Origin of the sequence: Salinarimonas sp., assembly GCF_040111675.1 — a bacterium.
GTDB lineage: Bacteria > Pseudomonadota > Alphaproteobacteria > Rhizobiales > Beijerinckiaceae > Salinarimonas.
Genome location: NZ_CP157794.1, coordinates 3911844 through 4133744, shown reverse-complemented (window position 1 = coordinate 4133744; position 221901 = coordinate 3911844). Strand labels below are relative to the sequence as shown.

The 221901-nt window shown below is 71.0% G+C and carries 229 protein-coding genes, 1 tRNA gene and 1 pseudogene (2 of these 231 running past the window's edge); 155 read left to right on the top strand and 76 right to left on the bottom strand.

The window, feature by feature from the left end:
- The 9 genes from urtB to ABL310_RS19305 all read right to left on the bottom strand — a co-directional run.
- Positions 1-259: the beginning of an urea ABC transporter permease subunit UrtB gene (gene urtB / locus ABL310_RS19345; RefSeq protein ID WP_349368634.1), read on the bottom strand. It extends 1388 nt beyond the left edge of the window; the window shows 259 of its 1647 coding nt (coding positions 1-259); it begins with the start codon at positions 257-259; its stop codon lies off the left edge, out of view.
- Between the two features lie 79 nt (positions 260-338).
- Positions 339-1628: an urea ABC transporter substrate-binding protein gene (urtA, locus tag ABL310_RS19340; RefSeq protein WP_374730343.1), complete on the bottom strand. Its 1290-nt coding sequence runs from the start codon at positions 1626-1628 to the stop codon at positions 339-341.
- A gap of 208 nt (positions 1629-1836) precedes the next feature.
- Complete coding sequence (locus tag ABL310_RS19335; RefSeq protein WP_349368633.1) at positions 1837-2970, bottom strand: site-2 protease family protein; 1134 nt, start codon at positions 2968-2970, stop codon at positions 1837-1839.
- 103 nt (positions 2971-3073) lie between these two features.
- Positions 3074-5623: a hypothetical protein gene (locus ABL310_RS19330; protein ID WP_349368632.1), complete on the bottom strand. Its 2550-nt coding sequence runs from the start codon at positions 5621-5623 to the stop codon at positions 3074-3076.
- Complete coding sequence (locus ABL310_RS19325) at positions 5604-6974, bottom strand: hypothetical protein (protein WP_349368631.1); 1371 nt, start codon at positions 6972-6974, stop codon at positions 5604-5606. Before ABL310_RS19325 ends, ABL310_RS19330 begins: the two co-directional genes overlap by 20 nt.
- A 153-nt stretch (positions 6975-7127) precedes the next feature.
- The gene (locus ABL310_RS19320; protein ID WP_349368630.1) at positions 7128-8663 is read right to left on the bottom strand and encodes a phospholipase D-like domain-containing protein; all 1536 of its coding nucleotides are present in this window, start codon (positions 8661-8663) and stop codon (positions 7128-7130) included.
- A gap of 89 nt (positions 8664-8752) precedes the next feature.
- Entirely contained in the window at positions 8753-10486 is a 1734-nt protein-coding gene (locus ABL310_RS19315; protein WP_349368629.1) for a cisplatin damage response ATP-dependent DNA ligase, read from the bottom strand.
- Positions 10483-11553 carry a ligase-associated DNA damage response exonuclease gene (locus ABL310_RS19310; RefSeq protein ID WP_349368628.1) on the bottom strand — a complete coding sequence of 357 codons (1071 nt, stop codon included), beginning with the start codon at positions 11551-11553 and terminating at the stop codon, positions 10483-10485. Before ABL310_RS19310 ends, ABL310_RS19315 begins: the two co-directional genes overlap by 4 nt.
- Positions 11554-11908: 355 nt before the next feature.
- Complete coding sequence (locus tag ABL310_RS19305) at positions 11909-15544, bottom strand: hydantoinase B/oxoprolinase family protein (RefSeq protein ID WP_349368627.1); 3636 nt, start codon at positions 15542-15544, stop codon at positions 11909-11911.
- A 241-nt stretch (positions 15545-15785) separates the two neighbouring features.
- Here ABL310_RS19305 and ABL310_RS19300 point away from each other — a divergent pair, with 241 nt between their 5' ends.
- From ABL310_RS19300 to ABL310_RS19285, 4 genes are all read left to right on the top strand, one after another.
- Positions 15786-16772 carry a TRAP transporter substrate-binding protein gene (locus tag ABL310_RS19300; protein WP_349368626.1) on the top strand — a complete coding sequence of 329 codons (987 nt, stop codon included), beginning with the start codon at positions 15786-15788 and terminating at the stop codon, positions 16770-16772.
- A gap of 376 nt (positions 16773-17148) precedes the next feature.
- Positions 17149-17706, top strand: a complete 558-nt coding sequence (locus ABL310_RS19295; RefSeq protein ID WP_349368625.1) for a TRAP transporter small permease subunit — start codon at positions 17149-17151, stop codon at positions 17704-17706.
- A gap of 3 nt (positions 17707-17709) precedes the next feature.
- On the top strand, positions 17710-19011 hold the full coding sequence (locus ABL310_RS19290) for a TRAP transporter large permease subunit (RefSeq protein WP_349368624.1): 1302 nt from the start codon (positions 17710-17712) through the stop codon (positions 19009-19011).
- Positions 19012-19025: 14 nt separating this feature from the next.
- The gene (locus tag ABL310_RS19285; RefSeq protein ID WP_349368623.1) at positions 19026-19595 is read left to right on the top strand and encodes a winged helix DNA-binding protein; all 570 of its coding nucleotides are present in this window, start codon (positions 19026-19028) and stop codon (positions 19593-19595) included.
- 6 nt (positions 19596-19601) lie between these two features.
- Here the strand turns inward: ABL310_RS19285 and ABL310_RS19280 are convergent, their stop codons facing one another.
- On the bottom strand, positions 19602-20378 hold the full coding sequence (locus tag ABL310_RS19280; RefSeq protein ID WP_349368622.1) for a sulfite exporter TauE/SafE family protein: 777 nt from the start codon (positions 20376-20378) through the stop codon (positions 19602-19604).
- A 53-nt stretch (positions 20379-20431) separates the two neighbouring features.
- On the opposite strand from ABL310_RS19280, the gene ruvC reads away from it, so the two are divergent.
- Genes ruvC through ABL310_RS19260 form a run of 4 tightly spaced genes read left to right on the top strand, consistent with a single transcriptional unit; the run spans position 20432 to position 22564 of the window.
- Positions 20432-20950 (top strand): crossover junction endodeoxyribonuclease RuvC, encoded by a 519-nt coding sequence (gene ruvC / locus ABL310_RS19275; protein ID WP_349368621.1) that lies wholly within the window; start codon positions 20432-20434, stop codon positions 20948-20950.
- 6 nt (positions 20951-20956) lie between these two features.
- The gene (ruvA, locus tag ABL310_RS19270) at positions 20957-21574 is read left to right on the top strand and encodes a Holliday junction branch migration protein RuvA (protein WP_349368620.1); all 618 of its coding nucleotides are present in this window, start codon (positions 20957-20959) and stop codon (positions 21572-21574) included.
- 56 nt (positions 21575-21630) lie between these two features.
- Positions 21631-22008, top strand: coding sequence for a hypothetical protein (locus ABL310_RS19265; RefSeq protein WP_349368619.1), 378 nt, complete (start codon positions 21631-21633; stop codon positions 22006-22008).
- A gap of 43 nt (positions 22009-22051) precedes the next feature.
- Positions 22052-22564, top strand: coding sequence for a copper chaperone PCu(A)C (locus ABL310_RS19260; RefSeq protein WP_349368618.1), 513 nt, complete (start codon positions 22052-22054; stop codon positions 22562-22564).
- A 25-nt stretch (positions 22565-22589) separates the two neighbouring features.
- On the opposite strand, the gene ABL310_RS19255 is transcribed toward ABL310_RS19260, so the two are convergent.
- A complete protein-coding gene (locus ABL310_RS19255) occupies positions 22590-23126 on the bottom strand; it encodes a L,D-transpeptidase family protein (RefSeq protein ID WP_349368617.1) in 537 nt (178 codons plus the stop codon).
- Between the two features lie 126 nt (positions 23127-23252).
- Here ABL310_RS19255 and ABL310_RS19250 point away from each other — a divergent pair, with 126 nt between their 5' ends.
- The 4 genes from ABL310_RS19250 to ABL310_RS19235 all read left to right on the top strand — a co-directional run bounded on the left by ABL310_RS19250 (position 23253) and on the right by ABL310_RS19235 (position 27635).
- Positions 23253-23939 (top strand): response regulator transcription factor, encoded by a 687-nt coding sequence (locus tag ABL310_RS19250; protein WP_349368616.1) that lies wholly within the window; start codon positions 23253-23255, stop codon positions 23937-23939.
- A 22-nt stretch (positions 23940-23961) separates the two neighbouring features.
- Positions 23962-24405 carry a Crp/Fnr family transcriptional regulator gene (locus ABL310_RS19245; RefSeq protein WP_349368615.1) on the top strand — a complete coding sequence of 148 codons (444 nt, stop codon included), beginning with the start codon at positions 23962-23964 and terminating at the stop codon, positions 24403-24405.
- 118 nt (positions 24406-24523) lie between these two features.
- Positions 24524-26827: a CDC48 family AAA ATPase gene (locus tag ABL310_RS19240; protein ID WP_349368614.1), complete on the top strand. Its 2304-nt coding sequence runs from the start codon at positions 24524-24526 to the stop codon at positions 26825-26827.
- Between the two features lie 40 nt (positions 26828-26867).
- Entirely contained in the window at positions 26868-27635 is a 768-nt protein-coding gene (locus ABL310_RS19235) for a hypothetical protein (protein ID WP_349368613.1), read from the top strand.
- Between the two features lie 24 nt (positions 27636-27659).
- On the opposite strand, the gene ABL310_RS19230 is transcribed toward ABL310_RS19235, so the two are convergent.
- From ABL310_RS19230 to ABL310_RS19185, 10 genes are all read right to left on the bottom strand, one after another.
- A complete protein-coding gene (locus tag ABL310_RS19230) occupies positions 27660-28985 on the bottom strand; it encodes a TRAP transporter large permease subunit (RefSeq protein WP_349368612.1) in 1326 nt (441 codons plus the stop codon).
- A 3-nt stretch (positions 28986-28988) separates the two neighbouring features.
- Positions 28989-29495 (bottom strand): TRAP transporter small permease subunit, encoded by a 507-nt coding sequence (locus tag ABL310_RS19225; protein ID WP_349368611.1) that lies wholly within the window; start codon positions 29493-29495, stop codon positions 28989-28991.
- Positions 29496-29499: 4 nt separating this feature from the next.
- A complete protein-coding gene (locus ABL310_RS19220; RefSeq protein ID WP_349368610.1) occupies positions 29500-30594 on the bottom strand; it encodes a TRAP transporter substrate-binding protein in 1095 nt (364 codons plus the stop codon).
- Between the two features lie 335 nt (positions 30595-30929).
- Entirely contained in the window at positions 30930-31604 is a 675-nt protein-coding gene (locus ABL310_RS19215) for a GntR family transcriptional regulator (RefSeq protein WP_349368609.1), read from the bottom strand.
- A gap of 114 nt (positions 31605-31718) precedes the next feature.
- Positions 31719-33227 (bottom strand): carboxypeptidase M32, encoded by a 1509-nt coding sequence (locus ABL310_RS19210; RefSeq protein ID WP_349368608.1) that lies wholly within the window; start codon positions 33225-33227, stop codon positions 31719-31721.
- Positions 33224-34225: an ABC transporter ATP-binding protein gene (locus ABL310_RS19205; RefSeq protein WP_349368607.1), complete on the bottom strand. Its 1002-nt coding sequence runs from the start codon at positions 34223-34225 to the stop codon at positions 33224-33226. The genes ABL310_RS19210 and ABL310_RS19205 overlap by 4 nt, the downstream gene beginning before the upstream one ends.
- Positions 34180-35199 carry an ABC transporter ATP-binding protein gene (locus tag ABL310_RS19200; protein WP_349368606.1) on the bottom strand — a complete coding sequence of 340 codons (1020 nt, stop codon included), beginning with the start codon at positions 35197-35199 and terminating at the stop codon, positions 34180-34182. Before ABL310_RS19200 ends, ABL310_RS19205 begins: the two co-directional genes overlap by 46 nt.
- Positions 35196-36095 (bottom strand): ABC transporter permease, encoded by a 900-nt coding sequence (locus tag ABL310_RS19195; protein ID WP_349368605.1) that lies wholly within the window; start codon positions 36093-36095, stop codon positions 35196-35198. The genes ABL310_RS19200 and ABL310_RS19195 overlap by 4 nt, the downstream gene beginning before the upstream one ends.
- Positions 36092-37066 carry an ABC transporter permease gene (locus ABL310_RS19190; protein ID WP_349368604.1) on the bottom strand — a complete coding sequence of 325 codons (975 nt, stop codon included), beginning with the start codon at positions 37064-37066 and terminating at the stop codon, positions 36092-36094. The genes ABL310_RS19195 and ABL310_RS19190 overlap by 4 nt, the downstream gene beginning before the upstream one ends.
- A gap of 81 nt (positions 37067-37147) precedes the next feature.
- Complete coding sequence (locus tag ABL310_RS19185; RefSeq protein ID WP_349368603.1) at positions 37148-38728, bottom strand: ABC transporter substrate-binding protein; 1581 nt, start codon at positions 38726-38728, stop codon at positions 37148-37150.
- 164 nt (positions 38729-38892) lie between these two features.
- Here ABL310_RS19185 and ABL310_RS19180 point away from each other — a divergent pair, with 164 nt between their 5' ends.
- The 9 genes from ABL310_RS19180 to ABL310_RS19140 are packed head-to-tail and all read left to right on the top strand — an operon-like array spanning position 38893 to position 47154.
- Entirely contained in the window at positions 38893-39885 is a 993-nt protein-coding gene (locus ABL310_RS19180) for a GntR family transcriptional regulator (protein ID WP_349368602.1), read from the top strand.
- Positions 39882-40583: a creatininase family protein gene (locus ABL310_RS19175; RefSeq protein ID WP_349368601.1), complete on the top strand. Its 702-nt coding sequence runs from the start codon at positions 39882-39884 to the stop codon at positions 40581-40583. The genes ABL310_RS19180 and ABL310_RS19175 overlap by 4 nt, the downstream gene beginning before the upstream one ends.
- A complete protein-coding gene (locus ABL310_RS19170; protein ID WP_349368600.1) occupies positions 40580-41620 on the top strand; it encodes a 2-dehydropantoate 2-reductase in 1041 nt (346 codons plus the stop codon). The genes ABL310_RS19175 and ABL310_RS19170 overlap by 4 nt, the downstream gene beginning before the upstream one ends.
- Positions 41590-42342, top strand: coding sequence for an SDR family NAD(P)-dependent oxidoreductase (locus ABL310_RS19165; protein ID WP_349368599.1), 753 nt, complete (start codon positions 41590-41592; stop codon positions 42340-42342). Before ABL310_RS19170 ends, ABL310_RS19165 begins: the two co-directional genes overlap by 31 nt.
- Positions 42339-43706, top strand: a complete 1368-nt coding sequence (locus ABL310_RS19160; protein ID WP_349368598.1) for a M20/M25/M40 family metallo-hydrolase — start codon at positions 42339-42341, stop codon at positions 43704-43706. Before ABL310_RS19165 ends, ABL310_RS19160 begins: the two co-directional genes overlap by 4 nt.
- Complete coding sequence (locus ABL310_RS19155; protein ID WP_349368597.1) at positions 43703-44593, top strand: DMT family transporter; 891 nt, start codon at positions 43703-43705, stop codon at positions 44591-44593. Before ABL310_RS19160 ends, ABL310_RS19155 begins: the two co-directional genes overlap by 4 nt.
- 4 nt (positions 44594-44597) lie before the next feature.
- Positions 44598-45509, top strand: a complete 912-nt coding sequence (locus ABL310_RS19150; protein WP_349368596.1) for a polysaccharide deacetylase — start codon at positions 44598-44600, stop codon at positions 45507-45509.
- Positions 45506-46471 carry an isoaspartyl peptidase/L-asparaginase gene (locus ABL310_RS19145; RefSeq protein ID WP_349368595.1) on the top strand — a complete coding sequence of 322 codons (966 nt, stop codon included), beginning with the start codon at positions 45506-45508 and terminating at the stop codon, positions 46469-46471. The genes ABL310_RS19150 and ABL310_RS19145 overlap by 4 nt, the downstream gene beginning before the upstream one ends.
- On the top strand, positions 46468-47154 hold the full coding sequence (locus ABL310_RS19140; RefSeq protein WP_349368594.1) for an RraA family protein: 687 nt from the start codon (positions 46468-46470) through the stop codon (positions 47152-47154). Before ABL310_RS19145 ends, ABL310_RS19140 begins: the two co-directional genes overlap by 4 nt.
- A gap of 63 nt (positions 47155-47217) precedes the next feature.
- On the opposite strand, the gene ABL310_RS19135 is transcribed toward ABL310_RS19140, so the two are convergent.
- Both ABL310_RS19135 and ABL310_RS19130 read right to left on the bottom strand, forming a co-directional pair.
- Positions 47218-48702 carry an amidase family protein gene (locus ABL310_RS19135; RefSeq protein WP_349368593.1) on the bottom strand — a complete coding sequence of 495 codons (1485 nt, stop codon included), beginning with the start codon at positions 48700-48702 and terminating at the stop codon, positions 47218-47220.
- A 106-nt stretch (positions 48703-48808) separates the two neighbouring features.
- A complete protein-coding gene (locus tag ABL310_RS19130) occupies positions 48809-49483 on the bottom strand; it encodes a GntR family transcriptional regulator (RefSeq protein ID WP_349368592.1) in 675 nt (224 codons plus the stop codon).
- 140 nt (positions 49484-49623) lie between these two features.
- Between ABL310_RS19130 and dctP the strand changes: the two genes are divergently transcribed.
- The 3 genes from dctP (at position 49624) to ABL310_RS19115 (ending at position 52573) form a co-directional block, all read left to right on the top strand.
- Positions 49624-50622, top strand: a complete 999-nt coding sequence (gene dctP, locus ABL310_RS19125; protein WP_349368591.1) for a TRAP transporter substrate-binding protein DctP — start codon at positions 49624-49626, stop codon at positions 50620-50622.
- 104 nt (positions 50623-50726) lie between these two features.
- Positions 50727-51254 (top strand): TRAP transporter small permease, encoded by a 528-nt coding sequence (locus tag ABL310_RS19120; RefSeq protein ID WP_349368590.1) that lies wholly within the window; start codon positions 50727-50729, stop codon positions 51252-51254.
- A complete protein-coding gene (locus tag ABL310_RS19115) occupies positions 51254-52573 on the top strand; it encodes a TRAP transporter large permease (protein WP_349368589.1) in 1320 nt (439 codons plus the stop codon). Before ABL310_RS19120 ends, ABL310_RS19115 begins: the two co-directional genes overlap by 1 nt.
- A gap of 83 nt (positions 52574-52656) precedes the next feature.
- Here the strand turns inward: ABL310_RS19115 and ABL310_RS19110 are convergent, their stop codons facing one another.
- Both ABL310_RS19110 and carA read right to left on the bottom strand, forming a co-directional pair.
- On the bottom strand, positions 52657-53013 hold the full coding sequence (locus tag ABL310_RS19110; RefSeq protein ID WP_349368588.1) for a c-type cytochrome: 357 nt from the start codon (positions 53011-53013) through the stop codon (positions 52657-52659).
- 88 nt (positions 53014-53101) lie between these two features.
- On the bottom strand, positions 53102-54298 hold the full coding sequence (carA, locus tag ABL310_RS19105) for a glutamine-hydrolyzing carbamoyl-phosphate synthase small subunit (RefSeq protein WP_349368587.1): 1197 nt from the start codon (positions 54296-54298) through the stop codon (positions 53102-53104).
- A 144-nt stretch (positions 54299-54442) separates the two neighbouring features.
- Between carA and ABL310_RS19100 the strand changes: the two genes are divergently transcribed.
- Positions 54443-54904 carry a GatB/YqeY domain-containing protein gene (locus ABL310_RS19100; protein ID WP_349368586.1) on the top strand — a complete coding sequence of 154 codons (462 nt, stop codon included), beginning with the start codon at positions 54443-54445 and terminating at the stop codon, positions 54902-54904.
- Positions 54905-54958: 54 nt separating this feature from the next.
- On the opposite strand, the gene leuD is transcribed toward ABL310_RS19100, so the two are convergent.
- A complete protein-coding gene (leuD, locus tag ABL310_RS19095) occupies positions 54959-55561 on the bottom strand; it encodes a 3-isopropylmalate dehydratase small subunit (protein ID WP_349368585.1) in 603 nt (200 codons plus the stop codon).
- 208 nt (positions 55562-55769) lie between these two features.
- Here leuD and motA point away from each other — a divergent pair, with 208 nt between their 5' ends.
- The 10 genes from motA (at position 55770) to ABL310_RS19045 (ending at position 63615) form a co-directional block, all read left to right on the top strand.
- Positions 55770-56672, top strand: a complete 903-nt coding sequence (gene motA, locus ABL310_RS19090; protein ID WP_349368584.1) for a flagellar motor stator protein MotA — start codon at positions 55770-55772, stop codon at positions 56670-56672.
- Positions 56672-57616, top strand: coding sequence for a FliM/FliN family flagellar motor switch protein (locus tag ABL310_RS19085; RefSeq protein ID WP_349368583.1), 945 nt, complete (start codon positions 56672-56674; stop codon positions 57614-57616). Before motA ends, ABL310_RS19085 begins: the two co-directional genes overlap by 1 nt.
- Entirely contained in the window at positions 57597-58064 is a 468-nt protein-coding gene (locus tag ABL310_RS19080; RefSeq protein WP_349368582.1) for a hypothetical protein, read from the top strand. Before ABL310_RS19085 ends, ABL310_RS19080 begins: the two co-directional genes overlap by 20 nt.
- A gap of 35 nt (positions 58065-58099) precedes the next feature.
- On the top strand, positions 58100-58507 hold the full coding sequence (gene fliN, locus ABL310_RS19075) for a flagellar motor switch protein FliN (protein ID WP_349368581.1): 408 nt from the start codon (positions 58100-58102) through the stop codon (positions 58505-58507).
- Positions 58508-58521: 14 nt separating this feature from the next.
- Positions 58522-59559: a flagellar motor switch protein FliG gene (locus ABL310_RS19070; RefSeq protein WP_349368580.1), complete on the top strand. Its 1038-nt coding sequence runs from the start codon at positions 58522-58524 to the stop codon at positions 59557-59559.
- A gap of 28 nt (positions 59560-59587) precedes the next feature.
- Positions 59588-60661, top strand: a complete 1074-nt coding sequence (gene flhB, locus ABL310_RS19065) for a flagellar biosynthesis protein FlhB (protein ID WP_349368579.1) — start codon at positions 59588-59590, stop codon at positions 60659-60661.
- 15 nt (positions 60662-60676) lie between these two features.
- Positions 60677-61141, top strand: a complete 465-nt coding sequence (locus tag ABL310_RS19060; RefSeq protein WP_349368578.1) for a hypothetical protein — start codon at positions 60677-60679, stop codon at positions 61139-61141.
- A gap of 85 nt (positions 61142-61226) precedes the next feature.
- Complete coding sequence (locus ABL310_RS19055) at positions 61227-62015, top strand: 3-hydroxybutyrate dehydrogenase (RefSeq protein WP_349368577.1); 789 nt, start codon at positions 61227-61229, stop codon at positions 62013-62015.
- Positions 62012-63061 (top strand): patatin-like phospholipase family protein, encoded by a 1050-nt coding sequence (locus ABL310_RS19050; protein ID WP_349368576.1) that lies wholly within the window; start codon positions 62012-62014, stop codon positions 63059-63061. Before ABL310_RS19055 ends, ABL310_RS19050 begins: the two co-directional genes overlap by 4 nt.
- Positions 63062-63078: 17 nt before the next feature.
- Positions 63079-63615: an MOSC domain-containing protein gene (locus ABL310_RS19045; protein ID WP_349368575.1), complete on the top strand. Its 537-nt coding sequence runs from the start codon at positions 63079-63081 to the stop codon at positions 63613-63615.
- Between the two features lie 35 nt (positions 63616-63650).
- Here ABL310_RS19045 and ABL310_RS19040 read toward each other — a convergent pair whose 3' ends face one another.
- The 3 genes from ABL310_RS19040 to ABL310_RS19030 form a co-directional block, all read right to left on the bottom strand.
- A complete protein-coding gene (locus ABL310_RS19040) occupies positions 63651-64553 on the bottom strand; it encodes a TIGR01459 family HAD-type hydrolase (protein ID WP_349368574.1) in 903 nt (300 codons plus the stop codon).
- A 92-nt stretch (positions 64554-64645) separates the two neighbouring features.
- Positions 64646-65035, bottom strand: coding sequence for a DUF3775 domain-containing protein (locus tag ABL310_RS19035; RefSeq protein WP_349368573.1), 390 nt, complete (start codon positions 65033-65035; stop codon positions 64646-64648).
- 104 nt (positions 65036-65139) lie between these two features.
- Positions 65140-65586, bottom strand: coding sequence for a Fur family transcriptional regulator (locus ABL310_RS19030; RefSeq protein WP_349368572.1), 447 nt, complete (start codon positions 65584-65586; stop codon positions 65140-65142).
- 235 nt (positions 65587-65821) lie between these two features.
- On the opposite strand from ABL310_RS19030, the gene ABL310_RS19025 reads away from it, so the two are divergent.
- The 11 genes from ABL310_RS19025 (at position 65822) to ABL310_RS18975 (ending at position 78243) form a co-directional block, all read left to right on the top strand.
- Positions 65822-66823, top strand: coding sequence for a metal ABC transporter solute-binding protein, Zn/Mn family (locus ABL310_RS19025; protein WP_349368571.1), 1002 nt, complete (start codon positions 65822-65824; stop codon positions 66821-66823).
- 13 nt (positions 66824-66836) lie between these two features.
- Complete coding sequence (locus tag ABL310_RS19020; protein WP_349368570.1) at positions 66837-67652, top strand: metal ABC transporter ATP-binding protein; 816 nt, start codon at positions 66837-66839, stop codon at positions 67650-67652.
- Between the two features lie 4 nt (positions 67653-67656).
- Positions 67657-68889, top strand: coding sequence for a metal ABC transporter permease (locus ABL310_RS19015; RefSeq protein WP_349368569.1), 1233 nt, complete (start codon positions 67657-67659; stop codon positions 68887-68889).
- Complete coding sequence (locus tag ABL310_RS19010; RefSeq protein ID WP_349368568.1) at positions 68886-69815, top strand: metal ABC transporter permease; 930 nt, start codon at positions 68886-68888, stop codon at positions 69813-69815. Before ABL310_RS19015 ends, ABL310_RS19010 begins: the two co-directional genes overlap by 4 nt.
- A gap of 130 nt (positions 69816-69945) precedes the next feature.
- A complete protein-coding gene (locus tag ABL310_RS19005) occupies positions 69946-71028 on the top strand; it encodes a D-TA family PLP-dependent enzyme (protein ID WP_349372092.1) in 1083 nt (360 codons plus the stop codon).
- A 365-nt stretch (positions 71029-71393) separates the two neighbouring features.
- Positions 71394-72878: an ABC transporter substrate-binding protein gene (locus ABL310_RS19000; protein WP_349368567.1), complete on the top strand. Its 1485-nt coding sequence runs from the start codon at positions 71394-71396 to the stop codon at positions 72876-72878.
- 240 nt (positions 72879-73118) lie between these two features.
- Positions 73119-74072: an ABC transporter permease gene (locus ABL310_RS18995; protein ID WP_349368566.1), complete on the top strand. Its 954-nt coding sequence runs from the start codon at positions 73119-73121 to the stop codon at positions 74070-74072.
- Positions 74069-74923: an ABC transporter permease gene (locus ABL310_RS18990; protein WP_349368565.1), complete on the top strand. Its 855-nt coding sequence runs from the start codon at positions 74069-74071 to the stop codon at positions 74921-74923. The genes ABL310_RS18995 and ABL310_RS18990 overlap by 4 nt, the downstream gene beginning before the upstream one ends.
- On the top strand, positions 74920-75978 hold the full coding sequence (locus ABL310_RS18985; protein ID WP_349368564.1) for an ABC transporter ATP-binding protein: 1059 nt from the start codon (positions 74920-74922) through the stop codon (positions 75976-75978). The genes ABL310_RS18990 and ABL310_RS18985 overlap by 4 nt, the downstream gene beginning before the upstream one ends.
- Positions 75975-76808: an ATP-binding cassette domain-containing protein gene (locus ABL310_RS18980; protein ID WP_349368563.1), complete on the top strand. Its 834-nt coding sequence runs from the start codon at positions 75975-75977 to the stop codon at positions 76806-76808. The genes ABL310_RS18985 and ABL310_RS18980 overlap by 4 nt, the downstream gene beginning before the upstream one ends.
- Before the next feature lie 31 nt (positions 76809-76839).
- Positions 76840-78243, top strand: a complete 1404-nt coding sequence (locus ABL310_RS18975) for an amidase (protein ID WP_349368562.1) — start codon at positions 76840-76842, stop codon at positions 78241-78243.
- A 50-nt stretch (positions 78244-78293) separates the two neighbouring features.
- Here the strand turns inward: ABL310_RS18975 and ABL310_RS18970 are convergent, their stop codons facing one another.
- The gene (locus ABL310_RS18970; RefSeq protein WP_349368561.1) at positions 78294-79379 is read right to left on the bottom strand and encodes a quinone-dependent dihydroorotate dehydrogenase; all 1086 of its coding nucleotides are present in this window, start codon (positions 79377-79379) and stop codon (positions 78294-78296) included.
- Positions 79376-79732 carry a DUF952 domain-containing protein gene (locus ABL310_RS18965; protein WP_349368560.1) on the bottom strand — a complete coding sequence of 119 codons (357 nt, stop codon included), beginning with the start codon at positions 79730-79732 and terminating at the stop codon, positions 79376-79378. The genes ABL310_RS18970 and ABL310_RS18965 overlap by 4 nt, the downstream gene beginning before the upstream one ends.
- 159 nt (positions 79733-79891) lie before the next feature.
- Here ABL310_RS18965 and ABL310_RS18960 point away from each other — a divergent pair, with 159 nt between their 5' ends.
- Positions 79892-80518, top strand: coding sequence for a helix-turn-helix transcriptional regulator (locus ABL310_RS18960; protein ID WP_349368559.1), 627 nt, complete (start codon positions 79892-79894; stop codon positions 80516-80518).
- A gap of 40 nt (positions 80519-80558) precedes the next feature.
- Here ABL310_RS18960 and ABL310_RS18955 read toward each other — a convergent pair whose 3' ends face one another.
- Positions 80559-82304 (bottom strand): methyl-accepting chemotaxis protein, encoded by a 1746-nt coding sequence (locus ABL310_RS18955; RefSeq protein ID WP_349368558.1) that lies wholly within the window; start codon positions 82302-82304, stop codon positions 80559-80561.
- 230 nt (positions 82305-82534) lie between these two features.
- On the opposite strand from ABL310_RS18955, the gene ABL310_RS18950 reads away from it, so the two are divergent.
- Both ABL310_RS18950 and ABL310_RS18945 read left to right on the top strand, forming a co-directional pair.
- Positions 82535-83467: a DMT family transporter gene (locus ABL310_RS18950; protein WP_349368557.1), complete on the top strand. Its 933-nt coding sequence runs from the start codon at positions 82535-82537 to the stop codon at positions 83465-83467.
- Entirely contained in the window at positions 83464-84660 is a 1197-nt protein-coding gene (locus tag ABL310_RS18945; protein WP_349368556.1) for a multidrug effflux MFS transporter, read from the top strand. Before ABL310_RS18950 ends, ABL310_RS18945 begins: the two co-directional genes overlap by 4 nt.
- Positions 84661-84664: 4 nt before the next feature.
- Here ABL310_RS18945 and ABL310_RS18940 read toward each other — a convergent pair whose 3' ends face one another.
- Together ABL310_RS18940 and ABL310_RS18935 are read right to left on the bottom strand one after the other, a co-directional pair.
- The gene (locus tag ABL310_RS18940; RefSeq protein ID WP_349368555.1) at positions 84665-84871 is read right to left on the bottom strand and encodes a hypothetical protein; all 207 of its coding nucleotides are present in this window, start codon (positions 84869-84871) and stop codon (positions 84665-84667) included.
- Between the two features lie 18 nt (positions 84872-84889).
- The gene (locus ABL310_RS18935) at positions 84890-85186 is read right to left on the bottom strand and encodes a glycine zipper domain-containing protein (RefSeq protein ID WP_349368554.1); all 297 of its coding nucleotides are present in this window, start codon (positions 85184-85186) and stop codon (positions 84890-84892) included.
- Between the two features lie 225 nt (positions 85187-85411).
- Here ABL310_RS18935 and ABL310_RS18930 point away from each other — a divergent pair, with 225 nt between their 5' ends.
- Positions 85412-85609 (top strand): KGG domain-containing protein, encoded by a 198-nt coding sequence (locus tag ABL310_RS18930; protein ID WP_349368553.1) that lies wholly within the window; start codon positions 85412-85414, stop codon positions 85607-85609.
- 60 nt (positions 85610-85669) lie between these two features.
- On the opposite strand, the gene ABL310_RS18925 is transcribed toward ABL310_RS18930, so the two are convergent.
- A complete protein-coding gene (locus ABL310_RS18925; protein ID WP_349368552.1) occupies positions 85670-86689 on the bottom strand; it encodes a GNAT family N-acetyltransferase in 1020 nt (339 codons plus the stop codon).
- Between the two features lie 140 nt (positions 86690-86829).
- Here ABL310_RS18925 and ABL310_RS18920 point away from each other — a divergent pair, with 140 nt between their 5' ends.
- Entirely contained in the window at positions 86830-88383 is a 1554-nt protein-coding gene (locus ABL310_RS18920) for a fused MFS/spermidine synthase (protein ID WP_349368551.1), read from the top strand.
- Positions 88384-88393: 10 nt separating this feature from the next.
- On the opposite strand, the gene ABL310_RS18915 is transcribed toward ABL310_RS18920, so the two are convergent.
- The 6 genes from ABL310_RS18915 to ABL310_RS18890 all read right to left on the bottom strand — a co-directional run bounded on the left by ABL310_RS18915 (position 88394) and on the right by ABL310_RS18890 (position 95362).
- On the bottom strand, positions 88394-89566 hold the full coding sequence (locus ABL310_RS18915) for a GTP-binding protein (protein WP_349368550.1): 1173 nt from the start codon (positions 89564-89566) through the stop codon (positions 88394-88396).
- Positions 89567-89603: 37 nt separating this feature from the next.
- Positions 89604-90545: a prephenate/arogenate dehydrogenase family protein gene (locus ABL310_RS18910; RefSeq protein WP_349368549.1), complete on the bottom strand. Its 942-nt coding sequence runs from the start codon at positions 90543-90545 to the stop codon at positions 89604-89606.
- Positions 90538-91695: a histidinol-phosphate transaminase gene (gene hisC, locus ABL310_RS18905; protein ID WP_349368548.1), complete on the bottom strand. Its 1158-nt coding sequence runs from the start codon at positions 91693-91695 to the stop codon at positions 90538-90540. Before hisC ends, ABL310_RS18910 begins: the two co-directional genes overlap by 8 nt.
- A 201-nt stretch (positions 91696-91896) precedes the next feature.
- The gene (locus ABL310_RS18900; protein ID WP_349368547.1) at positions 91897-92745 is read right to left on the bottom strand and encodes a chorismate mutase; all 849 of its coding nucleotides are present in this window, start codon (positions 92743-92745) and stop codon (positions 91897-91899) included.
- Between the two features lie 75 nt (positions 92746-92820).
- Positions 92821-94257 (bottom strand): MATE family efflux transporter, encoded by a 1437-nt coding sequence (locus ABL310_RS18895; RefSeq protein ID WP_374730413.1) that lies wholly within the window; start codon positions 94255-94257, stop codon positions 92821-92823.
- Between the two features lie 304 nt (positions 94258-94561).
- Positions 94562-95362, bottom strand: a complete 801-nt coding sequence (locus tag ABL310_RS18890) for a cell envelope integrity EipB family protein (RefSeq protein ID WP_349368545.1) — start codon at positions 95360-95362, stop codon at positions 94562-94564.
- A gap of 141 nt (positions 95363-95503) precedes the next feature.
- Between ABL310_RS18890 and ABL310_RS18885 the strand changes: the two genes are divergently transcribed.
- The gene (locus tag ABL310_RS18885; RefSeq protein ID WP_349368544.1) at positions 95504-95983 is read left to right on the top strand and encodes a RidA family protein; all 480 of its coding nucleotides are present in this window, start codon (positions 95504-95506) and stop codon (positions 95981-95983) included.
- Complete coding sequence (locus ABL310_RS18880) at positions 95980-96753, top strand: glycerophosphodiester phosphodiesterase family protein (protein WP_349368543.1); 774 nt, start codon at positions 95980-95982, stop codon at positions 96751-96753. The genes ABL310_RS18885 and ABL310_RS18880 overlap by 4 nt, the downstream gene beginning before the upstream one ends.
- Positions 96754-96848: 95 nt before the next feature.
- Here the strand turns inward: ABL310_RS18880 and ABL310_RS18875 are convergent, their stop codons facing one another.
- A complete protein-coding gene (locus tag ABL310_RS18875) occupies positions 96849-97625 on the bottom strand; it encodes a DUF1499 domain-containing protein (protein WP_349368542.1) in 777 nt (258 codons plus the stop codon).
- 1 nt (position 97626) lies between these two features.
- A complete protein-coding gene (locus ABL310_RS18870; RefSeq protein WP_349368541.1) occupies positions 97627-98532 on the bottom strand; it encodes a LysR family transcriptional regulator in 906 nt (301 codons plus the stop codon).
- Positions 98533-98683: 151 nt separating this feature from the next.
- Here ABL310_RS18870 and wrbA point away from each other — a divergent pair, with 151 nt between their 5' ends.
- Entirely contained in the window at positions 98684-99283 is a 600-nt protein-coding gene (wrbA, locus tag ABL310_RS18865; RefSeq protein ID WP_349368540.1) for an NAD(P)H:quinone oxidoreductase, read from the top strand.
- Positions 99284-99373: 90 nt separating this feature from the next.
- On the opposite strand, the gene ABL310_RS18860 is transcribed toward wrbA, so the two are convergent.
- Genes ABL310_RS18860 through ABL310_RS18850 form a run of 3 tightly spaced genes read right to left on the bottom strand, consistent with a single transcriptional unit; the run spans position 99374 to position 100310 of the window.
- A complete protein-coding gene (locus tag ABL310_RS18860) occupies positions 99374-99586 on the bottom strand; it encodes a HepT-like ribonuclease domain-containing protein (protein ID WP_349368539.1) in 213 nt (70 codons plus the stop codon).
- Positions 99583-99750 (bottom strand): hypothetical protein, encoded by a 168-nt coding sequence (locus ABL310_RS18855; RefSeq protein ID WP_349368538.1) that lies wholly within the window; start codon positions 99748-99750, stop codon positions 99583-99585. The genes ABL310_RS18860 and ABL310_RS18855 overlap by 4 nt, the downstream gene beginning before the upstream one ends.
- Positions 99750-100310: a nucleotidyltransferase domain-containing protein gene (locus tag ABL310_RS18850; protein ID WP_349368537.1), complete on the bottom strand. Its 561-nt coding sequence runs from the start codon at positions 100308-100310 to the stop codon at positions 99750-99752. Before ABL310_RS18850 ends, ABL310_RS18855 begins: the two co-directional genes overlap by 1 nt.
- 295 nt (positions 100311-100605) lie before the next feature.
- Between ABL310_RS18850 and dnaG the strand changes: the two genes are divergently transcribed.
- Positions 100606-102555: a DNA primase gene (gene dnaG, locus ABL310_RS18845; RefSeq protein WP_349368536.1), complete on the top strand. Its 1950-nt coding sequence runs from the start codon at positions 100606-100608 to the stop codon at positions 102553-102555.
- A 216-nt stretch (positions 102556-102771) separates the two neighbouring features.
- A complete protein-coding gene (gene rpoD, locus ABL310_RS18840) occupies positions 102772-104850 on the top strand; it encodes an RNA polymerase sigma factor RpoD (protein WP_349368535.1) in 2079 nt (692 codons plus the stop codon).
- A gap of 74 nt (positions 104851-104924) precedes the next feature.
- Here the strand turns inward: rpoD and ABL310_RS18835 are convergent, their stop codons facing one another.
- Together ABL310_RS18835 and ABL310_RS18830 are read right to left on the bottom strand one after the other, a co-directional pair.
- Complete coding sequence (locus tag ABL310_RS18835) at positions 104925-105218, bottom strand: type II toxin-antitoxin system RelE/ParE family toxin (RefSeq protein WP_349368534.1); 294 nt, start codon at positions 105216-105218, stop codon at positions 104925-104927.
- Positions 105215-105457 carry a type II toxin-antitoxin system ParD family antitoxin gene (locus ABL310_RS18830; RefSeq protein ID WP_349368533.1) on the bottom strand — a complete coding sequence of 81 codons (243 nt, stop codon included), beginning with the start codon at positions 105455-105457 and terminating at the stop codon, positions 105215-105217. Before ABL310_RS18830 ends, ABL310_RS18835 begins: the two co-directional genes overlap by 4 nt.
- A gap of 131 nt (positions 105458-105588) precedes the next feature.
- Between ABL310_RS18830 and ABL310_RS18825 the strand changes: the two genes are divergently transcribed.
- Positions 105589-106002, top strand: a complete 414-nt coding sequence (locus tag ABL310_RS18825) for an MbcA/ParS/Xre antitoxin family protein (protein WP_349368532.1) — start codon at positions 105589-105591, stop codon at positions 106000-106002.
- Positions 105999-106703 (top strand): RES family NAD+ phosphorylase, encoded by a 705-nt coding sequence (locus ABL310_RS18820; RefSeq protein WP_349368531.1) that lies wholly within the window; start codon positions 105999-106001, stop codon positions 106701-106703. Before ABL310_RS18825 ends, ABL310_RS18820 begins: the two co-directional genes overlap by 4 nt.
- A 12-nt stretch (positions 106704-106715) precedes the next feature.
- Here the strand turns inward: ABL310_RS18820 and ABL310_RS18815 are convergent, their stop codons facing one another.
- Both ABL310_RS18815 and ftrA read right to left on the bottom strand, forming a co-directional pair.
- On the bottom strand, positions 106716-107405 hold the full coding sequence (locus tag ABL310_RS18815) for a DUF3047 domain-containing protein (RefSeq protein ID WP_349368530.1): 690 nt from the start codon (positions 107403-107405) through the stop codon (positions 106716-106718).
- Between the two features lie 68 nt (positions 107406-107473).
- Positions 107474-108493, bottom strand: a complete 1020-nt coding sequence (ftrA, locus tag ABL310_RS18810) for a transcriptional regulator FtrA (RefSeq protein ID WP_349368529.1) — start codon at positions 108491-108493, stop codon at positions 107474-107476.
- Between the two features lie 91 nt (positions 108494-108584).
- Between ftrA and ABL310_RS18805 the strand changes: the two genes are divergently transcribed.
- From ABL310_RS18805 to ABL310_RS18795, 3 genes are all read left to right on the top strand, one after another.
- Positions 108585-109022 carry a rhodanese-like domain-containing protein gene (locus tag ABL310_RS18805; protein ID WP_349368528.1) on the top strand — a complete coding sequence of 146 codons (438 nt, stop codon included), beginning with the start codon at positions 108585-108587 and terminating at the stop codon, positions 109020-109022.
- Between the two features lie 45 nt (positions 109023-109067).
- Positions 109068-110333, top strand: a complete 1266-nt coding sequence (locus ABL310_RS18800; protein ID WP_349368527.1) for a glycosyl hydrolase 108 family protein — start codon at positions 109068-109070, stop codon at positions 110331-110333.
- 77 nt (positions 110334-110410) lie between these two features.
- Positions 110411-110818: an acyl-CoA thioesterase gene (locus ABL310_RS18795; protein WP_349368526.1), complete on the top strand. Its 408-nt coding sequence runs from the start codon at positions 110411-110413 to the stop codon at positions 110816-110818.
- Positions 110819-110856: 38 nt separating this feature from the next.
- Here the strand turns inward: ABL310_RS18795 and ABL310_RS18790 are convergent, their stop codons facing one another.
- From ABL310_RS18790 to kynA, 3 genes are all read right to left on the bottom strand, one after another.
- Positions 110857-111525, bottom strand: a complete 669-nt coding sequence (locus ABL310_RS18790) for an Abi family protein (RefSeq protein ID WP_349368525.1) — start codon at positions 111523-111525, stop codon at positions 110857-110859.
- A 226-nt stretch (positions 111526-111751) separates the two neighbouring features.
- On the bottom strand, positions 111752-112132 hold the full coding sequence (locus ABL310_RS18785; protein WP_349368524.1) for a VOC family protein: 381 nt from the start codon (positions 112130-112132) through the stop codon (positions 111752-111754).
- Between the two features lie 41 nt (positions 112133-112173).
- Positions 112174-112992 (bottom strand): tryptophan 2,3-dioxygenase, encoded by an 819-nt coding sequence (kynA, locus tag ABL310_RS18780; RefSeq protein WP_349368523.1) that lies wholly within the window; start codon positions 112990-112992, stop codon positions 112174-112176.
- A gap of 89 nt (positions 112993-113081) precedes the next feature.
- Between kynA and ABL310_RS18775 the strand changes: the two genes are divergently transcribed.
- Both ABL310_RS18775 and ABL310_RS18770 read left to right on the top strand, forming a co-directional pair.
- A complete protein-coding gene (locus tag ABL310_RS18775; protein WP_349368522.1) occupies positions 113082-114263 on the top strand; it encodes an aminotransferase class V-fold PLP-dependent enzyme in 1182 nt (393 codons plus the stop codon).
- Between the two features lie 50 nt (positions 114264-114313).
- Positions 114314-114808 (top strand): hypothetical protein, encoded by a 495-nt coding sequence (locus tag ABL310_RS18770; RefSeq protein WP_349368521.1) that lies wholly within the window; start codon positions 114314-114316, stop codon positions 114806-114808.
- Here ABL310_RS18770 and ABL310_RS18765 read toward each other — a convergent pair whose 3' ends face one another.
- Positions 114809-115441: a MarC family protein gene (locus ABL310_RS18765; protein ID WP_349368520.1), complete on the bottom strand. Its 633-nt coding sequence runs from the start codon at positions 115439-115441 to the stop codon at positions 114809-114811.
- A gap of 170 nt (positions 115442-115611) precedes the next feature.
- On the opposite strand from ABL310_RS18765, the gene ABL310_RS18760 reads away from it, so the two are divergent.
- The 15 genes from ABL310_RS18760 to ABL310_RS18690 all read left to right on the top strand — a co-directional run bounded on the left by ABL310_RS18760 (position 115612) and on the right by ABL310_RS18690 (position 129444).
- Entirely contained in the window at positions 115612-116478 is an 867-nt protein-coding gene (locus tag ABL310_RS18760; protein ID WP_349368519.1) for a hypothetical protein, read from the top strand.
- A 183-nt stretch (positions 116479-116661) separates the two neighbouring features.
- The gene (gene secG, locus ABL310_RS18755; protein WP_349368518.1) at positions 116662-117051 is read left to right on the top strand and encodes a preprotein translocase subunit SecG; all 390 of its coding nucleotides are present in this window, start codon (positions 116662-116664) and stop codon (positions 117049-117051) included.
- A gap of 208 nt (positions 117052-117259) precedes the next feature.
- Positions 117260-118888: a CTP synthase gene (locus ABL310_RS18750; RefSeq protein WP_349368517.1), complete on the top strand. Its 1629-nt coding sequence runs from the start codon at positions 117260-117262 to the stop codon at positions 118886-118888.
- A gap of 137 nt (positions 118889-119025) precedes the next feature.
- The gene (locus ABL310_RS18745; protein WP_349372091.1) at positions 119026-120306 is read left to right on the top strand and encodes a glutamate-5-semialdehyde dehydrogenase; all 1281 of its coding nucleotides are present in this window, start codon (positions 119026-119028) and stop codon (positions 120304-120306) included.
- Positions 120303-120941 (top strand): nicotinate-nucleotide adenylyltransferase, encoded by a 639-nt coding sequence (locus tag ABL310_RS18740; RefSeq protein WP_349368516.1) that lies wholly within the window; start codon positions 120303-120305, stop codon positions 120939-120941. Before ABL310_RS18745 ends, ABL310_RS18740 begins: the two co-directional genes overlap by 4 nt.
- A gap of 270 nt (positions 120942-121211) precedes the next feature.
- A complete protein-coding gene (locus tag ABL310_RS18735; RefSeq protein WP_349368515.1) occupies positions 121212-121640 on the top strand; it encodes a hypothetical protein in 429 nt (142 codons plus the stop codon).
- 105 nt (positions 121641-121745) lie between these two features.
- A complete protein-coding gene (rsfS, locus tag ABL310_RS18730) occupies positions 121746-122165 on the top strand; it encodes a ribosome silencing factor (RefSeq protein WP_349368514.1) in 420 nt (139 codons plus the stop codon).
- A 7-nt stretch (positions 122166-122172) separates the two neighbouring features.
- Positions 122173-122667 carry a 23S rRNA (pseudouridine(1915)-N(3))-methyltransferase RlmH gene (gene rlmH, locus ABL310_RS18725; RefSeq protein ID WP_349368513.1) on the top strand — a complete coding sequence of 165 codons (495 nt, stop codon included), beginning with the start codon at positions 122173-122175 and terminating at the stop codon, positions 122665-122667.
- A 2-nt stretch (positions 122668-122669) separates the two neighbouring features.
- The gene (locus ABL310_RS18720; RefSeq protein ID WP_349368512.1) at positions 122670-124088 is read left to right on the top strand and encodes a peptidoglycan DD-metalloendopeptidase family protein; all 1419 of its coding nucleotides are present in this window, start codon (positions 122670-122672) and stop codon (positions 124086-124088) included.
- Positions 124088-125425: a S41 family peptidase gene (locus ABL310_RS18715; protein ID WP_349368511.1), complete on the top strand. Its 1338-nt coding sequence runs from the start codon at positions 124088-124090 to the stop codon at positions 125423-125425. Before ABL310_RS18720 ends, ABL310_RS18715 begins: the two co-directional genes overlap by 1 nt.
- Positions 125426-125578: 153 nt before the next feature.
- The gene (locus tag ABL310_RS18710) at positions 125579-126829 is read left to right on the top strand and encodes a divergent polysaccharide deacetylase family protein (RefSeq protein ID WP_349368510.1); all 1251 of its coding nucleotides are present in this window, start codon (positions 125579-125581) and stop codon (positions 126827-126829) included.
- A 1-nt stretch (position 126830) separates the two neighbouring features.
- Positions 126831-127334 carry an RNA pyrophosphohydrolase gene (locus tag ABL310_RS18705; protein WP_349368509.1) on the top strand — a complete coding sequence of 168 codons (504 nt, stop codon included), beginning with the start codon at positions 126831-126833 and terminating at the stop codon, positions 127332-127334.
- 46 nt (positions 127335-127380) lie between these two features.
- Positions 127381-127734: a phosphoribosyl-ATP diphosphatase gene (hisE, locus tag ABL310_RS18700; RefSeq protein WP_349368508.1), complete on the top strand. Its 354-nt coding sequence runs from the start codon at positions 127381-127383 to the stop codon at positions 127732-127734.
- 34 nt (positions 127735-127768) lie between these two features.
- Positions 127769-129181 carry a chromate efflux transporter gene (gene chrA, locus ABL310_RS18695; protein WP_349368507.1) on the top strand — a complete coding sequence of 471 codons (1413 nt, stop codon included), beginning with the start codon at positions 127769-127771 and terminating at the stop codon, positions 129179-129181.
- Positions 129182-129282: 101 nt separating this feature from the next.
- Positions 129283-129444 (top strand): hypothetical protein, encoded by a 162-nt coding sequence (locus ABL310_RS18690; protein WP_349368506.1) that lies wholly within the window; start codon positions 129283-129285, stop codon positions 129442-129444.
- Positions 129445-129531: 87 nt separating this feature from the next.
- Here ABL310_RS18690 and ABL310_RS18685 read toward each other — a convergent pair whose 3' ends face one another.
- The gene (locus ABL310_RS18685) at positions 129532-129684 is read right to left on the bottom strand and encodes a hypothetical protein (protein ID WP_349368505.1); all 153 of its coding nucleotides are present in this window, start codon (positions 129682-129684) and stop codon (positions 129532-129534) included.
- A gap of 183 nt (positions 129685-129867) precedes the next feature.
- On the opposite strand from ABL310_RS18685, the gene ABL310_RS18680 reads away from it, so the two are divergent.
- The 3 genes from ABL310_RS18680 (at position 129868) to ABL310_RS18670 (ending at position 132155) form a co-directional block, all read left to right on the top strand.
- On the top strand, positions 129868-130965 hold the full coding sequence (locus ABL310_RS18680; RefSeq protein ID WP_349368504.1) for a mandelate racemase/muconate lactonizing enzyme family protein: 1098 nt from the start codon (positions 129868-129870) through the stop codon (positions 130963-130965).
- 96 nt (positions 130966-131061) lie between these two features.
- Positions 131062-131874 (top strand): glutathione S-transferase family protein, encoded by an 813-nt coding sequence (locus ABL310_RS18675; RefSeq protein WP_349368503.1) that lies wholly within the window; start codon positions 131062-131064, stop codon positions 131872-131874.
- A gap of 77 nt (positions 131875-131951) precedes the next feature.
- Complete coding sequence (locus tag ABL310_RS18670) at positions 131952-132155, top strand: dodecin family protein (RefSeq protein WP_349368502.1); 204 nt, start codon at positions 131952-131954, stop codon at positions 132153-132155.
- A gap of 38 nt (positions 132156-132193) precedes the next feature.
- Here ABL310_RS18670 and ABL310_RS18665 read toward each other — a convergent pair whose 3' ends face one another.
- Positions 132194-133006 (bottom strand): helix-turn-helix transcriptional regulator, encoded by an 813-nt coding sequence (locus ABL310_RS18665; RefSeq protein WP_349368501.1) that lies wholly within the window; start codon positions 133004-133006, stop codon positions 132194-132196.
- A 135-nt stretch (positions 133007-133141) separates the two neighbouring features.
- Here ABL310_RS18665 and ABL310_RS18660 point away from each other — a divergent pair, with 135 nt between their 5' ends.
- From ABL310_RS18660 to ABL310_RS18640, 5 genes are all read left to right on the top strand, one after another.
- Entirely contained in the window at positions 133142-135163 is a 2022-nt protein-coding gene (locus ABL310_RS18660; RefSeq protein ID WP_349368500.1) for a CocE/NonD family hydrolase, read from the top strand.
- Between the two features lie 109 nt (positions 135164-135272).
- Positions 135273-136829, top strand: coding sequence for an ABC transporter substrate-binding protein (locus ABL310_RS18655; protein ID WP_349368499.1), 1557 nt, complete (start codon positions 135273-135275; stop codon positions 136827-136829).
- A 19-nt stretch (positions 136830-136848) separates the two neighbouring features.
- Positions 136849-137793: an ABC transporter permease gene (locus ABL310_RS18650; RefSeq protein ID WP_349368498.1), complete on the top strand. Its 945-nt coding sequence runs from the start codon at positions 136849-136851 to the stop codon at positions 137791-137793.
- Entirely contained in the window at positions 137780-138646 is an 867-nt protein-coding gene (locus ABL310_RS18645; protein WP_349368497.1) for an ABC transporter permease, read from the top strand. Before ABL310_RS18650 ends, ABL310_RS18645 begins: the two co-directional genes overlap by 14 nt.
- A gap of 82 nt (positions 138647-138728) precedes the next feature.
- Positions 138729-140777 (top strand): ABC transporter ATP-binding protein, encoded by a 2049-nt coding sequence (locus ABL310_RS18640; protein ID WP_349368496.1) that lies wholly within the window; start codon positions 138729-138731, stop codon positions 140775-140777.
- 83 nt (positions 140778-140860) lie between these two features.
- Here the strand turns inward: ABL310_RS18640 and ABL310_RS18635 are convergent, their stop codons facing one another.
- Both ABL310_RS18635 and ABL310_RS18630 read right to left on the bottom strand, forming a co-directional pair.
- Positions 140861-141646, bottom strand: coding sequence for an SDR family NAD(P)-dependent oxidoreductase (locus ABL310_RS18635; RefSeq protein WP_349368495.1), 786 nt, complete (start codon positions 141644-141646; stop codon positions 140861-140863).
- Complete coding sequence (locus ABL310_RS18630; protein WP_349368494.1) at positions 141633-142478, bottom strand: IclR family transcriptional regulator; 846 nt, start codon at positions 142476-142478, stop codon at positions 141633-141635. The genes ABL310_RS18635 and ABL310_RS18630 overlap by 14 nt, the downstream gene beginning before the upstream one ends.
- Positions 142479-142793: 315 nt before the next feature.
- Between ABL310_RS18630 and ABL310_RS18625 the strand changes: the two genes are divergently transcribed.
- The 10 genes from ABL310_RS18625 to ABL310_RS18580 all read left to right on the top strand — a co-directional run bounded on the left by ABL310_RS18625 (position 142794) and on the right by ABL310_RS18580 (position 154157).
- Entirely contained in the window at positions 142794-143777 is a 984-nt protein-coding gene (locus tag ABL310_RS18625; RefSeq protein WP_349368493.1) for a tripartite tricarboxylate transporter substrate binding protein, read from the top strand.
- A 75-nt stretch (positions 143778-143852) separates the two neighbouring features.
- Complete coding sequence (locus ABL310_RS18620; protein ID WP_349368492.1) at positions 143853-144335, top strand: tripartite tricarboxylate transporter TctB family protein; 483 nt, start codon at positions 143853-143855, stop codon at positions 144333-144335.
- A gap of 3 nt (positions 144336-144338) precedes the next feature.
- Entirely contained in the window at positions 144339-145895 is a 1557-nt protein-coding gene (locus ABL310_RS18615) for a tripartite tricarboxylate transporter permease (protein WP_349368491.1), read from the top strand.
- Positions 145896-145914: 19 nt separating this feature from the next.
- Positions 145915-147696 (top strand): thiamine pyrophosphate-binding protein, encoded by a 1782-nt coding sequence (locus ABL310_RS18610; protein WP_349368490.1) that lies wholly within the window; start codon positions 145915-145917, stop codon positions 147694-147696.
- A gap of 40 nt (positions 147697-147736) precedes the next feature.
- The gene (locus ABL310_RS18605; protein WP_349368489.1) at positions 147737-149164 is read left to right on the top strand and encodes an aldehyde dehydrogenase family protein; all 1428 of its coding nucleotides are present in this window, start codon (positions 147737-147739) and stop codon (positions 149162-149164) included.
- Positions 149165-149174: 10 nt separating this feature from the next.
- Positions 149175-150152, top strand: coding sequence for an NAD(P)-dependent oxidoreductase (locus tag ABL310_RS18600; RefSeq protein ID WP_349368488.1), 978 nt, complete (start codon positions 149175-149177; stop codon positions 150150-150152).
- Positions 150145-151122: an NAD(P)-dependent oxidoreductase gene (locus tag ABL310_RS18595; RefSeq protein WP_349368487.1), complete on the top strand. Its 978-nt coding sequence runs from the start codon at positions 150145-150147 to the stop codon at positions 151120-151122. Before ABL310_RS18600 ends, ABL310_RS18595 begins: the two co-directional genes overlap by 8 nt.
- Positions 151123-151124: 2 nt before the next feature.
- Positions 151125-152840 carry an FAD-dependent oxidoreductase gene (locus ABL310_RS18590; protein ID WP_349368486.1) on the top strand — a complete coding sequence of 572 codons (1716 nt, stop codon included), beginning with the start codon at positions 151125-151127 and terminating at the stop codon, positions 152838-152840.
- Positions 152837-153766 (top strand): NAD(P)-dependent oxidoreductase, encoded by a 930-nt coding sequence (locus ABL310_RS18585; protein WP_349368485.1) that lies wholly within the window; start codon positions 152837-152839, stop codon positions 153764-153766. Before ABL310_RS18590 ends, ABL310_RS18585 begins: the two co-directional genes overlap by 4 nt.
- A 121-nt stretch (positions 153767-153887) precedes the next feature.
- Positions 153888-154157, top strand: a complete 270-nt coding sequence (locus ABL310_RS18580) for a hypothetical protein (protein ID WP_349368484.1) — start codon at positions 153888-153890, stop codon at positions 154155-154157.
- Between the two features lie 126 nt (positions 154158-154283).
- On the opposite strand, the gene ABL310_RS18575 is transcribed toward ABL310_RS18580, so the two are convergent.
- Positions 154284-155663, bottom strand: a complete 1380-nt coding sequence (locus ABL310_RS18575; RefSeq protein WP_349368483.1) for a tetratricopeptide repeat protein — start codon at positions 155661-155663, stop codon at positions 154284-154286.
- Between the two features lie 212 nt (positions 155664-155875).
- Here ABL310_RS18575 and ABL310_RS18570 point away from each other — a divergent pair, with 212 nt between their 5' ends.
- Positions 155876-156502, top strand: a complete 627-nt coding sequence (locus ABL310_RS18570) for a TetR/AcrR family transcriptional regulator (protein ID WP_349368482.1) — start codon at positions 155876-155878, stop codon at positions 156500-156502.
- A 339-nt stretch (positions 156503-156841) separates the two neighbouring features.
- Here the strand turns inward: ABL310_RS18570 and ABL310_RS18565 are convergent, their stop codons facing one another.
- Positions 156842-157819 carry an AraC family transcriptional regulator gene (locus ABL310_RS18565; RefSeq protein ID WP_349368481.1) on the bottom strand — a complete coding sequence of 326 codons (978 nt, stop codon included), beginning with the start codon at positions 157817-157819 and terminating at the stop codon, positions 156842-156844.
- Between the two features lie 232 nt (positions 157820-158051).
- Here ABL310_RS18565 and ABL310_RS18560 point away from each other — a divergent pair, with 232 nt between their 5' ends.
- Positions 158052-159422 (top strand): tetratricopeptide repeat protein, encoded by a 1371-nt coding sequence (locus ABL310_RS18560; protein ID WP_349368480.1) that lies wholly within the window; start codon positions 158052-158054, stop codon positions 159420-159422.
- A 438-nt stretch (positions 159423-159860) separates the two neighbouring features.
- On the opposite strand, the gene ABL310_RS18555 is transcribed toward ABL310_RS18560, so the two are convergent.
- Positions 159861-159945 (bottom strand) — tRNA-Leu (locus tag ABL310_RS18555).
- A 117-nt stretch (positions 159946-160062) separates the two neighbouring features.
- On the opposite strand from ABL310_RS18555, the gene ABL310_RS18550 reads away from it, so the two are divergent.
- Entirely contained in the window at positions 160063-160590 is a 528-nt protein-coding gene (locus ABL310_RS18550) for a disulfide bond formation protein B (protein WP_349368479.1), read from the top strand.
- Positions 160591-160610: 20 nt separating this feature from the next.
- Here ABL310_RS18550 and ABL310_RS18545 read toward each other — a convergent pair whose 3' ends face one another.
- The 3 genes from ABL310_RS18545 to ABL310_RS18535 all read right to left on the bottom strand — a co-directional run bounded on the left by ABL310_RS18545 (position 160611) and on the right by ABL310_RS18535 (position 162500).
- Positions 160611-161432 (bottom strand): manganese catalase family protein, encoded by an 822-nt coding sequence (locus ABL310_RS18545; protein ID WP_349368478.1) that lies wholly within the window; start codon positions 161430-161432, stop codon positions 160611-160613.
- A 104-nt stretch (positions 161433-161536) separates the two neighbouring features.
- On the bottom strand, positions 161537-162106 hold the full coding sequence (locus ABL310_RS18540) for an HNH endonuclease (protein ID WP_349368477.1): 570 nt from the start codon (positions 162104-162106) through the stop codon (positions 161537-161539).
- A 157-nt stretch (positions 162107-162263) separates the two neighbouring features.
- Complete coding sequence (locus ABL310_RS18535) at positions 162264-162500, bottom strand: hypothetical protein (RefSeq protein ID WP_349368476.1); 237 nt, start codon at positions 162498-162500, stop codon at positions 162264-162266.
- 602 nt (positions 162501-163102) lie between these two features.
- On the opposite strand from ABL310_RS18535, the gene rpsL reads away from it, so the two are divergent.
- The 32 genes from rpsL to ABL310_RS18375 all read left to right on the top strand — a co-directional run bounded on the left by rpsL (position 163103) and on the right by ABL310_RS18375 (position 182697).
- Positions 163103-163474, top strand: a complete 372-nt coding sequence (gene rpsL / locus ABL310_RS18530) for a 30S ribosomal protein S12 (protein ID WP_029032354.1) — start codon at positions 163103-163105, stop codon at positions 163472-163474.
- Positions 163475-163510: 36 nt separating this feature from the next.
- Positions 163511-163981: a 30S ribosomal protein S7 gene (gene rpsG / locus ABL310_RS18525; protein ID WP_349368475.1), complete on the top strand. Its 471-nt coding sequence runs from the start codon at positions 163511-163513 to the stop codon at positions 163979-163981.
- Between the two features lie 33 nt (positions 163982-164014).
- Complete coding sequence (gene fusA, locus ABL310_RS18520) at positions 164015-166090, top strand: elongation factor G (RefSeq protein WP_349368474.1); 2076 nt, start codon at positions 164015-164017, stop codon at positions 166088-166090.
- Between the two features lie 42 nt (positions 166091-166132).
- Positions 166133-167323 carry an elongation factor Tu gene (gene tuf, locus ABL310_RS18515; RefSeq protein WP_349368473.1) on the top strand — a complete coding sequence of 397 codons (1191 nt, stop codon included), beginning with the start codon at positions 166133-166135 and terminating at the stop codon, positions 167321-167323.
- Positions 167324-167425: 102 nt separating this feature from the next.
- Positions 167426-167734, top strand: coding sequence for a 30S ribosomal protein S10 (rpsJ, locus tag ABL310_RS18510; RefSeq protein ID WP_029031924.1), 309 nt, complete (start codon positions 167426-167428; stop codon positions 167732-167734).
- A 50-nt stretch (positions 167735-167784) separates the two neighbouring features.
- Positions 167785-168510, top strand: coding sequence for a 50S ribosomal protein L3 (rplC, locus tag ABL310_RS18505; RefSeq protein ID WP_349368472.1), 726 nt, complete (start codon positions 167785-167787; stop codon positions 168508-168510).
- Positions 168510-169130, top strand: coding sequence for a 50S ribosomal protein L4 (rplD, locus tag ABL310_RS18500; protein WP_349368471.1), 621 nt, complete (start codon positions 168510-168512; stop codon positions 169128-169130). The genes rplC and rplD overlap by 1 nt, the downstream gene beginning before the upstream one ends.
- Complete coding sequence (locus ABL310_RS18495; RefSeq protein ID WP_349368470.1) at positions 169127-169423, top strand: 50S ribosomal protein L23; 297 nt, start codon at positions 169127-169129, stop codon at positions 169421-169423. Before rplD ends, ABL310_RS18495 begins: the two co-directional genes overlap by 4 nt.
- Before the next feature lie 16 nt (positions 169424-169439).
- Positions 169440-170279 carry a 50S ribosomal protein L2 gene (gene rplB / locus ABL310_RS18490; RefSeq protein ID WP_349368469.1) on the top strand — a complete coding sequence of 280 codons (840 nt, stop codon included), beginning with the start codon at positions 169440-169442 and terminating at the stop codon, positions 170277-170279.
- 10 nt (positions 170280-170289) lie between these two features.
- Positions 170290-170568, top strand: a complete 279-nt coding sequence (gene rpsS / locus ABL310_RS18485) for a 30S ribosomal protein S19 (protein ID WP_349368468.1) — start codon at positions 170290-170292, stop codon at positions 170566-170568.
- 1 nt (position 170569) lies between these two features.
- Positions 170570-170950, top strand: coding sequence for a 50S ribosomal protein L22 (gene rplV / locus ABL310_RS18480; RefSeq protein WP_349368467.1), 381 nt, complete (start codon positions 170570-170572; stop codon positions 170948-170950).
- Positions 170951-170960: 10 nt separating this feature from the next.
- Entirely contained in the window at positions 170961-171704 is a 744-nt protein-coding gene (gene rpsC, locus ABL310_RS18475) for a 30S ribosomal protein S3 (protein ID WP_349368466.1), read from the top strand.
- Between the two features lie 22 nt (positions 171705-171726).
- Positions 171727-172140 carry a 50S ribosomal protein L16 gene (rplP, locus tag ABL310_RS18470; protein ID WP_349368465.1) on the top strand — a complete coding sequence of 138 codons (414 nt, stop codon included), beginning with the start codon at positions 171727-171729 and terminating at the stop codon, positions 172138-172140.
- 11 nt (positions 172141-172151) lie between these two features.
- A complete protein-coding gene (gene rpmC / locus ABL310_RS18465) occupies positions 172152-172367 on the top strand; it encodes a 50S ribosomal protein L29 (protein WP_349368464.1) in 216 nt (71 codons plus the stop codon).
- Between the two features lie 12 nt (positions 172368-172379).
- Positions 172380-172622 carry a 30S ribosomal protein S17 gene (gene rpsQ / locus ABL310_RS18460; protein WP_349368463.1) on the top strand — a complete coding sequence of 81 codons (243 nt, stop codon included), beginning with the start codon at positions 172380-172382 and terminating at the stop codon, positions 172620-172622.
- A gap of 158 nt (positions 172623-172780) precedes the next feature.
- Positions 172781-173149 (top strand): 50S ribosomal protein L14, encoded by a 369-nt coding sequence (gene rplN / locus ABL310_RS18455; RefSeq protein WP_029031935.1) that lies wholly within the window; start codon positions 172781-172783, stop codon positions 173147-173149.
- Positions 173149-173466 carry a 50S ribosomal protein L24 gene (gene rplX / locus ABL310_RS18450; RefSeq protein ID WP_349368462.1) on the top strand — a complete coding sequence of 106 codons (318 nt, stop codon included), beginning with the start codon at positions 173149-173151 and terminating at the stop codon, positions 173464-173466. The genes rplN and rplX overlap by 1 nt, the downstream gene beginning before the upstream one ends.
- Positions 173459-174019, top strand: a complete 561-nt coding sequence (gene rplE, locus ABL310_RS18445; RefSeq protein WP_349368461.1) for a 50S ribosomal protein L5 — start codon at positions 173459-173461, stop codon at positions 174017-174019. Before rplX ends, rplE begins: the two co-directional genes overlap by 8 nt.
- Before the next feature lie 39 nt (positions 174020-174058).
- Positions 174059-174364 carry a 30S ribosomal protein S14 gene (gene rpsN / locus ABL310_RS18440; protein ID WP_349368460.1) on the top strand — a complete coding sequence of 102 codons (306 nt, stop codon included), beginning with the start codon at positions 174059-174061 and terminating at the stop codon, positions 174362-174364.
- Positions 174365-174376: 12 nt separating this feature from the next.
- Positions 174377-174775 carry a 30S ribosomal protein S8 gene (gene rpsH, locus ABL310_RS18435; RefSeq protein ID WP_349368459.1) on the top strand — a complete coding sequence of 133 codons (399 nt, stop codon included), beginning with the start codon at positions 174377-174379 and terminating at the stop codon, positions 174773-174775.
- 34 nt (positions 174776-174809) lie between these two features.
- A complete protein-coding gene (gene rplF, locus ABL310_RS18430; protein ID WP_349368458.1) occupies positions 174810-175343 on the top strand; it encodes a 50S ribosomal protein L6 in 534 nt (177 codons plus the stop codon).
- A 12-nt stretch (positions 175344-175355) separates the two neighbouring features.
- Positions 175356-175718, top strand: a complete 363-nt coding sequence (gene rplR / locus ABL310_RS18425; protein ID WP_349368457.1) for a 50S ribosomal protein L18 — start codon at positions 175356-175358, stop codon at positions 175716-175718.
- 198 nt (positions 175719-175916) lie between these two features.
- Positions 175917-176477: a 30S ribosomal protein S5 gene (gene rpsE / locus ABL310_RS18420; RefSeq protein WP_349368456.1), complete on the top strand. Its 561-nt coding sequence runs from the start codon at positions 175917-175919 to the stop codon at positions 176475-176477.
- Between the two features lie 11 nt (positions 176478-176488).
- The gene (gene rpmD / locus ABL310_RS18415) at positions 176489-176674 is read left to right on the top strand and encodes a 50S ribosomal protein L30 (protein ID WP_349368455.1); all 186 of its coding nucleotides are present in this window, start codon (positions 176489-176491) and stop codon (positions 176672-176674) included.
- 13 nt (positions 176675-176687) lie between these two features.
- Positions 176688-177164 carry a 50S ribosomal protein L15 gene (gene rplO, locus ABL310_RS18410; protein WP_349368454.1) on the top strand — a complete coding sequence of 159 codons (477 nt, stop codon included), beginning with the start codon at positions 176688-176690 and terminating at the stop codon, positions 177162-177164.
- Positions 177165-177281: 117 nt separating this feature from the next.
- The gene (secY, locus tag ABL310_RS18405; protein WP_349368453.1) at positions 177282-178622 is read left to right on the top strand and encodes a preprotein translocase subunit SecY; all 1341 of its coding nucleotides are present in this window, start codon (positions 177282-177284) and stop codon (positions 178620-178622) included.
- 60 nt (positions 178623-178682) lie between these two features.
- On the top strand, positions 178683-179273 hold the full coding sequence (locus tag ABL310_RS18400) for an adenylate kinase (RefSeq protein ID WP_349368452.1): 591 nt from the start codon (positions 178683-178685) through the stop codon (positions 179271-179273).
- A gap of 224 nt (positions 179274-179497) precedes the next feature.
- Positions 179498-179866 carry a 30S ribosomal protein S13 gene (rpsM, locus tag ABL310_RS18395; RefSeq protein WP_349368451.1) on the top strand — a complete coding sequence of 123 codons (369 nt, stop codon included), beginning with the start codon at positions 179498-179500 and terminating at the stop codon, positions 179864-179866.
- A gap of 94 nt (positions 179867-179960) precedes the next feature.
- Positions 179961-180350 (top strand): 30S ribosomal protein S11, encoded by a 390-nt coding sequence (gene rpsK, locus ABL310_RS18390; RefSeq protein WP_349368450.1) that lies wholly within the window; start codon positions 179961-179963, stop codon positions 180348-180350.
- Positions 180351-180464: 114 nt separating this feature from the next.
- Positions 180465-181481 carry a DNA-directed RNA polymerase subunit alpha gene (locus ABL310_RS18385; RefSeq protein ID WP_349368449.1) on the top strand — a complete coding sequence of 339 codons (1017 nt, stop codon included), beginning with the start codon at positions 180465-180467 and terminating at the stop codon, positions 181479-181481.
- A 109-nt stretch (positions 181482-181590) separates the two neighbouring features.
- Positions 181591-182010 (top strand): 50S ribosomal protein L17, encoded by a 420-nt coding sequence (gene rplQ, locus ABL310_RS18380; protein WP_349368448.1) that lies wholly within the window; start codon positions 181591-181593, stop codon positions 182008-182010.
- Between the two features lie 174 nt (positions 182011-182184).
- Positions 182185-182697, top strand: coding sequence for a hypothetical protein (locus ABL310_RS18375; RefSeq protein WP_349368447.1), 513 nt, complete (start codon positions 182185-182187; stop codon positions 182695-182697).
- Positions 182698-182747: 50 nt separating this feature from the next.
- Here the strand turns inward: ABL310_RS18375 and ABL310_RS18370 are convergent, their stop codons facing one another.
- From ABL310_RS18370 to ABL310_RS18360, 3 genes are all read right to left on the bottom strand, one after another.
- Positions 182748-183134: an endonuclease domain-containing protein gene (locus tag ABL310_RS18370; protein ID WP_349368446.1), complete on the bottom strand. Its 387-nt coding sequence runs from the start codon at positions 183132-183134 to the stop codon at positions 182748-182750.
- A gap of 140 nt (positions 183135-183274) precedes the next feature.
- The gene (locus ABL310_RS18365; protein ID WP_349368445.1) at positions 183275-183604 is read right to left on the bottom strand and encodes a hypothetical protein; all 330 of its coding nucleotides are present in this window, start codon (positions 183602-183604) and stop codon (positions 183275-183277) included.
- Positions 183605-183739: 135 nt separating this feature from the next.
- Entirely contained in the window at positions 183740-184705 is a 966-nt protein-coding gene (locus ABL310_RS18360) for an ester cyclase (protein ID WP_349368444.1), read from the bottom strand.
- A gap of 131 nt (positions 184706-184836) precedes the next feature.
- On the opposite strand from ABL310_RS18360, the gene ABL310_RS18355 reads away from it, so the two are divergent.
- From ABL310_RS18355 to ABL310_RS18310, 10 genes and pseudogenes are all read left to right on the top strand, one after another.
- Positions 184837-185928: an ABC transporter ATP-binding protein gene (locus ABL310_RS18355; protein WP_349368443.1), complete on the top strand. Its 1092-nt coding sequence runs from the start codon at positions 184837-184839 to the stop codon at positions 185926-185928.
- Positions 185929-185988: 60 nt separating this feature from the next.
- Positions 185989-187212 carry an extracellular solute-binding protein gene (locus ABL310_RS18350; RefSeq protein WP_349368442.1) on the top strand — a complete coding sequence of 408 codons (1224 nt, stop codon included), beginning with the start codon at positions 185989-185991 and terminating at the stop codon, positions 187210-187212.
- Between the two features lie 274 nt (positions 187213-187486).
- On the top strand, positions 187487-188515 hold the full coding sequence (locus ABL310_RS18345) for a sugar ABC transporter permease (protein WP_349368441.1): 1029 nt from the start codon (positions 187487-187489) through the stop codon (positions 188513-188515).
- A 4-nt stretch (positions 188516-188519) separates the two neighbouring features.
- Complete coding sequence (locus tag ABL310_RS18340; protein ID WP_349368440.1) at positions 188520-189695, top strand: carbohydrate ABC transporter permease; 1176 nt, start codon at positions 188520-188522, stop codon at positions 189693-189695.
- Positions 189696-189987: 292 nt separating this feature from the next.
- On the top strand, positions 189988-191295 hold the full coding sequence (hisD, locus tag ABL310_RS18335) for a histidinol dehydrogenase (RefSeq protein ID WP_349368439.1): 1308 nt from the start codon (positions 189988-189990) through the stop codon (positions 191293-191295).
- A gap of 17 nt (positions 191296-191312) precedes the next feature.
- Positions 191313-192344, top strand: coding sequence for a LacI family DNA-binding transcriptional regulator (locus ABL310_RS18330; RefSeq protein WP_349368438.1), 1032 nt, complete (start codon positions 191313-191315; stop codon positions 192342-192344).
- Positions 192341-193318: an ester cyclase gene (locus tag ABL310_RS18325; protein WP_349368437.1), complete on the top strand. Its 978-nt coding sequence runs from the start codon at positions 192341-192343 to the stop codon at positions 193316-193318. Before ABL310_RS18330 ends, ABL310_RS18325 begins: the two co-directional genes overlap by 4 nt.
- 6 nt (positions 193319-193324) lie before the next feature.
- Positions 193325-194299, top strand: a pseudogene (locus tag ABL310_RS18320) (cupin domain-containing protein); the annotation flags it as partial.
- Positions 194300-194778: 479 nt separating this feature from the next.
- Positions 194779-195915, top strand: a complete 1137-nt coding sequence (locus tag ABL310_RS18315; RefSeq protein ID WP_349368436.1) for a cobalamin-independent methionine synthase II family protein — start codon at positions 194779-194781, stop codon at positions 195913-195915.
- A gap of 9 nt (positions 195916-195924) precedes the next feature.
- Positions 195925-196629 (top strand): alpha/beta fold hydrolase, encoded by a 705-nt coding sequence (locus tag ABL310_RS18310; protein WP_349368435.1) that lies wholly within the window; start codon positions 195925-195927, stop codon positions 196627-196629.
- 7 nt (positions 196630-196636) lie between these two features.
- Here ABL310_RS18310 and msrA read toward each other — a convergent pair whose 3' ends face one another.
- Positions 196637-197278, bottom strand: coding sequence for a peptide-methionine (S)-S-oxide reductase MsrA (gene msrA, locus ABL310_RS18305; protein WP_349368434.1), 642 nt, complete (start codon positions 197276-197278; stop codon positions 196637-196639).
- A gap of 162 nt (positions 197279-197440) precedes the next feature.
- Between msrA and ABL310_RS18300 the strand changes: the two genes are divergently transcribed.
- Entirely contained in the window at positions 197441-198412 is a 972-nt protein-coding gene (locus ABL310_RS18300; protein ID WP_349368433.1) for a glutathione S-transferase family protein, read from the top strand.
- A 369-nt stretch (positions 198413-198781) separates the two neighbouring features.
- Positions 198782-199747 carry an IS110 family transposase gene (locus tag ABL310_RS18295; protein ID WP_349367582.1) on the top strand — a complete coding sequence of 322 codons (966 nt, stop codon included), beginning with the start codon at positions 198782-198784 and terminating at the stop codon, positions 199745-199747.
- Between the two features lie 62 nt (positions 199748-199809).
- On the opposite strand, the gene ABL310_RS18290 is transcribed toward ABL310_RS18295, so the two are convergent.
- From ABL310_RS18290 to ABL310_RS18275, 4 genes are all read right to left on the bottom strand, one after another.
- Positions 199810-200736, bottom strand: a complete 927-nt coding sequence (locus ABL310_RS18290; protein WP_349368432.1) for a glycine--tRNA ligase subunit alpha — start codon at positions 200734-200736, stop codon at positions 199810-199812.
- 110 nt (positions 200737-200846) lie between these two features.
- Positions 200847-203129 carry an NADP-dependent malic enzyme gene (locus ABL310_RS18285; protein ID WP_349368431.1) on the bottom strand — a complete coding sequence of 761 codons (2283 nt, stop codon included), beginning with the start codon at positions 203127-203129 and terminating at the stop codon, positions 200847-200849.
- Between the two features lie 179 nt (positions 203130-203308).
- Positions 203309-204934: an acyl-CoA synthetase gene (locus ABL310_RS18280; RefSeq protein WP_349368430.1), complete on the bottom strand. Its 1626-nt coding sequence runs from the start codon at positions 204932-204934 to the stop codon at positions 203309-203311.
- 103 nt (positions 204935-205037) lie between these two features.
- Positions 205038-206012, bottom strand: coding sequence for a glycerophosphodiester phosphodiesterase (locus tag ABL310_RS18275; RefSeq protein WP_349368429.1), 975 nt, complete (start codon positions 206010-206012; stop codon positions 205038-205040).
- 200 nt (positions 206013-206212) lie between these two features.
- Here ABL310_RS18275 and ABL310_RS18270 point away from each other — a divergent pair, with 200 nt between their 5' ends.
- The 3 genes from ABL310_RS18270 to ABL310_RS18260 all read left to right on the top strand — a co-directional run bounded on the left by ABL310_RS18270 (position 206213) and on the right by ABL310_RS18260 (position 210009).
- Positions 206213-208132, top strand: coding sequence for a propionyl-CoA synthetase (locus tag ABL310_RS18270; RefSeq protein ID WP_349368428.1), 1920 nt, complete (start codon positions 206213-206215; stop codon positions 208130-208132).
- A 101-nt stretch (positions 208133-208233) separates the two neighbouring features.
- Entirely contained in the window at positions 208234-208527 is a 294-nt protein-coding gene (locus tag ABL310_RS18265) for a hypothetical protein (protein ID WP_349368427.1), read from the top strand.
- 27 nt (positions 208528-208554) lie between these two features.
- Positions 208555-210009, top strand: a complete 1455-nt coding sequence (locus ABL310_RS18260) for a methyl-accepting chemotaxis protein (protein WP_349368426.1) — start codon at positions 208555-208557, stop codon at positions 210007-210009.
- 229 nt (positions 210010-210238) lie between these two features.
- Here ABL310_RS18260 and soxX read toward each other — a convergent pair whose 3' ends face one another.
- Together soxX and soxA are read right to left on the bottom strand one after the other, a co-directional pair.
- Positions 210239-210868: a sulfur oxidation c-type cytochrome SoxX gene (gene soxX / locus ABL310_RS18255; protein ID WP_349368425.1), complete on the bottom strand. Its 630-nt coding sequence runs from the start codon at positions 210866-210868 to the stop codon at positions 210239-210241.
- Positions 210869-210879: 11 nt separating this feature from the next.
- Positions 210880-211722 (bottom strand): sulfur oxidation c-type cytochrome SoxA, encoded by an 843-nt coding sequence (gene soxA, locus ABL310_RS18250; RefSeq protein WP_349368424.1) that lies wholly within the window; start codon positions 211720-211722, stop codon positions 210880-210882.
- Positions 211723-212064: 342 nt separating this feature from the next.
- On the opposite strand from soxA, the gene soxY reads away from it, so the two are divergent.
- The 9 genes from soxY to ABL310_RS18205 all read left to right on the top strand — a co-directional run bounded on the left by soxY (position 212065) and on the right by ABL310_RS18205 (position 220067).
- Positions 212065-212529 carry a thiosulfate oxidation carrier protein SoxY gene (gene soxY, locus ABL310_RS18245; RefSeq protein WP_349368423.1) on the top strand — a complete coding sequence of 155 codons (465 nt, stop codon included), beginning with the start codon at positions 212065-212067 and terminating at the stop codon, positions 212527-212529.
- Between the two features lie 58 nt (positions 212530-212587).
- Positions 212588-212917 (top strand): thiosulfate oxidation carrier complex protein SoxZ, encoded by a 330-nt coding sequence (soxZ, locus tag ABL310_RS18240; protein WP_349368422.1) that lies wholly within the window; start codon positions 212588-212590, stop codon positions 212915-212917.
- Between the two features lie 134 nt (positions 212918-213051).
- Positions 213052-214740, top strand: a complete 1689-nt coding sequence (gene soxB / locus ABL310_RS18235; protein WP_349368421.1) for a thiosulfohydrolase SoxB — start codon at positions 213052-213054, stop codon at positions 214738-214740.
- Between the two features lie 40 nt (positions 214741-214780).
- Positions 214781-216064, top strand: coding sequence for a sulfite dehydrogenase (gene soxC, locus ABL310_RS18230; RefSeq protein WP_349368420.1), 1284 nt, complete (start codon positions 214781-214783; stop codon positions 216062-216064).
- Entirely contained in the window at positions 216048-216800 is a 753-nt protein-coding gene (locus tag ABL310_RS18225) for a cytochrome c (protein ID WP_349368419.1), read from the top strand. The genes soxC and ABL310_RS18225 overlap by 17 nt, the downstream gene beginning before the upstream one ends.
- A complete protein-coding gene (locus ABL310_RS18220) occupies positions 216800-217288 on the top strand; it encodes a sulfide dehydrogenase (RefSeq protein ID WP_349368418.1) in 489 nt (162 codons plus the stop codon). Before ABL310_RS18225 ends, ABL310_RS18220 begins: the two co-directional genes overlap by 1 nt.
- Before the next feature lie 69 nt (positions 217289-217357).
- A complete protein-coding gene (locus ABL310_RS18215; RefSeq protein WP_349368417.1) occupies positions 217358-218638 on the top strand; it encodes an NAD(P)/FAD-dependent oxidoreductase in 1281 nt (426 codons plus the stop codon).
- On the top strand, positions 218635-219606 hold the full coding sequence (locus tag ABL310_RS18210) for an MBL fold metallo-hydrolase (RefSeq protein ID WP_349368416.1): 972 nt from the start codon (positions 218635-218637) through the stop codon (positions 219604-219606). The genes ABL310_RS18215 and ABL310_RS18210 overlap by 4 nt, the downstream gene beginning before the upstream one ends.
- Positions 219607-219677: 71 nt before the next feature.
- On the top strand, positions 219678-220067 hold the full coding sequence (locus tag ABL310_RS18205; RefSeq protein ID WP_349368415.1) for a cytochrome c family protein: 390 nt from the start codon (positions 219678-219680) through the stop codon (positions 220065-220067).
- 536 nt (positions 220068-220603) lie between these two features.
- Here ABL310_RS18205 and ABL310_RS18200 read toward each other — a convergent pair.
- Positions 220604-221722 (bottom strand): IS110 family transposase, encoded by a 1119-nt coding sequence (locus ABL310_RS18200; protein ID WP_349368220.1) that lies wholly within the window; start codon positions 221720-221722, stop codon positions 220604-220606.
- A gap of 111 nt (positions 221723-221833) precedes the next feature.
- Positions 221834-221901: the final stretch of a YeeE/YedE family protein gene (locus ABL310_RS18195; protein ID WP_349368414.1), read on the bottom strand. The gene runs 979 nt beyond the window's last position; 68 of the gene's 1047 nt are visible here — the last part of the coding sequence; the start codon falls outside the window, past its right edge; its stop codon occupies positions 221834-221836.

The window sequence follows — 221901 nt, the reverse complement described above, 5'->3', positions numbered from 1 at the left end:
AGACGAGCCTTCGGTCGGCGAGCGCCTCCAGGATCGGCGCGGCGTGGGGATGGCCGGAGGCCGCGAGCGCGTCGACCGCCGCGAGGGTCGCGGGGAACTGGCCGCTCGTGAAGCCCGCGAGGATGGTCGCCACCTCGTCCCGAGAGGCCTGGGCCTGCGCGGGAGCGCTCGCCCAGAACGGCGCGGCGAGCGCGAGGAGAACGAGCGCGAGCCGCAACAGGCGCGAGAGCCGCGCCGCGGGCCGGAGGAGATGCGCCATGGGCCGAGTGCCTCTGCGGACTGCCGAGTGAACCGACGGCGCGCCCGCGGGGAGCGCGCCGTCGCCCGTCATGCAAGGATCACGCCCCGCCGCACTGGCCGGTGACGACGTTGAAGTTCCCGCAATTCATCGGCGCCTGCCAGTCGGACATCAGGTCCTTCGAGCCCTCGAGATGGTCCGACCAGGCGTCGCCCGGCACGAGGCCGGCGGTCTCCCACACCACCGCGAACTGGCCGTCGTCCTGGATCTCGCCGACGAGGACGGGCTTGGTGATGTGGTGGTTCGGCATCATCGCGGCGTAGCCGCCGGTGAGGTTCGGCACGGCGACGCCGACCATGGCGTCGATCACCGCGTCCGGATCGGTGGTGCCGGCCTTCTCCACCGCCTTCAGCCACATGTTGAAGCCGATGTAGTGCGCCTCCATCGGGTCGTTGGTGACGCGGTCGGTGTTGCCGGTGAAGGCGTGCCATTGCTCGATGAAGGCGCGGTTCTCCGGCGTGTCGACGGACATGAAGTAGTTCCACGCCGCGAGATGGCCCACTAGCGGGCCGGTGTCGATGCCGGCGAGCTCCTCCTCGCCCACCGAGAAGGCGACGACCGGAATGTCGATGGCGCTGACGCCCTGGTTGGCGAGCTCGCGGTAGAAGGGCACGTTGGCGTCGCCGTTGATGGTGGAGACCACCGCCGTGCGCTTGCCCTCCGAGCCGAAGCTCTTGATGCCCGACACGATGGTCTGCCAGTCGGAATGGCTGAAGGGCGTGTAGTTGACGCGGATGTCCTCGGGCGCGACGCCCTTCGAGAGCAGGTAGGCCTCGAGGATCTTGTTCGTCGTGCGCGGATAGACGTAGTCGGTGCCCTCGAGCACCCAGCGCTCGACCCCCTCGACCTCCATCAGGTAGTCGACGGCGGGGATCGCCTGCTGGTTCGGCGCGGCGCCGGTGTAGAAGACGTTGCGCGAGCTCTCCTCGCCCTCGTACTGGACGGGATAGAACAGGATCGAGTTCAGCTCCTCGTAGACCGGCAGCACGGACTTGCGCGACACCGAGGTCCAGCAGCCGAAGGTCGCCGCGCAGCCGCCGGTGATCAGCTCGCGCGCCTTCTCGGCGAAGAGCGGCCAGTCGGACGCCGGGTCCACGACCACCGCCTCGAGCGGGCGCCCGAGCAGGCCGCCCTTGGCGTTCTGCGCCTCGATCAGCATCAGCATGACGTCCTTCAGCGTCGTCTCGGAGATCGCCATCGTCCCCGAGAGCGAGTGGAGCACGCCCACCTTGATCGGCTCGCCCTGGGCGAGGGCGGGAACGCCGCGGAACATGGAGGCGCCGGCGAGCGCCGCGCCGAGGCCGAGCACGTGTCTACGCGTGAAAGTCATGGAAGCCGTCCCCTGTCGTTTGCGCGCCGATGACGTCGCGGCGCCCTGCGGGGATGACGCGGTGCAAGAGGGGGGCCAGACGCGCCCGGGCGGATCGCATCCGGAGGACTGCGTATTGAGCCTGTTTCATGAGCAGAGCCGTGTGCACACTGCGCGCGACGGGCGCGACTGCACACTGGATTGGCTCTTGTATACCATTATGCGGCGGTCAGCCGTACGTATGATCGCGGTAGGCGTGCTGCTCGCGCGGAGCGTGCAGCGGCCAGTCGGGCCTGGCCTGGCGCACCATCATCACCTCGGCGAGGTTCTCGCGCGTGAGCAGGCCCACCAGCCGGTCGGAGGCGTCGAGCACGAAGAGCGCCGGGGCGCGGCTCGCGGAAAGCACCCGCATGCCCTCCGACAGGGGCGCGTCGGCGCTGATCTCGGGAATGTCGCGGGTCATGATCTCGAGGATCGGGCTCGACGGGTCGCCCTGGCGCAGGGCCGGGATCAGCGCGTCGCGGGTGAGGAGCCCCCGCGGGCGCCCGGCGCCGTCGAGGACGGGGAATTCCTTCTGCGAGGTGCGGATCAGGCACTCCACGGCGTCGTCGAGATTGGCGTTCGGCGAGAGCGTCTCCACCACGCTGACCATGGCTTCGCCCACGCTGGTATGCTCGGCCGCGCCCTTCATGGCGGACTGCTCCACCTCCGCCGAGGCGGCGAGATAGACGAAGATGGCGATGACGAGCAGGATCGGGTTGTAGAACAGGCCGATCACCGCGAAGACCACCGCCGCCGCCTGGCCGATCCGCCCGGCGATGGCGGTCGCCTGGGCGTGCGGGCGACGCATGGCGATCAGCGCGCGCAGCACCCGCCCGCCGTCCATCGGGAAGGCCGGGATCAGGTTGAACACGACGAGGATGACGTTCACCGCCGCGAGCCGTGCGAGGAGCGAGAGGCCCGGGTTCTCGATCTCCATGAAGTTCGTCGTGTCGAGCGTCGCGCCCAGGATGAGGAGGAGCACCGCCGCGATGACCACGTTCACCGCCGGGCCGGCGAGCGCCACGACCAGCTCCTGCTTGGGATCGTCGGGGATGCGCTCCAGGCTCGCGATGCCGCCGATGGGCGAGAGGATCACGGACGGCGTGCGGATGCCGTAGCGCCGCGCCGCGAAGATGTGGCCGAACTCGTGCGCGAGCACGCAGGCGAAGAGCAGCACGACAAAGGCCGTCGTCACGAGCGCCGCCTCGAAGCCCCCCGCCCGCCAGGCCGCGCCCGCGATCCAGACCAGGAACAGCACGAAGGTGACGTGGATCTTGATGACGGTGCCGGCGATGACGCCGATGGGGAAGGACCAGATCATGAAAGACGCTCCAGCGGGGCGCGGCCGCTCGATCGCCTCGCCGCGCCGGACGCCAACGTCATCCTACCAGCCCCGGTTCGCGGGCGCGACGGCAAGGCGCGGGTCAGGCATAGCGGAACGCGCGCTTCAGGGCGAAAGCGAGGAATGGTGGCCACGCCAAAAAATTGAGCACCATCATCAACATGCCGTAATCCTCAGGTCTCGGGCGCAAACCTGGGAACGGGAGCGGGCCGATCTCCTGGCCAGCGATGTAGAGGGAGCGCCCGAATCCGTCCGCGAGCTGCCAATTGGATCGGAGCGCCCAGCCTACAAGCGGGACATGGTTGCGCACGCCAATCGCAAGAGCGTCGAATACTCCCCACTCGGGCGGTGACTGCGAAGTCGCATCGATCATGGTGTACTGTATAGTCGGCCCGATGTTGCGCGGATCGCTGTAAACTAGGGTCACAGACGTGGCGAACAGGAGTATGATAAGGATTCCGATGCGTAAAGGGGCGGTTCCGTAACCCAGAAGCCCATCCCATAGGATCTTGCGCGTAAATGCATGGATGATACTAACCGAAACGAAAAGCGCAGCCGAAATCGATGGTACCAGAATGATTGCCAAAAACCATGGCGGATGCGCGATGTACACCATCAATGCAGCAATCGCCAAGAACACCACAGTTTCGATCAACGAAGGTCGACGCAAAATCGCAGCCTCGCGATCAACGCGCCTATTCATTGCCCGGTAAATGGCGTCAGCGTCCCGTTCGAAGCCACGGTTTCTGAGAAATCGCTCGATTGCGATGTAGCTCGAACGCCTCGGGCGCACATCCGCCTCCAAGAGATCGATGAACCGTGAGTAACGGGTCTTGTCCTCCTGGTGGAGATTCCAACGCCGCACCTCGATGTCTCCGAGATTGATCGGAACCGGAAACGGATGCGGGCTCTCACCCGGGTATACTTCCAACTCCCCGATCTGCGCAGCGGTCAAGATCAATCCGCGTTGCAGCTCTTCTTTTTCGACGTCCCCCGGACTTGTCACCGCCTCCCGGAAGCTCTTGTTGGAGAGGACCAGATGCTCGATCTGGGCGTGCGAGAGATCCAGGCAGCCAGGAATCGCAGCTTCTGCAGGAGGCATGTCAAGTTCAGATCCATGCCCTGATCGAGCAACAAAATCCTTCCATTTCGCGTCGTCGAGCTGGTATTTGAGGCGGAAGGTTCCCGTGACGCGCACGCGTTTCGCGGTGACGTTCCCGCTGGCCTTGCGTCCCGGCTCAAGAAAGGCCCTGAGTTGCAGCCCCGAGAGATCAACATCACCGGCGCAAACCAACAGACTCATGTCGAGGTGATCAGCCACGGCATAAAAGTCTCCACCAATCGCGGCTCCGATCACCATGAGCTCTCGACCGATTACATCTTGCTCGACATAAGAAGCGCATGACTCCATCTTTACATTGCCGGATAGATCAGTGAAGCTGAGATCGATCGCACCATCTACGGCGATTTTGGTAAGGATGCAATTGCCTCCGACTTTCATTCGAGAAAGATTCATGCCACCGACAATGACGCAGCCTCCCACGGGCGCCTGCTCGGCCTCGGAGGGCTCGTTCCGGTTCTGCTGTGTAGACCAGAACCTCACGTCGCCATCGACGATGGCATGGGCCAGGTTGAAGGCCGAGTCGGGCGGACGCTGTCCGGTACCCGTCACTCGGAGGCGCGTGAACGTAGCCGGCCCGCGAACCCGTAGCCCGTGTGCAGATAAGGCGCCGACGCGCGGGTCACAGCGTGCCTCGGCCTCTCGAAGCTCCGGCTCGAGCCAAAGAGATCCGACGTCGGCCGAGAAAAGCAGAAGATCGCCCGCGACGAGGATCCCAATGAGATGGAGGCTCACGCCGACCTTGATGCCGGCCAGATGGAGATCGCGGCCGAACGCGGGCTGAATCCAAACCGAACTGGAACTCATCGTCGGGGACATTCGCATCAGTCCACCGATCTCGGAAGACCAGAAATGCGCATCTCCCGTGACCTGGGTTCCGGCAATCATGAAATTGCCTCCAATGGTCATATTGCTCCCAAGTAAATTTCCTTCTATATAGCTTGGTGAAATATCCTGTTCGTTTAAAGACTGATAAATTTCGAGATCTCCACGTATATTTGTCCTCGTCATTATCAAATCACCGAAAATTTCCAAGCCTCGAAAAGAAATCATTCCATCAACAACGCTATTTGGTATGAGCATAGATCCGATTACTGCCAATGAAGATGCGATCACGTTGCCTTTAACTTTAATATTGCTTGCGGAAATTGCGGCTCCAATTTTTGTAACGTCAAAAGCAGCAGCGACAGGAGATCTATTCTCGCCACGGATGACGTCCGGGCGTCGTGCCGCTGCCTCGACAGTTACGGAGTTCAATATCAAGTTACCAGTCAGTTGAACGTTCGATATGTCGAGAGTTCTTATAAATCTACTCCCGGTCAAATCTAAGCTGCCTTCGAGAAAACAGTCGGACAAGTCAACACTTGAACTAAATGTCATATATGTCAATCTTATACCAGAATCAAGGCGGACGCCTCTAAGGCTAAAATTTCCCGATACGTATGTCTTTTCAAAGCTTCGCTCTCCAGCTTCTATTCTTGCATAGAGCTCACTAGCTTTTATCGTCTTCATCGGGGTCGATCTCCTTCCGTTGAATGTAAACGTAGTGGCTTGGAAAGGAAATCTTCTCGGGGACAATAGGTAAGCTATCTGATATTTCATCATCCGTCGTCATTTCGATAAAACCACTCTGATCAACTATGAAAGTCGATATGAACAGAGCGCGTGCATAAACGACAGTAGCCCGAATAAGGCACCATCTGTTTCGTAACCGAGCTTGCCAATTAGAAGATGCTGGGTCATGTCGACGAATTTCGAACTCGACGAATTTATCATGGTAAACCTCGATGTTGTGAATATGTTCAGAAGCAGCTCTTTTGATCGCGTCAGCCTCTCCTAGCCAATTGAGATCGTCAGGATTTTGTATGATCTTGAAATATCCGAATTTCCCTTCAACAGATTGACAGAAAAAGTCGACATAAGCGGGTATCTCGTTAATCGTTAGGTTGAGATCGAACTTTTCATTCAAGTCGTGTAATAATTGACCGGACCAATTGATTGCGATCAGTTCGGCATACTCGACTCCAGAGGTCGAATCTCCAGTTCTCCCCACGTACCGGCTTAGCTGGGCAATTCCCGTCCGCCGATCTTCCAATTCGAAGAAGTCGGCGTCACTATAAAAGGAGAGGCGGCACATCTTGAGTGTGACAGGGTCATTCGGCTGGAAGGCTTCGAAGCCGATCAGGTCGCGGCAGGCTGCAAGCATGAATCGTTCGCGATCGAGATTACCCGCCGGCTTCCACTCGAGGATTGTGAAGGCGTCGCGGTCCGTGTCGCCCAGGTCGCGTGGTGTGACGGGCTTATCTGCGCAGGCGTTCAAAAGCGCATCCGCAGCTGCTTCCGGCAACTCCGAATCCTCGCGAAACTGACGAGGAGACCAAGTCATTCGATCTGTTCGAAACTGCGGACGAAAGGGAAAGCGACGGGCGACCTGCCTCGGATAGAAACTGATCGACCAATCTGCATTCTCGCTCCAACCGATACGTCTTGGGTGGCCTTTACCCTGGGGCCAAAGATCGATGGCCGCACAAATTTCCGCGACTGACATGTCGACCCTGCCGGGAGGCAGCTGCTTCAATATGGATCGCAGTGGGTCGCCCGGTCGCGGCAGGATCAGCCCCTCACGCGACATGTCGGACAGACACATCACGAAGTGTCCGCAGACGAGGGCGAAGGCTTCGTAGCCGACGTGCTCGTCCTCCTGTTTTCCGCTTGGCATGACAAGCAATCGCAGGAGCCGCATCTTCGTCGTCCGAAGAGTGTGCACAGAGATCTCGTCCACGCGAGCGTCACGAAACGGAAGCGAATCGATGATTTCACGGTACGCGGCCGAATGGCGCAGTAGGAGATCGCCGGCGTCCACGCGAGACCAGCCTTCTGGGGGCGTGCCGGGACCGGTAGGCGTTGCGTTCATGATCGATGATCGAGCCGACAGAATGCGCAATTTTTAGTAGCGTCTCCGGCCAAGCCGGTCAATTCGCATTTCCACCTAGAAGCTAATGCCTTGCATCACCGTTCACGCCCCCCGGCGAAAGCGTGCCATCAGCCGCCGCGTCTGCGCCTGCAGCTTCCGGCCGTCGCGGCGCGCGCGGGGCTTGCCGCGCACGAGGCGGATCGCGAGCGCGAGCGCGGTCCAGGCGGCCATGACCGCGAGCGTGTAGCCGACGAGGCCGGGCCAGAGCGCCAGCGCCACGGCGACGGCGGCGAACAGGGCGGCGAGCGTCGCCGCAGCCTTCGTCTCGAGCCGCGAGAGCGGCGCGCGCTGGCCGATCGCCGCTACGAGCACGCGCCCGAGCGAGGCCGCGCCCTCGCGCCAGCGTCCGCGGAAGAAGCGGCGCGCCAGCAGCGGCGCGGGGGCGCCTCCGCGCACCGGCCGCGGCAGCGGCGGCGCGCCGTCGGGGCCCGCCGGCACGATCTCGGTCGCGCCGGCGAGATCCTCGAGGAACATCGCCTCCATGGCCGCGCCGAAGCCCGGATCGTCGACGACGAGGTCGAGCTCCCAATTGCCGAACCAGCTCGACGGGTTGAGGTTGGTGGAGCCCACCCGCGCGAGCCGCCCGTCGAACACCGCGGACTTGGCGTGCAGCATCGGCCCGGCCCATTCGTGCACCCGCACGCCGGCCTCGAGCAGCTCGCGATATTGCCAGCGCACGAAGGACGGGAGCGTCGGCACGTCGTTGGCGCCGGGCACGAGCAGGCGCACGTCGACCCCGGCGCGGGCGGCGTCGATCAACGCCTCGCGATAGGCGCGGGTGGGGAGGAAGTAGGAATCGGTGATCCAGGCGCGGCGTCGGACATGCGCGAGCGCGAGGAGGTCGAGCCGGTAGAGCCGCCGGTCGCCGGGGCGGCCGCGGGCGAGGCGCACGCGCGCTTCGCCCGGTGCGGCGACGATCGGCGCGGGGTCGGAGGGCGGCGGCAGCGGGTCCGAGGGCGGCGGCGGCGCCTCGCCCGCGGCGTCGGCCCAGGTCTCCTCGAAAGCGGCTTCCAGCGCGGCGACCGCCTCCGCGCCGGCGAAGCCGACGCCCGTGTCGCGCCAGGGCGCGACGCCGCGCCGGCCGGTCCAATGGTCCGACACGCACAGGCCGGAGAGATAGCCCTCGCGCCCGTCCACCGCGAGGAGCTTTCGGTGGTCGCGCACGAACCAGTGCGGGCGGCTCGGCCGGAGCGGCCCGTAGACCCGCACCGCCACCCCCGCCTCGCGCAGCGCCCGCCAATAGCCGCGCGAGCCGCGCGCCGCCGAGCCGAGCCAGTCGTAGAGGAAGCGCACCCGCACGCCCGCCTTCGCCCGCTCGATCAGCGCCTCGGCGAACATGCGCCCGGTCTCGTCGTCGGCGACGATGAAGTTCTCGAAGTCGATCCGCTCGCGCGCGCCCCTGATGGCGGCGAGCCAGGCGGGATAGTTCTCGGTGCCGTCGCGCAGGAGCCGCAGGTCGCAGGCCGGCCGCCCGGGATCGGCGAGGACGCGCGTCAGCGCCGCCGCGAGCGCGTCGCGGGGGACGTCTCGGCCGGCGTCCTCCTCCGATGCGCGCGCGGCGCGGGCGGTCTCGTGCATGGCGGGGGGCTCCTTCGCCGGGGACAACGCGGCGGGAGCGGATATGGGTCGCGGGCGGCTGCGCTTGGTCGCAGGGGAGTGGGCGACCCTCACCCGCCCGTCGGGTGCTGCTCCGTCTCCCCCTTCGCCAGGATCCCCATCAGCGTCTCCAGCCGGTCGGCCTCCGCCGTGGGCTTGTCCCAGCGGATGCGCGCCACGCGCGGAAAGCGCATGGCGACGCCGGACTTGTGGCGGGTGGAGCGCTGGAGGCCCTCGAAGGCGATCTCGAGGACGAGCCCCTTCTCGGCGGTGTGCACCACCTCGCGCACCGGACCGAAACGGTTGATCGTGTTGTTGCGCACGAAACGGTCGAGCTGGGCCAGCTCCTCGTCGGTGAAGCCGAAATAGGCCTTGCCGACGGGCACCAGCTCCTCCCCGCCCTCCGCGCCGGGGCGCCAGACGCCGAACGTGTAGTCCGAGTAGAAGGACGAGCGCTTCCCGTGCCCGCGCTGGGCGTACATCATCACCGCGTCGACCGTGTAGGGCTCGCGCTTCCACTTGAACCAGAGGCCCTTGGGCCGGCCGGGCACGTAGGGGCTCTCGGCCCGCTTGACCATGACGCCCTCGACCGCCTCCGCGTCCGCCCCCGCGCCGTGGGAGGCCGGGTCGGCGCGGGCGGCGGCGAGCGCGTCCCAGTCCGCGAAGGGCACCAGGGGAGAGAGGTCGAGCCGCTCGGGCGCGCGTGCGGCGACGAACGCCTCCAGCCGCGCGCGCCGCTCGGCGAAGGGAAGGGGCCGCAGGTCCTCGCCGTTCTCCGCCAGGAGGTCGTAGGCGCGCAGGTGGGCGGGGTACTTGCCCATCAGCGCGTTGGAGACGCTCTTGCGGTTGAGCCGCTGCTGGAGGACGTTGAAGCTCTGCACGCGCCCGTCGATGAGCACCAGCAGCTCCCCGTCGATCGCCACCTCCATGCCGGCGAGCGCCGCGACGAGATCGGGGAAGGCGCCGGAGACGTCCTCGCCGGTGCGGGAATAGAGCCGCGTCACGCCCTCGAAAGAGACCGCCTGGACGCGGATGCCGTCCCATTTCCACTCGGCCGTGAAGGCGTCCGCCTCGAGCTTGGCGAAGTCCTCGAGCTCGATGGGGTGCGCCAGCATCGGCGGGCGGAAGGGGGCGGGATCGCGCGAGACCGGCTGCGGGCCGCGGCCCTCGACCCAGGCGAACAGCTCCTCGTAGGGCGGGGCGAGACCGTGCCAGACCTCCTCGACGGCGTCGGGCTCCATCTCGCCGAGCGAGGCGAGCGCCGTCTTGGCGAGGCGCGCGGAGACGCCGATGCGCAATGACCCGGTGATGAGCTTCAGCAGCGCCCAGCGCCCGGTCTCGTCGAGGGCGTCGAGGAAGCCGGCGAGCCGGGCGGGCAGGTCGGACTTCGAGGTGGTGGCGAGGGTCTCGACCACCTCGGAGAGGGAGGGGGGCGGCGGGCGGTTGTGGCCCAACGGCGATGAAGCGCGCGACGGACTCCCCTCTCCCTCGTGGAGAGGGGAGGACCGTCGCGGTTCCGGCGCCTCCCTCATCGGCGCGGGCCAGAGCAGCGCCGTCGTCTCGGCGAGGTCGCCGACATAGGAATAGGACATCTCGAACAGGACCGGGTCGCAGCGCTCCTGGATCAGCGCCCGGATCAGGTTCGGCTTCGCCTCGCGGAACGACAACTCCCCGGTGAGCGCGGCGAGCGCGAAGCCGCGCTCGGGGTCGGGGGTCGTGCGCAGATAGTCCGCGATGAGCCGGATCTTGGCGTTGCGGCGGGATTCGTAGACCAGCCGGTCGAGGAGGGCGGCGAAGGAATTCACGGCGTCTCCCCGCTCTCCACCGCAGCCGCCGGCGCGGCGAGGTCGCCCGTAACCTCCCCCGTATCCTCCCCCTCGTCGCCATACCCCAGCATGTGCAGCGGCCGCGCGGAAATCCCCATCGTCCCGCACCAGTGCACCAGCGCGTCCTCCTGCCCGTGGGTGACCCACACCTCCCCGGCCCCGGTCTCGAGGATCGACTGCTTCAGCTCGTCCCAGTCGCAATGGTCGGAGATCACCATCGGCAGCTCCACCCCCTTCTGCCGGGCCCGCGCCCGCACCCGCATCCAGCCCGACGCGAAGCCGGCGACGGGGTCGGGGAACTTGCGGGCCCAGACCTCCTGGATCGCCGGGGGCGGGCAGACGATCACCTCGCCGGCGAGCTTGGCGCGGTCGGCGGCCGCGACCTTCACCACCTCGCCGAGATCGACGCCGAGCTCCGCATAGAGGGCGCAGAGCTTCTCCATGGCGCCGTGGACGTAGATCGGCCGGTCGTAGCCGGCCTCGCGCAGCAGCGCCATCACCCGCTGCGCCTTGCCGAGCGCGTAGGCGCCCACCAGATGCGCGCGCTCGGGGAAGAGCGTGAGCGAGGCGAGGAGCTTGTCCACCTCCGCCCGCGCGTCCGGGTGGCGGAAGACCGGCAGGCCGAAGGTGGCCTCCGTGATGAAGACGTCGCAGGGCACGATCTCGCAGGGCAGGCAGGTCGGGTCGTAGCCGCGCTTGTAGTCGCCCGAGACGACGAGCCGCGTGCCCCCCGCCTCGATGACGATCTGCGCCGAGCCGAGCACGTGGCCGGCGGGGACGAAGCGCACGGCGACGTCCCCCTGCCGGATCGTCTCGCCGAGCCGGGCCGCCTGCCTCGCCCCGGCGAAGTCCTCGCCGTAGCGCGCGGCCATGATGCGCAGCGTCTGCGCGGTGGCGAGCACCGCGCCGTGGCCGGCGCGGGCATGGTCGGAATGGCCGTGCGTGACCAGCGCCCGCGGCACCGGCCGCACCGGGTCGACGTGGAAATCGCCGAGCGGGCAATAGAGGCCCTGCGGCGTGAGGGTGAGGATGTCGGTCGCGCGCATCGCCCCCGATATAGGGTCGATGCGGGACGCCGGCATCTCCCCGCAGAGGAGGGAAAACGGGCTCCACGCGCGGCGCGCGCCCACCCTTCTCCTTCCCTGTAGGGGAAGGTGGCGCCGCGCGGAGCGCGGTGACGGATGGGGCGCGCGGAACGCGCGTTCGGCGAAGCCGAAACGACACAGTGGAGCGTGACGGCCGCCGGGGGCTTCCGCTTCGCGGAACGCGTCGCTCCGCGCCGCGCCCCATCCGTCTCGGCTTCGCCGAGCCAGCTTCCCCTACAGGGAAGGAAAGCATGAGCGCCCGTCCGCCGGGCGCCGAGAAGACGCCAGCCCCTGCGGGGAGGGGCCGGCGGCCCCCTCACTCCGGCGTGCCGTACCCCCCGCCCGTCGGCGTGATCACCGTCACCGCCTCGCCGGCCTCGAGCACCGTCTGGTCGCAGCCGGCGAGCTCCTCCACGCGGCCGTCGAGACGGCGCACGAGGGTCTTCCCGAGCTCGCCCGGCTCGCCGCCGGCGAGCCCGAAGGGCCGCACCTTGCGGTGGGAGGCGAGGATGGCGCAGTCCATCCGCTCGCGGAAGCGGATCGTGCGCGAGGTGCCGTCGCCCGCCGACCACTTGCCCTTGCCGCCGGAGCCCCGGCGGACGTGGAAGTCCTCCAGCACCACGGGAAAGCGCGATTCGAGGATCTCCGGGTCGGTGAGGCGCGAGTTCGTCATGTGCACGTGCACGCCCGGCGCGCCGTTCCAGCCCGGCCCCGCGGGCGAGCCCGAGCAGATCGTCTCGTAGTACTGGTAGCGGTCGTCGCCGAAGGTGAGGTTGTTCATCGTGCCCTGCGAGGCGCCCATCGCGCCGAGCGCCCCGAACAGGCAGTTCGTCACCGCCTGGCTCACCTCGACGTTCCCCGCGACCACCGCCGCCGGGTAGCGCGGCGAGAGCATCGAGCCGTCCGGTATGGCGATGTCGATGGGCCGCAGGCAGCCCGCGTTCATCGGGATCTCGTCGTCGACCATGACGCGGAAGACGTAGAGCACCGCCGCGCGGGTCACCGGCGCCGGCGCGTTGAAATTGTCCGGCTGCTGGGGCGAGGTGCCGGCGAAGTCGACCCGGGCCCGGCGCTTCTCCCGGTCCACCGTGATGGTGACGCGGATGGCGCAGCCCTGGTCCATCGGGTAGTCGAAGGAGCAGTCCTTGAGCCGATCGAGCAGGCGGCGCACGCTCTCGGCGGCGTTGTCCTGGACGTGGCCCATATAGGCGGTGACCACGTCGAGGCCGAAGGACGCGACCATCTTCTTGAGCTCCGCGACGCCCTTCTCGTTCGCCGCGATCTGCGCCTTCAGGTCGTTGACGTTCTGCACGACGTTGCGGACCGGGTACTTGGCGCCCTCCAGCAGCCCGACGAGCTCCGCCTCGCGGAAGCGGCCGCGGTCGACGAGCTTGAAATTGTCGATGTAGACGCCTTCCTCGTCGATATGCGTCGCGAGCGGCGACATCGAGCCCGGCGCGACGCCGCCCACGTCGGCGTGGTGCCCGCGCGAGGCGACCCAGAACAGGATCGTCGTCTCGTCCGCGTCGAAGACCGGCGTGCACACCGTGATGTCGGGCAGGTGCGTGCCGCCGTTGTAGGGCGCATTCAATACGAAGACGTCGCCCGGCGCGATCTCCGGGTTGAGCCGGATCACCGTCTCGACCGACTTGTCCATGGAGCCGAGATGGACCGGCATGTGCGGCGCGTTGGCGACGAGGTTGCCCTCGGCATCGAAGACCGCGCAGGAGAAGTCGAGCCGCTCCTTGATGTTGACCGAATAGGCCGTGTTCTGGAGCGTCACGCCCATCTGCTCGGCGATGGACATGAAGAGGTTGTTGAAGATCTCCAGCATGACGGGATCGGCCTCGGTCCCCACCGCGTGCCGGCTCGGCAGGGCCTTCACCCGGGAGAGCACCAGGTGGTCCTTCTCGGTGAGGCGCGCCTCCCAGCCGTCCTCGACGACGATGGTCTGGTTCGGCTCGATGACGATGGCCGGGCCCGCGATGCGGTGGCCGGGGCGGATGGCGTCGCGGACATAAACCGTCGCGTCGTGCCAGCCCTTCGAGAAGAAGCGCGTCTCCTCGGCCGGCTCGGGCGCGCCCTCGATCGTCTCGACGCCCGCGCTCTCGGCGAACTGGGCGCCGCCGCCCACCGCCTCGATCTCCACCGCCTCGATGACGAGCGCCTTGCCCGCGTCGACGAAGCCGAAGCGGCGCTTGTGCTGGTCCTCGAAGGCGGCGCGCATGGCGTCCGCCGAGGCGGGGGCGACGGACGCGTCGAGCGCCGCGCCGGCGAGCGTCGCCGCGTCGACCGGCAGCGGCGTGTCGGTGCCGGCGTAGCGCACGTGGGCGCGCACCACGACCTCGATGTCCGCGCGCGCGACGCCCTGGTGGACGAGCTCCGCCACCGCCTCGTCGACGAGCGGCTTCGCGCGGGCGCCGAGCGCCGCGGGGGCCTCTTCGTCGAGGGGCGCGTCGACCGCGCTCTGGCGCGTGGCGCGGATGTCGGCGAGGCCCATGCCGTAGGCCGAGAGCAGGCCCGAGAGCGGGTGGATCAGCACCGTCTTCATGCCGAGCGCGTCGGCGACGAGGCAGGCGTGCTGGCCGCCGGCGCCGCCGAAGCAGTTGAGCGCGTAGCGCGTCACGTCGTAGCCGCGCTGGACGGAGATCTTCTTGATCGCCTCGGCCATGTTGGCGACCGCGATCTGCAGGAAGCCGTCGGCGACCTCCTCGGGCGCGCGCCCGTCGCCGATCTCCTGCGCCAGCGTCGCGAAGGCGGCGCGTACCGCCTCGGCGTCGAGGGGCTCGTCCGCGTGCGGGCCGAAGATCTTCGGGAAGTAGGCCGGCAGCAGCTTGCCGACCATGACGTTGGCGTCGGTGACGGCGAGGGGGCCGCCGCGGCGATAGCAGGTCGGGCCGGGATGGGCGCCCGCCGAATCCGGGCCGACGCGGTAGCGCGTGCCGTCCCATTTCAGCATCGAGCCGCCGCCGGCCGCCACCGTGTGGATCAGCATCATCGGCGCGCGCATGCGCACGCCCGCGACCTCGGTCTCGAAGGCGCGCTCGTAGGCGCCGTCGTAATGCGCGACGTCGGTGGACGTGCCGCCCATGTCGAAGCCGATCACCTTCTCGAACCCGGCCGAGCGGCCGGTCTCGGCGAGGCCGACGACGCCGCCGGCGGGCCCGGAGAGGATCGCGTCCTTGCCCTGGAACAGCTCGGCGGCGGTGAGGCCGCCCGACGACATCATGAACATCACCCGCGCGCCGGTGCGCGCGACGTCGAGCTCGTCCGAGACCTGGGCCACGTAGCGCGAGAGGATCGGCGAGAGATAGGCGTCGACGACCGTGGTGTCGCCGCGCCCGACGAGCTTCACCAGCGGCGAGACCTCGTGGGACACCGAGACCTGCGGGAAGCCCAGCTCCCGCGCCATGGCCGCGACACGGCGCTCGTGGTCCGGGTGCTTGTAGGCGTGCATGAACACGATCGCGAGGGCCTTGTAGCCGGCGGCCTTCGCCGCCTCCAGCGCGGCGCGCGCGGCGGCCTCGTCGAGCGGGGTCTCCACCGCCCCATCGGCGAGGACGCGCTCGGCGATCTCGACGACCTCGTCGTAGAGCTCGTCCGGCTTGACGATCTCCTTGGCGAAGATGTCCGGCCGGGCCTGGTAGCCGATGCGCAGCGCGTCGCGGAAGCCCAAGGTCGTGATCAGCAGCGTGCGCTCGCCCTTGCGCTCGAGCAGCGCGTTGGTGGCGACCGTGGTGCCCATGCGCACCTCGCCGACGGCGCCGGTGGGGATCGCTTCGCCCCTGGCGAGGCCGAGAAGGTCGCGGATGCCCTGCACGGCGGCGTCGCGATAGGCGTCCGGGTTCTCCGACAGGAGCTTGCGGGCGTGCAGCCGCCCCTGCGGGTCGCGGCCGATCACGTCCGTGAAGGTCCCGCCGCGGTCGATCCAGAAGTCCCAGCGCGCGCTCATCGTGTCCCTCTCCCAACGGCATCAAGCATGGCGCGCGCCGGCTCCCCTGCGCAAGGCGCGGCCTCGTTGTGCTCATATTCCGGCTCATCGACAAAACGTCAACATTTTTTCTGCGTTCTGTCGTCAGCTTATTGACAAGCTCGCCCACGCATAGCAGGCTTGCACCATGCGCACGACCGAGGGGGTGCGCATGCCGGATCGCGGGTCCGCCGCGATCGGCCGCTCATTCGGGAGAGATCAGATGACCACCGTCGCACGCAGCCTCGCGGGCGCGACCCTCGCGCTCGCCTTCGCCACCGGAAGCTTCGCCGCCGCCGCCGCCCAGGGCTGGGACATGCCCACGCCCTATCCGGACGCGACCTTCCACACGCAGAACATCGCGGAATTCGCGCAGGACGTGCGCGAGGCCACCGGCGGCGCGCTCGACATCACGGTCCATTCCGCCGGCTCGCTGATCAAGCATCCGGAGATCAAGCGCTCGGTGCGCTCGGGCATCGTGCCGATCGGCGAGATGCTGATCTCGCTGCACGCCAACGAGAACCCGATCTACGGCCTCGATTCCGTGCCCTTCCTCGCCACCTCCTACGCCGACGCGAAGGCGCTCTACGACGCCCAGCGCGGCGCGCTCGACGCGGCCCTGGCGGAAGAGGGGCTGACGCTCCTCTTCTCCGTGCCGTGGCCGCCGCAGGGCATCTACGCCTCGGCCGAGCTCGACGACGTCGAGGACCTGCGCGGCCTGCGCTTCCGCACCTACAATCCCGGCACGGCGCGCATCGCCGAGCTCTCCGGCGCGATGCCGGTCCAGGTCGAGGTCGCCGACCTGCCGACCGCCTTCGCCACCGGCCGCGTCGAGGCGACGATCACCTCGCCGTCCACGGGCGTGAACTCGAAGTTCTGGGACTTCGTCACCCATTACCACGACACCCAAGCCTGGCTGCCGCGCAACATGGTGGTGGTGAATTCCCGCGCCTTCCAGGGTCTCGACGCGGAGGTCCGCGCCGCCGTGCTCGAGGCGGCCGCGGCCGCCGAGGCCCGCGGCTGGGAGATGTCGGAGGCCGACACGGTGGCCGCGACGGAGACGCTCGCCGAGAACGGCGTCGCCGTCGTCACGCCCTCCGAGGCGCTCGCCGCCGGCTTCCAGGAGATCGGCGCGCAGATCGCCGACGAGTGGGCCGAGAGCGCCGGCGAGACGGGCGCGGCCGTGCTCGAGGCCTATCGCGCGAACTGACGCGGTGCGTCGGGGGGCGGGCAAGTCGCCCCCCGCCGGCCGCCTTCGCAGCCGAGGGCGGTCGGGGCGCGCCGTCGATGCAGGCTCTCCCCTCGCCCCTGTGGCGAGGGGCCGTGGGTGTGGGTCGTGCAGAACTGTCTCGACGTCGGTGACGGGCGCCACCGGCGAGCCACCCTCGCCGAGGACCGGCCCTGCACCACGACCCACCTCCGTCGGCTGCGCCGACGCCTCCTCCACAAGGGAGGAGAAAATGCGCCGGCCGACGTCGCGTTCTCCCGTCGACCGCCTCGAGACGCCCGACCGCCACAGCCTCTCCGGGGACGAGACCCCGGGACGCGGTATCGACGAACGCCTTCCCACCCGGAGATTCCACGCCATGCGCCGTGCGCTCGACCTTCTCTACGGGGCGGCCCTGTGGCTGTCCGCCGCCTGCATCCTCCTCATCGCGACCCTGGTCGGGCTGCAGGTGGTGGGGCGGATCACCGACGCCGCGCTGCAGCTCGTGGGCCTGCCGCGCGGCGGCTTCGTGATCCTCTCGCTCTCCGAGATCTCCGGCTATCTCTTCGCCGCGGCGAGCTTCCTCGCGCTCGCCGCGACGCTGCGCAGCGGCGCGCATATCCGCGTCACCATGCTCCTCGACAATCTGCCCGCCCGGGCGCGCAGCGTCGTCGAGGCGGCGACGCTCGCCTTCGGCGCCCTCGCGAGCGCCTTCGGCACCTGGTACGTCGGCGCCTACGCGCTCGAGAGCTTGCGCTTCGGCGAGGTCTCGCCGGGCCTCGTGCGGGTGCCGCTCGTCTGGCCGCAGGCGGCCATGGCCGCGGGCGCGGCGCTGCTCACCATCGCCTTCCTCGACGAGCTCGTCACGACGCTTCGGACGGGGCGGCCGAGCTTCCGCGCGGCGGAGGACGCCATCGCCCACGGACGGGAGGGCTGAGCCATGGACCAGACCACCCTCATGCTCCTCCTCGTCGGGCTCCTCTTCGTGGTGCTCGGGCTCGGCGTCTGGATCGCCGTCGCGCTGGCGCTGCTGGGCTTCGTCGCCATCGTCGCCTCGCTGTCGCTGCCCCCCGGCGCGATCCTCGCGACCGCGATGTGGCAGCAGCTCAATTCCTGGGACCTCACCGCCCTGCCGATGTTCATCCTGATGGGCGACATCCTGTTCCGCACGCGCCTGTCCGAGGACATGTTCGAGGGCCTCACGCCCTGGCTCGCGCGCCTGCCGGGGCGGCTCCTCCACGTCAACGTGGTCGGCTGCACCATCTTCGCGGCGGTCTCCGGCTCCTCCGCCGCGACCTGCGCGACGATCGGGCGGATCTCGCTCGGCGAATTGAAGAAACGCGGCTATTCCGACCCGATGGCCATCGGCACCCTCGCGGGGTCGGGCACGATCGGCCTGATGATCCCGCCCTCGATCATCCTCATCGTCTACGCCACCGCCACCGAGCAGTCGGTGGCGCGGCTGTTCATCGCCGGCGTGATCCCCGGGCTGATGCTGACCGCGCTCTTCATGGGCTACGTCATGCTCTGGGCCTATCTCAACCGCGCGAAGATGCCGCCGCCCGAGCCCGCCATGCCGCTGCGCCAGCGGCTCGCCAAGCTGCGCCGGCTCGCGCCGGTCGTCCTGCTCATCGTCGGCGTCATCGGCTCGATCTATGCGGGCTTCGCCTCGGCGACGGAAGCCGCGGCGGTGGGCGTGTTCCTGGCGCTGGCGATCTCCTGGCGGGCGGGCTCGCTGAGCCTCGAGACCTTCCGCACGGCGTTGCTCTCGGCGACGAAGACCTCGTGCATGATCGCCTTCATCCTCGCCGGCGCCGCTTTCCTCACGACGGCGATGGGCTTCACCGGCATCCCCCGCGCGCTGGCGGAGTGGATCGGCGATTTCGGCCTCTCGCAGGCGATGCTGCTGCTGGCCCTGACGCTGTTCTTCATCGTCATGGGCTGCTTCCTCGACGGGATCTCCCTCGTCGTGCTGACGACGTCGATCATCATCCCGCTGGTCACGGCGGCGGGGATCGACCTGATCTGGTTCGGGATCTTCATCGTGCTCGTCGTCGAGATGGCGCAGATCACCCCGCCGGTGGGCTTCAATCTCTATGTGCTGCAATCGCTCACCGGGCGGAACATCTTCACGCTCGGCCTGTACACCGCGCCCTTCTTCCTGATTATGTGCGTCGCGGCCCTGCTTCTGGCGCTCTTCCCGGAGATCGCGCTGTGGCTGCCGCGGACCATGCTGGAGTAGAACGCGGAGCGATCATGACGCGACCGACCGACGACGATACGGCCCCGGCGGACGAGGCGGTCGCGGAGCCGCCCCGCAGAGGCGTGGGGCCGATCGTGTCCTCGGCCCATCTGGCGGAGGGCGGCATGCCCTCCCTGTCGGAATTCGAGTTCGGCCTCATCCTGGCGAGCCACGCCTTCCATCGCTGGATGATCCGCTGCATCGCGGCGGCGGGCGTGCCGGATCTCTCGCCCCTCGACGTCCTGATCCTGCATACGGTCAATCATCGCGGCCGCCCGAAGCGGCTCGCCGACATCTGCCTCGTGCTCTCGGTCGAGGAGACGCACCTCGTCTCCTACGGCGTGAAGAAGCTCGAGGCCGCGGGCCTCGTGGCCTCGGGCAAGGCCGGCAAGGAGAAGACCATCCTCATCACCGAGAAGGGCCGCGCCGTGTGCCTGCGCTATCGCGAGATCCGCGAGGCGCTGCTGCTCCAGCCCGTCGGCGCGACGGGCGTCGACAAGGAGCGGCTCTCCGAGCTCGCCGCCATGCTGCGGGCGCTCTCGGGCCACTACGACCAGGCCGCCCGCGCCGCCGCGAGCCTGTGAGCGGGCTCAGCGCAGCAGGCCGTCGAGCGCCGGCGCGGAGCCCACGGCCGCGAGCGCGATCAGGCCGTAGCAGATGCGCCGGAACACGGTCTCGCTGGCGAGCCCGAACAGGCGCGCGCCGAGAAACAGGCCCGCGGCGTAGAACGGCCCGATCACCACGGCCCGCGCCACGACCGACGCGGTCAGAAGCCCGCCGAGCACGTAGGCGACCGCCGTCCCCAGCGCGGCGAGCACGATGAAGACGACGAGGTTCGCCCGCACCGTCTTCGCCGGGGCCTCCGAGCCGAGCCAGTAGGCGATGGCCGGCGGCCCGCCGACCTGCGCCGCGCCGGAGAGGACGCCGGAGACCGCGCCGACGCCGAGCGTCAGCGGCGGCTTCGGCCGGCCGCGATAGCGGAAGCCCGAGACGAGGAGCGCCAGCAGCGCCAGGATCAGCGCGACCAGCAGCCAGCGCATCAGGAGCGGATCGACGGCGGTCAGCGCCGCCGCGCCGAGCGGCACGCCCGCATAGGCGCCGAGCGTCATCCACCCGACCGCCCGCCGGTCGCAGGCCCGCCAGGCGGCGGGGACGTAGGGCGCGATCAGCACCGTGTCGATCAGGAGCAGGATCGGCGCCGCCGCCTGCGGCCCGAGCGTCGCGGCGGCCAGCGGCATGAAGATCAGCCCGGCGCCGAAGCCGGAGAAGCCGCGGGCGAGGCCGGCGACGAGCGCCGCGCCGGCCGCGAACCACAGGGCGAAGCCGAGCTCGACATCGACGAGGGCGTTGACAGCGGCCTCGATCACGGGCGACTCCTTCGTTCGCGCGACGTTCCCGCGCCGGCAGCGAATCGGACCCCGTGAGCACGACCCCCATCCGCATCCTCGGCATCGACCCCGGCCTGCGCAAGACGGGCTGGGGCCTGATCGCCGCGCACGGGACGAAGCTGTCCTACATCGCCTCGGGCCTCGTCCAGTCCGACGGCGACCTCGACCTCGCGCTGCGCCTGAGGCAGCTGCACGACGGGCTGACCGAGGTGGTGCGCGCGTGGGCGCCGGACGAGGTCTCCGTGGAGGAGACCTTCGTCAACAAGGACGCGCAGGCGACGCTCAAGCTCGGCCACGCCCGCGCCATGGCGCTGCTGGTCCCGGCGTTGGCGGGCCTGCCGGTGGCGGAATACGGGGCGAACCAGGTGAAGAAGACGGTGGTGGGCGTCGGCCACGCCGAGAAGGCGCAGGTCACCGCCATGGTGCGCGTGCTCCTGCCCAAGGCCGACCCGAAGAGCGCCGACGCCGCGGACGCGCTCGCCATCGCCATCGCGCATGCGCATCATCGCGGCGCGCGGTCGTTGAAGGCCGCGCTTCTGGCGGGGGCGTGAGGCGCGATGATCGGCAAGCTCAAGGGCGTGGTGGACTCGTACGGCGAGGACTTCGTCATCCTCGACGTGCACGGGGTGGGCTACGTCGCCCATTGCTCGGCGCGCACGCTCCAGCGCCTCCCGCCGGTCGGCGAGGCGGCGGTCCTGTCCATCGAGACCGTGGTGCGTGAGGACATGATCCGCCTCTACGGCTTCCGCTCGGACCCGGAGCGGGAATGGTTCAGGCTGCTGCAGATGGTGCAGGGCGTCGGCGCGCGGGTCGCGCTCGCGATCCTCTCCGTGCTCGAGCCGGCGGAGCTCGCCACCGCCATCGCGTCCGGAGACAAGGCCGCCGTCGCCCGCGCGCCGGGGGTGGGGCCGAAGCTCGCCCAGCGGATCATCGCCGAGATGAAGGACAAGGCCCCCGCCTTCGCGCCGATCGACCCGGTGATGGCCGGCCTCTCCGGCGGGGTCGAGGCCCGCGGCGAGCCGGGCCCGGCCCAGGACGCGGTCTCGGCGCTGGTCAATCTCGGCTACGGCCAGTCCCAGGCCGCCGCCGCCGTCGCCGCCGCCCTGAAGAGCGCCGGCGAGGAGCCGACGACGGCGCAGCTGATCCGGCTCGGCCTCAAGGAGCTCGCCCGCTGAGGCGGCGGCGCGCGCGCCGCATTGCGCCGGCCGCGGGAAGCGACTAGCTAGCGCTCATGACGACGCGCGCACGAGTTCCCGGCCTGGCGCGGACGGCGATCGCCGTCCTGGCGCTCTACGGGCTCGTGCTCGGCGGGCTCCTCTCCGGCGTCGCCGGGGCGCTGGCGCTCTCCGCGCCCGCGAACGCCACCGTCTGGTGCGCGATCGACGGCGAGATGCCGGCGCACGCGCCGGGCGATCCGTGCTGGCACGCCTGCCGCGTCCATGCCGGCCCGACCGGGCCCGCGCTGCCGCCCGGTCCCGCCGCGTCGCTCCCCGCGCGCGACGCCGCCCCCGTCGCCCGCGCCTTCGTGCTCGCCGAGGCGCCCCGCGCCGCGCCGGCGCGCGTCTCCCTCGGCGCCCGCGCGCCGCCCGTCTCCCGATCGCTCGCCTGAACCGCTCTTCCCGGACACCGATCGCGCATCGGAGACACACATCATGCATCTTCTGTTTCGCACGCCCGCCCTCCGCACGCCCTTTCTCGGCGCGGCCGCTCTCGCCCTCGCCCTCGCGGCGGGCCCCGTTCTCTCCCCGGCCGCGGCGGAGACCTTCCGCGCCGGCGACATCGTCGTCGAGACGCCCTGGTCGCGGGCCACGCCCGGCGGCGCCAAGGTCGCCGGCGGCTACGTCACCCTCCGCAACGAGGGCGACACGGCCGACCGGCTGATCGGCGGCTCGTCCGAGATCGCCGAGCGCTTCGAGGTCCATTCCATGGAGATGGTCGACGGCGTCGCCAAGATGGCGCCGGTCGAGGGCGGGCTCGAGATCCCGCCGGGCGAGACGGTCGCGCTCGCCCCCGGCGGCTACCACGTCATGTTCATGGGGCTCCAGCGCCCGCTCGCCGAGGGCGAGAGCTTCGAGGGCACGCTCGTCTTCGAGCGCGCCGGCGAGGTTCCGGTGACCTTCGCGGTCGGGCGGATGGGCTCGCGCGAGGCGCCCCACGGGCACTGACCGGAAACGCGATCGCGCGCGCGGATCAGCCGACCACCACGATCCGCGTGCGCGGCCCGATTCGCGCAAGGAGCTTCGCCAGCGCGCGCTTCTCCAGCGCGATGCAGCCCTCGGTGGGCTGGACCCCCGTCCGGGCGACGTGCAGGAAGATGGCGCTGCCGCGGCCCTTCAGGATCGGCCGGCGGTTGGCGGAGAGGTCGACGACGAGATCGTAGAGCCCGTCCTCGCGCATCATCCGCTCCGCGCTCGCCGGATAGGGCAGGGCGACCGGCCGATTGTAGTTGCGGTCGCGCGCGGCGTCGCACCAGCCGTCGGACGGGCGAATCGCCCGCAGCGGCAGGGTCGTGCGCGGCCGCGGGCCGGCATCCGCCCGGAAGAACGCCTGGAGCGGCGCGAAGCGCCCCGCCGGCGTCGCGCCGTCGCCCTCGCGCTTGTCGCGCGTCACGCCCGAGCGGCCGAGCGCGCAGGGCAGGACGAGCCCGCCCGCGGCGAGCCAGCCGCGGGCGGGATCGCCGGGCCGTCGCCTCACCACGAGGCGCGAGAGCGTAGAATCGGTCGTCACGGCCCCGTCGCTTCCGAATTGCCTGGGGGAAAGGTCCCGGAGAGACCCGTGGCGACTTGTTGTCAAGAAGCGGGCGAATAGTCTAGAGCCTTGCACGACAAGGCTCCTTGGTCGAGGAACGCTCCCATGTCGAACGCCAACCGGCTGCTCGTGGTCGACGACGACCAGGATCTGCGCGATACGCTCGCCGAGCAGCTCGCGCTCTACGACGAGTTCGTCGTCTCCACCGCCGAGACGGCCGGCGAGGCGATGAAGGCCGTCCAGGCGGACCGCATCGATCTCGTCATCATGGATGTCGGCCTGCCCGACATGGACGGCCGCGAGGCGGTGAAGCTGATGCGCAAGCACGGCTTCCGCTCGCCCGTCATCATGCTCACCGGCCAGGGCTCGGACGCCGACACCGTGCTCGGCCTCGAGGCGGGCGCCAACGACTACGTGGTCAAGCCCTTCAAGTTCGCGGTACTGCTGGCGCGCATCCGCGCGCAGCTGCGGCAATACGCGGCCTCCGAGGACGCGATCTTCCAGATCGGGCCCTATTCCTTCCGCCCCGGCGCCAAGCTGCTCGTCTCCGAGAAGGGCTCGAAGCTCAAGCTCACCGAGAAGGAGACGGCGATCCTGCGCTTCCTCTTCCGCGCCGGCCAGAAGGTGGTCTCCCGCGACACGCTGCTCGCCGAGGTGTGGGGCTACAATTCGAACGTGACCACCCACACCCTCGAGACGCACATCTACCGCCTGCGCCAGAAGATCGAGCCGAACCCGTCCGCGGCGCGCTTCCTCGTCACCGAGGGCGGCGGCTACAAGCTCCTGCCCTGATCCCGCTCACGCCCGAGGCGCGATGTCCCTCGACGACGATATCGCGCTGCTCTCGCGCGCCCCCTTGATCGGCCTGATCGATCGCGACGGCCTGCGCCTGCTCGCCTTCGCCGCCGACAAGCGCCGGCTGCGCCAGGGCGAGGCCCTGTTCCGCAAGGGGGATCGGGCGGATTGCGGCTTCGTGGTCGCCGAGGGCGAGATCGGGCTCGACGTCGAGGGCGGCAAGCCGGTGACGGTGGCGCGCGCCGGCGACCTGATCGGCGCGGCCGCCCTCTTCGCCGAGATCCGCCGCCCGGCGAGCGCCACCGCCCGCGAGCCGTCCAGCGTCGTCCGCCTCACCCAGCCGCTGATGCGCCGCGTGCTGGAGGAATATCCCCAGGCCGCCGCCGGCATGCACGCCATCCTCGCCGCGGAGCTCGAGAGCCTGACGCGGGACCTGATGCGGGTGGGCGCCCGCTTCGGGTGAGGACCGGCCGCGCCGCCCGCCCCGCGGCGGATCGGGCGATCTCCGCCGGCTCGGAACGCCGGCCCCCGGGCGGTCGTTCTTCGGGCGAGACACCCGAGACGACGCGGAAGGGGACGTCATGGCGGATCACGAGGAGGACGGCGGCCTGCGCCTGCAGGTGGCGAACGCGCGCATGGAGGACGCCGGGCGCGGCATCGCCCGCATCAGCCGCGAGGCGCTCCAGGAGATCGGCGTGCGCGAGGGCGAGCCGGTCGAGATCGTCGGCCGCCGGCACACCGCCGCCGTGGCGATGCCGCCCTATCCGGAGGACGAGGGTCTGCGGCTCGTGCGTCTCGACGGGCTCCAGCGCGGAAACGCCGGGGCGGGCTCGGGGGACTACGTCGAGCTCAAGCCGGCGCAGGTGCGCGCGGCCCAGCGCATCGTCCTCGCCCCCGCGCAGAAGAACCTGCGCCTGCAGGGCTCGGGCGAGGCCCTGCGTCGCACCTTCCTGCGCCGCCCCTTCATCGCCGGCGACGTGATCTCGACCTCGGTCCATTCGCGCATGTCGCCGCACGACGGGCGCCTGCCCGAGGAGATGCGCGGGCTGTTCAACCTGCCCGCCTACGGCCTCCAGGAGATCCGGCTCGTCGTCGTCTCCACCGTCCCGCGCGGCATCGTGCAGATGACGCCCGAGACCGAGGTCGAGCTGCGTCCCCAGTTCGAGGAGCCCAAGGAGGCGCGGCGCGCCGACGTCACCTACGACGACATCGGCGGGCTCGGCGACACGACGGAGCAGATCCGCGAGATGGTCGAATTGCCGCTGCGCCATCCCGAGCTGTTCCAGCGCCTGGGCATCGATCCGCCCAAGGGCGTGCTGCTGCACGGCCCCCCCGGCACCGGCAAGACCCTGCTCGCCCGCGCCGTCGCCAACGAGGCGGAGGCGGCCTTCTTCCACATCGCCGGCCCGGAGATCATGGGCAAGCATTACGGCGAATCGGAGCAGCGCCTGCGCGAGGTGTTCGAGGAGGCGAAGGCCAACGCGCCCTCCATCGTCTTCATGGACGAGATCGACTCGATCGCGCCCAAGCGCGAGCAGGTCACGGGCGAGGTCGAGCGCCGCATCGTCGCCCAGCTGCTCACCCTGATGGACGGGCTCGAGCCGCGCCAGAACATCATCGTCATCGGCGCGACGAACCGGGTCGATTCCATCGACGAGGCCCTGCGCCGGCCCGGGCGCTTCGACCGCGAGATCGTCATCGGCGTGCCGGACCAGACCGGCCGGCGCGAGGTCCTCGCCATCCACACCCGCGGCATGCCGCTCGACGAGGACGTCGATCTCGACGAGCTCGCGCGCGTCACCTACGGCTTCGTCGGCGCCGACCTCTCGGCGCTCGCCCGCGAGGCGGCGATGGATTCGGTGCGCCGCATCCTGCCCTCGATCAACCTGAAGGAGGGCATTCCGCCCAAGGTCGTCGAGGAGCTCAAGGTCGAGCGCCGCGACTTCGAGAACGCCCTCAAGCGCGTCCAGCCCTCGGCCCTGCGCGAGATCATGATCCAGGTGCCGAACGTCGGCTGGGACGACATCGGCGGCCTCGCCGAGACCCGCGAGCGCATGCAGGAGGGGATCGAATTGCCCCTCAAGAAGCCGGAGGTGTTCCGCAAGTTCGGCATCCGCCCGGCCAAGGGCTTCCTGCTGTTCGGCCCGCCGGGCACCGGCAAGACGCTGCTCGCCAAGGCGGTGGCCCGCGAGGCGGAGGCGAACTTCGTCTCGACCAAGTCCTCCGACCTGCTCTCGAAGTGGTACGGCGAGAGCGAGCAGCAGGTCGCGCGCCTGTTCCAGCGCGCCCGCCAGGTGGCGCCCACCGTGATCTTCATCGACGAGATCGACAGCCTCGCGCCCTCCCGCGGCGGCGGCATGGGCGAGCCCGCCGTCACCGAGCGGGTGGTCAACACGATCCTCTCCGAGATGGACGGGCTCGAGGAGATGCAGGGCGTCGTCGTCATCGGCGCGACCAACCGGCCGAACCTGGTCGACCCGGCGCTGCTGCGCCCGGGCCGCTTCGACGAGCTGATCTACGTCCCCGTGCCCGACGCCGAGGGGCGGCGGCATATCCTCGGCATCCACACCAAGGACATGCCGCTCGCGGACGACGTCGATCTCGACGCCTACGCCGAGCGCCTCGAGCGCTACACGGGCGCCGATCTCGAGGACGTGGTGCGCCGCGCCGGCCTCCTCGCCGTGCGCGAATCGATGGAGAACGACCACGTCGCCGACCGCCATTTCCAGAAGGCGATGACGGAAGCCCGCGCCTCGGTGACGCCGGAGATGGAGCGCGAATACGAGGAGATGCTCGCGACCCTCAAGCAGGAAGGCCCGCGCCGGCAGCCGATCGGGTTCCTGTCCCAGAGGCCGGGCCAGGCCCAGGCGCAGCCCGGGGGGTGAGGCGAGGCCCGCGCCGCTCGAGCAAGAAAGGACGCATCCCATGGCCGAACGCGAGATGGAGATCCTGGAGGAGGGCGACATCTTCTTCCTCTACCGCCCGGACGTGAACGAGCACGACCCCGAGGGCATGGGCGACGTGCAGCGCTTCTTCATGGCCCTGCGCCCGCGCGGGGGCAGGAAGACGCGGCTGATGATCGTCGGGCGCAAGCGCCTGCCCGACGTCGACAGCCACGAGCGCAACTGGGGCTTCGTCACGCTGGTCTCCGACGACGCGGCGGCGATCGAGAAGGAGCTGCGCGAGGAGCATTACGACACGAAGACCCGCGGCGAGCAGGACCAGCCGGCCGTGCGCCCGGCGGGGGAGGGCGTCTATCTGATCACGCGCGAGGGCTCGCCCGAGACCGGGCAGATGCATCTCGCCTACGAGCTCGAGCTGCCCGAGAAGCCCGGCGCCGTGCAGAAGGCCTTCGCCATCGCCCCGAAGGCGGCCTACGCGCTCTCCGTGAAGAACCCGGAGAAGGGCTCGCCCGCCAATGCGGGCCTCTCGAAGGCGCAGCAGGTGGACTTCCCGAAGTCGCTCCAGGACGCCTTCCGCGACCGCCGTTTCGAGAGCGAGAGCCCCGAGCACCTGAACTACGAGGGCGCCGAGATCATGCTGGTCGGCGCACGCGCGAACCCGGAGACGGCCTACGGCGTCGACCTGCCCGCCGAGAGCGAGGACGCCGAGCACGCCGACGTCTTCTCCAAGCTGCGCATGGCGAAGTCCCGCCACCCGATCGCGCCGCTGATCGAGGGCGCATGGGATTGAGGGCCGCCCCCGCGGGCGGCGCGCTCACCAGCCGATCGCCTCGGGCAGCCAGGTCGCGAGCCCCGGCGCCGCGAACAGGATCGCCAGCGCCAGGAGCTGGAGGGCGATGAAGGGCAGGACGCCGCGATAGATCGCGCCGGTGGTGACGCCCGCCGGCGCGACGCCCTTGAGGAAGAACAAGGCCCAGCCGAAGGGCGGCGTGAGGAAGGAGGTCTGCAGGTTCATGCAGATCAGGATCCCGAGCCAGACCATGTCGACGCCCTCCGCGATGAAGAAGGGCAGGAACAGCGGCAGGGCGATGTAGGTGATCTCGATCCATTCGAGGAAGAAGCCCAGCACGAACACGAGCGCGAGCAGGAACAGCAGGCTCCCCGTCACGCCGCCGGGCACCCACGCGAACAGCCGCTCGACCAGATGCTCGCCGCCGAGCCCGCGGAAGGCGAGGCCGAAGACCTGGGCGCAGATCAGGATGAAGAACACCATCGCGGAGATCAGCAGCGTCGCGCGCAGGACGTCCGAGAGGACGCGCAGCGACAGCTTGCGGCCGACGAGGGCCATCAGGAGGGCGCCGATCGCGCCCATGGACGCCGCCTCGGTCGGCGCCGCGACGCCGCCGACGATCGAGCCCAGCACCGCGACGACGAGGCCGATGGGCGGCACGACGACGACGATCGCCTTCCTCGCCAGCGCCCACCCGTCGAGCGCGGCGCGCTCGTCGGCGGGGATCGGCGGCGCGAGGTCGGGCCGCAGCCCCGCGAGGACCAGGAAGGCGACGACGTAGAGACCGGCGAGCATCAGGCCCGGGATCATCGCCGCCGCGAACAGGGTGCCGACCGATTCGCCGAGCACGTCCGCGAGCAGGATCAGCACGAGCGAGGGCGGGATGATCTGGCCGAGCGTGCCCGAGGCGCAGATCACGCCGCAGGCCAGCGGCGCCGAGTAGCCGCGCCGCAGGAGCGCGGGGAGCGTCAGCAGCCCGAGCGTGACGATGGTCGCGCCGACGATGCCGGTGGCGGCGCCGAGCAGCACGCCCACGAGCACGATCGCGACGCCCATGCCCCCGGAGACGCGCCCGAACAGATGCCCGATCACGTCGAGCAGCTCCTCGGCGAGCCGGGACTTCTCCAGCATCACCCCCATGAAGACGAAGAGCGGGATCGCCATCAGCGTGTAGTTCGTCACGACGCCGTAGATCCGCGAGGGAACCAGCGCGAACAGCATCGGCCCGAAGCCGGCATAGCCGAAGACGAGCGCCGAGGTTGCGATCGCGATCCCGACGGGAATGCCGACCATCAGCATGCCGAAGAAGGAGGCCACCATGGCGATGGCGAGGAGCTCGTTGGGCGACATGCGTCAGGCTCGGCGAGGGAGGCGGAAGGCGTGGCGCAGCGCGTGGCAGAGGCCCTGCGCGGCGAGCAGCGTGAAGCCGATCGGGATCAGGCTCTTCAAGAGGAAGCGATGGGGCAGCCCGCCGGGATTGGGCGATCCCTCGCCCAGCCGATAGGATTGCAGCACGAAGGGGATGGACAGCGTCGCCATCCAGACGGCGAAGACGACGAGGAGCAGCCCCGTGGCCACCTCGATCACGCGCCGCACGCCCTCGGGAAAGCGCTCGAAGAAGACGTCGACGCGCACCTGCTCGCCCTGGAGCAGGGCGTAGGACATGCCGAAGAGCGCGATCGGCGAGATCAGGTGCCATTCCAGCTCCTGCAGCCAGATCGCGCCGGCGCTGAAGAAGTAGCGGGCGAGCACGCTGCCCGCGACGACGAGGACCAGCACGAGGCAGGTCCAGGCGGCGAGGCGGCCGCAGAACGCGACGGCCGCCTCCAGGGTCTCGACGAGACGAGCGAGGGCGCGCACGGGATCAGCCGCCCAGGATCGTGCCGTGCCAGGGGCCTTCCGAGATGCCGGCCCAGCGGTCGTGCTTGGCCTTGAAGGCCATGTAGCTGTCGTGGACCTTCTTCGAGAGCGGGTCCTTGGCGCTCTCGGTCGAGAGCACGTCCGCCGTCACCTCGCGCAGGCGCTCGACCACCGGCTGGGGCAGCACGGCGGCGGTGACGCCCTCGTTCGTCACGAGATCGGTGAGCGCGTCGCCGTTGACGGCCTCCGACCAGGTGACGCTCTCGAGCACGGTCGCCTGCGCCGCGACGCGGACGATGGTCTTGAGGTCGTCGGGCAGCGCCTCCCAGGCCGCGCGCGAGATGGCGAGCTCGCCTGTGGTGGCGGGCTCGTGCCAGCCGGTCGTGTGGTAGAACTTCGCCGCGTTCTGGAGGCCCAGGCGCCGGTCCTGGTAGGGCCCGACGAACTCGGCCGCGTCGATCACGCCGCGCTCCAGCGCCGGGAAGATCTCGCCGCCGGGCAGGAGGCGCGCGTCGACGCCGAGCTCGCCGTAGATGCGGCTGGCGAGGCCCGGAATGCGCATGCGCAGGCCGTCGAGATCCTCCACCGTCTCGATGGGCTCGCGGAACCAGCCGGTCATCTGCACGCCGGTATTGTTGATCGGGAAGGCGACGAGGCCGAAGGGCGCGTAGACCTCCTCCCAGAGGGCGGCGCCTTCGCCGTGATAGAGCCAGGCCATGTGGCCGAGGAAGCTCATGCCGAAGGGCACGGTGGTGAAGTACTGAGCCGCGAAGGAGCGGCCGGACCAGAAGTAGGAATTGGCCGCGTTCGCCTCGACCACGCCGGAGACGACGGCGTCGAAGCCCTCCAGCGCCGGCACGAGCTCCCCCGCCGCGAAATGCTGGATCTTCAGGCGCCCGCCCGACATCGCCTCCACCTTCTCGATGAACGAGGTCGGCGAGCCGGGCCCGACGACGTAGAAGGGCGAGTTCGGGCCGTAGGCGTTGGTCATGCGCCAGGTGAAGCTCTCCTGCGCGCGCGCCACCGCCGGCGCGGCGACGGCGCCGCCGAGGGCGGCCGCGCCGAGGGCGCCCGTGGTGAGGAAATCGCGTCTGTTCATGTCTCGGTCCTCCGCTCGAATGGGCGCGCGACCGCGTGCGCGGCGCGCCGTCTCGCCTCCGGCGTCCCTCTGGCCCCGGGCCGCTCTCGGCGCGTGCGCCGGGGGCCGTCTCGTCCGGTCCGTGACTGCACGCAGGATGCCAAGTGGAATGCGTGCCCCGCGGCGGGGCGCGATCCGAGCTGCCGTAACGGGATCGGCTGTCGCTGGGGCGGGCAGGCGGATGGCGGGCGGCGGCGCGCGGCGCACAGGCTGCGGGCGGTCGGTGTCCAATTCGCATGCAGTTGCCGCGTCACTGACATGTCAGATGCGGCCCGCGGGTCCGGCCCCCGGACGCGCTACATCAGCGCCTCGAGCGTGCGCCTCGTATAGTCCTCCACCGCGTCGATCAGCGCGTCGGAGGCCGCCTGCGCGGCCGGCTCGTCGGAGGCGACGATCGCGGCGCAGATCTCCGCATGCAGCCGGCTGATCGCGCTGAGATCGCCGAACTTGCGGAAGTTCAGGAACCAGAAGCGCCGCGTCTGCGCCTGGATCGGCGCCATCGCCGCGGCGGCGTACTTGTTCTGCGCGCTCGCCGCGACGAGAACGTTGAACTCGCGGTCCGCGGCGATGAAGGTCGTCTCGTCGTTGCGCGCGGCGGCGTCCTCGAAACGCTCCGCCAGGGCCGCGAAGGCGTCGCGCGTCGGGGCGTCGGCGAGCCGCGCGGCGCGGCCGGCGAGGATGCGCTCGATGCCGCGTCGCACCTCGATGAGCTTGAACTGGTCGGCGACGTCGATCTGCGAGACGATGGCGCCCGCCCGGGGCAGAACGCGCAGCGTCCCCTCGTGCGCGAGCCGCTGGATCGCCTCGCGCACCGGCGTGCGCCCGAGCCCCAGGCGCGCCGCCATGGCGTTTTCCGAGATGCGGCTGCCCGGCGCCAGCTCGAGCGTGACGATCATCTCCTCGAGGCGCGCATAGGCCTGCTGGGCCTGCGTGCGGCGCGTGGACTCGTCGGGCGGGAGCGGTCGGGACATGGCGGAGGCTCGGCGGGGCTGGTCGTCAGCGCGAACCGGGGTGTCGGATGGCTCGCACCGTCGGAAGGCGAGGACCATGCCATCGCCATAGGCGCCGACGAAAGGGCCCGCGCCTCACCCGTACTTCGCCGCGAGATGGCGCAGGTAGGGGGCCGGGTCCAGCGCCCGGCCCGTCGCCCGGACGAGCAGCTCGTCGCGGCCGAAACGCCGGCCGTGCCGCCAGACCGCGGCGCGCAGCCAGTCGGCCAGCGGCGCGTAGTCGGCCCGCTCCATCGCCGCGACCGCGCCCGGATCGTCCTCGCGTACGGCCTCCATCAGCTGCGCCGCCATGACGTTGCCGATCGTGTAGGTCGGGAACGAGCCGACATAGCCCGACGACCAGTGCACGTCCTGCAGCACGCCCCGGCGCGCGTCCGGCACGACGAGGTCGAGGTCGCGCCGCATCGTCTCGTCCCAGGCGCCGGGCAGGTCGGAGACGGTGAGGTCGCCCGCCATCAGAGCCGTCTCCAGCTCGACGCGCAGCATGATGTGGAGATCGTAGGTGAGCTCGTCCGCCTCCACCCGGATGAAGCCCGGCTCCGCGCGCGTCACGGCGGCGTAGAAGGCGTCCGCGTCGACGTCGGCGAGCTCGGCGGGGAAGTGCGCCTGCAGCTCGGGAAAATGGTTCGCCCAGAAGGTCGGCGTGCGCGCGACGTGGTTCTCCCACAGCCGCGACTGGCTCTCGTGCGCGCCGAAGCTCGTGCCGCCCACCGCGTAGAGGCCGATCAGGTCGGTGGCGAGCGTGGTGCGCGTATGGGCGGGGTCGACGTTCTGCTCGTAGAGCGCATGCCCGGTCTCGTGGAAGATGCCGAACAGCGAGCCCGGCAGGTAGTCGGGCCGGTAGCGCGTGGTGATGCGCACGTCCTCGCGGGTGAAGCTCACCTCGAAGGGGTGGACCGTGGTGTCGAGCCGCCCGCGCCGCAGGTCGTAGCCGAAGCGCTCGGCGATCGAGAGCCCGAAGGCGCGCTGGCCCTCCATCGCGTAGCCGCGGGCGAGGAAGTCGCTGCGCGCCGGCGCGCGCCCCCGCGCGGCGTCGAGGATGGGCGCTATGCCGGCCCGAAGCGCGGCGAAGAGGTCGGCGAGGGAGCGGGCGGTCTCGCCCGGCTCGAACAGGCCGACCATGGCGTCGTAGCGGTGCGCCTCGTAGCCCACCGCGTCGGCATAGTCCCGCGCGAGGCGCACCGTCTCGTCGAGATGGGGCGCGAACAGCGCGTAGTCCGAGGTCTCCCGCGCCTGCGTCCAGGCGGCCTGGGCCTGCGTGCGGAGCGCCGCGCGGGCCTCGACCAGGGCCGCCGGCACGCGGGCGTGATGCGCGACGGCGGCGAGCGTCTGCGCCACCGCGCGGGCGTCCGCATGGTCCTCCGGCAGGCCCTCGACGGCGCGCCGCGCCTGGTCGAGGGCGCGGGCCATGGCGTCGCCGAGCAGCCGGTCGCGCGCGGCGCGGATCAGGGTCGCGATCTGCAGCCCGCGCGTCGCCGCACCGCCGGCGGGCATCATCGTGCGGCTGTCCCAGGTCAGCAGCGAGGCCGCGCAGAGCAGGTCGTTGACGGCGCCGATCTCGGCGCGGAAGGGTTCGAGCGTCACGCGACGCCTCCGTCGTGCAGGTGGCAGGCGGCGCTCTGGCCGGGGCCGATGGAGTTCAGCACCGGCGCCTCGCGTCGGCAACGGGGTCCGGCCGCCGGGCAGCGCGGATGGAAATGGCAGCCCGGCGGCGGCGCCAGCGGCGAGGGGATCTCGCCGGCGATGGGCTTGAACACCCCGCGCCCGACCCCGATCTTCGGCACGCTCTCGAACAGCGCCTTCGTGTAGGGGTGCGCCGGCGCGGCGTAGAGGGTCTTCGTCGGCGCCACCTCGACGATGCGCCCGAGATACATGATCGCCACCCGGTCCGAGACGTGGCGCACGACGCCGAGATCGTGGCTCACGAAGATCGCGGTCAGGTCGAGGTCCCGGCGCAGGTCCTGGAACAGGTTGAGCACCTGCGCCTGGATCGAGACGTCGAGCGAGGCCACCGGCTCGTCGAGCACGAGCAGGTCCGGCTTCATGGCGAGCGCCCTCGCGATGGCGATGCGCTGGCGCTGCCCGCCGGAGAACTGGTGCGGGAAGCGCCGGCGCATGGCGGCGTCGAAGCCCACCCGCGACAGCATGTCGGCGGCGTAGGCGTCGGCGTCCCGCGAGGGCACGAGGCTGTGGGCGACGGGCCCTTCCGCCACCGTGTCGACCACGCGCACCCGCGGATTGAGGCTCGCGAACGGGTCCTGGTGGATCATTTGCACGCGGGTGGTGAGCTTCCGCACCCGCCGCCCCTCGGTGACGGCGACGGGCTTGCCCTCGAACCGCACGCGCCCCGCGCTCGGCGCGTAGATGCCCGCCACCATCCGCCCGAGCGTGGACTTGCCGCAGCCCGATTCGCCCACGAGGCCCACGACCTCGCCGCGGCTAACCGTCAGGCTCACGTCGGTGACGGCGCGCACGATCTCGGGCGGCCCGCCCGCGCCGAGCGTCCGCGCGATCCGCTCGCCCAGCGTCGTCTGCTTCACGAAGCGTTTCGAGACGCCGTCGATGTCGAGAAGGTTTTCCATGCGTCGGGCTCGATCGGGTGGTGGCACAGCGCCGCGCGGCGCTCGCCGTCGTAGGTCTGGATGGCGGGATCGACGAGGCAGGCGTCCGTCGCGCGCGGGCAGCGCGGGCGGAAGGCGCAGCCCTCCGGGCGCTCCGTCGGCGGCGGGGCGGAGCCCGGCACCTGTGGCAGGCGCTCGCCCGGCTCGTGCAGGCTCGGCACCGAGGCGAGGAGCCCCTGCGTGTAGGGGTGGCGCGGCGCGGCGATCACCGCCTCCGCCGGCCCGCGCTCGACGATGCGGCCCGCATACATGACGCAGACCTCGTCGGCGAGGCTCGAGACCACCGCGAGGTCGTGCGTGATCCAGACGAAGGCCGTGCCGGTCTCGTCGGCGAGGCGGCGCACCTCGGCGAGGATCTGGCCCTGGATCGAGACGTCGAGCGCCGTCGTCGGCTCGTCGGCGATGATCACGGCGGGTTCGTGCAGGAGCGCGGTGGCGATCGCGACGCGCTGGCGCATGCCGCCCGAGAGCTGGTGGGGATAGGCGTCGAGCCGCTCCTCGGGGGAGGGGATGCCGACCTTGCCCAGCGCGTCGCGCGCCCGCGCCCGCGCCTCGGCCTTCGAGACCCGGTCGTGCGCGCGCACGGCCGCCATCATCTGCGTGCCGATCTTCAGCACGGGGTTCAACGTCATCATCGGGTCCTGGAAGACCATGGCGACCCGCGCCCCGCGCATGCGGCGCATCTTGTCGGGCGGGAGCGCGAGCAGGTTCTCGCCCTCGAGCGACACGCGCCCGCCGACGATCCGCCCCGGCGGCTCGATCAGCCCGAGAATGGAATAGCCCGTGACGCTCTTGCCCGAGCCGGATTCGCCCACGAGGCCGACGATCTGCCCGCGGCGCACGTCGAAGGAGACGCCGTCGACCGCCTTGAACGAGCCCGTGCGGGTGGCGAAGGCCGTCTCCAGGCCCTCGACGGAGAGGACGACGTCGCTCATCGGCCGCGCCTCGGATTGAGCACGTGGCGGACCTGGTCGCCGACGAGGTTGATCGACACGACGAGCACCATCAGCACGAGGCCAGGATAGATCGAGATCCAGTAGCGGCCCGACAGCAGGTAGGTGAAGCCGTTCGAGATCAGCGTGCCCAGCGAGGGCTGCGTCATCGGCAGGCCGAGCCCGAGGAAGGAGAGCGTCGCCTCGAGCGAGATGGCGGAGGCGACCTGCACCGTCGCGACCACGATCAGCGGCGGCAGCGCGTTCGGCAGAAGGTGCTTGAACAGCACGCGCCGCGCCGGCAGCGGCGTCGAGAGCGCGGCCTCGATGTAGTCCTTGCGCCGCTCGGCGCTCGCCGCGCCGTGGGTCGTTCGGGCGAAATAGGCGTATTGCGCGGCCACCAGCGCGACGATGAGCTGGATCATGCCCTGGCCGAGAACGGCGACGAGGACGAGGGCGAGCAGGATCGCCGGCATCGAGAGCTGCAGGTCGATCGTGCGCATGATCAGCGCCTCGACGCGCCCGCCGTAATAGGCGGCGATCAGGCCGACGCTCGCGCCGAGCGCCAGCGCCACCGCGCCGGCGGCGACGCCCACCGTGAAGCTCACGCGCAGGCCGTAGAGGATCGCCGAGAACAGGTCGCGCCCCATCCCGTCGGTGCCGAGAACGTGCGTGTAGCCGCCCCCGCCGACGCTGCCGGGCTCGAGCCTGGCGTCGAACAGGTCGAGCGCCGCCTGGTCGTAGGGGTTCTGCGGCGCGATCAGCGGGGCGAGGAAGGCCGCCGCCAGCAGGATCGCGACGATGCCGAGCGCCACGACCGCGACCGGGCTCTGCCGGTAGTCGTGCCAGACGTCGGCGAGCCGGGCGCGGCGGCTCGGGGCGGAGGCGGCGGCGGTCATGCGGCGCCCTTCGTGCGGATGCGGGGGTCGAGCTGGCCGTAGGTGAGGTCGACGACGAGGTTGATCGTCACGAACAGGATCACGACCAGGATGAGGTAGGCCACCATCACCGGGCGATCGAGCACCATGATGGAATCGATGATCAGCTTGCCCATGCCCGGCCAGGTGAAGATCGTCTCGGTGACGACGGCGAAGGCGAGCGTCGAGCCGAACTCGAGGCCGAACACGGTCACGATCGGGATGGCGATGTTCTTGAGCACGTGCAGCGACACGACCTGGCGCTCGGGCAGGCCCTGCGCGCGGGCGAAGCGCACGAAGTCCGAGCTCATCACCTCGACCATGCCCGCTCGCGCGAGGCGGATGAGGAGGCCGAGCTTGAACAGCGCGAGGTTGAAGGCCGGCAGCGCGATGTGGGAGAGGCCCTCGAGCGAGAAGATCGAGAGCTCGACGCCGAGCACCTCCTGCGTCGGCCCGCGCCCGCCCGACGGCAGCCAGCCGAGCTCGACGGCGAAGACCATGATGAGCAGGAGCCCGACCCAGAAGGTCGGCACCGAGAAGCCCAGCACCGAGAAGCCCATGATCAGCTTCGAGGACAGCGCCTCCGGCTTGTAGCCCGCCCAGATCCCGAGCGGGATGCCCACCACCGTCGCGATCACCATCGCCGAGACCGCGAGCTCGAGCGTCGCCGGCAGGCGCGAGAGGATCAGGTCGAGCACCGGCAGCCGGTAGACGAAGCTCTCGCCGAAATCGCCGGTGAGCATGTTGCCGAGGAAGGTCAGGTACTGCACCGGCAGCGGCTGGTCGAAGCCGTATTGCCGAATGAGCGCCTCGCGCAGCGCCTGGTCGGCGGCCGGGTCGATCAGGATGTCGATCGGGTTGCCGATGGCGTAGACGCCGACGAAGACGATCAGCGACATCACGAAGACGACGGCGATCGCCTGGAGAAGCCGTTGGATCAGGAAGCCGATCATGCGCGGTTCGTCGTCTCGAGGAAGGAACGGGTCCGGCCGGGAGCGGAAGGCCCCCGGCCGGATCGTCGGATCAGGCGCGGCCTACTTTGCCGGCTGGATGTGGTGGGCGAGCGTCTCCTGGTCGATCCGCGGCGTGAACTCCAGGAAGTCGGGCTTGGCGGCCCAGACGGTCTGCAGCTGCACGGTGGGGATCAGGATGCGCTCGTTCATGGAGATCTCGGTGACCTCCTTGAAGAGCTCGGCGCGACGGTCGTCGTCGAGCTCGGCCGCGGCCTCCTGGATCAGGGCGTCGAGCGCGGGGTTCGAGTAGCCCGCGCGGTTGAAGGCGCCGAGCCCGACCTCGGGGTCGTTGGTGTGGACCAGCGAGCCGTAGGTGTAGGACGCCTCGCCCGTGAGCGTGCCCCAGCCCGACATCCACATCGAGTACTCGCGCCGCGAGACGGCCGGGAAGAACACCGTGCCGTTGAGCGCCTCGGCGTTCACCGTCAGCCCCGCGCGCGCCCACATCTGGCCGAGCGCCTCGCACACCGCGGCGTCGCCGGGCAGGCGGTTGTTGGTGCACTGGAAGTCGATCTCGAAGCCGTTCGGGTAGCCGGCCTCGGCGAGGAGCGCCTTGGCCCTCTCGAGGTCGTACTCGCGCTCCGGCAGGTCCATGCTGCCGCCGAAGAAGTCGGGCGGCATCAGCTGGTTCGCCGGCTTGCCGAGACCCTCGAGCACGACCCGGACCAGGGCGTCGCGGTTGATGGCGAGGTCGAAGGCCTCGCGCACCCGGGCGTCCTGGAAGGGGTTCTCGTCGATCTCCTGGCCGTCGACCTGAACCTTGATCGGCAGGTCGTCGACGAAGCTGAAATAGATGTCGAGGATGTAGACGCTGTCGCCGATGAAGGTCTCGACGGAGGAATCGCGCAGCATGGCGGCGTAGTCCGTCGCCGGCACGTAGTTGATCATGTCGACCTGGCCGGACTTCAGCGCCGCGACGCGGGCCGGGTCGTTGGGGATCTCCTTGCGGATCACCGCCTCCCAGTGCGGCGCGCCGCCCCAGTAGTCGTCGAAGCGCTCGAGCACGAGGTCGCCCTTCGGCTCCCAGGAGACGAGCGTGTAGGGGCCGGTGCCGATCGCCGCCTCGCCGGAGTTGAACTCCTCATTGCGGGGCTCCATGCCGATGTCGTCCTGCACCACGAACAGGCGGATGAAGTCGTTCGGCAGCGTCGGGGCCGGGCCGTTGGTCTTCACGTGCAGCGTGTAGTCGTCGACGACGATCGCCTCCGCCACGCGCTTCGTGTAGATCGTCATGCTCATCGGGCCGGTCACTTCCGGAATCCGCTCGATGGAGAACTTGACGTCGTGCGCCGTGAGCTCGGTTCCGTCGTGGAATTTCACGCCCTCGCGGATCTTGAACTCCCAGGTCGTGTCGTCGACCGGGGTCCAGGACGTCGCCAGCGCCGGCACGAGCTGCAGGTTCTCGTCCACGCCCACCAGCGTGTCGAAGATGTGCCGCAGCGCCTCGGCGTGGCTGCCGAGCGTCGACCAGTGCGGGTCGATCGACTCGGGGCCGGCGCGCACGCCGATCGTCAGGGTCTGGGCCTCGGCCTGGGTCGTGAGCGCGGTTCCCGCCAGGAGGCCCGCGGCGAGAGCGCCGGCCAGAGCGAAGGACTTCATCATCCGCATCCCCTCTTGATTTGGAGACTGTTTTCCGTCCAGACTGTTCTAGACGGTTATGACAGTAGGCAGCGTAAACGAGGGGTGTCAACCGCCACGTCCACCGTCAACGGGGAAGGAAGCGCCGCATGGCCGGTAAGCGTACCAGCGTAGTAGAACAGAGAGGCGTGCCTGCGCCCGTCTCGCGTCTCGTCGCGGCGCTCGATCGCGACCTGCCGGTCCCGCTCGGCGTCCAGCTGCGCGGGCTCGTAGAGTACGGCATCGCCTCGGGCGAGCTGAAGCCCGGCGACCGGCTTCCCTCCGTGCGCGAGTGCGCAGACGAGGCTGGCATCGCGCCGATGACCGTCTCGAAGGTCTACGACGAGCTGCGCGAGGCGGGGCTGATCGCCACGAAGCCGGGCGCCGGCACCTACGTCGCCGAGATCGCGCCGGCCGGGCTCGAGCGCATGCGCGCGCTGCGCCGCCTTCAGGGCCGCGTCGAGGCGCTCTTCGCCGAGGCCGACGCCGCCGGCCTCAGCGCCGCCGACGTCGCGAACCTCGTCTCCGCCCGCGCCGCCCGCGGCGCGCCGCGCGGGCTCGCGCTCCTCTTCGTCGGCGTCTTTCCGGACGCGACGCGTGGCTATGCCGAGCATCTCGCCCGCTATCTCGAGCCGCGCGACCGGGTCGAGGCCGCGACCATCGACGAGCTGCGCGCCGGCAAGGTCGAGACGCGCGGGGTCGACATCGTCGTCGCCCTCGCCCATCGCCGCGCCGAGGTCGAGGCGCTCGTCGGGCCGGGCGTCCCCGTGGTGGGCCTCTCCGTCATCCCCTCCGAGGAGACCCGGGCGCGCCTCGCCGCCATCGACCCGATGGCGCGGGTCGGCATGGTCTCGGTCTTCCCCGAATTCGTGCCGATCATGAAGCCGGGCGTGCTGCGCTTCGCCCCCGACGTCGCCGACGTCGACATCCGGCTCCTCGACGACCCGGACCTCGACGCGCTGCTGCGCGGGGTCGACGTCCTCGTCTACGCCTCGGGCGCAGAGGCCGTGCTCACGGGCCTGCCGCGCGGGGCCGCCGCCATCGAGTACCGCCACATACCGAGCCCGCACGCCGTGCGCGAGGCGCTCCTGCCTCTCGTCGAGGACATGCGCGCGGGACTGCCCAAGGAGAACGCGACTTGAAGATCGCCGACACCAACTGGATGCAGGTCGAGGAGTACCTGCGCCGGGACGACCGCTGCGTCGTCCCGCTCGGCTCGACCGAGCAGCACGCCTATCTCTCGAACTGCGTCGACTGCATCCTCTCCGAGCGCGTGGCGCTGGACGCGGCCGAGCCGCTCGGCGTGCCGGTCTTCCCCGTCCTCGCCTACGGCGTGACGCCCTATTTCGCGGCCTATCCGGGAACGGTGTCGCTCACCCTCTCGACCTATCTCGCCGTCCTGAAGGACGTGCTCGACAGTCTCGCGCGGACCGGCTTCCGGCGCATCCTCCTCGTCAACGGCCACGGCGGCAACAGTCCCGCCCAGACCGGCGCGATGGAGTGGATGACCGCCAATCCCGAATGCCGCGTGCGCTTCCACAATTGGTGGGCCGCGCCGCAGACGATGGCGAAGGTCAAGGAGATCGACCCGGTCGCCTCCCACGCCTCCTGGATGGAGAACTTCCCCTGGACCCGGCTGCCGGGCGTGGAGCTGCCCGTCGAGCAGAAGCCCATGGCCGACATCGAGCGCATGCGCAGCCTCCCCGCGAAGCGCGCCCGCGAGATCCTCGGCGACGGCAATTTCGGCGGCCTCTATCTGCGCGCCGACGACGAGATGCACGCGATCTGGGAGATCGCCGTCGCGGAGACGCGCGGGCAGCTCGAAGGGGACTGGGCATGACCGGACCCGTCCTGATCTGGGGCGCGGGCGCCATCGGCGGCGTGCTCGGCGCCTATCTCGCCCGCGCCGGCGAGGACGTGCTCCTCGTCGACATCGTGCGCGAGCACGTCGACGCCATGAACCGCGACGGGCTCTCCATCGAGGGCCCGGTCGAGACCTTCACGCAGGCCGTGCGCGCCGCGACGCCCGAAGAGGTCGAGGGGACCTTCACCCGCGTCTTCCTCGCCGTGAAGGCGCACCACACGCGCGAGGCGATCCGCGCCATCCGGCCCCACCTCGCCGAGGACGGCTACGTCGTCTCCGCGCAGAACGGGCTCAACGAGCTCGTGATCGCAGACGAGATCGGCGCGGAGCGCACCGTCGGCTGCTTCGTCAATTACGGCGCGGACTGGCTCGCGCCGGGGCGCGTCCTGCTCGGCAACCGCGCCACCGTCGCGGTCGGCGAGCTCGACGGGCGCGAGACGGACCGCGTGCGCGAGGTGCATCGGCTGCTCTCGATCTACGAGCCGCAGGCGGTGCTCACCGACAACATCTGGGGCTATCTCTGGGGCAAGCTCGGCTACGGCGCGATGCTGTTCGCCACCGCGCTCACCCCCGCCTCGATGTCGGAGAACTTCGCCAGCGCGCGGCACTTCCCCGTCTTCCGCGCGCTCGGCTCGGAGGTGATGGCGGTGGCGCTCGCGAACGGCGTGCGCCCCCTCGGCTTCAACGGCTTCGACCCCGCCGCCTTCGCCCCCGGCGCCTCCGAGGAGGCCGCCCGCGCCTCCGTCGCGGCGATGGCGGAGTTCAACCGCCACACGGCCAAGACCCATTCCGGCGTCTGGCGCGACCTCGCCGTCCGCAAGCGCAAGACCGAGGTCGACGCGCAGATCGCCGTCATCGGCGCCGAGGCCGCCAAGGCCGGCATCGCCACCCCCGCGATCGAGAAGCTCGTCGCCCTCATCCACGACATCGAGGACGGCCGCCGCCCGCAATCCTTCGACACCCTGGACCTGTTGCTCGACACATGCGCATCGACGTCTCGACCCGCCGCGTAGCGGTCACGGGCGCGGCCCAGGGCATCGGCCGCGCCGTCGCCCGCGCCTTCGCCGAGGGAGGCGCGCGGGTGCGCGCCTTCGATCTCGACGCCGCCGGCCTCGCCGCCCTGGAGGGGACGGGGATCGCCACGGAGAGCCTCGACCTCGCAGACCGCCCCGCCGTCCACGCCGCGCTCGCGCGCATGGCGGCGGAGGAGGGTGGGGTCGACGTCCTCGTCTGCTGCGCCGGCGGCGTGCGCGGGCAGGTGGCGCGCCCGCTGGAGGAGGTCGACGAGGCCTCCTGGCGCGTCCTGTTCGAGGCGAACGTCGAGAGCGCGCTCTGGTGCGCCCAGGCCGCCGCCCCGATCATGAAGGCGGCCGGCTTCGGGCGGATCGTCACGATCTCGTCCGGCGCGGGCCTGCGCCCGAGCCTCACCGGCATCCAGGCCTACACGGCGGCGAAGCACGCCCTCGTGGGCTTGACGAAGCAGCTGAGCCAGGAGCTCGGGCCCCACGGGATCACCGTCAACAGCGTCGCCCCGGGCTTCGTGCTCTCGAACCCCGCCACCCAGCGGCAATGGGAGAGCTACGGCGAGGCGGGCCAGAAGCGCCTCGTCGAGGGCATCCACACCCGCCGGCTCGGCCGCCCGGAGGACATCGCCGACGCGGTGATGTTCCTCGCCTCGGAGCGCGCCTCCTGGATCTCGGGGCAGATCCTGTCCGTCGACGGAGGGCGCTCGTGAGCGCGCCCTTCGAAGCGGGAACGCCGGAGCGGGAGCGGCTGGAGCGGCTCCTCGCCATCCCCTCGATCAGCGCCGACCCGGCCTCCGGCCCGGCGATGGCGCAGGCCCGCGCCCTCCTCGCCGAGTGGCTCGCCGCCATCGGCTTCGAGCGCATCGAGGCGCTGGACGGCGGCGGCCATCCGGCGCTCACCGCCGAGTGGCTGCACGCGCCGGGCCGCCCGACGCTCCTCGTCTACGGCCATTACGACGTCCAGCCGCCGGACCCGCTCGCCCTCTGGGAGAGCCCGCCCTTCGTCGCGAGCGAGCGCGACGGGCGCCTCTACGCCCGCGGCGCCTCCGACGACAAGGGCCCCGTCGCGGCGGCGCTCTTCGCGCTCGAGCGGCTGATGGCCGAGACCGGCGGTCTGCCCGTCAACGTCAAGATCCTGCTCGAGGGCGAGGAGGAGGTCGGCAGCCGCACGCTCGGCGCGCTGCTGGAGCGCCACCGCGAGCGGCTGTCCGCCGACGCCTGCCTCTCCGCCGACGGCGCGCGCTGGCGGGCGGACACGCCCTCCGTCAATGTCGGCACCCGCGGCATCGCCGCCCTCGACTTCACCGTGCGCACGGCGGCGAAGGACCTGCATTCCGGCCGCTACGGCGGCATCGCGCCCAACGCCGCGCAGGTCGCGGCGCGGCTCGTGGCGAGCCTGCACCGGGAGGACGGCTCGATCGCGGTCGCCGCCTTCCACGACGACGTGATCGCGCCCGACGCCGCCGAGCGCGCCGCCGCCGACGCCTTCCCGCTGGACGCCGAGGGGCTGATGCGGGAGGCGGGCGGCGTCCCCGCAGGGGACGCGCGCTTCGCGCCGGTCGACCGGCTCTGGTTCCGCCCGACGCTGGAGATCAACGGAATCTTCGGCGGCTATTCCGGGCCGGGCTCGAAGACCGTCATCCCCGCGCAGGCCGGCGCCAAGATCACCATGCGCCTCGCGCCGGGCCAGGACCCGGCGCGCGCCCGCGACCTCGTCGAGGCGCACCTCATCCGGCACTGCCCGCCTCACGCGACGCTCGCCGTTCACCAGGAGGAGGGCGGCGTCGAGGCGACGCGGCTCCCCCTCGACCATTGGCTCCTCGCGGCCGTCGAGGAGAGCCTCGCGGACGAATACGCCCGCCCGCCGGTGCGGCTGCGCATCGGCGCCACCCTGCCGATCACGGCCTTGTTCGCGCGCATCCTCGGCATCGAGACGGTGATGCTCTCCTGCTCCACCGCGGACGAGGACTTCCACGCGCCCAACGAGCACATCCGCCTCTGCGGCCTCGCCGAGGGCGTCGCGCTCTGGCGCGACGTGCTCCAGCGGCTCGGCCGCGCAAGCTCGCCGCGATGACGAGCCTCGCCGCCCCGACCGCCCCGCAATCGACGCTGCGCGGCGCGCTCCTCCTCGTCGCGGCGGCGCTCGCCTTCACGGTGGAGATCGTGCTCGTGCGTCTCGCGAGCCCGGCCGTCGACCAGATCGACGTCGTCGTCTTCCGCGCCGGCGCGCAGCTTCTCTTCGCGACGACCTGGCTGCTCTCCACCCGCGGCCCGGCGGGCTTGCGCACGACGAAGCCGGGGCTCCACGTCGTGCGCGGGCTGCTCAGCCTGTTCTGCTGGGCGCTCTACTACGCGAGCTTCGTGCGGCTCGAGATCGCGCTCGCCACGGTGCTCACCTTCACCACCTCGCTCTTCGTCGTGGCGCTCGCCGGGCCGATCATGGGCGAACGGGTCGGCGGGACGCGGATCGCGGCGACGCTGGTGGGCTTCCTCGGCGTCGTCGTCGCCTCCGGGCTCGGGACGGTGGGCTTCGAGCCGGCGGTGCTGCTCGGCCTCGCCGCCTCGCTGGGCGGCGCGGGCATCGTGATGATGAACCGCCGCCTCTCCGCCAGCGAGCCGACGCCCACCATCATGGCCTATATCGGCCTCGTCACCTTCGCCGGCAGCCTCCCCGTGGCGATCTGGGACGGGAGCGTCCCCGCGGGGCGCGACCTCCTGATCCTCGTCCTCATCGGCGCGACCGGTACGCTCGGCATGTGGCTGACGATCGAGGCCTATCGCGTCGGCGAGGTCTCGGCGCTGGCGCCGATCCCCTACGTCCGCCTGGTCTTCGCCACGCTCGCGGGCTTCCTCGTCTTCGGGGAGGCGCCGGCGCCGGTCTTCTGGATCGGCGCGGCGCTCATCGTCGCGAGCGCCCTCATCCTGCACGCGCGTCGCCCGCGCGGCAAAGCCGGGAGCTGATCCCATGACCGCCGACCCCACCTCCGACGACGATCTCCCCTGGCGCTGGCCCGAGGAGCGCTGGCGCTCCGCCGTCGAGCGCGTACGCGCCGGGCGCTCGCTCAAGCCCGCCTCCTGGCCGAACGGCGCGCGCTGCGCCGTGGCGCTCTCCTTCGACAGCGACCACGAGACCAACGAATTGCGCGACGGCGGCCGCTCGATCGGGCGGATGTCGCAGGGCGAGTACGGCTCGCGGCGCGGCGTGCCGCGCATCCTCGACGCGCTCGCGCGCCACGACGTGCCCGCGACCTTCTTCGTCCCCGCCGTCTCCGGCCTGCTCCATCCCGACGAGCCCCGCCGCTGCGTCGACGCCGGCCACGAGGTGGCGCTGCACGGCTGGATCCACGAGCTCAACGGCGCGCTCCCCGAGGCGGCCGAGCGCGAGCTGATGCTGCGCGCCGCCGACACGCTGGAGGAGCTGGCCGGCGTACGCCCCGTCGGCCTGCGCACGCCCTCCTGGGACTACAGCCCGAGCACGCTCGCGCTGATCCGCGAGATGGGCCTCCTCTACGACTCGTCGCTCATGGCCGACGACGACCCCTACGAGCTGCTCGAGAACGGCGAGCCCACCGGCGTGGTCGAGCTGCCCGTCGAGTGGATCCGCGACGACGCGGTCTATTTCAACATGAACCGCTTCCAGGCGCTGCGCCCCTACACCCCGCCCGAGGCGGTGCTCGCGATCTTCCTGCGGGAATTCGAGCGCGCCTACGCCGAGGGCGGGCTTTTCCTGCTCACCATGCACCCGCACGTCATCGGCTACCGCTCGCGGATCTTCATCCTGGAGGAGATCCTCGCGCGGGTGTCCGGCCGCGCCGACGTCTGGTGCGCCACCCATGCCGACATCGCCCGCACCGTGAAGGAAACCGCCGCGTCATGACCGCCCCCGACTTCACCCTCGCCGTTCACGGCGGCGCCGGCACCATCGACCGCAAGCTGATGACGCCGGAGCGCGATGCGGCGACCCGCGCCGGCCTCGCCCGCGCCCTCGACGCCGGCGGCGTCGTCCTCGCCGACGGCGGCTCGGCGGTGGAGGCCGTCGCCGCGGCGGTCTGCGCGCTGGAGGACGAGCCGCTGTTCAACGCCGGGCGCGGCGCGGTCTTCACGAGCGCCGGGCGCCAGGAGATGGACGCGGCGATCATGGACGGGCGCGACCGCGCCTGCGGCGGCGTCACGGCGATCTGCGGGCCGCGCAATCCGGTGCGCGCCGCGCTCGCGGTGATGCGGCATTCGTCGCACGTGCTGCTGGCGGGGGAGGGCGCGCTCGCCTTCTGCCGCGAGCACGGCATCCCCTTCGAGGACGAGGCCTATTTCCACACCGAGAGCCGCTGGCAGGCTCTCCAGGACACGCTCGCGCTGCGGCGCGAAGGGCGCGCCGAGAACGACGCGGACGAGGCGCGCCGCCACGGCACCGTCGGCGCGGTCGCCCGCGATCGCCACGGACATGTGGCGGCGGCGACCTCGACCGGCGGCATGACCGCCAAGGCCCCCGGCCGGGTCGGCGACACGCCCGTCTTCGGCGCCGGCACCTTCGCCGACGACGCCACCTGCGCCATGTCCGGCACCGGCCACGGCGAGATCTTCGTGCGCTGGTGCGCCGGCCACGAGCTGCACGCGCGCATGCTCTACGCCGGGCAGAGCCTCGCCGAGGCCGCCGAGGGCGTCGTGATGGAGGCGCTTTTGCCGAACGACGGCTCGGGCGGGCTGATCGCGGTGGACGCCGCCGGCAACGCGGCGCTGCCCTTCAACTGCTCGGGCATGTATCGCGGCGTGATGCGCGCCGACCGCATCGCCCGCGTCGCCGTCTACCGCGAGGACCTCGCCGCGGAGCACCGCCGATGAGCCTCCTGATCGACGGCGCCTTCCCGCGCCCGCCCGCCGACCTCCTCGCGCGCTTCGCGGCCGCGCCGACGGGACCCGCGCCGACCGGACCGCTCTGCGACGCCATGGGCCGGCGCGGCGCGCTCGCGCCGGCGATCCGCCTCATGGCCGAGGCGCCCGCCTTCGCGGGCGTCGCGCTGACCGTGCGCGTCACCCCCAACGACACGCTCGCCGCCTTCGCCGCGCTCACCGTGGCGCGGCCCGGCGACGTGATCGTGATCGCCACCGAAGGCTGGGCGGGCTCGGCGACCATCGGCGACACCTTCATTGGCCACGCCCGCAATCGCGGCGTCGTCGCGGTGGTCACCGACGGGCTGGTGCGCGACCTCGCCGGCATCGCGCGGATCGGGCTGCCGGTGTACGCGGCCGGGATCTCGCCGAATGCGCCGTTCCGGCAGGGGCCGGGCGAGGTGGGGCGTCCCGTCGCCATCGGCGGCCGCAGGGTCGCGCCGGGCGACATCGTCGTCGGCGATCGCGACGGCGTCGTGGTCGTGCCGCGCGAGCGGGCAGGGGAGGTCGCCGACGCGCTCCCCGCGGCCCTCGCCCGCGACGCGGCCGCCGAGCGCGCGGTCGCGGAGGGCGCCGGCGAGCCGGCCTGGCTCGCCGAGGCGATGCGCGCCGCCGGAATCGAGCGGCGCTCCTAGGGCATCATCGCACCGCGCGACGCCGGGCGGTCCTCGACGCGTGTCACGGGACGGCGATCCACCTCACGCCGGCGGCGGCGCCGTGACGATCGCCGTCAGCTCCGGCCGCGGCGCCGCGAGCCGCGCCGGGTCCGGCCGCGGCCGGCCCATGCCCTCCATCGTCGAGAGCGCCTCCTCCAGCGCCTGCGCCGCGTCGAGGAGCGCGAGGTCTGCCCGGAAGCGGCCCACGACCTGAAGGCCGAAGGGCATGCCGCGCGGGTCGAGGCCGCAAGGGATCGCGATCGCGGGGTTGGTGACGAGGGTGACGTAATAGGTCGGCGCGAGCCAATGGTAGTAGTTCCGCAGCCGCTCGCCCGCGAGCTCCTCGAGATAGAGCTGCGTCCACGGGAACGGCGACACCGGCGTGACCGGGCCGATCACCAGGTCGTAGTCGCGGTAGAGCGCCTGGAAGCGGCGGAACAGCGCCGTCTGGGCCGCATGCGCCCGCGCCGCGTCCGCGAGGCCGAGCCTGGCGCCCATCTCGTAGTTCGCGCGTACGTTCGGGCCGAGGCTGTCGGGATCGGCGCGATAGGCGTCCTCGTGGCGGGCGACGAAGGAGAGCGCGCGCATCACGTCGAAGATCTCGTCGGCGCCGGAGAAATCGAGCGCGATCTCGTCGCAGGCCGCGAAGAGCGGCGCCAGCCGCGCCATGCGGGCGCGCAGCGTCTCGGCGATCTCGGCGCTCATCGGCGCCCCTCCGAAATCCGTCGTCCAGGCGACGCGCAGGCGCGCGAGGTCGACGGGCCGCGCCTGCCGCGCCGCATCCGCATCGAGGGGAAAGGCGAGCGGCTCGCGCGGGTCGAAGCCGATCTGCGCGGCGAGGAGGAGCCGCGCGTCCTCCACCGTGCGGGCCATGGGGCCGACGACGGAAAGCGGCGACCAGCCGAGCTGGCGCGTCTCCATCGGCACCAGGCCCGGCGAGGGCCGAAAGCCGACGACGCCGCACAGGGCGGCGGGGATGCGCAGCGAGCCGCCCATGTCCGAGCCGGAGCACAGCGGCAGCATCTCGGTCGCGAGCGCGACCGCCGAGCCGCCGGACGAGCCGCCGGCATTGAGCCGCGGGTCGAACGGATTGCCGGTCGCGCCGAAGACGGCGTTGCGCGTGTTCGCGCCGGCGCCGAATTCGGGCACGTTGGTCTTGGCGACGACGATGGCGCCGGCGGCGCGCACGTTGGCCACGCTCGCATCGTCCGTCTCGAGGACGTGATCGCGGTAGAGCGGCGAGCCGTGGGTGGTGAGGAGACCCGCCGTCTCCTCGAGGTCCTTGATCCCGACGGGCAGCCCGTGCAGCGGCCCCAGCGGATCGCCCCTCAGGACCGCCGCCTCCGCCATCCGCGCCTCGGCGCGGGCGCGGTCGTAGCCCTTGGCCGCGATGGCGTTCACCGCCGGGTTCAGCGCCTCGATGCGCGCGATCGCGTCGTCAAGCAGCGCGACGGGGGAGATCTCCTTGCGCCCGATCAGGCGCCTGAGCGCGACGGCGGAAAGCTCGGTGAGCGAGGATGTCGGCATGGCGTCCCTCTTCGGCGCGGATCCCCTCGATCCTCGCGCGAAGCGCCACGTCGGCCAAGCTCTCGCGCGCACGGATCGTGCCCGAGCCGGATGGGCGCGACGCGTGTCAGGCGCGCAGGCGCGGGCTGTCGGAGAGGGAGGCGACGAGATCGGCGAAGCGCTCGCCCTGGATGACGACGTGCTCGCGCATGGCCCGGCCGGCGGCGTCCGCATCGCCGCGCTCGATCGCGGCCATGATCGCCTCGTGCTCGCCGAAGGACGCCGCCACCCGTCCGCGGGCGCGCAGCTGGAGACGCCGGTAGGGCCGCAGCCGCCGCTGCAGGGCGGTCGCCTGCTCGAGCAGGAAGGCGTTGCGCGCCGTCTCGCGGATGCGCTCGTGGAAAATCTCGTTGCGATAGTAGTAGGCGTCCACGTCCATCGTCTCGATCGCCTGCGTGCAGGCCTCGTGGGCGGCGCGGATCGCGGCGATGTCCGCCGTCCCGGCGCGCCGCGCGGCGAGGCGGGCGCACAGGCCCTCGAGCTCGCCCATCACCTCGAACATCTCGACGAGCCGCTCGGGGCCGATCTCGGCGACGAGGGCGCCCCGGCGCGGGCGATTCTCGATCAGGCCGGCGGCTGCGAGCTGGTGCAGCGCCTCGCGGATCGGCGTGCGCGAGACCGCGAAGCGCTGGGCGAGCGCCACCTCCTCCAGGCGCTCGCCCGGCTGGAGCGCGCCCGTGACGATCTCCTCCTCGAGCGCCTCGCGCAGGCGATCGGACAGCTTGTCCCCGGCACGGCGCATGCGATCCGCCCCCTCGTGCATGTGCGAAAGCCCTCCGTGTATACATATGGATTGACATTGTGCGCGCAAGCGTCACGTTCGGGGCAAGGGCACGGTCGCCCCACGAGCCGGCCCGGAGAACCACAGATCGGGAGGACACCATGTCTCATCGGATGACCGGCGCGCTCGCCGCGCTCGGGTTCGCCGCGCTCGGCGCCACCGCCGCCGCGCCCGCTTCCGCGGCGGAGCTGCGGCTGAGCCATCAATGGTCCACGGCGGACGTCCGCCACCGCGTCGCGCAGATGATCGCCGACGACGAGGCGGTGAAGGCGTCGGGCGTCGACATCACGATCTATCCCTCCGAATCGCTGTTCAAGGCGCGCGAGCAGTACCGCCCGCTGTCGCGCGGCCAGCTCGACATGACCGTGCTGCCGCTCTCCTACGCGTCCGGCCAGCAGCCCGCCTACAACCTCACCCTGATGCCCGGCCTCGTGAAGAACCACGACCATGCGGCGCGGCTCAACGAATCGCCGTTCATGGAGGAGATCGAGGGCCTGATGGCGCAGGACGACGTCATGGTCCTCGTCCACGGCTATCTCGCCGGCGGCTTCGCGTCGACGGGGCAGTGCATCACCGCGCCGGACGACGTCTCGGGCATGCAGATGCGCGCGGCGGGCAAGTCGTTCGAGCAGATGCTCGCCGCCGCCGGCGCCTCGATCACCTCGATGGCGTCCTCCGAGATCTACTCGGCGCTGCAGTCCGGCGTGCTCGACGCGGTCAACACCTCCTCGGAGAGCTTCGTCTCCTTCCGGCTCTACGAGCAGGTCGCGTGCTTCACGCCCGCGGGCGACACGGCGCTGTGGTTCATGTACCAGCCGCTCCTCGTCAACAAGTCCACCTTCGAGGGCCTGACCGAGGAGCAGCAGCAGGCGCTCCTCGCCGCGTCGGAGAAGGCGCAGGCGATGTATCTCGAGGAGGCCAAGCGCGGCGACGCCGAGGCGGCCGAGACCTTCCGCAACGCCGGCGTCGAGATCGCGCAGATGAGCCAGGAGGACTTCGAGGCCTGGCGCGCCCTCGCGGAGACCAGCGCCTACGCGGCCTTCGTCGAGGAGACGCCCGACGGCCGGCGCCTCCTCGATCTCGCGCTCGCGGTGGACTGAGCCGATCCGTGCGGGCGCACCGGCCGGCCTCGCGCCGGCCGGTGCGCCGAGGGCGGCTCGCCCGCGCGCACCAGCAGCAACGTCGTCTCTCGAAGGCACTTTCCATGGCGCATTCCGTGCCGAAGCCCGCGCGACCCGGCCCCGTCGCGGCCCTGTCCCGCGTCGTCGGAGCGATCTCCGTCGTCTGCGGCGTGATCGCCGCGGGCATGATCTTCGCCTCCGTGGTGATCACCTGCCAGATGATCGTCGTGCGCTTCGTGCTCGGCGACTCCACCATCTGGCAGACCGAGGCCGTCATCTACCTGATGATCGGCGCGACCCTGGTCGGCCTGCCCTACGTGCAGAAGCTGCGCGGCCACGTGAACGTCGATCTCGTGCCGGGCCTGCTGCCGCCCGCCTTGCGCCGGGCGCTCGCGCTCGTCGTGCTCCTCGCCTCCATCGCGGTGCTCGGAATCATGCTCTGGTACGGCTTCGAGCTGTTCCACGTCGCCTGGAGCCGCGGCTGGACGTCGGACACGGTGTGGGGCGCGCCGCTCTGGGTGCCCTATCTCGCCATGCCCGTCGGGTTCGGCCTGTTCGTGCTCCAGCTCGTCGCCGACCTGATCGAGGCGCTCGCCGGGGGAGAGGCCTGATGGACCCGATCACGCTGGGCGGCCTCGTCGCGGTCGTCACGGTCTTCGTCCTGTTCTCCGGCGTGTCGGTGGCCAACGGGCTCCTCATCGTCTCGGCCGGCTTCCTCGTCGCCTTCGACGGCCTGCGCTCCCTCGAGCTGATGCCGGAGATCTTCTTCGGCAAGCTCTCGAACTTCGCGCTGCTGTCGATCCCGATGTTCATCATCATGGGCGCCGCCATCGCCTCGACGCGGGCGGGCGCGGATCTCTACGAGGCGCTCGAGCGCTGGCTCACCCGCGTGCCGGGCGGCCTCGTCGTCTCCAATCTCGGCGCCTGCGCGCTGTTCTCGGCCATGTCCGGCTCCTCGCCCGCGACCTGCGCGGCGATCGGCAAGATGGGCATCCCCGAGATGCGCAAGCGCGGCTATCCGGACACGGTGGCGTCGGGCTCCATCGCGGCGGGCGGCACGCTCGGCATCCTGATCCCGCCCTCCGTGACGATGATCGTCTACGGCATCGCCACCGAGACCTCGATCGGGCGGCTCTTCCTCGCGGGCGTGGTGCCGGGGCTGCTGCTGGTGGGCCTGTTCATGGCCTGGTCGGTGTTCGAGACCTGGAAGAGCGGCGCCGCTCACGTGGCGCTCGGCAAGGTGCGCTATTCCTGGGGCGAGAAGATCGAGATCCTGCCGCGCGTCCTGCCCTTCCTCGCCATCATCCTCGGCGTGCTCTACGCCATGTACGGCGGCATCGCGACGCCCTCCGAGACGGCGGCCGTGGGCGCGCTGCTCTGCATCGTCGTCGCGATCGCCGTCTATCGGCTCTTCGACGTGCGCTCGCTCTGGGCGGTCTTGCGGGACTCGACCCGCGAGAGCGTGATGATCCTGTTCATCATCGGGGCGGCGGGCGTGTTCTCCTACATGCTGTCGAGCCTGTTCGTGACGCAGGCGATCGCGGCCTGGATCACGGAGCTCGACGCCAACCCGTGGGTCCTGATGTTCGCGATCAACGTCTTCCTGCTGATCGCGGGCTTCTTCCTGCCGCCGGTGGCGGTGATCCTGATGGCGGCGCCGATCCTGCTGCCCATCGTCACGAGCGCCGGCTTCGACCCGTACTGGTTCGCCGTGGTGCTGACGATCAACATGGAGATCGGGCTCATCACGCCCCCCGTCGGCCTCAATCTCTACGTGATCAACTCCATCGCGCCCGACATCAAGCTCAAGACCATCCTCGTCGGCTCGATGCCCTACGTCGGCTGCATGGTGCTGGCGATCCTGCTGCTCTGCGTCTTCCCGGGCCTCGCGACCTGGCTGCCGGACCTGGTCATGGGGCCCGCACGCTGAGGACGCTCGCGTCCGGCCGCGGCCGCGGCCGCGTCTCGGCACGGGCAGGCGTGACCCGCGCCAGAAGCGCGAGCCGCGCGGCCTCACCCGTCCGGCTGGATCGATTTCAGGTAGGCGACGATGTCGCCGACGTCCTCGGGGGAGAAGGAGAGCTCGGGCATCTGGCGCACGCCCTCGTGCGCGACGAGAATGCCCTCGCCGAGCGCCTCCTCCAGCATCCGGACGGGATAGTTCTCGGACAGCGTGCGGAAGGCAGGGGCGGGCGCGTAGGGGCTCTCGTCGGTGAGCCCGATCGCGTGGCACTCGGCGCAGTTCTCGCGCAGGATGTGCTCGCCGCGGGCGAGGTCGCGCGCGTCGCCCTGGGCGCGGGCGAAGGTCACGACCATGGTCCCGCCGATGGCGACGAGCAGCATGGCTCGGATCAGGGGGCCGGTGCGCATGACGAATCTCCCGAGTGCCGCGCCCCCGCGGGGGCGCTTGCTCGAACCGTGGTCCGTCATGGTTAACAAAGGTTTAACGCGGCGAAATTCAGGCGGCCGGCTCCTTCGTGCCCATCAGCGACACGAACCTGTCGAAAAGATAGTGGCTGTCGCGCGGGCCGGGCGAGGCCTCCGGGTGGTACTGCACCGAGAAGGCCGGCGCGTCGGCGAGCGCGATGCCGCAATTCGAGCCGTCGAACAGGGAGACGTGCGTCTCCTGCGCGGAGGCCGGCAGCGTGTCGGTGTCGACCGCGAAGCCGTGGTTCATCGAGACGATCTCGACCTTGCCTGTGGTCTTGTCCTTGACCGGATGATTGGCGCCGTGATGGCCCTGCATCATCTTCTTGGTCTTGGCGCCGATGGCGAGGCCGAGCATCTGGTGGCCGAGGCAGATGCCGAAGGTCGGCACCTTCCGCTCGAGGATCGCGCGGATCGTCGGCACGGCGTATTCGCCCGTCGCCGCCGGATCGCCGGGGCCGTTCGAGAGGAACACGCCGTCGGGCTCGAGCGCGAGGATCTCCTCGACGGTCGCGGTCGGCGGCACCACGGTGACGCGGCAGCCGGCATTGGCGAGGAGCCGCAGGATGTTGCGCTTCACGCCGAAATCGATGGCGACCACGTGATGCGTCGCCTCGGCGCGCCGGCCGTAGCCGCGGCCGAGCTCCCAGGGCGTCTCGTCCCATTCGAAGCGCTGCGTCGCCGCGACCAGCGGCACGAGGTCGAGGCCCGCCATGGAGGGGAGGTGCTTCGCGCGCGCCTTCAGGTCCTCGAGGTCGAACGCGCCGTTCGGGTCGTGGACGATGATCGCGTTGGGCATGCCGTGATCGCGGATCAGCGCGGTCAGGGCGCGGGTGTCGACCCCGGTGATGCCGGCGATGCCGCGCGCCTTCAGCCAGGCGTCGAGGTCGCGGCTCGCGCGCCAGCTCGACGGGTCTGTGATCGGCGCGGCCATGACGACGCCGCGCACGCCGGAAGCGGCGGCGGCGTTCACCGTCTCGACGTCCTCGTCGTTGACGCCGACGTTCCCGATATGCGGGAAGGTGAAGGTGATGATCTGCCCGGCATAGGAAGGGTCGGTCAGGATCTCCTGGTATCCCGTCATCGCCGTGTTGAAGCAGACCTCGCCGGCCGCCTCGCCCACGGCGCCGATGCCGTAGCCCTGGAGGACGGTCCCGTCCTCGAGCACGAGGACGGCGGTCGGCGTCGGCTCGGCCCAGCCGTCGGTGTGGGTCGTGTCTTGCGGCATCGGCTCGTTCTCTTGTAGATGCGGGGCCTGCGGAGGCCCGTGCGGCCGCGCGAGGCGCGCGGCGATATCCGTTGCGCCCGGACTTAAGCGCGCGGACCGGCCCCGTCAACGGCGATCCCCGCCGCATTCCAGGAGACGACGACGATGACGCTGCGCGAGCGCTTCACCCAGGAGCTGAAGGACGCGATGAAGGCCGGCGACAAGCGCAAGCTCGGCACGGTGCGCATGATCCAGGCCGCGGTGAAGGACAAGGACATCGAGTCCCGCGGCGCGGGCCGCGAGCAGGCCTCCGACGAGGAGATCCTCGCGCTGCTCCAGAAGATGATCAAGCAGCGCCAGGAATCGGCGCAGGTCTATGCCGAGAACGGGCGCGAGGAGCTCGCCCAGCAGGAGCGGGAGGAGGCGGAGATCGTCCAGTCCTTCCTGCCCAAGCAGCTCGACGAGGCCGAGACCCGCGCCGCCATCCAGGCGGCCATCGCCGAGACGGGCGCCGCCTCGATGAAGGACATGGGCAAGGTCATCGGCAAGCTGCGCGCCGACCATGCCGGCCGCATGGACTTCGCCAAGGCGAGCGCGCTCGTGAAGGAGATGCTGCCCAAGGGGTGAGGAACGATCGCGGCGGCCGGGACGGCCGCCGCGCCGCGCGGCTCGGCCGCGCCCTCAGAGCCAGGGACGCTCGGCGAGCTTGGCCTCGAACGTCTCGATGGCCGGGGCCTTCTCCAGCGTCAGGCCGATGTCGTCGAGACCCTCCAGCAGGCAACGCTTGCGGAACGGGTCGATGTCGAAGCGGATCACGCCGCCGTCGGGCCCGCGGATCTCCTGCGCCTCGAGGTCGACGGTCAGCGTCGCGTTGGCGCCGCGCTCGGCGTCCTCGAACAGGGCCTCCAGCTCCTCGGGCGTGACCACGATGGGCAGGATGCCGTTCTTGAAGCAGTTGTTGTAGAAGATGTCCGCGAAGGACGTCGAGATCACGCAGCGGATGCCGTAGTCGAGCAGCGCCCACGGCGCGTGCTCGCGCGAGGAGCCGCAGCCGAAATTGTCGCCCGCCACCAGGATCTGCGCCTTGCGATAGGCCGGCTGGTTGAGCACGAACTCCGAAATCTCCGAGCCGTCCGGGTTGAAGCGCATCTCCGCGAACAGCCCCGTGCCGAGCCCCGTGCGCTTGATGGTCTTGAGGTAGTTCTTCGGGATGATCATGTCGGTGTCGACGTTGATGATCCGAAGCGGCGCGGCGACGCCGGTGAGAACCGTGAAGGGCTGCATGGGCTTCGTGCTTCGTTGTCGCGAGGGCTCGATCGGAACCGTTCTCTAGCAGGCGCGCGCGGGAAGGGAAAGCCTCGCCCCGCGATGCGGCGCGCCTGCGGCGATGCCGGCCGCCCGCTGGGGGGCCCGCCCCCCACCACCTTCGCACAAGCTTCCCCGCCTACACCTCCCCCATGGCACGCGCACCGGCAAAGGGGAGGCATCGGCCTTGGCTGTCTTCATCGGCATCGTGATCACGATGGCCTCGCTGCTCGGCGGCTTCGCCGCCATGGGCGGGCACATCCCGGTCATCTGGCAGCCGTGGGAGTTCGTCATCATCGGCGGCACCGCGGTGGGCACCTTCATCATCGCCAATTCCCTCAAGACCGTGCGCGACACCGGCCGCGCCTCGGTGGAGGCGATGGTGGGCCAGGTGCCGAAGGCCCGCGACTATCTCGACCTGCTGGGCCTCCTCTACCTGCTCATGCGCGAGATCCGCGCCAAGGGCCGCAACGAGGTGGAGCCGCATATCGACGACCCGCAGGAGAGCGAGATCTTCAAGCGCTTCTCGCGCGTCCTCGCCCGGCCCGAGCTGACGAGCTTCGTGTGCGACTACGTGCGGCTGATGATCATCGGCAACGCCCGTCCGCACGAGATCGAGGCGCTGATGGACGAGGAGATCCAGACCCACCGGCGCGAGAAGCTGAAACCCTACTTCGCCCTGATGACGATCGCCGAGGCGCTGCCGGCGCTCGGCATCGTCGCCGCCGTGCTCGGCGTGATCAAGGCGATGGGCGCCCTCGACCAGTCGCCGCAGCTGCTCGGCTCGCTGATCGGCGCGGCCCTGGTGGGCACCTTCGCCGGCATCTTCATGAGCTACGCCCTCGTCGGCCCGCTCGCCCTCAAGATCAAGTACACCCGCGAGCATCAGATGCGCCTCTACACCATCGCCAAGCAGACGCTGCTCGCCTTCATGAACGGCGCGCTGCCGCAGATCGCCGTGGAGCACGGCCGCAAGGCCATCGCCGCCGCCGACCGGCCCTCCATCGACGAGGTCGAGAGCGAGACGATCTCGCAGTCGAGCCGCGGCGCGCCCGCCAACGATCGCGCGGCCCTGCAGGGAGCGGCCTGATGAACATCGAGAGCTTCCAGACCGCCGCCGCTGCGGGCGGCGTGTCCGACCGCCTGCTGGACGCCGCCGGGATCACCCTCGACCGGCTGCCGATGCTCAACGTGATCTTCGATCGCGTGGCCACCTACTGCGCCGACGGCCTGCGTCACATGTCGGCCTCGCCCTCCTACTTCTCGGTGTCGAACATCGAGAGCGGGCGCATCGGCGACATCCTCGAGGACTACGACGCCAACGCCATCGCCGCCATGTACCACGCGGTCGACTGGGACACGCGCATCCTGGTGGGCTTCGACCGGGACTTCGTCTTCACCATGATCGAGGTCCTGTTCGGCTCCGACGGCTCCGAGCCGCCGGTGGACGACGAGCGCGGCTTCTCGAACATCGAGATGCGCGTCGCCCAGGCCCTGTTCGACGAGGCCGGGAAGGCGGTCCAGCAGGCCTTCGGGCCGATCTCGAAGACCGCGCTCAACCTCGAGCGCATCGAGACGCGGATGGACTTCGCCATCATCGGCCGGCGCAACAACCTCGCCGTCGTGGCGAAGCTCCTGATCCAGGCGCTCGGGCGCGGCGGCGAGATGTTCGTGATCATCCCCCAGTCGGCGCTCTCGCCCATGCGCCAGAGCCTCGCCCACGTGGTCTCCACCGACGTCGCCACCGCCGACCCGCGCTGGTCGAAGCAGATGCAGTCGGAGGTCTCGCGCACCACGGTCTCGCTCGAGGCCGTGCTCGAGGAGCGCACCGTCGACCTCGGGGACGTGGCCGGCTTGCAGGTGGGCCAAGTGCTGGAGCTGCAGGCGACGCCCGCGACGCTGGTGCGGCTCGAGTGCAACGGCCAGGCGCTCTTCCGCTGCCGGCTGGGCCAGTCGCAGGGCGCCTACATGCTGCAGGTCGAGGACGTGATCGACGAGGACCAGGAGTTCTTCGATGACCTCGCTTCCGCTTGACGCGGTCTCGCTCCTCGACCTCGTGCTGATCGTGGCGCTCCTCGCCACCGCCGCCTACGCCGTCGGCCTGCGCCGCGAGTTCCGCCGCTTCCGCGCCTACAACGAGGAATACGCCGCGGTGCTGGCCCAGACCGGGCGCGCGATGGAGGGCGTCGAGCGCGCCGTCGACAGCGTCCAGACCGAGGGCGCGCGCGTCCTCGCCGCGCTCGGCGAGCGCATCGAGGAGGCGAGGGAGGTCGTCTCCCGCCTCGAGACCGTGCGCGCCGCCGCGCCGGGCGCCGCCGCCGCCGCGGAGGAGCCCGCGCCGGAGGCGATCGCCCCGCCCGCGCCGCAGGAGACGCCCGCGCCGGAAGCGACGCCCGCGCCCTTCCAGCCGCGGTCCGACCAGAAGCCCAAGCCCTATTCCTGGCCCACCGTCGTCGTGAAGCGCCTGCCCGACGAGGCCTGAGCCCCCGCGCGCCCCGTTCATCCGGAGAGAGATCCATGCCCGCCAAGAAGACCGCCAAGCCCGCCGAGTTCGCCGCCGCCGACCTCGCCGCCGACGCGACCGTCGCCGAGACCGAGGGCGTCTCCCTCGGAAAGGGACCGGCCGCCGAGGCCGCCGCCGAGACCATCGGCGAGGCCCGCGCCCGCGGCAATCTCGACGCCATCATGCGCATCCCCGTCTCGCTGCAGGTCGTGCTCGGCTCGGCGACGATGCCGGTCTCGAACCTGATGAAGCTCGGCCGCGGCGCGGTCGTGCCGCTCGACCACCGGGTCGGCGAGCCGGTCGACGTCGTCGTCAACGGCCGCGTCGTCGCCCGCGGCGAGGTGGTCGTGGTCGAGGACGACAATTCCCGCTTCGGCGTCTCGCTGACCGAGATCGTCGGCGCGGCCGCGCCCGGCGCCTGAGGGGAGAGGGCGCGATGGCCATTCCCGCGACGCTCGCCGCCGGCCCGCCCGCCCCGCGCATGCTGCAGGGCGCGGAGAAGGTCGCCGCCCTGCTCCTCGCGCTCGGCAAGGACGCCGCCGGCCGGCTCCTCGCCCGCTTCGATCCGGAGGAGCTCAAGACCATCTCCCGCGCCGCCGCCGATCTCGGCCCGATCTCGGCGCCCGAGCTCGAGGCGCTCGTCGAGGAGTTCGCCGGCGACATCTCCAACGGCACGAGCCTCTACGGCACGGCCCAGGAGGTGGAGCGGCTGCTCACCGGCGTGCTGCCGCCGGATCAGGTCTCCGACATCATGTCGGACGTGCTCGGCAACGCTAACCGCTCGATCTGGGAGCGGATCTCCGGCGTCTCGGAGCAGATCCTCGCCGCCTACCTGACGAAGGAGCACCCGCAGACGGCCGCGCTCATCCTCTCCAAGGTGAAGCCGTCCTGCGCCGCCAAGGTCATGGGCCTCCTGCCGCACGACCTGCGCAACTCGCTCATGCGCCGGATGCTGTCCTTCAAGCCCGTGGTCGAGGAGACCATGCGCATCGTCGAGAAGACGCTGCACGAGGACTTCATGCTCAACTTCGCCCGCAACATGGGCACCGACACCCATGCCCGCATGGCGGACATCATCAACAAGATGGAGCGCGACCAGATGGAGGACGTGCTCCAGTCGCTGGCGGACACGCGGCCGAAGACGGCCGAGGTGCTCAAGGGCCTGCTCTTCACCTTCGAGGACGTGGTCAAGCTCGCGCCCCGCGCGCGCATGACGATCCTCGACCAGATTCCCACCGAGCGCATCGTCACCGCGCTCAAGGGTACGGACGCGGCCTTCCGCGACGCGATCCTCTCCTCGCTCGGCTCGCGGGCGCGGCGAATGGTCGAGCACGAGCTCGTCTCCGGCGAGCCGGTGGCGCAGCGCGAGGTGATCGAGGCGCGCCGCGCCATCACCGACCTCGCGCTCGAGATGGCCGGCCGCGGCGAGATCGAGCTCAACTCGGACCAGGAGGAGCGCGCCTTCTTCAGCTGATCGGCGGCGCCCGGAGAGGGAGGCGGCTTTGGCCGAGGAGGACAAGGAATCCAGGACGGAGGAAGCGACCGAGAAGAAGATCAAGGACGCGATCGAGAAGGGCAACGTGCCGGTCTCCAAGGAGGCCTCCGTGTTCGCCGGCGTCCTGGCCTCCCTCACGCTCGCCCACTTCGTCATCGGCAACGGGGCCGCGGAGATCGTCGATCTCCTTCGGCGGCTGATCGACGATCCGGGAGGGATCGCGCTCCATGACGCGCGCGACGCAACCACGCTCATGCACGTGCTCGCCCTCGGCATGGGCGCGTTCCTCGCGCCCGTCGTCGGCGTCCTCATGGTCTACGGCGTCGCGGCGAGCGTCCTGCAGAACGCCCCGCGCATGGCCAAGGACCGCATCACGCCCAAGCTCTCCCGGCTTTCGCCGATCCAGGGATTCAAGCGCATGTTCGGCGTCCAGGGCTGGGTCGAGCTCGCCAAGGCCGTGGTCAAGTTCCTGGTCGTCTCCGCCGTCGTCGCGCTGCTGGCGCGCGTCGACGCCTGGCGGGTGGTGAACGCCATGTATTCCGACCCCACCCAGATCCCCGAGCTGATCCTCTCGCTCACCATCCGCCTGCTCTCGGCGGTGTGCGTCGCCATCGTCGTGCTGGTGATCGCCGACATCGCCTTCTCGCGCTTCAAATGGCGCAAGGACCTGCGCATGACCCGCCAGGAGCTCAAGGACGAGCACAAGCAGGCGGAGGGCGATCCGCTGGTGAAGGCGCGCATGCGCTCGCTCGCCCGCGACCGCGCCCGCCGGCGCATGATCTCCGACGTGCCGCGCGCCACCATCGTCATCGCCAACCCGACGCACTACGCCATCGCGCTGCGCTACGTCCGCGAGGAGGGCGGCGCGCCGGTGGTCGTCGCCAAGGGGCAGGACCTGGTTGCGCTGAAGATCCGAGAAATCGCCGCAACGCACGGGATTCCCGTCATCGAGGACAAGCCTCTCGCAAGATCGATGTACGATGCTGTGGAAGTCGACCGACCGATCCCGCCGGAGTTCTACCGCATCGTTGCGGAGCTTCTGTACTTCTTCTATTATCGCAAGGTCGAGAACGCAGGTTAAGAAAGTGTTCACTCTATGGAACGATCGGGCAAGAGGCCGAGCCTGAAGGAGCGCGAGAAGATCCTCGCCGACGCCATCCAGAGCGTCGCTGCGGAGTTGCGGCTCGTCGATCTCGCCATCCTCGCCCGCTACGTCCATGCCGAGCAGCACGGCAACATCGACGACCTCGTCGCCTCCTCGACCGAGCTCCACTTCAAGCCGGGCACGCTCCGCTACGGCCTGCGCGCCGACGTCGACCTGCAATGGGGCGGCATGCCCGCGGTCTCGCTCGACCTCGAGTTCGCCCACCGGGACGTGACGGTGTTCTTCAACCTGATCCTCGGCTCGCTCAACGCCGGCGTCGACATCCAGGCCGTCACCTTCGACGGCCCGCCGCGCTCGCCGCAGGAGAACTCGGCCCGCCTCGCCGAGGCGCTCGCGGACGCGCGCCTCGCCCCGATGGCGGCGCGCGCGGGGGACCCGCCGGCGAACGACGCCTGACCCCGTATTGCTGCGCTGCGGCATCTTCCTTTCGAGGCCGCGTGCGCCTAGTCTCTCGCCCGCCGAACACGCGCGGGAGACACCAATGAAGATGCTCACGGACCGGACCGCCCTCGTCACCGGAGGCACCTCCGGCATCGGGCTCGCGATCGCCAAGGCGCTCGCGGCCGAGGGCGCCAACGTGATGATCGACGGCTTCGGCGAGACCGACGCCTGCGAGGCCATGGCGCGCGAGCTCGCCGAGACGAACGGGATCAAGGCCGCCTGGTCCGGCGCCGACGTCTCGAAGCCCGATCAGCTCGCCATGGCCGTGGACCGCGCCGAGCGCGAGCTCGGGCCCGTCGACATCCTCGTCAACAACGCCGGCGTCCAGCACGTCGCGCCGGTGGAGGACTTCCCCGTCGAGCAATGGGACCGCATCATCGCGATCAACCTCTCCTCGGCCTTCTACGCCACGCGCCTGGTGGTCGAGGGCATGAAGAGCCGCGGCTGGGGGCGCATCGTCAACACCGCCTCGGCTCATTCGCAGGTCGCCTCGCCCTACAAGTCCGCCTACGTCGCGGCGAAGCACGGCCTCGTCGGCTTCACCAAGACGGTGGCGCTCGAGACCGCCGCCCACGGCGTGACGGTCAACTGCATCTCCCCGGGCTACGTCTGGACGCCGCTCGTCGAGAAGCAGATCCCCGACACGATGAAGGCGCGCGGCCTCACCCGCGAGCAGGTGATCGAGGACGTGCTCCTGAAGGCCCAGCCGACCAAGGCCTTCGTCACCGTCGAGCAGGTGGCCGCCACCGCGGTGTTCCTGTGCTCGGAGGCCGCGAGCCAGATCACCGGGGCGAACCTGTCGATGGACGGCGGGTGGACCGCGCAATGAGCGAGCGGGCGGGCTTGCCCGGGCTCGCCGGGCCCAAGGCGGAGAAGGCCGTCTCGCTCGCGCTCCAGGGCGGGGGCGCGCACGGCGCCTTCACCTGGGGCGTGCTCGACCATCTCATCGAGGACGGGCGCCTCGCCTTCGAGGCGATCTCGGGGGCCTCCGCCGGGGCGATGAACGCCGTGGTGCTGGCCGAGGGCTGGCGGCGCGGCGGCGCCGAGGGCGCGCGGCAATGCCTGCACGACTTCTGGCGCGACATCAGCCTCGACGGCGAGCTGCCGCCCTACCAGGCCCGCATCGTGCGCCAGGCGCTCGGCTTCTGGACGGACGAGCGCTCGCCCTTCCGGATCTGGCTCGACTTCTTCTCGGGCTTCGCCAGCCCCTACCAGAACGTGCTCGACGTCAACCCGCTGCGGGACGCGCTGGAGGCGCTGATCCGCTTCGACGAGGTGCGCGAATGCGGCGGGGTGAAGCTCTTCATCTCGGCGACCAACGTCTGGACCGGCAAGGTCAAGGTCTTCGAGAAGAACGAGCTCACCGTCGACCACCTGCTCGCCTCCGCCTGCCTGCCGGAGATCTTCAAGGCGGTGGAGATCGAGGGCGTGCCCTACTGGGACGGCGGCTACATGGGCAACCCGCCGCTCTTTCCGCTGTTCTACGGCGTCTCGACGAACGACGTGCTGCTCGTGCAGATCAACCCGATCGAGCGGCGCGAGACGCCGCGCACCCGCGGCGAGATCCACGATCGGCTCTCCGAGATCACCTTCAACGCGCCCTTGTTGCGCGAATTGCGCGCCGTCGACTTCGTCACGCGCCTGCTCGACGAGGGCAAGCTCGCCGAGGGCGACTACAAGCGCGTCCTGCTCCACCGGATCGAGCCGACGGGGCATTTCGACGATTTCCCCGCCCGCACCCGGCGCACCGCCGACTGGACCATGATGAAGACGCTGTTCGAGCGCGGCCGCAGCGCGGCGCGGGACTGGCTCGACCGGCATTACGACGACATCGGCGTGCGCCGCACGATCGACCTGCGGCCGACCTACGAATGACGAAGGATCGCCCATCCATGCGTCTCGAGACCGTCCTCCTCGCCGAGGGCCGCGATTTCGCCACCCGTCCCGTGCCCGAGGCGACGCTCGCGATCGGCGTCGGCGTCGCTGGCGACCTGCATGCGGGCGCGACGCGCGAGGCGGATGCGCGCACGCCCTGGCACCCGCGCGGGACCGAGATCGCCAACACGCGCCAGGTCTCGCTGGTCTCGGTGGAGGAGCTCGCGGAGATCGCCGCCACGCTCGATCTCGCCGTCTGCGACCCGGCGCTCCTCGGCGCCAACCTCGTCCTCGCCGGGGCGTCGGGCCTCACCGCGACGCCGCCCGGCACGCGGCTGATGTTCCCGTCGGGCGCGACGCTGTTCGTGACGGAGCCGAACCCGCCCTGCCGCCAGCCCGCCCGCAAGCTCGCCGACGCCCACGGCCGGCCCGAGCTCGCGCACGCCTTCGTCCCCGCCGCCCGCGGCAAGCGCGGCCTCGTCGCCCTCGTCGAGCGCGGCGGCGTCATCGCGCCCGGCGACGCGATCCGCGTCGTCGCGCCGGCGCGGGGGTGAGCCGCCGGACGCGACCGGTTCCCCGGCCGCCCGCCTCACCAGCCGAGCAGCGCCATCGCCGCCTTCGGGCGATGCGGCTGCTCGGCGAAGAAGGCGCGGGCGATCTCGGGGTCGAGGCGGTCGGCCTCGAGCTTCAGATCCTCGGCGTGGATGCCCTTGGCGATGAACAGCGCGTCGGCGCCGATGCCGGCCGCGCCGGCGATGTCGGTGCGGATCGCGTCGCCGATGGCGAGAACGCGCGAGACGGGGACCTCCTCGCCGCGCAGGCGCGCGGCGCGCGCGAGCGCCTCGCGATAGACCGGCTCGTGGGGCTTGCCGAAATAGACCGCCGGCCCACCCATCTCCTCGTAGAGCGTGGCCAGAGCGCCCGCGCAATAGACGAGCGTTCCGCCGACCTCGACCACGATGTCCGGGTTGGCGCAGATCAGCGGCGCGCGGCGGGCGACGAGCGGCTCGAACAGGCCCCGATAGTCGTCGGGCGTCTCCTCGCGGTCGTTCCACAGCCCGGTGCAGACCACGTAGGACGCCTCCTCGACCGGGGCGAAGCGCGTCGGCAGGCCCTCGAAGATCGGCGCGTCGCGGGGCGGGCCGATGTGGAACAGCGGCTCGGCGATGCGCTCCTCCACCGTCATCCGCGTCATGTCGCCGGAGGTGACGATGTCGTCGTAGGCCTCGCGCGGGACGCCGAGGCGGTCGAGCTGCGTCATCACCGCCGTGCCGGGGCGCGGCGCGTTCGAGATCAGGATCGCCGTCCCGCCGGCGCGGCGGAAGCGCGTGAGCGCGTCGTGCGCGGCCTCGTAGGCGGCGACGCCGTTGTGGATCACGCCCCAGACGTCGCAGAAGACGACGTCGTACGCCTGCGCGACCGCGGACAGGCCGGGCAGCAGCGTGGTCTCGGCGAGGGCCGCCTCGGCGGCGGGCGGGTTGAGCTCGGACATGGATCTCTCGGGCGGGGAGGGGACCCGCCGCGCGTAGGCCCCGCGCGCGGGCGTGTCAACCGCACGCGCCGTCGCGGCCCGCGCGCCCGACGTCAGGCGCAGCTCATGCCGAGCCCGGCCAGGCCCTCGTCCAGGAGATCGCCGAGATTGGGAATGCCCATCAGGTAGTCCGACACCTTCAGGCTGCCGCTCGCCAGCCGCTCGTGGGCGAGACGGTAGGCGTCGGGCCATTCGCGGGGCTCCATGTCGCCGCGGCCGAGGAAGACGAGGGCGATCAGGGAGGCGGCCTCGTCGGTGTTCAGACCGTCGAGGACGAGCCGCATCTCCTCCTCCGTCCGGTCCGTGCCGCTCTCGGCGAGCGAGCCGAAATTGCGGTCGTCGGTCTCGTTCGAGCCGGATTGCGGGTCGGTCATGCCCTCCTTCACGTCGTAGGCGCGGGCGTGGACGATCAGGTCGCAGACCTTCTCGAGGGCGATCTCCATGGTCGGGCTCCTCGCGGGATGGCGTCGCGCGGATGGGCGTCGCGCGGGTGGGCTTCGTCTCGCAACGGCAACGATCGAGCCCGGCCGGGAGTTCGGGCGCCCGATCAGCGGCCCGTCTTCTTGCGGCAATAGAGCTCCAGCCGGTGGCGCACCACGTCGTAGCCCAGCTCGGCGGCGATCTCGGCCTGGAGGCGCTCGATGCGCTCGTTGTGGAACTCGATGACGTCGCCGGTCTCGATGTCGATGATGTGGTCGTGGTGGGGCGCGTCGGCCGGCTCGAAGCGTGCCGGCGCGCCCTCGAAGGCGTGGCGGTGGACGACGTTCTGCTGCTCGAGCACGGAGAGCGTGCGGTAGACCGTCGAAAGCGAGACGGACGCGTCGATGTCCTGCGCGCGGCGGTGCAGCTCGGTGGCGTCCGGATGATCCTCGGCGCGGGAGAGAACCTCGATCAGGGCCGCGCGTTGGCGCGTGATGCGCACGCCCTTGGCGCGCAGGGCGTCCTCGAGCTCCCGCGCGCGGTCTTCGACCAGATCGGAATCGCGTACCGTCATGGGCGGCACGCTAGCCAAATGCGACGCATTTGCAAGAGCCACCTGCAAATGGGTCGCAAGAGCGTTGACAGATGCAAATCGTTCCCATATGCGTATGGAGGACGAGGAAATCTCCGCGGCTTGCGCGTGATTTCGCGACGGGCGAAGCTCATCCCGAAGGTCGGGGGCCGCGTCGTCGCGCGCCGCGGGATCCGGGTCCGGATCCTGTTTCGACGACGACGAGGAGAGACGACGGATGCACGCCGCCGACACGCCCGCCCCCCGCCGCCGCACGCTGCTCGGCGCCCTCGCCGGCCTCGCGGCCGCGCTCGCCCTGCCCATGGCGTTGGCTCCCACCGCCGCGCCTGCGGCGGAGCCCGTGGACGTGGTCGCCACCACCGGCATGATCGCCGACGCCGCGCGCGCCGTGGGCGGCGACGCCGTCGACGTCCGCGCCCTGATGGGGCCGGGCGTCGACCCGCACGCCTATCGCCAGACCCGCACCGACATCGCCGCCCTCGCGGGCGCCGATCTCGTGCTCTGGAACGGCCTCTATCTCGAGGCGCAGATGGAGGAGTTCCTCCTCGATCTCGCCGCGCGCCAGCCCGTCGTCGCCGTGGCGGAGGCGCTGCCGGAGAACCTGCTCATCGGCCACGACGACTACGAGGGCCGCCACGACCCCCACGTCTGGATGAACCCGAACCTGTGGTCGCGCGTCGTGATCGCCGTCCGCGACGCGCTGATCGCCGTCGCGCCCGAGCGCGAGGCGGCCTTCCGCGCCAACGCCGAGGCGCACCTCGCCGAGCTGACCGAGCTTTCGGGCTACGCCACCCGCGTTCTCGGCTCGGTGCCGGCGGACGGGCGCGTGCTGCTCTCGGCCCACGACGCCTTCAACTATTTCGGCTCGGCCTACGGCTACGAGGTGCTCGGCATCCAGGGCATCTCGACCGAGAGCGAGGCCGGGCTCCAGCGCATCGAGGAGCTGGTCGACCTCATCGTCACCCGCGACATCCGCGCCGTCTTCGTCGAGAGCTCGGTCTCCGACCGCAACATCCGCGCGCTCGTCGAGGGCGCGGCGGCGCGGGGCCACACGGTCGAGATCGGCGGCGAATTGTTCTCCGACGCCATGGGCGAACCGGGGACCTATGAAGGCACGTATATCGGAATGATCGACCACAACGCCACGACCATCGCCCGGGCGTTGGGCGGGGAGGCGCCGGAGCGCGGCATGCGCGGGCGCCTCGCGGCGGGCAGCTGAGAAGGAGGACCGCTTGCAGCAGGGACAGGTCGCGCTCGCGGCGCGGGACGGACGGGCGGTGCAGGCCGCCGCCGATGCGGACAGCCCGTTCGCCGTCCACGAGATGACGGTGTCGTACGGCGAGAAGCCGGTCGTGTTCTCCGTCGACTTCGTCGCGCCGCCGGAGAGCATGGTGGCGATCGTCGGGCCGAACGGGGCGGGCAAGTCGAGCCTGCTCAAGGCCGCGCTCGGCATCGTGCCGTCCGTGTCGGGCCGCGTGAGCGTGTTCGGCGCGCCGCTGGCGCAGGCGCGCGCCCGCATCGCCTACGTGCCGCAGCGCGCGAGCGTCGACTGGGACTTCCCCACCCGCGTGATCGACGTGGTGCTGATGGGGCTCTACCGCGAGCTCGGCCTCCTGCGCCTCGTGCGCCGCGCCCATCGCGAGCGGGCGATCGCCTGCCTCGAGCGGGTCGGCATGGCGGACTTCGCCGACCGGCAGATCGGTCAGCTCTCGGGCGGGCAGCAGCAGCGCGTCTTCCTCGCCCGCGCGCTCGCCCAGGACGCCGACCTCTACCTGCTCGACGAGCCCTTCGCCGGCGTCGACGCCGCCACCGAGAAGGCCATCATCGACGTGCTGAAGAGCCTCAAGGCCGAGCGGCGCACGGTCGTCGCCGTCCACCACGACCTCGCGACGGTGGCGGACTATTTCGACCATCTGCTCCTCGTCAACGTGCGCAAGATCGCCGACGGGCCGGTGGCGACCACCTTCACCGCCGAGAACCTGCAGGCGACCTACGGCGGGCGGCTCGCCACCGCGCATATCGACCAGCTGAAGCTGGCCGGCGCGTGAGACGATGAGCGGCCCCTTCCTCGATGCGTTCCTGGCGGCGCTCGCCCTGCAGGCCGGCTACAATTCCGCGCTCGTCGCGATCGGCGCGGGGCTGCTCGGGGCCGCTGCCGGAGCCGGCGGGACGTTCCTGTTCCTGAGGAAGCGCGCGCTCGTCGCCGACGCCGTCGCCCACGCGACCCTGCCGGGGATCGGCCTCGCCTTCATGCTGATGGTCGCGCTCGGCGGAGACGGGCGCCACCTGGTCGGCCTGCTCCTCGGCTCGGCGGTCTCCGCGACGGTCGGCCTCGTCCTGGTCGAATGGACGACCCGGCGCACCCGCCTCGCCGAGGACGCCGCCATCGGGGCGGTCCTGTCGGTCTTCTTCGGCTTCGGCGTCGTGCTCCTCACCGTGATCCAGACCATGTCGAGCGGGCGGCAGGCGGGGCTCGAGAGCTTCCTCCTCGGCTCCACCGCCGGCATGCTCTACGCCGACGCCGTGACGATCGCGGTCGGCGGCGCGGCCTGCGTCGCGGCCGTCGCGCTGCTGCGCCGGCCGATGACGCTCGTCTCCTTCGACCCCGAATGGGCGGCGGCCTCCGGGGTGAACGTGCGCGGCGTCGACCTCGCCATCATGGGCCTCGTGATGGCGGTGACGGTGATCGGGCTGAAGATCGTGGGGCTCATCCTCATCGTGGCGCTGCTCATCATCCCGCCGGTGACGGCGCGGTTCTGGACCGAGCGGACCGAGCGCGTCGTCTGGATCGCCGGCGGCCTCGGGGGGGCGGCCGGCTATCTCGGCGCGGCGCTCTCGGCCTCCGCGCCCGACCTGCCGACGGGACCGATCATCGTGCTCGTCTCCTTCGGCCTGTTCGCGCTCTCGCTCCTCCTCGCGCCGGGGCGCGGGGTGGCGGCGGCGCTCTGGCGGCGCCGGCGCTTCCAGCTGCGCGTGCATCGCCGCCAGGGGCTCCTCGCGCTCGCCCGCGGCGAGCCGATCTTCGACGGGCTCACCCTCAAGGTGCTGCGCCGCGACCGGCTGATCCGCCCGGACGCGGTGGCGACGCGAGCGGGCGCGGCGCAGGCGGCCAAGGTCCTGCGCGACGAGAAGCGCTGGGAGGTCGCTCGCCAGCTCTACCGCGACGAGACCATCTCCGGCCGCTACGACGGGCTCACCGCCATCGAGGCCGTGCTCACCCGCGACGAGATCGCCGACATCGACCGCCGGCTCGGCCCGCCGACGCCCGTCGAGGGAGCCGCATGATGGGCGCGACCTTCGTCCAGCTCGACCTCGCGCCGCTCCTCATCGGCACGCTCGCGGCGATCGCCTGCGCGCTGCCGGGGAACTTCCTCGTGCTGCGCCGCCAGGCGCTGATCGGCGACGCCATCTCGCACGTGGTGCTGCCGGGCATCGTCGTCGCCTTCCTCCTCACCGGGACGATCGCCACCTGGCCGATGATGCTCGGCGCGGCGGGGGCGGCGATCGTCGCCGTCGTCCTGATCGAGGCGGTGCGGCGGCTCGGGCGCATCGAGCCCGGCGCGGCCATGGGCGTCGTCTTCACCGCGATGTTCGCCGCCGGCGTGCTGATCCTCGAGCAGACCGACACGTCCGGCATCCACATCGACGTCGAGCACGCGCTCTACGGCAATCTCGAGAGCCTGATCTGGCTCTCGGCGCGAGGCTGGGGCTCGCTCCTCGACCCCGCGGCGCTCGCCGACCTGCCGCCGGAGCTGCCCCGCATGGCCGTCGTCGCGGCGCTGATCGCGCTCCTCACCGCCCTGTTCTGGCGGCCCCTGAAGCTCTCGACCTTCGACGAGGGCTTCGCCGCCACGCTGGGGCTGCCGGTGGCGGCGATCTCCTTCGGCCTCGTCGTCGTCGCGGCCGTGGCGGCGGTCGCGGCCTTCGACGCGGTGGGCTCGATCATCGTCATCGCCATGTTCATCTGCCCGCCCGCCGCCGCGCGGCTGATGACGAACCGGCTGGAGCGCCAGGTGGCCTGGAGCGTCGCCTTCGCGATCCTCTCCGCCGTGGGCGGCACGATCCTCGCCGGCCGGGGCCCGCTCTGGCTCGGCGGCGAGCACGCGGTGAGCGCGGCGGGGATGATCGCCACCGTGTCGGGCGTCATCCTCGCCCTCGCCTGCCTGTTCGGCCCGCACCGCGCCCGCATCGGCGCCGCGCGCGAGGGGTGAGCGGGGCCGCTCGCTGCAATGGGCGACGTCCCGACGCGGCCTCGGCGCGCGCGCGCCTTCGCGCGAGAGCAGCGCGAATGCTAGACTCGCGGCATCCCCCGTTCCCGAAAGGCCCGCGCCGATGACGCCGATCGCTCCCTCCCTCGCCGCCCGCGTCGCCCGGGAATACGGCTCCCCCGCCGTGATGATCGATCTCGACGTCGTCGCCCGCAACATCCGCCGGCTGCAGGACGCCTGCGACGATGCCGGGCTCGCCAACAGGCCGCACATCAAGACGCACAAGAGCACCCACCTCGCGACCATGCAGCGCGCCGCCGGGGCGTCGGGCATCACCTGCCAGAAGCTCGGCGAGGCGGAGGTGTTCGCGAAGGCCGGCTTCGACGACATCCTGATCAGCTACAACATCCTCGGCCCCGACAAGATCGGCCGGCTGGGGCGCCTGCTCGAGACCGCCGCCGTCGTCGTCGCCGCCGACAACCCGACCGTCGTCGCCGGCCTGCCGGAGGCCGGCGCCATCGCCGGCCGCCCGCTCGGCGTCGTCGTCGAGTGCGACACCGGCCGTGCGCGCGCCGGCGTCGAGACGCCTCAGGAGGCGGTCGCCCTCGCCCGCGACATCGCGAGCCGCGAGGGCCTGCGCTTCGACGGCCTCCTGCTCTACGCGCCGGAGGACCGGATCGCCGAGACGCAGGCCTTCCTCGACACGGTGCTCGAGGGGCTCGCCGCCCACGGCCTCTCGGCGCGGATCGTCTCCACCGGCGGCACGCCGAACCTGAAGAACATCGGCCGCATCCGCGGGGCGACCGAGCACCGCTCGGGCACCTCGATCTTCAACGATCGCATGATGATGGCCTGCGGCGTGGCGTCGCTGGAGGATTGCGCGCTGCACGTGGTCGCAACCGTCGTCAGCCGGGCGGGGCCCGAGCGCGGCATTCTCGATTCGGGCTCGAAGACGCTCACCAGCGACACCGGCGGCGGGCTCGACGGCTTCGGGCTGATCCGCGAGTACCCGCAGGCGCGCATCGCGAAGTTCGCCGAGGAGCACGGCTTCCTCGACCTTTCGCGCTCGCCGGAGAAGCCCGCGGTCGGGGAGGTGGTGAGCATCGTGCCGAACCACGTCTGCGTCGTCGTCAACATGCACGACCGCCTCGTCGCCGTGCGCGCCGACCAGATCGTGGGGGAGATTCCCGTCGCGGCGCGCGGCAAGATCACCTGAGAGGCAAGCGCGGCGCGGCCTCTCGGAAGGGGCGCGCGGCACGCGCGTTCGGCGAAGCCGAAGGTCTACGGTCGATCCGGACGCCACCGGTAGGCTTCCGCTTCGCGGAACGCGCCGTCGGCGCGCCCCATCCGTCACGCCGCCTGCGGCGGCGCGCCACCTTCCCCTACAGGGAAGGAGCGGGGAGAGCGCTCGCGCGCCATTGACGGCGGTGGCGCGAGGCGCAGGATGGACGGGTGGATGCGCACCGTGCGCCGGGGTGGCGGAAACCGCCGCGTCTCGGCATGCTGCGCGCCGATCGAGCGGCCTCGCGGCCGCAGGCCGGGCAGAAGAGCCGGCGACCGAACCGGGAAGGAGGACGGCCCATGCGGCCCGCGTACTTGAGGACCCTGATCGCCGCGAGCGCGCTCGCGCTCGCCGCCGGCGGCGCGCTCGCCCAGGACGACGACACGCTCACGCTCGGCATGCAGCTCGAGCCGCCGATGCTCGACCCGACCGCCGGCGCCGCAGCCGCCATTCGCGAGGTGACCTACGCCAACATCTTCGAGGGCCTGGTGCAGATCGACGGCGAGGGCGCCGTGGTGCCCGCCCTCGCCGAGAGCTGGGAGATCTCCGACGACGGCCTCGTCTACACGTTCGACCTGCGCGACGGCGTCACCTTCCACGACGGCACGCCCTTCGACTGCGCGATCGTGAAGTTCTCCTACGAGCGCGCGCTCGCGCCGGACTCCACCAACGCCCAGAAGGGCCTGTTCGAGCCCATCGCCTCGACCGAGTGCCCCGACCCGGGCACGGCGGTGGTGACCCTGGATCAGCCCTCCTCGCGCTTCCTGTTTAACATGGCCTGGGGCGACGCCGTGATGGTCGCGCCGGATACGGCCGAGACCAACAAGACGAACCCGGTCGGCACCGGCCCCTACCGCTTCGAGCGGTGGGTGCAGGGCGACCGGGTCGAGATGACCCGCAACGACGATTACTGGGGCGACGCGCCGGCGATCGAGAACGTGACGATCCGCTTCATCTCCGACCCGTCCGCCGCCACCGCGGCGATGCTCGCCGGCGACCTCGACGCCTTCCCGAACTTCCCCGCGCCCGAGGCGCTGGCCCAGTTCCAGAACGACGACCGCTTCACCGTGGCGATCGGCGCGACGCAGGGCGAGGTGATCCTCTCGCTCAACAATGCGCGCGCGCCCCTCGACGACGTGCGCGTGCGCCGGGCGCTGGCCCACGCGATCGACAAGCAGGCGATGGTGGAGGCCGTGCAGAACGGGCTCGGCACGCCGATCGGCTCGTTCTCGACGCCGGCGAGCCCGGGCTACGTCGACTTCTCCGACGCCTATCCCTACGACCCGGACCGGGCGCGCGCGCTGCTCGAGGAGGCCGGCGCGGCCGGCGCGAGCCTCACCATCCAGCTGCCGCCCCCGGCCTACGCCCGCCGCGGCGGCGAGGTGGCGGCGGCCTATCTGAGCCAGGTGGGGCTGAACGTCGAGCTCGTGCCGATCGAGTGGGCGCAATGGCTGGAGCAGGTCTTCCGCGGCTACGATTTCGACGCGACGATCATCGCCCATACCGAGCCGCGCGACCTCGATATCTTCGCCCGCGACGAGTACTACTTCAACTACGACAGCGAGGCGTACAAGAAGGCCTACCAGGCCTACCTCTCCGCCACCGACCCGGACGAGCAGGCCGAGATCGCCGGCGAGCTCCAGCGCATCCTCTCCGAGGACCAGCCGGCGGTGTTCCTCTACGTGCTCCCGAAGATCGGCGTCTGGCGCGCCGACCTCGAGGGCCTGTGGACCAACCAGCCGATCCCCGCCAACGACGTGACGCAGGCGCGCTGGGCGCAGTGAGTGGGGCGCGGCCCGTTCGGTCGCATCGAATTGTCATCCCGGGCGCCGAACGGCGACCCGGGACCCATAAACGCCGACGCTCGATTGAGCGGCGTGCAACGCCGTGGCCCACCGTGGCCGGACGCACGTTCCCGCCGAGCGATGCGGCGTGAACGCCGCAAGATCGGCGTCGCGGTCCTGGGTCCCGGATCGCCTTCGGCGTCCGGGATGACGGGTTTGGAGCTGAGAGGTCCCACACACGTGTCCCGCTATCTCCTCGGCCGCACGATCGCGCTCGTCCTCACCGCTTTCGCGGCGAGCCTCGTCGTGTTCGTGGCGATGGCGGTGCTGCCGGGGGACCCGGCGGCGATCATCCTCGGCACCGGGGCGCGGCCCGATACGCTCGCCGCTTTGCGCGCCGAGATGGGCCTCGATCAGCCCGTCGTCTGGCGCTATCTCGACTGGATCGGCGGCTTCCTCGTCGGCGATTTCGGCACGAGCTACACCTACTCGGTGCCCGTCGCCGACCTGATCGCCCAGCGCGTCGCCGTGAGCCTGCCGCTGGCGCTCCTCGCGCTTGCCCTCTCGACGCTGATCGCCATCCCCGTCGGCGTTCTCGCGGCTTCGCGGCGCGGGCGCGCGGCGGACGTCGCGAGTATGGGGGTGGCGCAGGTGGGCGTCGCCGTGCCGAACTTCTGGCTCGGGCTGATGCTCGTCATCGTCTTCTCGCTCGGCCTCGGCTGGCTGCCGGCCTCGGGCTTTCCCGGCTGGGAGGCGGGTCTCCGGCCGGGACTGAAGGCGCTGATCCTGCCCGCCTTCGCGCTCGCGCTGCCGCAGGCGGCGATCCTCGCGCGGGTCACCCGCTCCTCCGTCATCGAGACGCTCGGCGAGGACTTCATCCGCACCGCCCGCGCCAAGGGGCTGTCCGGAGAGGCGGCGCTCTGGCGCCATGCGGTGCCGAACGCGCTGATCCCCGTCGTGACGATCATGGGCCTGCAATTCTCCTTCCTGCTCGCGGGCACGATCATCATCGAGAACGTCTTCACCCTGCCGGGCCTGGGCCGGCTCGTCTTCCAGGCCATCGCCCAGCGCGATCTCGTCACCGTGCAGAGCCTCGTCACGCTGCTCGCGATCTCGGTCATCGTGGTGAACTTCCTCGTCGATCTCGCCTATGCCGCGCTCGACCCGCGGCTCTCCCGCGGAGGCGCGCGATGAGCGGCCTCGCCGAGACGACGGCCGCCCGCCGGCGGCGCGGCTGGAGCCCGAGCCTCGTCCTCGGCGCGGCGGTGACCGCGCTCTTCGTCGCCATGGCCGCGCTCTCGCTCGTCTGGACGCCCTACGAGCCCACCGCGCTCGACATCCTGAACAAGCTGCAGCCGCCCTCTTTCGCCCACCCGCTCGGCACCGACTTCTTCGGCCGCGACATCCTCTCGCAGATCATGGCGGGCGCGCAGGTCTCGATCGTGGTGGCGGTGGTCGCCGTGCTCGTCGGCGCCGGCTTCGGCGTGCCGCTGGGCGCCCTCGCGGCGGCGCGCGGCGGGCTCGTCGACGACGTCGTGATGCGCTCGACCGACCTCGCCTTCGCCTTCCCGGCGCTGCTCACCGCGGTGATCATCACCGCGCTCGCCGGGCCCGGCGCGGTCAACGCCATCGTCGCCATCGGCATCTTCAACATCCCCGTCTTCGCCCGCCTCACCCGCGGCGCGGCGCTCGGGCTGTGGAAGCGCGACTTCGTGCTCGCCGCCCGCTGCGCCGGCAAGAGCGACCTCGCCATCACGGTGGAGCACGTCCTGCCGAACTGCACGGCGGTGCTGGTCGTGCAGGCGACGATCCAGTTCGCGCTCGCCATCGTCGCCGAGGCGGGGCTGTCCTACGTGGGCCTCGGCGTGCAGCCGCCCCAGCCCTCCTGGGGCAAGATGCTGTTCGACGCCCAGACCTACATCTATTCCGCGCCCTGGCTCGCGATCGTGCCCGGGCTGGCCATCACCTTCGCCGTGCTCGGCCTCAACCTCTTGGGCGACGGCCTGCGCGACGCGCTCGACCCCAAGGTGAGGCGCGCGCGATGAGCCGTCTGCTCGAGGTCGAGAATCTGCGTGTGACGATCCCCACCGAGGCCGGCGACGCCCCGATCCTGGAGGGCGTCGACCTCGCCCTCGACCGCGGCGAGCGGCTCGGCATCGTTGGCGAATCGGGCTGCGGCAAGTCGATGACGGCGCTCGCCGTCATGGGCCTCCTGCCGAAGGCCGCGCGCGTCTCCGGCGCGATCCGGCTCGACGGGCGGAACCTGCTGGAGGCCTCCGAGCGCGAGATGCAGGCGATCCGCGGGCGGCGCATCGCCATGGTGTTCCAGGAGCCGATGACGGCGCTCAACCCGGTCAAGACCATCGGCGCGCAGATCGCCGAGAGCCTCGTCCTGCACCTGCGCCTCTCCAAGGCCGAGGCCGCCGCGCGCGCGCGCGAGCTCCTCGACCGCGTCGGGCTCCCCGGTCCGCGCTTCTCGCTCGACCTCTACCCCCACCAGCTCTCCGGCGGGCAGCGCCAGCGCGTCGTCATCGCCATCGCGCTCGCCTGCGACCCGGACATTCTCGTCGCCGACGAGCCGACGACGGCGCTCGACGTCACCATCCAGGCCCAGATCCTCGACCTCCTGCGCGACCTCGTCGCCGAGACCGGGATGGGGCTCGTGCTCATCACCCACGATCTCGGCGTCGTCGAGGAGACGGCGGAGCGGATGATGGTGATGTATGCCGGGCGCGTGGTGGAGAGCGGGCGCACGGACGACGTCTTCGGCCACATGGCCCACCCCTATACGCGCGGGCTGTTCTCCGCCTCGCCGCGCTCGGCGCTCCTCGGCGCGGCGCGGGACGCGCGCGGGCGCAAGCGCCGGCTCCTCGCCATTCCCGGCCAGGTGCCCGATCCGCTGCATCGCCCGGCGGGCTGCGCCTTCGCCCCGCGCTGCCCCCGCGCGCAGGGGGATTGCCGGATCGCCCCGCCGCCGCTCGCGCCGCTCGGCGCGTCGGAGCGCCGCGATCATCGCGCCGCCTGCCTGCATCCCCATCCGCCCGCGGGGACGGCCGATCCGCTCGCCGAGGCGACGCGCGACGCCGGAGCGCGCTCATGAGCGCGCTGGAGAAGACCCCTGCGCTGCTCGAGGTCTCGGACCTCGTGCGCCGCTACCGCCTGCCGCGGCGCACGCTGCTCGAGGCCGCGCCGACCTTCACGGCGCTCCACGGCGTGAGCCTGACGCTCGCGCCCGGCGAGAGCCTCGGCATCGTCGGCGAATCGGGCTGCGGCAAGTCCACCCTCGCCCGCACGGTGATGGCGCTCGAGACCCCGCAGGCGGGATCGGTGCGCTTCCGCGGGCGCGACCTGTTCGCCCTCTCCCGCGCGGAGCTGCGCGCCGAGCGGAAGCATTTCCAGGCGATCTTCCAGGACCCCTACGGCTCCCTCGACCCGCGCCATTCGGTGGCGCGCATCGTCGCCGAGCCGATCCGTTCGCTGGAGCCCGAGGTCGACGCGGCGGCGCGGGCCAGACGCGTGCGCGAGGCGCTCGACGCCGTGGGGCTGCCCGCCTCGGCGGCGGAGAAGTACCCGCACGAATTCTCCGGCGGCCAGCGCCAGCGCATCGCCATCGCCCGCGCGCTCGTCACGCGGCCTGCGCTGATCGTCGCCGACGAGCCGGTCTCCGCGCTGGACGTCTCGGTGCAGGCGCAGGTGCTCAACCTGATGATGGACCTGCAGGAGGAATTCGGCCTCGCCTACCTGTTCATCAGCCACGACCTCTCGGTCGTGCGCGTGATCACCGATCGGGTCTGCGTCATGCAGGCCGGGCGCATCGTCGAGGAGGGGCCGACGGACGCCGTCTTCGACCGGCCCTCCCACGACTACACCCGCACGCTCCTCGACGCGGTCCCCGGCCGGCATCGCCGCGCCCGCGCGGCGGGGGCGTGAGGACGCACGACAACGAAGAAAAGGACCGCTCATGACCGCCCGCCCCGACACCAGCCTCGCCGATCTCGGCGCCCTCGACCTCGTCGCCGCCTATCGCGACCGCCGGATCTCGCCCGTCGAGGTGACGGACGCCGTGATCGCGCGCATCGATGCGTCCGAGCCCGTGCTGCACGCGCTCTACGCCTTCGATCCCGAGCGCGCGCGGGCCATGGCGCAGGCCTCCGAGGCGCGCTGGGCCAAGGGCGAGCCCGCGGGGCCGATCGACGGCGTGCCGGTGACGATCAAGGACAACCTCGCCACCAAGGGCGATCCGGTGCCGCTCGGCACCGCGGCGCGCGACCTCGCGCCCGCGCCCGTCGACGCGCCGGCCTCGGCGCGCACCCGCGAGGCGGGCGGGGTGATCCTGGCCAAGACCACGATGCCGGATTACGGCATGCTCTCGTCGGGCCTCTCGAGCTTCCACCCGCTCGCGCGCAACCCGTGGAACACCGACCTCAACCCCGGCGGCTCCTCCGCCGGCGCGGGAACGGCGGCGGCGGCGGGCTACGGACCGCTGCATATCGGCACCGATATCGGCGGCTCGATCCGCCTGCCGGCGGGCTGGTGCGGCGTCGTCGGCTTCAAGCCGAGCTTCGGCCGCGTGCCGGTGGACCCGCCCTATCTCGGACGCGTCGCCGGACCGATGACCCGCACAGTGGCGGATACGGCCCTGTTCATGAGCGTGCTCTCGCGCCCCGACCCGCGCGACACGATGAGCCTGCCGCCGGCCGATCTCCCCTGGCTCGACCTCGAGTCCGACGTCGACGGCCTGCGCATCGGGCTCGTTCTCGAGTGCGGCGTCGGCGCGCCCGTGGAGCCGGAGGTGCGCGCGGCGATCGAGCGCGCGGCCGGCGCCTTCGCCGCCGCCGGCGCGGTCGTCGAGGAGGCCGGGCCCTTCCTCACCCGCGAGATGCTCGACGGGCTCGACCGCTTCTGGCGCGCCCGCGCCTGGTCCGACGTCGCGCCGCTGCCGAAGGAGAAGCGCGAGGCGATCCTGCCCTACATCCACGCCTGGGCCGAGAGCGGGCGCTCGCTCACCGGCGCGGAGGTCTATCACGGATTCTCGCAGATCGACGCCATGCGCAAGGCGGCGCTCGCCGCCACCGCGCCCTACGACCTCCTGCTCTCGCCGGTGGCGCCGATGCCGACCTATCCGGCGGACTGGGCCTCGCCCGTGAACGACTGGCGCCGGCCCTTCGAGCACATCGGCTTCACGGTGGCGTTCAACATGTCGGAGCAGCCGGCGATCTCGGTGAACGCCGGCTACACGGCGTCGGGCCTGCCGATCGGCCTCCAGATCGTCGGCCCGCGCTTCGACGACATGGCGGTGCTGCGCGCCGCCGCCGCCTACGAGCGCATGCGCGGCCCGCAGAAGGCCTGGCCGACCGTGGGCTGAGCCGGATTCGCGCAGGCGCCGGAAGCCGGCGGCTTCCGCCGACGCCGGCGTCAGCCCTGCGCGATCTCGGCCGCGCGCCGGCCGACCACCGGCGCGAGCCCGTCGAGCCCCTCTGCCGTCAGGCGCGCGAGGATCCCCTCCTTGATCGAGGGGATCAGCCCCGGGCCCTCGTAGATCAGGGCCGTGTAGAGCTGCACCAGCGAGGCGCCGGCCTCGATCTTGGTCCAGGCGGCCTCTGCGCAATCCACCCCGCCGACCCCGATCAGCGGCATCGCCTCGCCGACCCGCAGCCGCGCCTGCGCCAGCATGCGTGTCGAGAGCGAAAAGAGCGGGCGCCCGGAGAGGCCGCCGGTCTCCGCGCCGAGCGCGGCCTCGCGCAGCGTGTCCGGGCGCGCGATGGTGGTGTTCGAGACGATCAGCCCGTCGAGCCCGCGCGTCGTCGCCGTCGCGGTCATGGCGTCGAGCGCGTCGAGCGCGAGATCGGGCGCGATCTTGAGCAGGAGCCGCGTGCGCGTCCCCGCCGCCTCGTCGGCCCGGTCGCGGGCCTCCACCGCGCGGGCGAGGAGCGCGTCGAGAAAGGCCTCGCCCTGCAGGTCGCGCAGGCCCGGCGTGTTCGGCGAGGAGACGTTGATCGTCAGGAAATCCGCGAGCCCGCACAGGCCGGCGACCAGCGTCGCGTAGTCCGCGATGCGGTCCGCGCTGTCCTTGTTCGCGCCCAGGTTGACGCCGACGATCCCGGGCCGCCCCTTGCGCCGCCGCAGCCGCTCGCGGCAGCGCGACAGGCCGTCCGAATTGAGCCCGAAGCGGTTGATCACCGCCCCGTCGGCGGCGAGGCGGAAGACCCGCGGGCGCGGGTTGCCGGGCTGCGGCCGCGGCGTGACCCCGCCGAGCTCGACGAAGCCGAAGCCGAGCGCGAGCAGCTGGTCGGGCACCTCGCACTGCTTGTCGTAGCCCGCCGCGAGGCCGACCGGGTTGGGGAACGAGAGCCCCATGGCCGCGACCGACAGCCGCGCGTCGTCCCTCGCCGGCGTCAGGGCCGGCGCCATGGCGAGCGAGCGGATCGTCAGCTGGTGCGCCGCTTCCGGGTCGAGCCGGTGCAGGAAAGGCCGGACCAGCGGGAACGCGCCGCCGATCATCCGTCGGCGTCCGGAAGGAGGCCGGTGAAATCGTGCCCGCCCTCCGGCGTCGCCGGAAGCGGCTTCGCCCAGAGCGCGGCCGAGAGCGGCAGCGGCCCGTACAGATGGGGGAACAGCGCCCCTCCGCGGGAGGGCTCCCATTTCAGCGCCTCCCCGAGCGCCGCCGCATCGACGGCGACGAGGAGGAGATCGTCCTGCCCGGCGAAGTGCTTTTCCGCCGTCTCCCGGGCCTGCTCGGCGGTGGAGAAGTGGATGAAGCCGTCGGCGAGGTCCACCGGCGCGCCCTCGAACACGCCCGCGGCCCGGGCGGCCTCCCAGAGCGGGCGCGGGGCGATCTTGTAGACCAGGGTCATGACGGGCTCCTGCAGGGGTCGGATCGCCGGAGCTTTAGGCCGGCGCGGCCCGGCTCGCAAGCCGGCGATGGAACCGGGCTTGCCCCGAACGTTTGTCTGTCCCATAGGCCCGGGTCATTTCCTAGGGTTGGGTTTGCGGTCACAGCAACGAGGCGTCTCATGCTCACGCATGGCCAGATCTGGATGGCGATCGACCGGTTGGCGGAACGCTACGGCCTGACCGCGTCCGGCCTGGCGCGGCGAGCCGGCCTCGACGCGACCAGCTTCAACAAGTCCAAGCGCGTCAGCCCCGACGGGCGCGAGCGCTGGCCCTCCACCGAGTCCCTCGCCAAGGTGCTCAACGCCACGGGCGCCAGCCTCGACGAGTTCGTCGGCCTGATCGAGCCGGGGGAGGCGCATCGCGGCGCCACCGTGCCGCTGGTCGGCTGGCGCGACGCCGGCGCCGCGCCGCTGTTCGCCGAGGACGGCATGCCCGAGGGGGCGCGCTGGGACGAGATCGAGTTCCCCGACACGGGCGCGGAGAAGGTCTTCGCCGTCGAGGTCTCGGGCGATACGTTCGAGCCGGTCTACCGCGACGGGGACGTGCTCATCGTCTCGCCCAGCGCGGGCCTGCGCAAGGGCGATCGCCTGCTGATGCGCGACGCCGAGGGCGCGGTCGGCGCGCACGAGCTCGTGCGCAAGACCGTGCGAACCGTCGAGCTCAAGGCGCTGACGGAGGACGGCGAGGTCAGCGTCCCGGTCACGGACGTGGCCTGGATCGCGCGCATCATGTGGTGCAAGCAATAGCCGTGAGCGGGCCGCGCCGATCCGGCCGGGGCGCGCCGCCTCAGAGCTTGTAGGCCGTGCGGAAGCCGCCCCAATGGCGGCCGTCGACGCGGATCGGGGCGTCGACCTCCTGCATCATCACCATCTTGCCGCCGCCCATGTCGCGCGAATAGGCCTGGACGAGGAAGGGCCGCGTCGAGCGCGCGGCGGCGATGCCGGCGCGGTCGTCGAAGATGCGGCGGTCGCGGCAATTCGCGGCGTTCCAGACCGGGTCGTCCGTGCGCTGGGGCTGCGAATAGATCTTGTTGTGGACCGGGATGTAGCCGTTGCGGTCGATCGCGAGGCAGAACGCCATGCGCTTGTCCGTGGCGAGCAGCGGCTCGAGGATGCCGGGCAGGATCTGCGAGAGGATCGGGCGCGCCCGCGTCTCGAATTGCTGCGGGTTCGTGCCCGGGATCGGCTGGTAGTCGACGTCGAACAGGTCCTCGCGGGAGAGCCGACCCGTGCGCAGGGTCTCCTCCATGGCGGCCGAGACCTCGGCCGCGGCCTCGCGGGCCCGGTCGATCAGCGGCCGGAACTGCGCCTCGACGGCCGAGACCGCCTCGGCGATGCGCGCCTGCACGGCGGAACTGGGGTTCTCGAAGGCGCAATGCACGCCCATGGCGCTGACGGCCGCGACCCTGGCCGGCGCCTCGCCGACGCCTTCGATATCGAGGGTCACCCGCGCGCCGCCGGAGAGCGCATGGCGCGCCGGCGCCGCGACCAGCGCGCCGCCGAGCGACAGATCGATCGTCTTGGTCACGGCGTCCGCGCCGGCGCCGGAGAGGCGGGCGCGACGCTCCACGGGGAAGCGGTCGTGGGCGCGACGATCGCCCATCTCGCTCTGGCGCACCACGGCGGTGAAGCGCCGGGCGAGGCCCTTGGCGCCCTCGTCGGCGCGCGCGGCGCTGGCGCGGGCCTCCTCGGCGCGCACGCTCGCGTCCTCGGCGGCGCGCTCGATGCCGCGGGCCCGCTCGCCGACCTCTCCGACGCTCTCGGAGGCCTGCGCCGCGCGGCGCGCCACCTCCTCGATGGAGCGGTTCTGGTCGCCGACCGTGTCGCGCACGGTCTGGAACACGGGCTGGACCTCCTCGATGGCGCCCGCGACCCGCTCGACCGCGTCGATCGACGAGAGCGCGCTGCCGCGCAGGGCGTCGATGCGGGTGCGGATGTCGCCGGCGGCGTTGCCTGTCTCGACCGAGAGCGCCTTGACCTCGGCCGCGACGACCGCGAAGCCCTTCCCCGCCTGGCCGGCGCGGGCGGCCTCGATCGTCGCGTTGAGCGCGAGCAGGTTGGTCTGGCGCGCCACGGCCGCGATCGTGTCCACGATCGTGACGATCTCCTGGGTCGCCTGCGAGAGCGCCGCGATCAGCTGGTTGGCGTCGCGCGCGAAGCCGACGGCGTCGCCGATCCGGCCGTCGGCCTTGTCCATCGCGGAGTTGATCGCCTCCACCGTGCCGGCGAGCTCGCCGGTGGCGGTGGCGAGGGCGCGGGTCTCCTCGCGGGCGGCGTCGCTCGCCCCGGCGAAGCCGTGCATCTCCTCGCCGATGCGGGCGAGCTCGTCCTTGGCGGCGCTCGCCGCGGCGCTGGCGTCGGCGATGGCCGCGCCCACCGACCCGATGGCGCGCAGGACGTCCGCCTCGAGGACGTCGACGATCTCGCCGTCGAGAGCGGCGGCGGCGGCCTTCGGCTCCTCGGGAGCCGACGCCTCGGCAGCGGCGACGGGGGCGGCGGCGGCGTTTCCGAGAGGCTTCTTGAATCCGAGCACGGGTGACCTCGCACGTGTCAGAGTTTCCGCACCGTCGCGCAAGACTTTTAAAGCGGGCTTAACCGCCCTGGGGATCCGGGCATGCGCGCACGAGCCCGGCCCCGTCCGGTCGTGGCGAGACGCGCAGCCCGGAAGCGCTCATTTCGTCGCGGCGCACGCTCGACGCGCGCGGCGGCGCGCCTTAACTGGAGGCGGGGCGCATCCGCGCCGCCATGTCACGGATCGTTTCCTTGCTCGCCTCGGCCACATCGTCGGACAACACGCGCGGCATCCTCGCGATGCTCGTCGGCATGGGCCTGTTCGTGCTCAACGACGCGCTGATGAAGCTCGCCAGCGCCTTCTTCCCCACCAGCCAGATGATGGCCGTGCGCGGCGTCTTCGCGGCCGCGCTCGGTCTCGGCCTCGTGCTGGCGATGGGGGAGGGGCGCCGGCTGACGCGCCTGGCGCAGCCCTTCGTGCTCGGCCGCGCCCTGATCGAATCCGCGGTGGCCTTCTTGTTCATCACGGCCCTCGCCACGGCCCCGCTCGCCAACGTCACGGCCATCCTCAACGCGACGCCGATCCTCGTCACGGCGATCCTCGTCGTGTTCGGGCTGGAGCGCGTGGGCTGGCGGCGCTGGGCGGCGATCCTGGTCGGCTTCGGCGGCGTGCTGCTGATCGTGCGCCCGGGCCCCGCCGGCTTCGACGCGAGCGCGCTCCTGGCGCTGGGCGCGGCGGCGCTGATGGCGGTGCGCGACCTGTTCACCCGGCTGATCCACGCCGACACGCCCTCGATCGTGGTCGCCTTCGGCACGACGCTGACCGTCGGGATCATGGGCTTCGTGCTCGGCTGGGCGACGGGCCAGGCGTGGACGCCGGTCTGGCGGGCCGAGACGCTGATCCTGGTGGGCGCCGCCCTGCTCGTCACGGCCGCCAACATCGCGGTGGTGACGGCTTTTCGCCGGGCGGACATCTCCGTCGTCTCGCCGTTCCGCTATTCGTCCGTGCTGCTCGCGCTCGTCGTCGGCCTCGCGCTCTTCGGGGACTTCCCCGATCCCGTGGCGCTCACCGGCTTCGCCCTCGTCGTCGGCGCCGGTCTCTACGCCTGGTGGCGCGAGCGGGTGCGCCAGCGCGAGGCGCTGGCCGCGCCGACGCCGTCGGTGGAACGCGGGGAGACGGCATGACCGCGCCCCGCCGCCCACCGCTCGCCATCCTCGTCGCGATCTCGACCCTGCAGCCCTTCGCGCTCAACGTGCTCGCGCCGGCGACGCCGGGCCTCTCCCGGGCGCTCGGGGTCGATTACGCCACGGTGCAGCTGACGCTCACGATCTATCTCGTCACCGTGGCCGCGACGCAGCTCTTCGTCGGCCCGATCTCGGACCGGATCGGGCGTCGCCCCGTCATCCTCGCGGGCGCGGCGCTCTTCCTGATGGGGTCGCTCCTCGGCGCCGTCGCCGACGGCATCGAGACGCTGCTCGTCGCCCGCGCCATCCAGGCGGCGGGCGGCGGCACCTGCTTCGCGCTCGCCCGCGCGGTGGTGCGCGACACGGCCTCCAAGGACGAGAGCGCGAGCCTGATCGGCTACATCACCATGGCCATGGTGATCTCGCCGATGATCGCGCCGCTCTTCGGCGGCTTTCTCGACGAGAGCTTCGGCTGGCGGGCGATCTTCGTCGCGACCGCGATCCTCGCGGCCGGGGTCGGCGTCGCGGCGGCGCTGCTCCTGTTCGAGACGGCCCCGCGCGGGGCGGCCTCCTCCATGCTGGCCACGATCCGCGGCTTCCCGGCGCTCCTCGCCGACCGGCTGTTCATCGCCTACACCGCCGCCTTGTCCTTCACCTCGGCGGCCTTCTTCGGCTTCATCGCCGGCGCGCCCTTCGTCGTCGTGGAGACGATGGGGCGCACGGCCGACGTCTACGGCGCGTACTTCATCCTCAGCGCCGGCGGCTACATGCTCGGCAACTTCCTCACCGGGCGCTTCGGCCGGCGGATCGGCACGGAGCGGCTGGTGCTGTGGGGGACCGGGTTCTCGGTGCTCTCGACCGGCATCGCGCTCGGCTTCGCCCTCGTCGGCCCGTGGGTCCCGGCGACGCTGTTCCTGCCGCTGATGCTGAACGCGGTCGCGAACGGGCTCACCATCCCGGGGGCGACCGCCGCCGCCCTCTCGGTGCGGCCGAATCTCGCCGGCACGGCCGCGGGCCTCGCCGGCGCCGCTCAGCTCGGCACCGGCGCGCTCGCGGCCTTCGTCGTGGGCGATCTCGTCGTGCGCTGGGCGCCGGCGCTCGTCGTGATCATGCTCGGCTGCACGCTGATCGGCTTTCTCGCCTGCCTCGCGGCGCGGCGCGCGGAGTCCGCGCGGCCGCGCCCCGCCGCGTGAGGCGTCACTCCCGGCGCAGCCCCGGCTTCTTGCGGGCGTTGATCATCGGCTTGAGCTGCGGCGAATCCTCGGGGTCCCGCTTCTCGGGAAACTGCTCTCCGGCGAGATCGGTGCGCGGCGTCGTCTCCTCGTGATGCTCCTTGGCGCGGTCGGCGTCCGGGGCCTTGGCCTTCTTCGGGTCGACCGACTTCACCATGTCCTTGTTCGTCATGGCGGCGTGCTCCCAGGCTCAGTAGCGGTAGCAGACGTCCCGACGATAGACCGGATCGTACTCGCAGACGACCTCGTCGCGGTCGAGGCTGCGGCCCACCACCGCGCCGCCCGCCGCGCCGAGCGCGCCGCCGACGAGCGCGCCTTCCACCTCGTCGTCCGATACCGACGCTCCGATCGCGGCGCCCGAGGCCCCGCCGATCAGCGCGCCGGTCGTCGCAGTCCGGTTGTATTGCGTGCAGGCCGCGAGCGATCCGGCCACGAGCGCGGCGGCGGCGAGGCGGGTCGGCCAAATCAGGAGGTCGGAACGGGTCATTGCAGGACTCCTCGATGGAAACGCTGTCGAAAGAGCCGAACGAGCGCCGGGAGGAAGCGGTTCCCCGCCGCGGCGTCGCGTCCCGGCGGCGTCCCGGCGCGCCTGCGCCCGATGCGCGCGCGCCGCGCGCAGCTAGGGCGCGATCCGCAGGCGGGAAGCCCGCGGGAACCCGGCGTGAGCCTGTCGGTTAGAACCGCGTCCAAGCAAAGGCCCGAGGAGGCGAAAATGGCGAACGGCAAGTCGGCGTCCAAACGCGGCTTCGCATCGATGAGCCCGGAGAAGCAGAGGGAGATCGCGAGCAAGGGCGGGCAGAGCGTGCCCGCGTCCAAGCGCTCCTTCTCGCAGAACCGGGAACTCGCTTCGGAAGCGGGGCGCAAGGGAGGCCAGGCCTCCACGGTGCACCGCCCCACCGAGCCCGCGTGAGCGCGGCCGAGGCGTGACCGGGAAAGGGCCGCCGGCGCGGCGGCCCGTTCCGTCCCACCCTCAGGACGCCCGCGAGAGCGGCGAGAGCAGACGCCGCGCGGCGGCGACCAGCTCCGCGGCACGGGCCCCGGGCCGGCGCGCCGAGGGCGGCGGCGCGCTGGTCCAGTCGGCGCAGGGCGGCGCCGGCGCGACCCGCGCGCGCGCGACGAGCGCCGCGACCGCGCCCGGCGCGTCCGCGGCTTCCGCCGACAGCCAGATCATGCCGCGCGCGACCACGATCGCCGCCACCGGCCGTCCGTCCCGCCGCGCCACGTGGACGCGGCAGGCCTTCTCCCGCGCGGCGCGGCGCGTCGCCGTGCGCACGAGGTTCGCCCGCCCCGGGTCCTGAACCAGCGCCAGCGCGCGCCGGGCGCGCGCCGTCTCCGCATCGAGCGCGAGGAAGATCTCCACCGCATCGCGAATCTCCCCCGCGCTCCGCGCCACCGCGACGTCGAGCCCGGCCGCCGCCGGGGCCTCCGGCGCCGGATCGGGCGTGGGCGTCCGCGGCGGCGTGAGGACCCGCAGCCCCTTCTCGACCAGCGCCTCCGCGAGCGCCGAGCCCGCCGGCACGTCCCCCAGGATCAGGGGAACCCGCCGCTCTCCGGCGAAGGCGAGCAGCGCCCCCAGCGCGCGCGGCGCCGCGTCGCGGTCGATCAGCGGCGTCGCCGCGGGCAAGAGGTCGGCCCGCCAGGGCGCGAGCCGGCGCAGCGGCGCGCCGAGCCGCGGGCCGACCACCGGCGCGACGCCGATCAGCGTCTCCCCGCGCCAGACGAGCAGCGCGTCGAGATGCCGGCCCTCGGGCAGGTGCCGCGCGGCGGCGGCCAGGAAGGCGTGCTCGCAGAACGGGCTCGGCGCGAGTGCGCGCTTGGCGAGGCCCGCCCAGGCCGGCGCGGCGGCGTCGAGGTCGAGCGCGCCGCGCACCTCGATCTCGCAATCGTCGGCCTTAAAGCGCGGCAGAGGCGGCGGCGGCGTCACGCGGCGGCGGCCGCCGCCCGGGATCAGGGACAGGTTTGGAGCGCCGGCGGACGAGAACGCGAACATGACCGATCCTTCGTGACATCGCTCTGTGCCGTTCCGGAACGCGGGATCGTTCGAAACGGCCTTCGCGCGTTCACCTTTCAGAAACCATGCCAGAGGCGCCCGCGCTGGACCCGCCTCGCCGCCGCGGGCTAGAAGGGGCCGTGCCCCGCGACCCCGCCCCCCGCCTCCTCGTCTTCGCCGCCCTGTTCGTCACGGGCGCGGCGACGCTCGCCCTCGAGCTGATCGCCTCGCGCCTGCTCACGCCCTATGTCGGCGGCGGGCTCACGGTCTGGACGGCGATCCTCTCGGTGACGCTGCTCGCCCTCGCCTACGGCTATCATCTCGGCTCGCGCTGGTCGGCGGCGGACGCGCGCCGGCGTTTCGTGCGCATCCCGGCGCTCGCCGGCGCGGTGCTCGGCCTCACCGCGGCGCTCTATCCGCTCCTGCTGCCGCAGCTCGCCATCGGCGGCGCGCTGACCGGCGCCTTCGTCGGCGTGACCCTGGTGCTCGCCCCCGCGCTCGTGCTGCTCAGCGCCATGGGCCCGCTCGGCATCGCCCTGATCCGCACGGGGGAGGGCGATTCCGGCGCGGGCGAGGTCTTCGCGGTCTCGACCGTGGGGTCCGTCGTCGGCGTGTTCGTCGCGGCCTTCCTGCTCCTGCCCTTCATGGCGCCGCCCGCGACCCTCGCCGTGCTGGCGCTCGCGCTGATCGCCGTCTCGGTGGCGAGCGCGCGCGGCCTGCGCGAGACCGCCGGCCTCGTCCTCGTCCTGCCGGGCGCGCTCGGCGCGGCGGCGCTCGCCGGCGCCTCGCTCGTGGTCGCCCCGGAAACGGTGGCGCTCGGCCCCTACCGCGTCGCCCATGTCGCCACCGAGCGCAGCCCGCACGCGACGATCGTCGTCGCCGACGTCACCCGGCCCGGGAGCGAAGGCGTCGTGCGCGTCTATCTCGAGGAGAACCAGGTCCAGAGCGCGCTCGGCCGCGATCTGCCCGGCCGCCCGCTCTCCTACGCCGCCATGACCGAGGCCGCCGTCGCGGCGACGACCCCGCCCGGCGGGCGCGTGCTGGTGCTCGGCCTCGCCGGCGGCGTGATCGCGAGCGATCTCGCCCGGGCGGGCTTCGCCGTCACGGCGGTGGACGTGAACCCGGCGGCGGGAGCGGTGGCGGAGCGCTGGTTCGATCTCGCGCCCGATGTGGAGGTGGTGGTCGCCGACGCGCGGCTCTTCCTCGAGGGCTGCGCGCGCGGCTACGACGCCATGCTGGTCGACGTCTTCAGCGGGCTCGAGATCCCCGAGCATCTCGTGGTGCGCGAGACCTTCGCCGCCGCCGCCGGCTGCCTGCGCGAGGGCGGCGCCCTCGTCGTCAACGCCGTGGTGCCGCCGCTGGATACCCGCCCGACGCGCCGGCTCCTCGCCGCGATCGCGGCCGCGACAGACGGAGCGGTCGCGGTCTACGAGGAGACGCCCGGCGCCGGGGGACGGCGCAACCGCATCCTCCTCGCCGGCGTCCCGGCCCGGAACGCGCCCACGCTCGTCATCGGCGACTACCCGCGCGACCTCTTCTCCCGCGAGAGCCGCCGGCTCGCGCCCGAGCTCGTGACGCCGGCCGACCTCGCGGACGTCGCCCCGCTCACGGACTGGAGCAACGATTTCGCGCTGTCGATCGCGCTCGCGACGCCCGCGCCGTCGGTGTTCCCGGTGCCGGCGCAGTGGTATTGAGCGCGCGCTTTCACCGCCCCGCCTTCATCCCCGGCAGGAGCCCCAGAGGGTTGTCCGCCATCGCCGCCCGGTCGGGCGTGTCGAGCGCCGGCTGGGAGCGGAAGGCGGCCCAGAGGCTCTCGACATAGGCCTTGTCGAGGTCCTTGACGATCAGGACGATCCGGGTGCGGCGGTCCGCGCTCGGCCAGGCGTCGAGCACGGCGGGGACGTGGAGCACGTGCTGGACGCCGTGGATCACGACGGGCCTCTCCGGGCTCTCCGCCAGCTGGACGATCCCCTTCATGCGCAGGAGCTTCGGTCCCTGCGTCGCGCGCAGCATGTCGAGGAAGAGGTCGAGCGCGCGCTGCGGCACCGGCTCGTCGGCGGTCAGGCAGAAGGCGCGGATCGCGGCGTCGTGGCGGTTGGGGTCGTGGTGGTGATGGTGATGATCGTGGCCGTGGCCGTGATGATCGTGATCGTGATGGTCCCCGTGCTGGGCCGCGTGCGCCTTCGCCTCGGCCTCCGCCACGCCCTCGGCCGAGAGCCAGGCGGCGACGTCCGCCGGCTTGCCGGAGAGGTCGAAGAGGCCGCGCCCGAACAGGGCCCCCGCCGGGATCGCGCCCTCCACCGCCTCGTGCAGGCGCGCGCCGGGCGCGAGCGCCGCGAGGCGACCCTTCAGCGCGGCGACGGTCTCGGCGCCGGCGAGGTCGCCCTTGGTGATCACGATCGCGTCGGCCACCGCCGCCTGGCGCACGGCCTCCTCGTGCGCGTCGAGGGTCGCCGCCCCGTTCACCGCGTCGACGACGGTGACGACGCCCTCCACCGCGTAGCGCAGCTTCAGGTAGGGGTGGTAGAGCACCGCGTGCAGGATCGGCGCGGGGTCGGCGAGGCCCGTCGTCTCGACGATCACGCGCCGGAACGGCATGATCCGCCCGTTGTCGCGCTTGCGCAGCAGGTCCTCGAGCGTGGCGACGAGATCGCCGCGCACGGTGCAGCACAGGCAGCCCGCCGAGAGCAGCACCATGCCCTCGTCCACCGTCTCGACCAGGAGATGGTCGAGCCCCACCTCGCCGAACTCGTTCATGATCACGACCGTGTCCGCCAGCGCCTCGTCCTGGAGGAGCCGGTTGAGCAGCGTGGTCTTGCCGGCGCCGAGGAAGCCGGTGAGAACGTCGAGCGGGATCGGGTCGGGGCGGCGGGTCATGCGGGGCCTCGTTGTCTGGCGAGGAGCTCGGGAAGGCTCACTCCCGCGGGCGCCCGAAATCCGGCGCCGGCGCGTCCTGGCCTTCCGAGACGATGCCGCGGCGGATGGCGCGGGTGCGGGTGAACAGCTCGTAGAGCGCCTCGCCGTCGTCCCAGCGGATGGCGCGGGCGAGCGCGGAGAGGTCCTCGTTGAACCGCTGCAGCATCTCGAGCACGGCTTCCTTGTTGTTGAGGAAGACGTCGCGCCACATGGTCGGGTCGGAGGCGGCGATGCGGGTGAAGTCGCGGAAGCCGCCGGCGGAGAACTTGATCACCTCCGAGCGGGTGACGCGCTCGAGATCCGCCGCCGTGCCGACGATGTTGTAGGCGATGAGGTGGGGCACGTGGCTCGTGATGGCGAGCACGAGATCGTGGTGGGGCGCCGACATGATCTCGACCGCCGAGCCCATGCCCTCCCACAGCGCGCGCACGGCCTCGACCGCCTGCGGGTCCGTGCCGTAGGCCGGCGTGAGGATCGCCCAGCGCCCGGCGAAGAGCGTGGCGAAGCCGGCTTCGGGGCCGGAATCCTCCGTGCCCGCCACCGGATGGGCCGGCACGAACTGCACGCCCTTCGGCAGGTGCGGCTCGACCTGGGCCATCACCGCGCCCTTCACCGAGCCGACGTCGGAGACGATCGCCCCCGGCTCCAGCGCCGGCGCGATCGCCTTCGCCACCGCCCCGCAGGCGCCCACCGGCACGCAGAGGATCACGCAATCGGCCCCGTGCGCGGCCTCGGCCGCGTCGGCGGTGACGGCATCCGCGATGCCGAGATCGCGCACCCGCGCGCACACGCCCTCGTCGCGGTCGGCGGCGACGACGGAGCCGGCGAGGTTCTGCCGGCGGGCGGCGCGGGCGATGGACGACCCGATCAGCCCCATGCCGACGATGGCGAGGCGCCGGAACAGCGGCGCCTCGCGGGGGGCGCCGAGCCGCTCAGGCATCGCGCCCCTCCAGGAAGTCGCGCAGGCCCGCGAGCACCAGCCGGTTCGCCGCCTCGGTGCCGATCGTCATGCGCAGCGCGTTCGGCAGCCCGTAGCTCTCGATCCGGCGCAGCACCAGGCCGCGGCGGGTGAGGAAGGCGTCCGCGTCCTTGGCCGAGCGGCCGGGCTCGGCGGGGAAGTGGATGACGACGAAGTTGCCGACGCTCGGCGTCACCGCGAGCCCCAGCGCCGCGATCTCGCGGGTGACGATCTCGAGCCAGGCCTCGTTGTGCGCGACCGACTCGGAGACGAACGCCTCGTCCTCGATCGCCGCGACTCCGGCGGCCAGCGCGACGGAATTGACGTTGAAGGGCGGGCGGATGCGCTCCAGCGCGTCGATGACGTGCGCGGGGCCGACCATCCAGCCGAGGCGGAGCGCCGCGAGGCCGTAGACCTTCGAGAAGGTGCGCGTCATCACCACGTTCTCGGCGGTGAGCGCGAGCTCGAGGCCCGAGGCGTAGTCGTTGCGGCGCACGTATTCCGCATAGGCCGCGTCGAGCACGAGGAGAACGTGGGGCGGCAGCGCGGCGTGCAGCCGGCGCACCTCGTCGAAGGGCAGGTAGGTGCCCGTCGGGTTGTTCGGGTTCGCCAGGAAGACGATCCTGGTGCGTTCGGTGACGCAGGCGAGGATCGCGTCGACGTCCGCCGTCAGGTCGCGCTCCTTCGCCACGACCGGCGTGCCGCCCGCCGTGAGGATGGCGATGCGGTAGACCAGGAAGCCGTGCTCGCAGAAGATCCCCTCGTCGCCGGGGCCGATATAGGCCTGGGCCAGCATCTCGAGCAGCTCGTCCGAGCCGTTGCCGCAGACGATGCGCTTCGGGTCGAGCCCGTATTTCCGCGCGATCGCCTCGCGCAGCGTCGTCGCCGAGCCGTCGGGATAGACCGCGAGCTTGCCGGTGGCCGCGCGCGCGGCCTCGATCGCCTTCGGCGAGGCGCCGAACGGGTTCTCGTTCGAGGAGAGCTTGTGGGGCGTCACGCCCGGCGGCACCGCGCTCTTGCCCGGCACGTAGGCCTCGATCGCGTGCACGCCCGGGCGCGGCTCGGGGCGCGCGAGCGGGACGGGACGGGACGCCTCGGCGAGGGCGGGGGAGAGAACGGTCTGCGCGGACATCGGTCTGGCCTCGTCTGGCCGGGATTGCGGAATGCGCCCGCGGGCGTCGCCCCGGACCCGGGTTACCTAGAGCATGATCCCACCGAGTGGAATCCGGTTGGTGGACGAGATCATGCTCCGAAGATGAATCTAGAGCGGTGCCCGACCCGATCGCCTCGGGTCGGGCACTGCTCTAGCGCATCGCGCCGACGATTTCACGCGCTAAGATACCGCGCCGCCCTTCAGCTGGAGCCGCGCGGCGTGGCTGCCGACCTCGACGATCTCCGAGACCGGCGCCCGGCTCGCCTCCAGCGCGGCGACGAGATCGGCGGGCTCGACCGCGCCCGGCGTCGCCACCAGCGCCGAGAGCTCGCCCGCGAGCCCGGTCGTGCAGACGATCTCGCCGCCGAGCGTCGCCACCGCGTCGGCGGCGGCGTCGCGCCAGCGCTCGACGCGCACGGCGTGGAGCACCACTTCCCGCACGGCGGCGTCCGCGAGCGGCTTCGAGATCACGTAGACCGGCGTGCCGGCGGGGTGGTCGGGGCGCTCGATGAAGGGCAGGCGCGCGATGATCTTGGGCGCCCCCTCGCCCGCGAGGCGCCGCCACCAGGCGCCCGCCGAGGCGCCCTGGTCGATGCGGAAGACGCCGAGATCCCCGCGCGAGGCCGCCACCGCCGCGATCACCGCCCCGGCGCCCTGGTGGGGGACGTAGGGCACCGTGAAGCCGAAATGGAAGCGCGCCGAATCCCGCATCGGCGCGTCCCCGCCGGACACGTCGGCGTGGACGGAGTACGGCGCCTGGACCCAGGTGAAGGTGCCGATGATCACCCGCCAGATCGATTCCACCGTGTCGAGCGGCAGGATCCCGCGATGGCGCTCGGCGATGGCCTTCATCACCGCGGTCTCGCGCCCGGGGCGGAAGGCCGAGCCGGACTCGCTCGTCTTCTTCACCGCGATCAGCCGCTCGATGATCTCCCCTCGCTCCATCAGGAGCGCGTGCATCTCGGCGTCGATGCGGTCGATCTCCCCGCGCAAGGAGGCGAGGTCGATGGGGGCGGGGGTGTCGGGCATGGCGGCGCGGGTCTCCTGAGGCGGCGCACTATGGGCGGGGTACGGGGGGAGGGCAAGGGCGCGGCTGACGTTAGGTCATGCACCCGCGCGTGCGCTCCCCGCCGCCCGCGGCTTCGGCAGCAACCCGAGCCGCGCCCGCCCCATCCACCGCCACACCAGCAGCACCGCGGTGAGCGCCAGCCCGCCGGCGAGGCCGAACCAGATGCCGACGCCCTCGAGGCCGGCGTAGAACCCGAGCCCCACCGCGAGCGGCATGCCGAACAGCCAATAGCCGGTCAGCGCCAGGAACATCGGCACGCGGGTGTCGTGCAGGCCGCGCAGCATGCCCGCCGTCACCGCCTGGGCGCCGTCGACCACCTGGAACAGGGCCGCCAGCGCGAGATAGGACACCGCCAGCGAGACGATGACGGCGTTGGCGGGGTCGCCGACGTCGAGGAAGGCGGAGATCAGGAGCCGCGGCGCCGCGATCATCACCAGCGCCATCACCGCCATGAACCCGACGCCGAGCCCGAAGGCGATCCAGCCGGCGCGCGTGATCGCGGCGTGGTCGCCCGCGCCGTAGGCGAGGCCGACGCGCACGGTCGCCGCCATGGAGATCCCGAGCGGCACCATGAACGAGAGCGAGGCGATCTGGATCGCGATCTGGTGGGCGGCCAGCGCCTCCGTCGAGATCAGCCCCATCAGGAAGACGGCGGCGGAGAAGATCGTCACCTCGAACAGCACGATCGCGGCGATCGGCAGGCCGAGCCGCCAGAGCTGGAAGAAGCGCGGCCAGTCCGGGCGCCAGAAGCGGCCGAAGATGCGGTAGCGCCGGGCCCTGCGGTGCGTGATCACGAGCAGCGCCAGCGCGCCGAACAGGAAGACGTTGGTCAGCGTCGTCGCCCAGCCGGCGCCGACGAGGCCCAGCATCGGCGCGCCCCAATTGCCGAAGATCAACGCCCAGTTCAGCGCGGCGTTGACGCCAACCGCGGCGAGGCCGACCACCAGCGCCAGCAGCGGGCGTTCCAGCGCGGCGACGAAGTTGCGCAGCGTGAGATAGAAGTAGGCCGGCAGCAGGCACCACATCACGGCCCGCGCGTAGCCCGCCGCCATCTCGGCGAGGACCGGGTCCTGCCCGAGCCAGCCGAGCACGGTGCGGGCGTTCCACAGGAGCAGCCAGGCCGGCACGACCAGCACCGCCCCGGCCCAGAAGCCCTGGCGGACCGTGCGGCGCACCTCGCGCACCGCGTGGCGCTTGCGCCCACGCTCGGCGGCGATCATGGCCGAGACCGCGCTGAACAGCCCCACCCCCGCGATGAAGCACACGAACATCAGGTTCGAGCCGAGCGCGCCCGCCGCCAGGGCCTCCGGCGAGAGCCAGGAGAGCATCAGGACGTCGGTCGCCTGCAGCGCGGTCTGCGCCACGTTGGTCAGGATCAGGGGCCAGGACAGCGCGAGCGTCGCGATCGTCTCGCGCCGCCACGCCCCCTGCCCCCGGGGCGGCGCGGTGGTGAGCGCCTCGCTCGCGGGGATCATCGGTCTCGTCTTTCCAAGGGACGGGCGTTGTACGCCGCGGCGGCCGGCGTGGCTATCGCGAATGTGAGGGGAGGGGGCGCGGGGCCCGAGGGTCAGCGGCCGAGGACGAAGACGCGCAGGCGGCGCAGGCGACTTCGTCGCGTGTTTCGGATCGCCACGCTCAAGTGGGGGCGACTCCGAAGATAGTACGTGATCGTTCGGGATGCAAGAACGTAGTGTTGGGCTTCCGACGCGTTTGCGCGCCTACGTATCAGGCCGGGTCGGCCGCGTTCAATCGCCAGCGACGCCGGCCCTTCCGTCGTCACAAAGCGCAGTCCACCACCTCGAGCAGCTCCAGCGCGCTCAGCCGTCCCGTCAGCGTGAAGTCCTCGAACTCGAAGACGAGGTCGCTCGAGACGCCGTTCTCGTAGAGCGTGAAGCCGATCACGTAGGCCGGCGTGCGCTCTCCGGGACCCGGCTCGAAATAGGACAGGCGCACCGGCCAGCGCGCCAGGTCCGCGAGCGGCGCGGCGACGGCGTCGGCCGCGCCCTCCGGCAGCGCGCGCCCGAGGATCGCCAGCGTGTCGTAGACCGTCCGCCCGTCGCCGGTGCCGTCGTAGACCCGCGTCGCGAGGAGCGGCGCGCCCGCCTGCGCGGTCTCGATCATGGCGACGATGTGCTGGGTCGGGAACATCGGCGCGCCCTCCACCACGAGCCTCGCGTCCTCCGGCTGATCGAGCGCGATCACCGTCTCGCCGTCGGTCCGCTCGGCCGAGCCCTCGACCTCCTCCAGCGTGATTCCGTCCGCGCGGGTCTCGGAGCGGAAGCGCAGGACCGAGGCGTCCGCCTCCTCGAAGGTGGCGCTGTTCGAATCGAGCGTGCGCGACGGCGTCTCCCGGCCCTGGAGCGCGGTCACCTGTCGCAGCCGCGTGGTGTAGCCCTCGCAGGGCGAGCCGTAGAACTCGATGGCGATGCGCCCCTGCGCCGACGACAGCGTCTCCGATCCCGGCGCGAGCGCGAGATCGTAGACGGCGCGGTGCGGCGTCAGCGGCGAGGCTTCGGCGAGGCCGCCGGCGAGGAGGACGAGAGCCGTGAGGACCGAACCGGGACCGAGCGCGCGCATGCCGCAACCTCTCCTGAGACGGGCCCTGTGTAGAACCGCCCGGGCGGCGGCGCAATGCGCCCGCTTGCGTCGCGCCCGCGGATCGGCCAGAGCTTGCGCCGTCCGCGCGCCAGGGCCGCGCCGCTCGAGGAGGATCGCCGCATGAGCATGATCGAGGACCGTCTCGCCGCAAAGGGCCTCTCGCTGCCGCAGGCCGCGGCGCCCGTCGCCAACTACGTGCCCTACGTCCGCACCGGGAACCTGGTGATCGTCTCGGGCCAGATCTGCCTGTCCGCCGACGGCAAGCTCGCGCCCGAGCACGTCGGCAAGCTCGGCGGGGAGGTGTCGATGGAGGCGGGGCAGGCGGCGGCGCGGCTGTGCGGGCTCAACCTCATCGCCCAGCTCAAGGCCGCCGTGGGCGATCTCGACGAGGTCGTGCGCTGCGTGCGCCTCGGCGGCTTCATCAACGCCAGGCCCGATTTCGCCGCCATCGCGCAGGTGATGAACGGCGCCTCCGACCTGATGGTCGAGGCCATGGGCGAGGCCGGCCGCCATGCCCGCTCGACGGTCGGCGTCGCCGAATTGCCGATGGACGCGGCCGTCGAGGTCGAGGGCATGTTCGAGGTCAAGGCCCACGGATGAGCGCCGCCCCTCTCGCCGCCGCGCCGGACTGGCTGACGGCGCGCCCCATCGCCCATCGCGGCCTGCACGACCGTGCCGCGGGCGTGATCGAGAATTCCCTCGCGGCCGCCCGCGCGGCCGCGGCGCGGGGCTTCTCCATCGAGTGCGACGTGCAGGACACGGCCGACGGCGAGGCGATGGTCTTCCATGACTACACGCTCGAGCGCCTCGTGGGCCGCGACGGCGTCGTGCGCGAGACGCCCTCCCGCGCGCTGGCCGGCATGGCTCTCGCCGGCGCCGAGGGCGAGGAGCGCGTGCCCTCGCTCGCGGCGCTGCTGGAGGCGATCGGCGGGCGCGTGCCCCTCGTCGTCGAGATCAAGAGCCGCTTCGACGGCGACATGACGCTGGCCGCCCGGACGGTGGAGGTGCTGTCCGGCTATTCCGGCCGTGTGGCGGTGAAGTCCTTCGATCCGGCGGTGGTCGCCGAGGTGCGCCGGCGCGCGCCCCACCTGCCGCGCGGGATCGTCGCCGAGGCGCACTACGTCCACCAGGGCTGGCGCCACCTCACCGAGGCGCAGAAGCACGCCTTCGCCAACCTGCTGCACTGGGAGGAGACGCGCCCGCATTTCCTCTCCTGGCACGTCGCCGACCTCCCCAGCGCCGCCCCCCACCTGTGCCGCCGCGCGCTCGGCCTGCCGGTCATGGCCTGGACCGTCCGCACCGCCGACGCGGCGGCGCATGCGAGCACGCACGCCGACCAGATCGTGTTCGAGGGCTTCGACCCGGCGTGACGCCGGACGGGGCCTCGCCCCCTCCCAAAAAGCGACGTGTGCATCGGTCAGCCCTCGGAGGAAGGGGAGCCCCCCGCACTCCCTCCGAGCCCTCCTCACAGCAGGCTCGCCCTCGCGTCGATCTCCCGGAGATAGCGCTCGATCGTCGCCTGCGGGCCGCCGATGTCGACGAGCGGCGCGCGGGAGACCGCGCGCACGTCGACGCGGGCGCCGGCGGGCGTGGGCCGAACCCGGATCGCGAGCTCGATCGGCAGGCGCAGCACGAGCGTGTCGGCGCGCGCGTCGATGCGCCCCGCCGCCGAGCGCCCGCCCGGCGCCGAGGCCTCGACGATGGTGAAGCCGCTCGCCTCCGCGGCCTCGCGGGCGAGCGCGAAGGCGGCGTCCTCGGGCATCTCGAGCGTGAGCCCGTCGAGCCGCGGCGCGGCCGCGCGCTGGCTCTCGCGCAGGCCCGGCGGGACCTGCGGCGCGACCCAGCCGCCGCGGGCCTGGACAGCCGGCCGCGAGGCGGAGAAGGCCGGCGCCCGGGCGGCGTCGGTCGTCACGTCGAGCATCGGCGGGCCGGCGAGCGTCCCCGCCGCGACGAAGGCCGGGTAGGCCAGGACCAGGATCCCGAGCAGGAAACCGCCCACCGCGCGGCCGAAGCCCTTGTGGCCCTCGACCCAGATCCGGGCGAAGGCCCCGAGCGCGAGCAGCACGGCGAGCCCCGCGAGCCCGCAGGCGGCCGCGAGCGCCACGAGCCCCGGCTCCAGCTCCACCCGGCGCCACCGCACCAGCACGCCCGCCAGCAGGAAGACCGCGAGCGCCAGCCAGCCGACGCGCTGCGACCACGTCGCGAGCCGCGACATCGGGTCCTCGACGATGAGACGACGCATCTCAGCCCTCGATCAGGACCCGCCGCGCCGCGATCTCCGCCGCCACGTAGTCCAGGAACACGCGAACGCGGGCCGAGCGCCGCAGGTCCGGATGGGTGAGCAGCCACAAGCCCGCCGAGAATTCCGGGCGCGGGTCGGAGAGCCGGCGCAGGCCGGGCCGCGCGTCGCCGATCAGGCAGGGCGCGGCGCCGATGCCGAGCCCCGTCTCGATCGCCTCCGCGAGGCCGAGCACCGTCGAGATCTTGGCCGCGATCCGCTCCGCCGCCACGTGCTCGTGCACGAAGCGGGCGACCTTCAGGCCGGAGAGATTGTCGCCGAGCGTCACCCAGTCGCGGCCGTAGAGCGTGACGAGATCGGGCGGCTCGGGATCGGGGAAGTCCTCGCGCCGCGCGTAGAGCGCCCAGCTGATCGTCGCGAGCCGGCGGCCGACCAGCGTCTCCGGCGGCGAATCGGTGGCGCGCAGAGCGACGTCCGCGTCGCGCTTCGACAGGTTGAGCGCCTGGTTGGCGAGGACGAGATCGAGCCGGATCTCGGGATAGCGCTCCCGGAAGCCGGCGAGGATCGGCATCAGCAGGTGGACGAGGAGCGAATCGCTCGTCGTCACCCGCAATTCGCCCGCCGGCGCGATCGCCTGGCCGGCGATCTTGCGGGCGAAGCCGTTGATGTCCTCGTCCATCCGCTCGGCGATGGCGCACATCTCCTCGCCCGCCGTGGTCAGCGCGTAGCCGGTGCGGTGGCGGTCGAACAGCTTGACGCCGAGCCCGGTCTCGAGCTGGCCGAGACGCCGGAACACGGTGGAATGGTTCACGCCGAGCGCGGCGGCGGCGCCGGTGAGGCCCCGCGCCTCGGCGATGATCTTCACCAGGCGGAAATCGTCCCAGGCGAGCTGATTGGCGTTCAACGTCATGCTTGCGACCGCGCAAAGTTATTCTTCCAAGGATAGCTCTGGCGTTGCGTGAGGGAAAGCCCAATTTTCGCGCTCACGGCGCCCCGAGGCGCTTTCCCGAAAATCCGCTCCGCTTCCCGCGGACGCGCCGCACCAGCCCAGGAGATCCGCGATGACCAAGGTCCTCGTTCTGTACTATTCCACCTACGGCCATATCGAGCAGATGGCCCACGCCGCCGCCGAGGGCGCGAAGGAGACCGGCGCCGAGGTGCACGTCAAGCGCGTGCCCGAGCTGGTGCCGGACGAGATCGCGAAGTCCTCCGGCTTCAAGCTCGACCAGGCCGCGCCGGTCGCGACCCCGGGCGAGCTCGCCGACTACGACGCGGTGATCTTCGGCGCGCCGACCCGCTTCGGCAACATGCCCGCCCAGATGAAGAACTTCCTCGACCAGACCGGCGGGCTCTGGGCGCAGGGCAAGCTCGTCGGCAAGGTGGGCTCGGTCTTCACCTCCTCCGCGACCCAGCACGGCGGCCAGGAATCGACCATCCTCTCCTTCCACACGGTGCTGCTGCACCAGGGCATGGTGATCGTGGGCCTGCCCTACGCCTTCCAGGGCCAGATGGGTCTCGACGAGATCAAGGGCGGCTCGCCCTACGGCGCCTCCACCATCGCCGGCGCCGACGGCTCCCGCCAGCCCTCAGCCGTAGAGCTCGAGGGCGCGCGCTACCAGGGCCGCCACGTGGCGCAGATCGCCGCGAAGCTCGCCGGCTGACGCGCGCGGATGAAACCTCTTCGGCGCCCGGGACGAGATCGAGGCTCGGCCGCCGAAGCGGACGACGTTCAGCGAAGGCGATCCTTCTGTTCAGCTTGCACCGTCCGGATCGGTATTCCGCAGCGAGGCGCGCATCTCCGTGACGACTCGTACGAGCTGCGGCAGATCGGTCACCGCGGATCGCCGGAGCATCGTCGGGTCGAGACGGTGGTACTGATGTGCGATGATGTTGCGCAGCCCGACGAATCCCGGCCAATCGATCTGCGGATATCGCGCCAGGAGGTCTCGCGGCAGCGCATTCATGGCCTCCCCATCTCGCTGAGGGCATTCTCGAGCGCTCGGAAACGGATGTCGTCGTCGAGGGGCAGGCGGTCGATCGCCGCCGGGTCCAGGCCGGAAACGATGCGAAGGGCCGCATCGGCCGCATCCAGGATGTCCTGCAGACGATCTTCGACCGAACGAGCCATCAGAACACCCTGATCGCGTCCCGGCGGATACGCTCGGCGGCCTCGTCCGTCAGCATCGACCAGAGCGAAAGGTCGACAGGTCGAGCAAGCCAGCTTTCGAAGTCGAGTCTCAGGCGGGAGAAGCCGACGAGGCTCAGTTGGCAATCCGGGGAAAGGATGACGATCAAGTCGACGTCGCTTTCGGCCGTGGCGTCGCCGCGGGCGGTCGAGCCGAACAGCCAAAGCGACTCGACGCCGCGCGCTCGCAGGTCGCGCTCCCGGCCGGCGAGACGACGGACGACGTCGTCGGCTCGCGCCGCTGCTTCCGGATGGATTTCAAGCTCGGTTCCGGGGTCGATCACCTCGGGTTCCCCCAGCTCCTCCAGCCGCCGCCGCACGCCCTCCGGCAGCCCGCCCTGCGCCAGCAGCGCCCGATGCGCGCCCGTGCGCACCAGGTCCTCCAGGCTCAGCAGCGCGTAGCGGGGCGTGTCGTGGTGGGTGATGAAGACCGGCTCGCGCGAGGCCGTGCGCTGGACCTCGGCGGAGCGCCTCTGCAGGTCTGCGGCGGTGACGACGGCCATGGTGGGGCTCCGAGGGAAAGTCTGTAAAATACAGATTTTCGCCGGTTCCCGCAATCCACCCACATCGCTCCCGCGCCGCCGGTCTCCCCTCGCCCCGGCGGCGAGGGGTCGGGGGTGTGGGGCGTGCAGAACGATCTCGACGCCGATGCCGCCCGCCCCGAACCGGACGATCGCAAGTATGTTCCGGCTCGCGCCGACACGGAGGTCGTGTCGGCGCTCTCATCCCCGCAATCCCCCCTCCATCGCCGCCACGGCGCATGACTCCGCCCCCGCTTCGTGCTGTATGCTCCCCCGCATGCGCTACCCGCCCGACCTGCTCGACGAGATCCGCGCCCGGCTTCCCGTATCGGAGGTCGTGGGCCGGCGCGTGCAGCTGAAGAAGGCGGGGCGGGAATGGAAGGCGCTCTCGCCCTTCAACGCGGAGAAGACGCCGTCCTTCTACGTGAACGACCAGAAGGGCTTCTACCACTGCTTCTCGTCGGGCAAGCACGGCGACATCTTCCGCTTCCTGATGGAGACGGAGGGCGTCACCTTCCCCGAGGCGGTGGAGCGGCTCGCGGCCCAGGCCGGCGTCGCGCTGCCCACCGCCGATCCCGCGGACGAGGCCCGCCAGAAGCGCCGCACCGACCTCGTCGACGTGATGGAGCTCGCCGCCGCCTTCTTCGAGGCGGAGCTGAAGGGCCGGCGCGGCGGCAAGGCGCGCGACTATCTCGCGAGGCGCGGCCTCGACGAGACGCTGCAGGCGCGCTTCCGCATCGGCTATTCCCCCGCCGACCGCTACGCGCTGCGCGACCATCTCGCCGGCAAGGGCGTGCCCGCCGAGATGATGGCGGAGGCGGGCCTCCTCGTCACGGGCGAGGACGTCAACGTTCCCTTCGACCGCTTTCGCGACCGGGTGATGTTCCCGATCTGCGACCTGCGCGGGCGCGTCGTCGCCTTCGGCGGGCGGGCGCTCCAGGCGGACGTGCCGGCGAAATACCTCAATTCCCCGGAGACGCCGCTCTTCCACAAGGGCGCGACCCTCTACAACGCCCACCTCGCCCGCAAGGCCGCGCAACAGCGCGGCACGATCGTCGCGGTGGAGGGCTATGTCGACGTCATCGCGCTGACCGCGATCGGCTACCCGAACGCCGTCGCCCCGCTCGGCACGGCGCTGACCGAGGAGCAGCTCGCGCTCCTGTGGCGGATGACGGACGAGCCGATCCTGTGCTTCGACGGCGACAAGGCCGGGCGCCGCGCCGCCTTCCGCGCGCTCGACGTCGCGCTCCCCGCGCTCCCGGTCGGCAAGTCGCTGCGCTTCGCCATCCTGCCCGAGGGGCAGGACCCGGACGATCTCGCCCGTTCCGGCGGCGCGCCGGCGGTGGAGCGCGTGCTGTCCGCGGCTCTGCCCCTCGTCGAGATTCTCTGGGCGCGCGAGCTCGAGGCCGGTCCCACCGACACGCCCGAGCACCGCGCCGCCCTCGAGCGCCGGCTCTTCGCCGCCGTGCGCACGATCAAGGACGAGACGCTGCAGCGCTATTTCCGCGAGGACGTCGAGACCCGTCTCGCCGACGCCTTCGGCGCGGCGCGCCGCGGGCGCGGGGCGGCGCAGGAGCGGGGCGGATACGGCGGGCGCGGCGGGGCCGGGCGGGCCGGCGGCGGCGGCCGCGGCGGGGGAGGGCGCACCGGCGGGCGCTTCGAGGAGCGGCACGGCGCGCGCCTGCCCGCCGGCTACCGGCCGAGCCCGCATCTCCTGCGCACGCGCCTCTTCGCCGGGGACGCCGTCGCCCCCGAGGCGCCGCATCCCCGCGAGGCCGCGATCCTCGGCGCCTTCGCCACGCATCCCGCGCTGCTCGAGGCGCAGGCCGAGACGCTGGCCGAGCTCGATTTCGCCAGCCCCGAGGCCACCGCCGTGCAGCGCTGTCTCGTCGACTGCGCCGCGCGGCACGAAGCGCTCTCGCCGGAGGTGATCGCGGCGAGGCTCGAGCGGGCGGGGCTTCACCGCGCGGTGGAATCGTTGTACGAGCGCATCGTGCCGGGGCTACGCTGGATCTGCGATCCCCTCGCCGATCCGTTGCGCGTGGAAGACGCCGTGCGGCAGGCCATCATCTTGCATCGCCGCGCGCGCACGCTACATACCGAACTCCGGTCGGCCGAGCGGGCTCTCGCCGAGGACGACAGCGAGGCGAACCTGGCTTGGCTGCGCGAGGTTCAGACGCAGCTCTCCTCCGTGGAGGGCGCGGAGGCTCAGCGCGAGGACGGGTAACGAGATCCGCGACGGCCGCCGACGGCGCGGCGGCCGAAGGCGGGCGGAACGGGTCACGAAGGGGAATTCGCGCGCGGCGCGCGGGTTTCATGGTTAACGGTTCGACAAGGCGACGCGTGTTGGATAGGGGGCCGCTCCGGGCGAGCGGCGCGAGACGCGAAGCCCAAGAGACGCGAAGCCCACAAGACGCGTGAGCGGGACGCGTAGGATATCCGAATGGCGACGAAGACGACTGAAACGACCGACACGGCCCCCGAGCAGCAGTCGGACGGGCCGCTGCTCGATTTGACCGACGCCGCCGTCAAGCGGATGATCAAGGCCGCGCGCAAGCGCGGCTGGGTCACCTACGACGAGCTGAACTCGGTCCTGCCGCCGGACGAGTTCTCGTCCGAGCAGATCGAGGACGTGCTCGGCCAGCTCAGCGAGATGGGCATCAACGTCGTCGAGAGCGAGGAGGCCGATCCCGAGGCGCAGGCCGAGGAGGCCGAGGAGGAAGCCGAGGGCGGCGACCTGGTCGAGGCCTCCCAGGGCCGCGCCGTCGCGACGCGCCCGGAGACCGCCAAGGAGCCGACCGACCGCACCGACGATCCCGTGCGCATGTATCTGCGCGAGATGGGCTCCGTCGAGCTGCTCTCGCGCGAGGGCGAGATCGCCATCGCCAAGCGCATCGAGGCCGGTCGCGAGGCGATGATCGCGGGCCTATGCGAGAGCCCGCTCACCTTCCAGGCCATCATCATCTGGCGCGACGAGCTCGTCGAGGGCCGCGTGCTGCTGCGCGACATCATCGATCTCGAGGCCACCTACGCCGACCCCGAGGGCCGCGGCGCCGATCGCGGCGACGGCGAGGCCGAAGGCGAGACCGCGGAAGGCGACGGCGCCGCTGCGGCGGCGGGTCGCGAGAACGGTCGTGCTGCATCCGCTGCGGCGCCCAACGGCGCCGTGAACGGCGCGCATTCCGCAACGGAAGGCGATGGCGCAGCGTCAGGCGCGCCGGAGGGCGATCTCGACGACGACGACATGGAGAACAACGTCTCGCTCTCCGCCATGGAGGCCGAGCTCAAGCCGCGCGTGCTCGAGACGTTCGACAACATCGCCGACAACTACAAGAAGCTGCGCCGCCTGCAGCTGGAGCATGTCGAGCAGCGCCTGCAGAACTCCCAGCTGACGCCCTCGCAGGAGCGCAAGTACAAGAAGCTCAAGGACGAGATCGTCACCGACGTGAAGTCGCTCTCGCTCAACCAGAACCGCATCGACGCGCTGGTGGAGCAGCTCTACGACATCAACAAGCGCCTCCTCTCGTTCGAGGGCCGGCTGATGCGCCTCGCCGAGAGCTACGGCGTCGGCCGCGAGGACTTCCTGCGCAACTACCAGGGCCACGAGCTCGATCCGAAGTGGCTGCTGCGGGTCTCGAAGCTCGGCGGCCGCGGCTGGCGCGACTTCTCCGCCAACGGCAAGGACAACATCCACGCGCTGCGCGAGTCGATCCAGGCGCTCGCCTCCGAGACCGGGCTCGAGATCTCCGAGTTCCGCAAGATCGTGCACATGGTGCAGAAGGGCGAGCGCGAGGCCCGCCAGGCGAAGAAGGAGATGATCGAGGCGAACCTGCGCCTCGTGATCTCCATCGCCAAGAAGTACACGAACCGCGGCCTGCAGTTCCTGGACCTGATCCAGGAGGGCAACATCGGCCTGATGAAGGCGGTGGACAAGTTCGAGTACCGGCGCGGCTACAAGTTCTCGACCTACGCCACGTGGTGGATCCGGCAGGCGATCACCCGCTCGATCGCCGACCAGGCGCGCACGATCCGCATCCCCGTGCACATGATCGAGACGATCAACAAGATCGTGCGCACCTCGCGCCAGATGCTCCACGAGATCGGCCGCGAGCCGACCCCCGAGGAGCTGGCCGAGAAGCTCGCCATGCCGCTCGAGAAGGTCCGCAAGGTCCTCAAGATCGCCAAGGAGCCGATCTCCCTCGAGACGCCGATCGGCGACGAGGAGGATTCGCATCTGGGCGACTTCATCGAGGACAAGAACGCGATCCTGCCGATCGACGCCGCGATCCAGTCGAACCTGCGCGAGACCACGACCCGCGTGCTGGCCTCCCTCACGCCCCGCGAGGAGCGCGTCCTGCGCATGCGCTTCGGCATCGGCATGAACACCGACCACACGCTGGAAGAGGTCGGCCAGCAATTCTCCGTCACCCGCGAGCGCATCCGTCAGATCGAGGCGAAGGCGCTCAGGAAGCTCAAGCACCCGTCGCGGAGCCGGAAGCTGCGGAGCTTCCTGGACAATTGATCGGCCGCGGAGGCGGTTCTGGGACAAGGACGCCCGCGGTGGGAGCCGCGGGCGTTTTCGATTTCCGAGCCGGTTCAGAGGAGATGTCGCGCGGGATCCATCCGCTCGTGCAGGATGCGCAGGACATCGAGGTATCGTTCGGCGACGCGGTAGTAGACACCGTGCGAACCCACCCGAATGCGCCAGAGGTCCGGCGCGACGTCGATCGCTCGTCTGCCGCGGCCCCGTCCGGACGCGACGCGTTCCACGGCGGCAGCGATCGACCGAACGTAATCCTCGGCTTTCTCCCGACCCCATCTCTCGATTGTAGATCGGCGGATGCTCATCAGACCGCTGTCCGCTTTCGTGCGGAAGCGAACCCGCCTCACCGATCCTCCAGACGCGCGCGCGCGAGAAACTCCTCGACATCGAACGGCTCCTCCTCGAAGCCGCTCGCCTCGCCCTCCGCGATCGCCTCCCGCAGCGCCTCGATCCGCTCGGCGTCCGCGAGCAGCGCCAGCGCCTCGCGCACGGCGTCCGACGGCGAGGCGTAACGGCCCTCGGCGACGGCGTTCTCCAGGAACACCGCGTCCTCCTCCGACAACTCGATCGTCTTGTGCACGGTCATGGCTTGTGCACGGTCATGGCGGTCTCCTCCGGGCGTCTGCTTCCTGCCTCGGCCGCCGCGCGGCCGCAAGCTGGCGTCTTGTGCCCTGAGGCAATGACGACTACCTTTACTGTCAGCAGACAGGAGCACCCATGCCGAGGCCGGTCCCGATCCCGAGCGGCGAGACGCCCGCCTCGCCGGTCGTCACGCAGGAGGAAGCGGCCGCCATGCTGCGGGCGGCGTTCAACCTGTTCGGCCTGTGGGGGCTGTCGGACGCGCAAGCGCGGGTGCTCCTCGGCCAGCCGAGCCCGTCGACCTTCTACCGCTGGAAGCGCGGCGAGATCGGGACGATCCCGCACGACACGGTCTGGCGGCTCGGCGACCTGATGGGCGTCCACAAAGCCCTGCGCTATCTCTTCGCCGAGCCGGCGCGGGGCTATGCCTGGATCGCCAAGCCCAACGCCGCCTTCGGTGGACGCTCGGCGCTCGATCGCATGCTCGCAGGCGCGCCGAGCGACATCACCGCCGTGCGCGCCTACCTCGACGCCGAGCGGGGCGGCTGGTGACGGCGCCGGCCCGCGTCGAGGTCGACTGGCCGACGAGCCACCGCATCATCCGCACCGTCTACCCGCCGGTCTGGCTGTTCGAGGACATCGCCGATCCGGCCGACTGGGACCTCATCGCGAGCGCGGAGGCGAAGACGAACCCGCGCGTCCGCGACGAGCTCGGGGATCTCTCCCTGGTCCCACCGGAGCGGCGCGTGTCCGGGGCGACGGCGAGCCTTGTGATGGGGGCCTTCACGCATTGCTCGCCCGACCGACCGGGGCGGTTCTCGGACGGGCGCTTCGGCGTCTGGTACTGCGGCGCGGTCTTCGAGGTGGCGCTGATGGAGACGATCCATCACTTCGCGCGCTTCATGCGGGCGACGGACGAGCCGCCGGGCGACGCCCTCTATCGTGAGCTCGTCGCCGGCATCGGCGGGACGTTGGCGGATCTGCGCGCCGGCTTCGACGATTGTCTCGCGCCGGACGACTGGCGTGCCGGCCAGACCCTCGGCGCCACCCTGCGGACGGACGGCGCGGACGGCGTGCTGTACCCGAGCGTTCGCTATCCGGAGGGGCTCGCCGCCGCGCTTTTCTGGCCGGACCGTGTTCGCCTGCCGGTCACGCAGGCGCGCACCCTGCAGTACCACTGGGACGGTGGCGAGGTGACCCGCTACTTCGTCATCGGAGAGGAGCGCTGGCGCCCGCTCCCCGGCGCCGCCTGAGCCCCGCCCTCCTCACCGCACCACCAGCCCCTCGATCGCTCCCACGTTCCGCCCGCCGGTGTCGTCCGCGTCCGAGGCCACGGCGACGCCCACCAGGATGCCCGGCTCCTCGCCGAAGGCGGCGCGGTGGTCGGCGGCGAGGTCGACGTCCTCCGCCAGCCAGCGGCCCTCCGGCGCGCCCGACGGGCGGCGGATGACGTAGACGCCGCGCCCGCGCGTGTAGGGGTTCTCGACCATCTGCCCGCGGGCGCCGTCGCCGCCGAAGACGTAGACGAGGAGCCGGCCGCGGCCCGACAGCAGCAGGGAGCGCAGGCTCGAGCGCCCGGCCTCGGCCTGGCGGCGGTCGGCCTCGGGGGCGAAGGCGAAATAGAGCGCGAGCGCCCGGTCGTCGCCGCCGCGCTGGCCCAGATCGGTGGGCGGCGGGCCCTCGTCCACGCGCCAGCGCCAGGCCGCGCGGGTCGCGTCGAAGGCGGACGCCGGCAGCCGCTTGGCGATGACCGAGGAACTCTGCGCCGCATCGACGGCGAGCGCGCCGGATGCTTGCGCGGCGTAGGTGGTGGCGGGAATGCCGCGGAAGGTGATCGCCTCCCAGCCGGCCGCATCGAGGCTCGGGCCGAAGGGAACCGGCGTCTCGGCGAGAGCGGGCGCGGCGAAGAGGGTGGAGAGCGCGAGGGCGGCGGCGAGGCGAAGGCGGCGGGTCATGCGGGCTCCGGGAAGTGTTGGGAGCGCCACGCTACGACGGCCGGAGGGGCCGCGCTCCTGACATCTCCTCACGAAGCCGCGAGCGACACCGCCCCCCGGAAGCGGCGCCGATACGCCCCGGGCGTGGTGCCGAGGCGCGATCGGAAATGGTGGCGCAGCGTCGTCGTCGCGCCGAAGCCCGCCGCGGCGGCGACGTCGTCGAGGGAGGCGTCGGTCGTCTCGAGCAGCGTCCGCGCTCGGGCGAGGCGCTCGGCGAGCAGCCATTCCGCCGGCGCCAGCCCGGTGGCGGCCTTGAAGCGCCGCAGGAAGGTGCGCACGCTCATGCCGGCCTCCGTCGCCATCGAGGCGATGGTGTGCGGCCGGTCGAGCCGGGCGCGCAGGGCGTCGAGCAGCGGCCCGAGCCGCGCGCCCTCCCGCGGGCGCGGTACCGGCGCCTCGACGAACTGCGCCTGCCCGCCCTCTCGGTGGGGCGGCACCACGAGCCGGCGCGCCACGGAATTCGCGGCCTCGGCCCCGAAATCGCGCCGGATCAGGTGGAGGCACAGGTCGATCCCCGCCGCGCTGCCCGCGGCGGTGAGGACGTCGCCCTCGTCGACATAGAGCACGTCCGGCCGCACGGTCAGGTCCGGATAGGCGGCGGCGAGGGCGGCGGCGTAGCGCCAATGGGTCGTGCAGGCCTTCCCCGCCAGCAGCCCCGCGGCGGCGAGCACGAACACGCCGGAGCACAGGGACAGCACGCGCGCGCCGCGGGCATGGGCGCGGCCGAGCGCATCGCGGATCGCCGCCGGGACGGGTGCGTCCGCCCCGCGCCAGCCGGGGACGACGATGGTCCCCGCCTCGTCCAGCAGTTCCGGCCCGCCGTCGCACAGGACGCGCACGCCCCCCATCGCCCGCAGCGGCCCGGGCTCCGCGGCGGCGACGGCGAAGCGATACCAGCCCGGCCCCATCTCGGGCCGCGCCAGCCCGAAGATCTCGACGGCGACGCCGAACTCGAAGGTGCACAGCCCGTCATAGGCGAGCGCGACGACGAGCGGGTTCTCGGGCGGGCGGGGCAGGGGACGGCGCGGGGCGGTGGGCGTGATTGGCATGATCTTGACGCTAGTCGGCGATCGCGCCGCTCGCAAGCGTTCAGGCAGGGGGGCATGCTCCGTGCAGCTCGTCGTGAAGAGAGGAGACACCATGCCCACCGAGGTCACCGCCGTACCCGCCGCCGCCTCCGCCGAGGCCGAGCGCCATTTCGCGGCCAAGCTCGCCTTCGAGACCGATTGCGACGACGTCCACACGGCGCTCGCCGCCGGAACGGCGGATTTCGCGCTCTTCGACGTCCGCGGCGCGACGGCCTATGCGCGCGGTCACGTGCCCGGCGCGGCCAACCTGCCGCGGCGGTCGATCTCGGCCGAGCGCCTCGCGGAGATCCCGCCGACGACCCTGCTGGTCGTCTACTGCGCCGGCCCCCATTGCAACGGGGCCGACAAGGCGGCGCTCGCGCTGGCGCGGCTCGGGCGACCGGTGAAGATCATGATCGGCGGCATGACGGGATGGGTCGACGAGGGCTTCGCCGTCGTGGCCGGCGACGCTCCCGGCGGGCTCGCACCGGCTTCGCGAGGGCTTTCCTAACGACCGTGGATAAGCTTACTCTCAGTCGTAAACGGGGGCTGAGAGATGAATCCGCTGATTACATTGGCGCTGCAATTCGCGCCGGACGTCGCCCGCGCCTTCGCCGGGGACAAGGGCGGCCGGGTGGCGGCGTCCGTCACCGACGCGGTCGCGCAGGCGGCGGGCACGTCCGACGCCGCCGCCGCGCAGATCGCGCTGGCGCAGGACCCGGCGAAGCTCGCGGACCTGCGCATCAGGCTCGCGCAGATCGCCGCGGACGCGGAGACGCAGCGCCGCGCGAACGAGCTGGACGAGCTCAAGGCGCAGATCGCCGACACCGAGAACGCGCGCGCCACCTTCGCCGAGCTCGCCAAGTCGGGCAACGTGGTCGGGTGGGCGCCGGTCATCGTGTCGATCATCGTCGTGACCGGCTTCTTCGTCATCCTCGCCTGGCTGATCGTGCGCGAGCCGGGGCTGACGGGCGATTCGAGCGTGCTGCAGCTCGTCAACATCACGATCGGCGCGCTCACGGCGGCCTTCGCCACGGTGGTGAACTTCTGGCTCGGCTCCTCCCACGGCTCGCGCATCAAGGACCAGCTCTCGGCGGCGCTGCAGGCGCAATCCGCGGCGAGCGGCGCCGGGCGCACCGCCGCCGCCCTCGGCGCGCATTCCGCGCGCATCGACGCCGCCGTCGACGCGCTCAACGCGCGGACGTCACAGGCGCCCGCGCCCGTGCCGCCGCCGCGCCCCGCGGATCTCGCGCCGCCGCCGGCCGCTCCGACGACCGCCGCCCAGCCGCCGACGGCCTCCGACGCCGACGCGCGCTTCGAGCGCTCGGTGACGCTCGTGCTCGAGCTCGAAGGCGGGTACGTCGACAACCCCGCCGACCCGGGCGGGGCGACCAACATGGGCATCACGCTCGATACGCTGCGCGCCTGGCGCCACGATCCGTCGCTCACCGCGCAGGACGTGAAGACCCTCACCGAGGCGGAGGCGAAGCAGATCTATCGGGCGAACTATTGGGACGTGATGCGGTGCGACGACCTGCCTGCGGGCGTCGACCTCAGCGTCTTCGATTTCGGCGTCAATGCCGGGCCGAGCCGTTCGGTCAAGCTGCTGCAGCAGCTCGTCGGCGCGACGCAGGACGGGATCATGGGGCCGAACACGCTGGCCGCCGTCGCGACGAAGCAGCCCGTGCCCTTGATCGAGAGCTTCGCCGACGGCCGGCTCGACTACTACAAGTCCCTCTCCACCTATTCGACCTTCGGCCGGGGCTGGACGAACCGCACCGAGCGGGTGGAGCAGGAGGCGCTCTCCATGGCCGGCGCCTGAGCCGGCCCGCCCTTCTCGCACGCCTCTTGCAAAGCCGCCGGCGCTGCCGCATCAGGGAAGCGGCACGGGAGACGGGCATGGCCGAGACGACGACGCGAGAGACCGCCATCGAGGAGCCGCGCGGGGAGCTCACCGTGCGCACGCTGGCCATGCCCTCCGACACCAACGCCAACGGCGACATCTTCGGCGGCTGGGTGCTCTCGCAGATGGACCAGGCCGGCGGCATCGCCGGCGTCGAGCGCGCCCGCGGCCGCGTCGTCACCATCGCGGTCGACGCCATGACCTTCATCCGCCCGGTGAAGGTCGGCGACGTCCTGTGCGTCTACACCGAGGTGGAGCACGTCGGCCGCACCTCGATGAAGATCCACATCGAGGCCTGGGCCCGTCGCTTCATGACCAACCAGCGCGAGAAAGTCACGGTCGCGACTTTCACCTTCGTGGCGATCGACGACGAGGGAAGGCCGCGGCCGATTCCGGCGGGGTGAGGCGCAGCCGGTTGGGTCTTCCTTACATTATCTGAGTCTCACTCCTCGGAAGCAGCCGCGTCGACGTCTGCAAGCACATAGCCGCCCGCAGGAAGAACGGACGGAAACCGATCGATTCTCGCGGCCCATTCGGCCGCAATGGGGGAAAGCCAGCGCGTCACTTCGTAGATGGCGGCATGATGCCGAGCGAGATCCCAGTGGAGGATGGGTTCGTGGTGAGCCACACGGTTGCGCAGGATTCTGACAGGGTTCAGGCGACGGCTGAAATCCTTGCGAGCGAGACGCTTGCCATCCGAGCGCAAGGCGATTTCGACAAGGCCCTCGCGCCACAAATTCTCGTAGGCCGGGCTGAACATCGCCGTCCAGAAGCTGAATGAAAGCGCTGCGACCACGCGGCCGGGTGTCGGCCCCTTTCCCTCGCGTGCAAGATCTTCGATCGCAGTCGCCACCTGCTCACGCTGGTTCGGAGCTTTCAAGAGGTCATCGACCTCGAACCAGCCTTTGCCATGAAGCTTGGACATGCGCTCGTGAATACGGTTGCGTAGGGCGACCTCCAGGATTTGGAGGGGAATGTAGAGCGACTCCGACAGCCTTGCGTTTAGTTCGTAGAGGGCAAGAGCGCGCTCGCGATCGTTCTCCGCCCAGATCACGTATCGAGCGAAACGCTCCAGCGATAGTGCGGCCTCCATGTCGGACGGTGTGGGCATTCTCGAAGTCCTCGGTGCGTGGAAAATGCGCTTGCACGATCGGTATGGCTGGCATACAAATCGTGCCGGACACCCCGGTTACGCCTCTGCCTCAGGCATGCGGCCGGGGTACTTTTTTGCGCGTCGATGCTTCTGCGTTTCGGCGCGCTTCGCGGCTTCGCTCGCCTCCTGTCGCTTCTGGCGCGCTTGGGCGAACTCCGGCTCGATTTACCCACCTTGTGACGCCTCACCCCCGCGACGCCGTCGGCGCGCTGACGTCCACCACCGTGCCCTCCGGGTCGCGCAGGAGCATCCGCCGCTGGCCGTAGGGCATGTCGGTGGGCGGCTCAAGCACCGAGGCGCCCATCGCCACGGCCGTGGCGTGGACCGCATCGCAATCGGCGACGACGAAGGTGAGGAGCACGCCCGCGGGCGCGGCGCGGGCCGCCTCGGGGACGATGGCGTTGCCGCGCTCCAGGATGCCGAGCTCGAGCCCCGGGATGCCGGCATGGGTGAGGATGACGAACCAGTCCGAATCGAAGTGCCGCGTCATGCCGAGCAGCCGCTCGTAGAAGCGGGCCGTGCCGTCGACGTCGGACGCGAGGACGTTGGTGAAGGCGCGTTGCATGAGGACCTCCTGGCCGCGGCGGCGGGGCGGTCCCCGCCGGATCAGAGCTTCGTCCGCAGCTGCCACAATTCCGGAAAGAACGGCTTCTCCAGCACGCCCTTGAGGTAGGATACCCCGGCCGAGCCGCCGGTGCCACGGCGAAAGCCGATGATGCGCTCGACCGTGGTCACGTGCCGGAAGCGCCATTGGCGCATCAGGTCCTCGAGATCGACCAGCTCCTCGGCGAGCTCGTAGAGGTCGAACAGCTCCTCCGAGCGGCGGTAGACCTGCTCCCAGACGGCCTCCAGCGCCGGGTCGTAGGCGTGCGGCTCGCGCACGTCGCGCTCGAGCTGGTGGGCGGGCACCGGAAGGCCGCGCCTGGCGAGGAGGCGGATCGCCTCGTCGTAGATCGAGGGCGCCTCGTAGGCGGCGAGAAGCGGCGCGTGGCGCGCAGGGTTGTGGGCGTGGGGCTTGAGCATGCCCGCGTTCTTGGCGCCGAGCTTGAACTCGATCATGCGGTACTGGAAGGACTGGAAGCCGCTCGACGCCCCCAGCCGCTCGCGGAAGGCGAGGTAGTCCGCCGGCGTCATGGTGGAGAGCACGTTCCAGGCGCTGACCAGCTGCTCCTGGATGCGCCCGCAGCGCGCCAGCGCCTTGAAGGCCGGCCGGGGGCGGTCCTCCCGCACCGCGCCCATCGCGGCGTCGAGCTCGTGGATGAAGAGCTTCATCCAGAGTTCCTGCACCTGGTGGATGGTGATGAACAGGTGCTCGTCGTGCTGCGTCGAGAGCGGATGGTGGGCGGAAAGGAGGGTGTCCAGGCCGAGATAGTCGCCGTAGGACATGTCCTTCGAGAAGTCGGTCTTGACGCCGTCGTCCGCCATGGGAGGCTCCTCGTCGCGGGAATGGTTGAAGCTTGAAATATCCGGCGCGCCGGCACAAGCTCGCGCCGCCGAAAAAGAGAGAACGCCCGATGCTCGACCTGCGCTCCCACTTCTCCCGCTATCGCGAGGCCGCGCCCGGGCGCCTCCACCTCGCCGCGCACAGCCATCATTACTGGCCGGACGTGACGCGCGAGGCGCAGCTCCAGGCGTGGGACGACGCGGCGCGCCTCGCGGACCGCAAATGGGGCCACGTGCTCGGGCCGGTCTGGGAGGCGGCGCAGGGCCACGTCGCCCGGGTGCTGTCGCTGCCCGATCCGAAAAGCGTCGTCTTCGGCCAGAACACCTTCGATTTCTGGGTGCGGCTGTTCTCCTGCATGCCCACCGACCGCCCGACGCGGGTGCTCGCGACCGACGGGGAGTTCCACTCCTTCAACCGCTATTCCCGCCGCCTCGCCGAGGACGGGCTGATCGACCTCGTCACCGTGCCGGTCGAGCCCTTCGCCACCTTCGAGGCGCGCTTCGCCGAGGAGGCCGCGAAAGGCGCGAAAGGGGGAGGATGGGACATCGTGCTGTTCAGCCAGGTGCTGTTCGGCTCGGGCCGCGTGATCGCCGACATGGAGGCCCTCGTCGCCGCCGTCCCCGACCGCGACACCTTCGTCGTGATCGACGGCTATCACGGCTTCCTCGCCCTGCCGACGGACCTGTCGCGGCTGGCGGGCCGGGTGTTCTACATGTCGGGGGGCTACAAGTACGTGATGAGCGGTGAGGGCGTCGCCTTCATGCATTGCCCGCCGGGCTACGGGGAGCGGCCGCGGGCGACCGGATGGTACGCCGCCTTCGGCGCGCTCACCGCGCGCCAGGAGGGGGAGGTGCCGTATGCCGAGGACGGCTTCCGCTTCATGGGCGCGACCTTCGACCCCACCGCCTTCTACCGCTTCAACGCCGTGATGGACTGGCTCTCGACGGTCGGCGTCGACGCGGCGGAGGCGCACGCCCACGCCCATGCCTGCCAGCGCGCCTTCGTCGCCGGGCTCGAGGCGGAAGGCGCAACGCTGCGCCGCGCGGAGCTGGTCGTGGGTCTCGACGAGGCGCGGCGCGCGAACTTCCTCGCCTTCCGCCGCCCGGACGCCGGGGACCTGCACCAGCGGCTGATGGCGGCCGACATCGTCACCGACGTGCGCGCGGATGTCCTGCGCTTCGGCTTCGGGCTTTATCACGCGGTGGAGGACATGGGCGAGGCCGCCCGGCGGGTGGCGGCGGCGCTGGGGTGAACGGCTTTGGCGTTCATCAATCGTTAGCCGGATCGACCCTATCCTCCCTCATGCGCGCGACCCTGCCAGCCCTCGTCCCGGCCCTGGCTCTCCTCGCGGCGCTCCTCGCGCCGGCCGTCGCGCGCGCCTCCTTCTCCGACCTGCCGCCCGTCGTCCAGGACAAGGCGCTCGCCATGGTCGAGGCCTGCCAGCGCGCGGGCGGCTTTCCCGGCGATCCGATGATGGCGATCGAGCGCGTCGACCTCGAGGACGACGGCCGCCCCGACGCCGTCCTCGACCAGAACCGGTTCGACTGCCGTGGTGCGCAGTCGATGCACTGCCCCTCGATCGGCTGCGAGACCTTCGTCTTCCTCAACCGCCGCTGGGGCGGCTGGAAGCAGGCGCTGAGCCTGGTGGGCTCCTACTGCATCGAGTACGGCGAGCGCCCGCCGCGCTTCGTCTCGATCCAGCGGAATTTCTCCTTCAACGGCGGCTCGGAGATCCTCAACGTGCGCTACCGCTTCCGGCGCGGGATGTATTTCCAGGACGGGCGCGGCAGCTGCTGATCAGGCCGCCACCAGCGCCGAGATCCCGTCCACCGCGAACTGCACCGCGAGCGCCGCGAGGATGACGCCGAGGAGCCGCGTGAGCACGATGTTGCCCGTCACGCCGAGGAGCCGCGCCACGCGCTCGGCCGCGAGGAAGGCGAGAAAGCAGATCGCCACCCCGACCGCGATCACCGCGACGAGCGAGATCTGCAGAACCGGCTCCCCCGCCGCGCGCCCCGCGAGCAGGATCACCGCCGTGATCGCGCCGGGGCCGGCCATCAGCGGGATCGCGAGCGGGAAGGCGGCGACGTTGCGGACGTGGTCGAGGGTGATCGCCGTCTGCGCCGTCTCGCGCTTGCGCTCGGTGCGGCGCTCGAAGATCATCTCGAAGGCGATGTAGAAGAGCAGGATCCCCCCCGCGATGCGGAAGGCCGGCAGCCCGACGCCCAGCGCCTGCAGCAGCAATTCCCCGCCGAAGCCGAAGAAGAGCAGGATCGCGAAGGCGATCAGGCAGGCGCGCACGCCGACGCCGCGGCGCTGCTCCTTCGTCATGCCGTTCGTCACCGACAGGAAGATCGGCGCGAGCCCGGGCGGATCGAGCGTGACGAGCAGCGTGACGAAGGCGGCCCAGAGGAAATCGGCGTCGGGCATTTCTGTCCTGGCGAGGCGAGGCGAGGGGAGGGGACCCGGGTGGGCTTAGCCGAAACGGGCGGGGGCGTCGACCGGTTCGCGCGTCGGCGGGTCCTTCGCCCAGCGAAGTGTTGCATCCGGGCGCGAGCGTGAAAGACTGGCGCCGCCTCATCGCCTGCGAGCCCGTCCCCATGCGCTTCGACCTCCTCGACTCCCTCTCCCTTGCCGGCTCGCCCGAGCGCCCGAACGAGGACGCCTGCGGGGCGGCGGGCGCGTTCGCCTGGGCGATCGACGGGGCTATCCTGCCGGGGACGGCGCCGATCATGGACGCGGCCTCCGACGCCGTGTGGCTCGTGCGCTACGCCGACGCCCGGCTCGCCGCGCTGGCGCCGCAGGCGAGCGATGCGGCGGGGCTCGTGCTCGCCGTGATCGAGGAGGCGCGGGCGCTCTTCCTCGCCCGCGTGGAGGAGACCGGCCGGCACGAGCGGCTGGAGCGGCACACCTGGCCGGCGGCGGCGCTCACCCTCGCGCAGGCGAAGCCCGGCCGGATCGAGACGCTCACCCTCGCCGACACGATCGCCTATGTCCGCGACGAGGCGGGGGGCGTCTATACGCTGGGCGAGGCGCCCGAGCTGCGCCGGGCGGAGAGCGCTCTCGCCGCCCGCCTGATGCGCGAGACCGGGACCGACGTGGAGGGCATGCGCAGGACCGAAGCCTACCGCGCCGATTCCGAGCGGCGGCGCCGGGCCATGGTGGAGAGCGCGCCGGCGATCTTCGGGCTCCATCCCGACGCGGTGGCGCTCGCCGAGCGCGGCGCGCTCGACCTCGACGGCGAGACGCACGTGCTGCTGGCGAGCGACGGCTTCTCGGCGCTGGTCGAGCTCTACCGCGACCGGGACGCGACGGCGCTGATGGAGGGGGCGATCGGCGAGGGGCTCGCCCCGCTCGCGACGCGGCTTCGCGAGATCGAGACCGAGATCGACCCCACGGGCGCGCGCTTCCCGCGCTTCAAGCGCAGCGACGACGCCACCGCGATCCTGGTGCGCGCGACGCTGTGAGATCGCGCGGCGCGCGCGCTTGCGCGGCGGGGCCCGCGCGCCTACATCCGCGCCAGCGGGTCGCGCCGCCCGCATGGCGGCTTTTCGTCTTGGACGAGACGCCGCGCCCGTGCTAGAGCCGGCGCGACCCTTTCGAAGACGACGAGCGGCCCGCCTCGCGCGGGGCCGCTCCAGGCTGTTCCGATGCAAACCGTACTCATCATCGTCCACCTGATCATCGTGCTCGCCCTCGTCGGCGTGGTGCTGCTGCAGCGCTCCGAAGGCGGCGGCCTCGGCATGGGCGGCGGCTCCTCCGGCGGCGGCGGGTTCATGACCGGTCGCGGCCAGGCGAACGCGCTCACCCGCACCACGGCAGTGCTCGCGGGGCTGTTCTTCGCGACCAGCCTCGGCCTCGCCGTCCTCGCCGGATACGAGCGCGCGCCGACCTCGGTGATCGATACGCTGCCGCTCTCCTCGCCGCCGACGCAGCCCTCCGCGCCCGGCGAGGCCCCGGCGGGACCGGGCGTTCTCGAGCAGCTCCAGCAGATGCAGGGCGACGAGCCCGCCGGGCCTCAGGTTCCGCAGTCGCGCTGACGGTCCCTCACGACCGGGTCTGAGAACGGGCCGGGAAACCGGCCCGTCGCATTTGCGTTCGCGACGAAGGACCCCCGCTCGGCGCGGCCCCCGCCGCGCCGTTTCCGAACTCGGGCCGCATGCCCCGCGGCCCTCACGTGTGGATGAGCACGGCCGCGCGCGATTCGCCGCTTGCGAATCGCGAGGGCCGTCATGAAGGTCGAGGTCCATGACGCGGTACGTATTCATCACCGGCGGCGTGGTGTCATCGCTCGGGAAAGGGCTCGCCTCGGCGGCCCTCGGGGCGGTGCTGCAGGCGCGCGGCTACAAGGTCCGCCTGCGCAAGCTCGACCCCTACCTCAACGTCGACCCGGGCACGATGAGCCCGTACCAGCACGGCGAGGTCTTCGTCACCGACGACGGCGCCGAGACCGATCTCGATCTCGGCCATTACGAGCGCTTCACCGGCGTACCGGCGACGAAGCAGGACAACATCACCACCGGTAGGATCTACCAGGACATCATCACCAAGGAGCGGCGCGGGGACTATCTCGGCGCGACGATCCAGGTGATCCCGCACGTGACGAACGCCATCAAGGACTTCGTCCTGACCGGCAACGAGGGCTACGACTTCGTGCTGGTCGAGATCGGCGGCACGGTGGGCGACATCGAGGGCCTGCCCTTCTTCGAGGCGATCCGCCAGCTCGGCAACGAGCTGCCGCGCGGCCACGCCATCTACATCCACCTGACGCTGCTCCCCTTCATCCCCTCCGCCGGCGAGCTGAAGACGAAGCCGACGCAGCACTCGGTCGCCGAGCTGCGCTCCATCGGCATCCAGCCCGACATCCTGCTGTGCCGCTGCGACCGGCCGATCCCGCGCGAGGAGCGCCGCAAGCTGGCGCTGTTCTGCAATGTCCGCGAGACGGCGGTGATCGAGGCGCGCGACGTGCCCTCGATCTACGAGGTGCCGCTCTCCTACCACGCCGAGGGGCTCGACACCGAGGTGCTCGCCGCCTTCGGCCTCGCGGACGCGCCCGAGCCCGATCTCTCGACCTGGGAGGACATCGTCAGCCGGGTGAAGAACCCCGAGGGCGAGGTCACGATCGCCATCGTCGGCAAGTACACGGGGCTCAAGGACGCCTACAAGAGCCTGATCGAGGCGCTCAATCACGGCGGCATCGCCAACCGGGTGAAGGTCAATCTCGAGTGGATCGAAAGCGAGATCTTCGAGCAGTCCGACCCCGCCCCCTATCTCGAGAACGTCAACGGCATCCTGGTGCCGGGCGGCTTCGGTCAGCGGGGCTCCGAGGGCAAGATCCAGGCGGTGCGCTTCGCCCGCGAGCGCAACATCCCCTATTTCGGCATCTGCTTCGGCATGCAGATGGCCTGCATCGAGACCGCGCGCTCGCTGGCCGGCGTCGACCTCGCCGGCTCGACGGAGTTCGGCGAGACGGCCGAGCCGGTGGTCGGCCTGATGACGGAATGGATGCGCGGCAACGAGCTCGAGCGCCGCGCCCAGGCCGGCGATCTCGGCGGCACGATGCGGCTCGGCGCCTATTCGGCGACGCTCGCCGACGGCTGCCGCGTCTCCGAGATCTACGGCGCGACCGAGATCTCCGAGCGTCACCGCCACCGCTACGAGGTCAACATGGCGTATCGCGAGCGGCTGGAGGAGGCGGGCCTGAAGGTCTGCGGCGTCTCGCCCGACGGGCTCCTGCCGGAGATCGTGGAGCGCGAGGACCACCCCTGGTTCGTCGGCGTGCAGTTCCACCCGGAGCTGAAGTCCAGGCCCTTCGAGCCGCATCCGCTGTTCCGCAGCTTCATCGAGGCGGCTTTGGTGCAATCGCGGCTCGTCTGACGCGGGCCTTCCCTCTCGCGCGCGGCCCGCGGACCGTGCTAAGAGCGGCGCTCCGTCAAACAGACTCGCGAGAGCCGATCATGTCCGCCTCGACCGCGCCCGAGACCGCCACCGACACGCCGAAGGCGAAGACGCCGATGCGCGCCGTGCCGGCCGGCTCGCCGCTCGAGGGCGTCATGCGCCAGATCGGCCGCGCCGCCCGCGCCGCCGCGCGCACGCTGTCGGTGACCTCCGCCGAGGCGAAGGACGCGGCCCTGCGGGCGGCGGCCGCCGCGATCCGCGCGGACGAGGCGACGATCCTCTCCGAGAACGCGGCCGACGTGGAGGCCGCCCGCGCCGCCGGCCAGGCCGCCTCCTATCTCGACCGCCTGGCGCTGACGCCCGAGCGGGTGGAGGCGATCGCGGCCGCGGTGGAGAGCATCGCCGCGCTGCCCGATCCCGTGGGCCGCGTGCTCGCCACCTTCGAGCGGCCGAACGGGCTCCTCATCGAGCGGGTCGCGACCCCGCTCGGCGTCATCGGCGTGATCTTCGAGGCGCGCCCCAACGTCACGGCGGACGCCGGCGCGCTCTGCCTCAAGGCCGGCAATTCCGCCATCCTGCGCACCGGCTCGGATTCGATCCGCGGGGCGACCGCGATCGCCAACGCCATGCGCCGCGGGCTGAAGCAGGCGGGCCTGCCGCCCGACGCGATCCAGCTCGTGCCCTCGAAGGATCGCGCGGCGGTGGGGATGATGCTGGCGGGCCTCGACGGCAACGTCGACGTCATCGTGCCCCGGGGCGGCAAGAGCCTCGTCGCCCGCGTCCAGGCCGAGGCGCGCGTACCGGTCTTCGCGCATCTGGAAGGCATCTGCCACGTCTACGTCCACGCGGCCGCCGATCTGGAGATGGCGCAGGCGATCGTGAAGAACGCCAAGCTGCGCCGCACCGGCATCTGTGGCGCGGCGGAGACGCTCCTCGTCGACCGCGCCTGCGCGGACACGCACCTCGCCCCCCTCGTGACCATGCTGCTCGATTCCGGCTGCGCCGTGCGCGGGGACGAGGCCGCGCAGGCCGTCGATCCGCAGGTCGCGCCGGCGAGCGAGGAGGACTGGCGCACGGAATATCTCGACGCGATCATCGCCGTGAAGGTGGTGGACGGGATCGAGGCGGCCATGGCGCACATCGCGACCTACGGCTCGAGCCACACCGAGTCGATCGTCACGGACGACGCGGCGGCGGCCGAGCGCTTCCTCGCGGAAGTGGACTCCGCCATCGTGATGCACAACGCCTCGACCCAGTTCGCCGACGGCGGCGAGTTCGGCTTCGGCGCCGAGATCGGCATCGCCACGGGGCGGATGCACGCCCGCGGGCCGGTGGGCGTCGAGCAGCTCACCTCGTTCAAGTACCGCGTGCGCGGCGCGGGGCAGACGCGGCCGTGATCCGCCTGCCGCCGGCCGCGGCCGGGATGCGCATCGGTCTGTTCGGCGGGTCGTTCAACCCGCCGCATTCCGGCCACCTGCATGCCGGGCGCATGGCTTTGCGCCGGCTCGGGCTCGACCGGCTCTGGTGGCTCGTGACGCCGGGCAATCCGCTGAAGGAGCGCGCGGGCCTGCCCACCCTGCCGGAGCGCATGGCGGCCGCGCGGGCGCTGGCGCGCGATCCGCGCATCGTCGTCACCGGCTTCGAGGCCGAGCTGCCCACGCCCTACACGATCGAGACGATCCGCTTCCTCCAGCGCCGCCTGCCGGGCGTGCGCTTCGTCTGGATCATGGGCGCCGACGGGCTCGCGAGCTTCCATCGCTGGCAGGAGTGGGAGGAAATCGCCGCGCGCGTGCCGATCGCCGTGATCGACCGGCCGGGGCAGACGCTGCGCGCGCCCTTCGCGAAGGCGGCTCGGGTCCTCGCGCCCGCGCGCCTGCCGGAGGCCGAGGCGCGGGCGCTGGCGGAAAGCGAGACGCCGGCCTGGGTGTTCCTGCACGGTCGGCGATCGCCCCTGTCCTCGACGGCGCTGCGGGCGCGAGGGCAGGTGGAGGTCGTGCAGAGCGGGGGTGAAAAACATCCGGTCGTTTGTTGACCGCGAGGGTCCGGGGCGGCAGAATGTTGCCAGGATGTTCTCGGGAGGGCGCGATGCCGAGGAGAGCGAACCATACGGCCGCCGACTTTCTGGCCGGAGACGAGACGTGGCTCGAAGAATTGGCCGAGATGGCGTCTCGTCCGCGCAGGACGTCTCGTTATCTGGATGACGCCGCACTGCGCCGCATCCGCGCTAGGGCGGACGCCAGCTATCGGCGCGCCGACAGGGAGCTGCAGAACCGGTTCCCCCAATTCTATCCAGGACGAGAGCATGGCGCCGGCGGCTGAAGAGGCGCGCGTCTTCGCGGTTTTGCGCGAGGCCGGCGCGCCGATCGTGGCGTCTGTCGCCTTCAGCCTGTACACGCAGGCCAAGCACGAGTGGGCCCGCGATTTCGAGCATCGCGAGAAGCGCCGGCCCACGGACGACGAGGTGGCCGGGTTCGTTCGCAGCTACGGCGCGATCACGCTGGAGGTGTTGCTCGCCGAGGGTGAGCGCGTGTTCGAGGACGCCGCGATAGAAAGCGTCGAGATCGCCCGCCCGGCCATCGTCGCCGAGGCCTTGCGCGGCGGGTTCTGGCGGGCGTTCTGGCCGTCCTTCGTCGCGACGGTGGCGTTCTCGCTCGCGCTGGCGCTCGTCGCCTTCTCGGCGGCGCTGCTCGGGTTCGGGCTGCCGGTGGCGATCTCGGTCGCGCGCGGGTGACGCGCGGGCGGACGCCGAGAGGGTAGATCATCGTTGAAATTCGGCCCCATCGGGCGCACATTGGCAACAGGCGGCACAGGATGCCGTCGCAAGCGCAGAAAGGACATGACGCTGGCTCAAGTGTCTCCGCGCGAAGCGGAAACCGCGCCGCTTCCCGCCCGTCACGAGGCGGACGCCTCGCAGGACGGCGAAATCCTGTCCCTGGCCAAGGATTGTCTCGACGACATGAAGGCCGAGGACGTCGTCGAGATCGACCTCGTCGGCAAGACGTCGGTCGCCGACGCGATGCTGGTGGCCACGGGCCGCTCGGATCGCCACGTCAACGCGATCGCGGATCGGATCATCCAGACGCTGAAGGACAAGGGCCACGGCGCGCCGCGCGTCGAGGGCATGCCCGCATGCGACTGGGTGCTGATCGACGCCGGCGACGTCATCGTGCACGTGTTCCGTCCCGAGGTCCGCACGTTCTACAATCTCGAGAAGATGTGGGGCGCGGATCGGCCGGCCGAGCGCATCGGCGGCTGAGACGGTCGTGCGGCTCGCGATCCTGGCGGTCGGCCGCCTGAAGGCCGGCCCGGAGCGCGAGCTCGTCGAGCGCTATGCCGGGCGCGCCGGCGCGCTCGCCCGCACGCTCGGCCTGTCCGGGCCGGACATGACCGAGATCGCCGAATCGCGGGCGCGCCGCGAGGCGGATCGTCGCGCCGAGGAAGGAGCGGCGATCCTCGCCAAGGCGAGTGAGGGGGCCCTGATCGCCCTCGACGAGCGCGGCCGCGCCCTCGACAGTCCGGGCTTCTCCGCGAAGCTCGGCGTTTGGCGCGATGCCGGCCGGCCCGCGGCGACCTTCGTCATCGGCGGGCCCGACGGGCTCGACGAGGCGGTGCGGGCGCGCGCCGAACTCGTCCTCTCCTTCGGCGGGCTGACCATCCCCCACCAGCTGGTCCGCGTGCTCGTCGCGGAGCAGGTTTACCGCGCGTTCACCATTCTCGCCGGACATCCCTATCATCGCGTCGGCGACGAGAAGGCCTGACCATGTTCCGGCGGACGCCGCGACCCATCCGGGCGATCGGATCGCCGCCCGCCCTGGCGCTGGCGGCGGCGCTCGGGCTGGGCGTGCTCGCCGTGGCGGCGCCGGCCTGGGACGCGCGCGCCCAGAACGCGCCCGCCGCGCCCGCGACGTCCGACCCGGCCGGCGTCGATCCCGACGCGCTCGAGTCGGAGGCGGCCGAGACCGAGGCCGCCCGTGCGGCCCGCGCCGCCGAGCTCGAGGCCCTGCGGGAGGCGCTGGACGACGCGGCGACGCGGCGCCGCGCGCTCGACGCCGAGATCGCGACGCTCTCCCAGGATCGCGCCCGGCTGAACGAGGCCCTCATCGAGACGACCGCTCGCATCCGCGGCCTGGAGGCGCGGGCGGGCGACCTCGAGGAGCGACTGTCGGTGCTGCTCGGCTCGGAAGCGGCGATCCGCCGCTCGCTCGAGAGCCGGCGCGACGTGATCGTGGAGGTGCTCGCCGCGCTCCAGCGCATGGGCCGGCGCCCGCCGCCCGCGGTGCTGGTGCGCCCGGAGGACATCCTCGCCGCGGTCCGTACCTCGATGCTGCTCGGCTCGGTCGTCCCGGAGCTGCGCGCCGAGACAGAGGCCCTCGCCGCCGACCTCGAGGAGCTGGTGCGCCTGCGCCGCGCCATCGCCACCGATCGCGCCACCCTGGCCGCCGAGCTCGAGGCCCTCGCCGACGAGCGGGCCCGGCTCACGGCGTTGGTCGAGGCGCGGCAGGCACGCCTCGCGACGGCGCGGGCCGACGCGGAGGCGCAAGCGGCGCGCACGGCGGCGCTGGCCGGCGAGGCCGCGAGCCTGGAGGAGCTGATCACGGGCATGGAGCGCGAGATCGCCGCCGCTCGCGAAGCCGCCGCGGCGGCGCGCGCCGCGACGCAGGCGCGCATCGACGCGACCCGCGCCCGTTTCGAGGAAGCCGGGTTCCGCGATCCGGCCCGTCTCGCCCCGGCGCTGCCCTTCGCCGAGGCGCGCGGCCTTCTGCCGCGACCCGTGGCCGGAGAGACGCTGCGCGCATTCGGCGCACCCGACGGCTATGGCGGGCGTACGCAAGGCATCTCACTTTCGACACGTCCGGGCGAGATCGTGACCGCGCCCGCAGACGGTTGGGTGGCGTTCGCGGGACCCTTTCGGTCCTTCGAGCGTCTCTTGATCATCAACGCGGGCGGGGGATACTATCTTCTCCTCGCAGGGATGGAGACCATCACGGTCGACGTCGGCCAGTTCGTCCTCGCGGGAGAGCCCGTCGGCGTCATGGGCGCCGAATCGGCCCTGTCTCCAGCGGCCGGCGCCATGGAGACGACGGACCCGGTTCTGTACGTCGAGTTCAAGAAGGACGGTGGATCGATCGATCCGGCGCCCTGGTGGCAAGAACAGCAAGGCGAAGAGGTTCGCGGATAATGCGCAAGCTTTCCCTCCTGATGATCGGTGCGGCGATGGGCGCCGGTGCGGCGACCGTGGTGTCGCAGCCGACGCTCCTGTCGGGCACGAGCGCGATCGCGGCCTCCGCCGAGACCTACCGGCAGCTCAGCCTGTTCGGCGACGTCTTCGAGAAGGTGCGCACGGACTACGTCGAGGCGCCGGAGGAGGCCGCCCTGATCGAGGCGGCCATCAACGGCATGCTCACCTCGCTCGATCCGCATTCGAGCTATCTCGATCCCAAGAGCTTCCGCGACATGCAGGTGCAGACGCGCGGCGAGTTCGGCGGGCTCGGCATCGAGGTCACGATGGAGGAAGGCCTGGTCAAGGTCGTCACCCCCATCGACGATACGCCGGCGGCGAAGGCGGGCGTGCTCGCCAACGACCTGATCACCCATATCGACGGCGAGGAGGTGCAGGGCCTGACCCTGAACCAGGCCGTCGACCTGATGCGGGGCCCGGTCAATTCCTCGGTCGATCTGCGGATCCGCCGCGGCGAGGGCGCCGAGCCGATCACGGTCTCGATCACCCGTGACATCATCCGCATCCGCCCGGTGCGTTGGCGCGCCGAGGACGACGTCGGCTACCTGCGCGTGACGCAGTTCAACGAGCAGACCTACCCGAACCTCGAGAAGGCCATCGCCGAGCTCACCGAGGAGATCGGCGAGGAGCGGCTCAAGGGCTTCGTGCTCGACCTGCGCAACAATCCGGGCGGCCTGCTCGACCAGGCGATCATGGTGTCCGACGCGTTCCTCGACCGCGGCGAGATCGTCTCGACCCGGGGCCGAAACGCGGCCGAGACGCAGCGCTTCTCCGCCCGCTCGGGCGACCTCACCGACGGCAAGCAGGTCGTGGTGCTCGTCAACGGCGGGTCGGCCTCCGCGTCCGAGATCGTCGCCGGCGCCCTTCAGGACCACGAGCGCGCCACGGTCATCGGCACGCGCTCCTTCGGCAAGGGATCGGTGCAGACCATCATTCCCCTCGGCGGAACGGGCGCGCTGCGCCTGACCACGGCGCGCTACTACACGCCGTCCGGCCGCTCCATCCAGGCGGTGGGCATCGATCCGGACACGATCGTGCTGCAGAACGTCCCCGAGGAGCTTCGCGGTCGCGATGCGGTCGAGGGCGAGGCGGGCCTGCGCGGCCACCTCTCCAACGGCGAGGAGGAGGAGATGCCCGCGTCCTCCGCCTACGTGCCGCCGGATCCCGAGGACGACACGCAGATCGCCGCCGCCATCGCGATCCTGCGCGGCGAGCGCATCGAGACGGCGATCGACTCCGCCGCGCGCGAGCCCGAGGCCGAGACGGTTCCGAACTGAGGATAAGCCGCGACGCGGCGGCGCTTCGTCCGCCGTGTCGCCACCCTGCACTCGACGGCCCGCCTTCGATGCTCGACATTGGAGGCGGGCCGTTGCGATTCGGCCCCGGCGAGAGGGCCGGTATCACGGGTGAGGGGAGCGGAGACGGGTCCTGTGTCCAGCGCATCCGACGACCTGACGACGCCGCTCGGCGCGGATCGCGAGGCGAGGAAGCCCTCGGCCTGGGCGCGCTCGCCGCTGGCGCGGCTGCCGCTCGGGCGGATCGCCTCCGGCGCGCTGATGGCGTCCGCCGCCCTGATCGGCGGCTATCTCGCCCTCGCCGACGATCCGATGGGCGGCGAGCCGCACGCCGTCGTCGAGATCCGCGACGGCGCATCCCCCGAAGGCGCGGCCGCGAGCCCGCCGCAGAGCGGCCTCGCCCTGATCCAGGACCTGCCGCGCCAGGGACCGCGGGCGACCGCCGTCGAGGTGGAGCGCGCCTCCGGCGTCGACGTGATGCGCCCCGACGGCGCGGCCGATTCGGGCGCCTTGATCATCCAGGTGCCGCAGGACGGCTCCGCGGCGCCCTCGCAGGCCGATCTCGCCGGCGGCGGTCTCGCCCCGGCGCCGGACCCGCGCCTCGTCGAGCGCACACGCTACGGGCTCCTGCCGCGCATCGGCGAGGACGGCGCGACGCCGCTTTCCGTCTACGCGCGCCCGGCCGCGCCGCTCGTGGCTTCCGAGAGCACACGGGTCGCCATCCTGGTCACCGGGCTCGGCATCAGCCAGACGGGTACCGCCGAGGCCATCGACCGGCTCCCGGGCGACGTCAGCCTCGCCTTCGCACCCTATGGCGGCGATCTCGACCGGCACGTGGCGCGAGCGCGAGAGGACGGGCACGAGATCTTCCTGCAGGCGCCGATGGAGCCCTTCGACTACCCCGCCAGCGACCCGGGCCCGCATACGCTCACCACCGCCGCCTCCGCCGACGACAATCGCGACCGGCTGCATTGGCTGATGGGGCGCTTCACCGGCTATGTCGGCGTGGTGAACTTCATGGGCGGGCGGCTCACCGCCGACGACGCGGCATTTCGGCCGATCCTCGCCGAGATCGGCGGGCGTGGGCTCGGCTTCGTCGACGACGGCTCCTCCTCGCGGACGCGCGCACCGGCGCTCGCCGGCGCGCTGGGCCTCCCGGCGGCGCAGGCCGATCTCGTTCTGGACACCGTCCCCGATCCCGACCGGATCGACGCCGCGCTCGCCCGGCTGGAGACCCTCGCCCGGGATCGCGGCTTCGCGTTCGCCACCGCGAGCGCGCTGCCGATGACGGTGGAGCGCATCGCCGCCTGGGCCGCCGAGGCCGAGCGGCGGGGCGTGCGCCTGACGCCGGTCTCCGCCACGCTCGCCGTCCCCACCGGAGGCTAGGATGCCAGACGAGAAGCCGCCCTACCGCCCTTGTGTCGGCGTCGCTTTGTTCAACCGCGAAGGTCTCGTCTTCGTCGGCAAGCGTATCCCCGAATCCGGCCCGGAGCACGTCGAGGGCCCCTATGTCTGGCAGATGCCGCAGGGCGGCATCGACCCGGGCGAGGATCCGCTCCTCGCGGCGCGTCGCGAGCTGCTCGAGGAGACCAACGTCTCGAGCGCCAGCCTCCTCGGCGAGGCGGCCGATTGGTACGCCTACGACCTGCCCGACACGGTCGCCGCGCAGGCCTGGAAGGGCAAATGGCGCGGCCAGACGCAGAAATGGTTCGCCTTCCGCTTCGAGGGCGAGGAGAGCGAGATCGACATCGCCTCCCCGGCCGGGCACGCGCCCGAGTTCGAGGCCTGGCGCTGGGAGCGGCTCGAGCGCCTGCCGGAGCTGATCATCCCCTTCAAGCGCCCCGTCTACGAGCGGGTCGTGGCCGATTTCGCCCGCTTCGCGGCGGTGTGACCGCCCTCGTCATCGCCGCGTCACGCGAATCGCGCATCAGAGGCTGATGAGCGACGCCATCGACCGTCTGTACCGCGCCGTCCTCGCCGCCCGGAACGAGGACGTGGCGACCTCGAAGACCGCCCGGCTTCTCGCCGCGGGCCTGCCCAAGATGGGCAAGAAGCTCGCCGAGGAAGCCGTCGAGACCGCGCTCGACGCGCAGGGCGGCGATACCGGCCGGATCGTCGCCGAGAGCGCCGACCTGATCTATCATCTCACGGTCCTGTGGGCCGGCGCCGGGATCGAGCCGCGCCAGGTCTGGGAGGAGATGGAGCGGCGCGAGCGGCATTACGGCATCGCGGCGAAGGTGCCGAAGTCCGAGCGCAAGCGCGCCCCTGACGCGCGCCAGCGCCTGCGCTAGCTTCGTTGCGCGAACGCGACCCGGAGACACCCCGATGACGAAGCCGACGGCCGAGAGCGGCGCGCCGCCCACCGATGCGCCCGCCGGCGCGCCGGCGCATCCGAGCCTCGGCGAGGCCTTCCGGGTCTGGGCGCGGGTCGCCGCGCTCTCCTTCGGCGGGCCGGCGGGGCAGATCGCGGTGATGCACCGCATCGTCGTCGAGGAGAAGCGCTGGGTCTCGGAGAGCCGGTTCCTGCACGCCTTGAACTATTGCATGCTGCTGCCCGGCCCGGAGGCGCAGCAGCTCGCCACCTATCTCGGCTGGCTCACCCACCGGACGCTCGGCGGCGTGATGGCGGGGCTCTTGTTCATCCTGCCGGGCGCCGTCTCGATCCTGGCGCTGTCCATCGTCTACGCGCTCTACGGGAACGTCGGCTTCGTCGCGGCCCTGTTCTTCGGGCTGAAGGCGGCGGTTCTCGCCATCGTTCTCCAGGCGCTGGCGAGGCTCTCGGGCAAGGCCCTGCGCAACGGCGCGATGTGGGCGCTCGCAGCGGCGGCCTTCGTCGGCATCTTCTTCTTCTCGGTGCCTTTCCCGGTCATCGTCATCGGCGCGGGCCTGATCGGCTTCCTGGCCGCGCGCGCGGGCGCGCCCGCCTTCCTGCCGCCGCCGAAGAACGCACAGGCCGCCGACGATCCGCGCGGCGACTACCTCGTCGGCGATCGCCTGCCGCCGCACGCGAGGCCGACCGCGCGCGCGACGCTGCGAGTCGCGGGCGTGTGCCTCACGATCTGGCTCGTTCCCGTGGCCGCGCTCTTCCTCGCGCTCGGGCCGACGGACACCTACACGCAGATCGCGCTGTTCTTCTCGCAGATGGCGATGGTGACCTTCGGCGGCGCCTACGCCGTCCTCGCCTATGTCGCGCAGCAGGCGGTGGAGGCCTATGGCTGGCTCGCGCCCGGCGAGATGCTCGATGGTCTCGGCATGGCGGAGACGACGCCGGGGCCGCTGATCATGGTCCTGCAATATGTCGGCTTCCTCGCCGCCTTCCGCGATCCGGGAGGGCTCGACCCGGTGCTGGCCGGCGCGCTCGGTGGGCTGCTCGCGACCTGGGTCACCTTCGCGCCCTGCTTCCTGTGGATCTTCCTCGGCGCGCCCTGGATCGAACGCCTGCGCGAGAACAGGCCGCTCGCCGGCACGCTCTCGGCGATCACGGCGGCGGTGGTGGGCGTGATCCTGAACCTCGCGCTCTGGTTCTCGATCCACGTCCTCTTCCGCGAGACCGTGCCGGTCCTCACCGCCGGGCTCGATTTCGCGGCGCCGGTCCTCGGGAGCGTCGACCCGTGGGCGACGCTGCTTTCGGCGGCGGCGCTCCTCGCCGTGTTCCGCTTCGAGGCGGGCATGCTCGTCGTGCTGGCCGGGGCGGCGGGGGCGGGCGTCGTCCTGCATCTCGCGGGGCTCGTCGCCTGAGCGCGACCGGCCGCCGCCACATGAAGCGAAGCTGAACGGGCCGCTCAGGCTCGGTTCCGGCACGGCTCGCTACACGAGACCTCACGCACGGAGGTCTCGTCATGTTCAAGCGCCCGCTCGCCCTCGCAGCCGCCACCCTCTACGTCACGACGATGATCGGCCTCGTCGGCGGCATCGGCGTGATGGCGTCGAGCGCGCCGACCCAGCCGGAGGGCTCGGGCCACGAGGTCGGCTTCGCGCTGATCATGCTCCTGAACAAGTGAGGGCATCTCGTGCGAACGCACGTGAAGATGCGCCGGGGCTGGTCCGCCCGGAACCTCGAAGCCGGCATTCACGGCTGATGGTCGGGCCTACTCGCCGGCATCCTCGCGGGCGGCCGGACGCGCGCCCTCTCGCTCCGCCTGGCGCTTCTCGCGCCTGAGCGTCCAGACTTCGCGGACCGCGAAGCCGATCACGGCGACGAGGAGAAGAAACTCGCCCAAAACGATGAGGGCGCTCTGCATGGCGTGCCTCGTGGTGGCGATGGATGATCGGTCTCCTGCAGAGCTAGGGCGGCACGGCTGCCGGGAAAGAGGGCGGCGCGCGGGCCGTGCGGGAGAGCGGACCTCACGGCTTGGCAGCCGGGCGCCGCGTGCGCATGCTGCGCCCCGAAGGGCGGTGCTCGCCCGGGCAGGGAGATGGAGCCGATGAAGATCGCCAAGGTCGTCGCCAGCGTGCATCGCGTGCGCGGCACGCTGCCGGTCTCGGGCAAGCCGATCCCGGACGCGGTGCGGGTCGTCTGCGAGATCGAGACCGACGACGGCCTCGCCGGTATCGGGATGACCGGCCGCTTCCTCGCGCACGGCACGGCGGCCGTCGTGAACCATCACCTCGGTCCCGCGGTGGTCGGGCTCGACCCGCGTGACGTCGAGGCCGTCGACGCGCGTCTCGCGGCGCTCGCCTCCGAGCGCGGGCGCATGAGCGGCATCAATCTCGCGGCCAGGTCCTGCATCGATCTCGCCTGCTGGGATCTGGCCGGGAAGGCGGCAGGGCGCACCGTCGCGCAGCTTCTCGGGGGGCACTCCGACGCCGCCGACGTCTACGTCACCTTCGGCTTTCCCGGCTACGATCGCGACGAGCTCGTCGAGACGGCCCGGATGCTCGTCGGGCAGGGCCATGCGAGGCTCAAGCTGCTCGTCGGCACGAGCCACGGCCTGACCGCGGACATCGACCGGGTGCGCCGGGTGCGCGAGGCGGTCGGGGACGCGGTCATGCTCGCCATCGACGCCAACGAAGGCATCGGCCTCGACGCGGCCCTCCTCCTGGCCCGCGCCCTGGAGGATGCCGGGATCGCCTGGTTCGAGGACCCGCTCCACGACAACGACGCCCGCGACCTCGCCATGCTGCGCCGCAAGACGGCGATCCCGCTCTCCGCGGGCCAGATGGACGGGCACTCCTCGCGCTTTCGCGAATGGATCGAGCACGACGCCCTCGACGTGTTCATGCCGAACAGCATGTTCAACGGCGGCATGACCGAGACGCGCCGGGTCGCCGCGCTCGCCCACGTCTACAATCGTCCGCTCTCGGATGCGGGCGGCGGCGGGATCTTCAGCCTGCATCACGTCGCGGCCTTCGCCAACGGAACCTTCGCGGAGGTCCATCTCGGGGCCGACCAGGTCGAGCACACGCTCTTCACGCACGTGCCCGTCCCGCAGGACGGGCGGACGACGCTGCCGTCGGCGCCCGGATGGGGCGTCGAGCCGGATCGGGACGCGCTGCGCGAGACGCGCGTGGAGGCGGCTTGACGGCGCCCGACGGGTGATCGTGGCCTTGCGTGCTGCCGGCTCGCGTGCTGCCCTGCATCGACGCCGCTCCTCGGGGGCGGAGACGAGAGCGAGGCCATGCGCGACAAGCCGACCATCCACCACATCCCCGTCTGCCCCTTCTCCCAGCGGGTGGAGATCCTGCTCGCGCTCAAGGGGCTCGCGCACGCCGTCGACTTCCGCGTCGTGGACATCACGAAGCCGCGCGATCCCGCTCTGCTCGAGAAGACGCGGGGCACGACGGCCCTGCCGGTTCTCGAGACCGAGGACGGGCGCATCGTCAAGGAGAGCCTCGTCATCCTGCGTTACATCGAGGATCGCTTTCCGGAGCCGCGCATCGCCCGGACGGACCCCTACGACCGCGCCGTGGAAGCGATGCTGATCGCGCTGGAGGGCGGGCTGACGACGGCCGGCTACGGCTTCGTCATGAACCAGGATCTCGCCCGGCGCGACGCCTTCGCGTCGGGCATGGACGCGCAATACGCCAAGCTCGACGACTTCCTGAATTGGCAGGCGCCCGATCGCACCTTCCTGTTCGAGGATTTCGGCCTGGCCGAGGCGGTCTTCGCGCCGCTCTTCGCCCGTTTCTGGTTCCTCGACCATTACGAGGGCTACGACATCCCGGAGACGCTCCAGCGGGTGCGCCGCTGGCGCGACGCCTGCCTGGCGCACGAGGCGGCGCAGCAGGTCTCGCGCGAGGAAATCGTGAAGCTCTACTACGACTACGCGCTCGGCGCCGGCAACGGCGCGCTGCTCCCCGGCCGCACGCGCTCGAGCTTCGCCTTCGAGCCGCACTGGCGCGAGCGCCCCTGGCCGCCACGCGAGAAGTACGCTCCGCCGGCCTCGGACGCGGCGCTCGGGCTCGTTCCAGCGGGGCCGTCGGGATCGTGAGACGAGCGCGCCCGGAACCATCGAGCCTGCGCCCTGTTGCTCTCCAATCGGTTCTGCGCACGGAACGGGAGAGCAGCATGAGCGTCGCCAAGGTCACGGAGATCTCCGCCACATCGCCCACCAGCTTCGACGATGCAGTCAAGCAGGGCATCGAGCGCGCATCGAAGAGCCTGCGCAACATCACGGGCGCCTGGGTCAAGGATCAGAACGTGATGGTGGAGAACGGAAGGGTATCCGCCTACAAGGTGAACCTCGCGGTGACCTTCATCCTCGAAGACTGATCTCGACGAGCGTCGGGCTCTGAGCGCCCGCGACGCCTCTACGGCTCCTCGACCTCCAGCACGAAGCTCGGCGGCGTGATCGTGTTGGCGATCTGCCCGGCGATGTCCGCGCCGAGGCTCGGATCGGCGGGGTCGAGCAGGCCGCATTTCGCCAGCGCCTTGCGGGGGTCGACGTCGCGGCCGAGATATTCGAGCAGCACCTTGGAGGCGCCGGGGCGCCGGCCGCGCCGCGTCGGCCCGCCGGTCTGGACGCCGAGCAGGCGTTCGACCCGGGTCCGGTAGCTCGGATAGAGCGTCACCTGGGTGATGGAGCTCTGCTGCAGGGACTCGTGCTCGACGACGTAGATCCGGTCGGAGAGGAAGAAGACCGCGCCCTCGTACTTGTTCACGCCGACGTTTCGGCCCGTCTCCAGGTCGCGCAGGATCTCGACGTTCTTCCAGTAATACCGTCCGTCGTGCTTGGCGATCGTGGCGAAGGAGCGGATGATCTTGCCCGCATTGCCGAACGAGTAGAAATACCGGAAGTACGATCCGACGTACTTGTCCAGGTTCTGGCTCGCCCGGTAGAGCTTCTCGACACGCCGCAACGGCTCCGTCATGGTCTCGTCCGTGAGCGGACGCCGCCGCACGGCGACGAGCTGCTCGAACTGCACCGTCTCCAGCAGCATTTCCGCTTCCGTGACCCCGAAGAAGTCACAGATCCGGCGCAGGTTGCTGCGCGAGGGCCGAGACTGGCCGCCCAGATACTTGTTGAACTGTTGTCGGTTGAAATCGAGCTTCCGGCACACGTCCGCGATGGAGGGGTGGTAGCTGCACAGGAGCGCGAGGTTGGCGCGGAAGGGATCATCCATCGCCGGAGAGCATACCGAAGCCGAAGTCGTGTCAAGTCGCGAAGGCCTGCGAAATTGCCAAGTCCGGCCCGCCTCCCGAGGCTCGGCGCACATCGTCAACCGCGGGCGCCCGCCGCCCCACGCCGCCGAGACTTCATGAAGCACGTCGCGTCCTTCCCTCGCCAGGTCGAGGAAATCCGCCACATCGAGATCCCCATGCCGGACGGCTGCCGCCTCGCGGCCCGCATCTGGATGCCGGCGGACGCGCGCACGAACCCCGTGCCCGCGATCCTCGAGTACCTGCCCTATCGCAAGAACGATCTCACCACCGAGCGCGACGCCTCGATGCAGCCCTATCTCGCGGGGCACGGCTACGCGGTGGTGCGGCTCGACCTGCGCGGCAGCGGCGATTCGGAAGGGCTGATGGCCGACGAGTACCTGCCGCAGGAGCTTCAGGACGGCTGCGACGCCATCGCCTGGATCGCCGCGCAGGACTGGTGCGACGGGCAGGTCGGCATGATCGGGATCTCCTGGGGCGGCTTCAACGGCCTGCAGATCGCCGCGCTGCGTCCGCCGGCCCTGAAGGCGATCGTGACGCTCTGCTCGACCGACGACCGCTACGCCGACGACATCCACTACATGGGTGGCTGCCTGCTCGGCGAGCAGCTCTCCTGGGCCTCGATCATGTTCGGCCGCAACACGCTGCCGCCGGATCCGGAGAACGTCGGGTCCCGCTGGCGTGAGATGTGGCGCGAGCGGCTCGACGGCTCGGGCCTGTGGCTGAAGAACTGGCTCGAGCACCAGACCCGGGACGCGTTCTGGAAGCACGGCTCGGTCTGCGAGGACTGGGACGCGATCCGCATCCCCGTCTACGCCGTGTCCGGCTGGGCCGACGGCTATTGCCGCAGCGTCTTCCGGCTGATGCAGAACCTGCGCGGACCGAAGAAGGGCCTCGTCGGCCCCTGGGCCCACCGCTACCCGCATCTCGGCGCGCCGGGACCGGCCATCGGCTTCCTGCAGGAGGAGCTGCGCTGGTGGGACCATTGGCTCAAGGGCCGCGACACCGGAATCATGGACGAGCCGATGCTGCGCCTGTTCATGCAGGACAGCGTGCCGCCGCAGGGGACCTACGACGCGCGCCCCGGCCGCTGGGTGGCCGAGCCCTCCTGGCCCTCGCCGAACGTGACGCGCACGCCGTTCCACATGGGCGCCGACGGCAGTCTCGGGCCCGAGGCCGAGCGCCCGCACGGCGCGCTCGTCCATCGCTCGCCCCTCGACGTCGGCTCGGCCTCGGGCAAGTGGTGCGGCTACGCCGCGCCGGGCGACGCGCCGACGGACCAGCGCCGCGACGACGCCGGCAGCCTGTGCTTCGAGACGCCGCCCCTCGCGGAGCCGCTCGAGATCGCCGGCGACGCCAACCTCGTCCTCGAGCTCTCCGTGGACAAGCCGGTGGCGCAGGTCGCCGCGCGCCTCGTCGACGTCGACCGCGACGGCCGGGCGACGCGCGTCTCCTTCGGCGTCCTGAACCTCACGCACCGCGACGGGCACGAGCATCCGCAGCCGCTCGTTCCAGGCGCGCGCTATCGGGTCGTCGTGCCGATGAAGCACGTCGCCCAGCGCTTCGCCGCGGGCCACCGCGTGCGGCTCGCCGTGTCGACGAGCTACTTCCCGATGATCTGGCCCGCACCGGAGCCGGTGACCCTGACGCTCCACACCGAGGACAGCGCGCTCGAGCTGCCGCTGCGGAGCCCCGCGCCCGAGGACGCGGCGCTCGCGCCCTTCGCGCCGCCCGAGGCCGCGCCTCCGCCGCCGAAGACGACGCACCAGGAGCCCGAGATCGGCTGGACCGTCTGCGAGGACGCCGCGACCGGCGCGATCACGGTGCGCGTCGCGGACGGCGGCGGGGTCTTCACGCTCCACGACAACGACCTGACGGTGCGCAAGCAGGGCTACGAGACCTATTCCGTGATCCCCGACGATCTCGGCTCCGTCGTCGGCCGAACGCAGTGGGAGTACGGCCTCTCGCGCGGCGACTGGTCGATGCTCAGCCGCACCGAGACGCGGCTCACCGCCGACCTCACGCATTTCCGCATCGAGGCGCAGGTCAAGGTCTACGAGGGCGAGACGCTCGTGCACGAGCAGATCTGGGACGAGCGCATTCCGCGCCGGCTCGTCTGAGCGACGCGAGCAGACGCGGGTGGCGCGTCTTCTCGCGAAGGGTCACGAAATTGCGGTGCGGCCGTGAAGCCGGCTCAATCGACGACAAAACATCAAGGGGGAACGAGAGATGACCAAGCTCACCACGACGCGCCGCGGCTTCCTGGCCTCGTCGGTCGCGCTCGGCGCGCTGGGAACGCTGCCCGGCCTCGGCGGCGCGGGCGCCTTCGCCCAGACCGGCTCCGTCCTGAGGCTGCGCCTCGACGGCGACAACGACGTGCTCGACCCCGGCTACATGACCGGCGGCACCGAGATCGAGGCGCAGAAGCAGTGCCTGCCCTTCCTCGCCGAGTACAGCCGCGAGGGCGGCAGCTTCGGCTGGAAGCCGACCTACTTCGTCGAGACGCTGGTGCAGCGCGACCCGACGCACATCGACTTCACCCTCGCCGAAGGCCTGACCTGGTCGGGCGGCTACGGCCCCGTCACCGCGGCCGACGTCAAGTTCTCCTACGAGCGCATGAAGGAGAGCGACTGGTCGGGCTATTTCGAGGCCATGGAGCGCGTCGACGTCACCGGCGAGCGCAGCGGCACGATCGTGCTCTCGAAGCCCTTCGCGCCGTTCGTGATGATCACGCTCTGCCACGGGCCCGGCGCGATCCTCTCGGAGAAGGCGGTGACGGAGGCGGGCGGACGCTTCACCACGCGCTTCCCTGCCGTGTGCGGCCCCTACACCTACGAGACGATCCCGGGGCAGCGCGCCGTGTTCACGGCGAACCCGGACTGGACCGGCCCGAAGCCGGCCTTCGATCGCATCGAGGCGAACGTGATCACCGAGGTGAAGGCGGCCGAGCTCGCCTTCGAGGCGGGCGAGCTCGACTGCACGGAGGTCTCCGCCGACACGCTCGCGCGCTACAGGGCCGACATGCCGGCCGGCGCCGAGATCACGGTCGCGGGCGAGCTGCAATACATGTGGATGGGGATGAACACCGCGCATCCCAAGCTGCAGGACGTCCGCGTCCGCCGCGCGATCCAGCATGCGGTCGACGTCGAGTCGATCCTCATCGGCGCCTATTCGGGCACGACGACGAAGTCGAACGGCATCATCTGCCCGGGCCTGCTCGGCCAGCGCGAGGCGACGAAGTTCTACGACTACGATCCGGACGAGGCCCGCGCGCTGCTCGCCGAGGCCGGCGCGTCCGGGCTGTCTCTCACGCTGCGCACCCTCAACACGCAGGAACGGCTCCTCGCCGCGCAGATCATCCAGGCCAATCTCGGCGCGGTCGGGATCGCCGTGACGGTTCTGCCCCTCGACAGCGGCCCGTTCTGGGAGATGGGCCAGGAGAGCAAGGGCGACACCTGGAAGGACCTCGAGCTCTGGCTCATGCGCTTCGGCACCACGCCCGACCCCTACGAGGCCACCTCCTGGTTCGTGTCGAGCCAGGTCGGCAAGTGGAACTGGGAGCGCTGGACGAGCGAGGAATACGATCGCCTCTACGAGGAGGGCATCGCCGAGACCGATCCGGACACGCGCCGCGCCATCTACCTGCGCATGCAGGACATCATGGAGGAGACCGGCGCCTACGTCTGGATCAACCACGAGCCGGAGGCCTTCGTGCACACGACCGCGATCGACGTGGTGGCGGCGCCGTCGGGCGAGCTGAACTACCGCCGCTTCGGCAAGGCCTGATCCGGGCCGGCGCGGAGAGATGCTCGTCTACCTGACGAAGCGCCTGGGGCTGTCGGCGGCGGTCGTCGCCGCCGTCGTCCTGGTGCTGTTCTCGCTCCTGCACCTGATCCCCGGCGATCCGGCGACGATCGCGCTCGGGCCGCGCGCGACGCCCGAGGCGATCGCGCGCTACGCCGAGAAGATGCACCTCGACGAGCCGATCTGGGTGCAGTTCGCGATCTATGTCGGCAACGCCGTCCAGGGCGATCTCGGGCTCGACGTGTTCTCGGACCGCGCCGTCTCGGCCGTCATCGCGGAGCGGATCGGCTTCACGCTCGCCCTCGTCGTCACGGCCATGGGCTGGGCGATGCTCCTCGGCATCCCGCTCGGCTGCCTCGCCGCGGTGCGGCCGAACTCCTGGTCGGATCGCATCGCGGGCGTCCTCTCGGTGGGGACGATCGCGATCCCCTCCTTCCTCGTGTCGATCTGGGCGCTCCTCGTCTTCGCGGTGGAGCTGCGCTGGCTCCCCGCCATCGGCGCGGGCGAGCCGGGAGACCCGATCGACCAGCTCGCGCACCTCGTCCTGCCGGCCTTCGCGGTCGGGCTGAGCTGGGTCGGCTACCTCGCGCGGATGGTGCGCGCCTCCATGCTCGAGGTGATGAACGAGCCGTTCGTGCGCTCGGCCCGCGCCTTCGGGCTCGCCCCGGGTACGGTGGTGTTCGGCTATGCGCTGCGGGTCGCGATCCTGCCCACGATCACGCTCATCGGTATGGGCTTCGGCGGGCTGATCTCCTCGACCGTCTTCGCCGAGATCATCTTCGCCCGCCCGGGCCTCGGCAAGCTGATCTTCGACGCCGTGATGGCGCGCAACTTCCCCGTCGTGCAGGGCGCCGTCCTCGTCGCGACCGGGCTCTACGTCGTCGTCGTCCTCCTCTCCGACATCCTCGTCGCCTGGCTCGATCCCCGTGTCCGTGAAAGCCTCTGATCCCACGGGCGGCCTCGTCGTCGCCGATCCCGCCGGAACGCCGGAGCCCGTCGGCCCCGGCGAGATCCGCGAATCCGCCGCCCGCGAGCGCCGCGAGGCCCTGCGCGCCTTTCTCGGCAACTGGCAGGGCGTCACCGGGCTCGTGCTCGTGACGCTGTTCTTCGCCGGGGCGCTCTTCGCGCCGTGGCTCGCGCCCTACGACCCGAACGCGCTGGACATCCCCGCCCGGCTTTCGGGCCCGAGCCTCGAGCACCTCGCCGGCACGGACCAACTCGGCCGCGACACCTTCTCGCGCCTGCTCTACGGCGGGCGGGTGGCCTTGAAGATCGCCGCGATCGGCGTCTCGACGGCGCTCGCGGCGGGGCTGGTGCTGGGCATGCTCGCCGGCTTCGGCCCGCGCTGGCTCGACAACCTGCTGCTCCTCGCCTTCGACACGGTGCGCGCCTTCCCCACCATCGTGCTCGCGCTGGCCACCGTCGCGCTGACGGGCCCGAGCCTCGAGCTCGTGCTCGCCATCGTCATCGTCACCTCGATCCCGCAATACGCCCGCGTGGCGCGCACGGCGACGCTGAGCCTGCGCAACACCGAGTTCATCCTGGCGGAGCGCTCGCTCGGCGCGGGGCTCGGCCGGATCCTGCGCCATCACGTCATGCCGAACGTCATCGGCCCGCTCCTCATCCTCGCCGCGATGGACGTGCCCGTCGTCGTGACCGTCGAGGCGGGCCTCAGCTTCCTCGGGCTCGGCGTGCTGCCGCCGACGGCGAGCTGGGGGACGATCCTCAACGAGGGCTACTGGGCTACCTCGTCATCCGCGACACGCCGTGGATGGTGGTCGCCGGCGGCGTGCCGCTGATCCTCACGACCCTCGGCTTCACCTTCCTGGGCGAGGCGCTGCGCGACGTCTTCGACCCGCGCATGGGCAGGGGGCGATGAGGGTGGAGACGCTCCTCGACATCAGCGGCCTCTCGGTCGACTTCCGCACGGCGCGCGGGCGCGTGCAGGCCCTGCGGGACGTGAGCTTCCCCGTCCGGAAGGGACGCGTCGTCGGCATCGTCGGCGAGAGCGGCTCGGGCAAGAGCACCGTGCTCTGGTCCATCCTCGGCCTCCTCGCCGGAAACGCCGAGGTGCGCGCCGGCGCGATCCGCTTCGGCGCGCGCGATCTCCTCTCGCTCGGCGAGCCGGCCCTGCGCGCGGCGCGCGGCGAGGAGATCTCCGTCGTCTTCCAGGACCCGATGACCTCGCAGATCCCGGTGCTCAGCTACGCCCGGCAGATGCGCGACGTGCTCTACCGCCGCCGCGACCTCTCGGCCGCCGACAAGCGGCGGGCGGCCGTGAAGATGATGCAGCGCGTCGGCATCCCCGACCCGCAGGCGCGCGTCGACCAGTACCCGCACCACTTCTCCGGCGGCATGCGCCAGCGCGCCGGCATCGCCATGGCGCTCCTGACCGGGCCGAAGCTCCTCCTCGCCGACGAGCCGACCACCGCGCTCGACGTCACGATGGAAGCCCAGATCATCCATCTCCTGCAGGAGCTCCAGCGCGAGCTCGACACGACGGTCGTCGTCGTCTCGCACAATCTCGGCCTCATCGCCGAGCTGTGCGACGACGTCGTCGTCATGTATGCCGGCGAGGTGGTGGAGGCGGGCGACGTGCGCAGCGTGTTCCACGACGCGCGCCACCCCTATACCCGCGCGCTGCTGGAATGCGACCCGGCGCGGATCGCGACGCGCACCCGCAGGCTCCCCGTCATTCCCGGCGACATCCCGGACCTGACGAAGCCGCCGCCGGGCTGCGTCTTCGTCGACCGCTGCCCGCGCGCGATGCCGCCGTGCCGCGACACGCCCCCGCCGCGCGCGGCCGGCCCGGGCGGCGTCGCGCGCTGCCATCTGCTCGAGGGACCGCACGCCGATCCGTCCTGGCCGCCGCGGGAGACCGTCGCGCTGGCGCCGGAGCCGCCGCCGTCCGCCGCGCCGGCCGCCGCCGAAGGCGCCGATGCCGGGACCCCGCCGCTGCTCGCGGTCTCGAACCTCCATGTTCGCTTCCGCACCCTCGGCGCGATCCGGGCGCGCTTGAAGGGCGTCGCAGACCCGTTCGTCGACGCGGTGCTCGACGTCGACCTCGCGGTGGCGCGCGGCGAGACCGTGGGGCTCGTCGGCGAGTCGGGCTCGGGCAAGACGACGCTCGGGCGCACGATCCTCAACCTCGTGCCGGCGCAGGGCGGCTCGGTGCGCTTCGAGGGCCGCGAGATCCGAGGGCTGCCGGAGAGCCGGTTCAAGCCGCTGCGCCGCGACATGGCGATGATGTTCCAGGATCCCGTGGGCTCCCTGAGCCCGCGCAAGTCGGTGCGCGCGCTGATCACCGAGCCGTTCGAGATCCACGGCCTCGCCGGCCGCGACCTCGACCGCGAGGCCGAGCGCCTCGCCGATCTCGTGCGCCTGCCGCGGCCGCTCCTCGCGCGCTATCCCCACGAGCTCTCCGGCGGCCAGGCGCGCCGTGTCGGCGTCGCCCGCGCGCTCGCGCTCGAGCCGAAGCTCGTCGTCGCCGACGAGCCCACGGCGGGCCTCGACGTCTCGGTCCAGGGCGAGATCCTGAACCTGATGGCGGACCTGCAGGCGCAGAAGGGGCTCGGCTACCTGATCATCACCCACAACCTTCCCGTCGTGCGCCACATCGCCGACCGGCTCGCCATCATGTATCTCGGGCGCATCGTCGAGGAGGGCCCGACCGAGGCCGTGTTCCGGGCGCCGTTGCACCCCTATACGAAGGCGCTCGTCGAGGGCGTGCCGCAGCCCGACCCGGACCGCCGGCGCACGCACGTCTCGATCTCGGGAGAGGTGCCGAGCCTGCTCGAACGCCCCGCAGGGTGCGATTTCGCCGGGCGCTGCCCGTTCGCCCAGCCGCGCTGCCGCGCGGAGAAGCCGCCCGTCGTGGCCGCCGGCGGCGGGCGCCGGCACGCCTGCTTCCATCCGCTGGACCACGCCTGACGGTCCTGCGGCGCGACAGGGTCGATCCACCGCGGGCGCGCACGAGCCGGCTTTTCCGCAACGTCCGCTCGGACGGGCGTGCGTCAGAGCCCGGGCGTCGCGCCGCCGTCCACCAGCAACGAGGCGCCCTGGAGATGGCGCGCCCGGGGCGTGCACAGGAACAGCACCGCCTCGGCGACGTCCTCCGGCGTACCCAGCCGGCGGACGCCCTGCGCCGCGATCGCGCGGCGGCGCACGTCCTCGACCGGCAGGTTCTCGGCCTCGGCCTGCTGCGCGAACAGCCGCTCCATGCGGTCCGACACGGTCATGCCCGGATGCACGATCGCGACGTTCACGTCCTCCGCGAGGCCCTGCTTCGAGAGGGCCTTCGACCAGTGCGCCAGCGCCGCGTTCACGGCGCCGCCCACCATGAAGCCCGGGCTCGGCGTCATGGCGGCGGCGCCACCGATGTTGATCACCGTGCCGCTGCGCTCCTTCAGCGCGGGCCACAGCGCCCGCGTCAGCCGCACGGCGCCGAAGAGCTTGAGCGCGAAGCCGGCGGTCCAGTCCGCGTCCGGCTGCGCGGGGAAGGCGCCGGCCTTGGTGTCGCCGGCGCAATTGACCAGGACGTCCACCCCGCCGAGCGCCGCGAGCGCGGCGTCCGCCGCCGTGCGGCACCCGTCCTCGGTGGACAGGTCGGCGACGACGGGCGTCGCGCGCCCGCCGGCGGCCTCGATCGCGCGCGCCGCCTCGGCGAGGGCGTCCTGCGAGCGCGCGACGAGGGCGACGGCGCAGCCCTCGGCCGCGAGCCGCGCGGCGATGGCGCGGCCGATGCCCTTGCTGGCGCCGGTGACGACGGCGGTCTTTCCCGCGAGCTCACGATCCGGCACGGCGCGTCCTCCCCTCGGCTTCCGGCGCGACCTCCTCCGCCACCGCCGCGGGGCGGAAGCCGAAGCGGTCCGAGATCTCGGCGGCGACCGAGCGCGTGAGCGCGATGTGGTCGGCCATGGCGCCGAGCGAGGTGCGCCAGACCGGGCCGGAGAAGCCGACGGCGCCGACCACCCGCCCGCGGAAATCGCGCACCGGCGCCGCCATGCAGCGCACCTCGGCGTTGAACTCGCAATCGTCGAAGGCGATGCCGTCGCGCCGGACGGCCTCGATCTGCAGCCGCAGGGCCTGCGCGTCCTTGAGCGTGCTCGGCGTGTAGGGCTCGAACGCGATCCCGGCGACATGCGCCTCGTACGCGTCCTCCGACAGCCCCGAGAGCAGAGCCTTGCCGATTGCCGTGCAATAGAGCGGGCGCAGCGTGCCCACGCGCTCGGTGATCTGCAGCGCGTTCGGCGCGGCGCGGCGGGTGAGGATCAGCGCGCTGCCGCGCTCCCAGATGGCGTAGTGCGTCGCCTCGCCGGTCGCCTGCGCCAGCCGGTCGAGGAAAGGCTCGACCGTGTCGCAGATCTCGGCCTCGTCGAGGCAGGCCGAGGCGAGCTGGAACACCGCCCGGCCCATGCGGTAGCGCTTGTCGTTCGTCCCGGGACGCAGATAGCCGAGCGCCACCAGCGTGCGCGTCACGTGGTAGAGCGTCGAGGTGTGCAGGCCCACCGCCCGGCTGATCTCCGACAGCGTGACGCCGTCGCGATGCCGTGCGACCTCCTCCAGCACCGCGAAGGCGCGCTCCAGCGACTGGATCCTGCCGTCCCGATCGGGCTTGCCGTCTTCCGCCACATGGGCCTCCTTTTCCAGATGGCGAAACCTACCCTCACAATACGGGAAAACGCAATGGGGGTTCGTGGAAGCCGGGCCATCCCGCACGACATGCCTGGATTTCCTCGGCTTTTCGACTCGACGCGGGCGCTGCGCGACGGCGCCTCGCCGCTTATTTTTCTCACCCAATGAGATTAGATGTGCCCATGCGAGAAAACTGTTGACGGGACCTGCGAACCGCTCCTAGCCTTCCCAAAGGGCGGTCCGGTCGCCTCGATAAAAAAGCACAAGGCGGCGCTCCGCCGGTCGCGGAACGACTTCTGGGAGGAAATCGACATGACCAAGCTTCGCGGAACCTTGACGGGCGTCGCGGTCGGGACCCTCGCTGCGCTCGCGGCGGCGGTCGGCCCGGCGGCGGCCCAGGACTTCCCCAACCGGCCGATCACCCTGATCGTGCCCTGGGGCGCCGGCGGCGGCACCGATACGGTGGCGCGCTCCCTCGCGGCGGCCATGGAGCAGGAGCTCGGCCAGCCGGTGAACGTGGTCAACCGCACGGGCGGCTCGGGCATCATCGGCCACACCGCCATGGCGAGCGCCGCGCCGGACGGCTACACGATCGGCACGATCAACGTCGATCTCAGCCAGCTCGTCTGCCAGGGCCTCACCGAGCTCACCGCCGACGAGTTCACCCACATCGCGCTGATCAACACCGAGCCGGCCGCGGTCAGCGTCGGAGCGGATTCCGAGTTCGAGACGCTGGAGCAGGCGCTCGAGGCCATCCGCGAGAACCCGCCCGGCACGTTCACCGCCTCGGGCTCGGGCACGGGGAGCATCTATCATCTCGCCTGGGCGGGCCTGATGGTCGCCGCCGGCATCGACCCGAGCAAGGTGACCTGGGTGCCCTCGCAGGGCGGCGGTCCCTCGCTGCAGGACGCGGCCTCCGGCGCTGTCGACTTCGTGACGCCGCCGCTCTCCACCGCCGCGCCCCTCGTCGAGGCCGGCAAGATCCGCCCGCTCGCCACGATGGGCGCGGACCGGTTCGAGCGCCTGCCCGACGTGCCGACGGTCGCCGAGGCGATCGGGGCGGAGTGGACCTCGCAGACCTGGCGCATGATCGGCGCGCCCAAGGGCCTGCCGGAGGATCTGCGCGACGGTCTCGTCGCGGCCGTGCGCGCCGCCTACGACAGCGAGTCCTTCACGACCTTCATGGGCGATCGCGGCTTCGCCATGACCTGGATGGGCCCGGAGGAGGCCAAGGCCTTCCACGCCTCCGAGGACAAGGCGATCTGCGAGGTGATGGAAGCCGCCGGGATGATCTGACCCCGCGCCCGCTTCCCGGCCGGACGCCGCGCGCGCCCGGCCGGCCTTGCGCTCCCCCGTGACAGGACGTTTCCGATGAAGGTCAACGACGCCATCGCCGGCGCGATCGTGCTCGCCATCGCGATCTTCGCCTTCGTCCATGCGGGCTCGTTCCGCACCATGCCCGGCGTGCCCTACGGCCCGAGCCTGTTCCCGCGGATGATCGCCATCGCCATGGGTCTCGGCGGCGTGATCCTCGTCGTCAACGGGCTGCGTGCGCTCCCGCGCGAGGGCTGGGCCCGGCTGGAGGGCTGGGCGCGGCAGCCGCGCTCCTACGGGCTGTTCGCGGCGGTCGTCGGCAGCGTCCTGTTCTACGTCCTGCTCTCCGAGCGGCTCGGCTTCCTGCTCACGGCGGCCCTGATGCTGACGGGGCTCCTCGTCGTCACCCGCGGGCCGCGGCGGCTGGGATCGAGCCTCGCCATCGCGTTGGCGACGACGGCGTGCATCCACGTGCTCTTCGCCCAATGGCTGCGGGTGCCGCTGCCCTTCGGCGTGATCGAGCTCTGGCTGGTGAGCTGAGCCATGGACGCGCTCCTCGCCGCCTTCGCGCTCGTGTTCCGGCTGGAGATCCTGGCCGTGATCCTCGGGGCCTGCGTCTTCGGCATCTTCGCCGGCGCCATGCCGGGGATCTCCGCCACCGTCGCCGTGGCGCTGCTCGTGCCGATCACCTTCTTCATGGAGCCCGTCGCGGCGCTCGCCGCCATCGCCACCGCCGTCGCCATGGCGATCTTCGCCGGCGACCTGCCGGGCGCGCTGCTGCGCATCCCCGGCATGCCGGCCTCGGCCGCCTACGCCGAGGAGGCGCACGAGATGACCCTGCGCGGCGAGGGCGGCACCGTGCTGATGATCTCGCTGCTCTGCTCCGTCGTCGGCGGCCTCGTCGGCACGCTGGCGCTCGCCTTCTCGGCGACGTGGCTCGCCGAGTTCGCCCTCGAGTTCCAGTACTACGAGTATTTCTGGCTCGCGGTGATCGGCCTGAGCACGGCGGCGCTGGTCGCGGCCTCGAACCCGGTGAAGGGCCTCGTCTCGCTCTCGATCGGGCTCCTCCTCGCCACGGTGGGCCTCGACATGATCTCGGGCCAGCCGCGCTTCACCTTCGGCACGCTGACGCTGATGGAGGGCATCCACTTCATCCCGGTGATGATCGGCGTCTTCGCCGTCGCCGAGGTGCTGCGCTGCCTGATCCACCCGCCGCGCGGGGACGGGCGCGCGGCGAAGGTCCAGCGCATCGATGTCGGCGCGGCCTGCCGCACCATCTGGCGCTACAGGGCGAACCTCGCCCGCGGCTCGGGCATCGGCACGCTGATCGGCGCGCTGCCGGGCGCGGGATCCGACATCGCCGCCTGGGTCTCCTTCGCGCTCGCCCGCAGGTTCTCGAAGACGCCCGAGCGCTTCGGCAAGGGCCATCCGGAGGGCATCGTCGCGGCGAGCGCCTCGAACAATTCCGCCACCTCCACCACCTGGGTGCCCTCGCTCGTCTTCGGCATCCCGGGCGATTCGGTCACGGCCATCGTGATCGGGGTGCTCTTCCTCAAGGGCCTGGAGCCGGGGCCGATGGTGTTCGTCGAGAACGCGCCGCTGGTCTACTCGATCTTCGTGTCCTTCTTCGTGGCGAACCTGGTGCTGATCCCGGTCGGCTACGTCGCCATCCGGCTCGCGAGCCAGCTCCTGCGCGTGCCCAGCACGGTGCTGATGCCCATCGTCCTCGTGTTCACGATGGTGGGCGCCTACGCGATCAACAATTCCATGCTCGGCGTCTGGATCGCGCTCGTCGCCGGCATCGTGTCGTTCTTCATGCAGGAGAACGAGTTTCCCGTGGCGCCGCTGATCCTCGGCATGGTGATCGGCGGGCTGCTGGAGCAGAACTTCATGCAGGCGATGATCGCCCAGCGCGGCGACCTCACCGCCTTCTTCGGCCGGCCGATCGCGGCGGGCCTCGGCGTCCTCGCCATCCTGATCTGGCTCAGCCCGATCGTGGCCGCCCTGCGGCGGCGGCGTCGCCGCCGCGACGGACCGCCGGGGGCGGGCGCCCCCCAAGACGTCGCGCGGCCGCGCACCCCCGACGAAGCGCTTTCATGACGAACGAGGAGACGGTCGCATGACCTCGACCAAAGGCGGCGATCTCATCGCCGAGCATCTGATCCGCGAGGGCATGCCCTACGTCTTCGGCATCTGCGGCCACGGCAACGTCGGCATGCTCGACGCGCTCTACGACCGCAAGGACAGGATCCGGCTCGTCTCGCCGCGCCACGAGCAGACCGCGGGCCACATGGCCGACGCCTATTTCCGCGTCTCGCACCAGCCGGTCGCGACGCTCACCTCCTGCGGCCCGGGCTCGGCCAACATCCCGATGTCGCTCGCCTGCGCCCAGGCGGACAGCTCGGCCTTCCTGGCGATCACGGCGAACGTGCCGACCTCGCAGTTCAATCGCGGGCCGTTCCAGGAAACCTACATGCACGGCCAGGCGAGCTTCCCGGAGGCGCTCAAGCCCTTCGTCAAGCGCTCCTTCCAGCCGACCCGCGTCGAGATGCTGCCGCTCGCCCTGCGCCAGGCGACGAACCTCCTCACCTCGGGGCGTCCGGGGCCGGTCAATCTCGACGTGCCCTACGACCTCTTCCAGGAGAGCGCCGAGGTCGCGCTCGACCCGATGGACCGCGCCGGCATCGACAATCGTCCCGGCGCCGCGCCGGAGGCGGTCTCCGCCGTCGTCGACCTGCTTCTCGCCGCCCGCGCGCCGCTGATCTTCGTCGGCCACGGCGTCACCCTCTCCGACGCCGGGGCGGAGCTCACCGCGCTCCAGCATCGCCTGCAGATCCCGCAGGTCGCCTCGCCCAACGGGATGGGCACGCTCGACATGACCGACCCGCTGGCGCTCGGCTTCATCGGGCGCAACGGCGCCTACACGGCGAACCAGGCCGGCCGGCACGCGGACGTGCTGCTCACCGTCGGCGCGCGCTTCGACGACCGCTCGGCCTCGTCCTGGCGCCAGGGCTATTCCTGGAACATCCCGCCGACCACGCTGATCCACGTCGACATCGACGCGGGCGAGCTCGGCCGCAACTACGAGCCGGCGATCGGGCTCCAGGCCGACGCGCGCACCTTCCTGCGCCAGCTCCTCGCCGAGCTCGACCGGCGCGGGATCGGGCGTCACGAGGGCACCCGGGAATGGCTCGCGCGGATCGCCGGCTGGCGGGCGGAGTGGACGGCCTTCATCGCCCCGAATTTCGAGATCGACACGAACCCGATGCGCCCGGAGCGGGTCGTCGCCGACATCCGGCAGGTCGCGCCGGACGACGCGATCCTCGTGCCGGATTCCGGCTCGCACCACAATTGGTTCATGCAGTTCTGGGAGTGCCGCCGGCCGCGCAGCATGCTCAACACCTGGGGCTACTCGGCCATGGGCTTCGGCGTCTGCGGCGTGCTCGGCGCGAAGCTCGCGGCGCCCGAGCGGCCCTGCATCGCGGTGGTCGGCGACGGCGGCTTCACCATGGCGCCGCACGTGTTGTGCACGGCGATCGAATACGACATCCCGGCCATCTGGGTGGTCTGGAACAATTATGCCTGGGGCGCGATCCGCGATCTCCAGCACGGCCAGTTCGGCGGCCGCGAGATCGGCACGAGCTTCACCCACGGCCCGAACGGCGAGCCCTACAATCCCGATTTCGCCGCGCTCGCCCGCGCCCACGGCGTCTCCGGCGTCAAGGTGAGCCGCTCGGACGATTTCCGCGACGCGCTGCGCGAGGCCGTCGCGTCGGGCCGCCCGGCGCTGATCGATCTCGAGGTCGATCCCGGCGTGAAGCCGCCCTCCACCGGCTCCTGGCAGCTCCCGCCGCTGCCGGCGCCCGAGCCCGCCTTCGGCGCGCCCTGGAGCCCCGCCTGACCGCGAACGCTCCCGCACGCCCATCCGAGGAGAGGCCCCGATGCCGAGCCCTGCAACGCTGACCCACATGATCGACGGCGCGCCGGTCGCCGGCCGCGACCCGTTCGAGAGCCGCGACCCGTATCGCGGCGGAGTCGTCTCCACCGCCCCGACGGCGGGTCCGGACGAGGTCGCCGCCGCCGTCGCCGCCGCGAAGCGCGCCGCGCCCGAGGTCGCCGCCATGCCCGCCTACGAGCGCGCCGCGATCCTGCGCCGGGCCGCCGACCTCGTCGTGGCGCACGCCGCCGAGATCGGCGAGATCATGGCGCGCGAGACCGGCAAGGCGCTCGGCGACGCCGAGGGCGAGGTGAAGCGGTCCATGGACACGCTCACCCTCTCCGCCGAGGAGGCGATCCGCATCGAGGGCGCGCACGTGCCCCTCGACGGCAGCGCCATGGGCCACGGCAAGATGGCCTTCCTGATGCGCTTTCCCATCGGCGTCGTCGCGGCGATCACGCCCTTCAACGCGCCCTTCAATCTCGCCTGCCACAAGCTCGCCCCCGCCTTCGCGGCGGGGAACGCGAGCATCATCAAGCCCCCGCAGCAATGCCCGCTCGTCGTCCACCGGCTGGTCGAGCTGCTCTACGAGGCCGGCGTGCCGCGGCGCTTCGTCCAGATCGTGCACGGCGGCGCGGAGACCGGACGCGCGCTCGTCTCCGATCCGCGGATCGACATGATCACCTTCACGGGCTCCTCGCGCGCCGGCTCCGACATCCGCGCGCGGGCGGGCCTCAAGCCGGTCGCGCTCGAGCTCGGCGGCGCGGGGCCGACCATCGTCTGCGAGGACGCGGATCTCGACGCCATCGCGCCGATCCTCGCCCGCAACGCGGTGCGGCTCGCGGGCCAGAGCTGCATCTCCGTGCAGACGATCCACGTCCCCCGCCGCCTCGCCGGCGCGCTCGGCGAGCGGATCGCGGCGCAGATGCGCGCGCTGAGGATCGGCGATCCGCTCGCCCCGGGCACCGACGTCGGCACGCTCGTCGACGAGGCCGCCGCGCGGCGCGTGGAGGCGTGGGTGGCGGAAGCGGTCGCCGAGGGCGCGCGGCTCCTCGCCGGGGGCAAGCGCCACGGCGCCGCCTACGAGCCGACCCTCCTCGCCGACGCGACGCCCACGATGAAGGTCGTGTGCGAGGAGGTGTTCGGCCCGGTGGCGAGCCTCGTTCCCTACGACGATCTCGACGAGCCGGTGCGGCAGATCTCGGAGAGCCGCTACGGGCTCCAATGCGGTATCTTCACCGACAGCACGAAGACGGCGATGTCCCTCGTTCGCCGGCTCAGGACCGGCGGCGTCATCGTCAACGGCACCTCGACCTGGCGCACCGACCAGCTCGCCTATGGCGGCGTCAAGGACAGCGGGATCGGGCGCGAGGGGCCGCGCTACGCCATCCGCGACATGACCGAGGAACGTCTCGTCCTGTTCAACCTGTGAGGTGCGGTTCATGTCGGGTATCCTGGTCACCGGCGCCGGCGGCTTTCTGGGAGGGGCGCTCACCCGCGCCCTCCTCGCCCGCGGCGACGCCGTCGTCGACCTCGAGGCGGGGGATCGCCGCGGGCTCGACGCGCTGGCGGCGCGCGCGCCTCTGCTCGCGGTCGAGGCCGCGGACATCTGCGACGGCGAGGCCGTGGACGCGATCCTCGCCCGCCATCGCCCGCGGGCCGTGGTGCATTGCGCGGCGATCGTCGGGGTCGTCGCCTCGCTCGAGGCCCCGGCGCGACTCCTGCGCGTCAACATCGAGGGCACGGCGAACCTGCTCGAGGCGATGGCGCGCCACGGGACGCGCCGGATGATCCATATCAGCTCGGAGGAGATCTACGGCGCCTTCCAGGCGGAGCGGATCGACGAGGAGCACCCGGTCGCCCCGCTTTACGCCTACGGCGTCAGCAAGGCGGCGGTCGAGCAGCTCGGGCGCAGCTACCGCGCGACGCACGGGCTCGACTGCATCGACATCCGAACGTCGTGGGTCTACGGCCCCGGCTTCCCGCGCGACCGCGTACCCGTGAACCTGGTCCGCGCCGCCGCCCGCGGGGAGGCCCTGCACCTGCCCTGCGGAGCCGAGAGCCGGATCGACCACACCTATCTCGACGACGCCGTCGCCGGCGTGATCGGCGCGCTCGACCTGGCCGAGCATCCGTTCGACGCCTACCACGTGGCGAGCGACAGCGCGCCGTCGCTGGCCGAGATCGCCGCCATCCTGCGCGAGCTCGCGCCCGGCGCCGACCTCTCGGTGGGCCCGGGCGAGTACCGGCACGCCGGGCGCATCCCCATGCCGCGCAAGGGCGCCTTGTCCTGCGCCCGCGCGGCCGACGCCTTCGGCTATCGCCCGCGCTTCGACATCCGCGCCGGTCTCGCCGCGACGCTCGAGGCGGAGCGGCGCGCCTTCGACAACGCGAGAGAAGGAGCGCTCCAGCATGGGTAAGCTGCTCGTCACCGGCGGCATGGGCCATGTCGGCTACGAGACCGTCCGTCAGGCCGCGGCCCGGGGCGTCCCGGTCGTCGCGCAATACCTGTCGACCTTCCGCGAGGCGGACGCCGAGGCCGTCGGGCCGAGCGTCACCTGGGCGCGCTGCGATCTCGCCGACCCCTACGAGCTGACCATGCTCGCGGCCGCGCACGACATCGACTCCGTGATCCACACCGCCGCGATCCCCAACGACAAGCTCGGCATCCCCCAGCCGCTCGCCACCTTCCGCTCGAACGTCGCCGCGACGCAGCTCCTGCTCGAGACGGCGCGGCGGCTCTCCTGGCGGCGCTTCCTGTTCGTCTCGACGGGCTCCGTCTTCCAGCAGCTGCCCGATGCGACGACCCCCGTGCCCGAGGACACGCCGCCGACGCCGCGCTCGCTCTACGCCGTGACGAAGCGCTCCTCGGAGATGATGCTCGACGTCTACGCGCAGACCTACGGCCTCTCGGCGGCGACGGTGCGCGTGTCGTGGATCTTCGGCCCGCCGCTCGTGCCCCGAAGCTTCGACGGCCCGCGCGGGCCGATCCCCGAGTTCCTGCGCCGGGCGCTCGCGGGGGAGGCGATCCGCGAGCCCTCGGGGGGCGATTTCGCGGCGAGCTTCACCTTCGCGCCCGACTGCGCGGCGGGCCTCCTCGCCCTGTGGGAGGGGCCGGCCCTGCGCCACACGGTCTATCACCTCGGTTCCGGGCGCAATCACACGACGCGCGAGGTCGCGGAGGCGGTGCGCCGCGCGGTGCCGGGCGCCGCCGTCGAGGTCGGCCCGGGAACGGCGCCGTGGACCGACACGACCGTGATGCGCGGGCCCCTGTCCTGCGCGCGGATGGCGGAGGAGCTCGGCTGGCGCCCGCGCCACGGCCTCGACGAGGCGGTGGCCGCCTTCGCCGACTGGATGCGGGCGAACCGCGACCGCTGGGAGGGGCGCTGAGCATGGGCGATCTCGTCAGCGATCCCTCGGCCGACGCGACCTGCGATCTCGTCGTCGTCGGCGCCGGCGCCGCCGGCATGACCGCCGCGGCCACGGCCGCCGCCGAGGGGCTTTCCGTCACCGTCGTCGAGAAGACGGCGTATGTCGGCGGCAACACCTCCTATTCCGGCGGGATGGTCTACGTGCCCGACAACGCCAAGATGGCGGAGGCCGGCGAGCCGGACGATCCCGAGATGGTGATGCGCTATCTCGACGCCGCCGTGCCGACGCCCGACGGGCGCGAGGCGCGCCGGCTCTTCGTCGAGAAGGGCCGCGAGGCCGTGGCCTTCCTCGAGGCGCACACGGCGGTGAGGCTCAAGCCCGTGCCGTTCTATCCGGACTACTACCCGGATCTGGAGGGCGCGCGCGAGGGGATGCGGGTGCTCGAGCCCGTGGCCTTCGATGCGGCGAGCCTCGGCCCCTGGTTCCGCAAGCTGCGCCCGCCGCTGCCCGAGTTCACCATTCTCGGCGGCATGATGGTGGCGCGCGAGGACCTGCCGCATTTCCGCAAGATGTGGCGCGCGCCCGCCTCCTTCCTGCGCGTCGCGCGGCTCGTCTCGGAATACGGCGTCCAGCGCCTGCGCCACCACCGCGGCTCGCGCCTCGTGCTCGGCAACGCCCTCGCGGGGCGGCTCCTGAAGTCGCTCGTCGATCGGGACGTGACGATAATCACCGAGTGCGCGACCCGCGAGATCCTGAAGGAGGGCGGCCGCGCCATCGGGCTGCGGATCGCGGACGCGTCCGGCGAGCGGGTGCTCGTGGCCCGACGCGGGATCGTGCTCTCCACCGGCGGCTTCTCGCATTCGGTCGAGAAGCGCCGCGATTGGCTGCCCGCCGCCGCGAGCCCGGACAGCCCCTTCGCGCCGGGCTCCACCGGCGACGGCCTCGACCTCGGCGTCGCGGCGGGCGGGGCGCTCGGCACGGAGAACACCAACAACGCCTATTGGAGCCCGGCCTCCGTCTATGTCCGCCGCGACGGGCGCAAGGTGGTCTACCCGCACACGGTGACCGACCGGGGCAAGCCCGGCTCGATCGTGGTCAACCGGGCGGGGCGCCGCTTCACCAACGAGGCTGTGTCCTACCATCGCTTCGGCGAGGCGCTGCTGCGCTCCAACGCCGAGACCGGGAACCTGCCGGCCTTCATCGTCTGCGACGCGGACTTCGTCTGGCGATACGGGCTCGGCGCCATCATCCCGTTCACGCGCAACCTGCGCCCCTATCGCGAAGCCGGCTACCTGAAGAGCGCCGACAGCCTCGCCGCCCTCGCCGACACGATCGGCGTGGACCGGGACGGTCTCCTCGCCACGGTGGCGCGCTTCAACGAGGACGCGAAGGCCGGCCGGGACACCGAGTTCGGCCGCGGCGAGGACGTCTATTCCCGCTATCTCGGCGATGCCGACCACGGCCCGAACCCCTGCCTCGGCCCGATCCTGAAGCCGCCCTTCCACGCCATCGAGCTGACCCTCTCCGACCTCGGCACGGTGGCGGGGCTGAAGACCGACTTCGCCTGCCGCGTGCTCGACGCGGACGGGCTGCCGATCGCGGGGCTCTACGCGGTGGGCAACGACATGCAGTCGATCATGCGCGGGCGCTATCCCGGGCCGGGCATCACGCTCGGGCCCGCGCTCACCTTCGGCTATCTCGCGGGCCTGCACGCCGCGACCGGGGGCGCGCCGTGAGCCGCGTGCTCGTCACCGGGTCCTCGGGCCTGCTCGGCGGCTACGTGGTCGCGGCGCTCGCGGGCGAGGCGGAGGTGGAGGCCTGGACCGAAGTCACGGGCCTCGACGCGCGCCCGCCGCCGGAGGCGACCGCCGCGCGCCTCGCCCGCCATGTCGAGGGCTCGATCCTCGACCTCGACGGGCTGAGCGCGGCGGCGCAGGGCATGGACGCGATCGTCCACGTCGCGGCGGCGGCGAACATCCATGCGGGGCCGCCCGAGCGCATCCTCGAGCTCAACGCCATGGGGACCTGGCGCGTGCTCGAGGCGGCGCGTCTCGCGGGCGTGCGCCGGGTGGTGCTCTGCTCGACCGACAGCGTGATGGGCAACACGGTCTGGCAGGACCATCTCTGGCTTCCCGAGCGGCTGCCCGTCGACGAGGACCACCCGCTCGCCCCGGCGGACCCCTACGGCCTCTCCAAGCTGATGGCGGAGCAGGCGGGCCGCGCCTATGCCAGGCGCGGGCTCCGCGTGATCGCGCTGCGCCCGGTCTTCATCCTCTTCCCCTCGATGACGGGCGAGGTCCGCGCCCGCCACGCCGATCCCGCGGGCTATCGCGGCCCCTGCGCCGGCGGCCACGCGCCAGCGGGCGGCGGCTTCCTTTGGCACCACGTCGATCCGCGCGACGTCGCGGAGGCCTTCCGGCTGGCGCTGCGCTGCGACGCCGACGGCTTCGAGGTCTTCTATCTCTCCGCGCCCTCGACCCTGCACCCGACGCCGACGCTCGATCGCATCGCCGAGGTGCTCGGCCGGCTGCCGGAGCAGGTCGACCGCGCCCGCTTCGAGGCGAACCCCTTCGCGCCCCTGTTCGACACGCGGCGCGCCGAGGCGCGCCTCGGCTGGCGCGCCCGCCACGACCACAGGCGGCTCGTCCACGCCGCGCCGTGACGGGCCCGCGCGCCACGGCTGTCGCGTGGTCCGCCGCCGATTTCGCCATGTGTGGCCCTCCGTCACTTGGACGGAGGGGGAGATCTCGTGGAGTCGCTCGAGTGACGATTCGGAGCTGGTCTTGCGCCTCCTGGCGCTGTCGATCGCCGCATCCGTCGGGACGGCTCCGCTGCCCGGCGCCTTCGGTGTCGCGCACGCGACGGCGGCGCATGCCGAGCATGGCGCCGGTCTCCGGCTCGTCGGCGCCACGTGCGAGGCCGTGCAGGCCGATCACGAAGGCCACCGAGAGATGGAGATAACGTCCCGCCTCGCCGTCGGCGACCGCGTCCTCTTCGAGGCCGACCGGGTGAACGGCGCCATCACGATCACGCGGATCGAGAAGGCGGACTGACGCGAGACCCGAGGCCGTCCCGGGCGCTCGCTCGTCGAGGGCCCGGGGCGCTCGCGCTCCCACCCGTCGGCGAAGGCGTCCGGGCGTGGACCGAGGCCACCTCCGGAACGAGGCTGAGCGTGCGCGTCAGGACGCCTGCGCCAGTGCGCGCCCGCGGGTCCCGACGTGCGTTCCGCTGCCGCCGTCCGCGCCGCCCGTGTGGGCCCGGGCGAGGAAGGAGCGGTTGACCGGGCTGTGCGGGCGCACGGCGAGCCGCTCGTTCGCCAGCGCCTCGGCGGTCTCGCGCATGCCCGCGCGGATCGCCGCCTCCGTCAGCGTCCAGTCGATCACGTCGCGCTGCGCGTGGCTGCCGCCGAAGCTGTTGGCGATGATGCGCCCGCGGTGCAGCGTCTCGACGGCGTCGACATAGTCGCCGCGGGCGAAGGCGCGGAAGCCCTCGATCAACGGCAGCCCGGTCGTGCGCGTCCAGCCAGCCACCTCGGATGCCCCGACGGCGCTCTCGCGGCACCGCCCCAGCAGGCGCTCGACGTCCGCCTCTCGTCCCGCGCCGAGATAGGCCATGGCGGCGTGCCAGTCGTTGAAGGGGTAGAGCGCGCCGTCGGCATGCGCGTCCCAGGCCGACGCGACCTCGTCGAAACGATCGCCGACGTCGTGGCCGGCGCTGTGGAGCCGCCACAGCAGCGCGGAGGCGTCGACGAGATCCACGGCGACCGAGCTGGCGTCCTTGCGGATCTCGTCGTCGAACAGCGCCAGCGCGGCCTGCGGCGCGTCCACCTCGATGTGGAACAGGGCCTCGTGCCACCAATTGTGGACCTTGAAGAAATTGCCGTCGCCGGACCAATGGGGCTCGCGCGTCCGCATCCAGCCGATCCCGTCGGCCGCGCGGCCCTGCATTTCCATCACGTGCGCGACGGCGTGATGCGCCCAGCAATCGAGCGGCTGGCGATCGACCGCCTCGCGGCCGGTGGCCTCGGACCGCGCGTAGTCGCCGGTCTCCTCGAGCCCGAAGGCGTACATGCCGAGCACGATCGGGTAGCCCGGCACGGACGGCGTCCAGGCGGGCAGCGCCCGGGCGATCCGGTTGCGCAGGTTGCGGGCGTCGGCGCGGAAGAAGTCGATCAGGTGCCCGGCCTGGAGAGCGAGCAAGTCGCGGGGATGCCGCATCAGGTGATGGTCGAGCGCGAGCCCCGCGGCGGTCCACTCGCCCGACAGGAGCGCGTCCAGCGCCGCGGCGTGCCCCGCCTCGCGCTCGGCGAGCGGCAGGCGCCGCGCCCCGTCGACGATCCCACGCGCCGCGAGCGCCGCCTCGGGCTCGGTGGCGAGGGCGAAGGCCCAGGCCTTCATCAGGTGCGCCATGGCGAAGTCCGGGGCGAGCGCGACGGCCTCGTCGAGCAGCGCCACGGGGTCGCCGCGGTAGATGTTGAACGCCTCCACGGCGGCGTCGAAGCGGTTCGCCGCCTCGGCGGTCGCGCCGGAGAGCGGGTTTCCTTGGCGGTCGTTGATCATCTGTGCCTCTCGGGGTCTCGTGTTTCGGGTCGGGCAACAGCTAACCCCGTCGGCCGAGCGACGACAGCCGACCCGTGGTGCGGATCCGGAAAGAAAGTGGGTCGAAGGAAATCAAGGGTTTGCGGCGGTTTCTTCGGCCATCGTCGCCTGGGCGGTGAAATCCCGCGCCGCAAACCGGACTCGTGGTACGGTAAGCGCCGGAGGAGACGCACATGGCGGAGCGCACGGCGTCGAGGCCCGCCCGGACGCGCGAGCAGATCCTCGCGGCGGCCGAGGCGGCGGTGCTGGCGAAGGGGTTCAGCGGAACCTCCATCGACGAGCTGATCGCGGCCGTCGGGATCTCGAAGAGCGGCTTCTTCTACCATTTCCGCGACAAGAGCGAGCTCGCGCGCGCCCTGCTCGAGCGCTACATCGCCGAGGACGACCGGATCTTCGACGCCCTGGAGGCGCAGGCCGACGGCTTGAGCGAGGACCCGCTGCACAGCTTCCTGATCGGCCTCAAGCTTCTCGCCGAGACCTTCGCGGACCTGCCGGAAGGGCATCCCGGCTGCATGGTGGCGTCCATCTGCTACCACGAGCAGCTCTTCGCGCGCGGGGTGCGGGAGATGAACGCGCGAGCCATGCTCGGCTGGCGCAAGCGCTTTCGCGCGCGCCTCGACCGGATCGTCGAGGCGTATCCGCCCCGCGTCCCCGTCGATCTCGACGACGTCGCGGACATGCTCTCGGCCGTCGTCGACGGGGGGATCATCCTCTCCAAGGCGACGAAGGAACCGCGGAGCCTGTCGCGGCAGGTTCTCCTGTATCGCGACTTCATCCGCCTCCTCTTCGGGCAGCCGTGACGCGTGCGGCGCGGCGCCGCCCGGTGTTCTCCGCGCCCCGGGGTCTCCCGCGTCGCGGCCGACGAGGAGCCGAGCGGCCCCGGAAACGCGCGATAGCTCGCTGGCCGTGGAAAGCCGTGGCGCCCCTGGCCGGGCCTGAGCCTCGCCATCGCGGTCAAGGCTCTCGTTCTCGGGGCCGGCGTCCGGCAGGATGGCCAGACGAAGCACGGCGCCTTGCCGGATCCCCGACGTCACGGCAGAACGCGCTGTGAGGGCACGAACTCCCATCGCGTCGCCGCCGCCGTTCCGCGCCCCGCCGCCGTTCCGCGCCCCGCCGACGTGGGGCGCTCGAACGACGCCTCAATGGCGCTGCGCGCGCCATGCGCCCGGGGACGAGCCGGTGGCGCGCCGGAACGCCCGGCTGAAGCTCGCGTCGGATTCGTATCCGACCGCCTCGGCGATGTCGAAGAGGGATCGTTCCGTGTCCGCGAGAAGGCCGGCGGCGATCTGCATGCGCCAGCTCGCGAGATAGCTCATCGGCGGCACCCCGAGCGTCTCCTTGAAGGTGCCGGCGAGCACCGTGCGCGACACGCCGGCGGCTCTCGCCAGCGAGGAGAGCGTCCAGGCGCGGGCGGGGTCATCGTGGAGGAGCGCGATCGCGCGCCCCACGTGCGGGATGCGCAGCGCCGCCAGCCAGCCGCGCGCCTCGGCGGGGAGGCGCTCGGCATGGATGCGCACGGCCTCGATGAAGATCAGCTCGCTCAGCCGCGAGAGCACGTTGTGGCCGCCGTCCCGATGCGCTCGTCCCTCCGTGACCGCCGCCCGGATCAGGCTGGCGAGCCAGCCGTCCCGCTCCGAATAGCCGTCGGTGATCACGAGCATGCCGGGCAGCGATGCGAGCAGCGGGTTGAACGGCAGCACGTCGCAGCCGAGAAAGCCGCAGATCAACCGGACCGTTCCCGGCCCGTCGCCGTTGCGCGACAGCATCAACGGCTCGAGGCGCTCGGGAAGCGGCGCTTTGAAGACCGCCGGGTCGAAGGGCGCCCTGAGGCCCGGCTCGCTCGAGAGCACGTGCGGCTCGCCCCGCGGAAAGACGACGACGCTGCCGGCGGTGAGCCGGATCGGCTCGGCATCGCCATCCAGCAGCCTCACCCAGCATGCCCCGTTCGCGACCACGTGATAATTGATCACGTGCTGCGCCTCGGGCATGATCAGCGCCTTGAACGCGCACGACGGCGGCGCTTCGGCGACCCAGGGGGCGCAGCCCTCGACGTCGAAGAAGAGCGCGCCCGACAGGTGCACCTCCTTCAGCACGTCCGAGAGAATGTCCGCGGCCATGGGGCCCGTCCTTCCGGCTGGCCGCTGCAGGATACTCCCGATCCGCTTCGGGCGCGACTCGCAGACTCCCGCGACGCGAAACCTCGGGCTCGCCCGGACGCGATCGGGACGATCGGTCATGACTGCGGAACGCGCGGCCCTGGGGCCGCGTCCGCTGCGGGCGTACCACTCGCCTGCCGCCGACGCGAACGGCGCAGAGCCCATTCACACATCGCCCCCACGGGAGACAGCCATGCGGACCGACTGGAGAGGCTTGCCGGTCACGGCGAGCGCCGACGCCACCGTCGATGCGATCGACACCTTCGTCGAGGGTTTCCTCGGCTACGAGAACCGGGCCGCGGGCATCCTCGCCGCGGCCGACGCCGACGCCGAGAGCACGCTCGCCAACGCCTACGCGGCGATGTTCTGCATGTTCCTCGAGAGCCGCGAAGCGCCGAAGACGGCGTCGGGCTATCTCGCCCGCGCCGAGGCGGCCGCGCCCACCGCGACGGCGCGCGAGCGCCTGGTGCTCGAGGCGGTCCGGGCCTGGGCCGATGGCGACGTGCCGCGCGCCATCGCGGCGGGCGAGGCGCTCGCCACCAGCCATCCGCTCGAGCTCGCGACGGCCAAGGCGACGCAATACCACTACTTCAACCTCGGCGATGCCGCGGGCATGCTGCGCATCGCCGAGAAGATCGGCGCCGTGAACGCCGATCTCCCCTATGCGCACGGCATGGCCGCCTTCGCCTACGAGCAGGCGCATCTGCTCGAGGACGCCGAGGCCTCCGCGCGGCGCGCGATCGGTCTCAAGCGCAAGGAGCCCTGGGCGCATCACGCGCTCTCCCACGTCTTCCTGGCGCAGGGCCGCACCGCCGAGGCGCGGGGCTTCCTGGAGGACGTCAAGGAGACCTGGACGGACCTCAATTCCTTCATGTTCAGCCACAATTGGTGGCATATGGCGCTGGTGATGATCGACCAGGGCGACGTCGACGCGATCCTGGGCTTCTACGACCGTAACATCTGGGGGCTGTGGAAGGAGTACTCGCAGGACCAGATCGGCGCGGTCTCGCTGCTGGCGCGCCTCGAGCTGGTCGGCGTCGACGTCGGCGATCGCTGGGCGGACCTCGGCGAGCACCTCAAGGCGCGCGTCGACGATCACGTCCAGCCCTTCGTGAGCGCGCACTACGTCTACGGCCTCGCCCGCGCCGGCTTGCCGGAGGCGGACGCGACGATGGCCGCGATCCGCGCCCACGCCGCCGCGGCGCCGGCCTACGTGCGCGCCGCCTGGACCGAGGTCGCCGTGCCGCTGTGCGAGGCGTTGCTCGCCCATGCCCGCGGCGATTACGAACGCACCGTGCGCAGGCTGGAGCCCGTCCTGCCGCGGCTTTCCGAGATCGGCGGGAGCCATGCCCAGCGCGATCTCTTCGACCAGATCCGGCTCGACGCGCTGATCCGGACCGGCCGGCTCGGGGCCGCGCAGCGCATCCTCGAGCAGCGGCGCGAGGCGAGCCCCGAGGCGAAGCCCGCCTACGGCAAGCTCGCTCTCGTCTACGACCGGCTCGACCTGCCGCAGGAAGCCGGCCGCGTCATGGTCCGCGCCCGCGCCGCTGCGCTCGCGCACTGAGGGCGCCGTCAGACCGCCGCTCGACCATCGTCCGAAACGCGACGAGCGCCTCGCCGCCTTGCGGCGGGCGCTCGCCTGCGCCCGAACAGGAGACCTGCCATGTCCACCGCCTTCACGCGGCGGCTGCGCCGCCCCCTCACGACCCGGCAGCCCAGTAGGGCGACGAGTGCGAGGACGTCGACCGCCTGCGGTCCGAGCGTCCAGGGGGCGATGCTCGCCGCTCCTCGGGTGCCGGGTTCATGGGGCGCTGCCACGCCGACGCCTTCCGCTCCGTGTCGGGCGTGTTCGATCTGCCGCTCGAGCCGCGCGCTGCGATGCCGGCCGCTCCGAGGCCACGCAGGCGGGCGGGCGGAGCCGGTGGAGCCGGCGGGCGCCCGAGGGCAGCGGGACGAACGGCTCGGAGAAAACGCGCGATGACGCGACGGCCTTCGAAAGCCGTGGTGCCCCTGGCCGGGATCGAACCAGCACTCCTTGCGGAACTCGATTTTGAGTCGAGCGCGTCTACCAATTCCGCCACAGGGGCGACGCTGGTCCTCAGGTAGCATCACGACGGCGTCAGATCAATGCGCGCCGCGTTGCGTGGGCCGGCGCGCCGGACTATGTCGGCGGTGCGCGCCACACCTTCCGAGGACGACACTGCATGACCGCCTCCGCGAGCCCGATCGGGCCGCTTCTCGACCGCCGCCTCGTCGCGCTTCTCGTCACGCTCGTCGCGGCCGCGACGATCGGGACGGCGCTGGTCTTCCAGTACGGCCTCGGCTACCTGCCCTGCGCGCTCTGCCTGCTGCAGCGCTGGCCCTATTACGTCGGCCTGCCGCTCGGGCTCGCGGCGATCGCCCTCGCGCCGCAGCCGCTCCTGGGGCGGCTCGCGCTCGCCGCGCTGGGGGCGACCTTCCTCGTCTCCGCCGGGCTGGGGGTCTATCACGCCGGCGTCGAATGGAGCTGGTGGCTCGGCCCGTCCGATTGCGGCGGGGCGGCGGCGCCGGCGGCGGGGTCGATGGACCAGTTCCTCGCCCAGCTCGAGACGACCCGCGTCGTCTCCTGCACCGAGGCCGCCTGGCGCTTCCTCGGCCTGTCGATGGCCGGCTGGAACGCGGTCGTCTCGCTGGGGCTCGCGGGCCTCGCCTTCGCCGCGGCGGCGCGCGGGCCGGGCCGGCGGCGCGCGTAGCGCCGCCGGCCGCGGGGGTCTCACATCTGCTCGGTCTGCGCCCCGCTGTCCGGCCGGGCCTTGCCGAGCGAGGGCTCCTGGCCCATGGCCTTGGCCGGCGCCATGGTGAACTCCCCGCGGCCGTCCAGCGAGGGCCCGGAGGTCCAGCGGCCCTGCGGCGCCTCCTTGTCGAGGGAGGTGTTGAGGAAGACGTAGGAATGCTCCGTCGCCTCGTGCGCGGTCGGCGTCGAGTTCGGGATCGGCAGCGTGCCGGCGAAGCCGCCGTTCTCCTCGATCACCGCGAGCCATTGCTGCTGATGCATGGTGTCGCGCGCGATCAGGAAGGAGAGCATGTCCTTCATGCCGGGATCGTCGGTCGCCTCGTAGAGCCGCGAGGCGAGGACCCGCCCGCCCGCTTCCGCGGTCGCGTTGGCGAGCATGTCGGCGGCGAGGTTGCCGGTGGCGTAGACGTGGCTCATGTCGAAGGGCACGCCGTTGGCGTTCACCGGCATCGCCGAGAGGCCGGACGAGAGCAGGTGGCGCGGGTTCATGCCGCCCATCACCGCGGCCACCACCGGATCCTGCGCCGCCTCGTCCTTCATGTGGGCGGGCGCCTTCTCGAGGTTGAGCGCGACCGCATGGCCGAGGAACTCGATATGCGAGAGCTCCTCCGTCGCCGTGGCGATCAGCAGGTCGCGATATTTCGGGTTCCCCCGCGCCCCCATGGCCTGGAAGAAGTACTGCATGGCTACGCGGATCTCGCCCTCGACGCCGCCGATCGCCTGCTGCAGCATCTTGGCGAAGATCGGGTTCGGCTTCTCGCAGCGGACCTCGTATTGAAGCTTGCTCTGATGAAAGAACATCCTCGCGCTCCTCGCTCGTCGTCGGACGGGCGAGCGAAAGCGCGAGACGGGTCCGGGTTCCTCCTCTCTCCGCACGGCGCGGGCGGCCGCGCGGCGGTGAAGCCTCACGGCTCCAGCTCGGTGTCCCAGTAGAGATAGTCCATCCAGCTGTCGTGGAGGTAGTTCGGCGGGAAATGCCGGCCGTTCTGGTGGAGGTCGTTGAGGGAGGGCGCGTAAGGCTCCTGGCGCGGGAGCATCTCGGCGTCCCTGGGGAGGCGGTCGCCCTTGCGCAGATTGCAGGGCGAGCAGGCGGCGACGACGTTCTCCCAGGTGGTCTGGCCGCCCTTGGAGCGGGGGATGACGTGGTCGAAGGTGAGATCCTCGCGGGCGCCGCAATATTGGCAGGTGAAGCGATCTCTCAGGAAGACGTTGAAGCGCGTGAAGGCCGGGATGCGCGTGGGCTTGACGTAGGTCTTGAGCGAGACGACGGACGGCAGCCGCATCTCGAAGGTGGGACTTCGGACCGTCTTCTCGTAATGCGAGACGATGTTCACGCGATCGAGGAAGACGGCCTTGATGGCGTCCTGCCAGCACCAGACCGACAGCGGGTAATAGCTCAAGGGCCGGTAATCGGCGTTGAGCACGAGGGCCGGACACGCGTCCGGCCGGACAGTCGGTTGAACGTGTACGCTCACGTCACCTCCTCCGGCGGGGAGGGGATCGCTCCACGCTCCCACGCCGGAAAATCTACTCCCATCGTGACAGGCTTGTGAAGGCGCGTTCGCGCCGCAGCGGACGCGACGGGGCGAGATTCGTGTTCCCGGCCGCGATTCGCGCGGCGCCACAAGGCTTTCAGGCGAGGCGGTCGACGACGAGGCCCTGGCCGGGCGGGGGCGGGGCGGGGGCCGGCGCGGGCTCGGGGGCGGCCGCGGCGGGGCGCTGGTTGGTCTCGGTCACCATGGCGAGGCTCGCCTCGACCAGCCGATTCGCCGCCGAGGCCTCGGCGGCGCGACGCAGCGCCTGCGCGTTGAAGTCGGTCCGGCCCGCGGACCAGGCGGCCGAGAGGCCGGCCGTCGCATCGAGGCTCATCTGTCGTCTCCCTCTTCGCGCCCTGTCCCGTCGTCCGCTATCCTGATAGCGCAGGCCCGTGAATCGTTCGTTGCCGCGGTCTCGCGGATGCGCGCGGTCGCGTTCGGCGTCGCGCGCCGGCCCCGCGGCGGCCCCGCGGCGGCGAAAGGCGCGCAAACGCCTCGTTTTTCGGTTGACTCGGCCGGGAGCGCCCCTTATGTACCGCGAACTTCCGGCGGGCCGTAGGTCCGGCAGGTGTCGACGCGCCCAGCGACGACCGATGCGCCCTAAACGCCGCCGAAACTCATAACCGTCTGACAGACGTCAGCTTTGGGGCACGACCGGGGTCCTCGACGATCTCGGTCCTCTGCGTGGCGACGCGCCTCAGGTCTCACCCGGACCCGACGGCGCGGTTTCGCTTTGCGTCGACGGTCGCGGGGGAGCCGATTCGCGTCATGGGGCGCGTGGCTCCGGGCCGCGATCCGGGCGCGAGGCGGCCATCGGCCCCGCGACGGTGAATGCGTGGAGGCCTCGGCTCGCGAGGGGAGATCGTCTCCCCGGGCGGATCGGGACCGGTTCGAGGAACGAGTGGCCGCATCGCGGCCAGGACAAGAGGGCAGAGGATGCCGACCATCTCCCAGCTGATCCGCAAGCCGCGGACGGCACAGAAGGCGCGCAACAAGGTCCCGGCGCTGGAAGCGTGCCCGCAGAAGCGCGGCGTGTGCACCCGCGTCTACACGACGACGCCGAAGAAGCCGAACTCCGCGCTGCGCAAGGTCGCGAAGGTGCGCCTGACGAACGGCTTCGAGGTCATCGGCTACATCCCCGGCGAGGGCCATAACCTGCAGGAGCACTCGGTCGTCATGATCCGCGGCGGCCGCGTCAAGGACCTGCCGGGCGTGCGCTACCACATCCTGCGCGGCGTCCTCGACACGCAGGGCGTCAAGAACCGCAAGCAGCGCCGCTCGAAGTACGGCGCCAAGCGCCCGAAGTAAGCCGGTCGCCTCGAAGTTTCAGGACGGAGCTGTTCCATGTCCCGCCGCCATCGCGCAGAGAAGCGTGAAATCAATCCGGATCCGAAGTACGGCGATCTCGTGCTGTCGAAGTTCATGAACTCGATCATGTACGACGGCAAGAAGTCGAACGCCGAGAGCATCGTCTACGGCGCCTTCGACCTCGTCGAGAGCCGCGCCAAGACCGACCCGCTCGAGATCTTCAAGGCCGCCCTCGAGAACGTCGCCCCGGCGATCGAGGTCCGGTCCCGCCGTGTCGGCGGCGCCACCTACCAGGTTCCGGTCGAGGTTCGCCCGGAGCGTCGCCAGGCTCTGGCGATCCGCTGGCTGATCACGGCCGCCCGCGCGCGCAACGACAAGACCATGGTCGAGCGTCTCTCGGCCGAGCTGATGGACGCCGCCGCCAACCGCGGCAGCGCCGTGAAGAAGCGCGAAGACACGCACCGGATGGCCGAGGCCAACCGCGCCTTCTCGCATTACCGTTGGTAAGCGCGGCCTGAGAGATCGAGACGGAGACACGCGATGCCTCGCGAGCACGAAATCAAGGACTACCGCAACTTCGGGATCATGGCCCACATCGACGCGGGCAAGACCACGACGACGGAGCGGATCCTCTTCTACACGGGCCGCTCGCACAAGATCGGCGAGGTCCACGACGGCGCCGCGACGATGGACTGGATGACCCAGGAGCAGGAGCGCGGCATCACGATCACGTCGGCCGCGACGACCTGCTTCTGGCGCGGCCATCGCCTGAACATCATCGACACGCCCGGCCACGTCGATTTCACCATCGAGGTGGAGCGTTCGCTGCGCGTGCTCGACGGCGCCGTGTGCGTGCTCGACGGCAACCAGGGCGTCGAGCCCCAGACCGAGACCGTCTGGCGCCAGGCCGACAAGTACGACGTGCCGCGCGTGGTCTTCGTCAACAAGATGGACAAGATCGGCGCCGACTTCTTCAAGTGCGTCGACGACATCATCAAGCGCGTGGCCGGCAAGCCGGTCTGCCTGCAGCTGCCGATCGGCTCCGAGTCGAACTTCAAGGGCGTGATCGACCTCGTCCGCATGAAGGCGATCGTGTGGCTCGAGGAGTCGCTCGGCGCGAAGTTCGTCGACGAGGAGATCCCGGCCGAGCTGCAGGACCAGGCCGCGGAGTACCGCACCAAGCTGGTCGAGGCCTGCGTCGAGCTCGACGACGACGCCATGGCGGCGTATCTCGAGGGCCAGGAGCCCTCCGAGGAGGAGCTCGTGCGCCTGGTCCGCAAGGCGGTGCAGGATCGCGCCTTCCATCCGGTGCTGTGCGGCTCGGCCTTCAAGAACAAGGGCGTGCAGCCGCTGCTCGACGCGGTGGTCGACTACCTGCCCTCGCCGATCGATCGCGGCGGCGTCAACGGCCTCGCGCCGGAGACCGAGGAGCCGATGAGCCGTCCGGCGGACGACACCGCGCCGTTCTCGCTCCTCGCCTTCAAGATCATGGACGACCCCTTCGTCGGCACGATCACCTTCTGCCGTATCTATTCCGGCACGATCCTCGCCGGCTCGACGGTGCTCAACTCCACCTCGGGCAAGAAGGAGCGCATCGGCCGCATGCTGCTGATGCACGCCAACAACCGCGAGGACATCAAGGAAGCCGGCGCCGGCGACATCGTCGCCATCGCGGGCCTCAAGGAGACGCGCACCGGCGACACGCTGTGCGATCCCACGAAGCCGATCATCCTCGAGAAGATGGAGTTCCCGGACCCCGTCATCGAGATCGCGATCGAGCCGAAGTCCAAGGCCGACCAGGAGAAGCTCGGCATCGCGCTCTCCAAGCTCGCGGCCGAGGACCCCTCCTTCCGCGTCTCGACCGACACCGAGTCCGGCCAGACCATCCTCAAGGGCATGGGCGAGCTGCATCTCGACATCAAGGTCGACATCCTGCGCCGCACCTACAAGGTCGACGCGAATGTCGGCGCCCCGCAGGTGGCCTATCGCGAGACGATCACCCGCAAGGCCGAGATCGACTACACCCACAAGAAGCAGACCGGCGGCACGGGCCAGTTCGCCCGCGTCAAGCTCGTCGTCGAGCCGAACGAGGCGGGCGCCGGCTACCAGTTCGAGTCGAAGATCGTCGGCGGCTCGGTGCCGAAGGAATACATCCCCGGCGTCGAGAAGGGCATCAACTCGGTGATGGGTGCGGGCGTCGTCGCCGGCTTCCCGATCGTCGACTTCAAGGTGCAGCTGATCGACGGCGCCTTCCACGAGGTGGATTCCTCGGTGCTGGCGTTCGAGATCGCGACCCGCGCGGCGATGCGCGAGGCCCTGCAGAAGGGCGCCTCGGTCCTGCTCGAGCCGGTGATGAAGGTCGAGGTCGTGACGCCGGAGGAATATACCGGCTCCGTCATCGGCGACCTGAACTCCCGTCGCGGCCAGATCCAGGGCCAGGACATGCGCGGCAACGCGGTGGTGATCAACGCCTTCGTGCCGCTCGCGAACATGTTCGGCTACGTCAACACCTTGCGCTCCATGAGCCAGGGCCGCGCGAACTACACCATGCTCTTCGATCACTACGAGCAGGTTCCGTCGAACGTGGCCGCCGAGGTTCAGGCGAAATTCGCCTGATCCTCTTCCCGCAGACAACTTGAAGAACGACTGGGTGCCACCATGGCTAAGGCAAAATTCGAGCGTACGAAGCCGCACTGCAACATCGGGACGATCGGCCACGTCGATCACGGCAAGACGTCCCTGACGGCTGCGATCACGAAGGTGCTGGCTGAGACCGGCGGGGCGACGTTCACGGCCTACGACGCGATCGACAAGGCTCCCGAGGAGAAGGCGCGCGGGATCACGATCTCGACGGCGCACGTCGAGTACGAGACGACGAACCGTCACTACGCGCACGTCGACTGCCCCGGGCACGCGGACTACGTGAAGAACATGATCACGGGCGCGGCGCAGATGGACGGCGCGATCCTGGTCGTGTCGGCGGCGGACGGCCCGATGCCGCAGACGCGCGAGCACATCCTGCTGGCGCGCCAGGTCGGCGTGCCGGCGCTGGTCGTGTTCATGAACAAGGTCGACATGGTCGACGATCCGGAGCTGCTCGAGCTCGTCGAGCTCGAGATCCGCGAGCTCCTGTCGAAGTACGACTTCCCCGGCGACGACATCCCGATCACCAAGGGCTCTGCCCTGATGGCGCTCGAGGACAAGTCCCCCGAGATCGGCAAGCAGGCGATCCTCGCGCTGATGGCGACGGTGGACGAGTACATCCCGACGCCGGAGCGCCCGATCGACCAGCCGTTCCTGATGCCGATCGAGGACGTGTTCTCGATTTCGGGCCGCGGCACGGTGGTGACGGGCCGCGTCGAGCGCGGGATCATCAAGGTGGGCGAGGAAGTCGAGATCGTCGGCATCCGCGACACCGTCAAGACGACCGTCACGGGCGTCGAGATGTTCCGCAAGCTGCTCGATCAGGGCCAGGCGGGCGACAACGTCGGCGTCCTGCTGCGCGGCACCAAGCGCGAGGACGTGGAGCGCGGCCAGGTCGTGTGCAAGCCGGGTTCGGTGAAGCCGCACAAGAAGTTCAAGGCCGAGGCCTACATCCTCACCAAGGAGGAGGGCGGGCGCCACACGCCGTTCTTCAACAACTACCGTCCGCAGTTCTACTTCCGCACGACGGACGTGACCGGGATGGTGAAGCTGCCCGAGGGCACCGAGATGGTGATGCCGGGCGACAACGTCGCCATGGAGGTCGAGCTGATCGCGCCGATCGCCATGGAGGAGAAGCTGCGCTTCGCCATCCGCGAGGGCGGCCGCACCGTCGGCGCCGGCGTCGTCGCGGCGGTCCTGGACTGAGGCACGAGGCAGGTGGAAGCGCGGCCGCCACGGCGCGGCCGCGTTTTCCGTCCCGCGGCGGGATCGCCCGCCGAGGGCTAGCGAAGGATAACGGGGCAACCCATGAACGGTCAGAATATTCGCATCCGCCTCAAGGCGTTCGATCATCGTGTGCTTGACGCCTCGACGCGCGAGATCGTGTCGACCGCGAAGCGGACGGGGGCGCAGGTTCGTGGGCCCATCCCGCTGCCGACGCGCCTCGAGCGCTTCACGGTGCTGCGCTCGCCGCACATCGACAAGAAGTCCCGCGAGCAGTTCGAGATGCGCACGCACAAGCGTGTCCTCGACATCGTGGACCCCACTCCCCAGACGGTGGACGCGCTCATGAAGCTCGACCTCGCCGCGGGCGTGGACGTGGAGATCAAGCTCTGAGGCCGTCCGGCTTCGAGCGTCAGGCATTCACACGCCGAGAGGAAACGCACATGCGCTCAGGCGTCATCGCACAGAAGGTCGGCATGACCCGCGTCTTCACGGACGCCGGCGAGCATGTTCCGGTCACCGTCCTCAAGCTCGACCAGTGCCAGGTCGTCGCTCATCGGACGAAGGATAAGAACGGTTACGTGGCGCTGCAGGTCGGCGTCGGTCGGGCCAAGGTCAAGAACGTGTCGAAGGCCGAGCGCGGCCGCTTCGCGGTGGCTCGGGTCGAGCCCAAGCGCAAGCTCGCCGAGTTCCGCGTGTCCGAGGACGCGCTGATCCCGGTCGGCGCGGAGATCACCGCGGACCACTTCGTCCCGGGGCAGTTCGTCGACGTGACGGGCACCTCGAAGGGCAAGGGCTTCGCCGGCGGCATGAAGCGCTGGAACTTCGCGGGCCTGCGCGCCTCGCACGGCGTGTCGGTCTCGCACCGCTCGATCGGATCGACGGGCGGCCGCCAGGACCCGGGCAAGACCTTCAAGGGCAAGAAGATGCCCGGTCATCTCGGCGTCGAGCGCGTCACCACGCAGAACCTGCGTGTCGTGCAGACCGATCCCGAGCGCGGGCTGATCCTGGTCGAGGGCGCCGTCCCCGGCGGCGACGGCGGCTGGATCTTCGTGCGCGACGCGGTCAAGCGCGCGCTCCCGGCGGACGTGCCGATGCCGGGCAAGTATCGTGAGAACGGCGCGGCCGAGGCCCCCGAGGCTCCGGCCCAGAGCGAGGAGAACGCGTGATGAAATTCGAGATCACGACGTTGGACGGCGGCAGCGCCGGCGAGGTCGAGCTCGACGACGCGATCTTCGGTCTCGAGCCGCGCGCCGACATCCTGCAGCGCATGGTCCGCTGGCAGCTGGCCAAGCGCCAGGCCGGGACCCACAAGGTCAAGAACCGCGGCGAGATCGCCCGGACGACAAAGAAGGTCTACCGCCAGAAGGGCACCGGCAACGCTCGCCACGGCTCGGCGCGCGTGGGCCAGTTCCGCGGCGGCGGACGCGCCTTCGGCCCGGTCGTGCGCTCGCACGCCCACGACCTGCCGAAGAAGGTGCGCGCGCTGGCGCTCCGCCACGCGCTCTCCACCAAGGCGCGCTCCGAGGCCCTGATCGTCGTCGACGACATCAAGGCGACCGAGCCGAAGACGAAGGCGCTCAAGGAGCGCTTCGCCAAGCTCGCGCTGACGAATGCGCTGATCATCGGTGGCGCCGAGCTCGACGCGAACTTCAAGCTCGCCTCGCGGTCGATCCCGAACATCGACGTGCTGCCCATCCAGGGTATCAACGTCTACGACATCCTGCGCCGCGAGAAGCTCGTGCTGACCAAGGCGGCCGTCGACGCGCTGGAGGCGCGGTTCAAATGAGCATGGATCCACGCCATTACGACGTGATCATCGCTCCCGTGATCACGGAGAAGTCGACGAACCTGTCCGAGCAGAACAAGGTCGTCTTCAAGGTCGCGATCGACGCCACCAAGCCGCAGATCAAGACCGCGGTGGAGAAGCTGTTCGACGTCAAGGTCAAGGCAGTCAACACGCTCGTGACCAAGGGCAAGAACAAGGTCTTCCGTGGCATCCGCGGCCGTCGCTCGGACGTCAAGAAGGCGATCGTGACCCTCGAGGAGGGGCACTCCATCGACGTCACCACGGGCCTGTGAGGAAGGGAACGTCATCATGGCTTTGAAGAGCTTCAAGCCGATCACGCCCGGCCTTCGCCAGCTCGTGATCGTCGACCGGAAGGGCCTCTACAAGGGCAAGCCGGTCAAGGCGCTGACGCAGGGCCTGTCCCAGAAGGGCGGGCGCAACAACACCGGCCGGATCACCGTCCGGTTCCGCGGCGGCGGCCACAAGCGCACCTATCGGATCGTCGACTTCAAGCGCCGCGCGCGCCTGGGCGACGTCGCGAGCGTGCAGCGGATCGAGTACGACCCGAACCGCTCGGCCTACATCGCGCTGATCCGGTACGAGGACGGCCAGCAGGCCTACATCCTCGCGCCGCAGCGCCTGGCCGCCGGCGACACGGTCACCTCGGGCGCGAAGGCGGACATCAAGCCGGGCAACGCCCTGCCGCTGTCCGCCATCCCGGTCGGCACGATCGTGCACAACGTCGAGCTCAAGATCGGCAAGGGTGGCGCCATCGCCCGCTCCGCCGGGTCCTACGCCCAGATCGTCGGGCGCGACCAGGGCTACGTCGCGGTCCGCCTGACCTCGGGCGAGCAGCGTTTGGTGCACGGGCAGTGCTTCGCCACGGTGGGCGCGGTCTCGAACCCCGACCACATGAACATCTCGATGGGCAAGGCCGGTCGCAACCGCTGGCTCGGCCGCAAGCCGCACAATCGCGGCGTCGCGATGAACCCGATCGACCATCCGCACGGCGGCGGCGAGGGCCGCACCTCCGGCGGCCGTCACCCGGTGACGCCGTGGGGCAAGCCGACCAAGGGGCGCAAGACGCGCTCCAACAAGCGGACGGACAAGTTCATCGTCTCGAGCCGTCACGCCCGGAAGAAGAGGTAAGGATAGAGCCATGGCGCGTTCGATCTGGAAGGGCCCGTTCATCGACGGCTACCTTCTCAAGAAGGCCGAGGCGGCTCGCTCGTCCGGCCGCAACGAGGTGATCAAGATCTGGAGCCGCCGCTCCACGATCCTGCCGCAGTTCGTCGGCCTCACCTTCGGGGTCTACAACGGTCAGAAGCACATTCCCGTCTACGTGACCGAGGAGATGGTGGGCCACAAGTTCGGCGAGTTCTCGCCGACGCGCACCTTCTCCGGCCACGCGGCGGACAAGAAGGCGAAGAGGCGCTGACATGGGCAAGCCCGCTCAAACCCGCTCGCTCCCCGAGAACGAGGCCAAGGCCGTCCTGCGGATGCTGCGCATCAGCCCGCAGAAGCTCAACCTCGTCGCGGGCCTGATCCGCGGCAAGAAGGTCTCGGTCGCCCTCGCCGATCTCGAGTTCTCGAAGAAGCGCATCGCGCGCGACGTCAAGAAGTGCCTCGAGAGCGCCATCGCCAACGCCGAGAACAACCACGACCTCGACGTGGACGATCTCGTCGTCAAGGAGGCGTTCGTCGGCAAGGCGCTCGTGATGAAGCGCTTCCACGCTCGCGCCCGCGGCCGCGGCGCCCGCATCATGAAGCCGTTCTCGAACCTCACCATCGTGGTTCGCGAGCAGCCCGCCGAGGCCTGAGGAGGAGACCATGGGTCACAAAGTCAACCCGATCGGGCTGCGTCTGGGCATCAACCGCACCTGGGACAGCCGCTGGTTCGCCCAGAAGGGCGAGTATGCCCGCCTGCTCCACGAGGACATCGCCATCCGCGACGCCCTGATGAAGCAGCTCAAGCAGGCCGCCGTGTCGCGCATCGTCATCGAGCGCCCACACCGCAAGTGCCGCGTCACCATTCACTCGGCCCGTCCGGGCGTGGTGATCGGCAAGAAGGGCGCGGACATCGAGAAGCTGCGCAAGCTCGTCGGCCGGATGACCAAGGCCGAGGTGACGATCAACATCGTCGAGGTGCGCAAGCCCGAGACGGACGCGACGCTCATCGCCGATTCGATCGCCCAGCAGCTCGAGCGCCGCGTGGCCTTCCGCCGCGCCATGAAGCGCGCCGTGCAGTCGGCGATGCGTCTGGGCGCCGAGGGCATCCGCATCAACTGCTCCGGCCGTCTCGGCGGCGCCGAGATCGCGCGCCTGGAGTGGTACCGCGAGGGCCGCGTGCCGCTGCACACCCTGCGTGCGGACGTGGATTACGGCGTCGGCACGGCGTTCACGACCTACGGGACGTGCGGCATCAAGGTGTGGGTGTTCAAGGGCGAGATCCTCGAGCACGACCCGATGGCGCAGGAGCGCCGGATGACCGAGGAAGGCGGCCGCTCGGGCGGCGATCGCGATCGTGACCGCGAGCGCGGGCCGCGCCGCGACCGCGAGCGCGAGAGCGCCTGACCGAGAGCTTTGGAGGCACGCCATGCTGCAACCCAAGAAGACCAAGTTCCGCAAGCAGTTCAAGGGGCGCATCCACGGCGTCGCCAAGGGCGGCACGGAGCTGAACTTCGGCTCCTACGGCCTCAAGGCCGTCGAGCCGGAGCGCGTCACCGCGCGCCAGATCGAGGCCGCGCGCCGCGCCATCACCCGCCAGATGAAGCGTCAGGGCCGCGTCTGGATCCGCATCTTCCCCGACGTGCCCGTGACGGCGAAGCCGACCGAGGTCCGTATGGGTAAGGGCAAGGGCTCGCCCGAATACTGGGCCGCTCGCGTCAAGCCGGGCCGGATCATGTTCGAGATCGACGGCGTCGCCGAGGACATCGCCCGCGAGGCGCTGCGCCTGGCGGCGGCGAAGCTCCCGATCCGCACGCGCTTCGTTCAGCGCATCGCCGATTGAGGAGAGACGAGATGAAGTCGAACCAGCGTCTGTCCGACCTGAAGGCCATGACCCCCGACCAGCTGCAGGACGAGCTCCTCAAGCTGAAGAAGGAGCAGTTCAACCTGCGCTTCCAGCGGGCGACCGGCCAGCTCGAGAACACCGCGCGCGTGGCGCAGGTCCGCAAGGACATCGCCCGGGTCAAGACGATCCAGCGCCAGAAGCAGGCCGCCGAGGCCGCGGCCTAAGGAAGGACCACCATGCCGAAGCGCGTTTTGCAGGGCGTCGTCGTCAGCGACAAGCAGGACAAGACCATCGTCGTGAAGGTCGAGCGCCGCTTCACGCACCCGCTGCTGAAGAAGACCGTTCGCCGCACGAAGAACTATCACGCCCACGACGAGAACAACGCCGCCAAGGTCGGCGACGTCGTTCTCATCGAGGAGACCCGTCCGCTCTCCAAGCTCAAGTGCTGGGCTCTGGTGGAGCCGGCGACGCAGGGCTGACGCCCGTTTTTCGGGGTTGTGCGGGACGGGCGCTTCCTGTAAGGGAGCGCCCTTCTCGCGATCATGAGCAGGGGGCGCGAGACCCCCGTCAGGAGTAGTCCGGCCGGGCAATCCCGCTCGCGCCGGAAACCTTTTGAGACAAGGAAAGGATCACAGCCATGATCCAGATGCAGACGAATCTCGACGTCGCCGACAATTCCGGCGCCCGTCGCGTGATGTGCATCAAGGTTCTGGGCGGCTCGAAGCGCAAGTACGCCTCCGTCGGCGACATCATCGTCGTCTCCGTGAAGGAGGCCATCCCGCGCGGCCGCGTGAAGAAGGGCGACGTCATGAAGGCGGTCGTCGTGCGCACGGCGAAGGACATCCGCCGCGCGGACGGGTCGGTCATCCGCTTCGACAAGAACGCCGCGGTTCTGGTGAACAACAACAAGGAGCCGGTCGGCACCCGTATCTTCGGGCCCGTGCCGCGCGAGCTGCGCGCCAAGAACCACATGAAGATCATCTCGCTGGCTCCCGAGGTGCTGTGATGGCGGCGAAGATCAAGAAGGGCGACCAGGTCGTCGTGCTCACCGGTCGCGACAAGGGCAAGAGCGGCGAGGTCGTCCGCGTCATGCCCAAGGAGACGCGGGCGCTCGTGCGCGGCGTCAACCTCGTCAAGCGCCACCAGCGCCAGACGGCGCAGCAGGAAGGCGGCATCGTCAACAAGGAAGCGCCGGTCCACCTGTCGAACCTGGCGGTGCGCGACCCGAAGGACGGCAAGCCCACCCGCGTCGGTTTCAAGATTCTGGACGACGGGCGCAAGGTCCGCTTCGCCAAGCGCTCGGGAGATCTGATCGATGGCTGAGATGAACGGCTACACGCCCCGGATGAAGCAGCACTACGACGAGGTGGTGCGCCCCGGTCTCGTCGAGAAGTTCGGCTACAAGAACCCCATGGAAGTGCCGTCGATCGAGAAGATCGTCATCAACATGGGTGTCGGCGAGTCGACCGCGGATTCGAAGAAGGCCTCCTCGGCCGCTTCCGATCTCGCGCTCATCGCCGGCCAGGCGCCGGTCATCACCCGGGCCCGCAAGGCCATCGCCACCTTCAAGGTGCGCGAGGGCATGCCGCTCGGCTGCAAGGTGACCCTGCGCAAGACGCGGATGTACGAGTTCCTCGACCGCATGGTCACGATCGCGCTGCCGCGCGTGCGCGACTTCCGCGGCCTGAACCCGAAGTCCTTCGACGGCCACGGCAACTTCGCCATGGGCATCAAGGAGCACATCGTGTTCCCCGAGATCAACTACGACCGTGTCGAGCAGATCTGGGGCATGGACGTCATCGTCACGACGACGGCCAAGACCGACGAAGAGGCGCGCGAGCTGCTGCGTCTGTTCAATTTCCCGTTCCGGCAGTGAGGCTGCAGGGCCTCAGACGCGGAAACCGGAGAGGAATTCATGGCTAAGAAGTCCCATATCGAGAAGAACAAGCGCCGCCAGCGCATGGCCAAGCAGTGGGCCGGGCGCCGCGAGCGTCTCAAGGCGATCGCCAACGACGAGTCGGTGTCGATGGAGGAGCGCTTCGAGGCGCGCCTCAAGCTCGCCGAGATCCCCCGCAACGCCAACCCGACGCGCATCCGCAACCGCTGCGAGGTGACGGGCCGGCCGCGCGCCTATTACCGCAAGCTCGGCATGTCGCGCGTCGCGCTGCGCGAGCTCGGGTCGCGGGGCCTGATCCCCGGCCTGGTCAAGTCGAGCTGGTAAGGAGGACGCATCATGGCGATCAACGATCCGCTCGGCGACATGCTCACCCGCATCCGCAATGCGCAGCTGCGCCGGCGTCCCAGCGTGGCGACCCCGGGCTCGAAGCTCCGCGCGCGGGTTCTGGACGTGCTGAAGTCCGAGGGCTACATCCGCGACTATTCGGTGGCGGAGTTCGGCAACGGCCGTACCGAGTTCTCGATCGAGCTCAAGTATTACGACGGCGCTCCGGTGATCAAGACGATCGAGCGCGTGTCGAAGCCGGGCCGTCGCGTGTACATGTCGATCGACACCATGCCGCGGTTCGCCGACGGCCTGGGCACGGTCATCCTGTCCACGTCGCGCGGCGTCATGGCCGACCACGAGGCCCGCGAGGCCAACGTGGGCGGCGAAGTGCTCTGCCGCGTCTTCTGACGCGCGGGCGATCTCGGAACCGAAGGAGAGCGACATGTCTCGCGTAGGCAAGAAGCCGGTCCCGGTCCCGCAGGGCGTCACCGCGTCCGTGGACGGCCAGACCGTGAAGATGAAGGGCTCGAAGGGCGAACTGTCCTTCGTCGTCCCCGAGGAAGTGTCGGTCGCGATGGAGGACGGCTCCGTCGCCGTCCAGCCCCGCGACCAGACCAAGGTGGCCCGCTCGAAGTGGGGCCTCTCGCGCGCCATGATCGCGAACATCGCGACCGGCGTGTCGAAGGGCTTCGAGCGCAAGCTCGAGATCAACGGCGTCGGCTATCGCGCGGCGGTTCAGGGCAAGACCCTGAAGCTGGCGCTCGGCTACAGCCACGACATCGACTTCGACATCCCGTCCGACATTCAGATCGCGACGCCCAAGCCCACCGAGATCCTGATCTCGGGCATCGACAAGCAGCGCGTCGGGCAGGTGGCGGCGGTGATCCGCGGCTATCGCGGCCCCGAGCCCTACAAGGGCAAGGGCGTCAAGTACGCCGACGAGACCATCTTCCGCAAGGAAGGCAAGAAGAAGTAAGGAGCGGGAGCCATGGCTAAGAACCTCGACGCCGTCGCGCGCCGCAAGGCCCGCGTCCGCAAGGCCATCAAGGCCGTCGCCAACGGGCGCCCGCGCCTGTCGGTCTTCCGCTCGTCGAAGCAGATCTACGCTCAGATCATCGACGACGAGAAGGGCCACACCCTCGCCGCCGCCTCCACCCTGGAGAAGGACATGCGCGAGAAGCTCAAGACCGGCGCCGACCGCTCCGCGGCGGCCGAGGTCGGCAAGCTGGTCGCCGAGCGCGCCAAGGCCGCGGGCGTGACCAAGGTCGTCTTCGACCGGTCGGGCTACATCTACCACGGGCGCGTCAAGGCGCTCGCGGACGCCGCGCGCGAAGGCGGGCTGGAATTCTGATCGGAAGGGGCGTATAGCCCACCGGTCCATCGAGACGGCGCCGCGCGGGAGGGCTCATCGCCCCGGCCCGCGCGGAGCCATGACGGCGGCAAGCAAGAAGGGGAGGGGGCGCGCCGCGCCTCCGGGCTCGCGGGACACCTCCCGGCGCCGATCCCCGGCAGCGAGCGGGAGCCGCCGCCCGCGTCAGTGAGAGAGATCATGGCGAGAGAAAGAGACAGGCAGGATCGCGAGGAGCGCGACAGCGAATTCGTCGACCGCCTCGTGCACATCAACCGCGTCGCGAAGGTGGTGAAGGGCGGGCGTCGCTTCGGCTTCGCCGCCCTCGTCGTCGTCGGCGACCAGAAGGGCCGCGTCGGCTTCGGCCACGGCAAGGCCCGCGAGGTGCCGGAGGCGATCCGCAAGGCCACCGAGGCGGCGAAGCGCGGGCTCGTCCGCATTCCGCTGCGCGAGGGCCGCACGCTGCACCACGACGTCGCGGGCCGTCACGGCGCCGGCAAGGTCGTGATGCGCGCCGCCCCGGCCGGTACCGGCATCATCGCCGGCGGCCCGATGCGCGCCGTGTTCGAGGCGCTCGGCGTCCAGGACGTGGTGTCGAAGTCGCTCGGCTCCTCGAACCCCTACAACCTCGTGCGCGCCACCTTCGACGCGCTGAAGTCCGAGGACAGCCCGCGCTCCGTCGCGGCTCGTCGCGGGCTCAAGGTTTCGGCCCTGCAGGCCCGCCGTCCCGGCGGCGGCGCCGACGCGTCGGCCGAAGGCTGAGGGAGGGCGACATGGCTGAGAAGACCGTCACGGTCGAGCAGATCGGCTCGCCCATTCGCCGCGAGGCCCGCCAGCGCCAGACGCTGATCGGGCTCGGGCTCAACAAGCTGCACCGGACGCGGACCCTCCCCGACACGCCCGCCACGCGCGGGATGATCGAGGCGGTGAAGCACCTCGTGCGCGTCGTCGAGAAGTGAGGAGGCGCACGTCATGAAGCTGAACGAACTTCGCGACAATCCCGGCGCGGTCAAGGAACGCATGCGGGTCGGCCGCGGCATCGGGTCCGGCAAGGGCAAGACCGGCGGCCGCGGCGTCAAGGGCCAGAAGTCCCGCTCCGGCGTCCGCATCAAGGGCTTCGAGGGCGGCCAGATGCCGATCTATCGGCGTCTGCCCAAGCGCGGCTTCAACAACCCGAACGCCCGCGACCTCAACGAGGTCAATGTCGGCCGCATCCAGCAGGCCGTCGACGCGGGCAGGCTCGCCGCCGATGCGCCGGTCACCGTCGAGGCGCTCGTCGCCGCGGGCGTGTGCTCGCGTGTCCGCGACGGCGTCAAGATCCTGGGCGTCGGCGAGCTCTCGGCGAAGCTGACCTTCAAGGTGAACCGCGCCTCGAAGTCGGCGGTCGCCGCCATCGAGAAGGCCGGCGGCTCGGTCGAGATCCTCGACGAGGCCGTTGCGCAGGCATGAGCCTGAACCCATCTTGAGCGACAGCGAGCGGCGGCCCGTGCGTGCGAGCGTGCGAGGCCGCCGTTCCGCTCTGAGAACCGAACGATTTCGACTTGGGCGCGCCTCGAGGAGGGGACGATGGCCTCAGCAGCCGAGCAGCTTGCTGCGAACTTGAATTTCGGAGCGCTGGCGCGCGCCGAGGAGCTGAAGAAGCGCATCTGGTTCACGCTGGGCGCGCTCATCATCTATCGTCTGGGGACCTACATCCCGCTCCCGGGCATCGACCCGGAGGCGTTGGCGCAGTCCTTCGAGGCGGCCGCGGGCGGCGTGCTCGGCATGTTCAACATGTTCGCGGGCGGCGCGGTGGAGCGCATGGCGATCTTCGCGCTCAACATCATGCCCTACATCTCCGCCTCGATCATCATCCAGCTCCTGACGGCGGTCTCGCCGACGCTGGAGGCCCTCAAGAAGGAGGGCGAGAGCGGGCGCAAGGTCATCAACCAGTACACCCGCTACCTCACGGTGGTGCTGGCCGTGTTCCAGTCCTGGGGCATCGCGGTGGGCCTGTCCGCATCGGGCGGCATCGTGGTCAATCCGGGCTACTTCTTCATCGTCACGACGGTGATCACGCTGACCGGCGGGACCATGTTCCTGATGTGGCTCGGCGAGCAGATCACGGCGCGGGGCATCGGCAACGGCATCTCGCTGATCATCTTCGCCGGCATCGTCGCGCATCTGCCGCAGGCGACGGCGGGGCTGCTCGAGCTCGGCCGCCAGGGCGCCATCTCGACGCCGTTCATCATCGGCGTCATCGTCATGGCGGCGGGCATCATCTACTTCGTGGTGTTCATGGAGCGGGCCCAGCGCCGGCTGCTGATCAGCTACCCGAAGCGCCAGGTCGGCAATCGCATGTACGACGGCCAGACCTCGTTCCTGCCGTTGAAGCTCAACACGGCCGGCGTGATCCCGCCGATCTTCGCCTCCTCGCTGCTGCTCCTGCCCACCACCGTGGCGAGCTTCTCGGCGGCGCAGGGCGGCGACGGCATCCTGAGCACGATCGTGATCTACCTCGGGCACGGGCGGCCGCTGTTCATGCTGCTCTACGCCTCGCTGATCATCTTCTTCGCCTTCTTCTACACGGCCATCGTGTTCAATCCGGCTGAGACGGCGGACAACCTCAAAAAGCACGGCGGCTTCATCCCGGGCATCCGGCCGGGCGAGCGCACGGCGGACTACATCGACTACGTGCTCACCCGCATCACGGTGATCGGCGCCCTCTACCTCACCGTGGTTTGCCTGATACCCGAATTTCTCATTTCCTATGCGGCGTTGCCGTTCTATCTCGGGGGGACGTCGCTGCTCATCGTCGTCACGGTGACGATGGACACGGTCGCGCAGGTGCACGGGCATCTGCTCGCGCATCAATACGAGGGCCTCGTCAAGAAGGCGAAGCTGAAGGGCGCGCGCCGGGGTCGCTGAGGCTCGGGCGTCGCGCCGCGCCCCCGGCGCGAGAGCATGGGAAACGCGAAAGGGACAGGGATGAGGCTCATCTTCTTGGGACCGCCGGGCGCCGGCAAGGGAACGCAGGCCGCGCGCATCTCCGAGCGCCACGGCATCCCGCAGCTGTCGACGGGCGACATGCTGCGCGCCGCCGCCGCTGCCGGCTCGCCGGTCGGGCTCGAGGCGAAGAAGCTCATCGACGCCGGCGCGCTGGTGCCGGACGAGGTGGTGGTCGGCATCGTGGCCGAGCGCATCGAGGAGCCGGACGCGGCCAAGGGCTTCATCCTGGACGGGTTCCCGCGCACGGTCGCGCAGGCCGAGGCGCTCGACCGGATGCTCGCGTCGAAGGGTCTCTCCCTCGACGCCGTGATCGAGTTCGTGGTGGACGAGGGCGCGCTCCTCGACCGCATCGCCACCCGCGCCCGCGAGATGCAGGAGCGCGGCCAGGAAGTGCGCAAGGACGACAATCCCGAGGTCTTCAAGACCCGTCTCGAAGCCTTCAGGAAGCAGACGGCGCCGCTCTCGGCCTATTATGCCGAGAAGGGGCAGCTGGAGAAGATCGACGGCATGAAGCCGATCGACGAGGTCACCCGCGATCTCGTCGCCCTGCTCGAGAAAAAGGCGGGCTGAGCGCATGCGCTCTTGACGTGGCGCGTCAACCCGTGTACGGGCCCGTCTTCCAGCGTCGAACACAGGTCCCGGCGGGCTTCGCGAGAGGCCGACCGGGACTTTGCGTGCTTCGCCTCACGGCCCGAATGGGCCCAACCCGCGCGAGGGCCGGCCTCCACCGGACGCGCGACATCACGAACCCGCCGGCGGCCGAACGGTTCGCGCGGCTCATATGGAGACGAGACGTGGCTCGTATCGCAGGCGTCAACATTCCGACCAACAAGCGCGTCGTCATCGCGCTGCAGTACATTCACGGCATCGGGGCCAAGAAGGCCCAGGAGATCTGCGAGAAGGTCTCGATCCCGGCCGAGCGCCGCGTGAACGAGCTCACCGACGCGGAGATCCTCCAGGTCCGCGAGACCATCGATCGCGACTACATCGTCGAGGGCGACCTGCGCCGCGAGGTCTCGATGAACATCAAGCGCCTGATGGACCTCGGCGTCTATCGCGGCCTGCGTCACCGCCGCAACCTGCCGGTCCGCGGCCAGCGTACGCATACCAACGCGCGCACCCGCAAGGGGAAGGCGAAGCCGATCGCCGGCAAGAAGAAGTGATCGCCACCGCGTGATTTCCCGGGGCGGCGCCGTCGTCGCCCCCTCTCATCCCGAGCGCCTGGCATGACGGGCGCGCCAGAAGGACCGAGGACAGATGGCTCGAGACACCACCCGCGTCCGCCGCCGCGAACGCAAGAACATCGTTTCCGGCGTCGCGCACGTGAACGCGTCGTTCAACAACACGCTCATCACCATCACCGACGCGCAGGGCAACACGATCTCCTGGTCGTCCGCCGGCATGATGGGCTTCAAGGGCTCGCGCAAGTCGACGCCCTACGCCGCCCAGGTCGCGGCGGAGGATGCCGCCCGCAAGGCGGCCGAGCACGGCATGCGCACCCTCGAGGTCGAGGTCTCCGGCCCGGGCTCCGGCCGCGAGTCGGCGCTGCGCGCGCTCCAGGCGGCGGGCTTCACCGTCACCTCCATCCGCGACGTCACGCCGATTCCCCACAACGGCTGCCGTCCGCGCAAGCGTCGCCGCGTCTGACGCGCACGCTCGGCGCGCCGCGAACCGGGTCCCGCTCTCGGGCCGCGCGGCGCGCATCGTTCGGGAGGCGCCGCGCGCGTCTCCCGCTTTGCCCGTCTCACGAGAGGTGAGGTCGTGATTCAGAAGAACTGGCAAGAGCTGATCAAGCCGAACAAGCTGCAGGTCAGCCCGGGCGACGACCCGAAGCGCGTCGCCACCGTCGTGGCCGAGCCGCTCGAGCGCGGCTTCGGGACCACTTTCGGCAATGCGCTGCGGCGCGTGCTCCTGTCCTCGCTCCAGGGCGCGGCGGTCTCCGCCGTGCAGATCGACGGGGTCCTGCACGAGTTCTCGTCGATCCCGGGCGTGCGCGAGGACGTGACGGACATCGTCCTCAACATCAAGGCGATCGCCATCCGCATGCACGGCGACGGCCCCAAGCGCATGACGCTGCGCAAGACGGGCCCCGGCCTCGTCACCGCCGGCGACATCAACACGATCGGCGACGTCGAGATCCTCAATCCGGACCTCGTCCTGTGCACCCTCGACGAGGGCGCCGAGATCCGGATGGAGTTCACGGTCAACACCGGCAAGGGCTACGTCTCGGCGGACCGCAATCGCCCCGAGGACGCCCCGATCGGCCTCATCCCGGTCGACGCCCTCTACTCGCCGGTGCGCAAGGTCTCCTACCGTGTCGAGAACACCCGTGAGGGCCAGATCCTCGACTACGACAAGCTGACCATGACGGTGGAGACCGACGGCTCGGTCACGCCGGAGGATGCGCTCGCGTACGCGGCGCGCATCATCCAGGACCAGCTGGCGATCTTCGTGAACTTCGAGGAGCCCCGCAAGGAGGAGGCCGCGACGGTCTCGCCGCAGCTGCCCTTCCCGCCGGCGCTGCTCAAGAAGGTCGACGAGCTCGAGCTCTCGGTGCGTTCGGCCAACTGCCTGAAGAACGACAACATCGTCTATATCGGCGACCTGATCCAGAAGACGGAAGCCGAGATGCTGCGCACGCCGAACTTCGGCCGCAAGTCGCTCAACGAGATCAAGGAAGTGCTCGCCGGCATGGGCCTGCATCTCGGGATGGAAGTGCCGGGCTGGCCGCCGGAGAACATCGAGGATCTCGCCAAGCGCTTCGAGGAGCACTACTGAGATCCGCGCCTCCGCCGAACGGCGGGGGCGCATCCACACCGGGCGTTCCGCCCGATCAAGACGGACGGCCGTTCCTTGGCACGGCGGCCGGCAACGAAGGAGAGCCACCATGCGTCACGGATATCGCGGCCGCCGCTTCAACCGTACGGCCGAGCATCGCAAGGCGATGTTCAAGAACCTCGCTCAGGCGCTGATCAAGCACGAGCAGATCGTCACCACGCTGCCGAAGGCGAAGGACCTGCGTCCGGTCGTCGAGAAGCTGATCACGCTGGCCAAGCGCGGCGACCTGCACGCCCGTCGCCAGGCCATCTCCCGCATCCAGGACGAGACGCTGGTCAAGAAGCTGTTCGACGTGCTCGGCCCCCGCTACGCCGAGCGTCCGGGCGGTTACACCCGCGTCCTCAAGGCCGGTTTCCGCTACGGCGACAACGCCCCGATGGCGGTGATCGAGCTCGTCGACCGCGATCCGGACGCGAAGGGCCAGGACTCGGGCCCCTCCGCCGAGGTGGAGACGGAAGAGGCCGCCTGAGGGCGCCTTCCACCGGCACGGATTTCGAGAGGGCGGTCCCGCGGGGCCGCCCTTTTTCGTTCGGGTGGTGACGGGTACCGCGAAGGCACAATTTGGGATATTGTTGAGGAGGTCGACCGTCTGACGGCAGGTGCAGACGTTCTTCGTGTCGGCCGAACCATGGGGGCAGGACTCATGACGGGCCGAAGCGAAAGCCGCGCAGAGAGGCTCTTCGAGTTCATCGATCGCGTCCAAATCACAACCCCGCGTGGGCGCTTCTTCGTGCTCGGCGGACCTGTTTCAAGTCGGGAAATGGACGCGATGAAGTTGGCACTTCTAGAACGGGAGGGCTCGGAAGCGTTCGCCTTTGCCGACCGGGTGAACGACCGCGTAATCGCCAAGGCGCAGGGTCTCCTCGCCTTCAACGCCATTATCGCGGCTGCGGCTCTTTTCGTCGCCGCTGAAGGCGCGGGCGGGTGGTTCGTGAGGGGCGCCTTCGGCTCCTCCTTCATCGCCTCGGTGTGCACCTTGGCCTCGCTCTTCGTCTTCTGGGCAGACGCGGAGACGGTCCGGTCGAGAGGCGCGGATCTCGAGATGACGGTCTATCTCGTCTGCCGGCGCGCGGCGCTGACCGGCGCAGCGACGCTTCTTTCTCTAGCCGCATCGGCCATGACGCTCGGAGCGTTTCTGGCGTTCCAGCACGGGTGACGGGTCGCGTCGATCAATGCTGGTCGCGGTCGACCGCCGAGGTCGAGCGTTCACCCCCCACCCAGTCTCCCCATGATCGTCCGCATCACGCCCGGCAGGTCGCGGTCGATCTCGATGGCGAAGAAACGCAGCACGCGGAAGCCCGCCTGCGCCAGGGCGTCGTCGCGGGCCTGGTCGGCGGGGGAGGGGCCCTGGTCCGCCGCCGCGTCCACCTCGACGACGAGGCGCGCGCGCAGGCACGCGAAGTCGACGATCCCGCCGAGGAGGGGCGCCTTGCGGCGGAACTGGAAGCCGTCGGCGCGCAGGCGCCGCAAGGCCTGCCAGAGGCGGCGTTCCTGCGGGCTCATCTCGCGTCGCTCGGCGCGGGCGCGCAGGATCGTGGCTGCGGGCGCGCGGCGGATCTCGCGCGAGGAAGGGGCTTGCGAAGGCGTCGGCATGAAGGCGTCTCCCGTTCGTGAACGGACGCCATGCTATGTCGAGTCTCGGCGCTAGAACAATTCAGGAACAAACCGCATATCGCAACGTCATCCGGCCCGCCCGCCCGGCTTGCATGCCGGGCGGGCGCACCGCGCCGCGGTCACTGGACCGGGTAGAAGAAGCACGGGCGGGCCATGGCCTGCCAGGCGGTGGCGCCGCGCTGGCCGGTGGGCTGCGTCACCTTGCCCTGGGCGCCGGCCCAGATGCCCCAGTTGGCGCCGTGCTGGGCGATCGCCTGGTTCGACCACACGGCCTGGGCGGCCGCGGGGCTGGAGCCGTGGGCGACGACGGGCGACGCCTTGCAGTCGCCCGGCTGCGGGCCGGGGGCGCGCAGCTGGAGGGCGTCGGCCGGGGTGGCGACGACGGAGCCGAGGAAGCCCGCGCCGAGCGCGAGGGCGGCGAAGGCGGCGGGGGCGGCGAGCTTGAACATGGGTCGGGGTCTCCTGATCGGGTCTGGGTCTTCGAGGCGGGGCGCGGGGTCTGGTGTCTCGCGCCTCGTCCTCGCTTCGTCGGACCCACCCGTCGGGAGGTTCACGTGCGTTGGGGAAAAATTCGCAAGCCCCCTTCAGATCACCGCGACACCCATCTGCGCGAACAGATCGCCGTAATCGAGCAGCACCCAGTTCTCGCGGATCGTGCCGGCCTCGCAGCGCCAGAAATCCATCACCCGCAGGGTCAGCGCCCGGCCCGTCGGCGGGACGCCGAGATAGGGGCCGGCATGGGTCATGGTCATGGAGGGCCAGCCGCCGGAGCAGACGTAGTCGCCGTCGCCGAAGCGGCAGAAATGGTTGCCGCCCACCCGGTCCGGAAACGCCGTGAGGAAGGGGATGCGGTGGTCGCGCTGGAAGCCGGGATAGGTGAAGTTCGCGCCGATCCCCGCCGGCCCGTACCAGAGCATCTGCGGATGCCAGTAGCCGGTCTGGCCCGCGGATTCGAAGCTCGTCGGGTCGAAGGCGCGCAGATCCGTCAGCATCGCTTCGACGAGGGCGGCCGAGGACTCGGAGCGCTCCGGCGCGTCGGGCATGACGCCGTCGTGCGTCGCCGGACCGGGGAAGAGCATCTCGGTCCCGAGCATGTGGGGGAGGGGGAAGGCCCCCGTCTGGCGCTTGAGGTCGAGGAGGTCGAGGAGGATCGTCGCCTCGACGATGGTCTCGCCCTCGATCCGGTACATCTCCCCGGCGCGCAGGAAGACGAGCCTGCCGTTGGGCGTCACCCGCCCGAAGGGCCGCTCGAAATTGCCGACATAGTGGCCGAGCGCGGCGACGAAGTCCCCCTCGCCGCGCCGGGTCGTGCCGGCCATGAAGATCTCGTCGCGGCGCAGGCACCGCGGCAGCGCCCGGCGCAAGGGGAGGATCAGCCCCTCGAGCACGGCCTCGATCCCGACGAGATCGCCGAGCGGATGGCAGACGCGGTAGCGGACGTCCGGCGCGAGGCGGGTCTCGAGCAGGGGCCGCAGGTCGGTCTCCGGAGCCTCCATGAGCGCGTGGAGGAACGAATATGTCGCGCGGCGCGCGGCCCGCAGATCTTTCATGAGTCACCGGGTGGGCGAGGGTTCGCATAAAATGCTTGCCAACGCGAAGGAGTGCCGTCAATCTCGTTTTGCATAGGTATGCAAGACCGAAGGCCAGAGAGCTCGCCAAGGGCCGGCCGGGGAGCGCGCGCATGGCCGAGGTCCGTCTGGAGCACGTCACCAAGCGGTGGGGATCGTTCGTCGGCGTCGCCGATTTCGACCTGACCATCGCCGACCGGGAATTCCTGGTCCTGCTCGGGCCGTCCGGCTGCGGCAAGACGACGACCATGCGCATGATCGCAGGCCTCGAGGACGCGACCTCGGGGGCGATCTTCATCGGCGAACGGCGGGTGAACGACCTCGATCCTAAGGATCGGGACGTGGCGATGGTGTTCCAGAGCTACGGGCTCTACCCGAACATGAACGTCTACGAGAACATCCGCTTCCCCCTGAAGGTGCGCAAGGTCCCGGCCTCCGAGCACGACGAGCGGGTGCGCCGCGCGGCGGCGATGGTGGAGCTCGACGCCTTCCTGCACCGCAAGCCCGCCGAGCTCTCCGGCGGCCAGCGCCAGCGGGTGGCGCTCGCCCGCGCCATCGTGCGCGAGCCGACCGTGTTCCTGATGGACGAGCCGCTCTCCAACCTCGACGCCAAGCTGCGCGTCTCGACCCGCGCGCAGATCAAGAACCTCCAGCACGAATTGAAGGTGACGACGATCTACGTCACCCACGACCAGATCGAGGCGATGACCCTCGCCGACCGGGTCGTGGTGATGAACAAGGGCGTGATCCAGCAGGTCGGCACGCCGACGGAGATCTACGACGACCCGGCCAACACCTTCGTCGCGGGCTTCATCGGCTCGCCGGCGATGAACCTGATGGAGGGCGTCGTCCAGGGCGGGATCTTCGTCGGGCAGAGCGTGCGCGTGCCCGGAATCGCGCTGCCCGACGGGCCGGTGACGCTCGGCTTCCGCGCCGAGGACGCGGCGCTGGCCATGGACGGGAAAGGGGAGATCGTCGCCCCGATCTACACGCTCGAGCTCCTCGGCGATGCGACCATGATCACCGTGCGCGCCGGCGGGGCGCTCGTGTCCGTGAAGGCGCACAAGGATTTTCGCGCCGGGATCGGGGACCGGGCGGCGATCCGCCTCGCGCCGGAGCTCTGCCATCTCTTCGACGCCGAGAGCGGCGCGCGGCTGACGCCGGCGCGCGCGGCGGGCGGCGTCCGGGCGGCGGCGGCCCGCTGACACGCGAACCGGCGATCGACACCTCCAGGAACGAGACCAACGGGGAACGAGGATCAGAGAATGAAGACCAGCCATATCGCGCTCGCGGCCGCGCTCTCGCTCGCGGCCGGCCCGGCCCTCGCCCAGGAGGGATGCGACTTCACCACCGACCTGGCGATCAAGCACCTCTCCGCCGCCTTCCCGGCCTGGGTGGCCGTGACGGACACGATGAAGGAGTGCGCGCCGAACCTCGTGGTCGAGCTCGACCAGGAGTTCCGCCAGAAGCAGCCGACCGCCTTCGCGGCCGAGCCCTCGCTCTACCACATCGGCGGCGTCGCCAACGGCACGCTCACCCCGCTTCTGAACGAGGGCACCATCCGCCCGCTCGACGCCTATGTCGAGCAGTACGGCCAGGACCTCTCGCCGAACCAGCTCATCCGCGTCGACGGGAAGATCGTGGCCATCGCCATGATGGTGAACACGCAGCACCTGATGTACCGCACGGACGTGTTCGAGGAGCTCGGTCTCGACGTGCCGACCACCTACGCCGAGGTGCTCGACGCCGCCGCGAAGATCCGCGAGGCGGGGCTCGTCGAGTACCCGATCGGGGCCACCATGGCGTCCGGCTGGAACCTCGCCCAGGACTTCGTCAACATGTATGCCGGCTTCGGCGGGGAGTTCTTCGACGCGGAGGGCAACACGCTGATCACGTCGGAAGCCGGCGTGAAGGCGCTCGAGACGATGAAGGCGCTAACCGAGTACATGGATCCGGAATTCCTGGTCTCGGACTCGACCTACGTCCAGCAGCAGTTCCAGCAGGGCAAGATCGCCATGGCCAACCTCTGGGCCACCCGCGCCGCGGCGATGGACGACGAGGCCGAGAGCCAGGTCGCCGGCAAGGTCGGCATGGCGCCCGCGCCCTTCGCCGAGGAGGGCGCCAAGCCCGCCACGACGATCTGGTGGGACGGCATCGTCATCGCCCAGAACATCCCCGACGAGGAGGCCGAGGCCGCCTTCCGGCTGGCGCTGGAAGGGCTCTCGCCGCGGATGGTCGCCGCCAACAACGACGACGCGGTCTGGCTGATCGAGGGCTACACGCCCGGCCCGCTCGCCGAGGGCGCGATCCAGACGGCGATGGCCGGGCCGGTGGCCTATCCCTCGTCGGTCGAGATGGGGCTCCTGCACACGGCCATCGGCAACAACATCGCCGACTACCTCACCGGCCAGGAGAGCGCCGAGCAGTCCCTCGCCGACACCGAGGCCGCCTATCTCGCCGCGGCCCGCGAGGCGGGGCTGCTGCAGTAACGCCGACGCGCGGCGCGGTTCGCGCGCCGCGTGTCGTCCCCGGCCGAAGCGCCGTCAGGCGCGGAGGGGAAGGGGACCCAGCAATGGAGTCGCGGCGAAGCCGCCGCTGTCGGCGGCGACCAGCCGCCTGGTCGGCGGCGCAGGGAGCGCCTGCGGCGCGACAGTCTCGCGCTGGGTCCCCTTCCCCTCCGCCGGCTTCGCCGGCTCCGGCCGGGGATGACACCCGCTCGACCGGTATCGGGTCGAGAGCAACCACGCTCAGGGAGGGACAGGGATGAAGCCGCGCACGTTCTTCGCCTTCGTCGGGCCGTCCCTGATCATGATGCTCGTGTTCATCGCGGCGCCGCTGGTCTTCGTCTTCGCCCAGAGCTTCTACAACACGCAGACCGTGTTCGAGCGGGTGGAGGAGGAGCGCTGCACGCCGGGCTTCCCGGCGCCGAACTGCGAGACCATCGTCTCGACGCGGCCGCTGCTCGACGAGAACGGGCGCGTCGTCACGCGGACCGTCTTCGTCGGGCTCGAGACCTACCGCGCGCTGCTCCAGCCGGAGGCCGTCGCCGCGGCCTTCGCGGCGGGGGAGGGGGTGTGGACGCGCCTGTCGAACATCGACTTCTACAAGGCGCTGCGCTTCACCCTCACCTTCACGCTGATCACGCTGCCGCTCGTGCTGGGCCTCGGTCTCGCGGTGGCGCTCGCGGTGAACTCGGTGGTGCGCTCCGTGCGCGGGCCGGTGATCTTCGTCTCGCTCCTGCCCTTCATCATCACGCCCGTGATCGGCGCGCTGTCGATCCGCTGGCTGTTCATCGGCGACGGCATCCTGACGAACGCGATGGAGGCGCTGACCGGGCGCGAGATCTTCATGTTCGCGCAAGGGTGGACGATCGAGCTGCTGATGCTGTTCTACCGCGTCTGGCACGTGGCGCCCTTCGCCTTCGTCGTGTTCTACGCCGGGCTCCAGACCGTGAACCAGGACACGCTCGAGAGCGCGGTGATCGACGGCGCCTCGCGCGTCGAGCGGCTGCGCTACGTCGTCGTGCCCCACCTGATGCCGCTCATCGTCTTCGTGGCCCTGATCCACCTGATGGATTCCTACCGCGTCTTCGAGGAGGTGATCGGCTTCTCCGCTTCCGCCCACCGGATCTCGCTGCAATTCCTCACCTACGACTTCCTGACGCCCGACGATTCCGGCAACCGCTCCATCTCGCGGGCCTCCGCCTCCTCCATGCTGACCATGGTGGGCATCGTCGTCCTGCTGATCCCGCTTCTCATGCGCACCTGGCGCGACTACCGGCCGAGGGGGTGAGACCATGATGGGCGCCAAGACCCTGCAGCCCTCCGCATCCTTGCGCTGGACGACCGGCCTCTTCCTCGGCTTCTGGTGCCTGATCGCCGCGTTCCCCTTGTTCTGGATCGCGGTGATGAGCTTCAAGCTCCCCGTCGACGCCTTCGCGGCGAACCCCTTCGCCGTGATCTTCGGGCCGGCGACCCGCGCGACGGGGCAGGGGCTCTCCGTGCTCGATCTCGTGCTCGGCGCGGCGACGCTGGTCGCCCTGTATCTCGTCGCCGCGCGCCGGCTCGGGAGATGGGTGGAGAAGGCCGCGCCGGACGCCTGGCTGCCGCTCGGCTGGCTCGTCGGCGGCGTGCTCTACGGCGTCGCCGCGATGGCGGTGCTGGCGCTCCTGCTGCCGGCCGTGCTCGGCGGGCTCGAGGCCCTGCTCGCGCCGATCCCGGTGCTGGGGCTCCTGGCGCAGCCGGTGCTCGGGCTGACGCTGGAGCATTACCGGAACGTCTGGGTCGACCAGGAATTCTACCGCAACTTTCTCAACTCGCTCCTCGTGACCGGCGGCGTGGTGACGATCTCGCTCACCGTCGGCACGCTCGCGGGCTATGCGCTCGCGCGCACGCGCTCCTCGCTCGCCTTCTGGCTCTTGATCTCGGCCCTGATCTTCCGCGCCCTGCCGCATTCGGTGCTGGTGTCCGGCTACCTGCCGCCCTTCATCAACTCCGCCGAGATCCTGGAGCCGATCCTCGGCGATAACGCGCCGACGCTCTACGGCCAGCCGCTCGCCGTGATCCTGGTGCTGGTGGCGATCAACCAGCCGTTCACGATCTGGATGCTGCGCTCGTTCTTCATGAACATCCCGGCCGAGCTCGACGAGGCGGCGCGGGTCGACGGCTGCTCGCATTTCGAGGCGTTCTGGCGCGTCATCATGCCGGTGATGTGGCCTGGCGTGATCACGACGGGGCTGTTCTCCTTCCTGCTCGCCTACAACGACTTCCTCGTCACCTCGCTGCTGCTCGACGCGCAGAACCAGACCATGGTCCCCGCCATAGCCGGCTTCTTCAACCGCGAGACGACGACGACGGACCAGGTCCGCGCGGTGGCCGCGGCGGTGTCGATCACCGCGCCCCTGTTCCTGCTCGTGATGGTGTTCCAGCGCCAGATCGTGTCCGGCCTCACCGCGGGGGCGGTGAAGGGATGAGGAGATCCGGCCCCGCGCGAAAGTTCGACCGATCGCGAAGCACGAGGTCGGCGATGGCGCACCCGGCCTTCTCCTTCCCTGTAGGGGAAGGTGACTCGGCGAAGCCGAGACGGATGGGGCGCGCGGAACGCGCGTTCGGCGTAGCCGAAGCATGGTGCGCCCGCCGGACACCGCCCGATTTCCGCTTCGCGGAACGCGCTGCGCGCGCCCCATCCGTCACCGCGCTCCGCGCGGCGCCACCTTCCCCTACAGGGAAGGACAAGAGAGGCGACCCTTCAACTCAGGTGACCCCATGCCCGAATTTCTGAAATCCTCCCGAAGCCAGGCGGAGCGCGCCGAGGACGACGCCAGGGTCCGCACGACGGTGGAGGGCATCCTCGCCGACATCGAGGCCCGCGGCGACGCCGCCGTGCGGGAGCTCTCGGCGAAGTTCGACCGCTACGAGCCCGCCGCCTTCCGCCTCACGGACGCCGAGATCGAGGCCGCGATCGCCGCCGTCTCCCCGCGCGACCTCGAGGACATCCGCTTCGCGCAAGACCAGATCCGCCGCTTCGCCGAAGCGCAGCGCGCCACGATGCAGGATCTCGAGGTCGAGACCCGTCCCGGCGTGATCCTCGGGCACCGGCACGTCCCGGTGAACGCGGTCGGCTGCTACGTGCCCGGCGGCAAGTACCCGATGGTGGCCTCGGCCCACATGTCGGTGCTCACCGCCGCGGTCGCCGGCTGCAAGCGCATCGTCGCCGCCGCGCCGCCGGTGAACGGCAAGCCGCATCCGGCGATCGTCGCGGCCATGCATCTCGCCGGGGCGACCGAGATCCTCTGCCTCGGCGGCGTCCAGGCCGTGGGGGCGATGGCGCTCGGCACGGAGACGATCGCGCCGGTTGACATGCTGGTCGGCCCCGGCAACGCCTTCGTGGCGGAGGCCAAGCGCCAGCTCTACGGGCGGGTGGGCATCGACCTCTTCGCCGGCCCGACCGAGACCTGCGTGATCGCCGACGAGACGGTCGACGCCGAGATGGTCGCGACCGACCTGCTCGGCCAGGCCGAGCACGGCCCGACCTCGCCGGCGGTGCTGATCACCAATTCCCGCACGCTCGCCGTGGAGACGCTCGCCGAGATCGAGCGGCTGCTCGGCATCCTCCCCACCGCCGACATCGCCCGGGTGTCCTGGGCGGATTACGGCGAGGTGATCCTCTGCGAGAGCTACGAGGAGATGCTGTCGGAGAGCGAGCGCATCGCCTCCGAGCACGTCCAGGTGATGACGGCGCGCGACGACTGGTTCCTCGCCAACATGACCAATTACGGCGCGCTCTTCCTCGGCCCGCGCACCAACGTCGCCAACGGCGACAAGGTCATCGGCACGAACCATACGCTGCCGACCAAGCGCGCGGGCCGCTACACCGGTGGGCTCTGGGTCGGCAAGTTCCTGAAGACGCACACCTACCAGAAGGTCCTCACCGACGAGGCCGCGGCCGAGATCGGGGCCTATTGCTCGCGGCTGTGCATGCTGGAAGGCTTCGTCGGCCATGCCGAGCAGGCGAACGTGCGGGTGCGCCGCTTCGGCCGCCGGAACGTGCCCTACGGCGCGGCGGCTGAGTGAGCGGGCCCGCGCGCACCATGTCCAAGCCGTTGCCCAAGCCCTCGCCCACCTCCCTCGACGTCGCCGCCCGGGCCGGGGTCTCCCAGTCCGCGGTGAGCCGCGCCTTCACGCCCGGCGCCTCGGTCTCCAAGGCGACCCGCGCGAAGGTGATGGCGGCGGCCGAGGAGCTCGGCTACCGCCCCAACGTGCTGGCGCGCACGCTGATCACCGGGCGCTCGCGCATCGTGGCGCTCGTCGTCGCCTATCTCGACAACCAGTTCTACCCGGTGGCGCTGGAGAAGTTCTCCAAGGCCTTCCAGGCGCTCGGCTACCACGTGCTCGTCTTCATGGCGTCCAACGCCGACGAGGACGTGGCGCACGTGCTGGACGGGCTCCTCGACTACCAGGTCGACGGCGTGATCATGGCCTCCGTGTCGATCTCGAACCGTCTCGCGGCGCGCTGCGAGACGGCGGGCGTGCCGGTGGTGCTGTTCAATCGCCGGCAGGACGACGAGCGGCTTTCCGCCATCACCTCGGACAACGTCGCCGGCGGCGCCAAGGCGGCGGACCACCTCGTCTCCCTGGGCCGGCGGCGGATCGCGCACGTCACCGGCTGGTCGGGCTCCTCCACGGGGCGCGATCGGCGCGAAGGCTTCCTCGCGCGGCTCGACGCGCACGGCGTCGCTCCCGTGGCGGTGGTCGACGGGATGTACGACCGCGAGGTGGCGCAGCAGCTCACCCGCGCGCTCTGCGCCGGGCCGGAGCGGCCGGACGCGCTCTTCGTCGGCTCGGACCACATGGCCTTCGCGGTCATGGACACGCTGCGCTTCGAGCTGGGCCTGCGCGTGCCCGACGACGTCGCCGTGGTGGGCTACGACGACGTGCCCATGGCCGGCTGGCCGGCCTACGACCTCACGACGGTGCGCCAGTCCGCCGATGCGATGGTGGCGGCGACCGTCGAGACCCTGATGGCGCGCATCGACGACCCGTCGATGGCGCCCCGCCACCTGCGCATCGACGCACCCCTCGTCGTGCGCGGCTCCACCGTGAAGCGAGAGACCACCCGATGAAGGGCTTCGACCCCCGCTGGCGCGATTTTCCGCACTACATCCTCGGCGTCACCGAGGAGATCTGGGAGGGCCGCGGCGTCCACACGCTGCGCGAGACCTACGCGCCGGACATCCCCGTGCGCGCGCCCGCCGGCCTCGTCGTCGGCAACGAGGCGGTGATCGCCGCGACGATGGCGACGCTCGCCGAGTTCCCGGATCGCCGGCTCCTCGGCGAGGACGTGATCTGGTCGGGCGACGACGAGGCGGGCTATCTCTCCTCCCACCGCATCCTCTCCACCGCGACCCACGCCCGCGACGGCGTCTACGGCCGCGCGACCGGGAAAACGCTGCGCTACCGCATCATCGCCGACTGCGCCGCGCGGGAGAACGTCATCTACGACGAGTGGATCATCCGCGACCAGGGCGCCATCGTGCGCCAGCTCGGCCTCGACCCGGCGGACTACGCCCGCGACCAGATCGCGGCGGAGGGCGGTCCCGCGAGCGCGCGCCGGCCTCTGACGCCGGCGACGAACCCGCCGCCGATCTATACGGGCCGCGGCAACGACTCGGAATGGGGCGCGCGCTACGCGGCGCTCCTCACGCGGATCATGAACGCCGACCTCGCCGCGATCGCGAGCGCGTACGACCGCGCCTGCCAGCTGGAGCTGCCCGGCGGCGTCACCGGCCACGGCCGCGCGGCGGCGGACGCTTTCTGGATGGGGCTGCGCGCCGCGCTCCCCTCCGCGGCCTTCACGATCGAGCACGTGATCGGTCGCGAGGACCCCATGATGCCCCCGCGCGCGGCTCTGCGCTGGTCGCTGCACGGCCGCCACGACGGCTGGGGCGCCTTCGGCCGCCCGACGGGGGCGGAGGTCTACGTGATGGGCTTCTCCCACGCCGAGTTCGGGCCCGCGGGCCTGCGCCGCGAATGGACGCTCTTCGACGAGACCGCGATCTGGAAGCAGATCCTCCTCCATACCGGACACGCAGGATAAGACGCCATGGACACGCCCGTTCTCACGCCGGCCGAGATGGAGGCGCGCATCGTGCGCTACGGCGCGCTCGTGCCCTGCCGCACCGCCTTCATCGACGCGCACACGCCGGGCTCCGACCAGAAGGAGAACTTCACCATCATCGGCGGGGGCGTCTCGGAGAGCCCGGACCAGCACGTCCACATCGCGGAGACGCCGGGCTTCAACATCGGCGCCGCCGGCCAGCCGCCCAAGTGTCGCAACTCGCTCCATTCCCACCGCACGGCCGAGGTGTTCTTCGTGCTGAAGGGCCGCTGGCGCTTCTTCTGGGGGCGCTTCGGCACGGCGGGCGAGGTGGTGCTCGAGGAGGGCGACATCTTCGACATCCCCACCGGCATCTTCCGCGGCTTCGAGAACATCGGCACGGATTACGGGATGATCATGGCGATCCTCGGCGGCGACGACGCCGGCGGCGGCGTGATCTGGGCGCCCCAGGTGATCGAGGACGCCGAGGACCACGGCCTCGTCCTGGGAAAGAACGGCAAGCTCTACGACACCAAGAAGGGCCAGCATCTCCCCGACGGCGTGCCGCCGATGCCGCTCCTGACGGAGGAGGAGCTCGAGGCCTTCCCCGAGCTGCCGCCGTCGGCGGTGGTGCGCGACTACATCGCCCGCTACTGGGACCTGATGGCGCTGGCGAAGCACGAGCCGGCCAGGGTCATCGGCGCGGAGGGGCTGATCCGCGACCGCCCCGGCTTCGAGGTCGAGCTCCTCGCCCGCGGCTCGATCCCGGAGGAGGCCTACGCGACGCAGAGGCACGAGGTGCTCATGGTGATGCGCGGCCATTGGCGCCTCGCCTGGGCCGGCGGCGAGACCGTGCTCGCGCCGGGCGACACCTGCGCCGTGCCGCCGGGCCTCTCGCGCGCGCTCGCGCCCTCCATGTCCGGCGAGGCGAGCCTCTACCGCGTGCGCAATACGGACGACCAGCCCGGCCCGACGCGGCGGTCACATCTCCCCGCAGGGGAGGTGGGCCGCGCCAGCGGCCGGGGGGGGGGCGGCGCGCGTCGCGATTCCCCTCTCCCTCGTGGAGAGGGGCTAGGGCTGAGGGGCGTCGGGCAGCGCTCCGGCCGGACCCCGGAAGATGGCTTCTTTCGGATCGCGGCGCTCCGATCCGATCCTTCCCTGTAGGGAAGGTGGCGCGCCGCCGCAGGCGGCGTGACGGATGGGGCGCGGCGCGTGAGCGACGCGTTCCGCGAAGCGGAAGTGACCGGTGACCGGCGGTCTCGCCCGTCGGCTTCGGCTTCGCCGAACGCGCGTTCCGCGCGCCCCATCCGTCCCGCCGCTTCGCGGCGGTCCACCTTCCCCTACAGGGAAGGAAAGGCTTCGGCGCGCCCGCCGAGCGCTCTCCACGAGGGAGAGGAGAGAGCCCGAAGCGTCGGCTCGTTCGCGTTGGACACGTTCGTCTTGGAAAAGGAAACGCCCCGATGAGCATCCCCGTCACCCATGTCGGCTCGCTGCCCCGCTCGCAGGCGGTGGTCGACCAGCTCTTCGCCCGCGAGCGCGGCGAGCCCGTCGACGAGGCCGTCTTCGACGAGACCATGCGCGCAGCCGTGTCCGAGACCGTGCGCCGCCAGGTCGAGGCGGGGGTGACGATCGTCTCCGACGGGGAGACCTCGAAGATCTCGTATGCCACCTACGTCAAGGACCGCTACGAGGGCTTCGGCGGCGACAGCCCGCGCAACGCGCCCGCCGACCTGAAGCTCTACCCGACCTTCCTCGAGCGCCTCGCCAGGTCCGGCGGCACGCCGACCTACGCGCGCCCGCAATGCATCGGGGAGGTGCGCTCCAAGGGCCAGGGCGAGCTGGAGAAGGACATCGCCAACCTGAAGGCCGCCATGGCCGAGCACGGCGCGGCCCGCGGCTTCATGAACGCCGCCTCGCCCGGCGTGATCTCGCTCTTCCTCCAGAACGCCCACTACCCCACCCGCGAGGCCTACCTCGCGGCCTTGGCCGACGTGATGAAGGCCGAGTACGAGACCATCGTGGCCGCCGGTCTCGACCTGCAGCTCGACTGCCCGGACCTCGCCCTCTCGCGCCACATGCTGTTCACCGACCTCTCCGACGACGAGTTCGTGCGCGTGGCGCGGACACACGTCGAGGCGCTCAACCACGCGCTCTCCGACGTGCCGAAGGAGAAGGTGCGCGTCCACATCTGCTGGGGCAATTACGAGGGCCCGCACGTCTGCGACATCGGCATGGACAAGGTGTTCTCGACGCTGATGTCGGTGAAGGCCCGCTATCTCCTGTTCGAGACCTCGAACCCGCGCCACGCCCACGAATGGACCGTCTTCCGCGACCGGGCGCGGGAGATCCCCGAGGACGTCGTGCTCGTGCCGGGCGTCGTCGACACCACGACGAACTTCGTCGAGCACCCGGAGGTCGTCGCCCAGCGGCTCGAGCGGTTCCTGCCGATCGTCGGGGCCGAGCGGGTGATCGCCGGCTCCGATTGCGGCTTCGGCACCTTCGCCGGCTTCGGCGCGGTCGATCCCGAGATCGCCTATGCGAAGCTCGCCACGCTGGCGGAGGGCGCGGCCCTGGCGGGCGCACGCGTCCCGGCGTAAGGAAGCGCCATGACCGAGAATCCCGAACCCCTCCTCCTCGTCCCCGGCATGCTCTGCGACGCGCGGCTCTACGGCCCGCAGATCGCGGCGCTTTCCGGGATGCGCTCCGTGTCCGTGCCGACGATCGCCCATGCCGACAGCGTCGCGGCGCTCGCCGCCTCGATCCTCGCGGAAGCGCCGCCGCGCTTCGCGCTGGCGGGGCTGTCCATGGGCGGGATCGTGGCGATGGAGGTGGTGCGCCAGGCGCCCGACCGCGTGACGCGCCTCGCGCTCCTCGACACCAACCCGCTCGGCGAGACCGACAAGGTCCGCGCCGCCCGCGAGCCGCAGATCGAAGAGGCGCTCGCCGGCGGGCTCGAGGCGGTGATCCGCCGCGACATGTGGCCGGTCTATCTCCACGCGGAGAGCGAGCGGCAGGACATCCGCGACCTCGCCCTCGCCATGGCGCTGGCGCAGGGCGCGGAGGTCTTCGCCCGCCAGTCCCGCGCGCTGCAGACGCGGCCCGACCAGCAGGAGACGCTGCGCGCCTATCGCGGCCCGACGCTGATCCTGTGCGGCGAGGACGACCGGCTCTGCCCGGTCAAGCGCCACACCCTGATGCACGAGCTGATGCCCGGCTCGACGCTCACGATCGTCCCCGGCGCCGGCCACCTGCCGACGCTGGAGACGCCCGAGGCGGTGAACGCGGCCATGGCGGCGTGGCTCGCGGGGTGAAGTCGCCTCAGCTCGCCTCGCCCTCGAAGATCCCGAGCCCGCCGGCCTCCTCGCCCCAGAGCGCCTCGACGCGGGCGTCGCGGCCGCAATTCCAGCGGTAGAACTTGTAGGCGAGCGGGTTCTTCTCGTAATAATCCTGGTGGTAGTCCTCGGCCGCATAGAACTCCGTCGGCTCCTCGATCGTGGTGGCGATCGGCTCGTCGAAGCGGCCGGCGACCTCCTCTTTCGTCTCCCGCGCCAGCCGCTCCTGCTCCGCGTCGAGCGGGAAGATCGCCGAGCGGTACTGCTCGCCCACGTCGCAGAACTGAGCGCCCGCCGTGAGCGGGTCGATCGTGCGCCAGAAGACGTGGAGCAGCTCCTCGTAGGAGACCCGGTTCGGATCGTAGACGATCTCCACCGCCTCGGCGTGACCCGTGCCGCCGGCGGAAACCTGCTCGTAGGTCGGGTCCTCCACCGCGCCGCCGACATAGCCGGACGTGGTCTCGAGCACGCCGGGCACCTCGTCGAAATCGGCCTCGACGCACCAGAAGCAACCGCCGGCGAGGATGGCGCGGGCCGTGCCGTCGCCGTCCTGCGCCGAGGCGGGCGCGGCGAGCAGGGCGGCGCCCGCGAGCGCGCCGAGCAGCGTGCGGGATATCATGCGAACCATGGTCGGTCTCCTTCGCTTTCCCGCAATGTGGGGGCCGCGGGCTCGGGCGCAATCGGGCTGCGCAAGACGCCGCGGGCGCGGGCGCAAGGAAAGATCCTGGTCTATCGGCGTTGGCTTGCGTAGATGAAAGAGACGCGACGCGACACGAAGAGGACGGAAGCGATGGGCCTTCTGGTCGAGGGACGCTGGCAGGACCAGTGGTACGACACGAAATCCACCGGCGGACGCTTCAAGCGCCAGGCATCCCAGTTCCGCGACTGGATCACGCCCGACGGCTCCCCCGGACCGAGCGGGGAGGGCGGCTTCGCCGCCGAGCCGGGGCGCTATCACCTTTACGTGAGCCTCGCCTGCCCCTGGGCCCACCGCACCCTGATCTTCCGCAAGCTCAAGGGCCTGGAGGAGATGATCTCGCTGTCCGTGGTGCACTGGTTCATGGGCGAGGAGGGCTGGACCTTCGCGCCCGGCGAGGGGGTGATCCCCGATCCCGTCAACGGGGCGCGGGTGATGCACCAGGTCTACACCGCCGCGAACCCGACCTATACCGGGCGCGTGACCGTGCCGGTCCTCTGGGACAAGCAGCGCGGGACCATCGTCTCGAACGAGTCGGCCGAGATCATCCGCATGCTCAACACCGCCTTCGACCGGGTCGGCGCGACGCCGGGGGACTACTATCCCGCGCCGCTGCGCGACGAGATCGATGCGGTCAACGCGCGCGTCTACGACGACGTCAACAACGGCGTCTACAAGTCCGGCTTCGCCACGAGCCAGGAGGCCTACGAGGAGGCGGTGCGCCCGCTCTTCGCCACCCTCGACTGGCTGGAGGAGCGGCTGTCGAAGAGCCGCTACCTCGTCGGCGACGCGATCACCGAGGCCGATTGGCGGCTGTTCACGACGCTGGTGCGCTTCGACCCGGTCTATGTCGGGCACTTCAAGTGCAACATCCGCCGGATCGTCGACTACCCCAACCTCTCCGGCTACCTGCGCGAGCTCTACCAGATCCCCGGCGTCGCCGAGACCTGCGACTTCGGTCATATCAAGCGGCACTATTACGAGAGCCACCCGAGCGTGAACCCGTCGGGCGTCGTGCCGCTGGGGCCGGAGCTCGACCTGATGGCGCCGCACGGGCGGGGGTGAGGGGCGCCAGGCGCCACCGTTGTCATCCCCGGCCGGAGCGCCGAAGGCGCGGAGAGGAAGGGGACCCAGCACAAGAATGCTCGCCGCGAAGCGGCGTCCATCGGCGGCGACCAGCCGCCTGGTCGGCGGCGATAGAGCGCCTTCGGCGCGCTTTCTGCGCTGGGTCCCCTTGTATCTTCGTCGGCGACCTTGAGCGCTGCTAAGCTTGGGGTTGCGACGGGGTCGGTAGCAGCCGACCCCGTCGCGGGCGGGACGCGCTCGTGAGTCCCCTCTGGCCGACAACCGTGGGAAGCCTGGGACGCCCGCCCTGTCGCACGCGACCGCACAGTCGCTTGGTCTCCAACGATCGCATGCGCAAGGAAGGCTACCGTGACGACACCGATTTGTGGAGTGGACATCGGCATGGAGCGGCTCGACGCCGCCCTGTCCGGACAGGAGAACGCGAGGAAGCACCTCGTCGTCGAACGAACGCCCGAAGGCGTCGCACGTCTCGCGGAATGGTGCCGCGCGCACCGCGTCCGCCTCGTCGTGCTGGAGGCCACCGGCGGGTACGAGCGCCTCGTCCACCGCCTGCTCTGGGCGGAAGGGCTGCCTTGCGCCATCGCCAACCCCCGCCAGGTCCGCCACTTCGCCGAGGCCATCGGCAAGCTCGAGAAGACCGATCGCATCGACGCCGGCGTCATCGCCGACTTTGGGGCGACGGGAAAGCTGCGCCCCAAGGCGCCGGACGACGCGGCGCAGGCCCGCCTCGGCGAGCTCGTCACGCGTCGACGCCAGCTCGTGCGCGACAAGGTCGCCTGCCAGAACCGCGCACGCCTGGTCGAGGACGAGGCCGTGCGCGCCTCCATCGAGCGCCAGATCGACTTCCTGCGCGAGGAGGTCGCTTTGTTCGATCGCGAGATCGCCGAGCAGACCCGCACCGCCCCGCTCGCCAGCGCACTGCTCGACGCCTTCTGCGAGATCAAGGGCGTCTCGACCGCCAGCGCCGCCCTCGTCCTCGCCGACCTGCCCGAGATCGGGCTCCTCACCGGCAAGCAGGCCGCCAAGCTCACGGGAACGGCTCCTCTCGCCAAGGACAGCGCCACCATCGCCGGCAAACGCTCCACCCGTGGCGGCCGCGCCAGCGTCCGATCCGGCCTGTACCCGATCGTCACCGTTCTCGTCCGCCACAACCCCGACTTCGCCGCCAAGCACGCCGCCCTCAAGGCCAAGGGAAAAGCGCCAAAATCCATCCGCATCGCTCTCCTGCGCAAGCTCGTCGTCCGCCTCAACGCCATCGCCAGAGACGTTCGAAAAGCCCTTGCCGAAAGCCAGCACAATGCCGTAGCCGCTTGACAGACAAGACAGTCGCTTCCCCTCCGGTCGCTTCGCGACCTGCGGCCGGGGATGACGACGGTTCACCCCGCCCCGCCGGCCTCCGTATTGAGCCAGGCCGCGCCGCAGGCCTTGGCCAGCTCGCGCACCCGCAGGATGTAGCTCTGGCGCTCGGTCACCGAGATCACGCCGCGCGCGTCGAGCAGGTTGAAGGCGTGGGAGGCCTTGATGCACTGGTCGTAGGCCGGCAGCGCCATGTCGTGGCGCTCGCCGCGGTCGCCCGCCTCGAGATACTTCCGGCAGGCGGCCTCGGCGTCCTTGAAATGGCGGAACAGCATCTCGACATCGGCGTGCTCGAAATTGTGCCGCGAATATTCCTTCTCGGCCTGCAGGAAGACGTCGCCGTAGGAGACCCGCTCAGCCCCGTCCAGCCCGTTGAAGTTCAGGTCGTAGACGCTCTCCACGCCCTGCACGTACATGGCGATGCGCTCGAGGCCGTAGGTGATCTCGCCGGAGACCGGCGCGCACTCGAAGCCGCAGGCCTGCTGGAAATAGGTGAACTGGCTCACCTCCATGCCGTCGCACCAGCATTCCCAGCCGAGCCCCCAGGCGCCGAGCGTCGGGCTCTCCCAATCGTCCTCGACGAAGCGCACGTCGTGCACCGTCGGATCGAGGCCGATGGCGGCGAGCGAGCCGAGATAGAGCTCCTGGATATCCGGCGGGCTCGGCTTCAGGATCACCTGGAACTGATAATAATGCTGCAGCCGGTTCGGGTTCTCGCCGTAGCGCCCGTCCTTCGGCCGGCGCGAGGGCTGCACGTAGGCGGCGCGCCACGGCTTCGGTCCGAGCGAGCGCAGCGTCGTCGCCGGATGGAAGGTGCCCGCGCCGACCTCGAGATCGTAGGGCTGGAGGACGACGCAGCCCCGCTCGGCCCAATAGCGCTGCAGCGTCAGGATCAGGCCCTGAAACGAGCGCTTCGGGTCCATATGCGGGGCGGTCTCGGCGGTCATCGTCGGGTCTCTCGCGCGGGCGGGTTCGGCGCGAGAGGGATGAAGAGCGCGGGCGGTGAAGTCAAGCGGGCGAGGCGCCGCTCCGAAGCTTGGGGCTTCGGCGGCGAGGCTCACAGCCCCGCCTGCGCCTCCACCACCGCCACCGCCGTCATGTTGACGATGCCGCGCGCCGTCACCGACGGCGTGACGATGTGGGCGGGCTTGGCCGGACCGATCAGGATCGGGCCCACCGGCAGGGCGTCGGCCAGCACCTTGGTGAGCTGGTAGGCGATGTTGGCGGCGTCGAGATTGGGCATGATCAGCACGTTCGCCTCGCCCGTGAGCCGCGAATGCGGCAGCACGCGGTCGCGCGTCGCCTGGAGGAGGGCGGTGTCCGCCTGCATCTCGCCGTCGACCTCGAGAGTCGGCGCGCGCTCGCGGATCAGCTCCAGCGCCTCGCGCATCTTGCGCGCCGAGGGCGTGTCCACCGCGCCGAAATCCGAATGCGAGACCAGCGCGATCTTCGGGTCGAGGCCGAAGCGCTGGACGTGGCTCGCGCAGGCGCAGGCGACGTCGGCGATCTCCGCCGCCGTCGGGTCCGGCCGCACGTGCGTGTCGGCGAGGAAATAGGCGCCCTTGCGGGTGATCATCAAGGAGAGCGCCGCGAAGTCCCGCGCGCCGGGCGCGAGGCCGACGATGGTGCGGATATGGCGCAGGTTCGACTGGAAGCGCCCCTCGAGCCCGCAGATCAGCGCGTCGGCGTCCCCGCGGCGCACGGCGACGGCGGCGATCACGGTGGCGTTGGTGCGTACCAGCGTGCGCGCGGCGTCCGGGGTGATGCCCTGGCGGCCCGCGATCTCCAGATAGGTGGCGACGTAGTCGCGGTAGCGCGGATCGTCCTCCGGGTTGATCAGCGCGAAGTCGCGGCCGATCTCGATCGAGAGGCCGAAGCGCTTGAGCCGCGTCTCGACGACGGAGGGGCGCCCGATCAGGATCGGCTCGGCGATCCCCTCCTCGATCACCACCTGCACGGCGCGCAGCACCCGCTCGTCCTCGCCCTCGGCGTAGATCACGCGCCGGGGCGCGGCCTTCGCCGCCGCGAAGAGCGGCTTCATGATGAAGCCCGAGCGGAAGACGAAGCCGCCGAGCGAATCCTCGTAGGCCTTGAGGTCGGGCAGCGGGCGCGCGGCGACGCCCGAGTCCATCGCCGCCTTCGCCACCGCGGGGGCGATGCGCAGGATCAGCCGCGGGTCGAACGGGCTCGGGATCAGCGATTCCTTGCCGAAGGGCCGCGCCTCGCCGCCATAGGCGCGCGCCACGACCTCGGAGGGCGCCTCGCGGGCGAGCGCGGCGATCGCCTTCACCGCGGCGGCCTTCATCGCCTCGTTGATCGTCGTCGCCCCGACGTCGAGCGCCCCGCGGAAGATGTAGGGGAAGCACAGGACGTTGTTGACCTGGTTGGGGAAGTCCGAGCGCCCGGTGCAGATCATGGCGTCGGGCCGCACGCCCTGCGCCACGTCCGGCATGATCTCGGGCGTCGGGTTGGCGAGCGCCAGCACCAGCGGCAGCGTCGCCATCCGCTCGAGATATTCGGGCTTGAGCACCCCGCCGGCGGAGAGGCCCAGGAACACGTCCGCGCCCTCGATCACCTCGGCCAGCGTGCGCTTCTCGGTCTTCTGCGCGTAGGCCGCCTTCCAGCGGTCCATGAGCTTGTCGCGGCCCTCGTAGACGACGCCCTCGATGTCCGTCACCCAGACGTTCTCGCGCTTCACGCCGAGGGTCAGCAGCAGGTTGAGGCAGGCGAGCGCCGCCGCGCCGGCGCCCGAGGCGACGACCTTGATGTCCTCGATCTTCTTGCCCGAGAGCGCCAGCGCGTTCGTCACCGCCGCGCCGACGATGATGGCCGTGCCGTGCTGGTCGTCGTGGAAGACGGGGATGCCCATGCGGGCTTTCAGCCGCTCCTCCACCTCGAAGCACTCGGGCGCCTTGATGTCCTCGAGATTGATCCCGCCGAAGGTCGGCTCCAGCGCCGCCACCGTCTCGACCAGGGCGTCGACGTCGGTCTGCGCCACCTCGATGTCGAACACGTCGATGCCGGCGAACTTCTTGAACAGGACCGCCTTGCCCTCCATCACGGGCTTCGACGCGAGCGGGCCGATATTGCCGAGCCCGAGCACCGCGGTTCCGTTCGAGACCACGGCGACGAGGTTCTGGCGCGAGGTCAGCGTCGCCGCCTCGCCCGGGTCCTCCACGATCGCCTCGCAGGCCGCTGCGACGCCGGGCGAATAGGCGAGCGCGAGGTCGCGCTGGTTGCCGAGCGGCTTCGTCGGCTGGATCTCGAGCTTACCCGGCCGGGGCTCGCGGTGATAGACGAGGGCGCCGGACTTCAGGTCCTCGGAAATGGTCTTCGACACGCGCGGCCCCCTTCTCGAAACGCATGGGGCGGTTCTAGACGCCCGGGGTGCGGGGGCGCAACACGCGTCTGGCGTCTGGGCTTTGCGCGGGGGGAAAGGGTGTTGCGCCGGGGGGCGCGGGCTCTTCCCTCTCCACGAGGGAGAGGGGAATTCCGGTCGCGCCCTTCATTTCGCCCTTCTCAAGCCTCCCTCGCCATCTCCCGCAGCCGGAACTTCTGGATCTTCCCCGTCGAGGTCTTCGGGATCTCCGTGAAGACCACGTGGCGGGGGCACTTGTAGCCGGCGAGGCGCTCGCGGCAGAAGGCGACGATCTCCTCCGCGGTGGCGGAGGCGCCCTCGCGCAGCTCGACGAAGGCGCAGGGCGTCTCGCCCCATTTCTCGTCGGGCTTGGCGACGACGCCGCAGGCGGCGACCGCGGGGTGCTTGTAGAGCACGTCCTCGACCTCGATCGAGGAGATGTTCTCGCCGCCCGAGATGATGATGTCCTTCGAGCGGTCCTTGAGCTGGACGTAGCCGTCCGGGTGCTTGACGCCGAGATCGCCGGAATGGAACCAGCCGCCGGCGAAGGCCTTCTGCGTGGCGCCCGGGTTCTTGAGATAGCCCTTCATGACGACGTTGCCGCGCATCATCACCTCGCCCATCGTCTCGCCGTCGGCGGGGACGGGCGCCATCGTCTCGGGGTCGAGCACGTCGAGGCCTTCCAGCGCGGCGTAGCGCACGCCCTGGCGCGCCTTCTTCTGCGCGTAGGCGGCGCCCTCCAGCGCGTCCCAGTCCGCGTGCCAGTCGTTGATGACGGAGGGGCCGTAGGTCTCGGTGAGGCCGTAGAGGTGCGTCACGGAAAAGCCCGCCTCGCGCATCGCGGCGAGCACCGATTCGGGCGGCGGCGCGGCGGCGGTGAAGAACTGCACCTCGTGCGGCAGCGGCCGCTTCTCGGCGTCCGGCGCGTTGAGCAGCGTCGCCATCACGATCGGCGCGCCGCACAGATGCGTGACGCCGTGATCGGCGATCGCGGCGTACATGGGCTTCGCCCTCACCTGCCTGAGGCAGACATGCGTGCCCGCCACCACCGAGATCGACCAGGGGAAGCACCAGCCGTTGCAGTGGAACATCGGCAGGGTCCAGAGATACACCGGGTGCTTGCCCATGCCGCAGGTGACGATATTGCCCGTCGCCAGCAGGTAGGCCCCGCGATGGTGGTAGACGACGCCCTTCGGGTCCCCCGTCGTGCCGGACGTGTAGTTCAGCGTGATCGCGTCCCACTCGTCGCCCGGCGGCGCCCAGGCGAAATCGGGGTCGCCCTGCGCGAGGAAGGCCTCGTACTCCATCGCGCCGAGCCGCTCGCCCGGGCCGTCGTATTCCGGGTCGTCGTAGTCGATGACCAGGATCTCGTGCTCGATTTCGGCCAGCGCCGCCTCGATCGTCTTCGAGAATTCCCGGTCGGTGATCAGCACCTTGGCCTCGCCGTGCTTGAGCGAGAAGGCGATGATCGCGGCGTCGAGGCGGGTGTTGAGCGTGTTGAGCACGCCGCCCGTCATCGGCACGCCGTAATGCGCTTCCAGCATGGCCGGCGTGTTGGACAGCATCGCCGCCACCGTGTCCCCGCGCCCGATACCGCGCTGCGCCAAAGCGGAGGCGAGGCGGCGCGCGCGGGCGTAGAACTCGGCGTAGGTCCGGCGCAGCCGCCCGTGCACGATGGCGACGTGGTCGGGAAAGACGGCGGCCGAGCGCTCCAGGAAGCCGAGCGGCGTCAGCGGCTGGTGGTTCGCGGGATTGCGGTCGAGATCCCGGTCGTAGATCGTCTGCATCCTCGGCCTCCCCTCGCGCCCGGCGGCGGGCGCCTTTCTCTTCGACGCCAGCGTAGCGGGCGACGGCGCGCGTCCGCAATCGGCCGAAGGGCGAGGCGCGGCTTCACCGGGTCGGCACGCGCACCTGCGGCGCCGTCTCGACGCCGCGCTCCACCAGGAGCGCGCGCAGGCGGTTGGGATAATCGGTGATGATGCCGTCGACGCCCATGTCGACGAGGCGGCGCATGTCGGCGAGCTCGTTGACCGTCCAGGGGATCACGGCGAGGCCGGCCTCCTTGGCCGCCGCGAGGCGCGCGTCGTCGACGTCGTGATGGTTCGGCGACCAGACCGCGCAGCCTGCCTGCGCGACGAGCGCCGGCACGTCGCCGCCGAGATCGTCCGCGTCGCGCCCGCCGAGCCAGGGCGACGGACCGGGCGCGCCGACCTGGACCGTGTCCCACCGCCCCTCGGCGGTGAGGCAGGCCCGCGCGATCTCGGGCGCGATCGCGGCCAGCGCGTCGAGGGTGCGCCAGTCGAAGCTCTGGACGGTCACCCGCTCCACCAGCCCGTGCGCACGCACGAGATCCGCGATCGCCGTCGCGAAGGCGTCCGGGCTCGGCGAGAGATCCGGCCGATTCGGCTGGATCTTGGTCTCGATGTTGAAGCGCACGTGATCCGCGCCGAGCGCCGCCGCGCGCTCGAGCACTTCCGCGAGCGTCGGGATGCGGGCGCCGTCGCGGGTGATCTGGTCGGCGAAGCGGCGGGCGTAGTCCGTCCCCGCGCGTACGCGGCCGACGTCGAAGGTCTTCACCTCCTCGAGCGTGAGCGCGCGGATCGGCGTCTCCTCGACGACGTAGCCGCCGTCGGGCCCCCGCGCGAGATCGGGGTTGAGCGTGAGGTCGTGGTGGACGACGAGAACGTCGTCGGCCGTCATCACCAGGTCGAGCTCGAGCGTGTCGACCCCGATGGCGAGCGCCTGCTCGAAGCCGCCGAGCGTGTTCTCGGGCGCGAGCCCGCGGGCGCCGCGATGCCCCTGCAGGTCGAAGGCCGCCGCCGGGAAAGCGGCGAGCGCCGCGGCGAATAGGATGGCGAGCCGCACGATCGTCCTCGTTTTCGCGTGTCCGGGCCCGCCTCGCGCGCGCCCTGCGTCATCGTACCGTCCGCTGCGCGGGGAGCAAGCACCGCGGATAAGCGCTCCTCCCGATGGCCGAAAGTCTCAAGACGCGCGACCTTGCTTCGCTCGCGCGCGCGACACAAGGTGCCGCCGAAACGAGAACACCGGTCCGGGAGGAGGTCGCGATGACGACGCAGCCAGCGAGCCGCTACCATGAGATCTACGCCGCCTGGAAAGCCGATCCGCAGGCGTTCTGGGGCGAGGCGGCGCAGGCGATCGACTGGTACACCCCGCCCGAGACCGTCTTCGACGAGAAGGCCGGCATCTACGGCCGCTGGTTCGAGGGCGGGGTCTGCAACGTCTGCCACAACGCGCTCGACCGCCACGTCGCGACCCGCGGCGACCAGCCCGCGCTGATCTACGACAGCGCCATGACCGGCGAGAAGGCGACGTGGAGCTACGCCGAGATGCGCGACGAGGTCGCCGCGCTCGCGGGCGTGCTGCGCGAGATGGGCGTCGAGAAGGGCGACCGGGTCGTCGTCTACATGCCGATGATCCCGCAGGCGGTGTTCGCCATGCTCGCCTGCGCGCGGCTCGGCGCCGTGCATTCGGTGGTGTTCGGCGGCTTCGCGGCGAAGGAGCTCGCCACACGCATCGAGGACGCGCGGCCGAAGGCGATCCTCTCCGCCTCCTGCGGGCTCGAGCCCGGACGCGTCGTCGCCTACAAGCCGCTGCTCGATCTCGCCGTCGAGCTCTCCGTGCACAAGCCCGAGGCCTGCCTGATCTTCCAGCGGCCGCAGGCCGAGGCCGGCCTCGTCGACGGCCGCGACCGCGACTGGGCCGAGGCCGTCGCCGCGGCGAAGGCCGCCGGCCGCCATGCCGATTGCGTCCCCGTGGCCGCGACCGATCCGCTCTACGTGCTCTACACGTCGGGCACGACGGGCAAGCCCAAGGGCGTCGTGCGCGACACCGGCGGCTACATGGTCGCCCTCGCCTGGTCGATGCACGCGCTCTACGGGATGGAGCCCGGCGAGGTCTATTGGTGCGCCTCCGACGTCGGCTGGGTGGTGGGCCATTCCTACATCGTCTACGGCCCGCTGATCGCCGGGTGCACCACGATCCTCTACGAGGGCAAGCCCGTGGGCACGCCGGACGCCGGCGCCTTCTGGCGCGTGATCGCCGAGCACGGCGCGACGACGTTGTTCACCGCGCCCACCGCGCTGCGGGCCATCAAGAAGGAAGACCCGAACGCCGAGCACCTGAAGCGCTACGATCTCTCGAAATTCCGCGCGCTCTTCCTCGCCGGCGAGCGCGCCGACCCCGCCACCGTGCAATGGGCGGAGGAGATCCTGCAGGTCCCGGTGATCGACCACTGGTGGCAGACGGAGACCGGCTGGGCCATCGCCGGCAATCCCGTGGGGCTCGGCGTCCTGCCGGTGAAGCACGGCTCGCCGACCGTGCCGATGCCGGGCTACGACGTGCGCATCGTCGACGAGGGCGGCAAGGACGTCGGCCCGAACACGATGGGATCCATCGTCATCCGCCTGCCGCTGCCTCCGGGCTGCCTGCCGACGCTCTGGCATGCGGACGACCGCTTCCGCGAGAGCTATCTCGAGGCCTTCCCGGGGAACTACAACACCTCGGACGCGGGCTTCGTCGACGAGGACGGCTATCTCTTCATCATGGGCCGCACCGACGACATCATCAACGTCGCCGGCCACCGCCTCTCCACGGGCGGCATGGAGGAGGTGCTCGCCGCCCATCCGGCGGTCGCCGAATGCGCCGTGATCGGGGTGAAGGACGCGCTCAAGGGCGAGGCGCCCTGCGGGTTCGTCGTGCTCAAGGCGGGCGTCGACCGCTCGCCGCTGGAGATCGAGAAGGAGCTCGTCGGCCTCGTGCGCGAGAAGATCGGCCCCGTCGCCGCCTTCAAGCTCGCCATCACGGTTGGCCGCCTGCCCAAGACGCGGTCCGGCAAGATTCTGCGCGGCACGATGAAGAAGATCGCCGACGGCGACGAATGGGCCATGCCGGCGACGATCGACGATCCGGCGATCCTCGACGAAATCGCGTCCGAGCTGAAGCGCCGCGGTATTGCAAATTCATGATAGTGAAGTGGCTTTAACTCCGGTTTAATGCCAATCGGGCATCGTGCGCTACGTCATGCGGTATCCCGCCGCGCCGGACGCTGCGTACGATGCCCCGATTCATGGTCGCTCTCTTCGCCGCCCTCTCGCTCGCGCTGCCCGTCATGGCGAGCGCGCCGGCGGATCCGCGCGAGGGAGCGGCCATCGTCTTCGCCCCCTGGACCAGCCAGGCCGAGGCCTTCGCCCGCGTGGGCGCGGCCGGCGGCGCGCTGGTGCGTGCGGGCGCCTTCCCCTTCATCGCCGTCGCGATCGCCGACGAGCCCGAGGCCTTCGACCGCGCCGTGCGCGCGGCGGGCGCCTGGGCGCTCCTCGACCCCCGGGCGCTCGGCGGCTGTCTCGTCCCGGAAACCGAATAGTCCCGCGTAAGATCGAGGAAACTCCCGATGGTCGACGTCTCCACCCTGCGCATCACGACGGCGAAGGCGCTCTCCGCGCTCCTCGCCGCCCATGTCGCCGTCGCAGCCGGCATCGCGCTCGCCGTGGGCGGCTCGCTCGTCACGAACGTCGTGATCGCCGCCCTGCTCGCTGCGCCGGGTGTGGCGCTGACGCTGACGCGTCCCGATACCCCGGCGACCCGCTACGCCATCGCCATCGGCCTCGTGGCGCAGGTCTCGCTGTTCGTCTTCGAGCTCGCCGGCCACCCCTGGCAGATCGACGTGCACATGTACTACTTCGCGGCGCTCGCCATGCTGGCGGGCTTCTGCGACTGGCGCACGATCCTGGTCGGCGCGGCGGTGACCGCTCTGCACCACCTGTCCTTCAACTTCGTCATCCCCTTCGCGGTCTTCCCCGAGGGCGCGAGCTTCCTGCGCGTCGCGCTGCACGCGGTCATCGTCGTGCTCGAGACCGCCGTGCTCACCTGGGTCGTGCTGACGCTCGAGAAGATGATCGCCGCCTCGCGGGCGGGCGTCGCCGCCGCCGAGGAGGCCGCCGCCAAGGAGCGCGAGCTCGCCTCCATGCGCGACGCCGAGGGACGCAAGGTCGCCGAGCGCGCCGCCATGGTGGACAAGCTCGCCGCCGAGTTCGAGAGCGGCGTGCGCTCGGCGCTGGCCAGCCTCGACGACGCCTTCCGCGCCATGCGCGCCCAGGCCGACGGGCTCACCGAGATCGCCGGGCGCACCCGCGGCTCGGTCTCCGACGCCATGCAGCGCTCGGAGGCGACGGCGGCCAACATCCAGCACGTCGCGGCGTCCGGCGAGGAACTCGCCGCCTCGATCGGCGAGATCGGCCGCTCGGCCCAGGCCTCCTCCGAGATCGCCGGCCGCGCGGTGGCGGGCGCCCGCGCCACCGACCAGCACGTGCAGGACCTCTCGGTGGCCGCGCGCTCCATCGGCGAGGTCGTGGATCTGATCCGCTCCATCGCCGAGCAGACCAATCTCCTCGCGCTCAACGCCACCATCGAGGCGGCGCGGGCGGGCGAGGCCGGCAAGGGCTTCGCGGTGGTCGCCGCCGAGGTGAAGACGCTCGCCAACCAGACCGCCAAGGCGACCGAGGAGATCGGCGCGAAGGTCGCCGAGATGCAGGCCGCCACCGACGGCTCGGTCGCCTCGATCCGCGAGATCGCCACGACGATCGACGAGATGAACCAGATCGCGGCCGCCATCGCCTCGGCCGTGAGCCAGCAGAGCGCGGCCACGTCCGAGATCTCCCGCAACGTCCAGGAGGCCGCGAGCGGGGCGAAGGCGGTGAACGGCGCGGTCGACGTCGTGGGCACGCTCGCCGACGAGACCGGCGCCTCCTCCGAGGCGATCATCGCCGCCTCGAAGGCGCTCGCCGACGAGGCGGCCGCCATCCGGCAGCGGGTCGAGGGCTTCGTGGCGAAGGTCCGCGCGGCCTGATCCGACATCGTGCTGCATCGCACGAAAAAACCCCTCTCCCCGCGTGCCGAGCGGGGAGAGGGGCGAAATCTGCAGGTGAAGGGCGGAGCGGATCGCTCCGCCCCCAACCGCGAGCCGCGGTGGATCGGCGCCGCACGGCGGAGAGCGCGGGCAACGACGGCCGTCTCCGATCACCGACCGCCGATGCCGAGATCGTTTCCGGCGGCCCGTGGCCTTCCCGGACGCCCCCTTACTGATTCACCGGCGATTTCGGGTCCATCAGCAGGGCGACGATGTCCTTGATCTGGTCCATCGTCAAAACGCCGTTGGCGCCGAAGCGGGGCATCATCGAGCACGGGAAGGCCACGTGCGGATTGTAGATCTTGTCGTAGGCGGCCTTGGTCGCCTCCTCCGAGAAGTCCCGCAGCTTGCCGTAGCCGAGCAGGCTCGGGCCGAGCGTGCCGTAGGAGACCTCGCCCGGGGTGAGCTGGTGGCAGGCGTAGCAGTTGCCGCCGTTCTCCCGCCGCGGCGGATAGTCGGAAAAGCGCATGCCGTAGCCGGACTGGGCGAGCTTCTCGCCGTTCTCCCAGGAGCCCATCAGCACGCCGTCCTCGGGATAGACCACGGTGCCCTCGGCGCGGGCGCGGATCTCCTCGAAGACGTCGTCCGGCGGGTTGTTGGCGAAGGCGTTGCACTGCTCCATCGTCTGGTCGGGCGTGAGCCGCGCCGCCCAGTCCGGATCGATGCCGGGGAAGGCGGCCTCGACCATGGCGTCGACCTCGGCCGTGGAGGGCGCCGCGTCCTGCGCGAGAGCCGCGGTGGAGAGGGCGGCGGTGGAGAGGCCCGCGGAGAGCGCGAGAGCGAAAGCGATCGTGCGCATGAAAGCCTCCCTCAGCGCTTGATGCCGGGCGCGGCGACGTCGCCGCCGGCGGCCTTGTCGACGAGATAGGAGATCAGCGCCACGGAGGCCTCCGAGCCCATCTCCAGCTTGGGCATGCGCATCTGCCAGTAGCAGTCGTACATGCGGTGCTGCATGGTCATCACGTGCGTCGAGGACACGCGGTAGGCCGGCCATTCACCGACGACCACCTGCGCCTCCTCCGGATCGGAGAGATAGGGCAGCTCCTGCAGGCGGATGCGCAGGCCGCTCGCCGCGTGGCAGGTGGCGCAGGAGAAGTCGAACGGGCCCGAGCGGCGGTTGAACAGAGCCTCGCCCATGGCGACGACGGCCTGTCCGGCCTCGTCGTCGAGCTGCGGGTCGAAGGCCTCGCCCTCGGAGCGGTTGGCGATGAAGGTGGCGATGGCGCCCACGTCCTTCACCGGCTGGCCGCCCGACGGATGCGGCTTCTTCACGAATTCGGCGACGTCGAACCCCTGCAGCTCCTGCATGCACCACAGGATGCGGGTCTCGACGTCCATGACGCGCCCGGCATCCTCGAAATAGCGCGGCAGCTGCGCGAAGGCGCCGTCCACCACGCCCGGGCCGAGGCCGAGATCGCAATCCTCCAGGGTGGCGTTGTTGGGGCCGGCGGGCGTCGCCCACAGCATCTCGCCGCGATCCGCGTCGAGGAGGGCCGGATTCGACCAGGGGTCCTCCCGCAGCATCTGCCGGAAGCGCTCGAGACCGCGTTGGGTCTCCTCTTCGGTCTGCGCGCCGAGGGGGCTCACGCCCCCCGACAACGCGACTCCCGCCGCCAGCGTCGCCGCCAGCGCCATCGTCGTCAGCTTGTGCAAGGCCGTTTCCTCCCGCGCCTCGTTTGCGGTTCTTTCGTGTCGCGGATCGGTTTTTGGCGTCCCGATCCTTTCACGCATGTTACATGCAAAAAATGCGATGGGAAGGGGTTCCCTGGAAAGATTCCGATTGACGTCGGGGCGTCGTTTCGCCAGCATAGCAAAAACTGAATGTGTTCGCCGCGACAAGGCGAACCGGGAGGGAGCCGAGGGCGTTCGCACGCTTTTGAAGCGTGACCGCTTTTCGATCTCCGGCTGCGAGTTTAGCCTGCGAGCGATGCTCGGGGGCGCGCCACGCTTTCGTGCGGCGGAAACAGGGCGCACGAGCGAAGAGGGAGACGAATGATGACTTTCCAATTGACCCGCCGTCAGGCGCTGCTGGCCGGCGTCGGTGCGGTCGCGGCGGCGACCGGCTTGAAGGGCGTGACGGTTCCGGCCTTCGCGGCGGCCGAGGACGCGCAGGCGGCGATCGACGCGTTCACCGGCGGCGCGGAGCCGACGATGGGCCGCGTCATGCTGGACGTGCCGGAGATCGCCGAGAACGGCAACACGGTGCCGATGGACGTGTTCGTCGAGAGCCCGATGAGCGAGGACGACTACGTCTCCGAGGTCCTGATCGTGGCCGACGGCAACCCGCGCCCCGGCGTGGCGACCTTCCACTTCTCGCCGATGTCGGGCGTGGCCCAGGCGAACACCCGCATCCGTCTCGCGGGCACGCAGAACGTCATCGCCGTCGCCAAGATGAACGACGGCTCGGTGTTCATGGACCGCAAGGAGGTGAAGGTCACGATCGGCGGCTGCGGCGGCTGACGCCCGCGCCCGATCGTCGACCGTTCATCCCACGCACCGAACACGAGGAATACGAGCCATGGCGACCCCGCGTCCCCGCATCCGTCTCGATCGCAACGAGATCACCAAGGGCGAGACCATCGAGGTGAAGACCCTCGTCTCGCACACGATGGAATCCGGCCAGCGCCGCGACGGCGACGGCAACACCATCCCGCGCAAGATCATCAACACCTTCAAGTGCGAGTTCGAAGGGCAGGTGGTGTTCTCCTGCGACATCGAGCCGGCCGTCTCGGCGAACCCCTACTTCCAGTTCAACGTCGCGCCGCCCCGCTCGGGCACGCTGACCTTCACCTGGATCGACGACGACGGGACCGAGATCACGGCGACCGAGGACGTCGTCGTCAACTGATCCCCGGCAGATCGCGAGGGCGCCGCGACGGCGTCCTCGCCATCCCTCCCGTCGAGACCCGCGCCGCCGCGCCGCATCCGCCGCGCGACCGACGACGCATGCCCGCCTCCCGGGCCGACCAGGACTGACACGCGATGCCTTCGAGACGCGAATTCCTGCAGATGGCCGCCGCCACCGCGGCGATCCTGCCCGCATCGGGCTGGTCGCGCGCCTTCGCCCAGCAGAGCCTGACGCAGGACGAGCTCCTGCGCATGGACCCGGTGGGCCGGCTGTCGATCATCCACGTCACCGACATCCACGCCCAGCTCGCGCCGGTCTATTTCCGCGAGCCCTCGATCAATCTCGGGGTCGGCGAGGTCAAGGGCCTCGTGCCCCACGTCACCGGCCGCGCGCTGCTCGACATGTACGGCATCGCGCCGGGCTCGGCCATGGCGCACGCGCTGACCTACGAGGATTTCGCGACGCTCGCCAAGGCCTACGGCCGCATGGGCGGCCTCGACCGCATCGCCACCGTGATCGCCGCGATCCGCGCCGAGCGCGGGGAGGGCAACACGCTCCTCCTCGACGGCGGCGACACCTGGCAGAACTCCTACACCTCGCTGCAGACCCGCGGCGAGGACATGGTGGACTGCATGGCCCTGCTGCGGCCGGACGCCATGGTCGGCCATTGGGAGTTCACGCTCGGCGAGGAGCGGGTGAACGAGCTCGTCGAGAAGCTCGCCTTCCCCTTCCTGGCCTCCAACATCCGCGACACGGACTGGGAGGAGCCGGTCTTCGACGCGATGACCATGGTCGAGCGCGCCGGGGTGAAGGTGGCGGTCATCGGCCAGGCCTTCCCCTACACGCCCATCGCCAACCCGCGCTGGATGATCCCCTCCTGGTCCTTCGGCATCCGCGAGGAGGAGATCGCCGCGAGCGTCGCCGACGCCCGGGCGCAGGGCGCCGACGTGGTCGTGCTCCTGTCGCACAACGGCTTCGACGTCGACCGCAAGCTCGCCTCGCGCGTGCCGGGGATCGACGTCGTGCTCACGGGCCACACCCACGACGCGCTGCCGGAGCCGGTGATGGTCGGCAAGACGCTGGTGATCGCGTCGGGCTCGCACGGCAAGTTCGTCTCGCGCCTCGATCTCGACGTCTCCGGCGGCGAGGTGAAGGGCTTCGGCTACAAGCTCATCCCGGTCTTCTCCGACGCCATCGCGCCGGAGCCGACCATGGCCGCGAAGATCGCCGAGATCCGCGCCCCGCACGAGGCGGCGCTCTCGGAGGTGCTGGGCCGCACCGACGGGCTGCTCTACCGGCGCGGCAACTTCAACGGCACGCTCGACGACGTGATCTGCGAGGCGATGCTCGAGCGCCGCGACGCGGAGATCTCGCTCTCGCCGGGCTTCCGCTGGGGCGCCTCGCTCCTGCCCGGCGACGAGATCCGCGCGGAGGACGTCTACAACGCCACCGCCATGACCTACCCGGCGACCTACCGCATCGGCATGACCGGCGCGCGCCTCAAGGAGGTGCTGGAGGACGTCGCCGACAACCTGTTCAACCCCGATCCCTACTACCAGCAGGGCGGCGACATGGTGCGCGTCGGCGGCATCTCCTACGCCATCGACGTCTCCGCGCCGATGGGCTCGCGCATCTCCGAGCTGACGCTCACGCGCACGGGCGAGGCGCTGGAGGCCGAGCGCGAATACGCGGTCGCCGGCTGGGCGAGCATCAACGAGAGCACCGAGGGCCCGCCGATCTGGGACCTCGTGATGGAGCACATCCGCGACAAGCAGGTGATCGCGCCGCGGGAGACCGAGACCGTGCGCGTCACCGGCGCCTGACGCCGCGACGAGACGACGAGAGACGAAGGGAACGATGCCGATGTCCAAGGACGAAGCCGCAAACGGCCCGCGCGCCTCGCGCCGGACCTTCCTGCGCGCGGGTCTCGCCGCCGGCGGCGCCGCGCTGATGGGCGGCAAGGCCGTCGCCGAGACGGCCAACCCCGCGAACCTGCCGCCCAACGTGCCCGACTGGTCGCGCTATCTCGGCGAGGGCGTCGCCGTGCGCGCCTACGGGCGGCCCTCGGAGCACGAGAGCCATGTCGTGCGCCGCGACGTGGAATGGCTCACCGCCTCGCGGGAATCGTCGGTGAGCTTCACGCCGCTGCACGAGCTCGACGGCCCGATCACGCCCAACGGCCTGTGCTTCGAGCGCCATCACGGCGGCATCGCGGAACTCGACCCGCAGGACTACCGCCTCGTCCTGCACGGGCTCGTCGACAAGGAGCTCGTCTTCACGCTGGACGACCTGAAGCGCATGCCGCGGGTCAACCGCGCCTATTTCGCCGAATGCGCGGCGAATTCGGGCATGGAATGGCGCGGCGCGCAGCTCAACGGCTGCCAGTTCACGCACGGCATGATCCATTGCGTGATGTATACCGGCGTGCCGCTGCGGGTGCTCCTCGCCGAGGCCGGCGTGAAGCCGACGGGCAAGTGGCTGCTGCTCGAGGGCGCCGACGCGTCGGGCATGACGCGCTCGCTCCCCATCGAGAAGGCGCTCGACGACTGCCTCGTCGCCTATCGCATGAACGGCGAGATGCTGCGCCCCGAGAACGGCTATCCGGTGCGCATGGTCGTCCCCGGCTGGGAGGCGAACATGTGGGTGAAGTGGCTGCGCCGCATCGAGGTGGGCGACGAGCCCTGGTACCAGCGCGAGGAGACGTCGAAATACACCGATCTCCTCGAGGACGGCAGCGCGCGCAAGTTCACCTTCGTGATGGACGCCAAGTCCGTGATCACGAGCCCGAGCCCGCAGGCGCCGGTCAATCACGGCCGCGGCTTCACCGTGATCTCCGGCCTCGCCTGGTCGGGCCGCGGCAAGGTCGCGGGCGTCGACGTCTCCCTCGACGGCGGGCGCAACTGGAACCGCGCGCGCATCGACGGGCCGGTCTGGGGCAAGGCGCTCACCCGCTTCTACTACGAGTTCGACTGGGACGGCTCGCCGCTGCTGCTGCAGTCGCGCGCCGTGGACGAGACCGGCTACGTCCAGCCGACCAAGAACGAGCTGCGGGCCGTGCGCGGGCTCAACTCGATCTATCACAACAACGGGATCCAGACCTGGCACGTGACGGCCAGCGGGGAGGTCGAAAATGTCGAAGTCTCCTGAGAAGGCCTCTCGCGCCATGCGCGGCCTCGCGCTCGCCGCGCTCGTGGCCGGCGGCGCCGTTCTCGCCGGCGGGGCGCTCCTGCCCGCGCCGACGCAGGCGACCGAGACCACCGGTTCCGTGACCGACGGCGCCTTCCCCGAGCTTCCCACCGGCCTCGGCCTCGGCCGCCCGGCGAGCGCGGAGGAGATCGCCGGCTGGAACATCGACGTGCGCCCCGACGGGCTCGGCCTGCCGGAGGGCCGCGGCACGGTGCTCGAGGGCGAGGAGGTCTACGTCATGCAATGCGCCGTGTGCCACGGCGATTTCGGCGAGGGCGCCGGGCGCTGGCCGATGCTGGCGGGCGGGTACGAGACCCTCGACACGCACGACCCGATGAAGACGGTGGGCTCCTACTGGCCCTACGCCTCGACCCTGATCGACTACATCTACCGCGCCATGCCCTACGGCAATGCGCAGTCCCTCTCGCCCGACGAGCTTTACGCGGTCTCGGCCTACGTGCTCTACTTGAACGACGTCATCCTCGACGAGGATTTCGAGCTCAGCCACGAGAACTACGCCGAGATCGAGCTGGAGAACGTGGCGAACTTCTTCCCCGACGACCGCGAGGTGGCGGAGAAGCATTTCTGGAGGGAGCCCTGCATGACGAACTGCGCCGAAGGACAGGCCGAGATCCTGATGCGGGCGCGCGCGCTCGACGTCACGCCCGAACCGGGCCAGGGGCCGACCGTCGACTGATGGTCGGGCCGGACCTTTCCCCCCTCCGCCGACTCCCTCCGGCGGATCGGCCCGGCGCGCGGGAGGCGCGCGCCGGGACCGCGTGCGGGCGCGCGCGCCGCGCCCGCACGTTTCCCGCGGCTCTCAGAACCCTCCTGGCGCCGGTCGCGGCTCTCGCCGCGGCCGGCCTTTTCGCGTTTTCCCTGGCGGTCGCGCCCGCCAGGGCGCAGTCTGCCGCGCAGGATCTCGCGGGTGACGCGGAGTACGGCGCCTATCTCGCGGGCGAATGCGTCACCTGCCACCAGGAGAGCGGGCATTTCGACGGTATCCCGCCGATCGTCGGATGGCCGGTGGAGAGCTTCGTCCTCGTCATGCACCAGTATCAGAACGGCGAGCGCGACAATCAGGTGATGCGCACCATCGCCGGCCGGTACAACGACGAGGATCTGGCCGCGCTCGCGGCCTATTTCGCAACGCTCGGGTCTGGCGCGGAGAAAAATACCCGATAAACTGCATAATGCGTGTAAACACGCAGACTTTTGTGAAATTCGGCCTCGGGCCGAGCTGGGAGGATGGACATGTCGATCACGCGTCGAACACTCATCAAGGCCGGAGCCGTCGCGGCGGCCGCCGCGCCCTTCGGGCTCTCCGCCCCCGCCATCGCGCAGGGCGCGAAGCCGCGCCTCGTCGTGATCGGCGGCGGACCGGGCGGGGCCACGCTCGCCAAGTACGTCGCGCGCGATTCCGACGGCGCCGTCGACGTCACGCTGGTGGAGCCGAAGGAGCGCTTCGCCACCTGCTTCCACTCGAACCTCTATCTCGGCGACTTCAAGGGCTGGGACGAGATCAACCACGGCTACGAGCAGCTGACCGAGGCCTACGGCGTGAAGCACGCCCGCCAAACGGCCACCGCCATCGACCGTGAGGCCAAGACCGTGCGCCTCGGCGACGGCTCGGATCTCGCCTACGACCATCTCGTCGTCGCCCCGGGCATCGACCTCGTCTACGACTCGGTCGAGGGCTATTCGGAGGAGGTGGCGGAGACGCTGCCCCACGCCTGGCTCGCCGGCCCGCAGACGCAGCTTCTCAAGGCGCAGCTCGACGCGCTCGAGGACGGCGCGCAGATCCTGATGATCGCGCCGCCCAACCCCTATCGCTGCCCGCCCGGCCCCTACGAGCGCGTCTCGATGATGGCGCACGTGCTCAAGGCCAAGGGGCACACGCGCTCGCGCATCGTCATCCTCGACCCGAAGGACAAGTTCTCCAAGCAGGCGCTCTTCTCCGCCGGCTGGCAGCGCTACTATCCCGGCATGGTCGAGTGGCAGGATCCGATGATCCACGGCGGGATCGGCGCCGTGGACGTCGCCTCGATGACGGTCGAGACCGATTTCGGGCCCTACAAGGGCGACCTGATCAACGTCATCCCGGCCCAGCGCGCCGGCGCCATCGCGGTGCAGGCGGGGCTCGCCAATGAGACCGGCTTCTGCCCCATCGTCGCGGAGAGCATGCGCTCGACGGTCGACGAGGCCGTCACCGTGCTCGGCGACGCGACGATCGCGGGGGACATGCCGAAGTCCGGCTTCTCGGCGAACAGCCAGGCCAAGGTCGCGGCCAACGCCATCCGCGCCGCGCTCACCGGCTCGCGCCAGTTCCCGGCGCGCTATTCCAACACCTGCTGGAGCCTCATCGCCGACGACGACGCGGTGAAGGTCGGCGGGCGCTACGAGCCGCAGGACGGCAAGATCACCGCCACCGAGACCTTCGTGTCCCAGCTCGACGAGGACGACGACCTGCGCCGGCAGACGCAGGAGGAGAACATCGGCTGGTACGAAGGCATCGCCACGGACATTTTCGGATGAACCAGAACGAGAAGAACGCGCGCGCCGGCGGGGCCACCCGCCGGACGCTGCTCGCCGCCGCGCCCCTCGCCGGGGCCGCGGCCGCTCTCGGCCTCCCTCCGGGCCTTCGCCTCGCCCACGCCCGCGCCAGCGAGACGCTGACCATCGGCGACATCACGGTCCGGGTCGTCTCGGACGGCACGCTGGCGCTGCCGGTCTCCTTCACCCTGCCGGAGACCGCCTCCGACGATCTCGACGCGCTCTATCGCGAGAACGGCCAGGAGCCGCCGCGCGAATTCACCAACCAGACCAACGTGGTGCTGATCGAGACCGGCGAGCGCCGGGTGCTGGTCGACGCGGGCTCCGGCCCGAATTTCCAGGCCACCGCCGGCAAGCTCACCGACGCGCTCTACGAGATCGACGTCGACCCGCAGAGCGTGACCGACGTCGTCTTCACCCACGGCCACGCGGACCATCTCTGGGGCGCGGTGGACGATTTCGAGGAAGGGCCGCGCTTCGCCAACGCCCGCCACGTGATGGGCGAGGCGGAGCACGCCTACTGGAGCGACCCGACGACGCCCGACACGGCGCCGGACTGGCTCAAGGGCCTCGCGCTCGGCGCCGCGCGGGTGATCGAGACGCTGGGTGGCGCGCTCGAGACCGCCGGCGCCGATGCCGAGCTCGCCCCGGGCGTGCGCTACGTCGCCACGCCGGGCCACTCGCCGGGGCACATGTCGGTGCTCGTCGAAAGCGGCGGCGCCCAGCTGATGATCGGCGGCGACGCGCTCACCAACGCGTTGATCTCCTTCCAGAAACCCGACTGGCCGCTCGGCACGGACCTCGACCGCGAGCAGGCGATCGCGACCCGCCTCGCGCTGCTCGACCGGCTCGCGACGGACGAGATCGGCCTCGTCGGCTTCCATCTGCCCTTCCCCGGCATCGGCCGAGTCGAAAGGCGGGGTGGCGCGTTCATCTACGCTTCAGGATGATGCGCCCTATAAAGGCCAAGCTGGAATCAATCCAGGCAGGACCAACGCCCGAAGAGAGAGGAACCTTCATCATGCGCATCATCGCCCTCGCTGCCGCCTCGCTCCTTCTGGCCGGCGGCGTCGGAACCGCCCAGGCCCAGGACGCGGCCGCCGGCCAGCGCGTCTTCAACCAGTGCCGCGCCTGCCATCAGGTCGGCGAGACGGCCCGCAACCTCGTGGGCCCGCAGCTGAACGGCCTCTTCGGCCGCGAGGCCGGCTCGGTGGAGAACTACAACTATTCCCAGGCCTTCCAGGGCCTCGACAAGACCTGGGACCACGAGAACTTCGCCGTCTACATCCAGAACCCGCGCCAGGTCACGCCGGGGACGAAGATGGTCTATGCCGGCCTGAAGAACGAGCAGCAGATCGCCGACCTGATCGCCTATCTCGACCAGTTCAACGCAGACGGCACCACGAAGTGACGCGCCCGCGCGCCCTCCGGGGCGCGCTCGAGACCCGAGACTGAAGCACGGCGGGAGCGATCCCGCCGTTTTTTCGTGGCTAGAGCAGATCCCGACCTGATGCGATCAGGTCGGGATCTGCTCTGGATTCCTCTTTCGGGCATGATCGCGTCCACCAACCGGATTCCACTCGGTGGGATCATGCTCTCTTATGACCGTGGTCAAGGGTGGTAGTCGAGCGGCTCGGGCCCGCGCCTTTGCGCAGGGTGAGATTGCCAGTCGGCAGCGAGGTGACGGGACGGTCCTGAAGACGACGGTCGATCAAGCTCTTATCCGCGGGTTGGTTACCGCACTTCCGTAATCCGTCTCGGGCCATCCCTGTCTAGCGTCGGGCGTCGAGCTGGTGCTCGGCCACATAGAGCATACGGGAGTTCCCCACCGTAGCCGTCCCGTCGCCTCGCTGCCGCGATTGTCGTCAGCGGTCACGATCTCGGTGGGGCTCGAGACATCGATGTCGTCGGCCGAGCGAGCGGTGTCATCATCATCGTCGACCTCCGTCACGCGGCCTGGCGCGGCTCGACCTCGCGGCCGATCGCCCAGAGGAAGGCGGCCATCTCGCGGGCGATCGCCGCGGTCACGACGGGCGCCTTCTTGCCGCCCGTCGTCATCCGGCGGTAGCGCTTGCTCAGGCGGACCTGCGCCTTCCAGGCGATGTCGCGCACGGCCTTGGGCAGGTTCTCCAGACGCCTTCGGATCGTCTCGGTGACGCGCGCCGGGTGGCGATAGCTCCAGGCGCCCTCGACCAGGACACGCCTGGCCCGACGATTGCCGGCGAGCGTGAGCGCGCCGCGCTTCACGCTCTCGCCCGTCGAGCGCTCGGAGGGCACCAGCCCGAGGAAGGCCATGAGCTGGCGCGGGTCGTCGAAGCGGCGCACGTCCCCGACCTCGACGGCGAAGGTGGCGGCGACGAGGAGCGAGACGCCGCGCATCGCCTGGTAGGCGGCGACCAGCGGCGCCATCGACCAGGACGGCACCAGCTCCTCGATATGGGCATCGAAGCGCTCGAGCCGCTCACCGGCATCGCGCTCGGCGTCGACGTGATCCTGGAAGACGATCTGCTGGGCGGAATGCTCGAACTTCTGGGCGGCGAGCCAGCGCCTGTGGGCGGCGCTCCAGCGCTTCCGGCCCGTGAAGATCCGGCCGTGGCGCAGCAGGAAGGATTGCAGCTGCTGGCGCTTCTTGCGCAGGTCCTCGCTCGCCGCTTCGCGGGCGCGGACCAGATCGCGCATCGCCTCGTGCACGTCGTCGGGCACCCAGATGCCCGTCAACTCGCCGGCGCGCAGCAGACGCGCCAAGGTGACCGCATCGCGCCGGTTCGTCTTCACCCGCTCGCCGGGACGCTTGGGGATCAGCGAGGGCGCCACGACCTCGCAGACGTGCCCCATCGCGGTGATCTGCCGGTGCAGCCCGTAGCCGGTCGGGCCGGCCTCGTAGCAGACGTGCAGGCGCCCGTATTTCTTCTCAAGCTTGCGCACCAGGCGCTCGACCGCCGCCGGCGTCGCCTCGATCTCGCCGAGGTAGCGCACCTCGCCGGTCCGGCCGCCTTCGGCCACGGCGACCGCGTGCTTCTCCTTCGCGACGTCGACACCGACGAAGACGGTGCTATCCTCTCCCATGGTCCGCCCTCCTTTGCTTGGGGCTCGGCTCGGCGATCCCGAGCAACCCCCGTTAAGCTCAAGCTCGCAAAGGCTAAGGGCGGGCCGCCCCTCGCACCACGGTCATAACGTCTAGCGCTCCACCAGGATCCACAGCCCCACCCGCGCCCCGGCGAAGATCGCCGCGAGCGCGAGGAAGC

Bases quoted from the DNA above. Each gene is read 5' to 3' on its own strand.
- urtA (WP_374730343.1), bottom strand. From the start codon at position 1,628: ATGACTTTCACGCGTAGACACGTGCTCGGCCTCGGCGCGGCGCTCGCC.
- ABL310_RS19335 (WP_349368633.1), bottom strand. From the start codon at position 2,970: ATGATCTGGTCCTTCCCCATCGGCGTCATCGCCGGCACCGTCATCAAG.
- ABL310_RS19330 (WP_349368632.1), bottom strand. From the start codon at position 5,623: ATGAAGACGATAAAAGCTAGTGAGCTCTATGCAAGAATAGAAGCTGGA.
- ABL310_RS19320 (WP_349368630.1), bottom strand. From the start codon at position 8,663: ATGCACGAGACCGCCCGCGCCGCGCGCGCATCGGAGGAGGACGCCGGC.
- ABL310_RS19310 (WP_349368628.1), bottom strand. From the start codon at position 11,553: ATGCGCGCGACCGACATCCTCACCCTCACGCCGCAGGGCCTCTATTGC.
- ABL310_RS19305 (WP_349368627.1), bottom strand. From the start codon at position 15,544: ATGAGCGCGCGCTGGGACTTCTGGATCGACCGCGGCGGGACCTTCACG.
- ABL310_RS19300 (WP_349368626.1), top strand. From the start codon at position 15,786: ATGACCACCGTCGCACGCAGCCTCGCGGGCGCGACCCTCGCGCTCGCC.
- ABL310_RS19295 (WP_349368625.1), top strand. From the start codon at position 17,149: ATGCGCCGTGCGCTCGACCTTCTCTACGGGGCGGCCCTGTGGCTGTCC.
- ABL310_RS19290 (WP_349368624.1), top strand. From the start codon at position 17,710: ATGGACCAGACCACCCTCATGCTCCTCCTCGTCGGGCTCCTCTTCGTG.
- ABL310_RS19285 (WP_349368623.1), top strand. From the start codon at position 19,026: ATGACGCGACCGACCGACGACGATACGGCCCCGGCGGACGAGGCGGTC.
- ruvA (WP_349368620.1), top strand. From the start codon at position 20,957: ATGATCGGCAAGCTCAAGGGCGTGGTGGACTCGTACGGCGAGGACTTC.
- ABL310_RS19265 (WP_349368619.1), top strand. From the start codon at position 21,631: ATGACGACGCGCGCACGAGTTCCCGGCCTGGCGCGGACGGCGATCGCC.
- ABL310_RS19260 (WP_349368618.1), top strand. From the start codon at position 22,052: ATGCATCTTCTGTTTCGCACGCCCGCCCTCCGCACGCCCTTTCTCGGC.
- ABL310_RS19250 (WP_349368616.1), top strand. From the start codon at position 23,253: ATGTCGAACGCCAACCGGCTGCTCGTGGTCGACGACGACCAGGATCTG.
- ABL310_RS19245 (WP_349368615.1), top strand. From the start codon at position 23,962: ATGTCCCTCGACGACGATATCGCGCTGCTCTCGCGCGCCCCCTTGATC.
- ABL310_RS19240 (WP_349368614.1), top strand. From the start codon at position 24,524: ATGGCGGATCACGAGGAGGACGGCGGCCTGCGCCTGCAGGTGGCGAAC.
- ABL310_RS19235 (WP_349368613.1), top strand. From the start codon at position 26,868: ATGGCCGAACGCGAGATGGAGATCCTGGAGGAGGGCGACATCTTCTTC.
- ABL310_RS19230 (WP_349368612.1), bottom strand. From the start codon at position 28,985: ATGTCGCCCAACGAGCTCCTCGCCATCGCCATGGTGGCCTCCTTCTTC.
- ABL310_RS19220 (WP_349368610.1), bottom strand. From the start codon at position 30,594: ATGAACAGACGCGATTTCCTCACCACGGGCGCCCTCGGCGCGGCCGCC.
- ABL310_RS19215 (WP_349368609.1), bottom strand. From the start codon at position 31,604: ATGTCCCGACCGCTCCCGCCCGACGAGTCCACGCGCCGCACGCAGGCC.
- ABL310_RS19205 (WP_349368607.1), bottom strand. From the start codon at position 34,225: ATGGAAAACCTTCTCGACATCGACGGCGTCTCGAAACGCTTCGTGAAG.
- ABL310_RS19200 (WP_349368606.1), bottom strand. From the start codon at position 35,199: ATGAGCGACGTCGTCCTCTCCGTCGAGGGCCTGGAGACGGCCTTCGCC.
- ABL310_RS19195 (WP_349368605.1), bottom strand. From the start codon at position 36,095: ATGACCGCCGCCGCCTCCGCCCCGAGCCGCCGCGCCCGGCTCGCCGAC.
- ABL310_RS19190 (WP_349368604.1), bottom strand. From the start codon at position 37,066: ATGATCGGCTTCCTGATCCAACGGCTTCTCCAGGCGATCGCCGTCGTC.
- ABL310_RS19185 (WP_349368603.1), bottom strand. From the start codon at position 38,728: ATGATGAAGTCCTTCGCTCTGGCCGGCGCTCTCGCCGCGGGCCTCCTG.
- ABL310_RS19170 (WP_349368600.1), top strand. From the start codon at position 40,580: ATGACCGGACCCGTCCTGATCTGGGGCGCGGGCGCCATCGGCGGCGTG.
- ABL310_RS19165 (WP_349368599.1), top strand. From the start codon at position 41,590: ATGCGCATCGACGTCTCGACCCGCCGCGTAGCGGTCACGGGCGCGGCC.
- ABL310_RS19155 (WP_349368597.1), top strand. From the start codon at position 43,703: ATGACGAGCCTCGCCGCCCCGACCGCCCCGCAATCGACGCTGCGCGGC.
- ABL310_RS19150 (WP_349368596.1), top strand. From the start codon at position 44,598: ATGACCGCCGACCCCACCTCCGACGACGATCTCCCCTGGCGCTGGCCC.
- ABL310_RS19145 (WP_349368595.1), top strand. From the start codon at position 45,506: ATGACCGCCCCCGACTTCACCCTCGCCGTTCACGGCGGCGCCGGCACC.
- ABL310_RS19140 (WP_349368594.1), top strand. From the start codon at position 46,468: ATGAGCCTCCTGATCGACGGCGCCTTCCCGCGCCCGCCCGCCGACCTC.
- ABL310_RS19135 (WP_349368593.1), bottom strand. From the start codon at position 48,702: ATGCCGACATCCTCGCTCACCGAGCTTTCCGCCGTCGCGCTCAGGCGC.
- ABL310_RS19130 (WP_349368592.1), bottom strand. From the start codon at position 49,483: ATGCGCCGTGCCGGGGACAAGCTGTCCGATCGCCTGCGCGAGGCGCTC.
- dctP (WP_349368591.1), top strand. From the start codon at position 49,624: ATGTCTCATCGGATGACCGGCGCGCTCGCCGCGCTCGGGTTCGCCGCG.
- ABL310_RS19120 (WP_349368590.1), top strand. From the start codon at position 50,727: ATGGCGCATTCCGTGCCGAAGCCCGCGCGACCCGGCCCCGTCGCGGCC.
- ABL310_RS19115 (WP_349368589.1), top strand. From the start codon at position 51,254: ATGGACCCGATCACGCTGGGCGGCCTCGTCGCGGTCGTCACGGTCTTC.
- ABL310_RS19110 (WP_349368588.1), bottom strand. From the start codon at position 53,013: ATGCGCACCGGCCCCCTGATCCGAGCCATGCTGCTCGTCGCCATCGGC.
- carA (WP_349368587.1), bottom strand. From the start codon at position 54,298: ATGCCGCAAGACACGACCCACACCGACGGCTGGGCCGAGCCGACGCCG.
- ABL310_RS19100 (WP_349368586.1), top strand. From the start codon at position 54,443: ATGACGCTGCGCGAGCGCTTCACCCAGGAGCTGAAGGACGCGATGAAG.
- leuD (WP_349368585.1), bottom strand. From the start codon at position 55,561: ATGCAGCCCTTCACGGTTCTCACCGGCGTCGCCGCGCCGCTTCGGATC.
- ABL310_RS19085 (WP_349368583.1), top strand. From the start codon at position 56,672: ATGAACATCGAGAGCTTCCAGACCGCCGCCGCTGCGGGCGGCGTGTCC.
- ABL310_RS19080 (WP_349368582.1), top strand. From the start codon at position 57,597: ATGACCTCGCTTCCGCTTGACGCGGTCTCGCTCCTCGACCTCGTGCTG.
- fliN (WP_349368581.1), top strand. From the start codon at position 58,100: ATGCCCGCCAAGAAGACCGCCAAGCCCGCCGAGTTCGCCGCCGCCGAC.
- ABL310_RS19070 (WP_349368580.1), top strand. From the start codon at position 58,522: ATGGCCATTCCCGCGACGCTCGCCGCCGGCCCGCCCGCCCCGCGCATG.
- ABL310_RS19060 (WP_349368578.1), top strand. From the start codon at position 60,677: ATGGAACGATCGGGCAAGAGGCCGAGCCTGAAGGAGCGCGAGAAGATC.
- ABL310_RS19055 (WP_349368577.1), top strand. From the start codon at position 61,227: ATGAAGATGCTCACGGACCGGACCGCCCTCGTCACCGGAGGCACCTCC.
- ABL310_RS19050 (WP_349368576.1), top strand. From the start codon at position 62,012: ATGAGCGAGCGGGCGGGCTTGCCCGGGCTCGCCGGGCCCAAGGCGGAG.
- ABL310_RS19045 (WP_349368575.1), top strand. From the start codon at position 63,079: ATGCGTCTCGAGACCGTCCTCCTCGCCGAGGGCCGCGATTTCGCCACC.
- ABL310_RS19040 (WP_349368574.1), bottom strand. From the start codon at position 64,553: ATGTCCGAGCTCAACCCGCCCGCCGCCGAGGCGGCCCTCGCCGAGACC.
- ABL310_RS19035 (WP_349368573.1), bottom strand. From the start codon at position 65,035: ATGGAGATCGCCCTCGAGAAGGTCTGCGACCTGATCGTCCACGCCCGC.
- ABL310_RS19030 (WP_349368572.1), bottom strand. From the start codon at position 65,586: ATGACGGTACGCGATTCCGATCTGGTCGAAGACCGCGCGCGGGAGCTC.
- ABL310_RS19025 (WP_349368571.1), top strand. From the start codon at position 65,822: ATGCACGCCGCCGACACGCCCGCCCCCCGCCGCCGCACGCTGCTCGGC.
- ABL310_RS19015 (WP_349368569.1), top strand. From the start codon at position 67,657: ATGAGCGGCCCCTTCCTCGATGCGTTCCTGGCGGCGCTCGCCCTGCAG.
- ABL310_RS19010 (WP_349368568.1), top strand. From the start codon at position 68,886: ATGATGGGCGCGACCTTCGTCCAGCTCGACCTCGCGCCGCTCCTCATC.
- ABL310_RS19000 (WP_349368567.1), top strand. From the start codon at position 71,394: ATGCGGCCCGCGTACTTGAGGACCCTGATCGCCGCGAGCGCGCTCGCG.
- ABL310_RS18990 (WP_349368565.1), top strand. From the start codon at position 74,069: ATGAGCGGCCTCGCCGAGACGACGGCCGCCCGCCGGCGGCGCGGCTGG.
- ABL310_RS18985 (WP_349368564.1), top strand. From the start codon at position 74,920: ATGAGCCGTCTGCTCGAGGTCGAGAATCTGCGTGTGACGATCCCCACC.
- ABL310_RS18980 (WP_349368563.1), top strand. From the start codon at position 75,975: ATGAGCGCGCTGGAGAAGACCCCTGCGCTGCTCGAGGTCTCGGACCTC.
- ABL310_RS18975 (WP_349368562.1), top strand. From the start codon at position 76,840: ATGACCGCCCGCCCCGACACCAGCCTCGCCGATCTCGGCGCCCTCGAC.
- ABL310_RS18970 (WP_349368561.1), bottom strand. From the start codon at position 79,379: ATGATCGGCGGCGCGTTCCCGCTGGTCCGGCCTTTCCTGCACCGGCTC.
- ABL310_RS18965 (WP_349368560.1), bottom strand. From the start codon at position 79,732: ATGACCCTGGTCTACAAGATCGCCCCGCGCCCGCTCTGGGAGGCCGCC.
- ABL310_RS18960 (WP_349368559.1), top strand. From the start codon at position 79,892: ATGCTCACGCATGGCCAGATCTGGATGGCGATCGACCGGTTGGCGGAA.
- ABL310_RS18945 (WP_349368556.1), top strand. From the start codon at position 83,464: ATGACCGCGCCCCGCCGCCCACCGCTCGCCATCCTCGTCGCGATCTCG.
- ABL310_RS18940 (WP_349368555.1), bottom strand. From the start codon at position 84,871: ATGACGAACAAGGACATGGTGAAGTCGGTCGACCCGAAGAAGGCCAAG.
- ABL310_RS18935 (WP_349368554.1), bottom strand. From the start codon at position 85,186: ATGACCCGTTCCGACCTCCTGATTTGGCCGACCCGCCTCGCCGCCGCC.
- ABL310_RS18930 (WP_349368553.1), top strand. From the start codon at position 85,412: ATGGCGAACGGCAAGTCGGCGTCCAAACGCGGCTTCGCATCGATGAGC.
- ABL310_RS18925 (WP_349368552.1), bottom strand. From the start codon at position 86,689: ATGTTCGCGTTCTCGTCCGCCGGCGCTCCAAACCTGTCCCTGATCCCG.
- ABL310_RS18915 (WP_349368550.1), bottom strand. From the start codon at position 89,566: ATGACCCGCCGCCCCGACCCGATCCCGCTCGACGTTCTCACCGGCTTC.
- ABL310_RS18910 (WP_349368549.1), bottom strand. From the start codon at position 90,545: ATGCCTGAGCGGCTCGGCGCCCCCCGCGAGGCGCCGCTGTTCCGGCGC.
- hisC (WP_349368548.1), bottom strand. From the start codon at position 91,695: ATGTCCGCGCAGACCGTTCTCTCCCCCGCCCTCGCCGAGGCGTCCCGT.
- ABL310_RS18900 (WP_349368547.1), bottom strand. From the start codon at position 92,745: ATGCCCGACACCCCCGCCCCCATCGACCTCGCCTCCTTGCGCGGGGAG.
- ABL310_RS18890 (WP_349368545.1), bottom strand. From the start codon at position 95,362: ATGCGCGCGCTCGGTCCCGGTTCGGTCCTCACGGCTCTCGTCCTCCTC.
- ABL310_RS18885 (WP_349368544.1), top strand. From the start codon at position 95,504: ATGAGCATGATCGAGGACCGTCTCGCCGCAAAGGGCCTCTCGCTGCCG.
- ABL310_RS18880 (WP_349368543.1), top strand. From the start codon at position 95,980: ATGAGCGCCGCCCCTCTCGCCGCCGCGCCGGACTGGCTGACGGCGCGC.
- ABL310_RS18875 (WP_349368542.1), bottom strand. From the start codon at position 97,625: ATGCGTCGTCTCATCGTCGAGGACCCGATGTCGCGGCTCGCGACGTGG.
- ABL310_RS18870 (WP_349368541.1), bottom strand. From the start codon at position 98,532: ATGACGTTGAACGCCAATCAGCTCGCCTGGGACGATTTCCGCCTGGTG.
- wrbA (WP_349368540.1), top strand. From the start codon at position 98,684: ATGACCAAGGTCCTCGTTCTGTACTATTCCACCTACGGCCATATCGAG.
- ABL310_RS18860 (WP_349368539.1), bottom strand. From the start codon at position 99,586: ATGAATGCGCTGCCGCGAGACCTCCTGGCGCGATATCCGCAGATCGAT.
- ABL310_RS18855 (WP_349368538.1), bottom strand. From the start codon at position 99,750: ATGGCTCGTTCGGTCGAAGATCGTCTGCAGGACATCCTGGATGCGGCC.
- ABL310_RS18850 (WP_349368537.1), bottom strand. From the start codon at position 100,310: ATGGCCGTCGTCACCGCCGCAGACCTGCAGAGGCGCTCCGCCGAGGTC.
- dnaG (WP_349368536.1), top strand. From the start codon at position 100,606: ATGCGCTACCCGCCCGACCTGCTCGACGAGATCCGCGCCCGGCTTCCC.
- rpoD (WP_349368535.1), top strand. From the start codon at position 102,772: ATGGCGACGAAGACGACTGAAACGACCGACACGGCCCCCGAGCAGCAG.
- ABL310_RS18830 (WP_349368533.1), bottom strand. From the start codon at position 105,457: ATGACCGTGCACAAGACGATCGAGTTGTCGGAGGAGGACGCGGTGTTC.
- ABL310_RS18825 (WP_349368532.1), top strand. From the start codon at position 105,589: ATGCCGAGGCCGGTCCCGATCCCGAGCGGCGAGACGCCCGCCTCGCCG.
- ABL310_RS18815 (WP_349368530.1), bottom strand. From the start codon at position 107,405: ATGACCCGCCGCCTTCGCCTCGCCGCCGCCCTCGCGCTCTCCACCCTC.
- ftrA (WP_349368529.1), bottom strand. From the start codon at position 108,493: ATGCCAATCACGCCCACCGCCCCGCGCCGTCCCCTGCCCCGCCCGCCC.
- ABL310_RS18805 (WP_349368528.1), top strand. From the start codon at position 108,585: ATGCCCACCGAGGTCACCGCCGTACCCGCCGCCGCCTCCGCCGAGGCC.
- ABL310_RS18800 (WP_349368527.1), top strand. From the start codon at position 109,068: ATGAATCCGCTGATTACATTGGCGCTGCAATTCGCGCCGGACGTCGCC.
- ABL310_RS18795 (WP_349368526.1), top strand. From the start codon at position 110,411: ATGGCCGAGACGACGACGCGAGAGACCGCCATCGAGGAGCCGCGCGGG.
- ABL310_RS18790 (WP_349368525.1), bottom strand. From the start codon at position 111,525: ATGCCCACACCGTCCGACATGGAGGCCGCACTATCGCTGGAGCGTTTC.
- ABL310_RS18785 (WP_349368524.1), bottom strand. From the start codon at position 112,132: ATGCAACGCGCCTTCACCAACGTCCTCGCGTCCGACGTCGACGGCACG.
- kynA (WP_349368523.1), bottom strand. From the start codon at position 112,992: ATGGCGGACGACGGCGTCAAGACCGACTTCTCGAAGGACATGTCCTAC.
- ABL310_RS18775 (WP_349368522.1), top strand. From the start codon at position 113,082: ATGCTCGACCTGCGCTCCCACTTCTCCCGCTATCGCGAGGCCGCGCCC.
- ABL310_RS18770 (WP_349368521.1), top strand. From the start codon at position 114,314: ATGCGCGCGACCCTGCCAGCCCTCGTCCCGGCCCTGGCTCTCCTCGCG.
- ABL310_RS18765 (WP_349368520.1), bottom strand. From the start codon at position 115,441: ATGCCCGACGCCGATTTCCTCTGGGCCGCCTTCGTCACGCTGCTCGTC.
- ABL310_RS18760 (WP_349368519.1), top strand. From the start codon at position 115,612: ATGCGCTTCGACCTCCTCGACTCCCTCTCCCTTGCCGGCTCGCCCGAG.
- secG (WP_349368518.1), top strand. From the start codon at position 116,662: ATGCAAACCGTACTCATCATCGTCCACCTGATCATCGTGCTCGCCCTC.
- ABL310_RS18750 (WP_349368517.1), top strand. From the start codon at position 117,260: ATGACGCGGTACGTATTCATCACCGGCGGCGTGGTGTCATCGCTCGGG.
- ABL310_RS18745 (WP_349372091.1), top strand. From the start codon at position 119,026: ATGCGCGCCGTGCCGGCCGGCTCGCCGCTCGAGGGCGTCATGCGCCAG.
- ABL310_RS18735 (WP_349368515.1), top strand. From the start codon at position 121,212: ATGGCGCCGGCGGCTGAAGAGGCGCGCGTCTTCGCGGTTTTGCGCGAG.
- rsfS (WP_349368514.1), top strand. From the start codon at position 121,746: ATGACGCTGGCTCAAGTGTCTCCGCGCGAAGCGGAAACCGCGCCGCTT.
- ABL310_RS18720 (WP_349368512.1), top strand. From the start codon at position 122,670: ATGTTCCGGCGGACGCCGCGACCCATCCGGGCGATCGGATCGCCGCCC.
- ABL310_RS18715 (WP_349368511.1), top strand. From the start codon at position 124,088: ATGCGCAAGCTTTCCCTCCTGATGATCGGTGCGGCGATGGGCGCCGGT.
- ABL310_RS18705 (WP_349368509.1), top strand. From the start codon at position 126,831: ATGCCAGACGAGAAGCCGCCCTACCGCCCTTGTGTCGGCGTCGCTTTG.
- hisE (WP_349368508.1), top strand. From the start codon at position 127,381: ATGAGCGACGCCATCGACCGTCTGTACCGCGCCGTCCTCGCCGCCCGG.
- chrA (WP_349368507.1), top strand. From the start codon at position 127,769: ATGACGAAGCCGACGGCCGAGAGCGGCGCGCCGCCCACCGATGCGCCC.
- ABL310_RS18690 (WP_349368506.1), top strand. From the start codon at position 129,283: ATGTTCAAGCGCCCGCTCGCCCTCGCAGCCGCCACCCTCTACGTCACG.
- ABL310_RS18685 (WP_349368505.1), bottom strand. From the start codon at position 129,684: ATGCAGAGCGCCCTCATCGTTTTGGGCGAGTTTCTTCTCCTCGTCGCC.
- ABL310_RS18680 (WP_349368504.1), top strand. From the start codon at position 129,868: ATGAAGATCGCCAAGGTCGTCGCCAGCGTGCATCGCGTGCGCGGCACG.
- ABL310_RS18675 (WP_349368503.1), top strand. From the start codon at position 131,062: ATGCGCGACAAGCCGACCATCCACCACATCCCCGTCTGCCCCTTCTCC.
- ABL310_RS18670 (WP_349368502.1), top strand. From the start codon at position 131,952: ATGAGCGTCGCCAAGGTCACGGAGATCTCCGCCACATCGCCCACCAGC.
- ABL310_RS18665 (WP_349368501.1), bottom strand. From the start codon at position 133,006: ATGGATGATCCCTTCCGCGCCAACCTCGCGCTCCTGTGCAGCTACCAC.
- ABL310_RS18660 (WP_349368500.1), top strand. From the start codon at position 133,142: ATGAAGCACGTCGCGTCCTTCCCTCGCCAGGTCGAGGAAATCCGCCAC.
- ABL310_RS18655 (WP_349368499.1), top strand. From the start codon at position 135,273: ATGACCAAGCTCACCACGACGCGCCGCGGCTTCCTGGCCTCGTCGGTC.
- ABL310_RS18650 (WP_349368498.1), top strand. From the start codon at position 136,849: ATGCTCGTCTACCTGACGAAGCGCCTGGGGCTGTCGGCGGCGGTCGTC.
- ABL310_RS18625 (WP_349368493.1), top strand. From the start codon at position 142,794: ATGACCAAGCTTCGCGGAACCTTGACGGGCGTCGCGGTCGGGACCCTC.
- ABL310_RS18620 (WP_349368492.1), top strand. From the start codon at position 143,853: ATGAAGGTCAACGACGCCATCGCCGGCGCGATCGTGCTCGCCATCGCG.
- ABL310_RS18615 (WP_349368491.1), top strand. From the start codon at position 144,339: ATGGACGCGCTCCTCGCCGCCTTCGCGCTCGTGTTCCGGCTGGAGATC.
- ABL310_RS18610 (WP_349368490.1), top strand. From the start codon at position 145,915: ATGACCTCGACCAAAGGCGGCGATCTCATCGCCGAGCATCTGATCCGC.
- ABL310_RS18605 (WP_349368489.1), top strand. From the start codon at position 147,737: ATGCCGAGCCCTGCAACGCTGACCCACATGATCGACGGCGCGCCGGTC.
- ABL310_RS18600 (WP_349368488.1), top strand. From the start codon at position 149,175: ATGTCGGGTATCCTGGTCACCGGCGCCGGCGGCTTTCTGGGAGGGGCG.
- ABL310_RS18595 (WP_349368487.1), top strand. From the start codon at position 150,145: ATGGGTAAGCTGCTCGTCACCGGCGGCATGGGCCATGTCGGCTACGAG.
- ABL310_RS18590 (WP_349368486.1), top strand. From the start codon at position 151,125: ATGGGCGATCTCGTCAGCGATCCCTCGGCCGACGCGACCTGCGATCTC.
- ABL310_RS18575 (WP_349368483.1), bottom strand. From the start codon at position 155,663: ATGATCAACGACCGCCAAGGAAACCCGCTCTCCGGCGCGACCGCCGAG.
- ABL310_RS18570 (WP_349368482.1), top strand. From the start codon at position 155,876: ATGGCGGAGCGCACGGCGTCGAGGCCCGCCCGGACGCGCGAGCAGATC.
- ABL310_RS18565 (WP_349368481.1), bottom strand. From the start codon at position 157,819: ATGGCCGCGGACATTCTCTCGGACGTGCTGAAGGAGGTGCACCTGTCG.
- ABL310_RS18560 (WP_349368480.1), top strand. From the start codon at position 158,052: ATGCGGACCGACTGGAGAGGCTTGCCGGTCACGGCGAGCGCCGACGCC.
- ABL310_RS18550 (WP_349368479.1), top strand. From the start codon at position 160,063: ATGACCGCCTCCGCGAGCCCGATCGGGCCGCTTCTCGACCGCCGCCTC.
- ABL310_RS18545 (WP_349368478.1), bottom strand. From the start codon at position 161,432: ATGTTCTTTCATCAGAGCAAGCTTCAATACGAGGTCCGCTGCGAGAAG.
- ABL310_RS18535 (WP_349368476.1), bottom strand. From the start codon at position 162,500: ATGAGCCTCGATGCGACGGCCGGCCTCTCGGCCGCCTGGTCCGCGGGC.
- rpsL (WP_029032354.1), top strand. From the start codon at position 163,103: ATGCCGACCATCTCCCAGCTGATCCGCAAGCCGCGGACGGCACAGAAG.
- rpsG (WP_349368475.1), top strand. From the start codon at position 163,511: ATGTCCCGCCGCCATCGCGCAGAGAAGCGTGAAATCAATCCGGATCCG.
- fusA (WP_349368474.1), top strand. From the start codon at position 164,015: ATGCCTCGCGAGCACGAAATCAAGGACTACCGCAACTTCGGGATCATG.
- tuf (WP_349368473.1), top strand. From the start codon at position 166,133: ATGGCTAAGGCAAAATTCGAGCGTACGAAGCCGCACTGCAACATCGGG.
- rpsJ (WP_029031924.1), top strand. From the start codon at position 167,426: ATGAACGGTCAGAATATTCGCATCCGCCTCAAGGCGTTCGATCATCGT.
- rplC (WP_349368472.1), top strand. From the start codon at position 167,785: ATGCGCTCAGGCGTCATCGCACAGAAGGTCGGCATGACCCGCGTCTTC.
- rplD (WP_349368471.1), top strand. From the start codon at position 168,510: ATGAAATTCGAGATCACGACGTTGGACGGCGGCAGCGCCGGCGAGGTC.
- ABL310_RS18495 (WP_349368470.1), top strand. From the start codon at position 169,127: ATGAGCATGGATCCACGCCATTACGACGTGATCATCGCTCCCGTGATC.
- rplB (WP_349368469.1), top strand. From the start codon at position 169,440: ATGGCTTTGAAGAGCTTCAAGCCGATCACGCCCGGCCTTCGCCAGCTC.
- rpsS (WP_349368468.1), top strand. From the start codon at position 170,290: ATGGCGCGTTCGATCTGGAAGGGCCCGTTCATCGACGGCTACCTTCTC.
- rplV (WP_349368467.1), top strand. From the start codon at position 170,570: ATGGGCAAGCCCGCTCAAACCCGCTCGCTCCCCGAGAACGAGGCCAAG.
- rpsC (WP_349368466.1), top strand. From the start codon at position 170,961: ATGGGTCACAAAGTCAACCCGATCGGGCTGCGTCTGGGCATCAACCGC.
- rplP (WP_349368465.1), top strand. From the start codon at position 171,727: ATGCTGCAACCCAAGAAGACCAAGTTCCGCAAGCAGTTCAAGGGGCGC.
- rpmC (WP_349368464.1), top strand. From the start codon at position 172,152: ATGAAGTCGAACCAGCGTCTGTCCGACCTGAAGGCCATGACCCCCGAC.
- rpsQ (WP_349368463.1), top strand. From the start codon at position 172,380: ATGCCGAAGCGCGTTTTGCAGGGCGTCGTCGTCAGCGACAAGCAGGAC.
- rplN (WP_029031935.1), top strand. From the start codon at position 172,781: ATGATCCAGATGCAGACGAATCTCGACGTCGCCGACAATTCCGGCGCC.
- rplX (WP_349368462.1), top strand. From the start codon at position 173,149: ATGGCGGCGAAGATCAAGAAGGGCGACCAGGTCGTCGTGCTCACCGGT.
- rplE (WP_349368461.1), top strand. From the start codon at position 173,459: ATGGCTGAGATGAACGGCTACACGCCCCGGATGAAGCAGCACTACGAC.
- rpsN (WP_349368460.1), top strand. From the start codon at position 174,059: ATGGCTAAGAAGTCCCATATCGAGAAGAACAAGCGCCGCCAGCGCATG.
- rpsH (WP_349368459.1), top strand. From the start codon at position 174,377: ATGGCGATCAACGATCCGCTCGGCGACATGCTCACCCGCATCCGCAAT.
- rplF (WP_349368458.1), top strand. From the start codon at position 174,810: ATGTCTCGCGTAGGCAAGAAGCCGGTCCCGGTCCCGCAGGGCGTCACC.
- rplR (WP_349368457.1), top strand. From the start codon at position 175,356: ATGGCTAAGAACCTCGACGCCGTCGCGCGCCGCAAGGCCCGCGTCCGC.
- rpsE (WP_349368456.1), top strand. From the start codon at position 175,917: ATGGCGAGAGAAAGAGACAGGCAGGATCGCGAGGAGCGCGACAGCGAA.
- rpmD (WP_349368455.1), top strand. From the start codon at position 176,489: ATGGCTGAGAAGACCGTCACGGTCGAGCAGATCGGCTCGCCCATTCGC.
- rplO (WP_349368454.1), top strand. From the start codon at position 176,688: ATGAAGCTGAACGAACTTCGCGACAATCCCGGCGCGGTCAAGGAACGC.
- secY (WP_349368453.1), top strand. From the start codon at position 177,282: ATGGCCTCAGCAGCCGAGCAGCTTGCTGCGAACTTGAATTTCGGAGCG.
- ABL310_RS18400 (WP_349368452.1), top strand. From the start codon at position 178,683: ATGAGGCTCATCTTCTTGGGACCGCCGGGCGCCGGCAAGGGAACGCAG.
- rpsK (WP_349368450.1), top strand. From the start codon at position 179,961: ATGGCTCGAGACACCACCCGCGTCCGCCGCCGCGAACGCAAGAACATC.
- rplQ (WP_349368448.1), top strand. From the start codon at position 181,591: ATGCGTCACGGATATCGCGGCCGCCGCTTCAACCGTACGGCCGAGCAT.
- ABL310_RS18375 (WP_349368447.1), top strand. From the start codon at position 182,185: ATGACGGGCCGAAGCGAAAGCCGCGCAGAGAGGCTCTTCGAGTTCATC.
- ABL310_RS18370 (WP_349368446.1), bottom strand. From the start codon at position 183,134: ATGCCGACGCCTTCGCAAGCCCCTTCCTCGCGCGAGATCCGCCGCGCG.
- ABL310_RS18365 (WP_349368445.1), bottom strand. From the start codon at position 183,604: ATGTTCAAGCTCGCCGCCCCCGCCGCCTTCGCCGCCCTCGCGCTCGGC.
- ABL310_RS18360 (WP_349368444.1), bottom strand. From the start codon at position 184,705: ATGAAAGATCTGCGGGCCGCGCGCCGCGCGACATATTCGTTCCTCCAC.
- ABL310_RS18355 (WP_349368443.1), top strand. From the start codon at position 184,837: ATGGCCGAGGTCCGTCTGGAGCACGTCACCAAGCGGTGGGGATCGTTC.
- ABL310_RS18350 (WP_349368442.1), top strand. From the start codon at position 185,989: ATGAAGACCAGCCATATCGCGCTCGCGGCCGCGCTCTCGCTCGCGGCC.
- ABL310_RS18345 (WP_349368441.1), top strand. From the start codon at position 187,487: ATGAAGCCGCGCACGTTCTTCGCCTTCGTCGGGCCGTCCCTGATCATG.
- ABL310_RS18340 (WP_349368440.1), top strand. From the start codon at position 188,520: ATGATGGGCGCCAAGACCCTGCAGCCCTCCGCATCCTTGCGCTGGACG.
- hisD (WP_349368439.1), top strand. From the start codon at position 189,988: ATGCCCGAATTTCTGAAATCCTCCCGAAGCCAGGCGGAGCGCGCCGAG.
- ABL310_RS18330 (WP_349368438.1), top strand. From the start codon at position 191,313: ATGTCCAAGCCGTTGCCCAAGCCCTCGCCCACCTCCCTCGACGTCGCC.
- ABL310_RS18325 (WP_349368437.1), top strand. From the start codon at position 192,341: ATGAAGGGCTTCGACCCCCGCTGGCGCGATTTTCCGCACTACATCCTC.
- ABL310_RS18315 (WP_349368436.1), top strand. From the start codon at position 194,779: ATGAGCATCCCCGTCACCCATGTCGGCTCGCTGCCCCGCTCGCAGGCG.
- ABL310_RS18310 (WP_349368435.1), top strand. From the start codon at position 195,925: ATGACCGAGAATCCCGAACCCCTCCTCCTCGTCCCCGGCATGCTCTGC.
- msrA (WP_349368434.1), bottom strand. From the start codon at position 197,278: ATGGTTCGCATGATATCCCGCACGCTGCTCGGCGCGCTCGCGGGCGCC.
- ABL310_RS18300 (WP_349368433.1), top strand. From the start codon at position 197,441: ATGGGCCTTCTGGTCGAGGGACGCTGGCAGGACCAGTGGTACGACACG.
- ABL310_RS18290 (WP_349368432.1), bottom strand. From the start codon at position 200,736: ATGACCGCCGAGACCGCCCCGCATATGGACCCGAAGCGCTCGTTTCAG.
- ABL310_RS18280 (WP_349368430.1), bottom strand. From the start codon at position 204,934: ATGCAGACGATCTACGACCGGGATCTCGACCGCAATCCCGCGAACCAC.
- ABL310_RS18270 (WP_349368428.1), top strand. From the start codon at position 206,213: ATGACGACGCAGCCAGCGAGCCGCTACCATGAGATCTACGCCGCCTGG.
- ABL310_RS18265 (WP_349368427.1), top strand. From the start codon at position 208,234: ATGGTCGCTCTCTTCGCCGCCCTCTCGCTCGCGCTGCCCGTCATGGCG.
- ABL310_RS18260 (WP_349368426.1), top strand. From the start codon at position 208,555: ATGGTCGACGTCTCCACCCTGCGCATCACGACGGCGAAGGCGCTCTCC.
- soxX (WP_349368425.1), bottom strand. From the start codon at position 210,868: ATGCGCACGATCGCTTTCGCTCTCGCGCTCTCCGCGGGCCTCTCCACC.
- soxY (WP_349368423.1), top strand. From the start codon at position 212,065: ATGACTTTCCAATTGACCCGCCGTCAGGCGCTGCTGGCCGGCGTCGGT.
- soxZ (WP_349368422.1), top strand. From the start codon at position 212,588: ATGGCGACCCCGCGTCCCCGCATCCGTCTCGATCGCAACGAGATCACC.
- soxB (WP_349368421.1), top strand. From the start codon at position 213,052: ATGCCTTCGAGACGCGAATTCCTGCAGATGGCCGCCGCCACCGCGGCG.
- soxC (WP_349368420.1), top strand. From the start codon at position 214,781: ATGTCCAAGGACGAAGCCGCAAACGGCCCGCGCGCCTCGCGCCGGACC.
- ABL310_RS18225 (WP_349368419.1), top strand. From the start codon at position 216,048: ATGTCGAAGTCTCCTGAGAAGGCCTCTCGCGCCATGCGCGGCCTCGCG.
- ABL310_RS18220 (WP_349368418.1), top strand. From the start codon at position 216,800: ATGGTCGGGCCGGACCTTTCCCCCCTCCGCCGACTCCCTCCGGCGGAT.
- ABL310_RS18215 (WP_349368417.1), top strand. From the start codon at position 217,358: ATGTCGATCACGCGTCGAACACTCATCAAGGCCGGAGCCGTCGCGGCG.
- ABL310_RS18210 (WP_349368416.1), top strand. From the start codon at position 218,635: ATGAACCAGAACGAGAAGAACGCGCGCGCCGGCGGGGCCACCCGCCGG.
- ABL310_RS18205 (WP_349368415.1), top strand. From the start codon at position 219,678: ATGCGCATCATCGCCCTCGCTGCCGCCTCGCTCCTTCTGGCCGGCGGC.
- ABL310_RS18200 (WP_349368220.1), bottom strand. From the start codon at position 221,722: ATGGGAGAGGATAGCACCGTCTTCGTCGGTGTCGACGTCGCGAAGGAG.